Annotated in this window: 255 protein-coding genes, 5 tRNA genes, 1 other RNA gene and 1 pseudogene (2 of these 262 cut by a window edge); 141 read left to right on the top strand and 121 right to left on the bottom strand. The window is 44.8% G+C overall.

What is annotated here, in order from left to right; all coding sequences use genetic code 11:
* The 3 genes in view from B5444_RS02460 to B5444_RS07700 are tightly spaced (each overlapping or abutting the next) and all read left to right on the top strand, a layout consistent with a single transcriptional unit that may run on beyond the window.
* Window positions 1-513 carry the 3' portion of an HAD family hydrolase gene (locus B5444_RS02460; RefSeq protein ID WP_079653666.1) on the top strand. The gene continues 135 nt to the left of window position 1, outside the view, so the window shows 513 of its 648 coding nt (coding positions 136-648); the start codon falls outside the window, past its left edge; the stop codon is at window positions 511-513.
* A complete protein-coding gene (locus B5444_RS02455) occupies window positions 483-926 on the top strand; it encodes a toprim domain-containing protein (RefSeq protein ID WP_079653665.1) in 444 nt (147 codons plus the stop codon). The genes B5444_RS02460 and B5444_RS02455 overlap by 31 nt, the downstream gene beginning before the upstream one ends.
* On the top strand, window positions 880-1,311 hold the full coding sequence (locus B5444_RS07700; protein ID WP_079653664.1) for a hypothetical protein: 432 nt from the start codon (window positions 880-882) through the stop codon (window positions 1,309-1,311). Before B5444_RS02455 ends, B5444_RS07700 begins: the two co-directional genes overlap by 47 nt.
* Here B5444_RS07700 and rnc read toward each other — a convergent pair.
* Genes rnc through B5444_RS02365 form a run of 17 tightly spaced genes read right to left on the bottom strand, consistent with a single transcriptional unit; the run spans window position 1,296 to window position 13,938 of the window.
* The gene (gene rnc, locus B5444_RS02445; protein WP_231967167.1) at window positions 1,296-1,997 is read right to left on the bottom strand and encodes a ribonuclease III; all 702 of its coding nucleotides are present in this window, start codon (window positions 1,995-1,997) and stop codon (window positions 1,296-1,298) included. The two genes, B5444_RS07700 and rnc, sit on opposite strands and share 16 nt — an antisense overlap.
* On the bottom strand, window positions 1,960-3,198 hold the full coding sequence (gene fabF, locus B5444_RS02440; RefSeq protein WP_079653662.1) for a beta-ketoacyl-ACP synthase II: 1,239 nt from the start codon (window positions 3,196-3,198) through the stop codon (window positions 1,960-1,962). Before fabF ends, rnc begins: the two co-directional genes overlap by 38 nt.
* Window positions 3,199-3,201: 3 nt before the next feature.
* Window positions 3,202-3,438, bottom strand: a complete 237-nt coding sequence (acpP, locus tag B5444_RS02435; protein ID WP_079653661.1) for an acyl carrier protein — start codon at window positions 3,436-3,438, stop codon at window positions 3,202-3,204.
* Window positions 3,428-4,378 (bottom strand): tetraacyldisaccharide 4'-kinase, encoded by a 951-nt coding sequence (lpxK, locus tag B5444_RS02430; protein WP_079653660.1) that lies wholly within the window; start codon window positions 4,376-4,378, stop codon window positions 3,428-3,430. Before lpxK ends, acpP begins: the two co-directional genes overlap by 11 nt.
* Window positions 4,375-5,334 (bottom strand): flippase-like domain-containing protein, encoded by a 960-nt coding sequence (locus B5444_RS02425; protein ID WP_231967146.1) that lies wholly within the window; start codon window positions 5,332-5,334, stop codon window positions 4,375-4,377. Before B5444_RS02425 ends, lpxK begins: the two co-directional genes overlap by 4 nt.
* Complete coding sequence (gene rph, locus B5444_RS02420) at window positions 5,335-6,096, bottom strand: ribonuclease PH (RefSeq protein WP_079653658.1); 762 nt, start codon at window positions 6,094-6,096, stop codon at window positions 5,335-5,337.
* The gene (gene atpD / locus B5444_RS02415) at window positions 6,093-7,514 is read right to left on the bottom strand and encodes a F0F1 ATP synthase subunit beta (protein ID WP_079653657.1); all 1,422 of its coding nucleotides are present in this window, start codon (window positions 7,512-7,514) and stop codon (window positions 6,093-6,095) included. The genes rph and atpD overlap by 4 nt, the downstream gene beginning before the upstream one ends.
* Window positions 7,515-7,525: 11 nt before the next feature.
* The gene (locus B5444_RS02410; protein ID WP_079653656.1) at window positions 7,526-8,395 is read right to left on the bottom strand and encodes a F0F1 ATP synthase subunit gamma; all 870 of its coding nucleotides are present in this window, start codon (window positions 8,393-8,395) and stop codon (window positions 7,526-7,528) included.
* An 8-nt stretch (window positions 8,396-8,403) separates the two neighbouring features.
* A complete protein-coding gene (locus B5444_RS02405) occupies window positions 8,404-8,712 on the bottom strand; it encodes a SelB domain-containing protein (protein ID WP_079653655.1) in 309 nt (102 codons plus the stop codon).
* Complete coding sequence (locus B5444_RS02400; protein ID WP_079653654.1) at window positions 8,709-8,987, bottom strand: GTP-binding protein; 279 nt, start codon at window positions 8,985-8,987, stop codon at window positions 8,709-8,711. The genes B5444_RS02405 and B5444_RS02400 overlap by 4 nt, the downstream gene beginning before the upstream one ends.
* The gene (locus B5444_RS02395; protein ID WP_079653653.1) at window positions 8,984-9,457 is read right to left on the bottom strand and encodes a C39 family peptidase; all 474 of its coding nucleotides are present in this window, start codon (window positions 9,455-9,457) and stop codon (window positions 8,984-8,986) included. The genes B5444_RS02400 and B5444_RS02395 overlap by 4 nt, the downstream gene beginning before the upstream one ends.
* Window positions 9,454-9,846 carry a PA2779 family protein gene (locus B5444_RS02390; protein WP_079653652.1) on the bottom strand — a complete coding sequence of 131 codons (393 nt, stop codon included), beginning with the start codon at window positions 9,844-9,846 and terminating at the stop codon, window positions 9,454-9,456. Before B5444_RS02390 ends, B5444_RS02395 begins: the two co-directional genes overlap by 4 nt.
* 46 nt (window positions 9,847-9,892) lie before the next feature.
* On the bottom strand, window positions 9,893-10,540 hold the full coding sequence (gene purN, locus B5444_RS02385) for a phosphoribosylglycinamide formyltransferase (RefSeq protein WP_079653651.1): 648 nt from the start codon (window positions 10,538-10,540) through the stop codon (window positions 9,893-9,895).
* Entirely contained in the window at window positions 10,537-11,670 is a 1,134-nt protein-coding gene (gene dxr, locus B5444_RS02380; RefSeq protein WP_079653650.1) for a 1-deoxy-D-xylulose-5-phosphate reductoisomerase, read from the bottom strand. The genes purN and dxr overlap by 4 nt, the downstream gene beginning before the upstream one ends.
* On the bottom strand, window positions 11,667-12,629 hold the full coding sequence (locus B5444_RS02375) for a KpsF/GutQ family sugar-phosphate isomerase (protein ID WP_079653649.1): 963 nt from the start codon (window positions 12,627-12,629) through the stop codon (window positions 11,667-11,669). Before B5444_RS02375 ends, dxr begins: the two co-directional genes overlap by 4 nt.
* Window positions 12,630-13,157, bottom strand: coding sequence for an inorganic diphosphatase (gene ppa, locus B5444_RS02370; protein WP_079653648.1), 528 nt, complete (start codon window positions 13,155-13,157; stop codon window positions 12,630-12,632).
* A 22-nt stretch (window positions 13,158-13,179) separates the two neighbouring features.
* Entirely contained in the window at window positions 13,180-13,938 is a 759-nt protein-coding gene (locus B5444_RS02365; protein WP_079653647.1) for an oxygen-binding di-iron domain-containing protein, read from the bottom strand.
* A gap of 90 nt (window positions 13,939-14,028) precedes the next feature.
* Here B5444_RS02365 and B5444_RS02360 point away from each other — a divergent pair, with 90 nt between their 5' ends.
* Window positions 14,029-14,463: a PNPOx family protein gene (locus B5444_RS02360; RefSeq protein WP_079653646.1), complete on the top strand. Its 435-nt coding sequence runs from the start codon at window positions 14,029-14,031 to the stop codon at window positions 14,461-14,463.
* A 77-nt stretch (window positions 14,464-14,540) separates the two neighbouring features.
* Window positions 14,541-14,885: a HesB/IscA family protein gene (locus B5444_RS02355; RefSeq protein ID WP_079653645.1), complete on the top strand. Its 345-nt coding sequence runs from the start codon at window positions 14,541-14,543 to the stop codon at window positions 14,883-14,885.
* 9 nt (window positions 14,886-14,894) lie between these two features.
* Here the strand turns inward: B5444_RS02355 and B5444_RS02350 are convergent, their stop codons facing one another.
* Genes B5444_RS02350 through folP form a run of 3 tightly spaced genes read right to left on the bottom strand, consistent with a single transcriptional unit; the run spans window position 14,895 to window position 17,188 of the window.
* Window positions 14,895-15,269, bottom strand: coding sequence for a YbbR-like domain-containing protein (locus tag B5444_RS02350; RefSeq protein WP_079653644.1), 375 nt, complete (start codon window positions 15,267-15,269; stop codon window positions 14,895-14,897).
* Window positions 15,262-16,017, bottom strand: coding sequence for a diadenylate cyclase CdaA (cdaA, locus tag B5444_RS02345; protein ID WP_079653643.1), 756 nt, complete (start codon window positions 16,015-16,017; stop codon window positions 15,262-15,264). Before cdaA ends, B5444_RS02350 begins: the two co-directional genes overlap by 8 nt.
* On the bottom strand, window positions 16,004-17,188 hold the full coding sequence (gene folP, locus B5444_RS02340) for a dihydropteroate synthase (protein WP_079653642.1): 1,185 nt from the start codon (window positions 17,186-17,188) through the stop codon (window positions 16,004-16,006). Before folP ends, cdaA begins: the two co-directional genes overlap by 14 nt.
* Before the next feature lie 26 nt (window positions 17,189-17,214).
* On the opposite strand from folP, the gene B5444_RS02335 reads away from it, so the two are divergent.
* The gene (locus B5444_RS02335) at window positions 17,215-18,561 is read left to right on the top strand and encodes a high affinity choline transporter 1 (RefSeq protein WP_079653641.1); all 1,347 of its coding nucleotides are present in this window, start codon (window positions 17,215-17,217) and stop codon (window positions 18,559-18,561) included.
* On the opposite strand, the gene B5444_RS02330 is transcribed toward B5444_RS02335, so the two are convergent.
* The 3 genes from B5444_RS02330 to B5444_RS02320 are packed head-to-tail and all read right to left on the bottom strand — an operon-like array spanning window position 18,543 to window position 21,072.
* Complete coding sequence (locus tag B5444_RS02330) at window positions 18,543-19,766, bottom strand: aminotransferase class I/II-fold pyridoxal phosphate-dependent enzyme (protein WP_079653640.1); 1,224 nt, start codon at window positions 19,764-19,766, stop codon at window positions 18,543-18,545. The genes B5444_RS02335 and B5444_RS02330 overlap by 19 nt on opposite strands.
* Window positions 19,759-20,124: an RNA polymerase-binding protein DksA gene (gene dksA, locus B5444_RS02325; RefSeq protein ID WP_079653639.1), complete on the bottom strand. Its 366-nt coding sequence runs from the start codon at window positions 20,122-20,124 to the stop codon at window positions 19,759-19,761. Before dksA ends, B5444_RS02330 begins: the two co-directional genes overlap by 8 nt.
* Window positions 20,125-20,142: 18 nt before the next feature.
* A complete protein-coding gene (locus B5444_RS02320) occupies window positions 20,143-21,072 on the bottom strand; it encodes a histone deacetylase family protein (protein ID WP_079653638.1) in 930 nt (309 codons plus the stop codon).
* A 47-nt stretch (window positions 21,073-21,119) separates the two neighbouring features.
* Between B5444_RS02320 and atpA the strand changes: the two genes are divergently transcribed.
* Window positions 21,120-22,631 (top strand): F0F1 ATP synthase subunit alpha, encoded by a 1,512-nt coding sequence (gene atpA, locus B5444_RS02315; protein WP_079653637.1) that lies wholly within the window; start codon window positions 21,120-21,122, stop codon window positions 22,629-22,631.
* Window position 22,632: 1 nt separating this feature from the next.
* Here the strand turns inward: atpA and B5444_RS07635 are convergent.
* A pseudogene (locus tag B5444_RS07635) lies at window positions 22,633-22,953 on the bottom strand (precorrin-2 dehydrogenase/sirohydrochlorin ferrochelatase family protein); the annotation flags it as partial.
* A gap of 43 nt (window positions 22,954-22,996) precedes the next feature.
* Window positions 22,997-25,081 (bottom strand): RelA/SpoT family protein, encoded by a 2,085-nt coding sequence (locus tag B5444_RS02310; protein WP_079653636.1) that lies wholly within the window; start codon window positions 25,079-25,081, stop codon window positions 22,997-22,999.
* A 31-nt stretch (window positions 25,082-25,112) separates the two neighbouring features.
* On the opposite strand from B5444_RS02310, the gene glgB reads away from it, so the two are divergent.
* Window positions 25,113-27,020 carry a 1,4-alpha-glucan branching protein GlgB gene (glgB, locus tag B5444_RS02305; RefSeq protein ID WP_231967145.1) on the top strand — a complete coding sequence of 636 codons (1,908 nt, stop codon included), beginning with the start codon at window positions 25,113-25,115 and terminating at the stop codon, window positions 27,018-27,020.
* The gene (gene malQ / locus B5444_RS02300; protein WP_079653634.1) at window positions 26,990-28,297 is read left to right on the top strand and encodes a 4-alpha-glucanotransferase; all 1,308 of its coding nucleotides are present in this window, start codon (window positions 26,990-26,992) and stop codon (window positions 28,295-28,297) included. Before glgB ends, malQ begins: the two co-directional genes overlap by 31 nt.
* On the opposite strand, the gene B5444_RS02295 is transcribed toward malQ, so the two are convergent.
* A complete protein-coding gene (locus B5444_RS02295) occupies window positions 28,298-29,536 on the bottom strand; it encodes an aspartate kinase (protein ID WP_079653633.1) in 1,239 nt (412 codons plus the stop codon).
* A 39-nt stretch (window positions 29,537-29,575) separates the two neighbouring features.
* Here B5444_RS02295 and B5444_RS02290 point away from each other — a divergent pair, with 39 nt between their 5' ends.
* From B5444_RS02290 to B5444_RS02265, 6 genes are read left to right on the top strand one after another with little or no spacing between them, the layout of a single operon-like run.
* Window positions 29,576-30,304: a tetratricopeptide repeat protein gene (locus B5444_RS02290; RefSeq protein WP_079653632.1), complete on the top strand. Its 729-nt coding sequence runs from the start codon at window positions 29,576-29,578 to the stop codon at window positions 30,302-30,304.
* Window positions 30,301-30,990, top strand: a complete 690-nt coding sequence (gene uppS / locus B5444_RS02285) for a polyprenyl diphosphate synthase (RefSeq protein ID WP_079653631.1) — start codon at window positions 30,301-30,303, stop codon at window positions 30,988-30,990. Before B5444_RS02290 ends, uppS begins: the two co-directional genes overlap by 4 nt.
* Window positions 30,968-31,684 (top strand): phosphatidate cytidylyltransferase, encoded by a 717-nt coding sequence (locus B5444_RS02280; RefSeq protein ID WP_079653630.1) that lies wholly within the window; start codon window positions 30,968-30,970, stop codon window positions 31,682-31,684. The genes uppS and B5444_RS02280 overlap by 23 nt, the downstream gene beginning before the upstream one ends.
* Window positions 31,684-33,006: a TldD/PmbA family protein gene (locus B5444_RS02275; RefSeq protein WP_079653629.1), complete on the top strand. Its 1,323-nt coding sequence runs from the start codon at window positions 31,684-31,686 to the stop codon at window positions 33,004-33,006. The genes B5444_RS02280 and B5444_RS02275 overlap by 1 nt, the downstream gene beginning before the upstream one ends.
* Before the next feature lie 3 nt (window positions 33,007-33,009).
* Complete coding sequence (locus tag B5444_RS02270; RefSeq protein WP_079653628.1) at window positions 33,010-33,621, top strand: hypothetical protein; 612 nt, start codon at window positions 33,010-33,012, stop codon at window positions 33,619-33,621.
* On the top strand, window positions 33,618-34,994 hold the full coding sequence (locus B5444_RS02265) for a response regulator transcription factor (RefSeq protein WP_079653627.1): 1,377 nt from the start codon (window positions 33,618-33,620) through the stop codon (window positions 34,992-34,994). Before B5444_RS02270 ends, B5444_RS02265 begins: the two co-directional genes overlap by 4 nt.
* Here the strand turns inward: B5444_RS02265 and B5444_RS02260 are convergent.
* From B5444_RS02260 to B5444_RS02225, 8 genes are all read right to left on the bottom strand, one after another.
* Window positions 34,975-36,708 carry an ABC transporter substrate-binding protein gene (locus B5444_RS02260; protein ID WP_231967144.1) on the bottom strand — a complete coding sequence of 578 codons (1,734 nt, stop codon included), beginning with the start codon at window positions 36,706-36,708 and terminating at the stop codon, window positions 34,975-34,977. The two genes, B5444_RS02265 and B5444_RS02260, sit on opposite strands and share 20 nt — an antisense overlap.
* On the bottom strand, window positions 36,693-37,514 hold the full coding sequence (gene aroE, locus B5444_RS02255) for a shikimate dehydrogenase (protein ID WP_079653625.1): 822 nt from the start codon (window positions 37,512-37,514) through the stop codon (window positions 36,693-36,695). The genes B5444_RS02260 and aroE overlap by 16 nt, the downstream gene beginning before the upstream one ends.
* Window positions 37,507-37,752 (bottom strand): NifU family protein, encoded by a 246-nt coding sequence (locus B5444_RS02250; protein WP_231967142.1) that lies wholly within the window; start codon window positions 37,750-37,752, stop codon window positions 37,507-37,509. The genes aroE and B5444_RS02250 overlap by 8 nt, the downstream gene beginning before the upstream one ends.
* Complete coding sequence (locus B5444_RS02245) at window positions 37,745-37,990, bottom strand: DUF1858 domain-containing protein (RefSeq protein WP_079653623.1); 246 nt, start codon at window positions 37,988-37,990, stop codon at window positions 37,745-37,747. Before B5444_RS02245 ends, B5444_RS02250 begins: the two co-directional genes overlap by 8 nt.
* On the bottom strand, window positions 37,987-38,238 hold the full coding sequence (locus B5444_RS02240; protein ID WP_079653622.1) for a sulfurtransferase TusA family protein: 252 nt from the start codon (window positions 38,236-38,238) through the stop codon (window positions 37,987-37,989). The genes B5444_RS02245 and B5444_RS02240 overlap by 4 nt, the downstream gene beginning before the upstream one ends.
* The gene (locus tag B5444_RS02235; RefSeq protein ID WP_079653621.1) at window positions 38,235-39,275 is read right to left on the bottom strand and encodes a hypothetical protein; all 1,041 of its coding nucleotides are present in this window, start codon (window positions 39,273-39,275) and stop codon (window positions 38,235-38,237) included. The genes B5444_RS02240 and B5444_RS02235 overlap by 4 nt, the downstream gene beginning before the upstream one ends.
* Complete coding sequence (locus B5444_RS02230; RefSeq protein ID WP_079653620.1) at window positions 39,272-39,733, bottom strand: iron-sulfur cluster assembly scaffold protein; 462 nt, start codon at window positions 39,731-39,733, stop codon at window positions 39,272-39,274. The genes B5444_RS02235 and B5444_RS02230 overlap by 4 nt, the downstream gene beginning before the upstream one ends.
* A 79-nt stretch (window positions 39,734-39,812) precedes the next feature.
* Window positions 39,813-40,520: an alpha/beta hydrolase family protein gene (locus B5444_RS02225; RefSeq protein ID WP_079653619.1), complete on the bottom strand. Its 708-nt coding sequence runs from the start codon at window positions 40,518-40,520 to the stop codon at window positions 39,813-39,815.
* 18 nt (window positions 40,521-40,538) lie between these two features.
* Between B5444_RS02225 and B5444_RS02220 the strand changes: the two genes are divergently transcribed.
* Genes B5444_RS02220 through murA form a run of 7 tightly spaced genes read left to right on the top strand, consistent with a single transcriptional unit; the run spans window position 40,539 to window position 44,588 of the window.
* Window positions 40,539-40,883 carry a hypothetical protein gene (locus tag B5444_RS02220; RefSeq protein WP_079653618.1) on the top strand — a complete coding sequence of 115 codons (345 nt, stop codon included), beginning with the start codon at window positions 40,539-40,541 and terminating at the stop codon, window positions 40,881-40,883.
* A 17-nt stretch (window positions 40,884-40,900) separates the two neighbouring features.
* On the top strand, window positions 40,901-41,356 hold the full coding sequence (locus B5444_RS02215) for a DUF4149 domain-containing protein (RefSeq protein WP_079653617.1): 456 nt from the start codon (window positions 40,901-40,903) through the stop codon (window positions 41,354-41,356).
* A 5-nt stretch (window positions 41,357-41,361) separates the two neighbouring features.
* Window positions 41,362-41,667 (top strand): cupin domain-containing protein, encoded by a 306-nt coding sequence (locus B5444_RS02210; protein ID WP_079653616.1) that lies wholly within the window; start codon window positions 41,362-41,364, stop codon window positions 41,665-41,667.
* Window positions 41,668-41,686: 19 nt separating this feature from the next.
* A complete protein-coding gene (gene hemA / locus B5444_RS02205) occupies window positions 41,687-42,910 on the top strand; it encodes a glutamyl-tRNA reductase (protein ID WP_079653615.1) in 1,224 nt (407 codons plus the stop codon).
* The gene (locus B5444_RS02200; RefSeq protein ID WP_079653614.1) at window positions 42,855-43,154 is read left to right on the top strand and encodes an Lrp/AsnC family transcriptional regulator; all 300 of its coding nucleotides are present in this window, start codon (window positions 42,855-42,857) and stop codon (window positions 43,152-43,154) included. Before hemA ends, B5444_RS02200 begins: the two co-directional genes overlap by 56 nt.
* Window positions 43,151-43,324 carry a hypothetical protein gene (locus B5444_RS07695; RefSeq protein WP_172838420.1) on the top strand — a complete coding sequence of 58 codons (174 nt, stop codon included), beginning with the start codon at window positions 43,151-43,153 and terminating at the stop codon, window positions 43,322-43,324. The genes B5444_RS02200 and B5444_RS07695 overlap by 4 nt, the downstream gene beginning before the upstream one ends.
* A complete protein-coding gene (murA, locus tag B5444_RS02195; protein WP_079653613.1) occupies window positions 43,296-44,588 on the top strand; it encodes a UDP-N-acetylglucosamine 1-carboxyvinyltransferase in 1,293 nt (430 codons plus the stop codon). The genes B5444_RS07695 and murA overlap by 29 nt, the downstream gene beginning before the upstream one ends.
* Here murA and B5444_RS02190 read toward each other — a convergent pair.
* Window positions 44,581-45,018, bottom strand: a complete 438-nt coding sequence (locus tag B5444_RS02190) for an Hsp20/alpha crystallin family protein (RefSeq protein ID WP_079653612.1) — start codon at window positions 45,016-45,018, stop codon at window positions 44,581-44,583. The two genes, murA and B5444_RS02190, sit on opposite strands and share 8 nt — an antisense overlap.
* Before the next feature lie 109 nt (window positions 45,019-45,127).
* Here B5444_RS02190 and B5444_RS02185 point away from each other — a divergent pair, with 109 nt between their 5' ends.
* From B5444_RS02185 to mltG, 3 genes are read left to right on the top strand one after another with little or no spacing between them, the layout of a single operon-like run.
* On the top strand, window positions 45,128-45,313 hold the full coding sequence (locus B5444_RS02185; RefSeq protein WP_079653611.1) for a YgaP family membrane protein: 186 nt from the start codon (window positions 45,128-45,130) through the stop codon (window positions 45,311-45,313).
* Window positions 45,310-45,714 carry a Holliday junction resolvase RuvX gene (gene ruvX / locus B5444_RS02180; RefSeq protein ID WP_079653610.1) on the top strand — a complete coding sequence of 135 codons (405 nt, stop codon included), beginning with the start codon at window positions 45,310-45,312 and terminating at the stop codon, window positions 45,712-45,714. Before B5444_RS02185 ends, ruvX begins: the two co-directional genes overlap by 4 nt.
* Window positions 45,711-46,673 carry an endolytic transglycosylase MltG gene (gene mltG, locus B5444_RS02175; protein WP_079653609.1) on the top strand — a complete coding sequence of 321 codons (963 nt, stop codon included), beginning with the start codon at window positions 45,711-45,713 and terminating at the stop codon, window positions 46,671-46,673. Before ruvX ends, mltG begins: the two co-directional genes overlap by 4 nt.
* On the opposite strand, the gene lpxC is transcribed toward mltG, so the two are convergent.
* The 3 genes from lpxC to B5444_RS02160 are packed head-to-tail and all read right to left on the bottom strand — an operon-like array spanning window position 46,661 to window position 49,621.
* Window positions 46,661-47,470 (bottom strand): UDP-3-O-acyl-N-acetylglucosamine deacetylase, encoded by an 810-nt coding sequence (lpxC, locus tag B5444_RS02170; protein WP_079653608.1) that lies wholly within the window; start codon window positions 47,468-47,470, stop codon window positions 46,661-46,663. The two genes, mltG and lpxC, sit on opposite strands and share 13 nt — an antisense overlap.
* A 13-nt stretch (window positions 47,471-47,483) precedes the next feature.
* Window positions 47,484-48,191: a uroporphyrinogen-III synthase gene (locus tag B5444_RS02165; RefSeq protein ID WP_079653607.1), complete on the bottom strand. Its 708-nt coding sequence runs from the start codon at window positions 48,189-48,191 to the stop codon at window positions 47,484-47,486.
* The gene (locus B5444_RS02160; protein WP_079653606.1) at window positions 48,188-49,621 is read right to left on the bottom strand and encodes an aldehyde dehydrogenase family protein; all 1,434 of its coding nucleotides are present in this window, start codon (window positions 49,619-49,621) and stop codon (window positions 48,188-48,190) included. The genes B5444_RS02165 and B5444_RS02160 overlap by 4 nt, the downstream gene beginning before the upstream one ends.
* 38 nt (window positions 49,622-49,659) lie before the next feature.
* On the opposite strand from B5444_RS02160, the gene B5444_RS02155 reads away from it, so the two are divergent.
* Genes B5444_RS02155 through B5444_RS02125 form a run of 7 tightly spaced genes read left to right on the top strand, consistent with a single transcriptional unit; the run spans window position 49,660 to window position 56,186 of the window.
* Window positions 49,660-50,484, top strand: a complete 825-nt coding sequence (locus B5444_RS02155; RefSeq protein ID WP_079653605.1) for an ATPase, T2SS/T4P/T4SS family — start codon at window positions 49,660-49,662, stop codon at window positions 50,482-50,484.
* Window positions 50,485-50,486: 2 nt separating this feature from the next.
* Window positions 50,487-50,837, top strand: coding sequence for a hypothetical protein (locus tag B5444_RS02150; protein WP_231967140.1), 351 nt, complete (start codon window positions 50,487-50,489; stop codon window positions 50,835-50,837).
* 12 nt (window positions 50,838-50,849) lie between these two features.
* The gene (locus B5444_RS02145; protein ID WP_079653604.1) at window positions 50,850-52,043 is read left to right on the top strand and encodes a phosphoglycerate kinase; all 1,194 of its coding nucleotides are present in this window, start codon (window positions 50,850-50,852) and stop codon (window positions 52,041-52,043) included.
* Window positions 52,030-52,839, top strand: a complete 810-nt coding sequence (locus B5444_RS02140; protein WP_079653603.1) for an inositol monophosphatase family protein — start codon at window positions 52,030-52,032, stop codon at window positions 52,837-52,839. Before B5444_RS02145 ends, B5444_RS02140 begins: the two co-directional genes overlap by 14 nt.
* On the top strand, window positions 52,817-53,701 hold the full coding sequence (locus tag B5444_RS02135; protein WP_079653602.1) for a universal stress protein: 885 nt from the start codon (window positions 52,817-52,819) through the stop codon (window positions 53,699-53,701). The genes B5444_RS02140 and B5444_RS02135 overlap by 23 nt, the downstream gene beginning before the upstream one ends.
* Window positions 53,698-55,329: a tetratricopeptide repeat protein gene (locus tag B5444_RS02130; RefSeq protein ID WP_079653601.1), complete on the top strand. Its 1,632-nt coding sequence runs from the start codon at window positions 53,698-53,700 to the stop codon at window positions 55,327-55,329. The genes B5444_RS02135 and B5444_RS02130 overlap by 4 nt, the downstream gene beginning before the upstream one ends.
* Entirely contained in the window at window positions 55,329-56,186 is an 858-nt protein-coding gene (locus B5444_RS02125) for an LptF/LptG family permease (RefSeq protein ID WP_079653600.1), read from the top strand. Before B5444_RS02130 ends, B5444_RS02125 begins: the two co-directional genes overlap by 1 nt.
* Here B5444_RS02125 and B5444_RS02120 read toward each other — a convergent pair.
* Complete coding sequence (locus tag B5444_RS02120) at window positions 56,166-57,386, bottom strand: ArnT family glycosyltransferase (RefSeq protein ID WP_231967138.1); 1,221 nt, start codon at window positions 57,384-57,386, stop codon at window positions 56,166-56,168. The genes B5444_RS02125 and B5444_RS02120 overlap by 21 nt on opposite strands.
* Before the next feature lie 28 nt (window positions 57,387-57,414).
* Between B5444_RS02120 and fliG the strand changes: the two genes are divergently transcribed.
* From fliG to B5444_RS02105, 3 genes are read left to right on the top strand one after another with little or no spacing between them, the layout of a single operon-like run.
* Window positions 57,415-58,419 (top strand): flagellar motor switch protein FliG, encoded by a 1,005-nt coding sequence (gene fliG, locus B5444_RS02115; protein WP_079653598.1) that lies wholly within the window; start codon window positions 57,415-57,417, stop codon window positions 58,417-58,419.
* Window positions 58,412-59,086, top strand: a complete 675-nt coding sequence (locus B5444_RS02110) for a hypothetical protein (protein WP_079653597.1) — start codon at window positions 58,412-58,414, stop codon at window positions 59,084-59,086. Before fliG ends, B5444_RS02110 begins: the two co-directional genes overlap by 8 nt.
* The gene (locus B5444_RS02105; protein ID WP_079653596.1) at window positions 59,058-60,326 is read left to right on the top strand and encodes a FliI/YscN family ATPase; all 1,269 of its coding nucleotides are present in this window, start codon (window positions 59,058-59,060) and stop codon (window positions 60,324-60,326) included. Before B5444_RS02110 ends, B5444_RS02105 begins: the two co-directional genes overlap by 29 nt.
* On the opposite strand, the gene rodA is transcribed toward B5444_RS02105, so the two are convergent.
* On the bottom strand, window positions 60,309-61,418 hold the full coding sequence (gene rodA, locus B5444_RS02100; RefSeq protein WP_079653595.1) for a rod shape-determining protein RodA: 1,110 nt from the start codon (window positions 61,416-61,418) through the stop codon (window positions 60,309-60,311). The two genes, B5444_RS02105 and rodA, sit on opposite strands and share 18 nt — an antisense overlap.
* Window positions 61,405-62,103 carry a zinc ribbon domain-containing protein gene (locus tag B5444_RS02095; RefSeq protein WP_079653594.1) on the bottom strand — a complete coding sequence of 233 codons (699 nt, stop codon included), beginning with the start codon at window positions 62,101-62,103 and terminating at the stop codon, window positions 61,405-61,407. The genes rodA and B5444_RS02095 overlap by 14 nt, the downstream gene beginning before the upstream one ends.
* A 186-nt stretch (window positions 62,104-62,289) precedes the next feature.
* Between B5444_RS02095 and B5444_RS02090 the strand changes: the two genes are divergently transcribed.
* The 5 genes from B5444_RS02090 (at window position 62,290) to B5444_RS02070 (ending at window position 66,313) form a co-directional block, all read left to right on the top strand.
* Complete coding sequence (locus B5444_RS02090) at window positions 62,290-63,561, top strand: porin (protein ID WP_079653593.1); 1,272 nt, start codon at window positions 62,290-62,292, stop codon at window positions 63,559-63,561.
* Window positions 63,562-63,662: 101 nt separating this feature from the next.
* On the top strand, window positions 63,663-63,962 hold the full coding sequence (locus B5444_RS02085; protein ID WP_079653592.1) for a twin-arginine translocase TatA/TatE family subunit: 300 nt from the start codon (window positions 63,663-63,665) through the stop codon (window positions 63,960-63,962).
* Window positions 63,892-64,644 carry a twin-arginine translocase subunit TatC gene (gene tatC, locus B5444_RS02080; RefSeq protein ID WP_484600291.1) on the top strand — a complete coding sequence of 251 codons (753 nt, stop codon included), beginning with the start codon at window positions 63,892-63,894 and terminating at the stop codon, window positions 64,642-64,644. Before B5444_RS02085 ends, tatC begins: the two co-directional genes overlap by 71 nt.
* Window positions 64,641-65,570 (top strand): SDR family oxidoreductase, encoded by a 930-nt coding sequence (locus tag B5444_RS02075; RefSeq protein ID WP_079653590.1) that lies wholly within the window; start codon window positions 64,641-64,643, stop codon window positions 65,568-65,570. Before tatC ends, B5444_RS02075 begins: the two co-directional genes overlap by 4 nt.
* Window positions 65,567-66,313 (top strand): hypothetical protein, encoded by a 747-nt coding sequence (locus B5444_RS02070; RefSeq protein ID WP_079653589.1) that lies wholly within the window; start codon window positions 65,567-65,569, stop codon window positions 66,311-66,313. The genes B5444_RS02075 and B5444_RS02070 overlap by 4 nt, the downstream gene beginning before the upstream one ends.
* On the opposite strand, the gene B5444_RS02065 is transcribed toward B5444_RS02070, so the two are convergent.
* Window positions 66,301-67,728 carry an acetyl-CoA carboxylase biotin carboxylase subunit gene (locus B5444_RS02065; protein ID WP_079653588.1) on the bottom strand — a complete coding sequence of 476 codons (1,428 nt, stop codon included), beginning with the start codon at window positions 67,726-67,728 and terminating at the stop codon, window positions 66,301-66,303. The genes B5444_RS02070 and B5444_RS02065 overlap by 13 nt on opposite strands.
* 42 nt (window positions 67,729-67,770) lie before the next feature.
* Here B5444_RS02065 and hemB point away from each other — a divergent pair, with 42 nt between their 5' ends.
* Window positions 67,771-68,754 carry a porphobilinogen synthase gene (hemB, locus tag B5444_RS02060; RefSeq protein ID WP_079653587.1) on the top strand — a complete coding sequence of 328 codons (984 nt, stop codon included), beginning with the start codon at window positions 67,771-67,773 and terminating at the stop codon, window positions 68,752-68,754.
* Window positions 68,754-68,885, top strand: a complete 132-nt coding sequence (locus tag B5444_RS07795; protein ID WP_269456709.1) for a hypothetical protein — start codon at window positions 68,754-68,756, stop codon at window positions 68,883-68,885. Before hemB ends, B5444_RS07795 begins: the two co-directional genes overlap by 1 nt.
* Here B5444_RS07795 and B5444_RS02055 read toward each other — a convergent pair.
* The 7 genes from B5444_RS02055 to B5444_RS02025 all read right to left on the bottom strand — a co-directional run bounded on the left by B5444_RS02055 (window position 68,882) and on the right by B5444_RS02025 (window position 73,754).
* Window positions 68,882-69,601 carry a Crp/Fnr family transcriptional regulator gene (locus B5444_RS02055; protein ID WP_079653586.1) on the bottom strand — a complete coding sequence of 240 codons (720 nt, stop codon included), beginning with the start codon at window positions 69,599-69,601 and terminating at the stop codon, window positions 68,882-68,884. The two genes, B5444_RS07795 and B5444_RS02055, sit on opposite strands and share 4 nt — an antisense overlap.
* On the bottom strand, window positions 69,559-70,635 hold the full coding sequence (locus B5444_RS02050) for an aminopeptidase (RefSeq protein WP_079653585.1): 1,077 nt from the start codon (window positions 70,633-70,635) through the stop codon (window positions 69,559-69,561). The genes B5444_RS02055 and B5444_RS02050 overlap by 43 nt, the downstream gene beginning before the upstream one ends.
* 18 nt (window positions 70,636-70,653) lie before the next feature.
* A complete protein-coding gene (smpB, locus tag B5444_RS02045; protein WP_079653584.1) occupies window positions 70,654-71,130 on the bottom strand; it encodes an SsrA-binding protein SmpB in 477 nt (158 codons plus the stop codon).
* A 3-nt stretch (window positions 71,131-71,133) separates the two neighbouring features.
* The gene (gene argF, locus B5444_RS02040) at window positions 71,134-72,048 is read right to left on the bottom strand and encodes an ornithine carbamoyltransferase (RefSeq protein WP_079653583.1); all 915 of its coding nucleotides are present in this window, start codon (window positions 72,046-72,048) and stop codon (window positions 71,134-71,136) included.
* Between the two features lie 20 nt (window positions 72,049-72,068).
* Window positions 72,069-73,109, bottom strand: a complete 1,041-nt coding sequence (locus B5444_RS02035) for an outer membrane beta-barrel protein (RefSeq protein ID WP_231967136.1) — start codon at window positions 73,107-73,109, stop codon at window positions 72,069-72,071.
* Between the two features lie 170 nt (window positions 73,110-73,279).
* Window positions 73,280-73,570, bottom strand: coding sequence for a hypothetical protein (locus B5444_RS02030; RefSeq protein ID WP_079653581.1), 291 nt, complete (start codon window positions 73,568-73,570; stop codon window positions 73,280-73,282).
* Complete coding sequence (locus tag B5444_RS02025; RefSeq protein ID WP_154021721.1) at window positions 73,560-73,754, bottom strand: hypothetical protein; 195 nt, start codon at window positions 73,752-73,754, stop codon at window positions 73,560-73,562. Before B5444_RS02025 ends, B5444_RS02030 begins: the two co-directional genes overlap by 11 nt.
* 95 nt (window positions 73,755-73,849) lie before the next feature.
* Between B5444_RS02025 and dnaK the strand changes: the two genes are divergently transcribed.
* The 5 genes from dnaK to B5444_RS02000 all read left to right on the top strand — a co-directional run bounded on the left by dnaK (window position 73,850) and on the right by B5444_RS02000 (window position 78,628).
* Entirely contained in the window at window positions 73,850-75,706 is a 1,857-nt protein-coding gene (dnaK, locus tag B5444_RS02020; RefSeq protein WP_079653579.1) for a molecular chaperone DnaK, read from the top strand.
* Entirely contained in the window at window positions 75,706-76,383 is a 678-nt protein-coding gene (locus B5444_RS02015) for a YggS family pyridoxal phosphate-dependent enzyme (RefSeq protein ID WP_079653578.1), read from the top strand. Before dnaK ends, B5444_RS02015 begins: the two co-directional genes overlap by 1 nt.
* Before the next feature lie 6 nt (window positions 76,384-76,389).
* Window positions 76,390-77,883: a DHA2 family efflux MFS transporter permease subunit gene (locus tag B5444_RS02010; RefSeq protein WP_079653577.1), complete on the top strand. Its 1,494-nt coding sequence runs from the start codon at window positions 76,390-76,392 to the stop codon at window positions 77,881-77,883.
* 7 nt (window positions 77,884-77,890) lie between these two features.
* Window positions 77,891-78,550 carry a rhomboid family intramembrane serine protease gene (locus B5444_RS02005; RefSeq protein ID WP_079653576.1) on the top strand — a complete coding sequence of 220 codons (660 nt, stop codon included), beginning with the start codon at window positions 77,891-77,893 and terminating at the stop codon, window positions 78,548-78,550.
* A gap of 5 nt (window positions 78,551-78,555) precedes the next feature.
* Window positions 78,556-78,628, top strand: a tRNA-Ala gene (locus tag B5444_RS02000).
* On the opposite strand, the gene gnd is transcribed toward B5444_RS02000, so the two are convergent.
* Complete coding sequence (gene gnd, locus B5444_RS01995) at window positions 78,610-79,503, bottom strand: phosphogluconate dehydrogenase (NAD(+)-dependent, decarboxylating) (RefSeq protein ID WP_079653575.1); 894 nt, start codon at window positions 79,501-79,503, stop codon at window positions 78,610-78,612. The two genes, B5444_RS02000 and gnd, sit on opposite strands and share 19 nt — an antisense overlap.
* A 28-nt stretch (window positions 79,504-79,531) precedes the next feature.
* On the opposite strand from gnd, the gene secF reads away from it, so the two are divergent.
* Window positions 79,532-80,368 (top strand): protein translocase subunit SecF, encoded by an 837-nt coding sequence (gene secF / locus B5444_RS01990; RefSeq protein ID WP_079654631.1) that lies wholly within the window; start codon window positions 79,532-79,534, stop codon window positions 80,366-80,368.
* A gap of 5 nt (window positions 80,369-80,373) precedes the next feature.
* The gene (locus B5444_RS01985) at window positions 80,374-80,865 is read left to right on the top strand and encodes a roadblock/LC7 domain-containing protein (RefSeq protein WP_079653574.1); all 492 of its coding nucleotides are present in this window, start codon (window positions 80,374-80,376) and stop codon (window positions 80,863-80,865) included.
* On the opposite strand, the gene mnmA is transcribed toward B5444_RS01985, so the two are convergent.
* From mnmA to cmr1, 10 genes are all read right to left on the bottom strand, one after another.
* Window positions 80,852-81,901, bottom strand: a complete 1,050-nt coding sequence (mnmA, locus tag B5444_RS01980; RefSeq protein ID WP_079653573.1) for a tRNA 2-thiouridine(34) synthase MnmA — start codon at window positions 81,899-81,901, stop codon at window positions 80,852-80,854. The two genes, B5444_RS01985 and mnmA, sit on opposite strands and share 14 nt — an antisense overlap.
* A gap of 15 nt (window positions 81,902-81,916) precedes the next feature.
* On the bottom strand, window positions 81,917-82,663 hold the full coding sequence (locus B5444_RS01975) for an LOG family protein (protein ID WP_079653572.1): 747 nt from the start codon (window positions 82,661-82,663) through the stop codon (window positions 81,917-81,919).
* Window positions 82,664-82,667: 4 nt separating this feature from the next.
* On the bottom strand, window positions 82,668-83,546 hold the full coding sequence (locus B5444_RS01970; protein WP_079653571.1) for an aspartate carbamoyltransferase catalytic subunit: 879 nt from the start codon (window positions 83,544-83,546) through the stop codon (window positions 82,668-82,670).
* A gap of 10 nt (window positions 83,547-83,556) precedes the next feature.
* A complete protein-coding gene (locus B5444_RS01965) occupies window positions 83,557-84,594 on the bottom strand; it encodes a hypothetical protein (RefSeq protein ID WP_172838419.1) in 1,038 nt (345 codons plus the stop codon).
* Window positions 84,533-85,177: a type III-B CRISPR module RAMP protein Cmr6 gene (gene cmr6 / locus B5444_RS01960; protein WP_172838418.1), complete on the bottom strand. Its 645-nt coding sequence runs from the start codon at window positions 85,175-85,177 to the stop codon at window positions 84,533-84,535. The genes B5444_RS01965 and cmr6 overlap by 62 nt, the downstream gene beginning before the upstream one ends.
* A 214-nt stretch (window positions 85,178-85,391) precedes the next feature.
* A complete protein-coding gene (gene cmr5, locus B5444_RS01955; RefSeq protein ID WP_079653568.1) occupies window positions 85,392-85,778 on the bottom strand; it encodes a type III-B CRISPR module-associated protein Cmr5 in 387 nt (128 codons plus the stop codon).
* A complete protein-coding gene (cmr4, locus tag B5444_RS01950; RefSeq protein WP_172838417.1) occupies window positions 85,759-86,667 on the bottom strand; it encodes a type III-B CRISPR module RAMP protein Cmr4 in 909 nt (302 codons plus the stop codon). The genes cmr5 and cmr4 overlap by 20 nt, the downstream gene beginning before the upstream one ends.
* Window positions 86,664-87,665, bottom strand: coding sequence for a type III-B CRISPR module-associated Cmr3 family protein (locus B5444_RS01945; RefSeq protein ID WP_079653566.1), 1,002 nt, complete (start codon window positions 87,663-87,665; stop codon window positions 86,664-86,666). Before B5444_RS01945 ends, cmr4 begins: the two co-directional genes overlap by 4 nt.
* The gene (gene cas10, locus B5444_RS01940; RefSeq protein WP_079653565.1) at window positions 87,649-89,541 is read right to left on the bottom strand and encodes a type III-B CRISPR-associated protein Cas10/Cmr2; all 1,893 of its coding nucleotides are present in this window, start codon (window positions 89,539-89,541) and stop codon (window positions 87,649-87,651) included. The genes B5444_RS01945 and cas10 overlap by 17 nt, the downstream gene beginning before the upstream one ends.
* Entirely contained in the window at window positions 89,538-90,653 is a 1,116-nt protein-coding gene (cmr1, locus tag B5444_RS01935) for a type III-B CRISPR module RAMP protein Cmr1 (RefSeq protein WP_172838416.1), read from the bottom strand. Before cmr1 ends, cas10 begins: the two co-directional genes overlap by 4 nt.
* A 102-nt stretch (window positions 90,654-90,755) precedes the next feature.
* Between cmr1 and eno the strand changes: the two genes are divergently transcribed.
* Genes eno through B5444_RS01915 form a run of 4 tightly spaced genes read left to right on the top strand, consistent with a single transcriptional unit; the run spans window position 90,756 to window position 92,852 of the window.
* On the top strand, window positions 90,756-92,036 hold the full coding sequence (eno, locus tag B5444_RS01930; RefSeq protein ID WP_079653563.1) for a phosphopyruvate hydratase: 1,281 nt from the start codon (window positions 90,756-90,758) through the stop codon (window positions 92,034-92,036).
* Entirely contained in the window at window positions 92,011-92,310 is a 300-nt protein-coding gene (locus B5444_RS01925) for a septum formation initiator family protein (protein WP_079653562.1), read from the top strand. Before eno ends, B5444_RS01925 begins: the two co-directional genes overlap by 26 nt.
* A gap of 33 nt (window positions 92,311-92,343) precedes the next feature.
* A complete protein-coding gene (locus B5444_RS01920; RefSeq protein WP_079653561.1) occupies window positions 92,344-92,661 on the top strand; it encodes a rhodanese-like domain-containing protein in 318 nt (105 codons plus the stop codon).
* Window positions 92,658-92,852: a Trm112 family protein gene (locus B5444_RS01915; protein WP_079653560.1), complete on the top strand. Its 195-nt coding sequence runs from the start codon at window positions 92,658-92,660 to the stop codon at window positions 92,850-92,852. The genes B5444_RS01920 and B5444_RS01915 overlap by 4 nt, the downstream gene beginning before the upstream one ends.
* Here B5444_RS01915 and B5444_RS01910 read toward each other — a convergent pair.
* The 5 genes from B5444_RS01910 to B5444_RS01890 are packed head-to-tail and all read right to left on the bottom strand — an operon-like array spanning window position 92,797 to window position 96,091.
* A complete protein-coding gene (locus B5444_RS01910; protein WP_079653559.1) occupies window positions 92,797-93,465 on the bottom strand; it encodes an HAD family hydrolase in 669 nt (222 codons plus the stop codon). The genes B5444_RS01915 and B5444_RS01910 overlap by 56 nt on opposite strands.
* Complete coding sequence (locus B5444_RS01905) at window positions 93,462-94,373, bottom strand: LysR family transcriptional regulator (RefSeq protein WP_079653558.1); 912 nt, start codon at window positions 94,371-94,373, stop codon at window positions 93,462-93,464. Before B5444_RS01905 ends, B5444_RS01910 begins: the two co-directional genes overlap by 4 nt.
* Window positions 94,374-94,401: 28 nt before the next feature.
* Window positions 94,402-94,800, bottom strand: coding sequence for a low molecular weight phosphatase family protein (locus tag B5444_RS01900; protein ID WP_079653557.1), 399 nt, complete (start codon window positions 94,798-94,800; stop codon window positions 94,402-94,404).
* Window positions 94,797-95,840: a histidinol-phosphate transaminase gene (gene hisC / locus B5444_RS01895; protein WP_079653556.1), complete on the bottom strand. Its 1,044-nt coding sequence runs from the start codon at window positions 95,838-95,840 to the stop codon at window positions 94,797-94,799. The genes B5444_RS01900 and hisC overlap by 4 nt, the downstream gene beginning before the upstream one ends.
* On the bottom strand, window positions 95,837-96,091 hold the full coding sequence (locus tag B5444_RS01890; RefSeq protein WP_079653555.1) for a hypothetical protein: 255 nt from the start codon (window positions 96,089-96,091) through the stop codon (window positions 95,837-95,839). Before B5444_RS01890 ends, hisC begins: the two co-directional genes overlap by 4 nt.
* A gap of 107 nt (window positions 96,092-96,198) precedes the next feature.
* On the opposite strand from B5444_RS01890, the gene B5444_RS01885 reads away from it, so the two are divergent.
* The 4 genes from B5444_RS01885 to B5444_RS01870 are packed head-to-tail and all read left to right on the top strand — an operon-like array spanning window position 96,199 to window position 98,474.
* Entirely contained in the window at window positions 96,199-96,825 is a 627-nt protein-coding gene (locus tag B5444_RS01885) for a ChaN family lipoprotein (RefSeq protein ID WP_172838415.1), read from the top strand.
* Between the two features lie 14 nt (window positions 96,826-96,839).
* A complete protein-coding gene (gene atpC / locus B5444_RS01880; RefSeq protein WP_079653553.1) occupies window positions 96,840-97,238 on the top strand; it encodes an ATP synthase F1 subunit epsilon in 399 nt (132 codons plus the stop codon).
* Window positions 97,228-97,923 (top strand): tRNA1(Val) (adenine(37)-N6)-methyltransferase, encoded by a 696-nt coding sequence (locus B5444_RS01875; RefSeq protein WP_079653552.1) that lies wholly within the window; start codon window positions 97,228-97,230, stop codon window positions 97,921-97,923. Before atpC ends, B5444_RS01875 begins: the two co-directional genes overlap by 11 nt.
* A 2-nt stretch (window positions 97,924-97,925) precedes the next feature.
* Window positions 97,926-98,474: a DUF507 family protein gene (locus B5444_RS01870; protein ID WP_079653551.1), complete on the top strand. Its 549-nt coding sequence runs from the start codon at window positions 97,926-97,928 to the stop codon at window positions 98,472-98,474.
* Here B5444_RS01870 and B5444_RS01865 read toward each other — a convergent pair.
* The 3 genes from B5444_RS01865 to dnaX are packed head-to-tail and all read right to left on the bottom strand — an operon-like array spanning window position 98,471 to window position 100,780.
* A complete protein-coding gene (locus tag B5444_RS01865; RefSeq protein ID WP_079653550.1) occupies window positions 98,471-99,088 on the bottom strand; it encodes a M23 family metallopeptidase in 618 nt (205 codons plus the stop codon). The genes B5444_RS01870 and B5444_RS01865 overlap by 4 nt on opposite strands.
* 55 nt (window positions 99,089-99,143) lie before the next feature.
* Entirely contained in the window at window positions 99,144-99,386 is a 243-nt protein-coding gene (locus tag B5444_RS01860) for a DUF4911 domain-containing protein (protein WP_079653549.1), read from the bottom strand.
* On the bottom strand, window positions 99,383-100,780 hold the full coding sequence (dnaX, locus tag B5444_RS01855; protein WP_154021717.1) for a DNA polymerase III subunit gamma/tau: 1,398 nt from the start codon (window positions 100,778-100,780) through the stop codon (window positions 99,383-99,385). Before dnaX ends, B5444_RS01860 begins: the two co-directional genes overlap by 4 nt.
* A gap of 9 nt (window positions 100,781-100,789) precedes the next feature.
* On the opposite strand from dnaX, the gene ffs reads away from it, so the two are divergent.
* Window positions 100,790-100,887: signal recognition particle sRNA small type (ffs, locus tag B5444_RS01850), an RNA gene on the top strand.
* On the opposite strand, the gene B5444_RS01845 is transcribed toward ffs, so the two are convergent.
* From B5444_RS01845 to sfsA, 3 genes are read right to left on the bottom strand one after another with little or no spacing between them, the layout of a single operon-like run.
* A complete protein-coding gene (locus tag B5444_RS01845; RefSeq protein WP_079653548.1) occupies window positions 100,881-102,578 on the bottom strand; it encodes an ATP-dependent DNA ligase in 1,698 nt (565 codons plus the stop codon). The genes ffs and B5444_RS01845 overlap by 7 nt on opposite strands.
* Complete coding sequence (locus B5444_RS01840) at window positions 102,575-103,162, bottom strand: nicotinamidase (protein WP_079653547.1); 588 nt, start codon at window positions 103,160-103,162, stop codon at window positions 102,575-102,577. Before B5444_RS01840 ends, B5444_RS01845 begins: the two co-directional genes overlap by 4 nt.
* A gap of 1 nt (window position 103,163) precedes the next feature.
* Window positions 103,164-103,808, bottom strand: coding sequence for a DNA/RNA nuclease SfsA (sfsA, locus tag B5444_RS01835; RefSeq protein WP_079654630.1), 645 nt, complete (start codon window positions 103,806-103,808; stop codon window positions 103,164-103,166).
* A 144-nt stretch (window positions 103,809-103,952) separates the two neighbouring features.
* On the opposite strand from sfsA, the gene B5444_RS01830 reads away from it, so the two are divergent.
* Together B5444_RS01830 and B5444_RS01825 are read left to right on the top strand one after the other, a co-directional pair.
* Window positions 103,953-104,027: transfer RNA gene (locus tag B5444_RS01830), tRNA-Val, on the top strand.
* A gap of 15 nt (window positions 104,028-104,042) precedes the next feature.
* Window positions 104,043-105,887, top strand: coding sequence for a helicase HerA domain-containing protein (locus B5444_RS01825; protein WP_079653546.1), 1,845 nt, complete (start codon window positions 104,043-104,045; stop codon window positions 105,885-105,887).
* On the opposite strand, the gene dtd is transcribed toward B5444_RS01825, so the two are convergent.
* Entirely contained in the window at window positions 105,884-106,327 is a 444-nt protein-coding gene (gene dtd / locus B5444_RS01820; RefSeq protein WP_079654629.1) for a D-aminoacyl-tRNA deacylase, read from the bottom strand. The genes B5444_RS01825 and dtd overlap by 4 nt on opposite strands.
* A 19-nt stretch (window positions 106,328-106,346) precedes the next feature.
* Here dtd and B5444_RS01815 point away from each other — a divergent pair, with 19 nt between their 5' ends.
* Together B5444_RS01815 and ispD are read left to right on the top strand one after the other, a co-directional pair.
* Window positions 106,347-106,676 carry a hypothetical protein gene (locus B5444_RS01815; RefSeq protein WP_079653545.1) on the top strand — a complete coding sequence of 110 codons (330 nt, stop codon included), beginning with the start codon at window positions 106,347-106,349 and terminating at the stop codon, window positions 106,674-106,676.
* Complete coding sequence (gene ispD, locus B5444_RS01810) at window positions 106,673-107,314, top strand: 2-C-methyl-D-erythritol 4-phosphate cytidylyltransferase (protein ID WP_079653544.1); 642 nt, start codon at window positions 106,673-106,675, stop codon at window positions 107,312-107,314. Before B5444_RS01815 ends, ispD begins: the two co-directional genes overlap by 4 nt.
* Here ispD and B5444_RS01805 read toward each other — a convergent pair.
* Window positions 107,289-108,419 carry an MFS transporter gene (locus B5444_RS01805; RefSeq protein ID WP_079653543.1) on the bottom strand — a complete coding sequence of 377 codons (1,131 nt, stop codon included), beginning with the start codon at window positions 108,417-108,419 and terminating at the stop codon, window positions 107,289-107,291. The genes ispD and B5444_RS01805 overlap by 26 nt on opposite strands.
* Before the next feature lie 118 nt (window positions 108,420-108,537).
* Between B5444_RS01805 and B5444_RS01800 the strand changes: the two genes are divergently transcribed.
* The 10 genes from B5444_RS01800 (at window position 108,538) to B5444_RS01755 (ending at window position 114,313) form a co-directional block, all read left to right on the top strand.
* The gene (locus B5444_RS01800) at window positions 108,538-108,732 is read left to right on the top strand and encodes a CDGSH iron-sulfur domain-containing protein (RefSeq protein ID WP_079653542.1); all 195 of its coding nucleotides are present in this window, start codon (window positions 108,538-108,540) and stop codon (window positions 108,730-108,732) included.
* A gap of 13 nt (window positions 108,733-108,745) precedes the next feature.
* Entirely contained in the window at window positions 108,746-109,156 is a 411-nt protein-coding gene (locus B5444_RS01795) for a hypothetical protein (RefSeq protein ID WP_079653541.1), read from the top strand.
* A gap of 80 nt (window positions 109,157-109,236) precedes the next feature.
* A complete protein-coding gene (locus B5444_RS07730) occupies window positions 109,237-109,602 on the top strand; it encodes a transglutaminase-like domain-containing protein (protein WP_079653540.1) in 366 nt (121 codons plus the stop codon).
* A gap of 274 nt (window positions 109,603-109,876) precedes the next feature.
* Complete coding sequence (locus B5444_RS01785; RefSeq protein WP_079653539.1) at window positions 109,877-110,218, top strand: DUF2173 family protein; 342 nt, start codon at window positions 109,877-109,879, stop codon at window positions 110,216-110,218.
* Window positions 110,219-110,233: 15 nt separating this feature from the next.
* Window positions 110,234-110,569: a DUF2173 family protein gene (locus B5444_RS01780; RefSeq protein ID WP_079653538.1), complete on the top strand. Its 336-nt coding sequence runs from the start codon at window positions 110,234-110,236 to the stop codon at window positions 110,567-110,569.
* Window positions 110,570-110,628: 59 nt separating this feature from the next.
* Complete coding sequence (locus B5444_RS01775; RefSeq protein WP_079653537.1) at window positions 110,629-111,018, top strand: SCP2 sterol-binding domain-containing protein; 390 nt, start codon at window positions 110,629-110,631, stop codon at window positions 111,016-111,018.
* A 4-nt stretch (window positions 111,019-111,022) separates the two neighbouring features.
* Window positions 111,023-112,576: a sigma 54-interacting transcriptional regulator gene (locus B5444_RS01770; protein WP_079653536.1), complete on the top strand. Its 1,554-nt coding sequence runs from the start codon at window positions 111,023-111,025 to the stop codon at window positions 112,574-112,576.
* Between the two features lie 14 nt (window positions 112,577-112,590).
* Entirely contained in the window at window positions 112,591-113,199 is a 609-nt protein-coding gene (locus B5444_RS01765) for a MotA/TolQ/ExbB proton channel family protein (RefSeq protein ID WP_079653535.1), read from the top strand.
* Complete coding sequence (locus B5444_RS01760) at window positions 113,196-113,591, top strand: ExbD/TolR family protein (RefSeq protein ID WP_079653534.1); 396 nt, start codon at window positions 113,196-113,198, stop codon at window positions 113,589-113,591. The genes B5444_RS01765 and B5444_RS01760 overlap by 4 nt, the downstream gene beginning before the upstream one ends.
* The gene (locus B5444_RS01755) at window positions 113,588-114,313 is read left to right on the top strand and encodes a YdcF family protein (RefSeq protein ID WP_231967135.1); all 726 of its coding nucleotides are present in this window, start codon (window positions 113,588-113,590) and stop codon (window positions 114,311-114,313) included. The genes B5444_RS01760 and B5444_RS01755 overlap by 4 nt, the downstream gene beginning before the upstream one ends.
* Here the strand turns inward: B5444_RS01755 and B5444_RS01750 are convergent.
* From B5444_RS01750 to B5444_RS01740, 3 genes are read right to left on the bottom strand one after another with little or no spacing between them, the layout of a single operon-like run.
* The gene (locus B5444_RS01750) at window positions 114,292-117,351 is read right to left on the bottom strand and encodes an efflux RND transporter permease subunit (protein WP_079653533.1); all 3,060 of its coding nucleotides are present in this window, start codon (window positions 117,349-117,351) and stop codon (window positions 114,292-114,294) included. The two genes, B5444_RS01755 and B5444_RS01750, sit on opposite strands and share 22 nt — an antisense overlap.
* Entirely contained in the window at window positions 117,348-118,376 is a 1,029-nt protein-coding gene (locus B5444_RS01745) for an efflux RND transporter periplasmic adaptor subunit (protein ID WP_079653532.1), read from the bottom strand. Before B5444_RS01745 ends, B5444_RS01750 begins: the two co-directional genes overlap by 4 nt.
* Window positions 118,367-119,536 (bottom strand): TolC family protein, encoded by a 1,170-nt coding sequence (locus B5444_RS01740; RefSeq protein WP_172838414.1) that lies wholly within the window; start codon window positions 119,534-119,536, stop codon window positions 118,367-118,369. The genes B5444_RS01745 and B5444_RS01740 overlap by 10 nt, the downstream gene beginning before the upstream one ends.
* 73 nt (window positions 119,537-119,609) lie before the next feature.
* On the opposite strand from B5444_RS01740, the gene B5444_RS07690 reads away from it, so the two are divergent.
* The 4 genes from B5444_RS07690 to B5444_RS01725 all read left to right on the top strand — a co-directional run bounded on the left by B5444_RS07690 (window position 119,610) and on the right by B5444_RS01725 (window position 121,785).
* Window positions 119,610-119,834: a DUF2249 domain-containing protein gene (locus B5444_RS07690; RefSeq protein WP_172838413.1), complete on the top strand. Its 225-nt coding sequence runs from the start codon at window positions 119,610-119,612 to the stop codon at window positions 119,832-119,834.
* A 2-nt stretch (window positions 119,835-119,836) separates the two neighbouring features.
* Window positions 119,837-120,247 carry a hypothetical protein gene (locus tag B5444_RS01735; RefSeq protein ID WP_079653530.1) on the top strand — a complete coding sequence of 137 codons (411 nt, stop codon included), beginning with the start codon at window positions 119,837-119,839 and terminating at the stop codon, window positions 120,245-120,247.
* 49 nt (window positions 120,248-120,296) lie between these two features.
* Window positions 120,297-120,755, top strand: coding sequence for a DUF1858 domain-containing protein (locus B5444_RS01730; protein WP_079654627.1), 459 nt, complete (start codon window positions 120,297-120,299; stop codon window positions 120,753-120,755).
* 124 nt (window positions 120,756-120,879) lie between these two features.
* Window positions 120,880-121,785, top strand: coding sequence for a hypothetical protein (locus B5444_RS01725; RefSeq protein WP_172838412.1), 906 nt, complete (start codon window positions 120,880-120,882; stop codon window positions 121,783-121,785).
* Here B5444_RS01725 and B5444_RS01720 read toward each other — a convergent pair.
* Genes B5444_RS01720 through B5444_RS01695 form a run of 6 tightly spaced genes read right to left on the bottom strand, consistent with a single transcriptional unit; the run spans window position 121,766 to window position 127,007 of the window.
* On the bottom strand, window positions 121,766-122,425 hold the full coding sequence (locus B5444_RS01720) for a bacterio-opsin activator (protein WP_154021716.1): 660 nt from the start codon (window positions 122,423-122,425) through the stop codon (window positions 121,766-121,768). The genes B5444_RS01725 and B5444_RS01720 overlap by 20 nt on opposite strands.
* A gap of 1 nt (window position 122,426) precedes the next feature.
* Window positions 122,427-123,329: a KaiC domain-containing protein gene (locus B5444_RS01715; protein WP_079653528.1), complete on the bottom strand. Its 903-nt coding sequence runs from the start codon at window positions 123,327-123,329 to the stop codon at window positions 122,427-122,429.
* 10 nt (window positions 123,330-123,339) lie between these two features.
* Entirely contained in the window at window positions 123,340-124,620 is a 1,281-nt protein-coding gene (locus tag B5444_RS01710) for a dihydroorotase (protein ID WP_079653527.1), read from the bottom strand.
* A 2-nt stretch (window positions 124,621-124,622) separates the two neighbouring features.
* Window positions 124,623-125,774, bottom strand: a complete 1,152-nt coding sequence (locus tag B5444_RS01705) for a cation diffusion facilitator family transporter (RefSeq protein ID WP_079653526.1) — start codon at window positions 125,772-125,774, stop codon at window positions 124,623-124,625.
* The gene (gene mnmL, locus B5444_RS01700; protein ID WP_079653525.1) at window positions 125,771-126,709 is read right to left on the bottom strand and encodes a tRNA modification radical SAM protein MnmL/YtqA; all 939 of its coding nucleotides are present in this window, start codon (window positions 126,707-126,709) and stop codon (window positions 125,771-125,773) included. The genes B5444_RS01705 and mnmL overlap by 4 nt, the downstream gene beginning before the upstream one ends.
* A 10-nt stretch (window positions 126,710-126,719) precedes the next feature.
* A complete protein-coding gene (locus B5444_RS01695; protein WP_079653524.1) occupies window positions 126,720-127,007 on the bottom strand; it encodes a 2Fe-2S iron-sulfur cluster-binding protein in 288 nt (95 codons plus the stop codon).
* A gap of 69 nt (window positions 127,008-127,076) precedes the next feature.
* Between B5444_RS01695 and B5444_RS01690 the strand changes: the two genes are divergently transcribed.
* Both B5444_RS01690 and B5444_RS01685 read left to right on the top strand, forming a co-directional pair.
* Window positions 127,077-129,857, top strand: coding sequence for a [protein-PII] uridylyltransferase family protein (locus tag B5444_RS01690; protein WP_079653523.1), 2,781 nt, complete (start codon window positions 127,077-127,079; stop codon window positions 129,855-129,857).
* A gap of 40 nt (window positions 129,858-129,897) precedes the next feature.
* Window positions 129,898-132,921, top strand: a complete 3,024-nt coding sequence (locus tag B5444_RS01685; RefSeq protein ID WP_079653522.1) for an efflux RND transporter permease subunit — start codon at window positions 129,898-129,900, stop codon at window positions 132,919-132,921.
* Here the strand turns inward: B5444_RS01685 and B5444_RS01680 are convergent.
* Genes B5444_RS01680 through B5444_RS01660 form a run of 5 tightly spaced genes read right to left on the bottom strand, consistent with a single transcriptional unit; the run spans window position 132,867 to window position 137,195 of the window.
* Window positions 132,867-133,595: a metal ABC transporter permease gene (locus B5444_RS01680; protein WP_079653521.1), complete on the bottom strand. Its 729-nt coding sequence runs from the start codon at window positions 133,593-133,595 to the stop codon at window positions 132,867-132,869. The two genes, B5444_RS01685 and B5444_RS01680, sit on opposite strands and share 55 nt — an antisense overlap.
* Window positions 133,592-134,461 (bottom strand): metal ABC transporter solute-binding protein, Zn/Mn family, encoded by an 870-nt coding sequence (locus tag B5444_RS01675; protein WP_079653520.1) that lies wholly within the window; start codon window positions 134,459-134,461, stop codon window positions 133,592-133,594. Before B5444_RS01675 ends, B5444_RS01680 begins: the two co-directional genes overlap by 4 nt.
* A 15-nt stretch (window positions 134,462-134,476) precedes the next feature.
* Window positions 134,477-135,835, bottom strand: coding sequence for a TonB-dependent receptor (locus B5444_RS01670; protein WP_079653519.1), 1,359 nt, complete (start codon window positions 135,833-135,835; stop codon window positions 134,477-134,479).
* 55 nt (window positions 135,836-135,890) lie between these two features.
* Window positions 135,891-136,172, bottom strand: a complete 282-nt coding sequence (locus tag B5444_RS01665) for a hypothetical protein (RefSeq protein ID WP_079653518.1) — start codon at window positions 136,170-136,172, stop codon at window positions 135,891-135,893.
* A 12-nt stretch (window positions 136,173-136,184) separates the two neighbouring features.
* Entirely contained in the window at window positions 136,185-137,195 is a 1,011-nt protein-coding gene (locus B5444_RS01660) for an NAD(P)-dependent oxidoreductase (protein ID WP_079653517.1), read from the bottom strand.
* 22 nt (window positions 137,196-137,217) lie between these two features.
* On the opposite strand from B5444_RS01660, the gene B5444_RS01655 reads away from it, so the two are divergent.
* Genes B5444_RS01655 through B5444_RS01630 form a run of 6 tightly spaced genes read left to right on the top strand, consistent with a single transcriptional unit; the run spans window position 137,218 to window position 143,039 of the window.
* The gene (locus B5444_RS01655; RefSeq protein ID WP_079653516.1) at window positions 137,218-137,715 is read left to right on the top strand and encodes a thioredoxin family protein; all 498 of its coding nucleotides are present in this window, start codon (window positions 137,218-137,220) and stop codon (window positions 137,713-137,715) included.
* Window positions 137,715-138,980 carry a TolC family protein gene (locus tag B5444_RS01650; protein ID WP_172838411.1) on the top strand — a complete coding sequence of 422 codons (1,266 nt, stop codon included), beginning with the start codon at window positions 137,715-137,717 and terminating at the stop codon, window positions 138,978-138,980. Before B5444_RS01655 ends, B5444_RS01650 begins: the two co-directional genes overlap by 1 nt.
* Complete coding sequence (locus B5444_RS01645) at window positions 138,967-139,446, top strand: efflux RND transporter periplasmic adaptor subunit (protein ID WP_079653514.1); 480 nt, start codon at window positions 138,967-138,969, stop codon at window positions 139,444-139,446. The genes B5444_RS01650 and B5444_RS01645 overlap by 14 nt, the downstream gene beginning before the upstream one ends.
* Before the next feature lie 6 nt (window positions 139,447-139,452).
* Window positions 139,453-140,310: a tyrosine-type recombinase/integrase gene (locus tag B5444_RS01640; protein WP_079653513.1), complete on the top strand. Its 858-nt coding sequence runs from the start codon at window positions 139,453-139,455 to the stop codon at window positions 140,308-140,310.
* Complete coding sequence (trmD, locus tag B5444_RS01635; RefSeq protein WP_079653512.1) at window positions 140,307-141,056, top strand: tRNA (guanosine(37)-N1)-methyltransferase TrmD; 750 nt, start codon at window positions 140,307-140,309, stop codon at window positions 141,054-141,056. The genes B5444_RS01640 and trmD overlap by 4 nt, the downstream gene beginning before the upstream one ends.
* A complete protein-coding gene (locus B5444_RS01630) occupies window positions 141,057-143,039 on the top strand; it encodes an LPS-assembly protein LptD (protein WP_154021715.1) in 1,983 nt (660 codons plus the stop codon).
* Here the strand turns inward: B5444_RS01630 and rpe are convergent.
* The 6 genes from rpe to B5444_RS07625 are packed head-to-tail and all read right to left on the bottom strand — an operon-like array spanning window position 143,014 to window position 146,781.
* Complete coding sequence (gene rpe, locus B5444_RS01625) at window positions 143,014-143,685, bottom strand: ribulose-phosphate 3-epimerase (RefSeq protein ID WP_079653511.1); 672 nt, start codon at window positions 143,683-143,685, stop codon at window positions 143,014-143,016. The genes B5444_RS01630 and rpe overlap by 26 nt on opposite strands.
* The gene (locus tag B5444_RS01620) at window positions 143,685-144,989 is read right to left on the bottom strand and encodes a homoserine dehydrogenase (RefSeq protein ID WP_079653510.1); all 1,305 of its coding nucleotides are present in this window, start codon (window positions 144,987-144,989) and stop codon (window positions 143,685-143,687) included. The genes rpe and B5444_RS01620 overlap by 1 nt, the downstream gene beginning before the upstream one ends.
* A 7-nt stretch (window positions 144,990-144,996) precedes the next feature.
* A complete protein-coding gene (locus tag B5444_RS01615; protein WP_079653509.1) occupies window positions 144,997-145,812 on the bottom strand; it encodes a lipoyl synthase in 816 nt (271 codons plus the stop codon).
* Window positions 145,809-146,321: a ribosome biogenesis GTP-binding protein YihA/YsxC gene (yihA, locus tag B5444_RS01610; protein ID WP_079653508.1), complete on the bottom strand. Its 513-nt coding sequence runs from the start codon at window positions 146,319-146,321 to the stop codon at window positions 145,809-145,811. The genes B5444_RS01615 and yihA overlap by 4 nt, the downstream gene beginning before the upstream one ends.
* 30 nt (window positions 146,322-146,351) lie before the next feature.
* The gene (gene ahbB / locus B5444_RS01605) at window positions 146,352-146,645 is read right to left on the bottom strand and encodes a siroheme decarboxylase subunit beta (RefSeq protein WP_079653507.1); all 294 of its coding nucleotides are present in this window, start codon (window positions 146,643-146,645) and stop codon (window positions 146,352-146,354) included.
* Entirely contained in the window at window positions 146,623-146,781 is a 159-nt protein-coding gene (locus B5444_RS07625) for a hypothetical protein (protein WP_154021714.1), read from the bottom strand. The genes ahbB and B5444_RS07625 overlap by 23 nt, the downstream gene beginning before the upstream one ends.
* Window positions 146,782-146,817: 36 nt before the next feature.
* Here B5444_RS07625 and B5444_RS01600 point away from each other — a divergent pair, with 36 nt between their 5' ends.
* From B5444_RS01600 to moaA, 9 genes are all read left to right on the top strand, one after another.
* The gene (locus tag B5444_RS01600) at window positions 146,818-147,258 is read left to right on the top strand and encodes an RrF2 family transcriptional regulator (RefSeq protein ID WP_079653506.1); all 441 of its coding nucleotides are present in this window, start codon (window positions 146,818-146,820) and stop codon (window positions 147,256-147,258) included.
* Window positions 147,259-147,284: 26 nt separating this feature from the next.
* Complete coding sequence (locus tag B5444_RS07790; RefSeq protein ID WP_269456708.1) at window positions 147,285-147,407, top strand: hypothetical protein; 123 nt, start codon at window positions 147,285-147,287, stop codon at window positions 147,405-147,407.
* A gap of 43 nt (window positions 147,408-147,450) precedes the next feature.
* Window positions 147,451-147,582 (top strand): hypothetical protein, encoded by a 132-nt coding sequence (locus tag B5444_RS07785; RefSeq protein ID WP_269456707.1) that lies wholly within the window; start codon window positions 147,451-147,453, stop codon window positions 147,580-147,582.
* 15 nt (window positions 147,583-147,597) lie between these two features.
* Window positions 147,598-147,747, top strand: coding sequence for a V4R domain-containing protein (locus B5444_RS07685; RefSeq protein WP_172838449.1), 150 nt, complete (start codon window positions 147,598-147,600; stop codon window positions 147,745-147,747).
* Between the two features lie 105 nt (window positions 147,748-147,852).
* The gene (locus B5444_RS01590) at window positions 147,853-148,260 is read left to right on the top strand and encodes a radical SAM protein (RefSeq protein WP_231967133.1); all 408 of its coding nucleotides are present in this window, start codon (window positions 147,853-147,855) and stop codon (window positions 148,258-148,260) included.
* Window positions 148,261-148,269: 9 nt separating this feature from the next.
* Window positions 148,270-148,533, top strand: a complete 264-nt coding sequence (gene nrdD, locus B5444_RS01585; RefSeq protein ID WP_231967132.1) for an anaerobic ribonucleoside-triphosphate reductase — start codon at window positions 148,270-148,272, stop codon at window positions 148,531-148,533.
* A gap of 2 nt (window positions 148,534-148,535) precedes the next feature.
* The gene (gene argH / locus B5444_RS01580) at window positions 148,536-149,909 is read left to right on the top strand and encodes an argininosuccinate lyase (protein ID WP_079653505.1); all 1,374 of its coding nucleotides are present in this window, start codon (window positions 148,536-148,538) and stop codon (window positions 149,907-149,909) included.
* Between the two features lie 15 nt (window positions 149,910-149,924).
* The gene (locus B5444_RS01575; RefSeq protein ID WP_079653504.1) at window positions 149,925-150,347 is read left to right on the top strand and encodes a molybdenum cofactor biosynthesis protein MoaE; all 423 of its coding nucleotides are present in this window, start codon (window positions 149,925-149,927) and stop codon (window positions 150,345-150,347) included.
* Window positions 150,329-151,339 carry a GTP 3',8-cyclase MoaA gene (gene moaA / locus B5444_RS01570; RefSeq protein WP_079653503.1) on the top strand — a complete coding sequence of 337 codons (1,011 nt, stop codon included), beginning with the start codon at window positions 150,329-150,331 and terminating at the stop codon, window positions 151,337-151,339. The genes B5444_RS01575 and moaA overlap by 19 nt, the downstream gene beginning before the upstream one ends.
* Here the strand turns inward: moaA and B5444_RS01565 are convergent.
* Complete coding sequence (locus B5444_RS01565; RefSeq protein WP_079653502.1) at window positions 151,336-151,671, bottom strand: hypothetical protein; 336 nt, start codon at window positions 151,669-151,671, stop codon at window positions 151,336-151,338. The two genes, moaA and B5444_RS01565, sit on opposite strands and share 4 nt — an antisense overlap.
* Window positions 151,664-152,728, bottom strand: coding sequence for a flavodoxin-dependent (E)-4-hydroxy-3-methylbut-2-enyl-diphosphate synthase (ispG, locus tag B5444_RS01560; protein ID WP_079653501.1), 1,065 nt, complete (start codon window positions 152,726-152,728; stop codon window positions 151,664-151,666). Before ispG ends, B5444_RS01565 begins: the two co-directional genes overlap by 8 nt.
* Window positions 152,729-152,875: 147 nt before the next feature.
* On the opposite strand from ispG, the gene B5444_RS01555 reads away from it, so the two are divergent.
* The 3 genes from B5444_RS01555 to B5444_RS01545 are packed head-to-tail and all read left to right on the top strand — an operon-like array spanning window position 152,876 to window position 154,531.
* Window positions 152,876-153,973, top strand: coding sequence for a DEAD/DEAH box helicase (locus B5444_RS01555; protein ID WP_079653500.1), 1,098 nt, complete (start codon window positions 152,876-152,878; stop codon window positions 153,971-153,973).
* Window positions 153,970-154,209, top strand: coding sequence for a hypothetical protein (locus tag B5444_RS01550; protein WP_079653499.1), 240 nt, complete (start codon window positions 153,970-153,972; stop codon window positions 154,207-154,209). The genes B5444_RS01555 and B5444_RS01550 overlap by 4 nt, the downstream gene beginning before the upstream one ends.
* Window positions 154,210-154,243: 34 nt before the next feature.
* Entirely contained in the window at window positions 154,244-154,531 is a 288-nt protein-coding gene (locus B5444_RS01545; protein WP_079653498.1) for a MoaD/ThiS family protein, read from the top strand.
* 1 nt (window position 154,532) lies between these two features.
* Here B5444_RS01545 and guaA read toward each other — a convergent pair whose 3' ends face one another.
* Complete coding sequence (guaA, locus tag B5444_RS01540; protein WP_079653497.1) at window positions 154,533-156,062, bottom strand: glutamine-hydrolyzing GMP synthase; 1,530 nt, start codon at window positions 156,060-156,062, stop codon at window positions 154,533-154,535.
* 10 nt (window positions 156,063-156,072) lie between these two features.
* Window positions 156,073-157,149 carry an FtsW/RodA/SpoVE family cell cycle protein gene (locus B5444_RS01535; RefSeq protein ID WP_079653496.1) on the bottom strand — a complete coding sequence of 359 codons (1,077 nt, stop codon included), beginning with the start codon at window positions 157,147-157,149 and terminating at the stop codon, window positions 156,073-156,075.
* A gap of 30 nt (window positions 157,150-157,179) precedes the next feature.
* Between B5444_RS01535 and surE the strand changes: the two genes are divergently transcribed.
* Complete coding sequence (gene surE, locus B5444_RS01530) at window positions 157,180-157,929, top strand: 5'/3'-nucleotidase SurE (protein ID WP_079653495.1); 750 nt, start codon at window positions 157,180-157,182, stop codon at window positions 157,927-157,929.
* 19 nt (window positions 157,930-157,948) lie between these two features.
* Window positions 157,949-158,503, top strand: a complete 555-nt coding sequence (locus B5444_RS01525; protein WP_079653494.1) for a Maf family protein — start codon at window positions 157,949-157,951, stop codon at window positions 158,501-158,503.
* Here B5444_RS01525 and B5444_RS01520 read toward each other — a convergent pair.
* From B5444_RS01520 to B5444_RS01510, 3 genes are read right to left on the bottom strand one after another with little or no spacing between them, the layout of a single operon-like run.
* On the bottom strand, window positions 158,500-158,946 hold the full coding sequence (locus B5444_RS01520) for a hypothetical protein (RefSeq protein ID WP_079653493.1): 447 nt from the start codon (window positions 158,944-158,946) through the stop codon (window positions 158,500-158,502). The genes B5444_RS01525 and B5444_RS01520 overlap by 4 nt on opposite strands.
* Window positions 158,943-160,283, bottom strand: coding sequence for an ATP-dependent protease ATPase subunit HslU (gene hslU, locus B5444_RS01515; protein WP_079653492.1), 1,341 nt, complete (start codon window positions 160,281-160,283; stop codon window positions 158,943-158,945). Before hslU ends, B5444_RS01520 begins: the two co-directional genes overlap by 4 nt.
* Window positions 160,255-160,728 carry a hypothetical protein gene (locus B5444_RS01510; RefSeq protein WP_079653491.1) on the bottom strand — a complete coding sequence of 158 codons (474 nt, stop codon included), beginning with the start codon at window positions 160,726-160,728 and terminating at the stop codon, window positions 160,255-160,257. Before B5444_RS01510 ends, hslU begins: the two co-directional genes overlap by 29 nt.
* A 31-nt stretch (window positions 160,729-160,759) precedes the next feature.
* On the opposite strand from B5444_RS01510, the gene tsaE reads away from it, so the two are divergent.
* Window positions 160,760-161,197, top strand: coding sequence for a tRNA (adenosine(37)-N6)-threonylcarbamoyltransferase complex ATPase subunit type 1 TsaE (tsaE, locus tag B5444_RS01505; RefSeq protein ID WP_231967165.1), 438 nt, complete (start codon window positions 160,760-160,762; stop codon window positions 161,195-161,197).
* An 8-nt stretch (window positions 161,198-161,205) separates the two neighbouring features.
* On the opposite strand, the gene B5444_RS01500 is transcribed toward tsaE, so the two are convergent.
* Window positions 161,206-162,717 carry a YifB family Mg chelatase-like AAA ATPase gene (locus B5444_RS01500; RefSeq protein WP_079653489.1) on the bottom strand — a complete coding sequence of 504 codons (1,512 nt, stop codon included), beginning with the start codon at window positions 162,715-162,717 and terminating at the stop codon, window positions 161,206-161,208.
* Window positions 162,718-162,732: 15 nt separating this feature from the next.
* Between B5444_RS01500 and B5444_RS01495 the strand changes: the two genes are divergently transcribed.
* Together B5444_RS01495 and hfq are read left to right on the top strand one after the other, a co-directional pair.
* The gene (locus B5444_RS01495; protein WP_079653488.1) at window positions 162,733-163,710 is read left to right on the top strand and encodes an ADP-ribosylglycohydrolase family protein; all 978 of its coding nucleotides are present in this window, start codon (window positions 162,733-162,735) and stop codon (window positions 163,708-163,710) included.
* A 3-nt stretch (window positions 163,711-163,713) separates the two neighbouring features.
* Window positions 163,714-163,956, top strand: coding sequence for an RNA chaperone Hfq (gene hfq / locus B5444_RS01490; protein WP_079653487.1), 243 nt, complete (start codon window positions 163,714-163,716; stop codon window positions 163,954-163,956).
* Window positions 163,957-163,966: 10 nt separating this feature from the next.
* Here hfq and B5444_RS01485 read toward each other — a convergent pair whose 3' ends face one another.
* On the bottom strand, window positions 163,967-164,299 hold the full coding sequence (locus tag B5444_RS01485) for a (2Fe-2S) ferredoxin domain-containing protein (protein ID WP_079653486.1): 333 nt from the start codon (window positions 164,297-164,299) through the stop codon (window positions 163,967-163,969).
* 191 nt (window positions 164,300-164,490) lie between these two features.
* Between B5444_RS01485 and rpmF the strand changes: the two genes are divergently transcribed.
* Genes rpmF through B5444_RS01460 form a run of 5 tightly spaced genes read left to right on the top strand, consistent with a single transcriptional unit; the run spans window position 164,491 to window position 168,145 of the window.
* A complete protein-coding gene (gene rpmF, locus B5444_RS01480; RefSeq protein ID WP_079653485.1) occupies window positions 164,491-164,676 on the top strand; it encodes a 50S ribosomal protein L32 in 186 nt (61 codons plus the stop codon).
* Window positions 164,673-165,698 carry a phosphate acyltransferase PlsX gene (gene plsX / locus B5444_RS01475; RefSeq protein WP_079653484.1) on the top strand — a complete coding sequence of 342 codons (1,026 nt, stop codon included), beginning with the start codon at window positions 164,673-164,675 and terminating at the stop codon, window positions 165,696-165,698. Before rpmF ends, plsX begins: the two co-directional genes overlap by 4 nt.
* Window positions 165,689-166,612 carry a beta-ketoacyl-ACP synthase III gene (locus tag B5444_RS01470; RefSeq protein WP_079653483.1) on the top strand — a complete coding sequence of 308 codons (924 nt, stop codon included), beginning with the start codon at window positions 165,689-165,691 and terminating at the stop codon, window positions 166,610-166,612. Before plsX ends, B5444_RS01470 begins: the two co-directional genes overlap by 10 nt.
* A gap of 1 nt (window position 166,613) precedes the next feature.
* Entirely contained in the window at window positions 166,614-167,459 is an 846-nt protein-coding gene (epmA, locus tag B5444_RS01465) for an elongation factor P--(R)-beta-lysine ligase (protein ID WP_079653482.1), read from the top strand.
* Window positions 167,456-168,145, top strand: coding sequence for a SapC family protein (locus tag B5444_RS01460; RefSeq protein WP_079653481.1), 690 nt, complete (start codon window positions 167,456-167,458; stop codon window positions 168,143-168,145). The genes epmA and B5444_RS01460 overlap by 4 nt, the downstream gene beginning before the upstream one ends.
* Here the strand turns inward: B5444_RS01460 and B5444_RS01455 are convergent.
* On the bottom strand, window positions 168,135-170,279 hold the full coding sequence (locus B5444_RS01455; protein WP_079653480.1) for a methyltransferase domain-containing protein: 2,145 nt from the start codon (window positions 170,277-170,279) through the stop codon (window positions 168,135-168,137). The two genes, B5444_RS01460 and B5444_RS01455, sit on opposite strands and share 11 nt — an antisense overlap.
* Window positions 170,280-170,365: 86 nt before the next feature.
* Between B5444_RS01455 and B5444_RS01450 the strand changes: the two genes are divergently transcribed.
* From B5444_RS01450 to rlmB, 7 genes are all read left to right on the top strand, one after another.
* Window positions 170,366-171,904 carry a flagellin N-terminal helical domain-containing protein gene (locus tag B5444_RS01450; RefSeq protein ID WP_079653479.1) on the top strand — a complete coding sequence of 513 codons (1,539 nt, stop codon included), beginning with the start codon at window positions 170,366-170,368 and terminating at the stop codon, window positions 171,902-171,904.
* 75 nt (window positions 171,905-171,979) lie between these two features.
* Window positions 171,980-172,315: a flagellar protein FlaG gene (locus tag B5444_RS01445; protein ID WP_079653478.1), complete on the top strand. Its 336-nt coding sequence runs from the start codon at window positions 171,980-171,982 to the stop codon at window positions 172,313-172,315.
* Window positions 172,315-173,637, top strand: coding sequence for a flagellar filament capping protein FliD (gene fliD / locus B5444_RS01440; protein ID WP_079653477.1), 1,323 nt, complete (start codon window positions 172,315-172,317; stop codon window positions 173,635-173,637). Before B5444_RS01445 ends, fliD begins: the two co-directional genes overlap by 1 nt.
* Window positions 173,634-174,017: a flagellar export chaperone FliS gene (fliS, locus tag B5444_RS01435; protein ID WP_079653476.1), complete on the top strand. Its 384-nt coding sequence runs from the start codon at window positions 173,634-173,636 to the stop codon at window positions 174,015-174,017. The genes fliD and fliS overlap by 4 nt, the downstream gene beginning before the upstream one ends.
* Window positions 174,004-174,243, top strand: coding sequence for a hypothetical protein (locus B5444_RS01430; protein ID WP_079653475.1), 240 nt, complete (start codon window positions 174,004-174,006; stop codon window positions 174,241-174,243). Before fliS ends, B5444_RS01430 begins: the two co-directional genes overlap by 14 nt.
* A 3-nt stretch (window positions 174,244-174,246) precedes the next feature.
* Window positions 174,247-175,998, top strand: coding sequence for a DNA polymerase/3'-5' exonuclease PolX (gene polX, locus B5444_RS01425; RefSeq protein WP_079653474.1), 1,752 nt, complete (start codon window positions 174,247-174,249; stop codon window positions 175,996-175,998).
* A complete protein-coding gene (rlmB, locus tag B5444_RS01420; protein ID WP_079653473.1) occupies window positions 175,979-176,716 on the top strand; it encodes a 23S rRNA (guanosine(2251)-2'-O)-methyltransferase RlmB in 738 nt (245 codons plus the stop codon). The genes polX and rlmB overlap by 20 nt, the downstream gene beginning before the upstream one ends.
* Here rlmB and B5444_RS01415 read toward each other — a convergent pair.
* From B5444_RS01415 to B5444_RS01400, 4 genes are read right to left on the bottom strand one after another with little or no spacing between them, the layout of a single operon-like run.
* Complete coding sequence (locus B5444_RS01415) at window positions 176,708-179,950, bottom strand: efflux RND transporter permease subunit (RefSeq protein ID WP_079653472.1); 3,243 nt, start codon at window positions 179,948-179,950, stop codon at window positions 176,708-176,710. The two genes, rlmB and B5444_RS01415, sit on opposite strands and share 9 nt — an antisense overlap.
* Window positions 179,951-179,953: 3 nt before the next feature.
* Window positions 179,954-181,069 carry an efflux RND transporter periplasmic adaptor subunit gene (locus B5444_RS01410; RefSeq protein WP_079653471.1) on the bottom strand — a complete coding sequence of 372 codons (1,116 nt, stop codon included), beginning with the start codon at window positions 181,067-181,069 and terminating at the stop codon, window positions 179,954-179,956.
* On the bottom strand, window positions 181,066-182,382 hold the full coding sequence (locus B5444_RS01405; RefSeq protein WP_079653470.1) for a TolC family protein: 1,317 nt from the start codon (window positions 182,380-182,382) through the stop codon (window positions 181,066-181,068). The genes B5444_RS01410 and B5444_RS01405 overlap by 4 nt, the downstream gene beginning before the upstream one ends.
* Window positions 182,383-182,428: 46 nt before the next feature.
* Window positions 182,429-183,754, bottom strand: a complete 1,326-nt coding sequence (locus B5444_RS01400) for a UDP-N-acetylmuramoyl-tripeptide--D-alanyl-D-alanine ligase (RefSeq protein WP_231967129.1) — start codon at window positions 183,752-183,754, stop codon at window positions 182,429-182,431.
* 21 nt (window positions 183,755-183,775) lie between these two features.
* Between B5444_RS01400 and B5444_RS01395 the strand changes: the two genes are divergently transcribed.
* Window positions 183,776-184,171, top strand: coding sequence for a DUF2203 domain-containing protein (locus B5444_RS01395; RefSeq protein WP_079653468.1), 396 nt, complete (start codon window positions 183,776-183,778; stop codon window positions 184,169-184,171).
* Here B5444_RS01395 and dcd read toward each other — a convergent pair.
* From dcd to gap, 3 genes are all read right to left on the bottom strand, one after another.
* Complete coding sequence (gene dcd / locus B5444_RS01390; protein ID WP_079653467.1) at window positions 184,149-184,685, bottom strand: dCTP deaminase; 537 nt, start codon at window positions 184,683-184,685, stop codon at window positions 184,149-184,151. The two genes, B5444_RS01395 and dcd, sit on opposite strands and share 23 nt — an antisense overlap.
* 10 nt (window positions 184,686-184,695) lie before the next feature.
* Window positions 184,696-184,780: transfer RNA gene (locus B5444_RS01385), tRNA-Leu, on the bottom strand.
* Window positions 184,744-185,772 (bottom strand): type I glyceraldehyde-3-phosphate dehydrogenase, encoded by a 1,029-nt coding sequence (gene gap / locus B5444_RS01380; protein ID WP_079653466.1) that lies wholly within the window; start codon window positions 185,770-185,772, stop codon window positions 184,744-184,746. The genes B5444_RS01385 and gap overlap by 37 nt, the downstream gene beginning before the upstream one ends.
* Before the next feature lie 29 nt (window positions 185,773-185,801).
* On the opposite strand from gap, the gene B5444_RS01375 reads away from it, so the two are divergent.
* The 9 genes from B5444_RS01375 (at window position 185,802) to B5444_RS01335 (ending at window position 191,655) form a co-directional block, all read left to right on the top strand.
* A tRNA-Ser gene (locus tag B5444_RS01375) sits at window positions 185,802-185,891 on the top strand.
* Window positions 185,892-185,907: 16 nt separating this feature from the next.
* Window positions 185,908-186,504, top strand: a complete 597-nt coding sequence (locus B5444_RS01370) for a CDP-alcohol phosphatidyltransferase family protein (protein WP_079653465.1) — start codon at window positions 185,908-185,910, stop codon at window positions 186,502-186,504.
* On the top strand, window positions 186,476-187,120 hold the full coding sequence (locus tag B5444_RS01365) for a response regulator transcription factor (RefSeq protein WP_079653464.1): 645 nt from the start codon (window positions 186,476-186,478) through the stop codon (window positions 187,118-187,120). The genes B5444_RS01370 and B5444_RS01365 overlap by 29 nt, the downstream gene beginning before the upstream one ends.
* 52 nt (window positions 187,121-187,172) lie before the next feature.
* Window positions 187,173-188,075 carry a sensor histidine kinase gene (locus B5444_RS01360; protein ID WP_172838410.1) on the top strand — a complete coding sequence of 301 codons (903 nt, stop codon included), beginning with the start codon at window positions 187,173-187,175 and terminating at the stop codon, window positions 188,073-188,075.
* Window positions 188,076-188,078: 3 nt separating this feature from the next.
* Entirely contained in the window at window positions 188,079-190,073 is a 1,995-nt protein-coding gene (uvrB, locus tag B5444_RS01355; RefSeq protein WP_079653462.1) for an excinuclease ABC subunit UvrB, read from the top strand.
* A 29-nt stretch (window positions 190,074-190,102) separates the two neighbouring features.
* Window positions 190,103-190,357 carry a hypothetical protein gene (locus B5444_RS01350; protein WP_079653461.1) on the top strand — a complete coding sequence of 85 codons (255 nt, stop codon included), beginning with the start codon at window positions 190,103-190,105 and terminating at the stop codon, window positions 190,355-190,357.
* On the top strand, window positions 190,354-191,148 hold the full coding sequence (gene dapB / locus B5444_RS01345) for a 4-hydroxy-tetrahydrodipicolinate reductase (protein WP_079653460.1): 795 nt from the start codon (window positions 190,354-190,356) through the stop codon (window positions 191,146-191,148). Before B5444_RS01350 ends, dapB begins: the two co-directional genes overlap by 4 nt.
* On the top strand, window positions 191,148-191,561 hold the full coding sequence (locus B5444_RS01340) for an archease (protein ID WP_079653459.1): 414 nt from the start codon (window positions 191,148-191,150) through the stop codon (window positions 191,559-191,561). Before dapB ends, B5444_RS01340 begins: the two co-directional genes overlap by 1 nt.
* 16 nt (window positions 191,562-191,577) lie before the next feature.
* Window positions 191,578-191,655, top strand: a tRNA-Asp gene (locus B5444_RS01335).
* A gap of 3 nt (window positions 191,656-191,658) precedes the next feature.
* On the opposite strand, the gene B5444_RS01330 is transcribed toward B5444_RS01335, so the two are convergent.
* Both B5444_RS01330 and B5444_RS01325 read right to left on the bottom strand, forming a co-directional pair.
* Window positions 191,659-194,487 (bottom strand): AAA family ATPase, encoded by a 2,829-nt coding sequence (locus B5444_RS01330; RefSeq protein WP_079653458.1) that lies wholly within the window; start codon window positions 194,485-194,487, stop codon window positions 191,659-191,661.
* A complete protein-coding gene (locus tag B5444_RS01325; protein ID WP_079653457.1) occupies window positions 194,474-195,625 on the bottom strand; it encodes a metallophosphoesterase family protein in 1,152 nt (383 codons plus the stop codon). Before B5444_RS01325 ends, B5444_RS01330 begins: the two co-directional genes overlap by 14 nt.
* Window positions 195,626-195,654: 29 nt before the next feature.
* Between B5444_RS01325 and leuB the strand changes: the two genes are divergently transcribed.
* Both leuB and B5444_RS01315 read left to right on the top strand, forming a co-directional pair.
* Window positions 195,655-196,740: a 3-isopropylmalate dehydrogenase gene (gene leuB, locus B5444_RS01320; RefSeq protein WP_079653456.1), complete on the top strand. Its 1,086-nt coding sequence runs from the start codon at window positions 195,655-195,657 to the stop codon at window positions 196,738-196,740.
* Window positions 196,728-198,236, top strand: coding sequence for a hypothetical protein (locus tag B5444_RS01315; RefSeq protein ID WP_079653455.1), 1,509 nt, complete (start codon window positions 196,728-196,730; stop codon window positions 198,234-198,236). Before leuB ends, B5444_RS01315 begins: the two co-directional genes overlap by 13 nt.
* On the opposite strand, the gene B5444_RS01310 is transcribed toward B5444_RS01315, so the two are convergent.
* Window positions 198,209-199,177 carry an SAM-dependent methyltransferase gene (locus tag B5444_RS01310; RefSeq protein ID WP_231967128.1) on the bottom strand — a complete coding sequence of 323 codons (969 nt, stop codon included), beginning with the start codon at window positions 199,175-199,177 and terminating at the stop codon, window positions 198,209-198,211. The two genes, B5444_RS01315 and B5444_RS01310, sit on opposite strands and share 28 nt — an antisense overlap.
* Complete coding sequence (locus tag B5444_RS01305; RefSeq protein WP_079653453.1) at window positions 199,162-199,518, bottom strand: histidine triad nucleotide-binding protein; 357 nt, start codon at window positions 199,516-199,518, stop codon at window positions 199,162-199,164. Before B5444_RS01305 ends, B5444_RS01310 begins: the two co-directional genes overlap by 16 nt.
* Before the next feature lie 87 nt (window positions 199,519-199,605).
* Here B5444_RS01305 and B5444_RS01300 point away from each other — a divergent pair, with 87 nt between their 5' ends.
* On the top strand, window positions 199,606-200,241 hold the full coding sequence (locus tag B5444_RS01300) for a class I SAM-dependent methyltransferase (protein WP_079653452.1): 636 nt from the start codon (window positions 199,606-199,608) through the stop codon (window positions 200,239-200,241).
* On the top strand, window positions 200,238-200,489 hold the full coding sequence (locus B5444_RS01295) for a hypothetical protein (protein WP_079653451.1): 252 nt from the start codon (window positions 200,238-200,240) through the stop codon (window positions 200,487-200,489). Before B5444_RS01300 ends, B5444_RS01295 begins: the two co-directional genes overlap by 4 nt.
* Here B5444_RS01295 and B5444_RS01290 read toward each other — a convergent pair.
* Window positions 200,481-200,960: a YceD family protein gene (locus B5444_RS01290; RefSeq protein ID WP_079653450.1), complete on the bottom strand. Its 480-nt coding sequence runs from the start codon at window positions 200,958-200,960 to the stop codon at window positions 200,481-200,483. The genes B5444_RS01295 and B5444_RS01290 overlap by 9 nt on opposite strands.
* 41 nt (window positions 200,961-201,001) lie before the next feature.
* Here B5444_RS01290 and guaB point away from each other — a divergent pair, with 41 nt between their 5' ends.
* From guaB to B5444_RS01265, 5 genes are read left to right on the top strand one after another with little or no spacing between them, the layout of a single operon-like run.
* Complete coding sequence (guaB, locus tag B5444_RS01285) at window positions 201,002-202,456, top strand: IMP dehydrogenase (RefSeq protein WP_079653449.1); 1,455 nt, start codon at window positions 201,002-201,004, stop codon at window positions 202,454-202,456.
* Window positions 202,457-204,919: an AMP-binding protein gene (locus tag B5444_RS01280; RefSeq protein WP_079653448.1), complete on the top strand. Its 2,463-nt coding sequence runs from the start codon at window positions 202,457-202,459 to the stop codon at window positions 204,917-204,919.
* A 7-nt stretch (window positions 204,920-204,926) separates the two neighbouring features.
* Window positions 204,927-205,811, top strand: a complete 885-nt coding sequence (dapA, locus tag B5444_RS01275) for a 4-hydroxy-tetrahydrodipicolinate synthase (protein WP_079654624.1) — start codon at window positions 204,927-204,929, stop codon at window positions 205,809-205,811.
* A complete protein-coding gene (locus B5444_RS01270) occupies window positions 205,808-206,200 on the top strand; it encodes a DUF4149 domain-containing protein (RefSeq protein WP_079653447.1) in 393 nt (130 codons plus the stop codon). The genes dapA and B5444_RS01270 overlap by 4 nt, the downstream gene beginning before the upstream one ends.
* Window positions 206,200-206,571 (top strand): RusA family crossover junction endodeoxyribonuclease, encoded by a 372-nt coding sequence (locus B5444_RS01265; RefSeq protein WP_079653446.1) that lies wholly within the window; start codon window positions 206,200-206,202, stop codon window positions 206,569-206,571. The genes B5444_RS01270 and B5444_RS01265 overlap by 1 nt, the downstream gene beginning before the upstream one ends.
* Here B5444_RS01265 and B5444_RS01260 read toward each other — a convergent pair.
* The 4 genes from B5444_RS01260 to mreB all read right to left on the bottom strand — a co-directional run bounded on the left by B5444_RS01260 (window position 206,561) and on the right by mreB (window position 210,427).
* A complete protein-coding gene (locus tag B5444_RS01260; RefSeq protein ID WP_079653445.1) occupies window positions 206,561-207,808 on the bottom strand; it encodes a LysM peptidoglycan-binding domain-containing protein in 1,248 nt (415 codons plus the stop codon). The two genes, B5444_RS01265 and B5444_RS01260, sit on opposite strands and share 11 nt — an antisense overlap.
* On the bottom strand, window positions 207,777-208,049 hold the full coding sequence (locus B5444_RS01255) for an acylphosphatase (RefSeq protein ID WP_079653444.1): 273 nt from the start codon (window positions 208,047-208,049) through the stop codon (window positions 207,777-207,779). Before B5444_RS01255 ends, B5444_RS01260 begins: the two co-directional genes overlap by 32 nt.
* 567 nt (window positions 208,050-208,616) lie before the next feature.
* On the bottom strand, window positions 208,617-209,357 hold the full coding sequence (mreC, locus tag B5444_RS01245; RefSeq protein ID WP_172838409.1) for a rod shape-determining protein MreC: 741 nt from the start codon (window positions 209,355-209,357) through the stop codon (window positions 208,617-208,619).
* Between the two features lie 32 nt (window positions 209,358-209,389).
* A complete protein-coding gene (gene mreB / locus B5444_RS01240) occupies window positions 209,390-210,427 on the bottom strand; it encodes a rod shape-determining protein (RefSeq protein ID WP_079653441.1) in 1,038 nt (345 codons plus the stop codon).
* A 58-nt stretch (window positions 210,428-210,485) separates the two neighbouring features.
* Here mreB and thrB point away from each other — a divergent pair, with 58 nt between their 5' ends.
* On the top strand, window positions 210,486-211,388 hold the full coding sequence (thrB, locus tag B5444_RS01235) for a homoserine kinase (protein WP_079653440.1): 903 nt from the start codon (window positions 210,486-210,488) through the stop codon (window positions 211,386-211,388).
* Here thrB and B5444_RS01230 read toward each other — a convergent pair.
* Window positions 211,352-212,491: an NlpC/P60 family protein gene (locus B5444_RS01230; RefSeq protein ID WP_079653439.1), complete on the bottom strand. Its 1,140-nt coding sequence runs from the start codon at window positions 212,489-212,491 to the stop codon at window positions 211,352-211,354. The genes thrB and B5444_RS01230 overlap by 37 nt on opposite strands.
* The gene (locus B5444_RS01225; RefSeq protein WP_079653438.1) at window positions 212,434-212,691 is read right to left on the bottom strand and encodes a hypothetical protein; all 258 of its coding nucleotides are present in this window, start codon (window positions 212,689-212,691) and stop codon (window positions 212,434-212,436) included. The genes B5444_RS01230 and B5444_RS01225 overlap by 58 nt, the downstream gene beginning before the upstream one ends.
* On the opposite strand from B5444_RS01225, the gene B5444_RS01220 reads away from it, so the two are divergent.
* From B5444_RS01220 to thyX, 8 genes are all read left to right on the top strand, one after another.
* Window positions 212,690-213,586: an FAD:protein FMN transferase gene (locus B5444_RS01220; protein ID WP_079653437.1), complete on the top strand. Its 897-nt coding sequence runs from the start codon at window positions 212,690-212,692 to the stop codon at window positions 213,584-213,586. The two genes, B5444_RS01225 and B5444_RS01220, sit on opposite strands and share 2 nt — an antisense overlap.
* On the top strand, window positions 213,552-214,766 hold the full coding sequence (locus B5444_RS01215) for a 2,3-bisphosphoglycerate-independent phosphoglycerate mutase (protein ID WP_154021712.1): 1,215 nt from the start codon (window positions 213,552-213,554) through the stop codon (window positions 214,764-214,766). Before B5444_RS01220 ends, B5444_RS01215 begins: the two co-directional genes overlap by 35 nt.
* Window positions 214,767-214,777: 11 nt before the next feature.
* Window positions 214,778-214,984, top strand: coding sequence for a sulfur carrier protein ThiS (thiS, locus tag B5444_RS01210; protein ID WP_079653436.1), 207 nt, complete (start codon window positions 214,778-214,780; stop codon window positions 214,982-214,984).
* The gene (locus B5444_RS01205; RefSeq protein ID WP_079653435.1) at window positions 214,985-215,746 is read left to right on the top strand and encodes an ABC transporter ATP-binding protein; all 762 of its coding nucleotides are present in this window, start codon (window positions 214,985-214,987) and stop codon (window positions 215,744-215,746) included.
* Window positions 215,747-216,580: 834 nt separating this feature from the next.
* Entirely contained in the window at window positions 216,581-217,150 is a 570-nt protein-coding gene (gene efp, locus B5444_RS01200; protein ID WP_079653434.1) for an elongation factor P, read from the top strand.
* Window positions 217,150-217,596 (top strand): acetyl-CoA carboxylase biotin carboxyl carrier protein, encoded by a 447-nt coding sequence (gene accB / locus B5444_RS01195; RefSeq protein WP_079653433.1) that lies wholly within the window; start codon window positions 217,150-217,152, stop codon window positions 217,594-217,596. Before efp ends, accB begins: the two co-directional genes overlap by 1 nt.
* Before the next feature lie 2 nt (window positions 217,597-217,598).
* Window positions 217,599-218,003, top strand: a complete 405-nt coding sequence (locus B5444_RS01190) for an OsmC family protein (protein WP_079653432.1) — start codon at window positions 217,599-217,601, stop codon at window positions 218,001-218,003.
* A gap of 19 nt (window positions 218,004-218,022) precedes the next feature.
* Window positions 218,023-218,400: the start of an FAD-dependent thymidylate synthase gene (gene thyX / locus B5444_RS01185; protein WP_231967126.1), read on the top strand. It continues 540 nt past the right edge of the window; only the first 378 of its 918 coding nucleotides appear in the window; its start codon is at window positions 218,023-218,025; the stop codon falls past the right edge of the window.

Raw genomic sequence — 218,400 nt, 5'->3', positions numbered from 1 at the left:
GGCTCTGGAGCAAGAGCCCTGTTGGAAAAGTTCTTTCCACCTGAAGATGTGGACAAAGCCTTAGAGGTCTTCAGAGGCTATTACAGACAGCATCCTGTTGTTTATACAAGACCATACGAGGGAATACCAGAAGCTTTAGAGTTTTTAAGGTCAAAAGGTGTGATCATGACTGTAGTGACCAACAAGATGGAAGAGATAAGCTACAAGATCCTGGACACTCTAAAGCTCCTTGACTACTTTAGCCTGGTGGTAGGCGGCGATACCTACCATGAGAAGAAGCCTTCAGCTCTGCCCATCATCAAAACCTTGGAGAAGTTTTCAGTTAAACCGAAGGAATCCTTGATAGTAGGCGATACAGAGGCCGATATACTTTCAGGGAAGAGGGCAAGCGTGTATACAGCTCTAGCCCTTTGGGGATACACAAAGGATATGCAAGAAGAGCCAGATTTTATATTAAACACTCCTACAGAAATCATAGAGCTATGGAATTCGAGGAGTACATCAAGAGTTTGAGGGAAGCCTCAAAGAGTAGGGCAGTTTTGGTAGAGGGCAAAAGGGACAAAGAAGCTCTTTCCTACTACGGGGTAAAGAATATCTACACACTGTCTGGTAAAAGGCTTACGGACCTTCCTGACCTTCTAGAACCCTTCAGGGAAGTAATACTCCTACTGGATTTGGATAGAGAAGGGGAGGAGCTTACCCGCAAAATAAGGAGCATTCTGTCTTCCCAGGGATATATTTTAATAGAAGAATTCAGGGAAAGACTTGGAGAGTTAGGATTAACATACGTGGAGGACCTGTATGAACAAAGGGGACAAAACAAAACTTTTGGGTATGGTTCTTCTACACGACAGGATGGCGAAGCTATGTATAGACCTCATGGAAGGTCTGATAGCAGAGATAAAGGCAGACATAGAGGAGGGTAAGTTCCTCGCAGACAGCCTCCTGGAAGATGATGCAAGGGATAAGTACTTACGGATAATATCCATAGTAGAAGGGGAGCTTCTGAAAAGGCTCTATGAGAACCTTGAGTACATGTACGACATGTACGAGCTTTTTAACTTTGACCTCACCATACTTGCAAACCTGCCCGAAGAACTAGAGAGGGAACTCCACAGGCTTGATATAATAGGTACATCCAACGGAAGAATAGAGGACATACTATCCACACTTGATATGATCATAAACTTGGGTGAAGAAGACGAAAGGCTAAGATCCCTTATAACACCCTTTAAAGTTTACAGACATATGGTAGAGCATGCCAAAAACTTCTGTAAGGGTGTAAAGCACGAAAGTTACATGTTCATCTGAAGCATCTCTAGAAGCTTTCTTGCCGAGTCTTGCTCAGCTTCCTTTTTATTCCTACCCACGCCTATAGCTCTGTAATCTCTAAAGGTACACTCCACGTGAAAAACCTTCTCGTTGTCGTTTCCGCTTACGGATACGAGTCTGTAAGTTGGCCTCTCCTTCCATTTCTTCTGGGTGTATTCCTGTAGCATCGTCTTGTAATCCCTTCTGTGTTTGTTCTCCTTAGCCAGCCTTACTATCCTATCCTTGTACAGTCTTTCAAAGATCTGGCGTACAAAGTTCAAGTCCTTACCACTGTCTAAGTAAACAGCAGCCCAAAGGGCTTCAAAGGTATCCGCTATTATGGAGAGACTCTTCTCTTTCTTCTTTCCCCCCACCAGAACGTACTCATCCAGCCTAAGCTCGTGAGCAAGCTCTCCTAAAAAGTCCTCGCTTATAAAGTAGGCCTTCATCTGCGCGAGTTCTCCTTCCCTAGCCTTAGGAAACTCTGAAAAGAGTACATCAACAACGAAAAGATTGACCAGGCTATCTCCCAGGAACTCCAGAGTTTCGTAGTTTTCCATACCTTCTTCGGAGTAAGACTTATGTGTAAGAGCTTTCTGCAGGATGGATTTATCCTTGAAGGTGTAACCTAGAACCTTCTCTATGTATTCATATTTTTCTAAAGACGAGGCATGCATTGGTTCCACCAAAGCCAAAGGAATTGGATATAGCCACTACAACTTCCTTTTTCTGAGCTACGTTGGGAGTGTAGTCTAGATCACACTCTGGATCTGGATTCTCCAGGTTTATAGTGGGTGGGATTATACCCGTCTGTATGGTTTTTACCGTTGCTACGGCTTCCACAGCACCCGCAGCACCCAAAAGGTGGCCTATCATGGACTTGTTGGAGCTTATTTTAAGCTTGTAGGCATGATCTCCAAAGAGCCTTTTTATGGCAAGAGTTTCTGACTTGTCGTTAAGAGGTGTTGAAGTACCGTGGGCGTTTATGTAGTCTACCTCGTGTGGGGGTATACCTGCGTCCTCCAAAGCTAATTTCATACACATATAGGCACCTTCTCCATCCGCACAAGGCGCTGTTATATGGTAGGCGTCGTCAGTAGCTCCATAGCCTACAAGTTCTGCGTATATCTTTGCACCCCTTGCTTTGGCGTGTTCGTACTCTTCAAGTACCAAGATACCCGCACCCTCTCCCATCACAAAACCGTCTCTGTCTCTATCAAAAGGTCTCGAAGCCTTCTGAGGTTCGTGATTCCTAGTAGAAAGGGCTCTCATGGATGCAAAACCTGCAACTCCAAGAGGCGTTATGGCGCTTTCACAACCACCTACTATGGCCACGTCTATGTCACCCTTCTGTATTAACCTAAAGGCATCACCTATGGAGTGGTTACCCGTTGCACAGGCTGAAACTACGCAGTAATTAGGTCCCTTAAAGCCGTACCTTATGGCTACTAAACCCGCGGCCATGTTGGATATACCGTAGGGTATGAAGAAAGGAGATACTCTCCTAGGACCTTTTTCCAACAAGATCTTCTGCTGCTCTTCTATGTCCCTTAGTCCACCTATGCCTGTACCTATTATGACGCCTACGCGGTAAGGGTTTATGGAACTATCCAGCAGGCCTGCATCCTTTATGGCTTCTTCGGAGGCTGCAACGGCAAACTTTATAAAATCGGATACCTTCTGAGCTTCCTTCTTGTCAAAGTAATCCTCAGGGTTAAAATCCTTCACCTCTGCAGCTATGTGAACGGTGAGACCTATCTCCTCTGGATCAAAGCGCCTTATCCTGTCAACACCGCTCACTCCGTTTATGAGGTTGTTCCAAAACTTATCAACACCTGTACCTATGGGGCTTACTACACCAAGCCCCGTGACTACAACCCTTCTCATCAATCAGCCTTGAACCTTCTGCTTTAGGTACTCTATAACGTCCCCTACCGTCCTTATCTTCTCGGCATCCTCATCTGGAATCTCTATACCAAACTCTTCCTCAAAGGCCATTATGAGTTCAACCACGTCCAAGGAGTCGGCTCCCAGGTCTTCTACGAACTTGGCCTCTGGAACCAGTTTTTCCACCTCTACCCCGAGTTGGTCTGCTATTATACTCTTTACTTTCTGTTCAAGATCCATTTTCTACCTCCTTGAAGGAATTGACGGATATATTATAGCATGTTTTTACGTATTCTAAAAAACCTGGCACCTCCAGGCTAAAGTCTAGCACGTAAAGCCCATCCCTATCATCAAACTTTACAAAATCCTTTAGCGTGGTTATGTAAAGCTTGTTAGGATCCTTTTTAAAACCAGAGTAGTCGTAATGGTCTGGAAAGGACAGCCTTTCCACAACCTTTATACCAAGCCTGTCAAGGGTTTCAAAGAACTGACTGTTGTCTCCAAGACCGCAGAAAGCGGTAAACTCAAGGTCCCTGTAGTCCTCCACAGGTTCAAGCCTCGCATCCAAAACCTTCCAATCCTTCCTGAACATCCTAAAGGTTGGTTTGTCTGTATTTAACTCCAACGGATAGAGATCTTGGTAAGATAGGACTATGGCAGAGGCTCTTCTTATGGAATCAAGGGGTTCTCTGAGCCTTCCAAAGGGCAAAAGCCTATCTTTAAGGTCACTCCTCTTTATGAGCAGTATGTCCAGGTCCCTCTCTATCCTCCTGTGTTGGAATCCATCATCCAAGATTATCACCTGCGGCTTTAGTTCATCTATGGCATACTTAGCTCCTCTGCATCTATCCTCGTCTACCACTACAGAAACTCCTTTGAGTATTGTGGCCAGCATAAAGGCCTCGTCTCCACACTCCTGCCAGCTTTTACATAAAGGCCCATCTCCGTGAGATACTAAAAGGGTTCCCCTTGTCTTTCTCTTGTATCCCCTTAAGAGTATGCAAACTTTCAGCTCCTTAGAAAGTTCCTTAGCTAAGTACCTAACCAAGGAAGTTTTACCGGAACCACCTACAGAGAGGTTGCCCACTGATATGACAAAGGTAGGAACATGACACTTCTTGAGCAGAGACCTATCATACAGAAAGTTCCTTATGCGGACTGCCAGAGCGTAAGGGTTCATGTAGATCTTTTCAGGATCAGATCCTTCCAGGCTAAGAGCACGAGAAACAGTCCACCCAACGTGGCACTTAGGTACTGGCTTATGAATCTCCACAGTATGGCAAAAAGACCGAGAACCTCCGGATCCACGAAGGATGCAAACACGCTAAGAGCTCCCACCTCACCCACTCCACTACCACCAGGAGTGGGACTCATAAAGATGGCGTAAACAAGCCCAAGCTGGGTGTAAAGCACTTCCCAAAAGGATACGTCCTCGTTGAAGGCAAGCACGAGGAAGGAACCTATTGAGAGGAAGGAGATGTACAAAAGCACACTGCTGACCACAGAAAGAAAGAGGCTTATTTTCCTATCCCTTAGGTATATACGCATAAAAACGGCGTACCTTTTGAGAGTATACTTTAGCTTGCTCTTGAGACTTGAGCTTTCACTTTTTTTCTTCAGAAAGTATCTGAGTATAAGGTATGCGACCCCTGTCAGAAAAAAGGCTAAGGCCAGTAAGGAAAGAAGCTCTACGGCCTTCTTTGGGTTCTGTGCGAGTGAATACCCTGCAAAGGGTAGAGCCAGCAAAAAGAAGGATAGACCCGAGAGTGTTTTCATGGTGACCACACTCATCACTTTGTGTAGCTTTCCCCCTTTTCTCATTAGCGTGTAGAAGCTTATGAACTCACCACCTACATGGGCGGGAGTTATGGTAGCTCCAAAGGTGTTTATCAGAGATATAACGTACCCATAGCCAAAGTTGTACTTAAGTCCTACAGCCCTTGAAAGTACGAAAAGCCTGAGGTTGTCAAAGGTATGATACATGGCAAGGGCCAGGAGGGAGAGTATAAGGTACTTTCTGTTGGCATGCAGAAGTAAGTCTATAGCATCCTTGGTAAAGTACTTCTTGATTATGTAGAACATGCTCCCAAAGACAAGAAGGAGTGTGATCATGAACCAGTAGATCAAAGACCTCACCTACAGCCTCGCCTCTTTGACAGCTTTTCTCTTCCAGAGGCCGTTCTCTATATGGAAAAAAGCTTTTTGGAGTTCTATAAGTTGGGATATGCCCATAAGTGCTGCATCCAGCATCCTGTTAAACTCTTCCCTTGTGAAGGAGTTTTCCTCCCCAAGGGCTTGTATCTCGGATATCTTACCCGAGCCTGTTGCTACTACGTTCATATCTACTGCAGCCTGTGAATCTTCCTCAAAGTTAAGGTCTAATAAGATCTCACCGTTTACTATACCAACGCTCACTGCAGCCACAAAGTCCTTTATGGGTGTAGAGTTTAAAACTCCTTCGTTGTACAGCTTTATGACAGCATCCGCCAAAGCAACGAACGCTCCGCTTATGGCAGCTGTCCGTGTACCACCATCTGCCTGAAGTACGTCACAGTCTACCCAGAAGGTCCTTTCTCCTACCTTGGTGAGGTCAAGAGCTGTACGCATCGCCCTTCCTATCATCCTTTGAATTTCGTGAGTCCTTCCGCCTATCCTACCCTGGACCGACTCCCTTACGTTTCTGGTCTGTGTAGCCCTTGGTAGCATGGAATACTCAGCGGTTATCCAACCCTGACCTTTACCCTTCAGAAAAGGCGGCACCGTCTCCTGTACGGAGACGGTACATACTACTTTGGTGTTTCCAAACTCTACCAGTACGGATCCTTCTGGATAGATAAGATAATCCCTTACTATCCTTATGGGTCTTAGCTCTAGGTTACCCCTTGAGTCTTTCCTCAAACCTTAGCCCCCAGAGCCTTGGCTTTCTCCACCACTTCCTCTATGGTACCCACCATGTAGAAGGCAAGCTCAGGAAGATGGTCGTACTTTCCTGTGAGGATCTCTGCAAAGCTCCTAATGTTGTCCTCTAGCCTTACGTACTTACCAGGCATACCGGTGAACTGTTCTGCCACGTGGAAAGGTTGGGCTAGGAACCTTTGTATTCTCCTTGCCCTGTTTACTATGGCCTTGTCCTCCTCTGAAAGCTCCTCCATACCTAGTATGGCTATTATCTCCTGTAGCTCTTTGTACCTTTGAAGTATCCTCTTTACTTCCATTGCTACTCTGTAGTGTTCTTCTCCTACAAACTCCGGTGCCAGATACTTGGATGTAGACTCAAGAGGGTCAACAGCTGGATATATACCAAGCTCTGCAAGCCTTCTCGCCAGGACAGTTGTAGCGTCTAGGTGAGCGAACACTGAGTAAGGGGCTGGGTCTGTTATGTCGTCAGCTGGCACGTAGACAGCCTGAACAGAGGTTAGAGATCCTTTCTTTGTGGACGTAATCCTTTCTTGAACTTCACCTACGTCTGTGTTCAGGGTAGGTTGGTATCCAACGGCCGATGGCAACCTTCCTAAGAGGGTTGATACTTCCGATCCTGCCTGGACGAACCTAAAGATGTTGTCTATGAAAACTAGAACGTCCTGACCTTCTACATCTCTGAAGTACTCAGCCATGGTGATGCCTGTCTGTGCAACCCTGAAACGCACACCTGGTGGTTCGTTCATCTGACCGTATACCATCACCGTGTAGGGTAAGACTCCAGACTCCTTCATCTCGTGCCACAAGTCATTTCCTTCCCTGGTCCTCTCTCCAACGCCTATGACCACCGAGAAACCTTTGTGATACTTAGCTATGTTATGTATGAGCTCCTGCATCAAGACCGTCTTACCTACTCCGGCACCACCGAAGAGACCTACCTTACCACCCTTAACGTAAGGTTCAAGCAGGTCTATGACTTTTATACCCGTCTCAAGGATCTCCACCTTGGTGGACTGCTCCTCTAGGGATGGAGGTTCTCTAAATATGGGCCAGTACTCTTTGGCGTTAACGGGTCCCGCCTCGTCTATGGGCTGGCCTACCACGTTGAATATCCTTCCAAGAGTCTCTCTTCCCACGGGCACCTTTATGGGTCCACCGAGATACTCAACAGGCTGACCTCTAACAAGGCCATCAGTAGGACCAAGAGCTATTGTTCTAACTCTCCTCTCACCTATGTGCTGAGCTACTTCAAAGTACAGATCTTCTTCTGCCCAGTTTCCTCTGTCATCTATGAACTTTCTCCTCGTCTTAAGACCGTGCCTTATGGGTGGAAGGTCCTTTGTGTCAAACTCCACGTCCACGACTGCACCTATTACTTGAACTATCCTTCCCTTCATGCAAAACCTCCTTATTTCATAGCTTCTACAGCGTTTACAATGTCCACAAGTTCATAGGTTATGGACTCTTGTCTTGCCTTGTTAAAGATGAGTGTCCACGTCCTTATAAGTTCGTCCGCGTTCCTGGTGGCGTTGTCCATGGCTGTCATACGGGCAAAGTGCTCGGCAGCGTTAGATTCTAACATAGCTCTGTAGAGCTGGAAGTTCAGGTAAAGGTTTATCAGCTTGTTGACAAACTCTTCTCTGCTTACCTCAAACTCATAGACAGCGTAGTCTTTCTCTTCCGTTTGTATAGCCTCCACTGGAAGGAATGTCCTTAGGGTCGGCCTGTACTGAACCCTCGTCTTCATCTCGTTAACGAGCAGGTAGACCCTGTCTGTTTCTCTGTTAATGTACCTCTCCCTCACCAGATTTCCCACATCTTTTACCACTTCAAAGTTTATCTCCTTTCTGAAGACCTCATCGTAGCCTTTTATTATGGGGTATTCTCTTCTGCTAAAGTACTGTACACCCTTCCTACCTATAAGGATAAGATTAACCTTTATACCCTTGAAGCTTTTGTCTTTGATAAACTCTTCGGCCTGCTTTATGATGTTAGAGTTGAAGGCTCCGGCAAGACCTCTGTCTGCGGTTATGAGTATAAGATCACAGGACCTTTCTTCCCTTGCCTGGAAAAGGGGGTGCACATTCTGATCTATGTGAGAGGCCAGGTTCCTTATCACCTCGTAGAGTCTGTCCGAGTAAGGTCTTGAGGAGAAGAGAAGTTCTTGGGCTTTTCTGAGCTTTGCGGCGGAAACAACTTTCATAGCATTGGTTATCCTTTTTGTGTTCCTTATACCTTGTATCTTTCTCCTTATATCCCTTGGTGAAAGCTTTGGCATGTAGACAATTATAGCATAAAGCCTTTTACGAACCTCCTTACATCTCCTTCCCTTCTTATTATTCCTGTACGATCCAGGTACTCAAGGAGGGGTATAAGATACTTTCTACTCAGCCCTAAAACGCTTTTTGCATCCTGCACACTAAAGGTCTCTCCTAATTCTTTTAACCTTTTTACATAGTCCCTGAGCAATCCGTCGCTTATGTACAGATAGTTCCCTAGACTGTGCACGTATCCTTTTCGTACGGCGTAGCTAAGGATGTCCTTGTAATCGTAAAGCTCCTTATACTCCCTTATCTGTTCTTTGAGGAGGTTCATAAGCTCGCCGAAGGATTGGGTTTCCTCAAACAGGGGAGAGTTTTCCCACAGTAGGAAATGGTGTTCTTAATAAAGCTTTCATGACCCGGCACGTCTATGAATTCAACCCTTATACCTTCCTCTGGAAAGTCTAAGAAAGCAAAACCTATGTCAATACTCATACCCCTGGACTTCTCCTCAGGCAGCCTATCCGTGTCTATGCCTGTAAGGACTTTTATCAAGCTTGTCTTGCCGTGGTCTACATGTCCAGCCGTTCCTATGGGGACGTAGATCATGGGTAGACCACCAAGGCTACCCTTCCCATCTTTGACCAGATCCGGTAAAGTTCTTGGTAGCTCATCTTTTCCCTTGGTTTGTACCCAGTATGTACATAAAAGTAGTTTTCATCGTAACCTATGACCACCAAGTAGTGGGGTACGCTCACAAAGGCGTTACCCAGGTCTACCAACAGTATGACCGGATGTCCTTTGTCTATCTGTTCCTTTATATTTTCTAAGCTACCCTGGAAAAGCTCTGTCCTTAGGCCTAAGCTTTTGGCGTAGTTCTCAAGGTCTGTTATAAGAGCTCCCTTTAGAGCCGGTATGTAGACGTACTTGGCTATCTCCTGCTGACTTTTGTGTATTCCATAGTAGGCCAGTACGCTGCTCAGGGCAGAGGGCCCGCAGAAGTCTTTCTCTTGCTTTACAAAAGGAACATCAAGGAGTTTAAAAGAAAAAAGGAAAGGCAGGAGGAGAAGGAGGATCACCTTATGATTATTTCTTTGTTGAGAAGCTTAAGGAGTATCACGAGGAGTATAAGTATTACAAGCACTGTTACCACTACACCAAGGCCATCTCCACCTGCCAAGAGCTTGTCCGATGCACTGGCAAGCATACGTATCTGCTCGTCGTTCATTTCAGAAAGCTTCTTCTCTACCTCTTCCTTTGTAAGGCCGTAGGCTTTTAGCTTCTCCTGTACGAGCTTGTTTTCAAGAGCCCTTCTTATCTTGTTTATGTCTTCATCCCTGTTGTAGTTGCTAATTTGGTCAGGAGCTTTTGACTCTACCAACCCAGCCATGGCAGGTGAGCCAACGAAGAAGGTGAACCATCCAAGTATAGAAAACACCAACAGCCTATTTCTTAGAAACCTCCACATACTATTCCCTCCTTTCAAAAAAGTAACGCTAAAACTATTATAAAAGCTAGAAATCTTCTAAGGAAGGATTAACTGGAAGAGTACCGTACTTGGCACCCTCCACTTTGACTATCCTACCTTCCACCTTTACCCTACCCTGGGATATCCACTTTATTGCCTGTGGGAGTATGCGATGCTCGTAGGAGAGTATCCTCTCGGAAAGGCTCTCTTCCGTATCGGTATCCAGTACAGGTACGCACGCCTGGACTATCACAGGCCCGTTGTCCAACTCTTCCGTGACAAAGTGCACTGTACAACCCGTTATTTTTGCTCCATACTCTAAAGCCTGCTTCTGCGCGTTGAGCCCTTGAAAAGCAGGAATGAGGGAAGGGTGTATGTTTATGACCTTCATGGGAAAGGCAGATAGGAAAGTCTTAGTAAGTATGCTCATAAAACCAGCAAGTACTACAAGCTCCACACCCCTTTCTTTGAGGATATCCACCATAGCCCTTTCAAACTCTTCTCTAGAGGGAAAGTCCTTCCTCTTTATGACTACGTAAGGTATAGAGTGCTTCTTACATCTTTCTATAGCGTAAGCTTTTTCTCTGTTGGATATTACTATGCTTATCCTGTCTTGGAGCTTACCTGACTCTATAGCGTCTATGATGGCTTGAAGGTTGGAACCTCTTCCTGAAACCAACACTCCCAGGTTCATGCCAGCTTTTCCCCCACAGCCAACCCCTTATGGTAAGCCCAATCTATAACTTTAAGCAGATCCTCTATGTTCTCTGGATCTTTAAAGGTTACAGAGCTCAACACCTCTTCAACTACCAGATGTATCTGTGTAAACTTTATCCTACCTTTGAGAAAAAGCTCCACAGCTGCCTCATCCGCACCTATGAGTACAGGGACATAGACTCCGCCCATCTGAGCCACCCATTTGCACAGATCCAAGGCTGGAAACTTCTTCCTGTCTACCTCTTCAAAGGTTATGTTCGAGAGATCAATTATTTCCTTCCCTTCAAAAGGAAAGGGTTTCCTCTCAGGATAGAAGAGGGCATGCAGTACAGGTATGCGCATGTCTGTATCAGAAACGTGGAATATAAAGCTACCGTCTATGAGCTGTAAAGCTCCATGTACGTAGCTCTGTGGATGTATTACCACCCTTATGTGGTCAAGGTCTAAATCAAAAAGCGTCATAGCTTCCAAAACCTCTATCCCCTTGTTCATGAGGGTGGCCGAATCTACCGTTATCTTAGAGCCCATCTTCCACCTTGGATGTCTTAGAGTCTCTTCCACCGTCACCTTTTCAAGGTCTTCTACAGGAAGGTCCTTAAAGGGTCCACCCGAAGCAGTAAGGTAAACCTTCTTTATGTGTTCTTTTCTCACCATCTGCAAAAGCTGAAAGAGAGCGTTGTGTTCACTGTCCACGGGCACCACTTTTTCCCTGTTTTTTCTTATAAGATCAGGAAGGCACACTACAGACTCTTTGTTGCTGGCAAGAAGCTTTTTACCCATGGTAAGTATATGGTAGGTGGGTAGTATACCATCCACTCCGGATATGGCGTTGAGTATCTCCTGGGACTCTTCCAAGACAGCCATAAGACCTTCTTCGCCATGCAGGTAGAGCGTGCCCTCTGGAAGGGCATTAAGCCATTCTTCTGTAGGCTTTTCGTAAGAAACCACATACTTGGGCCTGAACTCTATAGCCTGTTTTAGGAGTTTTTCCGAAGACCTTCTGGCTACAAGGCCTATGAGCTCAAACTCTTGTCTGTACTCCCTTATTATGTCAAGGGTTTGGGTTCCTACGGAACCTGTAGAGCCAAGGATGGAAAACCTCTTCATATAAGGCCAGACCTCAGGATGTCATGCATGTGTATTATACCCTTTATCCTTCCTTCCTCATCAGGGACTAACAGAACAGTAATCTTATGATCTTCCATGAGCCTTAAGGCCTCCGCTACTAATCTGTCTTCTTTTATAACCTTTGGATTTCTCGTCATCACATCTTTGGCAAGACTCTTGTTTAGATCTCCTCCCCTGTTTATGAACCTCCTTAGGTCTCCGTCTGTGATGATGCCCACCAGCTTTCCTTCTTTGTCTACCACAGCGGTGGCACCAAATCCTTTGCTGGTCATCTCTATTATCACCTGTGGCATGGGCGTATCCTCTTGAACCACTGGGACTTCCTCTCCCGTATGGTATATCTCCCTTACCTGTCTAAGCTTCCTCCCCAAACTTCCTGCGGGATGCCTTAGGGCAAAGTCTCTTTCGGTAAATCCCCTCAGCCTTAAAAGTACCATAGCGATAGCATCACCCAGGACCAAGGCAGCGGTAGTTGAGCTGGTAGGTGCCAAGTTTAAAGGGCATGCCTCTCTTTCCACCATTAGGTGTATGTGCACGTCCGACCTTCTTGCAAGCTCAGACTCTGGATTGTTGGTGATGGATATTAGGGGTACACCCATGAGCTTTACATAAGGTATAAGGCTTAGGACCTCCTGGGACTGTCCGCTGTTAGATATAGCAAGAACCACGTCCTTGCTGTCTATAACTCCCAGGTCCCCGTGGAGAGCTTCAGCAGGGTGTAAAAAGTGGGCCGGCGTGCCAGTACTTGACAGGGTACTGGCTATCTTACTGGCTATGTGTCCAGACTTTCCCACACCCGTGAGTATTACCTTACCCTGGCAGTTGTATATTATCTCTACAGCTTTTACAAAGTTCTCGTCCAGAGAATCCCTCAGTCTTTTTACCTGTTCTATCTCTATGTCAAAAACCTGGCGAGCCCAGTCTATTACCTCTTGCATCTATGCCTTTTTGTAGTTTTCTATGCCCTTTTTTATCTCTTCGTGGGCAAACTCAGGACCCTTAAAGTCCTCTACTTTCACCCATTTACCAGGCTCTAGCTCTTTGTAGTGTTCAAAGAAGTGTTTTATCTTGTCAAGAATAGGTTTCGGAAGGTCTTCAACAGATCTAATGTTGTCGTATGTAGGGTCTAGTTTAGAATGTGGGACGGCTATAAGCTTTGTATCCTCTCCTTCTTCGTCCCTCATTATGAGTGCCCCAATAGGCCTACATCTCATCACAGAGCCAGGGAACACAGGACTGCTTGAGATCACTAAAACGTCTACAGGGTCTCCATCGTCCGCCAGGGTCTGAGGTATAAACCCATAGTTGAACGGGTAATGCATGGCGGTAAACAGAAACCTGTCTACAAATACAGCTCCAGATTCCTTGTCCACCTCGTATTTTATGGAGCTATCCTTAGGTATCTCTACAACCACGTACACATCCTCTGGTGGGTTTTTGCCTGGTGGTATCTTCTTCAGATCCATGATAAAACCTCCAAAAGGTATATTATACGGGAATCTTGTAGGTTTCTTCGGAGACTAGGTCTACACCCACCTGAAGGTTTTCGATCCAGTTTATAAATCTTTCCACCATCTTTTTACCTTTAAAAATAGCTCCATGCTGTGGTGCTATTATTTCTATGTCCAGCTGTCTTACCATCTTTGCCCAAAGCTTAAGTACCTTGCTACTTGCCATGTACCTTCTGTGAAAAGGCTCCATGTACTTTATGTGAGAATCAAAGTCCTCAACGAATATGTAGTCCTGTCCCAAAGAGGCTCCCAGGTCACCAGAGAAGAGTATCTTGGAACACGGGTCGTAAACCTGGAAGTTCCCAGGCGAATGCATGAAGTGGGCAGGGATTATCAAAATCTTACAGTCACCACCCAACGTTACAACCGTCCCCCTGTCGTCTATAGGTACTACCCTGTTCTCCAGTTTGGAGTCAAGACCAAAGTGAGGAAGGAACCTTATCCAAAGCTTAGATATGAGTGCCTCTGCCCCCGTGGTCATCAGCCACCCGTTTATGGCAGCCACTATATCAGGATCTTGATGGGAAAGGAATACGTACCTTATATGCGATGGTGGGATGAGTGTAGACACATCGGATAGGAGTTTGGTAAACACTTTGTGTCCTCCTGGGTCTAAGAGCATGCCCTCATCCTTATGAACTATAAGGTATTGGTTTGCCTGAACAGCACTCGCAGGAGTAAGCTCTTCATAGTAAGCAACCAGATGGTTTTTGTCTTTATAAAGCAGCTTATGCATCCTATGCCTCCTTGTATATATTTTAACTTGTATATTAACAAGTACAAGTTTAAAATTGCGTTAAAGTCCTTCCCTTAGGAGGTGTTTGTCATGCTTCCAAAGGAGCTTTTTGACCTTATGAGAGAGCTATCCATATTTCCAGCCGTCTTGGCCACAGTGGATGCAGGAGGAGACATGCATCAGACCTTCATAACATGGCTTTATCCTATAGAGCAGAACCTTATAAGGATGGCCTTAAGCTCTAATTCTAAAAGTGCTCAGAATATGATACAGACTCAGAAAGCATCCCTCTTCTTCTTTGCACCCAACACAGCTATAGCATGCTATGGAAGCGTAAGATTGGTAAAGGAACGGATAGAGTCTGTAAAGTTTCCTGTAAACGTGTTTGAGATGGAGGTTCAAAAGGTTGAAAACTGTCTCTTTCCTGGTGGCACAGTTTTGGGAGTGGTCCCCTTCATGCATACGGGTAACCTCCAAAAGGCGGCAGAATTAGACAGCCTGGTCCTGGAAGCACTAAAAGGATGAGGAAAATCACATTGCCACCCATAAAAGTTTGGATAGAATAAAAAGCGACTAAATACTTTTACAGGAGGTGCTTTAAGATGCAGAAGGTAGAGATGAACTTCTTCGCAACTGAGAAGGCTGTCCAAGAAGTTTTGAGGATAGCTCAAGAGAATAATATAACAGAACCTATACTCAGGATAAGGGTTGTTCCAGGTGGATGCTCTGGCTTTCAGTACGCCATGGGCTTTGATGACACCATAGAAGAAGGCGATTACGTCTTTGAATACAACGGCCTTAAGATAGCCATAGACAAGTTCTCCATGCCCTACGTGAACAATGCAGAGCTTGACTACGTGGTAGACTTCATGGGTGGTGGCTTTACCATAAAGAACCCCAATGTTACAGGTAGCTGTGGTTGCGGAAACTCCTTCTCTTGCGGATGATCTGGGGCTCTAGCCCCGCCTCTTTACATATACCCTCACTGAACTAGGTTCCACCTCTGTGGGTATGGCTAAGAAGGGATTTGGACTTTCCGCATTTACTTTAAGCATATACTCACCTTCTGAGAGGCCCTTTACGTCCACATAGACCTTAACATCTTCCACAACTTCTTCAATGTTTGTTATTTCCAGCACAAAAAGCTTTACCCTCGCTTTTTTCTTGCTTAGCTTGTAGGTATAATTGGCATCTTGATGCACTATCTGGATTTCTTTCTCTACGTACAGAGGAGTCCTCACACCGTAACTTACAAAAAACCACACGACTGTTGCTAAGAGAACAGATACAAGTTTATAGTGCCAGTCAACAACAAAGATCTTCTTAAGCATTGCTCATACCCAACTCTCTGAAGAGTATGCCCTTTGCCGTTTCAGGATCCAGGTTCCTCTCGAGCTTTCCCGATACAGCTATGGACACTTCTCCCGTCTCTTCAGAAACCACAATGGCTATGGCGTCACTCTCTTCAGTTATACCAACGGCTGCTCTGTGTCTGGTTCCGTACTTCTTGGGTATGTTTGGTGACTTAGAAAGGGGTAGTATACAGGAGGCGTAAGCTATCCTGTCACCCCTTATAACTACAGCACCATCATGGAGGGGAGACAGAGGGTTGAAGATGGTGATGAGAAGCTCAACGGAGACTGCGCTGTCTATGTAAACGCAACCTTCTATAAGAAACTCCAAGTTTTGACCCCTCTCTATGACTATCAGGGCTCCTATCTGCCTTTCTGCCATAAAAAAGCAAGCACGTACCACCTTTTCTATTACCATCTCCTCTACAGGTTTTGTGGTCTTTATACGCGTTTTATGACCCAACTGCATTAGGGCCTTTCTTATCTCAGGCTGGAATATGATTATCAGAGAAAATAGACCAACGGTCCATAGCTTCTCAAATATCCACTTTAATGCCCTGAGGTTGAAAACCTCGGCCAATACCCACATACCAACCAACGGGATGAATCCCAGCAGTATCTGAAAGCCTTTTGTGATCTTTAAAAAGTACAGAACACCGTATATGAGTATGGACAGGAGGAATATGTCCAGAAAGTCCTTTGGTGATATGTACTTAAAAATCTCCATAGGTCCTTACTGTATCCAAGAGGGCTAAAAACTCTCTAGTTTCCCTTACGTCATGGGTTCTTACTATGTGAGCACCCTGTACAACCGCGTAAGCTACGGCTCCCAAGCTTCCGTAAAGCCTCTCCCTTGGCTCCCTTTTGACTCTAAGCAATCCTTCCAGAATAAGCCCTATGAAAGACTTCCTTGATACGCCAACTGCAAGAGGTAGACCAAAGACCTTAAACTCAGAGAATCTCTTTAGTATTTCTACGTTATGTTCTGGAAGTTTTCCAAATCCTATACCAGGATCGAGGATAAGGTTGCCTGTGTAGCCTAAAGATCTGAGAACTTCTATCCTTTCGCTGAAAAACTTTACTATCTCTTCTACAACGTCCTCGTAGACTATGGGTATCTCCTTCCATTCTTCAGGCCTTCCTTTGGTATGACAGAGTACGTAAGGGCAGTTATACTCGGCTATAACTTTGAGCATATCCTCGTCAAAGGTCCCACCGCTTATGTCGTTTATGATGTCAGCACCTTCATCAAGACAGGCCTTAGCCACCTGGGATTTGTAAGTGTCTACGGATATCCAAACCTTTGGAAGTTCCTTTCTGACTTGCCGCAGGACTGGTAGTACCCTGTTTAGTTCTTCCTCCAAGCCTATCCTCTTTGAGCCAGGTCTTGTAGACTCTCCTCCTATGTCTATGATGTCAGCACCTTCCTCTGCCATTTGGATGGCTCTTTTTACAGCCTCCTTTGGGTCTAAATAGAGACCACCATCAGAGAAGGAGTCTGGTGTTACGTTGAGAACACCCATTACGACTGTCTTTATGCCTAAAGGCAAAATTTTGTAATTGTACTGTAGTTTAAAGGATCTTTTCCTATAGTTTATAAGATTTTCAAGACTTCCTATAGCAAAGTCTTTTTTATACTTTGCCATACATCCAAAAAAGTCCTTAAGGCGTGCTTCACTTCCACACAGTGCATATTTACCTTCGTTAAAAAATACAGAAATACAGCTTTCTTTTGCGCATAAAAATACTTTATCTGGCTGTAATTCCTGATTTTCTAAATAGATAACGTAAAAAACGCCTTCCGATGATCTTTGTTCTGCTTCTCTGAAGAATATGCCTACCTTCTCCTTAAGAAACTTGTAGAAGGCATCCCGATGTTGGAAGCTTTTTATTAGCATGGAATGATTATAACATTTATATTACTATGCTGGTTGGCTTCATCGTACTCTACATGCTTTTGACACTCTTTGTGGGCGTGTTGGCTAGCACTCTCATTAAAAGTACAAAGGACTATATGCTAGCCGGAAGAAGACTACCCCTTAGCATATCCACCTTTGCCCTTTTTGCTACATGGTTTGGTTCAGAAACAGTCCTAGGGGCTCCGTCTGTTTTTGTTCAAAAGGGTCTTTATGGTGTTATAGAAGATCCCTTTGGTGCATCCCTTTGTCTTTTTCTTGTAGGGCTTTTGTTTGCTAAACCTCTCTACAGGATGAACTTACTTACCTTCGGAGACTTCTACAGAGTAGTGTATGGAAGGAAAGCGGAGATAATCGCAAGCTTTATGTTAGCTATATCTTACATAGGCTGGATAGCGGCTCAACTTGTGGCCCTTAGTATAGTCTTCCAGATGGTACTTGGTGTGTCAAAGACTGTTGGTCTCTTCCTTGGTTTTGCTGTGGTTCTATTCTACACCTTCATAGGCGGTATGTGGGCTGTCTCTCTTACAGACTTTATACAGACCATCATGATAATAGTGGGTCTTATTGTTGTACTGTATGAGGTTTCCAACGGCTTTAGAGACATACCTTACGTAGTTACGTCTCAACCTGAGGGCTTCTACAAGTTCTTCCCAGACTTGAACCTGCATGATGTCCTTGCTTATATATCTGCTTGGATCGTGATAGGTTTAGGTTCCATACCTCAACAGGACGTTTTTCAAAGGGTTATGTCTGCAAGGTCGGAGAGGGTTGCGGTGCTTTCTTCCATACTTGGTGGTTTTATGTATCTGAGCGTGGGACTTATACCTCTGCTTATAGCTCTTTTTGCCAAAAGATCAGGCATTAACGTTGATGACAGTCAAATGCTCTTGCCTACCTACATAGTTAATAACACTAATACCTTTACCCAGACTCTTTTCTTCGGGGCATTGCTCTCCGCAGTGATGAGCACGGCTAGCGGAGCTCTTTTGGCTCCATCTTCTGTTTTGAGTGAAAACCTTATAAGACCCTTCTTTAGGGGGATCTCAGACAGGCTCTTTCTTTGGATCACGAGGATGTGCGTGCTTCTGGTTGCTTTAGTTTCCCTCTCCTTGGCCTTCATGGGAGAGTCTATCTACGAGCTTGTGGCATCATCTTCAGCTCTGAGTTTGGTTTCTCTCTTTGTTCCTCTGGTAGCTGGTCTTTTCTTTGGCTCAAGGAGCGAACATAAGGCTATTGCTTCAATGCTCATAGGTTTTTCGGTCTGGTTTGCCTTTGAGTACGTGTTTAAGTGGGAGTTCTCTATGCTAGCAGGCCTTCTGGCAAGCACTATACCCTACTTACTCAAACTATGATCCTTTTCTTTGTGACCCAGCTTTTCAAGGGCTCTTTTTATACCCCTTATGGCCTGTCTTATCCTGTGCTCGTTCTCCACTAGGGCAAACCTTACGTAACCTTCACCGTACTCACCAAAGCCTACACCAGGTGATACAGCTACTTTTGCTTCCCTTAAGAGATAGAGAGAAAAGTCTAAAGAGTTCATACCAACCCATTCGGGTATTTTTGCCCATACAAACATGCTACCTTTTGGTTTTTCTACATGCCAACCTACCCTGTTCAAACCTTCCACCAACACGTCCCTTCTCTTTTGGTAAACGAGCTTCTTTTTGATGACTATTTCATAAGGGCTCTCTAAAGCTATTATGGAAGCTACCTGTATGGGTGTAAAAACGCCGTAATCTAAATAGCTTTTAAGGTGGGCCAGATTCTTTATAAGAACGCTGTTGCCTACCATGAAGGCTACTCTCCAGCCTGCCATGGAAAAGCCTTTACTCATGGAGTATATCTCAACGGCTACATCCTTTGCGCCTTCCACCTGCAAGATGCTTGGTGGCTCATACCCGTCAAAACCCAAGTCTGCGTATGCAAAGTCGTGAATAACCCAGATCTCCTCCTTTTTTGCTATCCTTATAAGCTCTTTGAAGAAATCTAAGCTCACGCATTGGGTGGTAGGGTTGTGTGGAAAGCTCACCACTATAGCTTTGGGCTTCTTGTAGGAAGCTTTTATGATATCGTTTACCTTTTGGAGGAAGCTCTCTTCAAAGTTTTCTTCTGGTATAGGTACGGAGAGGGCATCACCACCGGCTATTATGGGTGCGTAGTAATGTATGGGGTACGTAGGGTTGGGAACTAAGACGGTATCACCAGGCTCCAAAAGGGCTAGCATAAGGTGTGAGTAACCCTCTTTTGCTCCTATGGTAAGTATGGCTTCTTCTTCGGGATCAAGCACCACTCCGTACCTTCTATAATAAAAGTCGCATATAGCCTTCCTAAGCCTGGGTATGCCTCTGGAGGCAGAGTAACCATGGACGTTATCCCTTTGTGCTACTTCGCAGAGTTTGTCTATTATGTGCTTCTCTGGTGGCATATCAGGATTTCCCATACCCAGGTCAACTATGTCCTCTCCCTCTCTTCTCAGTTTGTACTTAAGCTCGTTTATCATGGCAAAGACGTACTTGGGAAGCTTTGCCACTCTTGGAAACATCCACTGGTTACTCATTTTCTCTCTCCTCTTCAAGCTCTTTACAATCTATGCACATGGTCGTAACAGGGCGAGCCTTCAACCTTTCGAAGGGTATGAGTTTGCCGCAACTTTCGCAAATGCCGTAAGTGCCGGCTTCTATCTTCATAAGGGCGTAGTCTATCTTCCTTAGAAGCTTGAGCTCTCTCGTTCTTATCCTTTGAAGGAGGAGGTATCTTTCTGCCTCTATGTTGGCTCTGTCTATTTCGTCACCTCCCTCAAAAGCTACGTTGGAAGGATCCTTTATCTGCTCCTGGGCCCTTTTAAGTACTTGTTCTCTCATAGAAAGGAGGATATCCTTTAGCTCCTCTACTTGCTCAGGTGTAAGGTGCTCCATCGGATTAATTATAAACTTCTAAGACTTTAGGAGTATTTCAAGGGTAAGGTTTACACTTTCAGCAAGTGCCCTAAGATTGTAACCACCCTCCAGTGCAAAGAGTACGGGGATAGAAAGGTCCTTTGATATGCTCACAAGGGACTCCACTATGTTGCCTATGCCCTGGGTGCTCACGTTTAGGTATGTCAGCGGGTCATCCTTGTGGATGTCGTACCCTGCTGAAACTAGCATAAACTGCGGTCTGTAGGAATAGACTAGATCGGGAAGGATCTCTCGGTATACCTTTATGTACTCCTCATCACCCGAGTAGGCCTTCATGGGAACGTTGTGAGTATACCCATAGCCCTTACCTGCCCCCTTTTCCTCAGCGGATCCTGTACCTGGATAGAAGGGGTACTGGTGGGTGGAAAAGTAAAAGACTCTGTCCTCTTCGTAGAAGCTTCTTTGAGTACCATTTCCATGGTGTGCGTCAAAGTCTACTATAAAAACTCTTTCAATGCCTTTGTTGAGTAGGTACCATCCTCCTACGGCCACGTTGTTAAACAGACAAAAACCCATAGCTTTGGACCTTTCCGCATGATGGCCAGGAGGTCTTACAGCGCAGAATACAGCTTCCACATCTTTATTCAGAAGATGGTCTATTCCTTGAAGGATTGCTCCAACGGCGTGGAGAGCTACCTCGTAACTGTCTTTGTAAGCGTACGTATCAGGATCCAAATACCCCCCACCTGCAGAACAAAAGTCGTGTAACTCTTGGATGTAAGATGGTTCATGGTTTAGAGCGACTTCTTGCGGTGTGGCTCTCCTAGTCTTTAGAAGTATTAGTTTCTTTAGAGTACCTTTAGAGTCTAACTCCCTCATTATACTTATGAGCCTGTCTTTGTTTTCTGGATGGTGTAGTTCGTTATGTTTTAGAAAAATTTCATCGTAAATAAAGCCTGTTCTCATCGCTAATTATTTTATAATTAACTTAAGCAAAGCCGAGGAGGTAGACTATGGCAACGCTTAGCTATGAGGAAGCTCTAGAACTTTTAAAACAACAAGTAAAGGATCTTGAAGCAGCAGCCCGTATGGAAGAAGTGGGCGTTGTCTACTACGTGGGTGACGGTGTAGCCAGGGCTTATGGTCTTGAAAATGTAATGTCCAATGAAGTAGTTGAGTTTGAAGGTGGAACGCTGGGAGTGGCCTTCAACTTGGAAGAAGACAACGTAGGTATCATAATACTTGGCTCCGAGAGCGGTATAAGGGAGGGATCCATAGTAAGGAGGACGGGAAGGATCCTGGACGCTCCAGTAGGCGAAGGGCTAATAGGTAGGGTCATAGACCCTCTTGGTAATCCTCTTGATGGAAAGGGACCCATAAAGTACGAGTACAGATCACCTATAGAAAAGATAGCTCCAGGTGTGGTAAAGAGGAAATCTGTGCACGAACCCCTTCAGACGGGCATAAAGGCCATAGACGCCATGATACCCATAGGAAGGGGTCAGAGGGAGCTCATCATAGGTGACAGGTCTACAGGAAAGACTACCATATGTATAGACACTATACTCAACCAGAAGGATACGGACGTTTACTGCATATATGTAGCCATAGGTCAGAAAAGGTCAACCACAGCAAGGATAATAGAGCTTTTAGAAAAGAGCGGTGCTATGGAATACACATGTGTTGTAGTGGCATCCGCAACAGATCCAGCATCCCTCCAGTACATAGCCCCCTTCGTAGGATGTACCATAGGTGAGTACTTTAGAGACAACGGAAAGCACGCCCTCATAATATACGACGACCTCTCTAAACATGCTGAGGCTTACAGGCAGCTCTCCCTTCTCATGAGGAGGCCACCGGGAAGAGAAGCTTACCCTGGTGACGTCTTCTATCTACACTCAAGACTACTAGAGAGGGCAGCAAAACTCAACGATGAGCTGGGAGCAGGTTCTTTGACGGCTCTTCCTATAATAGAGACTAAAGCGGGAGACGTTGCCGCCTACATACCTACCAACGTGATATCCATAACCGACGGTCAGATATACCTTGAGCCAGACCTCTTCAACAAGGGTGTAAGGCCGGCCATAAACGTAGGTCTGTCCGTCTCACGTGTCGGTGGTGCTGCTCAAATAAAGGCTATGAAGCAGGTGGCAGGTTCGCTAAGGCTTGACCTTGCACAGTTTAGAGAGCTTGAGGCCTTTGTTCAGTTTGCATCAGAGTTGGACAAGGCAACTCAGCAGACTATAAACAGAGGTCTAAGGCTTGTGGAACTCCTAAAGCAAGAACCCTACAACCCCATACCCGTAGAAAAGCAGATAGTGGCCATATACGCAGGAACCAACGGATACCTGGATGACCTGCCAGTAGAGTCGGTAAGGAAGTTTGAAAAGGAGCTATACGCTTACCTTGATAGGGAAAGACCGGACATCCTAAAGGAGATAAAGGAAAAGAAAGCTCTTGACGACGAGCTAAAGAAAAAAATTGAAGACGCTTTGAAGGACTTCAAGAGCAAGTTCATACCTTAAATCATCCCTCCGGGCCCTTCGGCCTGGAGTCGTTTTTAACCTTAAGGGTCTTCTTAGCCTCTTGCAGTAATTTCTCTTGTCTGTTCTTACCCTTGGGTAGTGCATTTCTTAAGGAGCTTAGTCTCTCAAGATGCTCTTCTAAATCCTGCGGCAGAGTGTCTTCCAACATCTCCCTAACGACCCTTGACAGAGCTGGTACCTTCCCAGAGGTGGTTATGCCAACTACAAGTTCTCCCCTCGCCACCAAGGCTGGAAAGAGGAAATTGCAAAAGTCTGGACTGTCTACTGAGTTGCAAAAGATTCCCTTCCTTTGACAGTAACGAAAGACCTTTTCCTAAGGTTTACGAATACGGGAAAGTAGGAACTCATCCAAACAGCCTCCCTACGTACTCTACACCCTCCACAGACCTCAAGGCATCCAGTAGGTTTTTGAGCGTTTTGTAATTTTCCACCTCAACGGTAAACTCCATGATTGCCTGACCCACCTGGAGGCTTTTAGTCTTGGCTTCAAGTATGTTCACACCAAGTTTTGCTATGGTGGAAGTCACATCTCCTAGTATACCTATCCTATCCTTAACGGATAGCCTTATCCTCGTTGGATACCTTCCAGAGGAGCCTTTGTAATCTACTTTAAGTACCTTCTCAGGTAGATTCTTGAGCATGTACTGAAGGTTAGGACACTGAGAAGAGTGTATAACTATACCCTTACCCTTTACCACAACACCGTAAACTTCTTCCCCAGGTACAGGCATGCAGCAAGTTGCCCTCTGATGCATGATGGCACCCACATCGGCAAGGGACAGGTGAGCTTCAGGCTTATGATCCTTATCCCTTACCTTCTCCTTTTTGTAGCCTAGTAAGGAAAGGAGTTTTTCTTTAGTGAGCTTGTCTTCTCCTACTAGCAAGTACAGGCGCTCCTCGTCAACCTGAAGCTCTTGAGAGATCCTCTTGATAAGGTCTTCTTTGGATAAACCTATAGCCTTGGCATAGAGTTCAAGCTTCTTTTTTCCCTCTTGTAAAGTTCTCTCCTTCTCTAGCTCTCTTATGTAGGCTTTTATCTTACTCTTAGCTTTGGAAGTGACTACAAAATTGAGCCATTCTACCTTGGGAGTTTTGTTTGGGTGAGTGATTATCTCTACCATATCGCCGTTCTGCAGTCTATAGTCTAAGGGAACTATGCGACCGTTTACCTTAGCACCCGCGCAGTGCATGCCTATGTCCGTGTGAATATGGAAGGCAAAATCTACTGGTGTGGCTCCTTTTGGAAGTACTACTAGGTCACCCTTGGGTGTAAAGACAAACACTTCCTCCGAGAAGAGCTCTAGCTTTACGTTTTCCAAAAGCTCTTGAGGGTTTTTACTTCCCTTTATGCTCTCCACCAAGTTTTTTAGCCAAGAATATATGTTGTTGTCGTTAACAGATTTACCTTCCTTGTATGCCCAGTGTGCTGCTATTCCCTTCTCTGCCCTCTCGTGCATCTCCCATGTCCTTATCTGGACCTCCACCATCCTACCTTTCGGCCCTATGACGGTGGTGTGCAAAGACTGGTACATGTTGGCCTTGGGAAGGGAGATGTAGTCATCAAACCTTCCTGGGACAGGTTTAAAGATGCTGTGGACTACACCTAGGGCCAGGTAGCATTCGCTTACCTCGTTAAGTAATACCCTAACACCTAGTATGTCGTGAACATCTTCGAGCCTTATACCCTTCCTTATGGTCTTCTGCCAGATGCCATACAAATGTTTAGGTCTATAAGTTATGTATGGTTTTAAACCGGCCTTCTCTAAAGCCTCCTTCAAGACGGGTATAAAGTACCTCTGAAGGTAAAGCTTTAACTCCTCCTGCGTTTGAGCTACAAACTCTTTCACAGTATGGTACTCTTTGGGGTATAGGTGCATAAAGCAAAGATCTTCAAGCTCGTTCTTTACTTGCCAAATGCCCAACCTATTGGCTATAGGAACGTATATCTCTAAAGTCTCCTTGGCTATCCTTATCTGCTTGTCCTTCCTAAGGTAGTGAAGCGTGCGCATGTTGTGTAGCCTATCGGCGAGCTTGACGATTATCACCCTTATGTCCTTGGCCATGGCAAGGATGAGCTTCCTGTAGTTCTCTGCCTTTTGTTTTTCAACGTCTTTAAAGGAGAGCTTGCTTAGCTTTGTAACGCCTTGCACTATGTCAGCTACCGCAACGCCGAAGAGTTCTTTTATCTCTTGGTAGGTGGTCTGGGTATCCTCTAAGACATCATGCAGTAAGGCGGCGGCTACACTGTCCTCGTCCTTTATTATGTTGTAAACTATGAGGGCTGTCTCAATAAGATGGTTTATGTAGGGCTCTCCCGATGCTCTCTTCTGACCCCTGTGTTTTTCCTCTACAAACTCATAAGCCCTCCTTACCTTCTCCCATCTTTCTAATATTTCTTCAAGCTGTTTGTTTACAGTGGAGGATTCCATAGGATTTTGAATTTAAGCTTCTGGACTACCTTTGACAAAGGTCTTGCGCTTTAATAACTTTTTAGGCATGTCCATCTTCTCCGATTACGACGTGTATCTTTTCAAGGAAGGGACTCATACGAGGCTCTACAAGAAGTTTGGAGCTCATGTAAAAGAGGGTGGGGTTTACTTTGCCGTGTGGGCACCAAACGCCCAAGCCGTTTACGTGATGGGAGACTTTAACAACTGGAACAAGTTTTCACACCCACTAAAGAGGAGGGACGAGTCCTCTGGTATATGGGAAGGCTTTGTAGAGGGCGTTTGGGTAGGCTGTAAGTACAAGTATCACATAATCACAAGAGACTCAAAGAGCCTTGAAAAGGCAGATCCTTTTGGATTCTTCCACGAAGGACCACCTGGCAATGCTTCCATAGTCTGGGACTTAAGCTACAACTGGCAAGACCATGAGTGGATGAGATCAAGGAGGGAGAAAAACTCCTTAGAGTCTCCTATAAGCATATACGAGGTTCATCTAGGATCGTGGAAAAAGGGTCTAGGCTACAGACAGCTTGCTGAAGAGCTCCCCAAGTACGTTAAGGACTTGGGCTTTACACATGTGGAGTTCTTGCCCGTGATGGAACATCCTTTTTACGGATCCTGGGGCTACCAGATAACGGGCTACTTTGCACCCACGAGCAGGTACGGAACACCTCAGGACTTTATGTACCTTATAGATGCGCTGCACAAGGAGGGTATAGGCGTATACCTGGACTGGGTACCCTCCCACTTTCCCACAGATCCCCATGGACTTGCCTACTTTGACGGGACTGCACTCTATGAGTACGAGGACTGGAGGAAAAGATACCACCCAGACTGGACTAGCTTCGTGTTTGACTACTCAAAGGGCGAAGTAAGGTCCTTCCTCATCTCCTCCGCCCACTTTTGGCTTGATGTCTATCACGCTGATGGTCTAAGGGTAGACGCTGTAGCTTCCATGCTCTACTTAGACTACTCAAGGAAGGACTGGGTTCCCAACGTGTACGGTGGGAGGGAGAATCTAGAAGCCATAGAGTTCCTAAGAGAGCTAAACAAGAGTATATACAGGGACTTTGAAGGGGTTCAAACAGTAGCCGAAGAGTCTACTGCCTGGCCTATGGTATCAAGGCCCGTTTACCTTGGTGGTCTTGGCTTTGGGATGAAGTGGAAGATGGGATGGATGCACGACACTCTCTTCTATTTCTCTAAAGATCCCATATACAGGAAGTACCATCATGATTGTCTTACCTTTAGTATCTTCTATGCTTTCTCTGAGAACTTTGTTCTACCACTATCCCATGATGAGGTAGTACATGGGAAGGGATCTCTCATATCCAAAATGCACGGAGATGTCTGGCAGAAGTTTGCAAACCTAAGGGCACTTTATGCCTACATGTGGACGCACCCGGGTAAAAAACTCCTGTTCATGGGCGGTGAGCTTGCTCAGTGGGAGGAGTGGAACCACGAAAAGAGCTTAGACTGGTACCTTCTTGACTACGACCTTCACAGGGGTATACAACTTCTTATAAAGGATCTAAACAGGCTCTACAGGAAAGAAAAAGCCCTCCACGAGCTTGATTTCTCACCCGAGGGGTTTGAGTGGGTAGACTTTTCTGACTGGGAAAAGAGCATAATAAGCTATCTTAGAAAGTCAAAAGATGGGGACATGGTGCTCGTAGTCTGTAACTTTACGCCTGTGGTCAGAGAGGGTTACCGCATAGGTGTACCGAAGGGAGGCTTCTGGAGGGAGCTCATAAACACGGATGCCAAGGAGTACGGTGGAAGCGGAGTGGGTAACCTAGGGGGAGTTTGGGCTGAGCCTGTACCCTTTCACTCAAGACCATACTCTTTAAAGCTGACCCTACCACCCTTAGCCGTACTTATACTGAAGCCATGCGAAGAGCCGGCATCCTCCTGCATGTAAGCTCTCTACCTTCTTCGGACTTAGGACCATCCGCCTATGCCTTTGTGGACTTTTTGCAGCAGGCAGGACAGAGCCTATGGCAGGTCCTCCCCATCAACGCGTGCAGGAAAGGATACCTCTTCTATGAACCCATATCCTTCTTTGCCGGAAACTACCTGTTTATAAGTCCTATCCTCCTTATGCAGGAAGGTCTGCTGAAGGACCACGAGGTAAAGACCATAAAAGACAAAAAGGTTCTTCTCGATCTAGCCTTTTCGCGTTTCAAACCCGGTTGTGATTTTGAAAGTTTCTACGAAGAAAACAGAGGCTGGCTTGAAGATTACGCTACTTACATGTCGAGAAGAGAGAAAACCATCAAGGAAAGGTTTTACTTTGAACAGTTTGTCTTTTACAAACAGTGGAAGACTCTGAAAGAGTATGCCAACTCAAAGGGTGTACTCATAGTAGGAGATCTACCCATGTACCCAGCTATGGAGAGCGTGGAGGTTTACACAAAAAGACACCTTTTTAAGCTTGACGTGGTGTCTGGTGTTCCACCTGATAGCTTTAGCCCTACAGGGCAACTTTGGGGTACACCCGTTTACAACTGGGAGAAGCTTGCAAAAGAGGGTTTTAAGTACCACGTGGAAAGGATAAAGCATCAACTAAAGCTTTTTGATGTGGTAAGGCTCGATCACTTTAGAGGTTACTGTGCCTATTGGGAGGTACCAAGGGGAGAAAAGACTGCTGTAAAGGGAAGGTGGGTAGAGGTGCCTACCAAGGAGTTTTTGGAGACCCTTCTGAAGGTAATTCCGAGGGAACGCCTTTGGGTTGAGGATCTCGGTTACCTAGACGAAAAAGTTCACTACTACAGAGAGCATTACCAACTTACTGGCATGGCAGTCCTTGAGTTTGCCTTTGACGAGAAAGACAGTCCTTACCTTCCTCACAACCTCAAAGAAAACTGCGTTTACTACACGGGTACGCACGACAATCCACCTCTAAAGGGATGGTTTAAAGCCTTAGAACCAACTGGAAGACAGAGGCTTATAAAGTACCTGGGAAAAAAGGTAAGCCAGGAGAGTGTAGCTTGGGAGTGTATAAGGCTTGTCTACATGTCTGTATGTAGGTATGCAATAGTGCAAATGCAAGACCTTCTAAACCTAGGTATTAAGGCCAGGATGAATACACCAGGAAAACCTAAAGGAAACTGGAGGTGGAAGCTCAAAGACCTCCCCTCTCAGGAATTAGCTCAGAGGCTAAAAGACTTTACCATTGTCTACGGAAGGTATCCGTAGTCACCCCTCGTTGACCACCTTGATATCCTCTCCTTCCTCTATGAAAGCTGAGTGGAGTTCTCTGACGGCCAACTCTGCGTACTTGTCCTCTATCAGACAGGATATCTTTATCTCCGAGGTGGATATGGCCATTATGTTTATGTTGTTCTTGTAGAGCACCTCAAACATCTTAGCGGCCGTTCCGTAAGAGCTTCTCATCCCAATACCCACCACGGATATCTTGGCCACATGATCATCCCTTACTACCTGTTCAGCTCCTATCTCCTGAGCCACCCTTTTCACTATCTCCTCCGCCTTAGGCGCATCAGCCTTACTTACTGTAAAGGAAAGATCTGTGTAGCCCTGGTGGGAGACGTTTTGCACAATCATATCCACAACTATGTGGGCATCACCTAAAGCTTTGAAAATCCTGTAGGCTATACCTGGTCTGTCTGGTACCTTGACCACAGTTATACGCGACTCTTTTGTATCAAGGGTTATAGCCCTTACAGCTACCTTCTCCATAACCTCTTCCTCCGGTACTATCCATGTTCCCTCCTCCTCCGAGAAGGAGCTCCTTACATGTATTCTAACTCCGTACTTCATGGCAAACTCTATACTCCTGGCCTGCATAACCTTGGCACCCAAAGATGCCATTTCAAGCATCTCCTCGTAGGATATGTAGGGTATCTTCTTCGCTCTGTCCGTTATGCGTGGGTCTGTGGTAAACACACCTTCCACATCCGTATATATCTCACAATCTGCACCCAAGGCGTATGCCAAGGCTACCGCTGAGAGGTCAGAGCCACCCCTTCCTAAGGTAGTTATCTCCCAATCTTCCGTCACGCCCTGAAAGCCTGCTACTACAGGTATATAACCTTCCTCCAGGAGGTTTTTAATCCTTTGGACACCTATCCTTAGTATCTTTGCCTTCGTGTGAACTTTGTCGGTCACTATAGGGACTTGCCAGCCACACAGGCTTACAGCAGGATAACCGAGCTTGGTCAAAGTCATCGCAAACAGAGCTATAGCTTGCTGCTCTCCCGTAGCTAAAAGCATATCCAACTCTCTCTCAGGCGGTAGGGGCATTATCTTCTTAGCTAGCTCTATGAGCCTGTCCGTTTCCCCAGCCATAGCCGAGGAGACCACCACCACCTGATAGCCTTCTTGAACCTTCTTTATCACCCTTCTTGCAGCGTTCTCTATCCTCTCCAAAGAACCTACGGAGGTCCCACCAAACTTTAGGACTACCCTTTTCATCCTTGAGTATCATACCACAGGTGTTATAATTATCAACTCATGAAGAGATTTCTACTCCTCGGCCTCGTATTTGTATCCTCTTGTGTAACCGTAAGCCAAGAAGAGTACAACAGAACCATAGGCGAGTTAAGGTCACGCATAAGCGCACTGGAAGAAAGACAAAAGCTGCTGGAGGAGAAAAACGTCAAGACAGAAGAAAGAGTAGACAACATAGCCAACAGACTTACCAGACTGAGCATAGACCTAGAAAGCCTAAAGTTAAAGCTTGAATCCTCAAACAAGGTAAACACGGATATATCTCCTGTAACATCTCCTGTAACTGTACCTACAACACCTATGCCTTCAGAAACTCCTACAGCAAAAGTGGAGCAACAACCTAAAGAAGACTACCAGAAAGCTTACGAATCCGCCTTTGAGCTGTACAACCTTAGAAGACTCAACCAAGCTAAAAGTGCTTTTATAGATTTCATAAAAAAATATCCTAACACTCCCCTTACAGACAACGCCTACTTCTGGCTTGGAGTCGTTTACAAAGATCTCGGCGATAACAAGAAGATGGAAGCCGTTTGGCTAACACTCATAGAAAAGTGTAGAAAAAAGGAGCTTCCAGACTGCAACAAAGCTCCATCCGCAATGCTACAGCTAGCAAAGTATTATGAACAGTCCAACCAAAGAAACAAAGCTATGGAGCTCTATAATGCCATAGTTTCCGAGTATCCTCTATCTACAGAGGCTCAGATAGCCAAACAGAAATTAGAACAGAGATGAAAATCCCGCGGCATCTGGCAGTGATAATGGATGGTAATGGAAGGTGGGCCAGGGCGCGGGGGTTGGAGAGAATACAAGGTCACTACGAGGGAGTAAAGAGGGCTGAAGAGCTGGTGGATAGCTGCCTAAAGCTCGGCATAGAGTACCTTACTCTTTTTACCTTTTCAACGGAAAACTGGAAGAGACCTAAGGAAGAGGTAAGAGCCCTTTTTTCCATGTTTGAAGCCTATCTTATGAAGAAGAAGGATGAGCTGAGAGAAAAAGGTGTTAGGGTTAAGTTTATAGGGAGGAGGGACAGACTTCCAACCAACCTCTTGGAGGTTATAAGGCAAGTGGAAGAAACCACAGCGTCGTGCAATAGATTGAAGCTTTTTCTGGCAGTAGACTACGGAGGGAGGGACGAGATAGTAAGGGCTGTAAACAAGGCCATCAAAGCAGGCCTTAACTTCATCGATGAAGAGACCTTTAGACATTTTTTGGATATGGGAGATGCTCCAGAGCCCGATCTCTTAATACGCACAGGAGGAGAAAAGAGGATATCCAACTTCCTCCTTTGGTACATAGCCTATACAGAACTCTACTTTACTGATACTTTCTGGCCAGACTTCGACGAAAAGGAGCTCTTAAAAGCATTGAAGGAGTTTTCAAGGAGGATCAGGAAGTTTGGGGCCATCGTGGAAAAGTAGAGAACTCATCGGTATAACTTTTGTCTTCACAGCCTTAGGGCTTTCCTTAGCACCACCTTGGATTTTCCTAATAGCTCTGGCAGGAGTTAGCCTTGTTATGAGCTGGGAGCTCTCTAAAGCTCTCTCTTTTGAACTATACCCTTTAGCACCTGTAGTGCTTCTTATGTCGGCCTATAGCTTGGAGATGGGAACAGTAGCTCTTTTTATGTCAACCCTTTGGATATCCTCGAGAAGGTGGGATCTGGACACCTTCTTTAAAACGTTCTTTATACAGGCTTACTGTGGACTATTACCCTCTTACATCTTTGCCATAAAAAGCTTTGGTGGCTTACACCTTATAAAGCTGCTCTTCTTTGTATGGGTTGTAGATACAGCTTCCTACTACGTAGGGAAAACCTTTGGCAAAACTCCCCTGGCTTCTAGGCTATCTCCTAAAAAAACGTGGGAAGGTCTTCTCGGAGGGATCCTAGCAGGAATGTTGTATAGCTTTTTTGCGTTTAAAAACCCCTATTTGGGAGCTCTATTAGCCCTCGTAGCTCTAGGTGGTGACCTCTTCAAAAGCTTTATAAAAAGACAGGTAGGCATAAAGGACTTTTCCAACATCCTAGGCGAGCATGGAGGTTTCACAGACAGACTTGACTCCCTGCTTATGTGCGCACCTGTATACTTGCATTACCTTAAAATAGTAAGTTGATGGAAAAAGTAAAAAGAACCATTGAAAGGGTAGCAAAGCCAGGCTACGAGTACGAGCTTTACATACATACAGCCATTAAAGTCCTAGCAGAAACATCCTCCGAAAGTGTAGAAAGTCTGCTCAAAGCTCAAGACACAGGTATAGGTATAAGAGTATTCCGCAATGGGAAGATAGGTTTTGCCTACACTACAGATCTATCGGAGGAATCTCTTATAGAATGCTACAAACGCGCTGTGGAGATTTGTGAACTGTCTCCCGAGGATGATACAAACAAACCCTTCTGCGCTCGTGTAGAGGGTGAGCTAAACAACCCTTACGATAGCACCGTCTTATACGTGACACCTCAAGATCTTGCCCAAAGGTGTATACAGCTGGAGGGGTTCGCCAAAACCCTAGACAACAGGATAAAGGGTGTTAGAAAACTCAGTTTAAAAGGTGTTTACTCGGAAGTGTACCATTTTAACACGTGCGGTATAGACTACCACTACGCTAGCAGTAGCTTCATTTCCACCATAGGTGTCCTTGCCCAGGAAGGTGAGGATAGTAGTATATCCTACGACTTTAGAGCCTCCAGGTACTTAGCAGACCTTCCCTTAGAAGACATGGTAAAGGATGCTGTATTTAAGGCAGTTTCTCAACTGAACCCTTCAGATTTTGAAAGTAAGGTTATGCCTACTGTATTCTTCAGAGACGCTTTCGCGTCTCTCCTGGAGGCTTTTTCCTCCGTCTTCCTGGGTGATTCCCTGATAAAAGACAAGACTATGTTGAAGGGAAAAGAGGGACAGATTATAGCATCCGAAGTGTTTACCCTTATAGACGATGGAACCATAGAAAAAGGCCTGGCTTCCTCTCCCGTAGATGCGGAGGGTATACTTACGAGAAGGAACCTGGTAGTAAAAAACGGAGTTTTCAAAGGTTTTTTACACAGTTACCGTACCGCTTTAAAGTCTGGCCAAGAACCTACAGGTAATTCTGTCAGGGACTCATTCAAAACCTTGCCCACTTCTGGTATCACAAACCTTTTTGTTGAACCCTCTAACACAAGCTTTGAAGACTTGACCACCTTTTTCCCGGAAACCCTTCTGGTCCTAGACCTCATGGGACTTCATACAGTAGACCCCATATCAGGTGATTTTTCCTTGGGGGCGAGCGGTATAATATTAAAGGAAGGAAAAGAGGTTAAAAGGGTGAGGGGTATCACCATCAGCGGAAACTTTTTGGAAGTACTCAAGAATATAAGAGCAGTAGGTAATGATCTTGTCTTTTATGGTAACGTGGGCAGTCCTTCTGTACTTGTAGAGAGATTAACCGTGGGGGCATAGGGTATGAAAAGCAACACAGTCTTAAGTCTTATACTTGTGATCCTTGGGATGGCGTTGTCCGTCCTTGGGTCTATATCTGCCTTCACACTGTACGCCAACAATAAACTAAAAAAGGTAAACACTAACTTTGCTAAATATATGTTGGATGTTTATAGTGGAGCTTCATCCGTAAAACTCCCTTACGAGGATATAAACATATTTGTATTAAGGGACAACACGGGTAAAGTTATAGCTACCCTCAACACCATCAATACCTTAGATATACAGGCCTTTACCTACACTCAGCAGAAATCAACAGCAGCTGTGTTTTCCGTTTATACGAAGAGCTTCTCTATAGGAGAGTTTACCAACGTCCTTATGGATAACCCAGCTTGGACTGGTATATTCTTCTCTGGATTTATACTGCTGGCATTAGGTTTGTTCAACCTTGTCTCCAGAAGCGATCAGATAAAAGTGGAAACGGAAAGGAAGTTATTGTCTGACGAATATATAATAAATAAGTTAAAAGCCCTCAGACTTACTATTGGTACTGCAAAACTCCTACCAGAAGAAAGTCTACAAGAGGCAAAAAAGATTTTAGATGATATACTAAAATCCGTTGGGGGAAGGCAATGAAGATACTTCTAGTTTCCTTTGACAAAGGGTTAGTAGATCAGCTCAAGGAGAGACTGAGTAACTATGAAGTCATAGACGTTAGAAACGGCGACGAGGCTATAAATTTGGTGGATACTAAGGTAGACTTTGTGGTTTATGACGCTATATCAGGTTCCATATCCGAGGAAGATATAAACCAACTGTACACAAAAAAATTTAAGGATAGCCACTACATAGTTCTAGTGGATGACCTCTTCCCTATAGATCCCAAAAATCTTCTCGTCACTAAAAAAACTCTAATAAAAAGGGATGAAGCCTTGGAAAAGGTACCTCATGTTATAGAAGGTGGTTATGTTCCAGAAGAAATAAATTTACCAAAGTACGAAGTAGAAGGTAGGTCTAGTTTAGAACTTAAACCACAAGAAGAGCACATTCTGGAAGAGTCTCAACTCAAAGAATATGTGATAGAAAGCACCTTTCCCTCGGAGCCTAAGCAATTGGAAAGTCATGTAGAACAAACTCAAAAAGAAAATAAAAAGGTATTGATAGTATCCTTTGATAGCAACATAATAAACTTCTTCTCCGAGAGACTTGGCAATACAGCACAGATTATAGTAGCAAAAAACGTAAGGGAAGCTAGAGAGAAAGTTCACGACGCAGATGTAGTGGTCTTTGACACTATATCAGGGGCTGTAGCTCAAAGAACTCTAACGGAGTTTTCAAAGAATCCTGTACTTTCCAAAAAGCCTTACGTACTCCTGCTAGATGAACTCTTTGCCATAGATGTAGACTCCATAGATTTACAACACAAATACACATACTCTAGGGAAAGAGAATTAACTAACGCATTACAGAAGGTAGAGGAGCTTTTAGTGGAAAAGAAAGATATCAGTAAAGATTTAATAGAACTGCTACTCGAGATGACCCAAAAAGAAAAACTTGTTCATCATGAGGAAGAAGTACCTAGCGAATTACCAGCTGTCAGTCAAGTTGTAGAACAAGTTCCTGAAGTTGAGAAGATCTTTGAAAAAGCACCTATCAGTGAATCTATTCCTGAAATAACTCAAAAGGAAGAATCTTTCTACCACACGGAGGAAAAACCTGTTGCTGAACACATCCTGACACCACCGGTACACCAGGCATCAGCGTACCAAACAGAGTACATAGAAAAATTCGTCAAAGAAGATGTACCTAGATTGATAGAAGAGGCTATAAAGAATACAATCACGGAAGATCTAATGAAGTCTGTCATAAATCAAGTACTGTCAGAAAAGGTAGAAAAAGTACTGATGGAAGAAGTATCAAAGATTATGAATACACTAGACATAGCCAGTATCATAAGAGAGGAAGCTTCCAAAGCTCTGAGGGAAAGGCTTAGGGAGCTAATCTCGTAATGAACATATGCTCTTCTTGGTACCATCCCCACACAGTAGGGAAGAAGTTGCCAAACTTAGGATAAGAGGCTAGCATACTTTTAGGCGCAGCTATAAATAGCATAGGCTGTTGCCAGGCTATTATCCTGAAGGCTTCTCTGTAAAGTTCAAGCCTCTTTTTAAAATCAAGTTCTCTGGCAGCATCGTCTATAAGCTTGTCTACCTGTTGTTCCCATTGGGTAGTAGGAGATTTCTGCATAGGATTCCACACGTGGAGGGTTCCACTTGAATGCCACACATTCCTCCCAAAGTAAGGATCCATGGAACCTGTTAAGCCTATTATCACGGCCTCCCAGTCGTAGGGTGGTGAAGTTAGTTTAGACACAAGGGTGTTAAAGTCTATACTCCTAAAGATTACCTTTACACCTATCTTCTCAAAGTCTTCCTTTATCATGTTGCCTATCATCTCTCTTTCTCTGTTGCCTGCATTGGTCAATATAACTATCTCAAGCTTGTGCCCTTGATTATCCTCCAAAATGCCATCACCATCTCGGTCCTTAAAACCGAGTTTCTCCAACATAGAGCGGGCCTTTTTAAGGTCATACTCATACTTTGGAAACAGACCTTCTTCGTAGTAAGGTCTGTTGGCAGGTGTTATTGGACCATATAGAGGTTCTGCCAGACCGTTGTATACTAAATAGCATATGCCTTCTCTATCTATGGCATGAGACAGAGCAACTCTGAAATCTCTGTTCTGGAACCACTTTAACTTGTACGGTGGTATCTTGGCTTTTGGATTCTGATTAAAGACAAGAAAGTTTATGGCAGGGGTTGTGCCAAGGTCGTATAGGTTTATACCCTTGAGTGAGGTCACTTGGTTAAGGTCTTGAGGCCTTATACCTACGTAATCAACAGCACCTTGGGAGAACTTTATAAGAGCTGTGTCAGGATCCTGGACTATGTAAGCTACCTTATGCTTGATGTAAGGTAAGGGTTTCATGTAATAGTAAGGGTTGGCTGTATACTCCACCACCTGACCCTTTATGTATCTCTCTATGACGTAGGGTCCTGTACCCACCAAATCCTTAGGGTCTGTGTTTACGTTCCAGGCGCTCATAAAGTTTCCGTCTTTTACATACTTTTCTAGTTTGTGTTTTGGTAGTATGGGAGAGCTGAGTACACCCAAGAAGGGTGCAAAGGGGCTGGGAAGTCTGAACTCTACCGTATAGTCGTCCAACTTTCTCACAAAGTTCCTAATATCCTCAGGAGTCTTGAGTACACCCCTGAGCATGTCCATAGTAGAGTTGGGTATTTTCTCGTTAAGATATACATCCCTGTACGTAAACACCACATCATCGGCTGAAAAAGGTTCTCCATCAGACCAACGGACATCCTTTCTTAGATGGAAAACGTACCTCCTTCCCTCCTCGTAGACTTCCCAACTCTGAGCTAGGTCTGGTACTGGCTCCATAGTCTTGAGGTCTATCCTGGTAAGACCTGTAAAAAGATCACCAACAACAGCAGTAGAAGTGGTCTCTTGTGCAACAGCAGGGTTCAGGGTTTTGGGATCACCGTTGAGAGTATACCTAAGGGTGCCGCCCTCCACACCCTTTTGTACTATAAACTCATCGGGTCTTAATCTTATAAAGCTTATGTGCTTCTCCAAAGGAGAGCTAAGCATGTGAAAGGGTAAAAAAGACAGAATAAATACGAGTATTCCTAGGAAGATACCCATGATTCCCTAAGAGTCTTTATGCATTCGTCTACAAGATCCTGTGGAACTTCCATACCAGTCCATATTTTAAAGGACTCTGCTCCCTGGTGAACTAACATAGAGAGACCATCCTCACACTTGGCCCCTTTGCTCTTGGCCCGTCTTATAAGCTCCGTCTGACCATACACTATATCGTAAACCACGTGCCTGTCTTCTATGAGGGTGTAATCAAAGAGCCAGCTTTTGTCTACAAGCCCTACAGATGTTGCATTCACAATAAGATCTACATCTTTAAGTACATCCTCTGGTCTGTCTATTACTTCTGCTCCAAATGTTTCCGCTAGTTTGTAGGCCTTTTCCTTGCTTCTGTTGAATATAAACACTCTGTCCTTTCTTTGCAGCAGCGCATATAGCACCGCTCTCGCAGCTCCTCCAGCTCCAAGGAGGAGAACTCTCTTACCAGGTTCTATGAGACCCTGCACAGCTTTGAGAAATCCAATCCAGTCTGTATTGTATGCGTATACCTTTCCATCAACAAACTTTAGAGTGTTGGATGATCCTATCTTTTCTACATGCTCGTCAACAAAGTCTACAAACTGTAAAACTCTTTCTTTATGAGGTATGGTAACGTTTACACCCTTAACACCTAAAGCCTTAAGCCCTTCTATAGCAGTTTGCAAGTCCTCAGGAGGAACACTGAAAGGTACATAAACAGCATCTATTCCTAAACGGCTAAAGAAGATGTTTTGGAAAACTGGTGAAAGAGAATGCTCTATGGGGTAACCTATTACACCGTATACTTTCGTTTTTCCCGAAAGCTTAACCAATTTGGTACTTTGGTTGTACCACTTCTACGTTTTTTACCCAGTGCAGGTTTCCTTTGATGGTGAGAGCTATGACCTCTTTGAGGCTGGCGTCAACTATGGGGCAGTCTGTGCATCCACCTTCAAACTGAAGGTACACATCTCCATCCCTTATGTCTACTACACGTAGGTTTCCATGGTGTTCTTTCAAAGCAGGCCTTACCTTTTCCAAGATCTCCTCAACCTCTTTGAACCTATCCATGACAGTCCTCCGAACCTCTGTATAAATCTTGTAACTTTTTCCATATTTCACCCTGAGTTTCATCATCTAAGTCCATGAGACGGAAAAAACCCTTAAGAGTGAGTTTGTCTACTACTACGTCCAGTATGTCTTCTTCCTCAAGCCTGTTTAGTCCATACTCGTACAGTATATCCTTGGCACGTGGAACTTCCTCTAGAAGTTCCTTAAGGCTTATGTCCATAGTAAGACGGTCCCTCATAGCTCCTTTACCTTCCTTATAAACAGGTGGTATTCACCATCTTCTTCGTACATACCCAAAAACTCCTGCGATGTTGCCTTACACCATGCCGGTATATCTTCAACAACGCCCGGATCGTCTGCTATAAGTTCAAGCACCTGTCCTATTTGCATCTGCTTTATCATCTTTGCAGTCTCAGCTACTGGTACTGGGCAAAAAGTACCAACCACATCGTGAACCACATCAGGTTTTATATCTTCCAGATTCATGTACCAACCACCTCCCTTACTATCTTATAATTCTCAAGCTCTTGATCGCTCATAGGCTCTGCATCCAACACTATAGTTTTATCTAAAGTATTTATCACAACCCTACAGGGTTCTCTCTTGGAGTACCTTGCTACTATAGCCGCTACCTTTTTAGCGTCTTCTTCGGAAAGATTGCCCTTTATTAGGGATAGGGTTCCCTTTCCGTCCTCTCTGTAAGCATGAGCATACCTGTTGGTAAATCCCTTCAAAAATCTCACTTCTCCTTCGTTCCTTGCAACTATAAGCTTTACACCTGATGGAAGTCTTAGATGCCTACCTACAGAGAAAAGAATTAGGTCATCCCTGGTTATAAAACCTTCTACCTGCAGAGCTTCTTTAAATTTAATGGCGTAGTTTTCGTCTGTAAGGTAGCAACATCCACCTGCAGGCTGTTCGTAGTCAAGCCCATACTTCTGGGCCAAGGCTATCTGAACTTTCCTACTCCTACCCTTTATGCACAAAAGCTTTGACCTATCTACCCATCCCATCTTTTCAGGTATAGTGGGGGGTAAACACTTGGCGGAGAGTGGTCTAAGTACCAGACCTTCTAGACCAGCCTCTTTCTCTATCAGTTTTAGTCTAGGAAGGGTTTGACTCATAGGCCTCTGCCCTAGCACTTCTCCCGTCACCACAAAGTCGTACCCTTCCTTTTCCATTATCTCTTTGGCCTTTTTGAGCATGAAGGCCCTGCAATCAACGCACGGGTTTACGTTCTTACCATAGCCATACTTTGGATTCAAGACAATGTTAAAGTACTCCTCCGATATATCCACTATCTCTATGGGTACACCCAACTGGGCTGCCGCTTTTAAAGCAGGATTCATATAAGGCTGTCCGTCTTCTCTCCTAAGACCAAGGCGCCTCTTATGTTCCGTTATGCAGAACCCCGTGTAGAAATGTAGAGCCTTTACTTCAACACCTTGGTCTAAAAGGAGGCGGACAGCTAAAGAACTATCCAAGCCTCCAGAAAGAAGAGCGACAGCCCTCGGCCTTTTCATGTGGATAGGAACTCAAACTCCCTGCTTTCTTCTTCTTCCTCTTCGTAGCAGTCCGGTATCTTAGCAGCTTCCTCAAGCCTTCCTTGCTTTATGAGGTAGTCCTTTATGGCTACGTGAAGGGTCTCAAGACCTAGGTTGGTGCAGTGTATCTTCTGGGGTGGGAGTCCGCCAAGCTCGTCAAATATATCCTTGTAGGTGAGGTTCAGTGCATAGCTTATGGGCTTGCCCTTTATCATCTCGGTTAGCTGTGAGGATACGGCTATGGCTGAGCCACACCCAAAGGTCTTGAACCTCACATCTTCTATTATATCAGTCTCTGGATTTATCTTGAGAGTAAAGAGCATGGCATCACCACAGGCTGGATTACCACACTGACCTACAGCGTTGGCATCCTCAAGCACACCCACGTTCCTGGGGTTCAAGAAGTGATCAAGCACCTTCTCACTGTATTCAAACATGGCTCACACCTCCTAAACAGTATTTTCTACAGAAAATGAAGGTATGCTACAAAAGTTTGTATGCTATGAGATTTATCAATCAACCGAGGAATGATCCTTCAAAAAATCCCTCTTTTAAAAGCCTCTGAAAGGTTGCATCAAGTCTATGATCGTCCTCTACTTCTATGTATACTGACTCAACCCTTTTAGTAAACAGGCGTGAGTGTTCCACTGGCACAACCTTATCCTCAGTACCGTGTACCACGTACAGCTTAACGGGTGGCTTTTGAGGAAAGTCAACCTCCTGACCTTTTATTATCTCGTAGCCCCTTTGGATTATGTCCACAGCAAACTCTCTGTTTATGGCAAGCTCCATCCCTGTGTCACATTCTTTTATGTACAGATCCTCCTTCCCTTCCAACCAAACCTTACAGTATTCTTCTCCATACTCCTTTATTATGAGAGCCAGAGTAGAGTAAGAAGGAGACAAAAGAATAGCAGCTTTTAGGTTCCTTGGAAATTCTCTATACCTTAAAAAGTTAAGGACCACATAAGCGCCGTGGGAACTTCCGCTAAGCACTATGTGGTTGTATCTCTTTGAAAAGCCAACGATAAGAGCCTCGAGCAAGGAGAGCACCCTAGTGGTTGTAGTTGTATGGTAGTCCATGTCCATGGCAAAAAAGGAAAAGGCACCAGTGGAAAGGCTTAGCTCCCTTAGAAGGTTTACCTTGTTCGACCTTACGCTTGATGCAAAGCCATGTAGGTGTATTAAAAGCCTTTCCTTGTTAGGTTCTTCAAGCACGAACATGGTTTATAGTATACAGTTATGAGGTTCTATGGTCTTATGTCAGAGGAGAGGCTCGTTGAACTTTCCAAAGAACTGCCAGAGGGAAGGTGGATCTTTGAAGACCTGAAGGAAGGAAAAAAGGAAACTTTAGACAGAGAGGGAGCCATCCAGAAGCTAGCACAGATAGCCAACCAGATAAAAGACTGGAAAAAAAGCCTCGGCTACCTATCTCAGGGTACTGTCTTTGCCTTCGTGCATGATCCTTCAAACCCAAGAGCCTTCAAGTTCTACGATACTTCTTCCCTTGGATGTTCCACAAGTCTTACTCCACCCAGATGGATACTGTGTCTTGAAGAGCTTTACCTTGCCATCCTCAAAGGATAGACTATAATAGTAAGTAAATGACTACTCTTAGAGAGCTTGTGCTGTTCGTGCATATTATCCTTGCAAGCCTCTGGGTTGGTGGTATGCTGTTCCTTGTCTTCGTAGTATCACCATACATAAGGAAGCTTCCCATAAGGGATCAGGCCTTCCAAGAAGTGGGCAAAAGGTTTAGCTTTTATGGGACCTTTGGAGCCCTATTTTTGCTCTTCGTAACAGGTTTAGGGAACATACATTACATACTCGGTTTTGAAAACATCCTTGACTTTTCCAACCCTTACACAAAGACCCTTTGGGAAAAAATAGGGCTTTTCGTCTTCGTAGTGATAGTTTCCTTGGTCCATGACCTTTACTTTGGTAAGAAGGCCATAGAATCTAAGTTTCATCGCTTTATGGCTAGAGTCCTAGGTTTTATAAACCTTGTTCTCAGCCTTCTTATAGTCTTCCTTGCTGCAAAATTGAGGTTCGGAGGCTAAAAAATATGGCTCAGATCCTATCACCAAATGTAAACTTCTCACCTCTCATTCCGCAGAAGGAGCTTCTGGCAAAAGGCGATAAAGTGAGAGTAATATGCTTTTACCTCGAGCCGGGGCAGAAGATAAACCTGCACACATCTCCTTACCACGTGATAACCGTAGTGTTGGAAGGGAAAGGTGTGTTTTTTGCTGGCTCAGAAGAAAACGGAATAAGGCTAGAAAAGGGTCAGGCTCTGCAGTACGAGCCTAACGAACCACACGGATTCTTTGCAGAAGAAAGACTTGTGGTGATGGCCTTCATATGTCAGTGATGAGTTATATTAATACCTGATGAAAAGCATATTCGTATGGGGGCTTAACTTCAAGACTGCTCCTGTGGAGGAGAGGGAGCTACTGGCGTGCACAGACAAAGACCTTGAACATCTACTACCAAAGCTAAAGGTTTTATCTGAAGATCTAGAGTTTTTCCTTCTTTCTACGTGTAACAGGGTTGAGATCTATGCGTACGGCACAGAAGAGCAGCTAAAAAGCACCGTGGATACCTTCTTGAGCTTTAAAGGAATACACAACAAACATAAGCTTAAAGCCTTTTTAAAAGAAGGAAAGGAAGCCGTAGCTCACATACTAAGGGTAGCCTCAAGTCTAGATTCAATGGTAGTGGGTGAGACCCAGATAACTTCACAGTTTAAGCAGGCTTTCTTTATGGCTAAAGCTTTCGGCACAACTGGGAAAATCCTCAACAGACTCTTTGACTTTGCCATGAGAACAGCCAAAAGGGTAAGGACCGAGACAGGTATAAGCAAGAGCGCCGTGTCAGTAAGCTGGGTAGCCGTAGAGTTGTCAAGGAAGATCTTTGGAAACCTACATGGCATAAAGGTGCTTTTGGTGGGTGCTGGAGAGATGGCTGAACTCTCAGCAGGATACCTGAAAAAGCTAAAGGCCGACGTATACATAACTAACAGGACCTATTCAAAGGCTGTGGAGCTTGCCCAGAGATTAGGTGGGCATGCGCTTCAGTTTGAGAGCTTCAAAGATCATCTGCACGAGTTTGACGTGCTTATTTTCTCTACAGCATCTAAAGAGTACCTCCTTAACCCCGAGGATGTAAAGAAAGCCATAAAGAAGAGAAGATACCAACCCATGTTTATTATTGACATATCTGTACCTAGAAACGTAAACCCCGAAGTAAACCAGGTGGACGAGGTGTTCCTTTATGACATAGATGACCTTAAGGAGATAGCTCAGAAGAACCTTTTCCAAAGGCAGAAAGAAAAGGAAAAAGGCGAAATGATAGTATGGGATGAAGTAGAAAAGTTCTTAAGATGGTTAAAACTCTTGGATATAGAAGAACAGCTCAAAAGGTTAAAAGAGAGTTGGAGGGAAGAGGAAATAAGAAGTCCAAGAGTAAGGAGGCTCATACACAGGCTTATGGAAGAGGTAAAGAAAAACCCCGAAGAAGCCCCTAAGTTGCTTAAAATATTCATGGAGGAGGAAGCAGATGGAAACGAGACACGAAAACTACCCTATGTCCATAACAGAGCTTATGGAGCTTGAATCAGAATACTCCGTAAAGGCGTACATACTTATAAAGGCAGACCCAAGGGAAATACCCTCAATAATGCTGGCCCTTTCCACCTTTGAAGGTGTAAGAACAGCAGACGTAGTCACTGGTCCTTATGACATAATAGTCTTCGCAGAAGTTAAAAACCAGGATGAACTAGGCAGGCTTGTTATAAACAAGATACACTCTTTGGAAGGTGTGAAAGAAGCTCTCACCTGCGTGGTAGTCAGGATATGATTTACCCAATCATCAGAGAGGAAGAAGATAAGATAGTGGTAATATACTCGGATAAAGAAGCTGAGTACTGTGAAGAAGATGACGGACTTCTCATCTTCTATTCAAAAATGTGGGAGCCAGTAAAGATAATCATACCAAGGGATGATAAGCACAACCTCATATACCTCTGAGTACTTCGTAGTAGAGGGTGGTAAGCCCTTAAAAGGAACAGTACGTGTATCTGGGTCCAAGAACGCTACCCTTCCCATACTGATGGCAAGCCTTCTCACCGAAGAAGACTGTTTCCTGGAGGATGTCCCAGACCTCCTTGACGTAAAAAACGCCTACGAACTTCTAAAACATCTGGGTGCAAGACTTGAAATCAGTGGAAACTCTGTCCTTCTAAACGCTAAGGAAGTGAACAGTTTTACAGCACCAGACTCCCTGGTACGCAGAATGAGAGCTTCCATCCTCTGCATGGGACCACTGCTAGCAAGGTTTGGAAGAGCTTACGTGTCCATGCCTGGTGGGTGTGCCATAGGTGTAAGGGCCATAGATCAGCACCTTAAGGTCTTTGAGAAGGGTGGGGCTAGAATAAGCGTAGAGCATGGCTACATAAAGGCTACAGTAGAGAAAATAAGGCCTGTAGAATACACCTTCGAAGTCATAACAGTTACAGGGACTGAGAACGCCCTTATGTTCCTAAGTATGTGTGAAAGGACGAGCGTACTTAGGAATATAGCCTTGGAACCAGAGGTAATGGATTTAGTAGAAGTTTTAAAGAGTATGGGAGTGGAAATTCACATAGATGACAGAACTGCCATAATAAAGGGATCAAGAGAACTAAAAGGTTTCCATCATAGGGTGATTCCAGACAGGATAGAAGCTGGTACATTGCTTGTAGGTGCCTTTATGACAGGAGGAGATGTTACCTTGCAGAACGTAAGGGTAGACCATATGGGAAGCGTTCTTGAAAAGCTCAAGGAAGCTGGTGCTCTAATAGACGTAATCTCTAGGGATAGTATTAGGATAAGGTCAAGAGGTAGGATATTCCCATTGGAGATATCAACGGCTGAGTACCCAGGGTTTCCGACGGATATGCAAGCCCAGTTTATGGCTATGTTGTGTCTAGCTGATGGTGTGTCAAAGATTCAAGAGAATATATTTGAAAACAGATTTCAACATGTGGCTGAGCTCAACCGTATGGGAGCTAAGATAGAGGTTCATGGCAGACTCGCAATAGTTAATGGCGTAAAGAAACTTACAGGTGCTGAGGTTTTCTCCACAGACCTTAGAGCTTCCGCATCTTTAGTACTGGCAGGCTTAGTAGCCGAGGGAACCACCATAGTTAGGGATGTGTATCACCTGGACAGGGGTTACGAAAGGCTTGAGGAAAAGCTGAATCAGCTAGGAGCTTGTGTAAAAAGGGAAAGGGGGGAAGAGGGGCTTACTTGAGCTCTATCTTTGTCTCTTTTGCACTTTGAGCCTTTGGGAACCTTATTTCTATGACTCCGTCCTTGTATTCTGCCTTCACACCCTCAAGGTTAACTTCTGTAGGTAGAGGTATGGCTCTTTCAAACTTTCCGTACACCCTTTCTATCCTGTGGACAGTTTGAGTCTTCTCCTCTTTCTCTTCCTTCTTCTCACCCCTTATGTAGAGGGTGTTATCCTTGACAACTACCTCTATGTCCTCCTTCTTTACACCCGGTACCTCTGCCTTTACTACAAGCTCTCCGTCCGTTTCATAGACTTCAACAGCTGGCATAAAACGTACTTCTACTTCCTCAGCCCTGGCTGGTAGAAACTCTTCCAACAACCTATCAAACTCCTTTCTTATACGCTCCAGCTCTGCAAAGGGACTCCAAAGCATCATTCCTCTCTTCATGGCTATCACCTCCTTTATAGTAGTTTACACAAATAAATTTAGTGAACTAATTTAAGTTTGTCAAGGGGTAATGTATAGTATATTTTTACTCTATAAGGAGGTGTTAATCATGGAAAAGAACATGGCCACTTGGGACAGGCTCGTTAGGATAGTTCTTGCACTTGTGTTTTTGTATCTAGCCGTTACTCACGGCGGTGCTTACTGGATACTGGGAATAATAGGGATAGTCTTTCTCATAACCTCAGCCATCGGCTTCTGTCCTCTATACAAGGTTCTTGGCTTTAGGACAGGTTGAAAGTTTTAGCCCTGGACTACGGAAGCAAAAAGATAGGTGTAGCTATAGGAGACACAGAACTTAAGATAGCCTCACCTCTAACTTCTTTTAAGAACGGTGAGGCTTTTTTTTCTTACTTTAAAAACCTTGTAGAACAGTACAACGTCTCTTTAGTGGTAGTAGGTCTTCCCTTAACCCTTAGGGGTAAGGAGGGTCAAAGGGCTCAGGAAGTAAAAGAGTTTGTAAGAAAACTTAGGGAATACCTAAAGGATTCTGTGCAGATAGTCCTGTGGGATGAAAGGTTTACCACTAAGGAAGCTTACTCGTACATAGCTCAGCTTCCTTCAAAGAAGAGAAAAGAGATAAAGGACGCCATGGCTGCTTATGTCATACTCAAAGAGTACCTTGGTTTAGATGGATGAGGATAAAGCTACTAATAGTCCTTTCTATACTGTCATTTTGGGGAATCCTTTACCAGTTTATGCCCGTCAGGGTGTATAAAAAGACTGTGGAGATACCTTACGGTGAGAGCAGCTTGGATACAGCTATACGCCTCTATAGGGAGGGCATAATAAGAAGCCCCTTTTCTTTTCTAACTATACATGCACTTTTTAGAGGTAAGCTTGAGGCTGGTGAGTACGAGTTTGATGGCATAGTCTTTCCGTGGGATGCCTACAGGAAGATAAGGTACGGCCTTAGAAAGCTTTACAAGATCACCGTTCCAGAAGGGTATGATCTTTATGACATAGCTAAGCTATTGGAGGAAAAAAAGATATGCTCTTCTAAAGACTTCTTGGAGTACGCTCTTTCTCCAAAGACTGTTAAAAAGTATGGCCTTGCAACCTACAGCATGGAAGGCTTTTTATTCCCAGACACATACTTCTTCTCAAAGAACACCCACCCTTCGCATATAGTAGACGTGATGTTTAAAAACTTCATGAAAAAAACAGCTCAACTCCGTCAGGAGTTACCCAAGAAAGGACTAACCTTAGAAAAATGGGTCATAATAGCTTCCATGATAGAGAAAGAAACAGCATTGCCTTCAGAAAAACCTCTTGTGGCAGCAGTCATATACAACCGAATTAAAGAGAACATGAAACTCCAAATAGACCCCACAGTTATATACGCTCTGAAGAGAAGAGGTATGTGGGAGGGTATCCTGACCAAAAAAGACCTTAACTTTGAAGATCCTTACAACACTTATGTATACTACGGGCTTCCACCCACACCCATATGCAATCCAGGGCTGGATTCATTAAAGGCAGCCCTCTATCCAGCAAATGTACCCTATCTTTACTTTGTGGCAGATGGTACAGGAAAACACTCCTTCAGCGTTGACTACCAGGATCACCTAAGGAAGGTAAGGCTCTACAGAAGGTAGAGATCTACTAGATTCTTCACAAAGGCGACGTTTAGTGAATGTCCACCACCGTAAGAGACGACCTTCCCTCTTATCCTCTTGCCGAGCAAGGAAAGATCTCCGAGTAAGTCAAGAAGTTTATGCCTTATTGGTTCATCCTTAGACCTAAGACCTTCCTTGTTGTAGACAAAACCCTCTCCTAACACCACTGCGTTTTTTAGGCTTCCACCCTTAGCCAAGCCTTTCCTTCGGAGATGCTCCACTTCATAGTCGTAGCAAAAGGTCCTAGCAAAGACTACTTGTCTTGCATCACCTCTGTATACTACCTGTGAACTTTCTATAAAACCTTTTACATAACCTGAGTAAATAACCAATAGGTCTTCATAAGGTTCTGCTACTATCTTAGCTTGGCAGTTTAGTGTTTCCAAAGGTCTATCTATGACCAGATAGTCTTTATATTCTGGAAGGTATAAAACTTTGGATTTTAACTCTTTGTAGAAGTGATATCCACTTCCGTCGTACGCCGGAATCTCAGTACCCTTCTGAACTTCTATGATAAGATTGTCTATACCTAACATATACAACACAGCCATAAGATGTTCAACGGTTTTCACTATCTGTCCATCCTTCCCTAAGTCTGTAGAGTGGTCTGTATTTACCACATGCTTGTAATTTGCAGGTATGTAAGTTCCCTTTTTGTAGAAGACTATTCCTGTGTTTTCTTTTGCTGGATGCAAAACTATTTTGCAGCTCTGCCCAGTATGGAGCCCTATACCTTCAAAGGTGATGTCCTCCCTAATGGTGGCCTGTTTTTCCATAGCTTTATTTATATTAGTGCAAACTTCGTGCCAAATCCTTTATAAGGAGGGCTATGGAGCGCATGCTTTGTTCTTCAGGTATAAGACAGTCCATACCTGTTTCTTGGACCCATGCTCCTTTGGTAGTTTTACCAATGCATACTACTTTTTTGCCTTCTAGAAGGTCTGTAACTTTTTGTTTTGGTAAATTTGCAAAAAGTGCATGTACCGAAGATGGGCTGGCAAAGACCACGAAGTCAGAAGCTTTCAGTTTACGCTCCACCACCTCCGGCGGATAGATCCTCGGAACTGTTGTATAGACGTGTATGTCTATGACCTCAAAGCCGATGGCTTTTAAACCCTGTATTAACTCATCCCTTCCTATCTCAGACCTAGGAACTACAATCTTACATGAACCAAAGCCTTTTATCATCTCCAGGAGTTTTTCTGCATAGGCCTCTTCAGGATACTGTGCCTTAATACCAAACTTCTCAAGAATCTCCGCTGTTTTCCTGCCTACTGCAAACACCCTGGCAGACTCCTTTATACTTGCTCTACTTAAAAAGGCCTTTACCGCCTTTTGACTTTGGAAGACTATGCAATCATAGTCACTTGGCTCTTCAAAGGGTAAATACTTAGTCTCTATCAGGGGTAGGCTTACTACCTCAAGACCAAAGCTTTCAAAGATGTGCCTGTCCCTTTCAATGTCTTCCTCTTCTCTTGTTAGGAGTACCTTAGTCACGTCAAGTCAAAGATGACCATCTTTATTTCTGTGTAATCCTCTATGGCGAAGCGAGGTCCTTCTCTACCTATACCTGATTCCTTCACACCTCCATAAGGCATATGGTCCACCCTAAAGTTAGGACCTTCATTTATGAGTACACCACCAGCCTTCACTTTTCTTATAAACTCCCAAGCTACCTTTAGATCGTTTGTAAAGACACCTACTTGCAAACCGTACACGCTGTCGTTCACCATCTGTATGCACTCCTCTACTGTACTGTAAGGATTTACAAGTACTACGGGAGCAAAGGCCTCCTCTCTCCAGAGCTTGGCATCACGTGGAACTAAAGAGACTATAGTGGGTGTAAGTACGGACGAAACCTTATCACCACAGGATACTCCACCTGTAACGAGCTTTGCTCCTTTCTCAAGAGACTCGTCTATCCAGCTTTGGATTCTCTCCACCTCGCTCACGCTTATCATAGGCCCTACGTCCGTTTCTTCTAGCATAGGATCACCCACTTTCAGTTTGGATACTTCTTCTTCAAGTTTAGCCAAAAAGGTATCAAAAAGCTCTTCGTGAACAAGAACCCTCTGTATGGATATGCACACTTGTCCAGCTATGGCATAACCACCAGCTATGGTCTTCTGGACAGCCTTCTTTAGGTCACCATCCTTATGGAGAACTAAGGCAGAATTGGAGCCAAGCTCAAGGACCACCTTCTTTATGCCAGCCTGTCTGGTTATTATCTCTCCAATCTTCCTACTTCCTGTGAAGGAAACCACCCTAACGTCAGGGTGTTCTGTCATGGCTTTACCTACATCACCATACCCAGGGAGTACCGAAAGGGCCTTAGGCGGAAGGCCTGCCTCCAAGAAGAGCTCAGCCATCATAAGGGGTGTGATAGGCGTCCTTTCGGAAGGCTTTAGGATGACAGCGTTTCCTGCTGCCAAAGCTGGAGCCACCTTATGCATGGAGAGGTTTAAAGGAAAGTTAAAAGGTGTTATGGCGGATACTATACCCACTGGCTCCCTTATGTAGAAGCCTACCTTACCCTTACCGTTGGGATGTGCATCTATGGGGATTACTTCACCACCTATCCTTTTGGTCTCCTCAGCGGAAAAGATAAGAGTCTGGATTGCTCTCTGAACCTCTACACGGGCCTCTCTTATGGTCTTACCTACTTCAAGTACCAAGCTCTTTGCGAACTCCTCTGCCCTATCCTGAAGAAGCTCAGCTGCCTTCATGAGTACCTTGTACTTTTCATAGGGAGTGTAAGAACTCCACTCTTTGTACCCCTCCTTAGCAAGCTCTATGGCCTCGTTCACATGTTCGGGAGTAGCTCTACTTACCTTAGCGATCAGCTCTCCTGTGTAAGGATAAATCACGTCAATAGTTTCGTTGCTCTCTACCCACCTTCCACCTAGCAAAAAGGGCTTGACTTGCATACATAAAAATTTAACTCACAGTTATAATATTTGAGAAAATGAACTATGCACCGCAGATACTCAATTACCTTAGAAGCTCCGAAGGTATAAGGGAGATATACATAGCTCCAAAGTCTGTACCTGTAGAAAAGAAGGAAGATAAGTTTGTAAAGATAATGGATGTTATCTTTACTCCAGATGATGTAAGAGATACTCTTATAGCCCTCAAAAGTTATGCTTACTATTCGGGTAGTTCTCTTGGGAGAGAAGGAACCTTTTCCTTTGGCCTGCAGGGCATAGGGAGGTTTAGAGTCTCTTACTTAACACAAAGAGGAAGTTACCTTATCTGCATAGTAAAAACTCCGTATGAAATACCAAAACTTGAAAACCTTCTGACGAACGTAAAAGCCCTCCAACCCATAGAAGATCTTGTAAACCTTAGGAGCTCTGGTATAGTGGTAGTAACTGGTCAAACACCCGTAGCCGTATCCACTTTTGTTTACTCTTACCTACAGCATGTAGCCCAAAACTATTATAGGATCATATACATAATAGAAAAACCTATAAGCTTCCTGTTAAGACATGAAAGATCCATAGTCGTCCAAGTCGAGGCAGGTGTGGACGTGGAAACCTTTGAAGAAGCATTAAGGAATGCCTTTTTGATAGATCCTGATATTGTATACATAGGTTATAGGGAGTTCATATCAGAGAAGGATGCAAAGAACGTACTAAGGTTGGTAGATACGGATACTGTCGTGTTCATACACGCTCCATACTTGGAAAAGGACCACTTTCTTAAGGAGTTTCCATACCTTAAAAAACACATAAAGTATTATGTGGTAGTAGAAAAAGATAAAGATGGTATGTTAGAAGTAAAGCTCTAGTTATGAAAAGGAGGAAAGATATGAAACATCTGGATGTAAACCTTGTTGAGGAGCTCTCAAACCTTGAGTACTTCATAGTCAAGTCTCCTGTAGTATCCAAGGACTTTTGGGCTGAGTGGCAGGAGAAGTTCTCCAGAGCTTACATGTCCCGTATAGCTGTAAAGAAGATACTCAGGAACAAAAAGCTCACCTATGAAGAAGCAAACAGATACAAGACCCTTCTCCAAATGTACGAAGATGTACTGACCTACCTAGAGATGTTGAAAACCCTATCCCTTAGCCTTAGGGGAGTGTATCCAAGCCCACAAGATAGGATTGAGTTTGACGACGAGGACATAGACTTTGACCTATAAAGGAGGTCGCCTATGCCCCTCGGTAAAAAAACCTTAAAGGACGTGGATGTTTCCGGAAAAAGGGTCTTGGTAAGAGTAGACTTTAACGTACCCATAGACGAACAGGGCAACATAGAAGATGATACGCGCATAAAGGCCGCACTCCCTACAATCCTTTACCTTCTTGATGCAAAGGCTAAGGTAATCCTGGTAAGCCACCTGGGAAGGCCAAAAGACAGAGATCCGCGATACAGTCTTCTCCCTGTAGCTAAAAGACTGTCAAGGTACATAGGTAAAGAGGTCATACTGGCACCCGACTGCATAGGTCCAGAAGTGGAAAGGATAGTAAACAGCATGAAGGAGGGAGACGTAGTCTTGCTGGAAAACATAAGGTTCTGCAAGGGAGAGGAAGGAAAGGACGAAGAGTTTGCCAAGGAGCTAGCAAAGCTTGGAGATGTGTATGTGAATGATGCCTTCGGTACGTGCCACAGAAAACATGCTTCCGTCTATCTTGTGGGCAAGTACCTAAAGCCTGCCGTGATGGGTTTTCTGTTGGAAAAGGAAATATCCTACTTTGAAAAAGCTATGATAAATCCGCAGAGGCCTGTGGTAGCCATCCTAGGTGGTGCCAAAGTATCTTCCAAGCTGGGCATAGTAAAGAACCTTCTAAAGAGGGTAGATAAGATATTCATAGGCGGAGCCATGGCCTTTACCTTCATAAAGTCCATGGGTTATCCTGTAGGCAATTCGTTGGTGGAGGATGAACTCCTAAACGAAGCTAGGGACATAATAGAGATAGCCAAAAAACTTGGTGTAAAGCTTTACTTCCCTGTAGACTTTGTCGTTGGTAAAGAGGTATCTGACAACACACCCACCAAGATAGTCCCATGGCAAGAGATACCAGATGGCTGGATGGGCCTTGACATAGGACCCGTGTCCATATATCTACTCAGAGAAATAGTATCGGATGCTCAGACTATAGTCTGGAACGGCCCAATGGGGGTTTTTGAGCTTGACAGATTCAAAGATGGAACCTACGAGACGGCCAAAATAGTAGCTGATTCTCATGCCCTCACCATAGCCGGAGGTGGAGACACAGACCACGCCATACACAGGGCAGGCGTCTACAACTCCATAGACTTCGTATCTACAGGTGGTGGTGCCTTCCTGGAACTGCTTGAGGGTAAAACCCTACCCTGCATAGAGGTTTTAGATGATAAAGAGTGACAAGCTTTTGAGGATTGCAAAAGAGAGTGCACTCCTCGGTGGATTGGTACTTAAGGAAAACTTTCTAAAGGTGTCCACGGATAAGATAGAAGAGAAGGCAGAGAAGGACTTTGTAAGCTACGTGGACAGGCTTTCGGAAGAAAGGATAAAGGAGCATATTCTCAAAAACTTTCCAGATCACTCTGTAGTTGGCGAGGAGAGCGGTGGCAGCCAGGAGAGCGATTATGTCTGGTACGTGGATCCTCTTGACGGAACTAAGAATTACATAGCTGGCTTTCCTATATTCGGTGTATCTGTAGGATTGGTTTACAAAGGCCAACCTATACTGGGATGTGTGTACCTGCCTTACTTTGACAACCTCTACTGGGCGTGCAAAGGAGAAGGGGCTTACAAAAACGGAAAAAGAATACAAGTAAAACAAAAGGAGAACCTAAAGCATTGCTTTGTAGCATACGGCTTTCCATCAAGAGCAAAGAGGAACTTAAGCATATACTGGGAGATCTTTAGGGATATCTTTGACAAAGTCTCAGCTATGAGGAGGCCAGGAGCAGCAGCGGTAGACTTGTGCTTGCTGGCAGAGGGTGTGTTTGATGGCCTTGCGGAGTTTGAACTAAACCCTTGGGACGTATGCGCTGGCATGGTCATAGTCCAAGAAGCCGGAGGAGAAGTTTGGCTGTCAAAAGGCCTTGCTCTCAGAACCGATATAGTGGCTGGGAACAAAACAGCCTTCTCTTACATAAAGGATGTAATATACTTAAAGTTAGGGGAAGATTATGAACCTGCTCGTGGCAGTTGACTTTACAGACCTTACAAATCCACTCCTCCAACTTGCTAAAAGCATAGCCTCCCTACACAGTGGCAAGGTCTACCTACTGCACGCGGTAGAGCCCATTTTACTTTTTCCTTTACCCGAGAGCTTTTCCATAAGCACCATAGACTTTCAACTCGTTGCAGAAGCTCAGGAAAAGAGTAAAAAGCTAGCCGAGGAAAAGTTAAAAGGTTTGGTAAATTACTTGTCACCGCTGGAAGTACAAACCATAGTAGAAGTGGGCGACCCCGTAGAGGTGATATTACAAAAGGAAGATATGGCAGACCTTGTACTCATGGGCTCTCATAAGAAAGGTCTGATAGAAAGAGTTCTTATAGGCTCTACAGCAGAGAAGGTAGCAAGGTACTCCAAAAAACCCGTGCTCATACTAAAGGGTAAGCTCGTAGAAAGCTTTAGAAAGGTCCTGATAGCCTTTGACTATTCATCCTATTCGGAGAAGGCTTTGGAGTTTGCTGTCAAACTCTTAAGGCCTATGAAGCCAGAGATTATATTACTTCATGTGAAAGAAACCTTAGAAATTCCCCTTGTAGAGCACATAAAGAGCTCTGTGAGTGAAGTCTACGAAAGGGAAAAGGAAGTCTATCTAAGGAATAGGGTGGAATCTTTACAAGCCGAAGGTATTACGGCAAGCTACAAGTTCGTAGAGACAGGTCTTTATCTTTCCGTGTGGGAAGCTATAGTAAACCAAGCCAAGGAGGAAGATGTGGACCTTATCGTCTTAGGAAGTAAAGGAATGTCTGCCTTAGAAAGAGTACTTTTGGGAAGCGTATCCGAAAAGGTCTTGAGGAGGTCAGAGATACCCATCCTAATACACAGAGAGACAGCATGAACATCGTGCTTTTCCTCTTCTTTGTTAGCCTCTCCTTCTCTTACAATGTCTACCAGGATATGGCTATGTGTGCATACCTCAGAAAGTCAAGCCCAGCTAAGGCTATTCACCACTGCGGGAGAGCCCTGCGCGTATCTCCAAGCCCAAGCCTCTACTTAGACACCATAAGAGCTTACCTCCAGATGGGAGCCAGACAGAAAGCGCTAACACTTGCGGTAAGCTTCAAAAGAGCATATCCACAAAACCCAGATGCCTACATGACTCTTTACAGCGTGTACACACTTCTGGGACAGAAGGAAAAGGCTCTGAACACACTCCAAGAAGCTTACGAGAAGGGTGTAAAGTCAAAGGAAATCCTTCTCTTTCTCTCGGATGAGTACCTAAGGTTAAACGACTATCAGAAAACAGAGATGGTTCTTCAAGATCTGTCTAAGTTAGCTCCAGACAATCCATACCCTTACTATATGCTTGCAAGGATATACTTAAACAGGAATCAAGTAGATACCGCTATAGAGTACTTGAAAAAATCCCTTAGCGTTAACCCTTCCTTTGAGGCTGGAGTTATAACCCTCGGTAACATATACCAACAAAGAGGAGAGTGGAGTAAGGCGGAGGAAATATACAAAGCAGCCATAAAGAAGGATCCTGAAAACAGAGTAGCCCTAGAGAGGCTTGCAAACCTCTACGTGCTTACAGGTAGGCTGATAGAAGCTCAAGAGATCTACAAAAAGCTTTCCAATCTGTACCCAGGAGAAGACTACCAGTACAAGTACGCACTTGTGCTCATCAACAATCAAAAGTTTGAAGAAGCTAAGAAGGTTTTAAAGGAACTCTACCAACAAAAGCCAAGCTTTGATGTAGCTTTCATGTACGCTTACAGCCTTGAGATGACTGATGAAAAGAAACAAGCTCTCAGTATATATGAATCACTCCTCAAGGAAAGACCAAACAACTTGAGCATTCTTGAAAGGCTCGCAGTTGTGAGTCTAGATCTAAAAGATTACAAGAGGGCCAAAGAGTACATAGATAAAGGTCTGTCTATAGACAAAGAAAGCTACACCTTTAACCTTCTGAAAGCAAGTCTTATCATCGACACTGGAGATCCTCAACAGGCTATACCCTACCTAGATAAAGCCATTCAGATAAACCCGCGGGACTATAGAGCATACTTTACCAGAGCTATAGTCTACGACAAGCTTGGTAGGATAGTGGATGCGGAGAAGGATTTAAGGCAGGCCCTTTCTTTGAATCCAGAAGATCCAAACCTGCTTAACCACCTTGGCTACTCGCTCCTGCTCTGGTACGATGGTTCAAGGCTGTCCGAAGCTGAAGAGCTCATAAAAAAAGCTTTGGAGAAGGATCCAGAAAATCCAGCCTATCTTGACAGCTGGGCTTGGGTGCTCTACTACAAAGGAGACTACCAGCAGGCTTACGAGTACCTAAAGAAGGCCTTGGCGAAGGAAGGCAACGATCCAGTTATCCACGAACACATGGGAGACGTGCTAAAAGCTCTTGGAAAAGAAGATCAAGCTATGTACCATTACAAGAAGGCTTTAGAGCTTCTAAGGAGCGGTAAGACCGGTGAGCCTGACCAGGAGAAGAGGATCTTGAAAAAGATCAAGGAGTGATGCTCTGGATATACCTGTCCAGAAAAGTGCTAAGGCTTGCCTTTCTCCTCAGCTTCATATTCAGCCTTGCCATCCTGGTAATCCAGTTTTTTAGGATAGGCGAGTTTATCTTCTCCTTCTCCTTGGAGAGCTCCCTCCTCTACCTTACGGCCTTTCTCCTCAACCTGTTCGCTTACTTCTTTCCCACTTCTTTGCTTGTCTCCATAGGCTTTACCTTCTTTGAACTAAAAGAGCACAGGAAGCTTGAAGTCATACAGTCTTTTGGTGTAAGTCCTTTTAAACTCATATCAAGGCTTTTTATCCTGTTGCTACCCTTCCTGTTCCTCATGGGTGTATGCGGGCATGTACTTACAGACCAGCACGTAAGCTTCTTAAGAAAGTACCTCATGCTAAAGAATTACGTAAACTTCATCTTTTCAGTACCTATCCGGACCTTCTCCAGCTTTTCCGATGCTACCGTATACATAAAAGACAAAGAGGGTCAAGTCCTAAAGGATGTAATGTTTAAACTGAAAGACAGAGTCGTATACGCTCACAGGGCAACTATTGAACAAAATACGGTAAGCTTTCAAGAAGGATCCTTATTGCTTTTAGAAGATAACAAGTTCTACAGCGTAAAGTTTGGTAGATACACCCTAGAGTTAAACAGCCTTTTAGAGGTATCTTTTGATAAGAAAAAACTAAAAAGGGACAAACTTCTAAACTTGATCAACTACACCATAACCTTAGTATTAATGCCTGTTTTCCTCTTTCTGATACACACAAGGGTAAGGCACATAAGTCAGTTCTACTATCTTACAACTATAGCGCTATTAATCTACCACGGCCTGTTGCTTTTAATAAGGCAAGCAGCGTAAGAGGTAGTAATTGCCATCAAACTCTTTACCTTCCAAAAGCACACTGCACCCATTGGAAACCTCTTTTGACACCACATAACCCTCTGGCCTTTCCGTCTGGGGTATACATCTACCCAGGTAGAAGACGAGGCTAGAGTTTTCTGCTTTGTAAAAATGCAGTTCTATCCTTTGAACATCTGGAAACTTCCTCAGCTTGTGAACAAACCTCTCTTGCTCCCATCTGTATGCAAAGAGCAGAAGTCCGCATAGAAGCAAGAAGGATACAGTAAGGATCCTCTTTATGTAGGTTTGGCTTACGTTGTAAGCTATTAGCACAGCTAGAGGTGGATATGCGAAAAGTATGTAATGGTGGAGCTTGTTTTTAGAGAGGCTAAAAAATACAAAGACTACCGAAAACCAGATGAAGAAAGGGAGGAGCTTTCCCTTTATGCTCAATATAACCTTCCGGTAGACGGGGAGGTAAAAGATAGTAGAAACAAACAAAACGAGAGGATAGTAATAAAGACCGTAAGGGTGTGTCTGTCTTTGACCTGTAAACCTCATGACGTTTTCATACACGAAGAACTTGTAAAAGTACTCAAGACCGTACTCGTGAAGCATGTAAAAGTACCAGCTTCCACCAACAAGAAAGAAGACTAAAAGATATACAGGTCTGAACACTTTTATATCCTTCTTCCAAAGAGTGTAAACAAGTAGTGGAAGTACAAGGCCCACAGGACCCTTGGTAAGGAAGGCAAGGCCTACAGAAATCCAACCAAGAAGGTACTTTCCCTTCAAAAAAAAGTACAAAGACAGGGTCATAAAGAAGGTTAGAAGGAACTCAGGAACCACCGCCCGAGACTCTATCCAGAGGTGTGGAAAGGTCAACATCACTAAGAAAGACTTTTCGGCCGTTTCCTTGTCTACGTGATCCTTTGCTATGGTGTAGGTTAAGAAGGCTGTCCCTATGGCTGAAAGGCCAGAGACTAACCTTGCAGAGAACTCGTTAAGGCCAAAGAGCATGGAGCTTATTGCCACAAGCCAGTAAAGTAGAGGTGGCTTTTCAAAGCGAAGGCTGCAGTTATAAAAGGGCCTTAGAAAATCACCTGTTTGCAACATGTTGAGTACAGCAGACATATTCCTACCTTCATCCAGGGACGTGAAACTGAGCAGCCAGTTACCAAAGATAAAGAAAAAGACCGACAGCAATAGCTTCTTCACTGAAGGGTATAATTTTAAAACCGATGGTATGGCTGATGTAAAGGAAAAGCTAACAAAAGCTCATAAAGCTGCCATACTCCTTATGGCTTTACCACCTCAGGTTTCTGTGGAAATAATGAAAGAGCTTACAGACGAAGAACTTCAGAAGGTTCTTATGTACGCTACAAGTTTAGAAGGAATAACCCTTAAAGATTTAGAAGAAATAGCAAAGGAATTCCTAGCAGAGCTTAAAAACGTGTCTTATATATCGCCAGACATAAATTCCCTGCTTGAAATAGCTAGAAAGTCCTTACCACCTGAAAAGTTTACTAAACTCTACGAGTTTTTGAGTAGTTCTAACCTCATAAAAAGCTTTCAGGAACTTGAAAAGGTAGATCCAAAGCTCCTGGCTAGTATACTGGTGAAAGAACACCCCCAGACTATTGCTGTAGTACTCTCCCAACTTAGTCCATCTAAATCCACGGAAGTGCTTAAACTTCTTCCAGATACCTTAAAGGTAGACGTGGTAAAACGCCTGGCCACGCTGGAAAATCTGTCACCCGAGTACTTGGGAGAGCTCATAGAACAGATTGCAGAAGAGATAAAGTCTATAGGTATAAGCGGTATAACACAGAAGATGGAGGGCATTAGCTTAGCAGCCGAGGTGCTAAACCTTATGGACAAAGATATGGCTAACACCATACTGTCAAGGCTTGATGAGGAAGATCCTTACCTCTCTGAGAAGATAAAAGAAAAGATGTTTACCTTTGAAGACATAAGGAAGCTTGACAATAGAGCAATAGTAGAAATACTCAAAGCCGTGGACAAAAACGTACTCCTGCTAGCTTTAAAAGGTGCTCCGGAAGATATAAAAGAGAAGTTCCTCTCTAACATGTCCAAGCGTGCAGCCCAAATATTCATGGAGGACATGGAAGCCCTCGGACCCGTCAGGGTATCGGAAGTAGAAAAGGCACAGAAGGAAGTCATCAGAGTTATAAAAAACTTGGCGGATCAGGGAATAATAGACATAAGGGGTGGGGAGAGCTATGTATAGAGACTTCATACCCATACACCATCTTCACGATCAACCAGTAGAAAAAAAGGAGGAACCAAAGGAAAAGGAAGACTGCCAGGAGTACAAAGATACGTTAGACCAGCTTCTACTGAAGAACCAAGAGCTTTCAACGAGGATCCAGGAACTTCAAGAGGAAAAGGAAAAGTTCTCTCAGGAGCTTTTAGATCTAAAGAGGGAAAAAGAACTGCTCCTGGAGGAGCTTGCAAAAAGGGCAAAAATAGAAGAGCTTATGCAAAACCTGAAAGAAGAAATCCTAAAAAAGATAGCTTTTGAGAAGGAAAAAATAGCCATTGAGCTAAAGGAACTCATAGTTGATGCGATGAAGAAGCTTTTGGATATCTGGGAGCTCCCCAAAGAAAAGGCCCTTGAAAAAGCTTTAAAAGAGTTCTTTGAGTTATCCTTAGAGATAGATGGAACCTTGAAGATGTACACAAACCCTAAAAACGTAGAGACTCTTAAAAAGCTGTGGAATGGCTTACAGTTGGAAAGTATAGAGGTTCAGATCTTACCAAGGGAAGACCTCATGGAAGGAGAGTTGATAATAGACAGCCATAGGTTTACCCTTGTGAGCAAGCATTTGGACAACCTGGAAGCGATCCTAGAAGAAAAGTTGAAGGATGCTAAAAGTCTACAGCAAGGTACTTAGAGCGAGCGGCGTTTACCTGGAAGCTTACAACATAGGCGCGAGCGTAGGGGATAGAGTGGTCATAGAGAAAGAAGACGGGGGCTTTTTAGAGGGTGAGGTAGTAGGCTTTAACCAAGACAGATGCATCATAATGCCTTTCGGTAGTCTTATGGGTGTAAGCTACAAGGATAAAGTGCTCTTAGACAGGAAGAAGGTCTCCACAGCCGTAGGTAAAGAGCTGCTGGGTCGTGTGGTGGACTTTATGGGTAGGGACATACTCACAGGCAAAAGGCTATCCACCGAGGAAAGACCCATAGAACTACAAAGCATAAACCCTCTACACAGAGAAAGGATAAGAGAAGTCTTCGATACTGGCATAAGGAGCATAAACGCCCTTTTGACTTTGGGTGTAGGCCAGAAAGTAGGCATATTCGCTGGTGCAGGTGTAGGAAAGACTACACTTCTAGGTATGATCACCAGTCACGCCACCGCTGACGTGGTGGTACTCTCGTTGGTGGGGGAACGCGGTAGGGAAGTTAGGGAGTTCGTGGAGGATGTGTTGGGGGATGCTATAAACAGGAGCCTGGTAGTAGTATCCACAGCCGAAGACCCTCCCATAGTGAAGGTAAAGAGTGCCGTGAGTGCTGTCGTCCATGCAAGGTACTTTGCTCAGAAGGGGTATAGGGTACTTCTGGTAATGGATTCTATGACTAGGTTGGCTCAGGCTCAGAGGGAGATAGGACTAGCCGTGGGAGAACCTCCAACCCTTAAAGGCTTTACACCCTCTGTCTTCTACCTCATGTCAAAAGTAGTGGAAAGCTGTGGAAACTTCAGAGAGGGAAGCATTACAGGTATCTTCAGCGTACTTGTAGAGGGGGATGATGTATCTCTAGACCCTGTGGCTGATGCTCTTATGGGTATGATGGATGGACATATAATCCTATCCCGTAAAAGGGCAAACGCCAGCATATACCCAGCCATAGATCCCGTCAAAAGCCTTAGCAGGATAATGCCACAGTTAGTATCCAAGGAACACATGAAGATGGCAACGGCTATAAGGGAGGTTTTAAGTCTCTATGAATCCATGGAAGACCTTATAAACATGGGTCTTTACACACCGGGTAGTAATCCGATCCTAGATAGGTTTATGCAAAATAGACAGATTGTTGATGATTTCTTCAGACAATCTGTAGACGAAAGAGTAAGTTTTGAAGAGTCTGTGAGAGCACTTGAAAGGCTTTACTCAAGCCTTCTGGGCTGACTCCTCAAACCTTAAAAACCTTGCCTTCTGCTCCCTTACTATGCTGAAGGTACAGCCAAAGGCTAGGCTAAAGGTGATTATACTGCTGCCCCCAAAACTCACCATAGGTATGGGTACACCCACTACAGGAGCAAGCCCCATGGTCATGAAGAGGTTAACAAAGGCCTGAAACATAAGCAGAGAGGCCAGACCACCTATAAAGATGGCTTCCTGAATATCTGGAGTACTCCTAGCATAGTCCAGAAGCCTTTTTATGACGTAGAGGTAGAGGCTTACCAAGAGGAAAGCACCTAAAAAGCCCCACTCCTCAGCTATGACGGAGAAGATAAAGTCCGTATGCTTCTCTGGTAGAAAGAGAAGATGAGCTTGCGTACCCTTTAAAAAGCCCTTTCCCAGAAGACCACCTGAACCTATTGCCACCATAGACTGTACAAGCTGGTATCCACTTCCCATGTAGTCTTTGTAAGGATCAAGGAGGGCTAGTATTCTCTCCTTTTGGTAGTCTCTAAGCTTGTGCCACAGTAGTGGAGACGCAAGTACAAAGGTAAGAAAGCTTATGACAAAGTACCTAATCTTTACCCCCCTTAGGAAGAGAAGGAACACAAGCAGCACTGGGTAAGTTACAGCCGTACCAAGGTCTGGCTGCTCATAGGTAAGAACAAAGGGAAGGGCAACAGAGAGAAATACTATAAGGCTTTCCTTACTCCATATCCTCTGGGTGTGTACCATGAAGTAAGACAGAAATAGGAGTAGGGAAAACTTCATAAACTCAGAGGGTTGGATGTTAACAGGCCCTATGTCTATCCATCTTTTGGCTCCGTAAATAGTTTTGCCAAAGACAGGCACCAGGACCAAGAGAAAGAGGTTAAAAAGGTACACGCTAAGGGAAAGATCCAGCAGAAGCCTGAAGTTTACACGGGAGAGCCCTAGCATGATAAACCAACCAAAGACCATGTAAAGGAGCTGTTTTACAAAGAGAGAGGGAGGATGCGAACCCTTAAAGCTTGCACTGTATACTCCAAGAAGGCCTATAAGCTGTACCCCAAAAAGAGCACCCACAAGCTTAAGGTCGTAATCCTTAAGAAATCTCATAATAGACATACTTGGAGCATGTGGGACACCTGACTATGTTTCCCCTTAACACCTCGGAGACCAAGCCAGCCGGGAGCTTGGTACCACATCCACCACAGACGCCGAACTCTTCAAGCCTTACAAAAACAGGAAAGCCCACCTTAGCCTTTAGGCTTTCGTACTCTCTGACAAGCTCTCTAAGGTTTTCCTTTAGTCTTTCAAGCTTCTCCTCGGTCAGCCTTATCCTCTCCTGCAGCTTTTTCTCTTCGGAATTAAGGTCTTCAAGCTCTTCCTTTAGTTCTTGCAAATACTTCTCCTTCTTCTTTCTAAGCTCCTGCAAACTCTCCTCAAGCCTCTTCTTCTCTTGGTTTAGCTCATCCAAAAGCTTCTCCTTTTTGAATATACAGTCTTCACTCCTTGCCTTTTCCCTTAAGGCAGCCTTGTACTCCTCTGCCTTTTTTACCATGTTTAGCCTCTCTTGGGCTCTGCTTAGGGCCCTTCTACATTCTTCTACCTCTTCCCTTATAAACTTCTGTCTTTCCTCAAGGTCTCGAAGTTTGGACTCCATATCGTCCAGCTCCTGCTTTATGGATGTAATCTGCCCTTGGATTCTTTTCTTTTCTTCTTGTGTACGTAGAAGGGTTTTGTTCAACCTGAGGAGCTCTTCTTCCGTGTTTTGGAACTCAAGAAGTGGCCTAAAATCCATAGTTATATTTTATAACTTAATAACTTTTGCATTTTTGCAAAAATCGGAAACTTTGTTCAAAAGGCTTTGGTAAAATTGCAAAAGGAGGAAAACTTATAAAAACCTCTTGACAAGCCATTTTCCTTATAGTAATATTATCTTTGACCTCTCCAAAGAGGAGAGGAATAACTTAAGGAGGGTACGGAAATGAAGAAGAGCCTCTTGGCTATGGCAGCCCTCATGGGAGTAGCCATACTGCCATCTCAGGCAGCTATGATAAGGTTGGATGAAGACACCTTTGCCAACACGGGTCTAAAACTCCAAATATGGGCCCAAAGGCTTGGTAAGGCACAAAACGGCGGACAAGACTACACGGATTTCTCCATAGCCAACGCCAGGGTATACTTCAGCGGCCAGGTAAACAAGTACGTCCAGTTTGGAGCAAACCTTGACTTTGGGCTGGGCAGAAACCTCAATCTTCAGGGAAGGACACAACACTCTGGTACTAACGAAACCAGGGTAAACGATGCTTTTATCAACCTTAAGCTTATGGATGAAGTCCAGCTGATGGCAGGTCTCTACAGGGTACCCTTCTCCAGGGCAAGCCTGACGGACAGCTATACCTACATAATACCCACCGGATACGGCTGGGGAATAGCTACTGGAAGCGCTGGTAACGCTCTAGCTATAAACCCCTACGCACCATTTAGCGTAGGAACAGCTCTGGGCAACATCTACAGGGATGCGGGAGTGACCCTCTGGGGTAATATAGCCGACGGTCTTGTAAAGTACCAACTTGGTGTCTTTGACGGAAGGTACGACCACGCCACCGGTGCTCTTGGGCCAAAGGATAAGCTTGCCTTTGCAGGTAGGATACAGTTCACACCCACCATGCTAGGTTACAAGGCAGAAAAGGGCTTTACCCTTGCTGACACATACCTGGGAACCCAAAATGTCCTCACCATAGGTCTTGGCTACACCTTCCAGAAGGCACAGACCACTGGCCAACCATTTAACTACAGCAAGAACGCCAAGGCTTGGACAGTGGACGCCATGTGGGAGCAGAAGTTCCAAGACTTCGTCCCCAACCTACAGCTTGGCTACATAAACCAAAAGGATGTAGCTAATGCTGCTTTACCTAATGTAAACTATGGCAAGGCTGAAGCCTTCTACGTTCAGGGTCAGCTACTCTACGACCAGGTTGTAGGTCTTGGTAAGCCAGCTCTTGCCATAAGGTGGGAGCAAAATAAGAACAAGAGCCTTGCTCAGTATGACACAACTACCGGTACAGTAACAGCTGTCGCTGGTACTCCTAAGGTAACCAGGACTGGTGTGTTCCTTAACTACTACATAAAGGGTCAAGACGCTAAGATACAGCTGGGTGCTGACTTTGTCAACCTCAACAGCGACGCCAAGGCAAACGTACCAAACGGCAAGAACTTCACCGACTGGACTCTGGCACTCCAAACCCAATTCTAAGACCTCTCCCCCGCGGGCCTTCGGGCCCGCTTTTATAATCCCAGATACCTTCTTTTTTTATTCCTCACGCATCGTTTACCATCAGGCTTAAACTATTATCTATGGAGCTACAGCTTTTGTTGATCCTGGCCATAGCCTTTGTAGTGCTTGGTCCTGAGAAGATGGTAGAGCTCGCAGGAATGCTAGGAGAGGCCCTCAGGAAGGTAAGGGAGGCATGGGATGAGCTGCGCTATCAACTCTACCTCGAGGAGCTAAACAGAAAGATATACGAGGAGACTAAGGACCAAAAGCCGGAAGAGGGCTTATACTCTACCATGGAGGAAAGGCAGGATGAACCAGCAGGAACTCCCCAAGATGCCACTGACGGAACACCTGAGGGAACTAAGAAGCAGGCTGATTAAGTCCATAGTAGCCTATCTTATAGGTGCTGGCATCTCCTTCTACTTTGTGAAGGACATATTTGAACTCCTCAAGGAGCCACTCCTCAAGAGCTATCCCAAAGTTCAGCTCATCACCATATCGCCCATGGAGCCCTTTTACATCTACATAAAGATCTCCCTAGTCTTCGGCTTTATAATAGCCTTTCCTGTAATAGTCTACCAGGTCTGGAGGTTCGTAGAACCTGGTCTTTATCCACATGAAAAAAAGCTTGTTCTCCCCTTATCCATCCTATCCCTGCTTCTTTTTATTATGGGTAGCCTCTTCTCTTACTTTTTTGTACTCCCTTTGGCTCTACGGTTCCTCCTCGGCATAGGTGTGGAGCAGCTCCAGATAAGCCCTTTCCTTTCTGTTGACCTGTACATATCCTTTCTGCTTAAGATGATCGTGGCCTTTGGTATAGCCTTCCAGCTTCCTATAGTGAACTACCTTCTCCTGAGGGCTGGTATAGTGTCAGAAGGGCAGCTAAAGTCTTTCAGAAAGTACTTCATAGTCATAGCCTTCGTGATAGGTGCCCTGGTGGCCCCTGATGTGAGCACACAGGTGCTGATGGCCATACCACTAATAGCCCTCTATGAGATATCCTTACTTTTTGGTAGGCTTGCCAAGAAGAAGGAGAAGGCTCTGCAGAAGGTTCAGACATGAAGGTAATAGTCACAGGAGCCACAGGCTTTGTGGGTAGGTACATAGTGAGAAAGCTGCTAGAAGATTCCCATGAGGTTGCTCTTCTCGTGAGAAACAAGGAAAAGGCCCAAAGAATCTTCGGTGAGAGGGTAAAGGTCTACCAAGTAAACTTTGAAAGCAGGGAAAGCCTAAGGCAAGCCTTTGAATCCTTTAGACCTGAAGGAGTTGTCCATCTCATAGGCATACTCACAGAAAGCAGGAGGAAGGGTATAACCTTTAAAAAGGTCCACTACCTCTATTCTAAGCTCCTGTACGAGGTGTGTAGAGAGTTTCAAGTCAAGAGGGTTGTTCACATGAGCTCCTTGGGTACGCATCCAAGAGCTCCCTCCGACTACCACCAGACCAAGTACATGGCAGAGCAGGAGCTCATAAACTCTGGCATAAGCTATGCCATAATGAGACCTTCCATAATCCTTGGCCCAGAACAGAAACTCTTTAGCCAGATGTGGGTAATAACCAAGTACATTAGGCTTTTGGCCATACCAAAGCCAGACCTTCTTTTCCAACCTGTAGACGTAAGGGACGTGGCATGCGCCTTTTCGGAAGCTTTAAAGGATCCACAAACAGGTATGTACGAGCTCTGTGGAACCAAGAGGGTAAGATTTAGAGATCTCCTTGAGGACATATTCAACTTTTGGAGAAGGAAGGTGCTCATCCTACCCATACCCAAGAGTTTCGCCTTTGTGGGTGGTCTTCTTGCGGAGAGGATCATGGATGAGCCTCTGATAAGCTCCGACCAGGTGCTTATGATGTGGAGGGACAACGTGTGTGGGCTTGACGAAGGCGTTGTGTCTGAAGGTGTTAAGGCCCTGTGCGGAAGGGATCCCATCCCTTACGAAGAGTCCCTTATGTGGAGCCTTGAGGAGTTTGAAAAGTCCATAAGATGAAAAGGATTTGCTTATTTCTCTCTCTTTTGCCCCTTCTTTCGTGCGGCATAAAAGCAGACACCATGCCCCTCCTAGAACCCAGCTACCAGGTAAAGAGGATAGGGTCTTCTGTTTATTTTAGGCCCTTGGATGGTTCTTCGGTGGCCCAAGGCTTTAGAAAAGAAGGAAGTCTATACGTAAAGGAGGAGGAAAGACCCTTCTGCTTTAAGATAACAAGGCAAGAAGGAAAGACAAGGAAAGAATGCCTTCCAGAAGCTCCAAAAGAAAAACCACTCCTGATCGTTGAAGAAGGCCCATCGCAAGCCATCATAAAGGCGCAAGGTTTTACTAGGTACTACATCTACAGAGAACCCTTTGATCCCTTCTCAGGAGAAGCCTTTGAAGGAAAGACCATCGTTAGAAAAGATTACGTGCCTGTATGCTTTCTTGTAACAGGAGAGATAAGACCTAGGGTTGAAAGCTCACCCGAGAGGATCTGCCTTAAGGCCATACCCCTTGAGTTAAAAGACGTACAAAGGCTTGAGTACGTAGTAGATGAAAAGAACATATACATCCTTTGGTCTTATGAAGCCGATGAACACTTTGAGGCTTTCGTAGTGTACAAGGATGGGAAAAAGGTAGCAACCCTCAAAGGCTACATGTTTGTGGATGAAAGACCCAATAAGGAGACCATCTACACGGTGAAGGTGTTGAGCAAGTACGGTACAGAGAGCAGAGGCGTTAGCATAACCTACAGACCGTAGTAACCCGCTATGGCCGCAGCCACCGCGAGGGCTAGATCTTCTGGATCCAAAAGGTCTTCCACCTCAAAGTCGTAGGTGGGTAGCTTCTCCTCCAGGAACCTTATGCCAAAGTACCCGCTTATGAAGTCTGGATCCCTTATTATCTCCCTGTGTAGGGGTATGTTGGTGGGAACGCCCCTTATGATGAATTCGTCTATGGCTCTTCTTGCTCTGGCAAGCAGGCTTTCCCAGCTCATAGCCCACACGCTAAGCTTTGCTATCATAGAGTCGTAGTAGGGTGGTATGACAAAGTCTTTGTAAACTCCTGCGTCCATCCTCACACCAGGGCCACCGGGTGAGTAGTAAGCTGTAATCTTGCCAGGAGACGGTGCAAAGTTCCTCTTAGGATCTTCTGCGTTTATCCTAAACTCAAGGGCATAACCCCTGAAGGTAATCTCGTTCTGAGTGAAAGGTAGAGGCTCTCCCGCCGCTATCCTTATCATCTGCTGGACTATGTCCACACCTGTAACCATCTCCGTTATGGTGTGCTCCACCTGTAGACGTGTGTTCATCTCTATGAAGTAAAACTCTCCCGTTCTTAGATCTACGAGGAACTCAAGGGTGCCGGCGTTCTCATAGCCCATCTGCATCATAGCCCTTACACTAAGGCCAAGCATCTTGTTTCTTATCTCCTTAGGAAGTACAGGACAAGGCGTTACCTCTATAATCTTCTGGTGCTTTCTCTGAACAGAGCAGTCTCTTTCACCTAGATGAACCACGTTGCCGTATTTGTCTGCCAGTATTTGAACCTCTATGTGCTTTGGATTGTCCAGATACTTCTCTATGAACAGGTCTCCCTTTCCGAAAAAGGTCTCCGCTTCCCTGTACGCGGATTCAAAGAGCCCGGGCAACTCCTCCTCAGACTTGACCACCCTCATACCCCTACCACCACCACCATAAGCAGATTTTAGGATCACGGGAAAGCCTATCTGCCTTGCGTAGTGTAGTGCATCTCTGTAATCCCTTAAGGGTTCTGTAACACCTGGAACAGTGGGTATTCCTAGCTCTTGCATCACCTTTTTAGCTTTTACCTTGTCTCCAAAGGTTTCTATGTGCTCCGGCTTTGGACCTATGAAGGTAATGCCCATCTTCTGACAGTAGCGGGCAAACTCTGCATTCTCTGCCAGGAAGCCATAACCTGGGTGTATGGCATCTGCTCCCACAGACTTGGCTAGATCCACTATGCGTACATAATCAAGGTAAGCCCTTATGGGATCCCCAGGAATCAGGTAGCTCTCGTCAGCCTTCTTTACGTACAAAGATCGAGCATCCGCTTCGGAGTATATAGCCACAGTCTTTATACCTAACTCTTTACAAGCTCTGATTATCCTTAGAGCTACCTCTCCTCTGTTTGCTATCAGGACCTTGTTAAACATAGACTAAATTTTAAGACATAAGAGGGGTGTTAAAATTTACCCATGGAGTTTCCCAAGTTAAGACCCAGAAGACTTAGGCTAAAGGAGAACATAAGGAGGCTCGTAAGAGAAACTACCCTCACCCTGGATGACATCATATACCCCATTTTCGTCAGATATGGACACAACGTAGTGGAAGAAGTCCCCTCCATGCCTGGAGTTTTCCGCTACAGCCTTGACAAACTGGCAGATGCTGTTAAGGAGGTAGCGGACCTTGGTATAAAGGCCGTAATCCTCTTTGGTATACCGGAGAAAAAGGACGAAGTGGGATCAGACACGTGGAGCGATGACGGTATAATCCAAAGGGCTCTCAGGCTGCTAAAAAAAGAGGTACCAGAGATGTACCTCATAACCGACGTATGCTTCTGCGAGTACACTACCCACGGACACTGTGGTGTCTTATGCGGGGATACGGTGTGCAACGACGAAACTTTGGAAAACTTAAAAAAACAGGTAGTTTCGCATGCTAAAAACGGTGCTGACATGGTGGCACCTTCTGGCATGATGGACGGCATGGTAAAGGCCATAAGAGAAGCCTTGGATGAAGCTGGTTTTTCTCATATACCCATAATGTCCTACTCGGCCAAATTTGCTTCGGCCTTTTACGGACCTTTTAGGGAAGCTGCCGAGTCAGCGCCCAGCTTTGGAGACAGAAGAAGCTACCAGATGGATCCAGCCAATGCAAGGGAGGCCTTGAAGGAAGTTCTCTTGGACGTACAGGAAGGTGCTGACATAGTCATGGTAAAACCAGCTTTAGCGTACCTGGACATAATATCCAAGGTTAAGGAGATGATTCTTCTACCCGTATGTGCCTACAACGTCAGCGGTGAGTACTCCATGATAAAGGCAGCAGGAAGGCTCGGGTGGATAGATGAAAAGAAGGTCATGGTAGAAACTCTCCTGTCCATGAAGAGAGCAGGGGCTGACATGATCATCACTTATTTTGCTAAGGATGTGGCCAAGATGATAATAAAGGGTGAGATCTGATGGAGACCTTTCTCGCCTGGCTTTTCTTCTTCCTGAAGCTTTTAATAGTCCTTGTAGTCTTAGGTATACCCCTTTTTATACTTATAGCCCTTATCTCTAATTTCATATACAGAAAAGTTTTTAAAGATTAGATGGCTAGCTTCTCCAGCTCTCTCCTTTTGAGTATCTCTATGTAACCTCTGTCCGTGTTTATGATACCCATCTTCTTCCATTTGCTCAGGGTCCTTATGGTGGTCTCCACGGTTGTGCCAGTCATCTCCGCTATGTCCATACGTGTGAGAGGGGCGTCTATTATGATTACATCATCCTGTATCTTACCTATCCGGTCGGCTATGTCCAGGAGTACCTTTGCTATGCGTTCCTCCACCTTACCGCCTGCTATGCTCTTTAGCGTTTCGTAGGTTTGCATAAGGATAGCGGTAGCTTCGCATGTCATCTTTATGGCTATGCTGGGATGCTTGATGGCAAGGTTTATAAAGTCCTTGTTGGATATGTAAAGGGTCTTGGAGGGTGTTACAGCCTTTGCCGTGTAAGTATTCTTTGGTGTTCTCTTACCCCACTCTATCCAGCCAAAAACATCTCCAGGAAATACGAGCCTGACTATTACAGAGCGAGCATCGTGGGTCTCTTTTATCAATTTAATAAGACCATCTAATAGTATGTATATACCAGGCTCTCCTTCTTCCTCAAAAAAGAGGTACTCGTTCTTCTTGAATTCCCTTAAACTCATGTACTCCAGGGCCGCCTTTATCTCTTGCTCAGAAAGGTCCTCAAAGAGATGGATCTTTTTAAGAGTCTCTATATTTAAACTCTTAGCAGGCCTTTCTCTAAAAGCTTCGTATGCCATCCCTTACCTCCTACTACCACGTATGGTTCAAAGACTACATAATCCGTGTGAAAGGGTACTTTGTTGACACCACCAAAGCTATGGTTGTCTCCTATGGCTATGTGGATGGTCCCTAGGATCTTCTCAGCTTCCAGAACGTTGTCTGGTCTTCTGGCTCCTGGGTTGGTGCCTACGCCAAACTCCGCTATAAAACGGGCCCCTTCGTACTGCTTGAACACATCTTCCAAGAAATCCCTGTATGGTTCTATCCCTTCTATCTCCTCCACCTGCCCGTTTCTAAACCTTAAAGTTATGGGTCTTTCTAGGGGTCTGTCTGGTCCATAGAACACGGTTAAGCTCCCAAAAGCAGATGTTTCCAATGGTGCTATAAAAGCCTCTCCAGCAGGAAGGTTCCCGTACTGTCCTTTTTGATGGAAGAGTCCTGTGTCTGCTATAGCCTTTCTACCAGACAGGGAGAACTCTATCTTTGTGCCCTCTGCAACAACCTCTGCCCATTCTGCCTCTGATAGTATTTCAGCCAGGTCTGTGCTTAGCTTGGCCACATAGTCCCAGTCTACATTCATAGGGCCCAAGAACATCTGGGGTTCAAACAGAGGCATAGAGGCATACCTGGTGCCAAAGTGGTTGGTAAGAACCTTCCTGTAGAAGGTATGGGTGGTAGAGTAATGGGCAAAAGCAACTACTACATCCGGTGTACCCTGAGAATAAGAAAGCAGTATGTCTATGACTTCATCCTCTGAATAGGGTTCTTTGTTTAGAACTCTATCCAGAAGACCTTTTTCTTTAAGGACTTCCACAGCTTTTTTTGAGAAGGTTTTCTCCCAAACTTCAGCAGGCGGCTCCTTCCCATGGCCCTTTAGAGAAGGGTAGATGACTTTTTCCACGTGGGGTGTTATGTCCAAAGCCACTTCGTAGAACTCCTCCATTAGGTCTACAAGGTAAGGTTTCTCATCATCTGTGAGAAGTAGGAGCTTTTCCCCTTCTCTTAGTGCCAGGTTGACAGTGTAGAGCCTGCGTATGTACTCCTGGTACATAATCTATAATTTTAAGCTTTAGAGCTTTATCTTTCCACTTTTTATTTGCCTTTGTATTTCTCTCATCATGTCTCTCTCTCTTAACTCCTGCCTTCTGTCATGGAGTTTTTTACCGCGTGCTAAGGCTATTTCTACCTTCACCTTTCCGTTTTTAAAGTAAAGCTTTAGCGGTATTATGGTATAACCTTTCTCTTGAACCTTACCATAGAGACGCATTATCTCCCTCTTATGCAGCAAAAGCTTTCTCTTCCTTGTCGGATCCGGTGGTTTTATGGTAGCATGCTTGTAAGGCGCTATGTAGAGGTTGTAAAGCCATGCTTCTCCCCCTTCTATCCTTACGAAGGAATCTTTAAAGGACACGGTCTGCTTGTTCCTGAGCGCCTTGACCTCTGAACCTTCAAGGACTATACCGGCCTCGTAGGTCTCTATTATGTCAAACTCGGCTTTAGCTTCCTTGTTTACGGCTATTATGTGTTCTCCTGTCTGCTTTGCCATAGGTTAAATGTAATACAAAAACTTAAGGAGTGCCTTCTGTGCGTGCAATCTGTTCTCGGCTTGGGTAAAGATAAAGTCAGCGTGTGCTTCAAAAATATCTTCCGTTATCTCCTCACCTTTGTTGGCGGGAAGGCAGTGCATGACCTTGACATCCCTATGGGCATGCTTTAAAAGCTCTGAGTTCACCTGGTAAGCTTTTAGCTTCTTTATCTTTTCCTCGTCCCTGTTTTGATTCATGCTTACCCAAACATCCGTATAGACCACCTGAGCGTCCTTGACGGCGTCTACAGGGTTAGGCGTAAGGTATATGCTACCACCCGTTATCTTGCAAAGATCTTCTCCAGCTTGGTAATAATAACTGCTCGGCTCGTAACCCTCCGGTGTGGATACAAAAAGCTTAAGACCAAAGAGCCCCGCAGCCACAAGCCACGTATTGCATACGTTGTTCCCATCTCCCACGTAAGCTATCTTTATATTCCTTATATCTTCTCCAAAAACCTCATACAGGGTAAACACATCACTCAAAACCTGACAAGGATGCGACTTGTCTGTCAACGCGTTTATGACGTTAACAGAAGAGTATTTGGTGAACTCCTCAAGCATACTGTGGGAGGATGTTCTTATGATGACTCCATCCACGTACCTTGAGAGGGTTCTGGCTGTGTCCTTTATATCTTCCCCCCTTGAGAGCTGGAGGTTATTCTCCTGCAGGAAGATGGCATTACCACCCAGTTGGTTTATAGCCACTTCAAAAGATATCCTGGTCCTGGTGGATGGTTTGGTGAATATGAGTGCTATGTTCTTTCCAAGAAGGTACTTTTCCCTATCCTCTCCGGCCTTTATCCTCAGGGCATCCTTTATTATTTGCCACCCTTCCTCCGGAGTTATATCCCAGAGGTCTATAAAGTGCCGTATCATTTGAATATTATACTACAATTTCAAAACAGAAAACCCACTTCCATAGCCATCCTAGTTTGATGATCCTTTAGGTTCTGGGTAAAGGGCTTGTCTGCCTTTACGTAGGAGAGTTCCACTCTTCCGAAGAGGTTGCCCTTTGTATAAGAGGGGCTTATGGTAAAAGTGTAGCCTTTGTTTCCATCTCCTAGACCCACAAGATCAACTCCATCGCCTGATTTATCCTTCACGTATTCAAGTCTGCTAGAGAGTTTAAGCTTATCGTTAAAAGCGTACGAAAGATGCAAACAGCCACCCTCTGCCTCAGCTTTTGATGGTGTATGAGGAGACTCCACGTAAACAAAGTCCATTCCAAAAGACAGCTTACCGACGCTGTAAGAAATTACCGCGTTGTACTCTCTGTTGTTAGGTCTTGAGCTTGTGTCCGGTATAAGGAGGTTAAAAGAAAGGGAAAGGTCCTTTATGGGAGTTAAAGCTATGCTACCTTCAAAGGCAGGTTTTGGGTTGCTAGTACTAAGAGTATAGAAGCCATCGTTTACACCAGCTTTTAGGGTAAACACGTCAGCGGTGTACACAAACCTAAGACCGTTGTGTATTACAGGCTGCATGTTCCATATAAGTCCTCTCTGTATGTAGTTGTTCTGATAGGTGAATGGGGATTCGTAGCCAATAAGGGTTGGAAGCTTACCAACCTGTAGGCTAAACCTCTTAGAGGGTGATATCTCCAAGTAGGCTATAGGGATAGCGCTGTATAGGCTAGTATAGTCAGAAGCTTTTGAGAGAGGAGCACCTACTACGGGAAAAGAGTATGCACCACCTACTATGGTAAAGCCTATGGGCTCTGGAGTCTTTGAAAGGCTTATGAGAGCAGAACCAACGTCGTACCTTATCCTTTTGTTGTCACTTTTGTTATCCGTGTATACCATATAACCTGTTATCGCACCGCTCAAGTTTAGAGTTCCAAAGGTGTCACCTTTTAGCTCCAGGGCATAAGAAGTACTCAGTAAAGCAGTCACAGATCCAGGGATGGAAATAAACTTCATCAATTTGCTGAGCGTTGCCATCTTTTGAACCTCCTCAAAGGTTTTTCAATACGGTGTTGCTGCAAAAATAGTGCCAGAAATCTTCATCAAAACCGTTGTAGAATACAGCAGGGTTTACTAAGTCTGTAGATGTTAAATCCTTCTATAAGGTACGTAGAATAATTAACATTTTTGTAATCTTGTTAACACACCTATCCGTGTCTTTTGTGAAAGAGTACCACTACTTTCCACATGAGGGGCGGTATAAACAGATAGGCCACGGAGCTAAAGAGTATTATGACTTTCCAAAAGGTGTGTAGGTAATCCATGCTTACCATGCCAAAGCCTGCCAAAAACTCCAAAAAGGCGAAGATGTAAGAGAGTTTTACAAGAAAGGAGGAGCTCGAGCTCCTCCCAAAGCTGTACATCAAAGCATAGGAGCCAGCGAAGAGGACCATGAGAAAGCCGTAAAGCATAAGCTTGTAGATGATCTCAGCTAACAACTTCAGCCTCCTTCTTCAGCTCTTCTACCCTTCTACCTGCGGTAATAAGGTCGTACATAAGGACGAAGTAAGAAAGTAGGAAGGTTATCCCAAAGAAGAGGCGCCATCTGTAGGCTTGGGCCATCCATGGATGATCCTGAGCTGTTATGTAAGCAGACCAGGTACTTCCTATTTTAGGAATCAACTTTTGAAACGAAAAGTTTATATTATCTTTTATAAAAAAACTTGACATAACCATACTAAAGGATTATACTAATAAAGAAAAAGGAGGTTAACAAGATGGCGGAGAAAATACTGGGTATAGACCTTGGTACAACAAACTCTGTTGTGGCAGTTATAATAGGTGGTGAGCCTGTTGTCATACCCAACCAGGAGGGTTCAAGGCTTACACCTTCTGTAGTGTCCTGGACCAAGGAAAAAGAGATACTCGTAGGTGACCCGGCAAAGAGAAGGGCTATACTAGACCCTGAAAACACGGTGTATGAATCCAAGAGGTTCATAGGTAGGAAGTTTGAAGAGGTCAAAGATGAGGCTACAAGAGTGTCCTACAAGGTCCAGGCAGACGAGAAGGGTGACGCAGCCTTTTATATACCCAACCTAGGCAGGTTGGTACGTCCTGAAGAGGTAGGAGCTCACGTTCTTAAAAAGCTAAAAGAAGCTGCAGAAGCTTACCTGGGTGAAAAGGTTACCAAGGCTGTCATAACTGTCCCGGCTTACTTCAACGAAAGGCAAAGACAAGCTACAAAAGACGCAGGAAAGATAGCTGGTCTGGAAGTGGTAAGGATCCTGAACGAGCCTACTGCTGCAGCATTGGCTTACGGCCTTGACAAGAAGAGCGATGTAAGGATATTGGTTTACGACTTTGGTGGCGGTACCTTTGATGTTTCCATACTTGAGGGTGGAGAAGGAGTCATAGAGGTAAAGGCTACGGCAGGAGACACACACCTAGGTGGTGCCAACATAGACGAGAGGATAATGGAGTGGCTCATAGAGGAGTTTAAGAAGGAGACGGGTGTAGACCTAAGGAAGGACAGGACAGCTCTACAAAGACTAAAAGAAGCATCAGAACAAGCCAAGAAGGAGCTTTCCTTCAAGATGGAAACTGAGATAAACCTTCCCTTCATCACCATAGACCCCAACACCAATCAACCTCTACACCTCCAAAAGAAACTGACCAGAGCAAGGCTTGAGGAGATGATAAAGGATCTGGTAGACAGGACTATGGAGATAGTCAAAAAAGCCCTGCAGGATGCAAAGCTAAGCCCTCAGGACATAGACGAAGTGGTTCTGGTAGGCGGATCCACTAGAATACCCCTAGTACAACAGAAGATAAGGGAGTTCTTTGGCAAGGAGCCTCACAAAGGTGTAAACCCCGACGAAGTTGTGGCGGTAGGTGCTGCAATACAGGCTGGCGTACTGGCGGGAGAGGTCAAGGAAATACTCCTCGTGGACGTTATACCCCTCTCGCTAGGTGTAGAAACCTACGGTGGTGTAATGACGGTGCTTATTCCTAGGAACACACCCATACCCTACAAGAAGTGTGAAATATTCACCACTGCAGCAGACTACCAAACGGAAGTGGAAATACACGTGCTACAAGGTGAAAGGCCCTTAGCAAAAGACAACAAGTCTCTTGGTAAGTTCTATCTAACAGGTATACCACCTGCTCCGAGAGGTGTTCCAAAGATAGAGGTATGTTTTGACGTAGACGCAGACGGAATACTCCACGTGACGGCAAAAGATCTCGCAACAGGTAAGGAACAGTCCATAAGGATACAGCCTTCCTCGGGACTCACGCAAGAAGAGATAGAGAGGATGATAAAGGAAGCCCAAATGTACGAAGAAGAGGACAGGAAGAAGAAGGAACTCATAGAAGCCAAGAACCAGCTCGACCACCACGTGTACAATCTAGAGAAGGTGCTCAAAGAAAACAGAGAAAAGCTTCCAAGCGACCTGGTACAAGAAGCAGAAAGGGTAGTGGAAGAAGCTAAGAAGGTTATAACCTCCTCACAGGACATACAAGAAGTAAGGGAAGCCATAGAGAAAGTCCTCAACGTAGCCGGAAAGGTAGGTTCTCACATGTACCAATCCTCACAGAAGGGATCAGATGAAGGTATAGAGGGTAAACCCCTGTAATGTGTCAGACTCTGCTTGAGGTAAGGGAGAGAATAGAGAAGGCGTGTGTAAGAGCAGGCAGGGATCCCTCGGAGGTTACCCTTCTGGGTGCCTCTAAGGGAGTCCCACCTGAAAAGATAAAGACTTTCTTTGAATGTGGTCTTAGGATTTTTGGTGAGAACAGAGTTCAGGAGTTCCTAAAAAAGTACGAGGAACTCAAGGAACTGCCCATAGAGTGGCACTTCATCGGCTACCTTCAATCCAACAAAGTAAAGTACATCGTAGACAAGGTTACTTTGATCCATTCAGTAGACAGGCCTTCTTTAGTGGAGGAAATAGAAAAAAGGGCCCAAAGGTTAGGTAAAGTACAGAAGGTGCTTGTAGAGGTAAACGTAGGAGAAGAAGAGACCAAGGGTGGAGTTAAAGAACAAGAACTAAAACCCTTAGTGGAGCTTATACTATCTCAAGAACATCTAAAGCTTGAGGGTCTTATGTGCATACCACCCTACAGGGAAAACCCAGAAGAAGTAAGACCTTACTTTGTAAAGCTTAGAAGCTTAAAGGATCAGTTGGAAAAGGAGTTTGGCATAAAGCTTGAGCACCTGTCCATGGGGATGTCTCATGACTTTGAGGTAGCCATAGAGGAAGGAGCTACAATAGTACGTATAGGGACAGCCCTCTTTGGTGGAAGGAGCTAAAGCAGTATGGTTTGGTTTTATACCTTCCTTGTGGTGCTTGGCACATTCCTGGCGGTTCTTGGCATAACGAGTACCAACGTAGCCATACCAAAGATGATAGCCCCCCTAGAGACGGATGTCTACGGTATAGAGTGGGTTTCCATAAGCTACATAGTGGCCACAGCCATAACCATACTAGTCTTTAACTACGTGACATCCCGCATAGGACTGAAAAAGACGTATATACTGGGGCTTTTTCTCTTCAGCTTGGGCAGTGCTCTCTCTGGACAGGCGGCCAACTTAGAGCAGATGATAGCCTTTAGGTTCTTGCAGGGTATAGGAGAGGGACTTCTCATCCCATCTTCTCAATCTATACTCTTCAACCTCTTTCCACCCGAGAAGAGAGGCACAGCGATGGGCTTCTACGCCATGGCCGTAGCCTTCGCGCCGGGTCTTGGACCTACCGTAGGTGGATACATGGTGGAATACTTCTCCTGGAGATGGATATTCTACATGAACGTACCCATAGTCCTCCTACTTATACCCATAGCCTATTTTATGCTTCCCGATATAGGTGCAAAAGTACACGTTAGGTTTAATCCCATAAGCTTTATCTTCCTAGCAGGTTTCTCCGTTGCTTTTGTTGTCTTTCTGTCTAAGGGTGAGAGCTGGGGATGGTTTTATTCCTTCAAAACCTTTTGGGCCTTCAGCCTTGCCCTTCTGTGCTTGATGCTCTTTGCCTTGAGTGAGCTCACTTCTGAGAACAAGTTGATAGATTACAGCCTTTTTAAGCATCTGGATTACGTCTACGCCTTTATAACCTTTATAGTTATATACGGCTTTGTTTTCTTCCAGACCATCTACCTGCTTCCTATCTACCTTGAGAATCTAAAGGGTGTGCCTACCTTTCAAGCTGGTATTACCTTCTTAGGTTTTGCCCTCATGCTCGGCTTGTTTGCATTGGTAGGTGGTAGGCTTAGCGACAGAGTAGACTCCAAGTTTTTACTTCTAATCTCACAGACTACACTTTTTATAGTGCTGTTTTTCTTTCTCTCGCATGTGGATTATTACACGCCCAAATGGAAGGTGTTTGTCTACATGAGCTTTGTAGGCTTTGCTATGGGATTCTTCTTTGCCCCTCTTACAGCCTTAGCCTTTAAGAGTTTGGCACCCCACCAGATACCAGCGGGCAGCGCTCTGTATAACTACGCCAGGCTCATGGGAGCCTCCCTAGCCACATCCATAGGAACCTACATATACGAAACACGTAGAGCCTTCCACTTTGACCAGATAGACGCCGTCAAAAACTCTGTATCGACCTACGGCTACTTGGACACAATAGTATCACTATCTGACTTAGAACCCATGAGGTATAGGATAGTTTTGGCCAAGTTCCAAGAGGTAGTCTCGGGAACTTATGCCATACAAGATGCCCTGAGAATAGCTTCTTTGATAGCTTTGTCAAGCATATTCATAACCCTTTTCTTCCTACTGCTTGGCAGACGAAACCGTACCGTATAATTTAACAATGCTCCCCATAAAGGACTTAAACCCAAGCAGAAGCTTTCCTTTAGTAAACCTGACCCTGATAGTTGTATGTTCCTTGGTTTGGCTCTACGAGTTTTCCTTGGACGAGGTAGAGTTTGTAAAGTTCATAGGTGAGTACGGTCTTACCCTCTCCAACCTTTTTGAAAGACCTTACACCATCATAACCCACATGTTTTTACACGGAGGATGGCTTCACATAATAGGTAACATGTGGTTCTTGTACGTCTTTGGTGACAACGTGGAAGACAGACTTGGTAAGCTTAGATACCTTTTACTTTACCTACTGTCTGGATTAGGTGCAGCCCTGTTACAGATATTGGTGAGCCTTCTGGTAGGAGCAGAGGATGTACCCATGGTGGGTGCAAGCGGTGCCATAAGTGGTGTGCTGGGAGCATACATGTGGCTCTTTCCACACGCTCGGGTGCTCGCCCTCGTGCCCATATTTTTCTTCTTAACCCTTGTTGAAATACCTGCGGTTTACTTTATAGGCTTTTGGATACTTATACAGATAGTAAACGGGCTTGTTAGCCTTCCCTTCGCCGGTATGGGTGGTGTAGCTTGGTTTGCACATATTGGTGGTTTTTTTGTGGGGTATCACGTAGTTAAAAGGCTAAAACCTAGGAATATATACTATATATAGAACTAGGGGACGTAGCTCAGCTGGTAGAGCGCAGGCATCGCAAGCCTGAGGTCGGGGGTTCAAGTCCCCTCGTCTCCACTTTTCTTTACCTCGTGTCTACCAAACTCGTACCTTAGCGCAGCAAGAAGCCTATCCCTGAAGGAGTTTTCTTGTCTTGAACGGAACCTCATGAACAGAGCATCGGCTATGGTAGGAACAGGAACAGAAAGCCTTATGGCCTCAAGCACTGTCCACCTTCCTTCACCTGTATCTTCCACGTAAGCTTTTACGTTTTCTAAGTTTCCAAAGTCTTCAAAGACCTTCTGGGTTAGCTCCATAAGCCAGGACCTTATGACGCTCCCTTGGTTGTAGATCCACGCTACCTTCTCAAGGTCGTAATTAAACTCACTCTCCTTCAAGAGCTCAAAGCCCTCTCCTATAGCTTGCATCATGGCATACTCTATGCCGTTGTGTACCATCTTGGCAAAGTGTCCAGCACCTGATGGTCCAAGGTACGCGTAACCTACACCACCGTAGGAAAGGACTCTAAACACATCCCTAGCTCTGTTAAAGGCCTCTTCATCACCGCCTATCATCAAACAGTAGCCTTTTTCTTCTCCATACACTCCTCCACTAACCCCCACGTCTAAGAAGTAAACACCCCTCTCTTTAAGCTTATGGTATCTTCTCTGAGAATCTCTGTAGAAGGAGTTTCCACCATCCACTACTATCTGCCCTGCCTTGAGATATGGCATCAGATGGTCTAGAACCTCATCTACAGCTTCATGCGGTACCATAAGCCAGATAAGGTCTTCTTCAGAGAGCAAGCTTTCCACCTCAGACAGATCCTTTAACCTTGGAATGTCTTCAATCCGTGAATGTCTTGCATAACCAAAGACTTGGACACCGTTGGACTTTAGCCTCTTCGCTATCCCACCCCCCATCCTGCCAAGGCCTACAACCAAAACCTTCATGGTATGATTATATTCTGTGATAGACTTTATGAAGTTTAGGTTTTACTCCTACGCTGTATCCCTTACCCTTCTTATCATCAGCCTTGTTTTCTTGCAGGTAAGAGGACTAAACTTAGGTATAGACTTTACAGGTGGTACCATCTTGGAAGTAGCTTACAAAGCAAAGGTAAGCACAGAACAGGTCAGGCAAGCACTACAGAAAGAAGGCTTAAACCCACACATACAGAATACAGCTTCAGGAAGCTTCCTCATAAGGTTAAAGCTTGGTGAAGATCCTCAAAGAGCGCTCACGTCCTTGAAGAGCCTTGGAGACTACTCACTCATAAGGCAGGACACTATAGGTTCTGTGATAAGCTCTGAGTTGAGAAGCAAAGCCATCTGGTCTGTTCTTGTAGCCCTCGGTGGTATAACTGTGTACCTGACCTACAGATACAAACTCCTGTGGGCCTTTGCTGGACTTGTAGCACTCTTTCATGACGTGATCATAGTCCTTGGCGCTTATGCCATCACTCAGAGGGAAGTTAACCTAGACGTGATAGCATCCTTGCTTGTGGTTGCTGGTTACTCGGTTACAGACACTGTAGTTATCTACGACAGGATGAGAGAAAACCTACGTATACGTAAAAGCTTGCCCTTAAGGGACCTGATAAACATCTCGGTGAATCAGAATCTAGCTAGGACGTTGATGACATCTATGACGGTTTTTGTGGTAGCCCTTGCCATGTTCTTGTTTGGTGGATCTGCACTCTCCAACGTGATGTTTGCCTTCGTCGTGGGTGTGGTGGTGGGTACGCTCTCTTCCATATTCGTAGCTAGCTCCTTGATACTTGACATAACTAGATTTAAATTTTTCAGGGGGAGGTAAGTTCCATGGAGCTTGACATCGTTGAGTACGACGTTGACGAAAACCTTAAGAAAGAGCTCTACTCTACCATAAAAGATCTCGCCGGGAAGACTCAGGCACAACTAGTTCTTATCGTGGATGATGCAGGAAGGACTATAGCTGTACACTTCCAGGGAGATAAAACCCAGGAAGAAAAGGCTGAATTTATATCAGCCCTGATAAGCGGTGTTTTTGGTGCTGCTTGCGAGATGTCTAAACTCCTGGAGCTTGAGGATCCAGATTTGCTGGAGTTTGAAGCCAAGAAGATGAACGTGGTAATCAAATCCATAAAGCCTAGATTCCTGCTTTGCCTTATGGTAAGTAAGAACAGATCTTTGGGAGCCGTAAGGCTCTTTTTGAAGGAGGCTTCCCAAGAGATAGAAGAACTAATGCAGAAGGCAGAGCGTACACCCAGAAGGGTGGTAAAGATGGACCTACAGAGCCTTGAAGAAAAGTTAAAGAAGATTATAGAGCTCTAGCTATAACACCCCCACCTAGGAGTACATCCCCTTCGTAGAAGGCGCACACCTGACCTGGAGTCACACCCCTTACAGGCTCTTCAAACACTACCACATAACCTTCCTCCGTCCTTTTGATGTCTTGAACCTTTACGGGTTTGTTCTTGTACCTCACTTGGGCTACAGGTTCAGACCACAGCTCCAAAGGAAGATGAAAGTTTATATCCTTCAGCAGAAGGGCTTTAGAGTATAGGTCTTCTTCATCTCCTAGAATTACCGTGTTCGTGTTCGGATCTATGCCCACCACGTAAACGGGTTTACCCAAAGCTACACCCAAGCCCTTCCTCTGACCCACAGTAAAGTGAAATATTCCTCTGTGCTTTCCCACAAGCTTCCCCTTGTATACAAACTCTCCTTCCTTTGGCCCCACATGCTCCTCTATGAACTCACCAGGAGATTTACCCATCAGAAAGCACACCTCTTGCGAGTCTCTCTTCTGAGCTACAGGGAGGTTGTACCTTTGAGCCATCTGCCTTACCTCTTCTTTGGTGTAGTCACCCAATGGAAACTCCAAAAGCTCCAAGTCTTCCATCCTTACCAAGGCAAGGAAGTAAGACTGATCCCTCCTTAGGTCTTTGCCTCTGGCTACTAGAGTGTGTCCTTTGTAGCTAACCTTCTTGGCATAGTGTCCCGTGGCAAGCCTGTCAACGTCTGCCACCACCTTAAGGTACCTGGCCAAAAAGCCCGTCTTTACCTCCCTGTTGCATATAGCACAAGGATTAGGTGTAAGCCCAGAGAGGTAGCCCTCTATGAAAGGTTTGATAACTCTTTCTCTAAAGAGTTCTTCCCAGTCTATGGTTAAGTGCGGTATACCCAACCTCCTCGATACCTCGGCGGCGTCCTGTACGTCTTTAGGAGAGCAACACACGTTTAGACCATCAGCCTCACACTTATGAAAACGCAGGGTTATACCTATAACTTCATACCCCTTCTCCTTAAGAAGTGCCGCTACGGTGGAGCTGTCTACTCCACCGCTCATACCTACAGCTATCCTCACAGAGGTAAATATATATTAGACCTTAACTTTCTCAAGGATGGCCTTCAGCTTCTCAATGATAGGGTTTGCTGGGTCTTCCTTTTCGTACTGCTTAAATCTTATCCTGGCTTCATTTATTACAAGGTCAAGCACTTCTTCGGGAGTGTTTACCAGGGTAAGAAGATTGATGTCATCCTCATCTATGGTTTTGTACCCTATCATGTTACTCCTCATGAAGTCAATCAGCGGTTCCCAGTAGCTACTGTCAAAGAGTATGAGAGGAAATCGGGGTATCTTACCTGTTTGCATAAGCGTGAGGGCTTCAAAAAGTTCGTCAAGGGTACCAAAACCACCTGGGAATATTACATATGCCATGGAATACTTTAGAAGCATCACCTTTCTCACAAAGAAGTAGTCAAACTTAAGGGAAAGGTTCTGATATGGGTTTGGCTTCTGCTCCCTTGGAATTTCTATGTTCAGGCCTACGGACAAAGTTCCAGCATCGTGGGCACCCCTGTTTGCAGCTTCCATTATACCAGGTCCACCGCCTGTAACTATGTGAAATCCAACAGATCCAAGAAGATAAGCAGCTCTGTAGGCTTGCTTATAAAGGTAATTGCTTTGGTCAAAGCGTGAGCTTCCGAAGAAGGTCACAGCAGGACCCACCTTGGAGAGTTCATCAAAGCCCTGGACAAACTCACTCATTATCTTGAGCACTCTCCAAGTATCGCCCTGCTTTATCCTAAGCTCGCCTATTATCTTCAGCTCGTCTTCTATACCCATGGCACTACGATGATAAGAGTTTGTACAACACTGCCATTCTTACAAAAGGTCCATTGCTGGCCTGTTTTAAGTATAAAGACTTCTCCGCGTGTATGAGTTCAGGATCTACGTCCACGCCTAGGTTTGCAGGTCCAGGATGCATGAAAAAGCTCTTAAGCTTCTTGTACCTCTCCTTTGTAAGCCCATACTGCAAAAAATAACTCTCCTTAGAAGGAACATAGCTCTGAAGGAACCTTTCCTCCTGAAGTCTTAGCCATATGACCACATGGGCCCACTCTATACCTTCATCCACATCAGGTATGTACTGTGCCTCAAAAGGAGAAAGATCCTCTGGAATTAGAACACTGGGACCGCAGACAGCTACACGAGCTCCAAACATGTTAAAAAGATAAGCGCCAGACCTAAAAACCCTGCTATGCTTTACATCACCTACGTAAAGGATGTTTAAACCTTCTACCTTACCAAATACTTCAAGCAGTGTGAATAAGTCCACAAGACCTTGAGTAGGATGCTGATGAGTTCCATCACCTGCGTTTATAAGGGAAATGCTCAAAGAAAGGTAAGGATCATAAGGAAAAAGGACGAAGGGTACTCTAAAAATCACTGCCCTGTAACCCATACTCTCTAGTACCTTCAAAGTATGGTAAAAGCTCTCTCCTTTCTCTATGGAGGTCTCTCCCCTACCAGCATAGTAAGTGTTTAAGCCAAGCTCTCTACAGGCAAGCTCAAAAGAAAAACGTGTCCGCGTAGAAGCCTCAAGGAAAAGAAGCGCCACATGCCCCTCTAAAAACTCTCTTCTTCCCTTCTTAAAATCCAAAAAGAGCTTATAGAAGGATTCCACATCCTCCTTTGTAAGATCTTTTACACTTATGAGATGCTTCATTCTGAATCTATTATTTTAACAAAATCTCCGAGTTGAGAGCAAAGAGGTCCCTTGGGCCAACATTAATAGCAGTAATCTTATCACCTTTCCCCTGAGGTTTGTACTCTACTTGCACACCTTCCCTTACAGCAAACAGAGTAAAAGCAATGGTAACAGCAGAAGTGCCAGGACTTATAAACACAGATACATCTTCATCATCATATCCCATCCTTTTTATTTCCTTTAGAACATACAATAGTTCATCCCTAATCGTCTCGAAATCATTAAAATCTAAGCCACCTTCCTTTGGTATTACTCTTATTGCTTTTAATATTCTATGTGCGGTTGCATCATTATCAAAACATGCCCGTATGAATTTTTTAAAAAGACACAACTGTTTTCTAGATTCATTACTCACGAGTAGATACCAATTTTCTAAACTATCTTTATGATTTCTTAAACTTTCGTAAATCATAGTCCAACTTATATTAAACTTGTTAAGAAGATCCTCTCCACTTGCGCCTTCCTTAATAGCTTTTTCTAACTCGTCCCGCTTCTTCTCATCCAGCAAAGACAGTGCACATATATAGACCTTCTTTGGTTTTACGTCACGAGAAACTTCAATCTTCTTTAGTTCTGGTAAGGATACAAGGAAGGCGAAAGGAAGACCAAAAAGGAATAAAATGTTTATTACTGTATTTTTAATGTCACCATCTTTTAAATAATCTGCAAGCCAAGAGTTATATATAGTAAAGATGGCTAGAGCTATTACGGTAGCAACGGTCGGAAAAGATCCAGATAGAAAAGAAAGGGCTACCTTATTAAAACTGTAATGTGGTTTATTTAACACCCATGAATATACATAGATGATGTCTATAAGTACAAAGATTAAGAGGACTAAAAAATACACAGTTTTATCCTCTAAATTCAACAATTGATGTTTAGATGCAAAATAAGGAAGTACTGTTACGAAACCATAAAAGATTAAAGGCCAAACAGTCTTAAACTCACCTATTAGCCTCCTCAATAAACCAACCATAGCCTTTCCTTCTTTTAGCTCCAACTCCAAAGCTCTTTAATACGGCTTTTAGAAGCCTTTCAGCAAGTTCAAGGTACCTAGGATCTGTGTCATTAGCAACACCTAAAACAAACTCAAACTCTACTCCTTCCTTCAAAACCATATAGTGTATAGGGACTGGATTATAACAGTCTATAGGTGGCTTTTCCTTTGGGTTTGTATAGTAAGGTTGGTAGTGTGGATTCATTATGTCTATCTCTATATCGTCTAAGGTTAAACTCTTAGGAAAGGCATCAAAGAAGATTACCTTACCTTCTCTATTTTTAGTTCCAAAGAGTACGTTAAAAGTTTCTTGTAGCTCCCACTCTCCAAAATTGTCCTCGAACAGGTACAAGGGTACTTTACTGTTATCAAACTTCTCATTCATAAGATCTTCTTCAACAGACTTTGCATCACGATTCAGATGTTCAGACACAATGAGTATAAAAAGATTTCTCGTGATACCCTTTAGGGAACTTCCTGGTATGTAAGGTATTCCATAAGTGGGATAGAAAGCAAAACCGTTTTCTATGAAGGACGGATTTCCAAGACCTATAGCAAGACGATAGCCAGCTTTTAGAGTAAATTTTCTCATCTTTATAGTTAAATTTTCCGCAGCATTATATAGCCTAACAACATCTTTAGCATAATATTTTTTTCTCAGAACTTCTTTCAAATTGCTTAGAAACCTTGCTGAAATATGTTTTTCTTCTTTTTTCTCCTTCTCAATCTTAATTATTTCAATCATGGGCAAAAGTTTATTGAAAGCAAGCGATATGTTCTCTATGCTTTCTATTTCCTTAATATTCTCAATCTTCATCGGTACCCTCAATCTCCGCCTCCGCCATCCTTTTAAGCCATACAGCAAACCTTAAGGCAACCTTTGTGTAGTAAAGATACTCAGAAAAGTCAGAATATATAAGCTTCTTTATAAGCTCCTCATCTGTAGAGTTGTTACCTTTTTCAGTCTCTTTAAGTAAAAAGGTAGCTAGATGTTTTAAAATCTCTGTATGTTCCTTCGATCCTTTTTTCGACTTAAGAAAGGCTACCGTCGTTAAAAGGCCGTTTGCATTTATCATAGAGGGCAATCTTTTGGCAAGGCTTTTGTATTTATCCTTGTATTTCTCATTTTTTACTTTATTTACACATTTCCAGGCACACTCTGCAAACTCTTGTTCATGTAGCTTTTTCATCATAGTTTACAACCTCCACAAGTCCTTTTCCTGTAGTTGTGTTGCCCCCTATCATAAGAGCTTTAACTTCTTGAGAAAGCCAGCTACTAAATTTAACTTCTTCGCAATCAGGTAATTGACCAGAATTCAAAAGCTGCATCTTTACATAAAAAATCGTTTCTGGTGGTACGTACTCTTCTGTCCACAAAGCTCCTTCCTCTACAGTACCTGTGGTAAGATCTATCTTCGTATGGGTTTGGACCTCTGTATAGCTTTCTACCATATGAGAAAAAACGCTATCTGAAACTACAGCTATACGTTTCGGTCTGATACCTATTTTCTTTGCCAAGTTCCATAATTGATCATTTCTCCTTTCACATACAGAAAAGGCAAACTCCTCAAGCACTAAATAGAGTTTATCACCTTTCTCGTACACTATCTCCTCGCTGTTAAGGACGATGGTTTCCCCATCCTTAAGATTCTCGTAGTCAGACATAGTTACTGCTATATTTGTATCTTGTTCAAAACGCTTTAGCACATATGGACACGTAACATAAGCAAATATTCCTTTTACAGACCTTACAGGGAAGAAAAGGATTCTCCCATCATAAACCACCAAGCTTCCTTCACCTTTTTGACTACCAAAGATTTTAGAAGAAAGCTTTACACAAGGAGATTCATCCTCTCCCTTTTCTAAAGCTTCATCATACTCCTTTAGAGAACCTTTTCCAGAATGCTTTAGAGTGCTTTCTAGCCACCTTTGGCGAAGGACTCCCTTTATGCTGCTTGCTGGTATTGCTGGAAAGTTGGTAGGAACCTCCCTGTAGATGGGTAAGTCTATATGACCTATTCCAGAGCCTACACCTATGTGCATGGGAGTTATTACACGGAAGAAGAACAAATACTCTTTCATGTGTTTACCTCCCTCATGATTATCCCAGTATTCCATCCAAAGTCTAAAAAGCTCCTCTTACCTTCTATAATATTTATAACTCCCTCAAACGCTTCTATCTGACACAGCCTTCTGACATTTCCAGAGGTCTTTGCCCTTAATACCAACACAGAACCTGGCCTTAGCATGTAAAGGGCTGGTTTTCTCCATCCAGATATCCACTCAGCTCCCGCCGAGAAAATCCACTTAAGCTCAAACTCAATACCGTTTATGTAAACTTTGCTATCATCAAAGAAAGCATGGGAGAGAAGGTAGAACTTGTAAAATTCACCTTCTTTAATATTCTGCAGTTCTTCCAAGCTCTTTACATACAATCCAGAATCCTTAACGAACGCCCTTGTTCTCTCAGCACCTACGAAGGATTCAGCCTCCCTTAGTTTACCTTCGACGAGGATGGAGAGAAAATAATTACTACGCACTCCTAACCTCTGCGTAAAGTACAATCTTCCTTCCTTGGACGTTTTGCTTTCATAATCCACGCCCAAACCCACCTTCTGTTCTCTTTTTAGTATACTGCTTTCTTCTAGTATACCCTCTTTATCACCTTCTTTATTGTCATCACGTTTATTAAAGCAATCCAACCTTCCGTGGAGGTAGTCCTTGAGCAAACAACTAAGCTTAACGTATGCCCTCTTGTACTCGTAGTGCTCCAAAGTTCCTTTAATAAAGACGTAATCTTCTCTATACTTAGCCATGACTGGATTTCCTTCTCTTCCTTTTCTTGGGAAGAGTATGTCTGCAGGCAATGGAACCAAAAAGCTTCCATCAGACTCTGAGAAAAAGCCAACTGCGCATATTTTAACGAATTCTTCTTCCTTTAGATCTTCCACCAGTTTAAAAAATCTCATTATGTTTAGACTCTCGGAACTCGTGTAGTAATGAGACTCTCCAGCTACAAAATGCTTAAGGCTCCCAAACATAAGCTCCTTACAGGGTATGATCTTATACACCCTGAACATTCTCAAAGCCCTCCACGTTACGTGCCAAGAATCTAGCCACGTACAACGCGTCAAGCAGATTTTCCAAAGCTTTAGAAGCTAAAAATTCATGTTTATCTAAGAAAAAGTTTTTAAACACTTGTTCATGTAAGGATAAAATAGATTCAGGATTCACCGATTTTCTGAGGAAATATCTTTTCAACATGGATCCTATTACATTCTTATCTGTTAGTTTTTTTATTTCTCTGATAGTGTACGCAAGGTTAGAACTCAGATCCTCAGACTTAAAAGCTTCTATCAACTTTTTCAGTGTGTCTAAATCTTCCCAGTTTAGGACTACACTCCTAAAATTACCTGAATGTGTAAGAATACCTATGCATAGAGAACCTTTTTGAGATATCCTTTTAAAGTTTTTAGCCTTCTTTTCCAAATCCCTCACATACTTTAAAGCCATCTGTAAATGAGACTTAACATGGGTTATAAGAATACCGGCGCTCATACTACCCTTTCCCCAAAGTGTATTTTTAAATTCTTCCACCTTTTCATAAGCATAGTCCAAGGCGTCTAAGGGATGCAGAAAGGCAAGTATGTCGTCACCACCAGCATAAACGGGCAGAAAAGGCATCTTCTTATCTTTAATCACACTTCCTGCAAAATCACTGAGTTTTTTCGAAAAATTCTTATGGAATTCATCGGTAAGCTCTTCTCCTCTAAAATCTTTTTTAGGACCAAGCCACCTACCCATATCGTCACCATCTGCTAGAAGTATGGCATAATAGGCATTTCTATGTCTGTACCCTTTGAGATCTTCCCTTTCAAAAAGTTGTTTAAGTTTGTTAAAAGCTTCCTTGATTTTGCCTATTTCTTCTGGATATTCTTCTTCTAGCTCTTTAAGCCAAAATTCGTCATCAAACCTTCTAAAAACTTCACTATCTATGTTTACAAAGCTTGCAAATTTGTCGATAGCAGGTATGTTTTTATCCTCTTCCAAAATTTTTATAAATATAGGGTTTGTATTTATCTTAAATTTGCTTGGTAGCAGCTCAAATATATTCTCTATGCTTTTCTGTAAGTCTTCATCTTTCTCTAGTTTATCAATAAAAGCCTTTTTAAACTTTATACCAGCAACCTCTTCTACGGAAGGAAAGTTTACTTCACTTTGATTTTTTGCAGAAAATACCTCATCCCATGCAAGCCTCTTAACTAAGCACACTCCGCACAGCTTTTCACTCTCTGCAAGATATCCTTTTGGTAACTTATTTTGCAACTCTTTCCAATCAAGAGCAAGATGGAGCCTTTCACCGCATAGAGTGCAGCCGTCCGGGTAGTGATCGCCATGTTTGTATTTGTCAAAGAGTGGTTTGTAAAACCTTCTACTCTTCTTTGAACCTAGTATTCTTTCAGCAATATCGTACGTGTAGACGTATGGATTACTTCCATAATCTTCGTTATCATCTTCTTTATAATCCAACAACTGTTTCCATTTGTCTCTATCTATAAACTCTTGACAATGGCAAAAAGTCTGAAAGTAATTCTGTACGTGTAGCTTAAACTGATCTTCTGGAAAGTTTTCATACTTATCTTTTAGATATTTGAGAACTTTTTCCCAAATCCCTCTCCAAGCATTGTTAAAGTTCTCTTTTAACTTTTCACAATCAACTTTTTCTTCAGTCAGGATAACAAACCTGTTTGGATAGTTTGCAAGAGGCCAGTTAGCTTTGTTACTATCATCCTTTACCTCCATAGGAAACACAAGAGAATCTTGATAATCTTTTGCAGTTTCTTTGGTGAGGTATGAAAGTATGTAGCTTGCCGTAAATAGATCCTTTAACTTCCTCGAGGCTTCTATAAAACTCTGTACTGGTGAAAAGCTAAATACGGTTAGGTACTTATTCATTCTATTTTAACCTCCTCAAACCCTCCTTTCTCTAGAGCTTTTATTGCTTGTTCAAAAAGATCAACACTAGATAAATCAACATCAATTTCCTTACCCTCTCTACCTTTTAATTTTAAGTATTTTACGTAAAGTTTTGCACCATCTAATAGGAGCTTACTTTTAAACCCTATAGCGTATACGTAGTTATCTTTAACTTTAAAGAGAAATAGAGAAGCCCTCCTATTATTACCCGTCTGATTTTGAGGACCCTTCCATGTTAACATAACACTGCCTTTATACTGTATAGGAAGTCCAAAGACTATGTTTGGTACACGTACATGCTGCTCATTTATTTCTTTTCCTTGCATGAAGTTTTTAATTATGGTGTTATATTCGGGAGTCTTATTGTTATCTTCACGTCTAATATTCCGGTATACTTCTCTAAATTCTTTAAGCCCCTCACGTAAATCTTTTGAGTTCAACTTTCTTCGTAACAGCTTTAGGTTTTTAAGGGAAGGAAGGTCATCAAACCCCTTTTCTGTCATATCCCTAAAATCCTCTACCTTCTCCAGTATATTCCGCCAATAAACATCTTTAAGAAGCTTAAGCTCTTCTTTTTCAGAACCCAATCTAGGTTCTATCAACTTAAGGCTTCCGACACCTTTTCTGCTTCTGTAACCTACTGATCCCCAACAAAATACCAGTTTACATAGATTGTCTACTATTTCTTCATACTCCTTCTTTGTGTATACACAAACATTGAAGCTAGTTCCTTCAGCTATGCATTCTCTATTGGCAAACATGTAAGGATCTATTTCTTTTCCACAGCAACGCTTTAAATTCTCAGGACTCAACAACCGCAGATATACAGCTCCTGCCCTTTTACTAGAGCCAAAAATCAGAGATTCTTTTTCATGTATCTTCTCAGAACTATCATAAAAGGTTGCTAAGATGACCCTCCACCACCATCGCAGTATTCCTATAAAGCTGGCAGGTCTAAGCTCTGCTTTTTTAGCAGCTTTTCCACGATCAGCTTTTTCACAATCTGTTTTTTCGCGATCTGCTTTTTTAAGATCAGCTCCCCCTATGAAGGCAGGTGTTTCAAACTGAACTTTGTAAGTTAACTTTTTCAACCTAAACCCTCCTATTTATATATAACGCAGGAGGTAGCTTTTTCTGACATGCTTCTCTGTGTATAATAATAACAGAAAAATCAAAGCACGAGGGGTGTTAAAGTGTCACAGATAGTAAAGGTAAAGGCAAGAGAAGTCCTAGACTCAAGGGGTAACCCAACTGTAGAAGTAGAGGTTTATCTGCAGTCTGGTGCTGTTGGTAGAGCCATAGTGCCAAGCGGAGCTTCTACGGGTGAGAAGGAAGCTTTGGAGCTTAGAGACCATGACCCCAAAAGGTATCTGGGTAAGGGTGTCCTAAAGGCGGTGGACAATGTTAACTCCATAATAGCAAAAGAAATAGTAGGACTTGAGTCCACAGAACAAGCTTACATAGACAAGATTCTTATAGAGCTGGATGGCACTCCTAACAAAAGCCGTCTGGGTGCCAACGCTATACTGGGTGTAAGTATGGCCGTAGCCAGGGCAAGCGCACAGGAGTTAGGCATTCCCCTCTACATGTACATAGGTGGACTTCAAGCCAACAAACTACCAGTTCCTCTGATGAACGTGATAAACGGTGGAGTTCATGCAGACAACCCGTTGGACATACAAGAGTTTATGATAGTACCTTTGGGTGATAGGTTCTCAGAAGCTCTCAGGAAAGGTGTGGAGGTTTTCCATACACTCAAGAGCCTTCTTAAAGAGAAAGGTTTTTCTACAAATGTAGGAGACGAGGGTGGCTTTGCACCAAACCTAGAGAACACAGAACAGGCCTTGGACTTTTTGATGATGGCCATAGAGAAGGCTGGTTACAAACCTGGAGAAGATTTAGTTTTGGCCTTGGACTGCGCATCCTCTGAGTTTTACTATGAGGATGATCTTTACCATTTTGAAGGTAAGAAGTGGACAGCAGAAGAGCTTGTGGAATTTTATGCCAAACTAACAAATAAGTATCCCATAGTCTCTATAGAGGACCCCATTGCCGAAAACGATTGGGAAGGATGGAAGCTTATAACAAAGAGGCTGGGAGACAGACTTCAACTGGTAGGTGATGACTTGTTTGTTACTAACAAGGCAATACTCGAAGAAGGTGTAAAGCAGGGTATAGCAAACGCCATACTCATAAAACTCAACCAGATAGGAACACTGACCGAAACCTTACAGACAATAGCTTTTGCAAAGCAGAAAGGTTACGCCACCATAGTTTCCCACAGGTCTGGGGAGACAGAAGATACCTTCATATCACACCTAGCAGTGGGTGTTAACGCAGGTCAGATAAAGACAGGATCAGCTTCAAGGACTGACAGAATAGCAAAGTACAACGAGCTCTTGAGGATAGAAGAAATTCTAGGATATGCTGCAAGCTTTGGAGGGAAGGATGAGTTTCCCAGGTTCTTCAAGTAAGCTCCTTTCACTACTCTTCTTCCTGCTTATGCTAGGACTCACAGTGTACAATATCTTCTTCAGCAAACTAAACGTATTTGCTCTATCAAAACTGAATAAATCTATGCAGGTTATTGATTCTGAGATAAGGTCTTTAGAGGAAGATAACGCAAAGCTCTCTAAGCTACTCCAGAGTATGGAAAATAACCCAGATTATTACAGAGAGCTTTACACCAGGCGGTACATGCAGATGCAAAGGGAAGGAGAGAAGTTTCTACTCCTCAAAAGAGAGTAAGGATATAATTTAATAATTGAAAGAGGAGGTGCCATGTTTCAGGTCCCAGAGGTAGGTCCAGAAGAAGCCAAGAGGATGTTAGAAGATCCTAACGTGGTCTTATTAGATGTGAGAACGCCGCCAGAACATGTACAGGTTCGCATACCCAACTCTCTACTGATACCTCTTGATGAGTTAAGGTACGCCTATAACAATCTTGACAAGAACAAGAAGTATATAGTGTACTGTAGAAGTGGGGAAAGGAGTGCCTTTGCCACCTACTTCCTAAGACATATGGGATATGAAGCTTACAACTTAGCTGGTGGAATATTAATGTGGCCATACGAAAAAGAATCAGGGCCACCGAAATGATACCTCAGGACCTTCTAAACATACTAGCCTGTCCCATATGTAAAGGAGATCTTCTGTATGATAGTAAAAGAGATATTCTTCTATGCCAAGAATGTAAGGTTTATTATCCTGTTGAGGAAGATATACCTATACTCCTCAGAGATTACGCAAGACCTCTTGAAGAGTTGAGTAAAGATCCTTCTCGTCTTTAGCGTACAGTACACCATCCAGCTTCACTGAATCTCCAAAGTGTACATATTCAACCTTTTGAGGATATACTTTTTTGAAATCCTCCACCATACGCCAGTCTGCTAAGCTGTCACCTATGTATACAGCACTGTTAGCCTTTAAGCTCTCAATACAAAGGTAGAGTGCGTAGGGGTGTGGTTTCTTCAGAGAAGGATCCTCTATAGTATCGTCATCTACCACACAATCAAACAAGTCCCACAGTGAAAACCTCCTAAAAACGTAATCAAGATCCTCCCTTGGTCTACCTGTAACTACACCAAGCATCACGCCCATACTCTTTAGACCCTCAAAAAAAGGCCTGCTAAGGATCAATCTTTCCTTGTCCCTAACGTTCACGTACTCCCTGTTGAATACTTGTATGACCTCCTCAAGCTTTGCATCTTTACCAAAGTGTCTTATGACTTCCAAGGTAGCAAGCCAGTCGTTGTTTATACCTTTTTCAAACTTTATACGCCTTGCCAATTCTACATCAACGGGAAAACCCAAGAAGTAGGATGCTGTCCTTGCTATAGCATGATGGTAAGATTCCTTTACGTCAACTATAACGCCATCTACATCAAAGATGGTAGCCTTCATACGTTTAGCTCTTCAAGGGTCTTCTTTGAAAGTAGAAACTTGATAAACCTATTCGCTAGGAAGGAGGATTTCCCACCCTCCAGATAGATGATGTAATACCACCTTTTAGCTTCAAAGCCTTTTATCTTTACCGGAACCACAGTTCCCCTTTCTATTTCCTTCTCCAAAAGACCCTTTGAGAGGAAACTAGCACCGTAGCCGCTTTTGACTATACACAACGCAGATCTACTACAGTTGGTCTCTATCTTGATGTTTAGCCTATCAAACATTATCCCCAACTTTTCTAAAGAATCTTTTACTATCTTCCTAGTACCAGAACTAGATTCACGGAAGACTAAATCAACTTCGTATAGCTCTTCAGGCTCTATCTCACCACGCTTGGCAAAAGGATGGTTAGGATGTGTGAAGAAGATTATCTCATCAGCTAACCACTTTATGAAGCTAAACTTCTCAGAAGGCTCCCTCTCTATAACACCTAGGTTTAGAACTCCGGAGGAAAGAGCTTCTTCTACTTGCTGAGAGTTTTCCACAAAGAGCTTTATGTTGATGCTCGGCATCTGGGCATGAAACTCGGCCACGAGCTGGGGTATCTTGTACTCACCAAGAGAAGTGCTTACACCTAAGAAGAGTGTATCCCTTACATCCTTCTTTATCTTCGCCATCTCCTCCATAAGGTTTTCGTAGCTGTTTAGAAGGGACTTGGCTATCTGATATATCCTCTTACCTTCTTCGGTGAGCACTATCTTCCCACCCTGTCTTTGGAAAAGCTTGGCACCTATGATCTTTTCAAGAGCCTTTATCTGCTGGGTAACGGCTGGCTGCGTTACATACAGTATCTCGGAAGCTTTGGAAAAGCTGCCTATCTCTGCGACAGCCACAAAGGTTTTGAGCTTGCTTATGTCTATCACAGAAATTTATTATATTTATAAAAAGCTCTTATGGCAATGTAGGGTTGCGGCCCAACCTAAAAAACTCTATGAGTTTTGCTTGCAACTCCCGTACAAGTTCTGAAGGACTCTCTGTATCTATCAGCCAGTGCTCTCTTCTCATATGATGCTGCGAGTAGGGACATAGATCCCTAGCTTCGGGCGATAGGGTCAGAAGTATGTCAAGGTCTTCGTAGGGAACATCTTTTATGCTTCTGGGCTTGTACTCTTCAAAGAGCAAACCCATGGACTGCAGTGTTTTTACTATCTCAATTGGAACATCCTCGGCGGGGTTTATAGCAAAGTAAAAAAGCTCAGGGTTTAAGAGAGCCTTCCTCGATACATCCTTCGCAAGGTTGTAAGCAACATAGGCTTTTTTACCCGTAGTGGAAGCAAAGCCTATCTTCATACCAGGACCTTCTGAAGGGCTTCTAGAAACATTTCGTTCTCTTGGGGCTTTCCTACACTAACCCTTAGAGCGTTATCAACAAGATAGGACATGTTCCTCACAAGAACTCCTTCTTTTAGTAATCTGCTGTGCAGCTCTTGGGCACTCATACATTCAACTTTAAATAGTATAAAATTTGCTTCTGAAGGGTAGACCTTGATCCCTTTCATATTAGACATATGCTGTAGCATTTTTTCCCTTTCCTTTATAGTTGTGTCTACGGCTTCCTCTATGATGTGGTAATAGTCCCTAAGTATAAGTTTGGCTATGACTTGCGATGTAGAACTTATGTTGAAGGGAAGCCTCACCTTTTCAAGCTCCTTAACAATCTCCTCTTTACCTATGAGTACTCCGACCCTTAGACCTGCCAGCCCTATTTTGGATAGGGTCCTTAAGACTACAGTATCTTCTCTGGTCACAGCTTCTTCCAAGAAGGTCTTTTTTGAAAAGTGGTAGTAAGCCTCGTCTATTACTGTAAACACACCGAGGGACCTTATTTTTTGTATCTTCTCTTTACTAAAGCAGTTTCCGGTAGGGTTGTTTGGGTAGGAGAAGTAGGCCAGTGTAGGCCTGTGCCCTTCTATTGCTTGGAGGGAAGCTTCTAGGTCTATGTCAAAATCCTCACCCAGAGGTGTGCACACTAGAGGTCTTCCTAAGGCTTTGGCGGATATCTCGTACATGGGAAAAGTAGGTGTGGGAAAGAAGACGCCTGTAGATAGTTCACCAACAGACATGGACAAATAGTATATGAGCTCATCGGATCCGTTTCCTAGCATTATGTTTTCCGGTCTTATTCCAAACCTCTCCGCTACTATTTCCTTCAACTCGCTTGCAGTAGGGTCTGGATATCTGTTGAAAGCTATACGCGAGACTTCCTTAGCAATTCTATCCTTTAGTTCTTCTGGATAGTCTACAGACAGCTCATTAGAGGAAAGCTTTACCTTTGCCTGTGTTGTTTCAGTCTTGTAGGCTTCTAAAAGTTTTACTCTGTTGCTTATCATTCCTTAGACTCTTGAGTCTGTTCCTCCATAAGATCCTCTTCCTCCTCCTCTTCAGCTCTCCTTAGGTACAGTTCTAACTCTGCAACTGTAGATTCGGCGAGCTTGTCCTCAAGTATACCCTTGATAAGCCTGTTTAACTTTCTTTCATCTCCCATAGCTATGCCATTGAGCACATAGTATAACCTCTTTGGGAGAGAAAGAGTAACTCTCCTGTATCTTGGACCACCTTTTTTTCTACCTCTTCTTGCCATATTGACACCTCCTTCCGAATTTATAAGCTTATATTATAACTATGTTTTTTATTTCTTTAGCATTGATTTTTTTCATAAAAATTTCTTATGCAGTATGTAATATAGAGGTGATATACCTTCCTGAGATTCACACTAACAAAAAGGATCATGAGTTTCAGATGAAAGTGATAGAAAGCCTCTGGAAAAGTGGGAACAAGTTCGTCATAGCCATGGAGATGTTTCAACAAAATTTCCAAAGATACCTGGATGAATACGTAAGTGGACAGATAGACGAAGAAGAGTTTCTTAGGAAGACCCAGTACAAGGAAAGATGGGGTTACCCAGAAGAACTTTACGCACCCGTATGGAGGTTTGCAAGGGAAAAAGGAATAAAACTGTACGCCATAGGATTACCCTCTGAAGTGGTAAACAAGATAAAAGCAGTAGGCCTAAGGCATGTAAAGGATAGCACCCTACCAACGACTATAGTAGACCCAAAGCCAGAAGAGATAGAAAGATGGAAGAGTGTACTAAAGGATCATCCACGAGTAGACGAGAAAGTGTTTCTAGATGTACAGAATGCATGGGACAACAGCATGGCCTTTGCTATAGCAAACATCCTAAAGAAGGAAAACAAGAAGGTGGTCGTGCTATTAGGAAGGGAGCATGCACCTTCTCTGGATCAGGGGGTTCCTTACCGTTTGTCTGTTTTTAGGCCTTTCACAAGCCAGAAGATCCTCCAAAGGCAAGAATGATATAATAGAAACTCATGATAAAGGTTGAGATAGTAACACCTAAGGGTTTGGCCTTTTCTAAAGAAGTAAACTCGGTGAACATACCCACAGAACAGGGAGAGATGGGCGTTCTGGAAAAGCACATGTACCTTATGACCCTTCTAAAACCAGGCCTTGTATACTTTGACGGTAACCCTAAGGAAGGTATCGTGGTTACCTATGGTTTTGTTGATGTGACTCCGCAGAAAGTTACCATACTCGCAGAAGAAGCTTACACAGTAGGAGAGATAGACGCAGGAAAGGAAAAAGCACTCTTTGAAGAGGCAAACAGAAAGCTTGCCACAGCGCAGACACTTGAAGAGATACAAGAGTGGACGAGGATAATGGAGAGAGCCCGCACGCTCTTGGAGATAGTAGAAAAGTTTGGAGTATAAAGAGTTTGAGTTCCTAAGGGGGAAACTAAGACTAAGACAACCTGTAAAAGGACATAGGCTTTCTATAGTCGAGGTCCTCTTCGTCTACTTTGCTAGAGGTATAAAGAGAAAAAGCAAAGTGCTAGACTTGGGCGCTGGCTTTGGCGCACTATCTTTACTCCTTACCCTCAGGTATGGTTGCCGAGTTTGGGCACTTGAACGAGATAAGGACATGCTTGAGCTTTTGCATTACAATGTTCAAGTAAACGGCTTGTTGGACAAGATAACTCCTGTAGAAGGAGACCTTAGGTACATAGACAAGCTATTCCAAAAACAGACCTTTGATGTAGTTATAGCAAATCCACCTTTTTTTAAAGATGGTTTTCCCAAGAAATATCATTTTGAAACGGATACAAAACTGGAAGATTTTGTAAGAGCCGCAAGCTACGTTATGAAGGATGGTGGATACTTTAATGTGATATTACCAGCGCATAGGTTGACAGAGCTTGTTACAATCAGCATTTATAATAAACTTTCTCCTTGCAACATGAAGATTTTATACTCAAAGGAAAATAAGCCTGCAAAGTACATAATAGTTACATGTATAAAGAATAGTAGATGTCTTACAAGCATAGAATATCCGTTTTTTATGGATACTCAAAACACGAAAAGTGTTCTTCAAAGCTTCTGTGATATAATAACATAGTTATGAGGCTTCCTGAGAAGCTTGTGGAGAGAATAGCTAACAGGATACTTGAAGAGTTAACGAGCGAAGGGCTTATAGAGGTTGAAGATCCGTACCTTTTCTTGAAGAAGATAAAAGCCATATTTCAAAAGGTGGAGGAGGAAGAAAGGCTTTTAGACGAAAAAACTCGTGAGATACTTAGAGAAAAGCTTGAACTCCTGGAAGAGTCTAGCCTTGATTACAGGACAGCTTACAGAGTGGTCCGTACCAAGCTTGCCGAAGAAATGAAGATACATACAAACAGAAGAGAAAGGATGAACCAGATAGCCTCTCTCATAAAGGATATGATAATGGAGGATCAAACTGTTGAAATTTACGATGAACCACACGTAATAAGAAATAGGATAAGAAAGATATTGATGGAAGCAGTCAAGGAAGAAGAAGAAATAGACAAGGAAGTGAGGGAAAGGATAAGGTCCTACTCAAGGAGGATAGTGGAGGGTACTCCCGAATGGAACCACCTCTACAGGCGTATATACGAGGACGCCCTAAGGAGAAGGGGCCTGCTTTAAGGTAAGTACGCTATAGGGTTCTGTCTTATCCCGTACTTTATCACCTCGTAGTGAAGGTGGGGGCCTGTACATCTACCAGTACACCCTACCGCACCTATTATCTGACCCTTTACCACGCTGTCACCAGTCTCTACCATGATCTTGTTCAAGTGTGCGTACAACGTTACAAATCCATAGCCGTGGTAAACTATCACCGTGTTTCCATAACCCCTGACGCTCCCAGCAAAGATGACCCTCCCATCGGATGCAACGCTTACAGGGCTACCATAGGGTGCCGATATGTCCACCCCGGTATGGAACTCCTTGCGCCTTCCCATAATCCTCCATCCGTAGTCAGACACTATAAGACCCACTACAGGCCATATGTTTGGACGTACCATCTCTACGGTTTTGACCTCTGCAAGCCTAGAACGGGCCTCTTCTAAGGAGATACCTATGGATATAAGCTCATCTACCTTTTTGGTATCCAGAGATTCTGTGTCTACGATACCCTCCAACTCCTCAAAGGAACTGGGTGAGGCCTTCTCTGGACCTCCCACGCCTAGCTTCTGTATCTCTTGCGTGGGTGTACACAGAAGGCCCCCTACCAGAAGTCCAACTATCCACTTTTTCATGGCTCTACCTCCATCCCAAGTTTCCCACAAGTTTACCATAGAAATTGTATAAGTGTCAACACTCTACACTCTCCTCTGGAACTTCACCCACCATACTTAAACCTTCAAGGTGCCTTTTTATGTTTTCAAGGACAGTCAAAAGCCTATCAAAGGTGTCTGGAGTGGCTATAAGGTAGACCTCTTCGGAGCTCTTCTCCTTAGTCCTTACGATGGCAAGCCTTCCAGAACCGTCCACTAGGGCGGAAAAGAGACCTATGTCCTTCTTTGGAACCTTTACCAGAAGTACCCTAGCCTTCATCCCTCTTTTTTCTTTATTATCTTCGCCCCAAAGATATCTTTGACCTGTTTTGTAAAGTCGGATACTTCTTCTTCAAAGTCTACCCAGGCTAAAAGATTTTTTATTTTGTCAATATCTAGGGACTTAAGGTCTTCCGCGCTTCCAACAAAGATTACTTTGTCATCTTTCACTTGAGCCTTTAGCTTTTTGAGGATTTGAGCTTGTGAAGAGCCTACCTTCTCTTCTACGACTTTTATAGCGAACTCTGGGGTTCTCTCTTCCTCTTTTGCCTGCGCTTCCTTTGTTCTGACATACCCTGAAGATAGAAGCTCGGTAAGGTCCATTATGTCTTTTATCAGTTCTGTCTTTATTATGGCAAGCTGGCATGCTCTGTAGAAATCTCTTGTACGAGCATCTGCTCTCGCCTGGTTTACCACCTTCTCAAGGTAGAGTATCTTAGTCAAGGGTACACCATCAAAATGTTTATGGAACTCATCCACTTCTATGATATCCTCGGGTTTCGTGAGGCTTTTGTACAGTAGCAAAGACCTTATTTCCTCTTCAAGCATGTCCCAGAAACGTTGTAGGTTTATGCCAGAGTGATACATAGATTGTAATGTTTTTATGGCGTCATCTTTGCGAGCTTCTATTAGCATATTTATGAACTCTCTTACCTTAGCTTGGGATGGTATGCCTAGAAACTCTTCAAGCTTTTCTTGGGTTATCTTTCCTTCTCCGTATATGCTGGCCTGATCAAGTAAAGATACAGCATCTCTCATTCCACCATCACTTACCATTGCTATGATGTAGAGCGCTTCTTTTTCGTAATCTATACCCTCTGCCTTACATATCTTCTCAAGCTGGTAGACGATCTCGTCATTCCTGAGCTTTGAAAAGATAAACCTCTGACATCTTGAAAGTATGGTAGGAAGGATCTTGTCGTATTCCGTGGTACAGAGTACAAAAACTGTCTTTGGTGGTGGTTCTTCTAGGGTTTTTAGAAGTGCGTTGAAGGCTTCCTTCGTAAGCATGTGGGCTTCATCAAGTATGTACACCTTGTACTTACCCTTTATGGGAGCATAGGAGACAGCATCTCTGATAGCTCTTATGTCCTCTATACCCCTGTTGGATGCGGCGTCTATCTCTATGAGATCTGGAAAGTTGCCCTTATCTATAGATAAACAGTTTTCGCATGCGTTGCATGGGTCACCGTCCTTCGGGTTTAGACAGTTTAGAGCTTTTGTGAGTATGCGGGCTATTGTGGTTTTGCCTGTTCCACGAGGTCCTGCAAAGAGGTAGGCGTGGTGTACCTTTCCAGTCTTGACGGCGGTTTTCAAAACTGTTTTTACACCTTCTTGACCTACTACTTCCTCAAAGGTTTTTGGCCTGTATTTTCTTGCAAAAGGTATGTACATGGGCTATATTATATACATCCCTGCAACGGGACAGGGTGAACCCCGCCAGGCCCGAAAGGGAGCAACGGTAAGCCTGCCGTCCCGGGTGCAGGGAAAAGTTTTATTCACCAACGGTAACCTTCCTTTGTATCTCATAGAGTCTTAGTATCTCCGAAAGGTCCGTAGCATCCTCAGGGTTCTTGTCAGCCCTGATAAAGCCTACAGCTCTCGGGAACCTAAGGGCGTATCCTGCTGTGTGTATGGGTGATATGGTTATCTCATCGGCTAGGACAGTTATGACGTAACGTGGCTCTGTCCACACATCCGGCTCTATGGTAGACTCCACCCGTGGATGTTTTCTTTCAAGCTTTATTTCATCCAGCATATGCTTTAACTTTATCCACTCTTCTTCCGTAAAGCCGGAGCCTACCTTGGCCACAGTCTTGAAAGTGTCAGAGTCTCTATCGTATACTGCCGCGAGAACAGCTCCTATACCCAGCTTGGCACGGTTTCCTCTTCCGTAAAAGTAACCCACTATCACAAGGTCCAGGCTGTCCGAGAGCTGTCCCTTGTAGCTTCTCTTTAGCTTTATCCAGTTGAAGTTTCTTGAACCTGCTGTGTAGGGTGCGTCAAGTCTTTTGGCCATTATACCTTCAAGACCCCTTTCAATGGCCTTCTCAAAGAACTCTTCTACTTGTTTCACTTCCTCGGCTATGATCATCTCAGAGGGCTCTATCAAGCTGTTGCCGATTACCACTCCTTCAAGCCTTTTTCTCCTTTCCACGAAAGGTTTTACCGTATAATCTTCACCTTCTAAGTAAAGAAGGTCAAAGGCAAAAAGCTTCAGAGGATATTCCTCTGAGTACTTGTGCACGTCGTACTTTCTTTTCCTCTGTATGGTTATCTGGAAAGGGTAGAACTCTCCTGTGCTTTCGTTGTAAGCTATGGCCTCACCCTCAAATATGAGTTCTTCAAAGGGTAACTCAAGTACTGCAGACACCACATCGGGGAACATCTGAGTCATCCTTTCCAAATTCCTGGAGTATATCTCTACTTCTTTGCCCTTTTTGTGGATCTGAAGTCTAAACCCATCGTACTTTACCTCCAGGGCACACCTACCCAGTCTGCTTATTATCTCCGAAGGAGAGGATACCCTCTCCGCTAAGGCAGGCCTTATAGGATAGCCTACCTGTATCTTGAAGGACTCTAGAGATTGCACACCCTCTTTAAAGAGGGTGCTGGCCACAAGACCTAAATCCGAACACAGGTTGTAGGCCCTCTCTATCAGCTCCTTTAGGCTTCTTCTACCGAAGGCTAAAGCTAAAGCCTCTATGAGAGTTGCCTCTCCTATACCGAGTCTGAGCCTCCCTATAACTATCCTTACAACGTACTTAGACTCTTTGCCGCTAAGACCTCTGAGAAGATTTACTAGTCGCATTACCTTCTCCCAGGTACCCTTTGCGCTAGCTACCTGGTAAAGTTCCTGGTAGACCTGTACTACGTCTAAGCCTTTCCCTTCCCTCTGGTTTAAGTGAAGGGCTACCTCTCCAAGGTCTCCAAGTTTCTTATAAAGGTCGTTTACTTGAGATATCTTTACACCATAGGCCTTTGATGTGGCTTCAGCTGTTAACTTTTCCGAGAGACCAAACTCTAAACCCCTATACGGGGGTGCTATCTCGCCCATGAGGAGGTATATGACTTTATCCACCTCCTCGGGAAGGCAGTTTTTCAAAACTTCAGCTAGGACCTCACTCAGCTCTATCCTGCTCGTTATCCTTTCAAGCCTTTCAAAGTAATCTGCAAGCTGGGAAAACTTCATAGTTCAACCTCTTCAAGGGTTATACCTATGGCACCACGTTCTAACATCTCCTGGATGGCCTTCTCTGAGTCTCCGGGGTTTACATCAACTCCTTTTATGGCATCCAAAAGTAGGAAAGTAGTGTAACCAAGGTTAAGGCCTCCTATGACTGTGTTCTTCACGCAGTAGTCTGTAGCAACACCTCCGACGAATATCCTTTTTACTCCTCTCTCTCTTAAGAGCTGGTCTAGCACTGTTCCCTGAAAGCCAGAATAGGCATCAAAATCCCTACTTGTTCCTTTGGATACTATGAACTTGTTATCAAGGGGTATGAATAGGTCGGGATGAAACTGGGCCCCCGGTGTGTCTTGGACGCAGTGAGGAGGCCATACACCACCATGACCTTTGAAGGATATATGGTCCTCTGGATGCCAGTCTCTAGTGAAGAACACAGGCAGGCCCATAGAAGAAAAAGCCTTTATGTATTCGTTGAGCCTTGGGACTATCTTATCACCTTCAGGTACAGGAAGGGCGCCACCCGGCATAAAGTCCACCTGCATGTCTACTACTATGAGAGCATCCCTACTTGAAAGCCTTATCCGCATACTAAGACCCTCCTAATACTATAATCTCATCTTTTAGGCTTATACCTTCAATGCTCACGCTACACCTGTAAGCTTTCACCATGCCACCTTTTCTACGAAACTCCTCAAAGGCCTTGCAAAATTCAGGGTCTACAGAACAGTTGGGTGCAAAGGCAAGGGCATCCTCCCTCTGTACTATGAACACCACACAGGCAGGACGACTATCTATTAGGTATGCCAGCTCTCTTAGGTGCCTGGCTCCTCTCTTTGTTGGAGCATCTGGGAAAAGCGCCACACCGTTTACCACTAAGTTCACAGACTTTACCTCTATAAGAAGGTCATCCACCAGGAGGTCAAACCTGGAAGCGTTGACCTTTGGCTCGAAAACTACGTTTTTAGGCATCAAGCTTTCGGCATAGATCTTTGGAGCTATATGAGAGTCTATACAGACAAGAGTGCCCATGTAATCTACCAAAAGTATCTCGTAAGGGTACTTCCCCTGATGCTTCTCCTTTAGGTATACTTTGTTTCCTCTTCTGAGGAGTTCGGTAAGCCTTCCTGTGTTCCTTATGTAGGCCCTTACCTCCTCCCTATTCAGAAGAACCTTTCCTACAAACCTGTTTTCCCTCTGTAAGAAGATAGCCTCTTTTAAAGGTGGGAACTTCATGTTTAGAAAGGCCCCACCTGGCGGTGGGGCAAACAAATTAGGGGAGGGAGGGGGAGGGAGTTTATCACCTCCTCTTCTTTACAGCTATTACTTAATAATATAAATAACATTATAAACTGTCAAGGGGTTATAATTATCCCTATAGGGCGGTTAGCTCAGAGGGAGAGCGCCATCCTCACAAGATGGAGGTCGGCGGTTCGATTCCGCCACCGCCCACCACCTTAAAATATTCCCATGCAGGATTTATATACTCTCCTTCTTGAAGCCTTTGGAAAAGCAAAGTCTAGCCTACGCATAGTGTCTGCATGGGCAAGAGGGGAGATCATGGAATCCCTGCTTGACAGGGTTGAGGAGGGGGTAAGCATAGAGCTGGTGGTCAGAGCTGGAGAAGGTAAGGACCTAGAGATAACAGACCAGAGGGTTTTCAAGGCAGTAAGGAAAAAGGGGGGAAGGATATTCTTAAACCCGCGGCTACATGCCAAGTTCATACTCGTAGATGACAGCTTTGCCCTTGTAGGATCTGCAAACCTAACCTACAGGGGACTATCCACAGACGGAAACATAGAAGCTGTAGTACAGACGGAGCAGGTGAAGGAACTTATAGAACTCTACGAGGAGCTAAAGGCAGAGTCCTACGAGCTTAACCAAGATGCAAAGGCTGTAGTCCTAAAGTTGGAAAGTTTCCTAAACCTGCAGGCTTTACTCTTAGAAGAGATACAAGAGCAGACCTTTCTAAAGGCTATAACACCAGATGGCTTTATACTCCTGAAGGTAAACAGGGTGTACACACCCCCAGCCTCAAATTTAGAGAAACTCCCCACAGATCAAAAGGACTGGCTCACTTCTTACCTCTTTGCCCTCTGGCAGGAGAAGGGAAAACCCAAGTTTGCAGATGTATCCGTCTTGTTTGAGTACAGGCAGAAGAAGGAAGAAAAGGAGGGATACCTAAGCCCCAACTTTCGCATCCTTGAACCAGGTACCCAGCTTCTAAAGCTTACCGACGAAGACTCAAGGCTCTTCACCCTCAATATGTCAGGATACCCTATGGGGTTACCTGTGAAGGTGGGAACGCTGGCTGGTACCCAAAGACCCATCTACGTAGACCTGGAGAAGGTACTAAGCATGCATATGGCAGTCCTAGGAACTACAGGTTCAGGAAAGACTACCTTTGTAAGGAGACTCCTAGAAAACATGCCGCAGGATGGCCCTAAGGTGTTCCTCTTTGACCTTTACGGAGAGTATACACCAAAGCTATCTGGAATATCACTAAAACACATAGAACTCCCCTACTGTCTCATGTTTATAAGCGCTGATGAGATTAAGGATCTTCTAAAGCAGTATGGCTTTGACATACAGGAAAGATCATCGGAAGAGCGAGACTTTTATGCAAATCTGAGAAGCTTACTGAAATCAGATCTAAGATACCTCCCCTACAGGGAACTTTCCTTCAAGGATATCATGCTAAGCTCAGCCAAGGACCCGGCCATAAGGAAAGATGTGGAAGACTTTTTGAACATCCTCTCAAGGGAGGTAGGAGAAAGGGCCATAACAGACCAACCCACACTCATAAAAGCAATGCTTGAAGGCTTGTCATGCGAGGAGAAGATAGTTATCTATGACATGAAACATCTGCCAGACATCTCCACACGCACAAACGTGGTAGGACTCCTCTTGAGAGAGATCTTCATAAGAGCTTTAGAGGGTACAGAAAGGACTCTGGTAGTTCTAGAGGAATCTCACAACTTTGCACCTGAGAAGGGTGCCTTTGAAGTCCCAGCCGGAAGAGAGAACTTGGCTCAGCTCATGGTGAAGAAGATAGCCATGGAGGGAAGGAAGCTATCCCTGGGCCTTATAGCCGTAACCCAAAGGCCTGCAAATCTAAGCAAGTATGTCCTATCCCAGCTAAACACACAGGTAGTCTTTAGGTTAAACACGAAGAACGATTTGGATGCTGTGTATCCCTTCTTTGGTGAAAGAGACATGGATACGCTGAAACTTCTACCATCCCTAAGGCCAGGACTTGCCTACATCACAGGCCTTGCCGTACCCTTTGGTATGCTCGTAGAGATAGAGCTCTAAAGTTCCTTGCTGTCCAGGATTATAGTCACAGGACCCCAGTTGACTATGTGTACCTCCATCATGGCTCCGAATATACCCGTCTGCACTTCTACCAGCTTGGAAAGCTCCCTTACGAACTCCTCGTAAAGCTCTTTGGCTCTGTTTGGTTCTTCTGCCTGTTCAAAGCTCGGCCTTCTTCCCTTCTTTACGTCTGCGTATAGGGTAAACTGTGATACCACAAGTGCAGAGCCTTTAACGTCAAGCAGAGAGTATTGAAACTTCCCTCTTTCATCCTCAAATATCCTCAGGTTAACAATCTTTTGGATGAGTTTCTTCACATCTTCATCGGTGTCTCCTTTACCCACACCCAAGAGTATGTTAAGACCCTCTCCTATACGTGCCACCTCTTTCCCATCAACTAGCACCCAGGAAGCCTTAACCCTCTGAAGAACAGCTCGCATGGATGCTATTATATATAGCATGAGCGTAAGACATTTAGTAAGGCAAAGAGTGGAGGATCTCTTTAACAGGCTCGGTCTTGAAGAGGCATTGCCTGTTTATGCCCTTTACATAAAGGACGAGGATCCGGATACTATAGAAGTCTCTGAGTTTGAGCTTGAAAGCCTGGAGCCTGAGGATAAGAAAAAGCTCTTGGACAGGATAACCCGCGAGTCTTTGGAGAAGGAAGTGCTTGGTTACAAGCTTGCGGCTCTCATTACCCACGAAGGAAAGGTCTCCACAGACATGGACCTCTCCCAGGAGATACTTGAAGAGGCCATAAGGAGGATACAGACCCTCAGGGAGGAATGATAAGCCTCGTCCTCCTAGCTGCTGGGTCTGGTAGGCGTTTTGGTAGAAAGAAGCAGTTTGTACAGCTTTTAGGAAAGCCTCTCTACATGCATTCCTTGGATAGGACCTATGGTTATTTTGAGGAGATCCTCCTGGTTTTACCAGAGGAAGACATAAACAAGGTAGAAGTACCACAGGATGTGAAAAAGGTTCCAGGCGGGAACGAAAGACAGGACTCTGTTTTAAAAGCTTTACTACAGGCCAAGGGTGAGATAGTAGTAGTCCACGATTGTGCAAGGCCTCTCGCGAAATTAGAGCTCTTCCTAAAAGTATGTTCTTTGGAAGACTATGAGGGCAAAATAACGGCAGTACCTGTGAGGGATACTGTAAAGCAGGTGGCCGACAGCATGGTGATAAAGACTGTGGACAGGTCCAACCTTTGGCTCTCTCAAACACCCCAAGGTTTTAGAAGGGATATACTCCTTGAGTGTCATCTTAGGGCAAGAAAGGAAGGTTACTACGCCACAGATGATGCAGCACTCCTTGAAAGGTACGGCTACAGGGTGGGTGTGGTAGAAGGCTCTCCACTAAACTTAAAGATAACGTATCCCGAGGACATACTGCTGGCAGAGGCTATACTCTCAAGAGGACTAATATAGAGGTAGATATGAGTCCCAGCAGTACGGACCAAAGTACCATATAAGCTGGTTCTAAACTGTACAGGTAACCAAGAGCCAGAGAGCCCAAGAAAGAGAAAAGTCCAAAGGAAAAGTAGAAGATCCCATAGGCTCTACCTCTTGAACTTTCGGCGACCATGCTTGCCACAGCCGATCTCATGATAGATTCTTGGATACCAAGGCTACCACCCCAGATCAAAAGACCTAAGATAGGACTAAGATAGAGGATCACAGGGGATGCTACAGAGCTAAGCAAAGGAGCAAAAGCCACAGACTTCACACCATACTTGTCAAAGATGTAGCCAAAGAGAAGGGCAAACACAGCATCAGAAAACATAGCCAAGGAAAAGAGGACAGGTATACTCATATCAGTAAACCCTGAAGCCTTAAGGTGGTAAGAGACTATGGGAAAGGGAAGAAAACTCAAAGCGTATATGGACGAAGCGGCAAGGTACTGTAGAAAATCACCGCTTAGTGAAACATTTTTAACCCCATCCTTTGAACTAACCCTCTCTACCTCTTCCTCAGGGTATACCCTCTTTATCCACGCAAGTAGGAGCATGGCTAAAGACGCTGGGATAAATAGAGATACAAAGGCCAGCTGATAACCAAAGCCAAGCATGAGAGCAACGTACAAGGGTCCCAAGATGGCACCTACCTGGTCCATAAACTCGTGAAGCCCAAAACCCTTTCCATGTCCTACCTTCTGGGTTATAAAGGAAAGAAGCACGTCCCTAGGCGGTGTCCTTACAGCCTTACCAAACCTCTCTAAGGACATAAGTAATGCTACAACTTTCCAGTTTTTTGTAAGACCTATTAAGGGAACCGAAAAGAGGTTTACGGCATACCCAAGTATGGTTAAAAACCAATAGGCTTTTAATTTGTCCGCTATGTGTCCTGAGACGAGCCTGAGAAAGTACCCAAGGAATTCAGAAATTCCAGATACAAACCCTACAACAACCGCGCTAGCACCAAGGGTAAAAAGGTAAGGTCCTATTATAGATTTGGCACCTTCGTAGGTAAAGTCCGAAATAAGACTGACCAAGCCAAAGAGGATTATCAGCTTGTAAGAGCCCTTACCCTTCACTTACCTGTATTATACGTCATCAGGGTTAACTTACAGATCTGTAAGTATATTACAGATAAGACAGTTCTTGAAAAAATTTATGTACTGCTTAAAATGAACAAAAAAAGGAGGTTGTGTCATGGCAAGGCTTGTAAAGCTTACAGAAAAAGGCCCTTACAAGCTTGAGGTAAACGGGGAGACATACTACATATGCCAGTGTGGGCTTTCTAACAAAAAGCCCTTCTGCGATGGGTCCCACAAGAGGACAAGGGATGAGGAGGATGGGAAGCTGTACATATACGATGAGAACTCCAGGGTGGAGATAAAACTGTAGGAGGTCATACGCGATGAACAGAATAAATCTTCCTAGTTTTATCTTCGCCAGCCAGATGGGCGGTTATGCCATGGTCCTCCTTGACGAAGTCTACGCCAAGTGGTTTGGGCTCTTTGGCCTCTTCCCAGGCATAAAAAACCCAGCCTGGTTTATCCATCACCAGATAGACGCCACCCTCTTTGCCATACCCTTGGTACTTCCCTACGTGTGGAACAGGCTACCCGGTTCCGGTCTAGTGAAGGGGCTCATATACGGAGTGATATGGCACATATTCGTCGTAGTAGTGTCCATAATAGGCTCAGTTGGTGGAGCGGAGTGGTTTAAAAACCCTATACCTATGAACGTTCAGGTATCCACCTTTATACTTCACCTTGTCTGGGGAGGACTGACAGGCCTTCTTTACGAACCTCCAGAAAGAAAGTAAGGATATCTTTTGAAAGGTTGTAAGGATGCGCACCTGTTAGGTGGATAGACTTTAAGAAAGATCCGTGTGGATGTGCTACTATGGACAGGCGCGCCTTTTTGAAGGTTTCTACTGTGTCTTTGGCCTTCGCAGGTTTCTGCCCATACTTCTCTTTTGGCTCCAAGTTCAACCCTGGTGAACCAACCAAGTTTGCGAGAGTGGATTTCCTAGTAGAGTTTTGGGACAGGAGGATAAACATAAACAGATTACCTCCTACAAACGCAAGCATACCTAGGGATGTAGAACTCTTCTTAAGACCTACGAAACACGTGCAGACAGACGGCATAGTACGGGAGTACGCCCTACGGATAACTAAAGGTGCAAGGACAGATCTTGAGAAGGCTAGAGCTATATACGACTGGATAGTGGAAAACACCTTCAGGGACCCGATTTTGTTGGACTTGTAAGAGCTTGTGGTATACCTGCACGGGAGGTCTTTGGCATAAGGGTGATGCCTTCCACCATATCCTCTGGTATATCTGCAGTAACATCCGATGCCACTAAAGCTCAGCATTGTCAAGCTTTCCTTTGAACACTCCAGATACTTGGTTTCGCAGCTGCAACACTGATGCAACACTGCAACACCCTAACCATCTTCAAAAACTTGAAGGACAAACACCTTTCGTTTGGCACGATTTTTGCAAACATCGTCTAATAGAAACCTTCAAGGAGGTGCAAAAGATGGCAACGCTCAGCAAGTTAAAGGAGCTCATGTCTATACCTGGAGCTGTGGCCGCCGGAGAGTTTTCGGATGACGGTAGGCTTTTGGCCTACTATGGAAACATAGATGAAAAGTCTGCCGAGATAGCTGCCATGATGTGTGCAGCTAACAAGCTTATGGGCAACATGCAGGCAAAGGGATGGTCTGCGTACACGGGTCAGGGAGGTTTTTACCCAGTTTGTGGCTTTGCTGTTGCGGGTGGTAAGTACGCAGCATGCATAATGGGCAACGTAGGTGTCTTTGTAGAGCTAGACAAGGCAGACTTTGACAAGATATTTGAAGTGCTTTCTAAGTACATCTAAAAGGAGGTTTTAGCCATGGCAGACCTTGACAGACTGATGAAAATAAAAGGCGTTTGGGCTGCTGGTGAGTTTACAGATGACGGTAAGTTAGTAGCTTACAAGGGCAACATCTCCGAAGAACATGCAGCTATGGCTGCTGAGATGTGCGCAGCCAACAGTATGATGGCCAAGATGCAGTGTGACGGGTACACAGCTTTCTCCGGCCAAGAGTGGACGCCCCTAATAGGTTGGGCTCTTACAGGTCCCAAGTACTCAGTTTGCGTAGTTGGTAACGTGGGTGTGTTTGTAAACAACGACGAGGTTTCCTTCAACGAGGTGTTTAAGGTCCTAAGGGAAGTAGCAGGCAAGTAAAAAGTAATGGGCGGGAGATAAGGAACTCCCGCCACCTTTTTGATGATTAGGAGGTTCCAATGTACACCTTTTTATCTGAGGATTGGATAAAAGCCTATGCGGAACTCTGGAACCAAAACGAAAAGCTAAAGTCAGAGTTAAAAGACTTTAGTGCGCGTATAAAGTACTACATAGACGGGAAACCCGAAGATGCTGTAGAACTCACAGTGGAAAAAGGCGTGGCTGTAAGTGCTGGAAAGGCTACGGGTGGCACCTACGACTTTGAACTTTGGGCTTCACCGGAAAACTGGAAAAAGCTGGCAACTGGAGAGATGGGACCCAGAGCTGCCATGCTGACCAAAAGGTTAAAGTTTAAGGGGTCTATGATAACTGCCATGAGGTACATGTCTGCCTTTGAAGAAAGTCTTAGGATGATGTCACGCGTCCCTACCATCTGGGACCATATTTAAATCCATGGAGGGGAACATTCTAGAAGGGCTCTTCGACGGTGTACTCATAATAAACAGGGAAAGGAGGATAGTTTACGCCAACCAAAGTGCCAAAAGGCTGTTGGGAGTGGAGGAGGGTCAGGAGTGTAGAGGTCTATTCTCCATATGCTCCTCCTGTCCTATGGAAATACTGGAGGATACTGGGGGAGTTCAGGTTTATGACGTTACTACAGCCAAGGGTTCTCATGTGTGTTGGAGTATGAGCCCACATCATGAGGGAGTCATAGAGATCTTTAGGGACGTGAGCAGGGTAATAAGCTACATGGAGGAAGTTCGCAGACAAAAAGAGTTCGTACAGGTTGTGTTAGACTCCCTTGTGGAAGGTGTGCTCATACTAAACCTTGAAGGCAGGATAGTAGACCACAACCAGAGGGCTAAAGATGTCCTCTGTAGGGAGTTTACAGAGATAAGAGGTATGCATATAAGCGATGTAATAAGGCTATCCATGGATGACCTACCACCCATAGGCGAAAGAGTGGATGTCTACATAGATACGCCGTGTGGTAGACGGAAGGCATCTGTCTTAGTGTCGAAGCTAAAAGAGGGTGAGGGTTACGTAGTATCCTTCTACCTTGTACCCGAACTCTTACTGCCTGAGGGAGAAGGTCCCACCTTTGTATCAAAAAGCCCCAAGTTCTTAAACGTCCTGGAGAAGGTAAAGCTTGTAGCAGAGCTAGATGTAAACGTACTCATAACAGGAGAGACGGGTGTAGGGAAGGAAGTCATAGCCAGGCTGATACACCAGCTTAGCCCTAGAAGAGACAAACCTATGGTTACCATAAACCTGCCGAGCATACCAAAGGATCTAGTAGAGGCCGAACTCTTCGGTTATGAGAAGGGAGCCTTTACGGGAGCTGTCCAATCACGAGAAGGATTCTTTGAGCTTGCTCACAAGGGTACGCTTTTCCTGGATGAGGTCACAGAAATCCCTGTGGAAGTACAGGCCAAGCTACTGAGAGCCGTAGAGCATAAGAGCTTTTTCAGAGTAGGAGGGAGAAAAGAAATACGGGTGGATGTAAGAATCATAGCTGCAACAAGCGCAGACATAAACAAGTTAATAGAGGAAGGAAAGTTCAGAAGAGATCTCTATTATAGGTTAAACGTCTTTTCCATACACATACCACCACTTAGAGAGAGGAAAGAAGACATACCCCACTTGGTCAATCACTTTATAACCAAGTATTCAAAGCTTCACAATAGGAAGATAAAGGGTGTATCTCCTGCAGTCATGAAAAGATTCCTAGAGTATGATTGGCCTGGCAACATAAGGGAGCTTGAAAATGCCATAGAACATGCCATAGTGGTCTGCAGCGGCACCATGATCAAGGAAGAAGACCTTCCAGATAGTATAAGGTTCTCAGGCCTCTTTGACAAACATCGGGAACCATACAATGATGAAAGGGAAAGGATCATAGAAGCTTTAAGACAGGCTGGTGGTAACAAGACGCTAGCCTCTAAGCTTCTCGGTATGCACAGGACCACCTTCTGGAGAAAGCTAAAGGAGTATGGACTAACTTAGTCTATAATAGCTTCATGGACCTTATAAGCTTCCTTCAGAAGGGAGGTGTCTCCGTTTACATCCTGCTAATCTTATCCATAGTATCCTGGGCCGTCATAGTAGAGAGGCTTTTAAACCTTCGTAAGGGAAAGTTTTTACCCAAAGGCATACAGGAGGTGAGCACCTTAGTAGCAAGGGGAGACTTGGAGGCAGCAATAAAGCTACTCTCCCTTGATCTTTCAGAAGGAGCAAAGATACTACAGAGCCTCCTTGAAAAGTACAAGGAAGGCAAGGACAGAGAGCTACTACTCAAGAATTTGGAATTTGAACTGTCTTTGCTAGTGCCTAAGCTCGAGAGAAACATCCCTCTTCTTTCGGCTATAGCAAGTCTTTCGCCCTTAGTAGGTCTTCTGGGAACCATAATAGGACTTATAAAAGTCTTCTCTGCCTTCTCTGCAGCAGAGATGAATCAAGGGCTCAACCTCCTGTCCATGGGTATAAGTGAAGCCCTTATATCGGCAGCGACAGGTCTGACCGTGGCCATACCATCGTTACTCGCCTACTGGCTTTTCAAGATATACGCCAACAGCATACTGGATGAATTAGAAGGGCAGATAGTCCAGGTGTTGAGGGTGTTGAAGTGAGAAGAAGAAGGCTTTCCTATGAGGAAAGAGCTTACATAGACGTAGTTCCTCTGGTAGACACCCTCCTGGCTGTCTTTCTGTTTTTGGCCATACTTGCCTTCCAGTCTCCCATGGTCTTTTTGGCAATAAAGCTGCCCTTTTCAAAAGAAGCACAAAAGCAAGAGCTTACAAAAGTCCTAAGACTTGAAGTACTAAAGGACGGCACGTACAGGTACCAGGGGAACAGTATATCCTTGGATGGAATAGACAGCCTTCTTTCTAGTTCACCGGCGGACACGGTGGTGATAGAGGCGGACCAGGACGTGGAGTACAAACATGTGGTAGCACTCATAGACGTTTTGAAGAAACACCAGGTGCAGAATCTGCTACTAGCCTCAAGAAAGCTTCAATGATATTTTTGGTAAAAAAGCTTCTATCCTTTTGGATGTTTCCTCCTGGTGTGTTTATCCTTCTGCTCCTATTCCTCTCCTACAGACTAAGGAAAGATAGGCTCTCATACTTTTTAAGCATTAGCTTGGCTCTATCTCTGTATCTTCTGTCCACAGAACCTGTTAAGGACCTTCTTCTCACACCTCTAGAGAGAAGTTATCCAGTACCTGAGAAAGTGGAAGCCGACGCTATAGTGGTCCTGGGAGGGGGATCTTATAGCACTGGAATACTCAAAGAAGACTCTATGAAGAGGGTCCTTGCTGCCTTTGTACTACACAAAAGAACAAACCTTCCCCTAATACTCTCTGGTGGCTCAGCCGTTGGCAACCTGCCCGAAGCAGACATAATGAAATCCTTCCTCGTGGAGCTTGGAATAGACAAAAGGAAGATAATCACAGACGTGCAAAGCAGGGACACGGAGCAGAATGCAAAGATGATAAAGGAGATATGCGAGAAGATGGGCTACAAGAAGGTTGTCCTTGTAACCTCGGCCTACCACATGAAGAGAGCCGTCAAGGAATTCCAAAGAGAAGGCCTCGAAGTGGTACCCTACCCCACAGATTTTAAGAGGGACCTAAAGTACAACTTCTTCAGCTTTATGCCCAAAATGGGTGTTCTTTACGACTCTTACAAAGCAATAAGGGAGTATGTGGCCCTTTTGTTCTATGACCTCTCCTTGCCATAAGTTTGTTGGTTTCCTGACCTTCCAAACTTCTCGTACACCAGAGGTAGCACTATCAGGGTAAGTATCGTGGATGTGAATATGCCACCTACCACGACGACGGCCAGAGGTTTCTGCATCTCGGAACCCACACCCCTGGAAAGAAGCATAGGAACTATACCTATGGAAGCGGCGCTTGCAGTTATCAGTATAGGCCTTAACCTCCTCAAAGCTCCTAGGAAGACAGCCTCTTTTACATCCATACCTTCATCCACTAAGCTCCTTATGTAGGAGACTAACACCACACCGTTGAGGGTTGCTATACCAAAGACAGCTATAAAGCCTATGGCAGCAGGTAGGGAAAGGTTGTAGCCAGACAGATAAAGGGCAAAAACTCCTCCTACTGTGGCGAAGGGAACGTTTAGCATAACGATCAATGCATCTCTAACGGATCGGTAGTTCATAAGGAGAAGGAAGAATATTAAGACCACAGTTATGGGCACCACAACGGCTAGCTTTTTCATAGCCCTCTGCTGGTTTTCAAACTGTCCACCAAAGGTTATAAAGTACCCCTGTGGTAGCTTTATCTCCTTGGCTATTTTCTCTTGGACCTCCTTCACGAAAGAGCCAAGGTCTCTACCACTTACATCCGACTGTACTAATGCAAACCTCATGCCGTTTTCCCTTCTTATCTTCAAAAAGCCCTCCGCCATCTCAACTCTTGCCACATCCGAAAGTCTTACTATGCTTGAGTCCTTCAAAAGCAAGGGCAAGTTCTCAATACTCTTAGGGTCCTTATCTTTAAGGCTTAGGTATATGGGAAAGAGGATAGAATCTTCTTGCAGATAGCCTACCTCCTTACCACCAAGGGCATAGGAAACAAGGTTCATAAGGTCAGCCGTGGTAAGGTCATACCTTTGTAGCTTTTCCATGTCTGGTACTATCCTGAGTTGAAGTTTCCCGCTCTGGGCTTCTGTCTCCACATCAACGGCACCTTTTATACCTTTGATGATCTCCTCCACCCTGTATGCTATCTGGTTTATCTCCTTCAGATCATCCCCGAACACCTTCACGGCAAGTGTGGACTTCACGCCTGATAGAAGCTCATCTATCCTCATCTGTATGGGTTGGGTAAAGCTAAACTCCACACCTGGAATTCCCTCCAATCCTTTCCTAAGGATCTGCTCGAACTCTTCCCTGCTTTTGAAGTTCTTCCACTCTTCGGCAGGCTTTAGGATTATAAAGGTCTCTATGTAGCTCACGTCCTCCGGCTCGCCCACCTCAGCCCTTCCTATGTTGGAAAAGGTCCTCACCACCTCAGGATACTTTAAGGCTGTCTCCTCTACCACCTTCGCTACTCTTTTTGCTTCCTCAAGGGTCACGTTAGGGTTGAGGAAGGACTTTACCAGAAGGGCTCCCTCCTCCAGCTGCGGTGTAAACTCAGTACCTATCCTGGAAAGCAGCAAAAGGCTCGAGAGGAAGAGAAACACCACTGAAACAAGGATGTACTTCCTGTAAGCGAAGGCTCTGTTTAACAGCCTAAGGTAGGCATCTCTTAGCTTTGCGAAAAGAAGGCTCTCCTCCTTTCCTGACTTCAGTAGGTAGAAGGAGAGCACGGGCATGAAGAGAAAGGCCACTAAGAGGGAAGATATTAGAGCAAATATTATGGTCAGGGCCAGAGGTTTGTAGTACTTTCCTTCTACCGACTCAAAGGAAAAGATGGGCAAGAAGACGGTGACTATAATGCCCACGGCGAAAGCTACAGGCCTTACAACCTCCCTAAGGGATTCTAGTATCACCGTATGCTTTGGCTTGTCTGGTCTCTCTGAGAGATGTTTAAAGATGTTCTCCACTACTACCACACTTGCGTCCGCAAAGAGACCTATACCTATGGTGAGTCCACCAAAGGACATAAGGTTTCCAGAGATGTTAGCGTGCTCCATTAAGATGAAGGAAAGGGTAAGGGTAAGGGGTATGGAAAGGGCTATGAGTATGGCCGTCCTCACGTTCCATAGATAAAGACTTACTACCCCTATCACCAAAAGTACGCCTTCCAGAAGGGCCTTCTCTATGGTCTGGAGGGCTTTTTGGGTTAAGTAAGATTGGTCATAGAGTATATCCACCTTTACTCCATCTGGCAGTATGCTTTGAACTTCTTTAAGCCTTTGTTTGAGAGCTTCAACTAGCTCCATGGTGTTTACGTTTATACGCTTTAGGACTATGTTCCCCTGGACCTCTTGACCGTTGTAAGTGAAAGCTCCCCTCCTGTTGGGAAGCTCAGAAGGGTAAACGTCGGCCACCTGGCCGAGTGTTATGCTGTAACCCTCTCCTTTCTTGACAGGTATGTTCTTTATGTCCTCTAGACTTCTTACCCTGCCTATACCCCTCACTACTAGGTCACCCTCAGGACCTGTAGTAAAACCACCCCCAGCCGTCTGATTGTACTCCTCAAGGGCCTTTATAACATCCTCAAAGGTTACGCCAAGCAGTAGCATTTTCTCTGGGTCTAAAGAGACTCTATAGGCCTTTTCGGGACCCCATTGAGATATGTCCTCCACACCATCTACCGATGTAAGCATAGGCTTGACCTTCCAGATTTGTAGGGTCTTTAGGTCCTCTAAGGTGTAGTTTCCTTTTTGATCTACAAGAGCATAAAAGAGAACGTTTCCCAAACCTGAGGTGTTTGGACCCATGCGTGGCGTGTACCCTGATGGCAGCTTGCCCTGTACCTCTGAAAGCTTCTGAGATACCAAGTTCCTGGCCTGGTAGACATCTGTGCCATCTTTGAAGAAGACGGTAACGTAAGAAAGACCAGGAAGGCTTATGGACCTGACAAGCTGAGCGTCCCTTATGCCCGAGAGGGAGGACTCTATAGGTCTTGTCACGAGCACTTCCGTTTCCTCGGCAGAAAGTCCTGGCGTTTCCGTGTAGACGACTACCTGAACGGGTGTTGGGTCTGGAAAGGTATCCACTGGAAGCCTTAGGAAGCTGTAAACTCCGTAGGCAGATAAAAGGATCATAAGCACAAGTATGAAGAACCTGTAAGAGATTATTGCACTCATCTTCCCAGCACTGACCTTAAGAACACCAGGCCGCTCATGGCCACTCTATCTCCTTCCTTGAGCGGTCCCTCAACGAGCGTCTTGCCCTTAACTTCCTTAATAGGTCTTACCTCAACGAGCTTAAAGCCTTCTGGAACTTCAACAAACAGGTAACTTTTACCCTCTATCCTTTGTACAGCCTCAGAAGGCACCAAGAAACCCTTCACCTGACCCACCACTACGACAAGGTCTACCATACCACCTGGCTTAAGGATGCTTTTCTTCTGTTCCACTAGAGCCCTTATGGGAACCCTTTTTATCTTCTGATCCACGTACCCACCCACGTAATCCACAATCCCCTCCAATTTAGTACCCTCAACTACCACGTAAGCCTTCATACCCTTTCTTATACTCCTCGAGATCTCATAAGGAGCGTAGCCAAAGACCCATACCTTCCTGTTGGACACTATCAGGAACATACGTTTAGACAAGTCTACAGAAGATCCCTTCCTTACTTCCTGCTTTACCACGTATCCCTCTGTTGGTGCTCTGACCACGAGATTATCTCCTTTCACCTCGCCAAAGGATCTCAAAGATTCCATAAGAGCCCTGTATTCACCCTTTGCTCGGTCGTACTCCACTTTGGCCGAGTAATAGCGTGCATAAGGTATTACCTCTTCCTTAAAGAGGAGCTCTTCCCTCTTTAGGGTTTCCTCTGCTGTCTTTAGCCTCACCTCGGCCATCCTCAGCTGGCTTCTTAGCTCTGCTACCTGCGGTGAGTATACCAAGGCCAAAGGTTGTCCCTTTTTCACGTAATCACCCTCTTTGACATAGACCTCCCTCACTATACCTCCTACGGGTGGATAGACTTCCGATGATTCTGGTAGATACTCTTTGGCCTCTGCGGGAAGCTTTATTTCGTATTGCTCTGTACTCAGCCTAAGCTCGTAGGTTTGGATGCCAAGTCTTTTTAATTGCTGTTTGTCAACCTTTACAACCTGGGGAAAGGCAAAGGCTACCAGCCATAACAAAAGCATCAACGCCATAAAACTACCCCCGCCTTCAGAAGCTCACCAAAAGCCTGATGGTACCTAAGGTAAAGCTCAAGCCTTCTCGAAAGAAGCTCGTAGTATCTTCTCTTTACTTCAGAGAGTTCAAGGAGGGTTATAACCTTTAGCCTGTAGCTCTTGAGAGCCAGGGCAAGTTCTTTCTGTGCCTCTGGTACGAGGTTATTCTCAAGCTGGTCTATCTGTCTCTTGAGCTCTGAACATATCTCCAGCTGAGAACCTGTAAGGGCCTTTAGCCTCAGCTCCTCTGTCTCACTCTGCCTTGTCAGAATCTCCCTTTGAGAGAGCCTTTGGATTATCTCCAACTCACGACTGTAGAAAAGGGGAAGCTCCACGCTTAGACCTACCCTGACCCCATAGCTTCTGTCTGAAACCTTTTCTGTCAAAGCTTCCAGGGACCACTTGGGTTTTGAAAGGATTCTCTCTATGACTAGTCTCTGTCCCTCAGACTCTATGGAGCTTTTGTAGACCTTCAAAACTGGTACATCCTCTAAGTTTCTAAGTTTTATCTCTGGTAGGCTAAAGAAGTCTCCATCTACAGAATCGACAGGTCTGCCCGTAAAGTAAGATAGCTCTACAAGAGCTGCGGCATACTCCTTCTTTGCTAGGTCAAGATCCCACTGAGCCATCTTCATCTCCCTTTCTGCTCTAAAGAGGTCTAGCTTTGTAGTCTCTCCAAGATCGTAAGTCCTCTTCACAAAACTGTAGACCTCCGAGCTTAGCTTTAGGCTCTCCTCAAGCACACGTATCCTCTCTCTAAGGTATAGGGCATGCATAAAAGCCCTGTAGAGTTCCCCCCTAAGGCTTACCCTCTGGCTCTCTATCCTCCAGGTGAGAATGTTCTCTTCTAACTCAGACAGCTTCACATAGCCTTTCCTGATGGAAGGAGGTGCTATAGGCTGAGAATAGGAGAAGTTGTACACAGGAGACTTGGTATAACTTTCGGTTGAGGTTCCAAAGTTTCCAAGCTGGAAACTTACCGTAGGGTTTAGGTAAGACCTGTAGGTCAAGGGTAAAGCCCTTATAACTTTCCTCTCCTCCTCGAGGGATTTTAGGGTGGGATGCTCCTCCAGAAGATCCATGGCCTGCCTTATGTCCATCCCAAAGGAAAGACAGACGAGCACAAGCAGGAGAAGCATTGAGTAGGAAATTATAAAGACATAGTTTAACGGTAGATTAACAGTATGATAGTAATCATTTACTAACTCAGGTATGAAGAATACTTTGTTTGGTAAGATCAGCGGAAGGTGTTTCTTCGGAGTTAAGAAGGGAGAGCTTTTTGGCTTTATGCCGATGGGTGATGCACTCATGTGTAAGAGTTTTAACATAGTCAACAATCACGACCCACTGCCTTTATTTCCCATTTCCGTAGGGTGGCGTTACGAAGAGTGGGGCGGAACCTACTGGAAGGTGCTCATAAACAATATAGGAGGGTAAAGATGAGAAGGTTTTGGGTGTTTCTTGCGGCTGTTAGCCTGGCAGGAGCTGTAGAGCATACCCAAGAGTCGGACATGACCTTCAGACAGGTGATGCAGCTTGTAAACCAGGCAACCATAAGCATACTCCAGGGTTTTCTGTTTAACAACGACTACCTTATAATTAGCGGTGCTCAGCAGATAGTGCACCATCCTATGCCGAAGGGCGGTCCAATCAGGTACATAGACCCCTCAAGAAGAGAGGAGTTTATAAAGGCTATGCCTACCTTTGAAGAGCAAGTACACGGTAGCGCAGAGAGGTTGGTTAAGTTTATAAGGGAGGGCAGAAGAGAAGAAGCTTACGAAGAGTATATGAAGATGGTAAGGGGGTGTATGGCATGTCATCAGATGTTCAGAGACTTTGGTAAGCACTGAAAGATGTGATAGACCCCCATACGAGCATAGACATGGTGAACATAAGACCATGAAGCTTGACGTCAGGGGCCTTGAGCCTCCCCAGCCTATGATCAAGATAGCTCAGGCTTTAGAGAGCCTAAAGGAGGGTGAGGTTCTGGAAGTTTTAGGCTCAAGACCCTTTACCCATCTCCTACCAAGGCTCAAAGAGCTTGGCTTTGACTACGAGCTTATTCAAACGCAAGATGGATATCTACTGAAAATATGGAGATCTGGCCAAGAGGTTAAAGAAAAGGAACCAGAGAAGTTTACCATAGATGAAAACACCAACGTAGGACAGCTCCTAAAGAGGTACCCTCAGGCCCTGGAGATACTCATAAGGTACGGCTTTACACCCTTGAAGAATCCCCTCCTGCGTAAGATACTACCCCACACGGTTACATTGGGGCAGGCCAAAAAGATAAGAAAACTCTCCGATGAAAAGTTTCAAGCCATGCTGGAAGAGATAAGAAAACTCCAAGGATTATAAGGCCTGCAAGCTTCTCCAAGACAACACCCTTCTATATATCCTTCTCAAGCTCTTGGGCAAGGACTACGTGGGTTTTCTTGTTTTCCTCGTCTACCCTTCCTTGGTTGCTGGAACACTCTTCCAGATGTACCCAACAGTCCAAGGCACAAGGATAAGGTGGGAGTTTCTTTCATACGTGTACAGCATACTCTTCCTTGTAAACCTCGTACATTTTTTCGCATACTGGACTGTAGACATCTACATGTACCTTCTTATGAACCTCTCTTTCGTGCTCTTCCTGCTTGTAAACACCTCAAGACCAAGCGCCATAGCACTCTACTTTATCCTGGGAAGTCTTTACCAACTGCTGGCCAGCGTCTTCTTCCTTTTGGGCCTTCCCAGACTCTTGGTGGTACATACGGTAAGTGTAGGAAGCTTGCTTAACACCATAGTGGGTGCTTATTACATCTTCGTGCCCATGCTCCAGGTGGAGGAGATAAAGCATCCAAAGCTATTAAAGCTAAACCTTCTCTTGCTAAATCTATCCCTCCTGCCCTTCTTGTATGGCTGGTATACAGGTTACTTTAAGTATGTGGCCACCTTCGGACTCTTTCTGATAGCTTCCCTCTTTGTGTTGGCCTTCAACCTTTACGATAGCCTCCACCAGAGGAAGAGTCCCCTCAAAGGTCTTGATCTGTCAGTGGAGTACCTTATCCTTTCTCTCTTCCTGCTTTTCACCTTCCTAAGCTTTGGAATTCTTAGTGCAAGCAGTAAAGACTTTACCTTTGCTGCCATTCACCACGATGGGCTTCTGTATGGTTTTCTTCTTCTGCTTAGCGCCGGCGCCGTGTACCATATCATGCCCTTCTTACTTTGGTGGAAGAAGTACGCACCCCTGATGGGAAGACAAAGGGTGCCCACCCTCAAGGACATCTTCCCAGAGAGGGAGGGACGGGTATTTTTACTTTCCTACTCTTTCCTCTTTTATCTTTCCGTGATGGCCGGCTACCTTATCCCTAGTTTTGAAGCTCCTACTGAGTGTATTCACTAAGGGCTAGCTTTATCTCATGCAGGAGCTGGGCTGGGTTCCTTATGGGATAATGAAGCTTTTGGATGATCTCCTGAGCGTCTATTCCTTTTATCTTTATGTCTTTTAACTTTTCCGAAAGGATCGATGGATCTTGGATGGGATATTTGGTACCTTTGGAGTGCTTGAGTACTACATAAGCCCAGGGTATGTCAAGGGTCTTCACTATGTCCTCGGCCACTCTTTCGCAGTAGTGTATGAGCGTCTCTGCATCACCACCCTCTTTAACCATCTTGTAGGCAAGCTTTGCTATACCACCTGCCGTATGTACCTTGAGTTCTTTCTTTTCCTCACCTACAAGCTCTTCAAGCCTTTTTAGCTTTTCCAGCGCTGCCGTTGGGTCTGCCCTTAGTATGTTCCTCACTGTGTTCTTAGTAAGACCTACCTTCTGGGCTATCTCCTCTTCCGACTTTAGGTATTCATCCTTTAGAACTACCACATAGGCAGCCCTTGCTAGGCTAGGTAACCATGTAAGCGTCCTGTACTCGGTAAGCTTGTTGAGGCCACCGAGCAGGTCAATGGCTTTGAAAAAGACTCTGCTTGCTAAGTGCTCCAGTTCCTTTTGATCCATCTCGCTTGGTAAGCCACTAAGCACGACCACCATGTTAACTACCCCCTATAGGTTCTTTTATCCTAACTAGACCTGTTTCTGTAATTTCTAGGAAGTGTGTCCTTGTGTCGTGGCCCGACATTCTACAGCCGTCTATCCTGAAGAGCCTAACTATGTCTCCTACGCTCTTCTTGTAAAGCTTTGCCTTGTAAGGTGAATCCACTAGCTCCTTAGCCAAAACCATGGTTCCGTCTACTATGTGGCCTACTGCGTAACCACCTGCAGCCTCCGCTGTGAGCTCCTCGTGTCCACTTCTCTTTTGGGATACAAACAGGGCCGTTTGGTACCACTTCTTCATGAAGTTGAACAGTCTTCTCACTATGGCTCTTGCCATCATCTCCTTGTTTTCGAAGAGGCCTGTCACTGAGTCTATAACTGTGAACCTAACATGGTAGTTCTTTATCACATAGGCTAAAGTGGCAAGCAGATCCGGGACGTTTTCCCTAAGCCTTGTTGAAGAAGCAGCGTCTATGAGTATTATGTTGTCCTGGAAGTCTTCAAACTTCAAGCCCATGGCACTGGCTCTCAACTTCAGGGAGGCTACTACGAAGTTGGCGGGAGACTCTACGGTGATGAAGGCCACCTTCTGTCCCCTACTGGCCTGGTAGACAGAGAACTGTTCTACCATGAGAGACTTTCCAGTGTCGGAAACCCCCGTTATGTTTAGAACCGAGTAGGCTGGTATACCGTTCAGAGACTTCTTGACCAGCTTTCCGTTTTCTTCCTTGACTATGAAGAAAAGGTCATCCAACCCTTCTACACCCGTGGGTACCCCGTATATCTCGGGAGCTTTCTTAAGCGCTTCGGAACCTGTGTAAACAGCGGACAGATCAGGTTCTGGCTTTTCGTGCTGTCCTTCCTCCAGCTCCTCCTTGTAATGCTTTTCTCTATGCTCCATACATCAAATTTTAGGACGTATCAGTATCTTTGTAAACCACCTTTCCCTGAAGGATGGTGAGCATTACCTTTCCCTTTAGTACCTTTCCCCACAGTGGTGTATTCCTTGACTTGGAAAGGTTTGTTTCCTCCGAAAGTACCCATTCCTTCTTTGGATCAAATAGTATCACATCGGCTACGGCACCAGGCTTTAGAGTTCCACATCCCAAACCTATAAGCTGAGCAGGCTTATAAGACATAAGCTCTACCATTTTGCTGAGGCTTATGTGTCCTTCATCAACGAGTTTGAGCATCATAGGAAGAGCTAGCTGTAGGCCTATCATGCCTGGCATGGCTTTCTCTATAAGTCCCTTTTCCCAGCTTGCGTGGGGTGCATGGTCCGTGGCCACACAGTCTATGGTCCCATCCTTAAGAGCTTCAATAAGAGCTCTTCTGTCTTCTTCTGTTCTGAGAGGCGGGTTTACTTTGGCGTTGGAGCCACTCTTCAAAAGCTCCTCTTGGGTAAGGGTAAGGTGGTAAGGGTTTACTTCGCACGAGACAGGAGCTCCCTTTTCTTTGAAGAACCTCACTATATCAAGGCTTAAACTTGAGGATATATGCTGTACGTGGAGCCTTCCGCCTGTCCTGTATGAGAGGATGCAATCTCTGGCCACTAGCACATCCTCCGCGGATGCTGGCCTTGAGGCAATACCTAGAAGGGAGCTTACGTAACCTTCGTCTATATGGCCATAGGCTAACCTGTCATCCTCACAGTGATTCATCACTAGAAGACCTAAGTCTCTTGAGAGCTTTAGGGTAATCTCCATGAGCCTTGAGTCCATAAGAGGACTTCCATCGTCTGTTAGTGCCACACAGCCAGCCTTCTTTAGAGCGTAAAAGTCTGTTAGATCCTTCCCTTTTCTTCCCTTGGTGATGGCACCTGCTGGAAGTATCCTGCACAGACCTACCTTCTGGGATTCACAGATCACATAGTTGACCACTTCTGGACTGTCTATGGGTGGGTTTGTGTTGGGCATACACACTATGGTGGTAAAACCACCAGCAACCGCACACATGCTTACCGTACGTATATCCTCCTTGTAAGTCTGGCCTGGGTCCCTGGCGTGTACGTGCAGGTCTACGAAACCAGGACAAAGGATGAGCCCCCTTGCGTCCACTATCTGAGCTTCAAACTCTATAAGGTTCTGCCCTATCTCCTTTATCCTTCCCTTCTCTATGAGAAGGTCTCCAACAACATCAAGGCTTTGGGAAGGATCTACTATCCTAGCATTCTTTATGAGTATCTTACTCATGGTTAACCAGAGTTTACGTTTTCCTTATACTTTAAAACCTCTGAAACAGCTTCGTAGGGGTTTTTCTTGTCTGTCTCCCACACAAATATACCCTCATGGCTTAGAACTGCCTTTGCCATATTACACTCTGGATGTTGTCCGCATATCACAGTAGAGGCTTTTTCTTTTTGTATTATCTTGGCTATTTGGAACTCAGAGAGGTTTTTAACCTTCTTTACCTTCTCGATTGAATCGCCCAGGAAGAGGATCTCCTTAGCCTCTGCGAAGGTCTTGCTTACGTTACCGCTCGCATCCAAAAGTACAGCTACCTTTTGCTCTACTATAGGTTCGTAATGTATGAAGACAGCCTCAAGGTTGGGAAACTTCTGCTTTAAGGCCATCTCTATCTGGTCTACTCTTTTATGTATGCTTACGGCATCGTTGCCTGTTATGGTGATGGTTATGTCTGCGAAGAGCCTACCCCCCGATGACCTGACAAACAAAGACTTTATCTCTTTAACTTCCTCAAATTCAAGGATAGTTTGCCTCATCTGCTCTAATATCTCCTCGTCCACGGAAACGTCCAGAAGTACAGACAGTTCCCTTTTGAAGATTCCTATGGCTGTGTAGAGTATGAGCAAGGAAACTCCTACAGCAAAGTACCTGTCTAGGCTGTAGCCAAGGTATGACCCTACAAGGCTCATAAGGACTAGGAAAGATCCTAGGGCATCTGTGAGCGTATGATAAGAATCGGCTATGAGCGTTGGAGAGTTGAGCTCTTTTCCAGCCTTCCTTTCCAAAAGGGAGAGTATCAAAGAGCTTGCCAAAGATAGTACTATTATGGAGATGCCTAAGGGTAGGTGGTTTCTGTCTATTTTCACCTCTTCCTCGAAAGCTCTTTTTATTATTTCGTAGGAAGCCAGTACCAAAAAGATCCCTATAACAGTCGAACCTACGTTTTCAAGCTTGTAAAGCCCATAGGGAAACCTTTGACTCTTTCTCTCAGAAAAGCGCACGCTGATGTATGCCACCAGTGAGGCAAAGGAATCAGACAGGGAGTGGATGGCCTCCCCAAGCATGGAAAGGCTACCTGTGTAAAAACCTCCTACAGCCTTTAAAAGGGATTGCATTAGGTTTAACAATAGAGAAATCAAAGCCCAATGATGTTTCTTCATCTGTTTAAGAGCTTCTTTGAACCTTGCCTTGACCTCCTTGAGATGAGTTCATCCACTATGGCCTTTATAACGTCATGCTTTCTGGCGTAGGTACAGTAGTCTGGAGCTATGAGCCTGTCTTCCTCTACCTCTCCCGTCAGCCTGTGTATCACCACATGCTCTGGCAACACCTCTATAAAGTCTGCCGCTCTCCTTGCGTATTCTTCAAGTGATAGAACTCTGAACTCACCCTTTAGGTACTGTTCAGCCATCTTGGTCCCTTTTATTACATGAAGGGGATGGATCTTCACACCGTCCACGGGCAGTGCGCTGATGAGCTTAGCCGTCTCCAACATATCCTCCTCGTCCTCATGGGGAAGTCCTAGTATTACATGGGCACAAACCTTTAAGTTCCTTCTCTTGGTCCTGAGTACTGCATCCACAAAGTCAGACACTCCGTGAGCCCTGTTTATGAACCTAAGCGTACTAAAGTTTGCACTCTGAAGTCCATACTCTACCCAAACCTCTAATCCCCTGTCTGCGTAGCTCTCAAGAAGGTCTAGGACCCACTCGGGAGCACAGTCTGGCCGTGTACCCACATCTATACCCACTACCTCATCAAACTCCAAAGCCGTGTCATACGCCCTCTTTAAAAACTCGTAATCTCCGTAAGTGTTGGAGTAAGACTGATAGTAGATAAAGAAGAGTATGTTTTTACCGTACCTATTCTTCGCCCTTCTTATACCTTCCTCTATCTGCGTCCTTAAAGGTACGTGAGGCTCAAGATGAGCAGGCCTTGTACCAGCAAAGCAGTAAGTACATCCTCCCCTAGCCTTTGTTCCGTCTATGTTTGGACATGTGAAGGGTAAGGCCACAGTTATCTTCTGCACTCTCTTCCCGTACTTGCCTTTAAGGTAGTCTTTCAAAGAAAAAAAAGGTGCCTGCAGGCCTATCATAGTCTTAAATTTAGTCCGTCTCTAGCTCTATCTCGCAACCTTCCTTTTCTATTACCAGCTGACAGGTGAGCCTTCTCTCCTCCTGGTACTCGCCTATGCGCCACAAGGTCTCCTCTTCAGTTTCAGAAGGCTCAGCTAGACACTCAAGTCCCTTCTTCACAGTACACACACAGACGCCGCACTGACCATCGGTGCATCCAAACTCAATCCCAGCTTTCTCTATCTCATGATGTAGCTCACCAAATCTAACACCTACAGGTATGTCAAACACCTTTCCGTTTATCTTCACCTTGGCCATAGTGGAAAATATACTAATACAGACCTCCTTCCGGGAAGAAGACTTTTATCATAAAATGTTTTATCAGGAGTGTTTCCTTCCGAGTGGTTTGAAAAAGCTAAAGGTAAGCTTCTAAACCCCCAAAGGGCCAAGGAAAGCCTCGAGGAGCTGTTAAAACGCCATCCTGACCCACAGAGCCTCATCTCCTACCTCAACGAAAGAAGGTTTATCCTCCTGCTTGAGCTTCTAGATAGGTCCGAATGTATAAGGAAGTTCCTCATCAACCACCCAGAAGACTTTCAGAACACTATCCCTGGCCTTTGGTACGTAAGGAAGAAAAAGGAGGACTACCTGAAGGAGCTTAAGAGCCTTCTTTCGGACTCCCTCAGCGACGAGAAGTTTTCAGAAAGGCTTGCTTACTATAGGCACAGGGAGCTTATGAGGTTGCTCTCAAAGGAGATCCTTGGAACTGCAAAGCTTGAGGACATCCTTCACGAGTACTCGGAGCTTCCAGACGCCATGCTTGAGTGCGCCTACGAAAGAGCCCTAAGTGAATATACGGAAAAATACGGGAAGCCCTTGGAAGAAAATGGGAAGGAGGTCACAGGATGCATAATAGCCCTAGGTAAACTGGGAAGCTACGAACTTAACTACTACTCAGACATAGACCTTATGTTCATCCACTCTTCCGACAATGGGCAAGCCGGAAAGCTAACTTTAAACGAGTTCTTCTCTAAGGTATTTCAAAAGGTCTTTACCCTCATGAACACAGTAACACCTGAGGGAAAACCCTACGAGGTGGATTTAGATCTTAGGCCCTTCGGGAGATCGGGTCCTATAAGCATGTCTGTAAGGAGTGCAGAACTCTACTACGAATCCTATGGAAGAGTGTGGGAGAGGTTTGCCCTTCTAAGAGCACGTTTCTGTGCTGGAGACAAAGAGCTGTACGAGGTGTTTGAAAGGGAGGTAAAAAACCCTTTTGTCTTTAGAAAATCCATAGACTATAAGGTCATAGAAGAAATAAAGCTCCTCAAAGCCCAGATACTTGCCCAATCAAAGAAGAGAGTTCTAAACAAGGTAGATGTCAAAACAGGTGAGGGTGGCATAAGGGAGGTAGAATTTGCCGTCCAGGCTTTGGTCCTACTCCTGGGTGGTAAAAACCCTTTCCTGAGAGAGAGCAACACCTTCAGGGCTATATGGAAGCTAAACCAGAAAGGTATATTCTCAAACGAACAGACAGTCATCCTAGAGAAGGCATACGAGTTTTTAAGGAGGCTTGAACACACAATACAGATGTTCAGGTGCACACAGACACACAGCTTTTCTCCCAACGATGTGGATGCTCTAGCTTTCCTGATGGGCCTATCAAGGGAAGAGTTTGAAAGGACATTCCGGTACTACACTTCGGAGGTAAGCAAGGTCTTTGAAGGCATAATGCCGGAAGAAAGGCCAAAGGAGCTTGATCCCATCCAGCAGGCCATCTTAACAGAAGACGAAAACCTGGCAAGGGAAGTTCTAAGCGCATACGGCTTTAAAAACCCCCTGAGAGCCTACAGCATACTGGTAAGCTACATACACGGTAAGGAAGGAGTTATACTTTCAAGCGAAGAAAAGAAGAAGTTCATAGAGCTTCTTCCGAGTCTTATAAAGAACATGTCCATGTCCACGGATCCAGACGAGACGCTCATAAACTTTGACAAGTTCTTCTCCAACCCCACAGGCAGGAAGGTAGTGCTAAGCCCAGCCAAGGAAGATGTAAACCAAAAGCTCTGCAAGGTTTTTTCCCTATCTTCATACCTTTCTAACCTGATAAGCAGGAATCCAGACCTGGTGGAAGACGTTCTTACCCTTTACCAAGACTTTCCAGAAGAGGAAAAACTCACCGAAGAGTTTGAAAAGTACAAGCAGACGCTTAATCTAAGCCCTGAGAATCTCTTCAGACGTTTCAAAAAAGTCTGGGAAGTAAGAATTGCTCTAGTGTACCTTCTTAAGAAGGACCACAGGTACAAAAAGCTTATGGACTTCTTTGCAAGCCTTACCATGCTCGCAGACTTTTTGCTTAAGAAAGCATACCAGTTTCTAGAGCTTGACGGTATACTCCTTCTATCCCTTGGAAAGTACGGTAGCGCTGAGTTAAGCATAGGTTCAGACCTTGACCTCGTCTTTGTTTCCTCTCAAGTGGACTACGAGCTTACAAAGAAGGCTCAAAACTTTGTAAGGTTCTTAACCACTCACACCTCTGAAGGCTACCTATACGATGTAGACTTTAGACTAAGACCCATGGGTACAAAGGGAGAGCTTCTGCCACCTCTTGAGTTCTACAGGGAGTACTTTAGGAACACAGCAAGAACCTGGGAAAGGCTAGCATGGACAAGGTGTAGATACGTAGTAGGGCCAGAGTATCTAAAGGAGGAGATGGAGAAGCTCCTGACGGAATTCCTCTTTGAAAAGCCTGTGGGTAAGAAGGAAAGGGAAGAGATAAAACAGATGAGACATATGCTAGAAGGTCAGGCCAAGAAGGGTAAAGACCTTATAGACCTAAAGTTCTCCCCAGGCGGGCTGCTGGATGGAGAGTTCATAATCCAGTACTACATAATCTTAGAAGGTCTAAGAGAGCCTTCTATGATAAGGGCATGTCAGAAGCTCATGGAAAAGCACAGTATACTGAAAGACGTGTACCAAAAGTACATGTTTTTGAGGCTTGTAGAAACAAGGCTTAGGCTCTCAAAGGAGAGAGCTGGCTCCGTGTTGCATAGGCAAGACCTCCAAAGACTAGCAAGTTCTCTGGGGATGGACGTAGACGAATTCTCAGAAGAGCTTTTCAACACCCTTAAAGGCATGAGAGAACTCTTTTTGGAAGTGTTCGGCTAGACGCAACATACCGACCAGTCAGTATGTTATCATATTCCAAATGTACAGGTTTTTCATAAGAAGGCCAGTCACCTCCTGGATGCTCATGTTCTCTTTTATACTTCTTGGCCTCTACTCCTACTTTAACATACCCATCGACAGACTGCCCAACGTGGACTTTCCTACGGTAACCATATCCACCACTTATAACGGTGCAGATGCGCAGACAGTAGACGCGGTAGTCACTAGACAGATCGAGGATGAGCTCGCCACCATAAGTGGGATAGAGTACATAGCCTCCTCAAGCTACTACGGAACCTCTAGGATAAGCGTAGTCTTTTCCCTGGAAAAGGATGTAGATGTGGCAGCCCAGGAAGTGAGGGATGCTGTACAAAGGGCATACGGAAGGATGCCCATAGGTGTAGACCCGCCTGTAGTTAGAAAGGTAGACACGAGCGGTGTTCCCGTGTTTGTAATGCTCCTCCACTCAAAGACGGCTGACTACCAAACCCTGGCCTACTATGCAGACAAGCTCATAAGAAGGGATGTGGAGAGGATATACGGCGTTGGAGAGGTAGATCTTGGTGGTTTTAGGGATAACGTCCTATGGGTTAGGATAAACCCAGAAAAACTTTGGGCTAGAGGGCTTACACCCTCTGACGTGGCACAGGTAGTCCAGAACAACCTTCTCAACTCCCCAGCTGGTAGTATCTATGGCACGCAGAGAGATTACGTGCTCAGGCTGTACGGCAAGCCAGAGAAACCCGAAGATCTTGGTCTGAGCAGTCTACCCAATGGCTTACAACTCAGGGATGTAGCCAAAGTCTACTTTGGAGAGGATGAAAAGAGGGGTATGGCAAGGTTCATGGGAGAGCAGGCCATAGTAATCGTGGTGTACAAGCAGTCCAACGCCAACACGGTACAGGTGGTAGATGCTGTAAAGAAGAAGATGGAAGAGTGGAACAAAAGGCTTCCAGCAGGTATGCGCCTTGATTACACCTTCGACGCTAGCATCTTCATAAAGGACAGCGTCAGGGCTGCCATAGAAGAGATAGTGATGGGAAGCTTCCTTACAGCTGTGGTTGTCTATCTCTTCCTGGGTTCTTTAAGGGTTACCTTCGTGCCTGTCTTTGCTATACCCGTGGCACTCCTTGGTACTATCTTCTTCCTATACATAAAGGGGGACTCGCTCAACACCTTTACCCTTCTTGCCATGGCTGTGGCCGTGGGTATAGTGATAGACGATGCCATAGTAGTCCTGGAGAGCATCTTCAGAAGGGCTCAGGAAGGTCTAAATCCCTTGGAGGCCGCAGAGCTCGGTACTAGGATAGTAATCTTTGCCCTACTTGCCTCTACAGCCTCGCTGATAGTGGTATTCTTACCCGTTCTGTTCCTGAAGGGTGTCATAGGTAAGTTCTTCTCGGGTTTTGTCTTCACCCTTATAGTGGCCATAGCTATATCCTACCTGGTCTCGCTGAGCTTTACCCCTATGGCCACGGCTAGGCTCGTGGGCGTCTCTCATGAGAACAAGTTTATGAGAGCCTACGCAAAGTTTGAAGCCTTGTTTGATAAAGCCCTCCTTTGGTCTTTGAGACACAAGCTTTTTGTGATAGTCATATCCTTGGTTACTGCTGTCCTCGGCTTTTTCCTATTCCAGAAGACAAAGAAGGAGTTTTTCCCAGTGGTGGACGAAGGGAGGTTCCTAGTCAGGTTCGAAACACCCATAGGATCCTCCTTCGACTTTACAGAGCAGAAGACGAGGGAGATAGAGGCTATACTGCGCAGAAACCCTTACGTAGACAGGTTTGGTGTAGCCATGGGACAGGGTGTGGCGGGAAGGCCGGACGTGAACGGTGGAATGGGCTTTGTGTACCTCAAATCGGGGAAGAGACCTCACATGACAGTCATAATGAACCAACTGAGGAACGAGTTTTCCAAGCTTAGGGATGTAAGGGTGAGCGTTGAGTCTGCGCCCATATCGTTGGGGCTTGGGCGCCAGACGGACGTTCAGTACGTAGTAAAGGGCCCTTACCTAGAAGAGCTTCAAAGGATAGCAGACGCTTACATGAGGGATTTTGGAAACAGGCCCGGGTTTAAAGACGTAGACACAGACCTAAGGCTTAACGAGCCCCAGGTCAGGATAATCCCAGACAGGCAGAAGCTTGCAGATCTGGGCATAGACGTAAAGGCTGTTTCAGACACGCTCCAGATATTATTTGGAAAGTATAAGGTAGGTACTTATGAAGTAGGATCCGAAAGCTACAACGCCTACATAAAGGCAGACGAAGACTTCATCAAAGAGGTTGAAAACCTAAAGAAGGTCTATGTCAGGGCAAAGAACGGGAACCTAGTGCCCTTGTACGATGTGGTTCAGATACAGCAGGGACCTGGTTACCACGTGATAAACAGGTTCAACAGGCAGTACTCCTTTACCCTATACGCCAACCTCTCAGGTAGCAAAGACCTGGCAAGTGCACTGTCAGAGGTAGAAAGCTGGCTTCAAGCCAACTTACCCCCTGGATACAGCTACGAAAGGGTAGGACAGGCCAGGGAGTTTGCTAGATCGTTCCAAGGGTTTGGCTTTTCCGTGTTGGTAGCCTTGCTAGGAGTTTACATGATCCTGGCAAGCCTCTTTGAAAGCTATAGACTTCCTTTCATAGTGCTTTTAATGGTGCCTCTTGCAGCCATGGGAGCTTTTGGACTCCTCTCCTTGACGGGTACATCTCTAAGCGTACCCTCCTACTTTGGCATCATACTCCTCATAGGAATAATAGTGAGGGATGCCGTCCTGTTCATTGAACGTATACTACAGCTGGAAAAGGAAGGTGTAAGCTCAAGGGAGGCTATACTCCAAGCAAGAAGGGAGAGGTTAAGACCCATACTCATGACTACTCTCACTGTAGTAGCTGCCCTACTTCCTGTTGCTCTAGGACTCACAGCAGGTTCAGAGTTTAGAAAGCCTCTGGCCGTGGCTATAATAGGTGGTATCCTATCAGGCCTACCCCTGAGCCTCTTCCTGCTTCCCGTACTCTACGAGGTCTTCACCATCCTCAAGAAAAAGACGCAGAGGGAACACAGAGCCTGAAGGAAGGCCACGCTAAATCCTGTAGGAAGGTCAAGCTTGTAAGAGATGATCATGGCTACAGTGTTTACGGCAGCACCCCATAGCCAGGCGAAGAGAAGGTTGTCCATCAAGAACAAGCTTACCAGGGCAGGAGCAAGGAGTATGCTAAACACCACAACAACACCCGCTAACTTCACAGAGCTGGATACAGTAAAGGCAAAGAGAAGGTAGAAGGTAAGCTCTTTCAGGAAACCCTCAAGGAACTTAGATCTCACAAACAGGAGGAGGCCTATAAAACTGTAAGCCACTGCCGTCTTTAGTATCTCCTGCATGGGTACAAAGAGGATATCAGCGGCGGTAAGCCTTAAAAAGTCCTCCGCACCGTGGGGTGACTTGGAAAGGATAAGGTAAACGGAGGATACGCCAAGGGCATAGAGAAGGCCTATCAGAGCTTCCTTGTACTGGGACCTCTCAAAGAGCAGGACTAAAAGACCTCCCAAAAGGGCAAATAACACAGAAAGGACATGGATCTCTGAATTTAGAAGGAGGGCCAGGGCAACACCCACGGCTGAGAGCTGGCCCACTGCAAGATCTGTAAAGATGACACCTCTTTTTATTATCTCCCTACCAAAGTAAGCATGTATGCCAAGGAGTACAAAAGAGAGCAGGAGAGCAGGCCAAAGTATGTCCATCATCTTAGAGCTTCCTCCAACTTGATGCTTATGGTGTTAAAGAGCTCCACCAGGTTGTAGCCATCGTGCGGGAGCTCTACTACCCTCGCGCCCGTCTGTGATGCTATATACTGGGCAGTCCTCTTTTCGTGGTACACGTCCTGGAGTATGAGTCTGACTCCCTGGGATCTTACAAGACCTACGAGCTCCTGGGTATGCCTTGGTGTAGGTGGTATACCAGGAAGGGGTTCTATTGTCCCTACGAGCTGAGCACCGTACCTAAGGAGAAGGTAGTCGTAGAGCATGTGGTACGATACTACCTTCTGGCCCCTTAATACGGAAAGTCTTCTGTCCCACTCTCTGAGTCTGTCAGACCATTCTCTTTCAAAGACCCTCAGGTTCTCCTCGTAGCTAGCACACCCTGAACGGTCAAGGGAACAGAGCTTTTCCTTTATGGCCCTTGCTAGGATGGGTATGTTATGAGGGTCTAGGTTGTAGTGAGGGTTACCCTCAGGATGGACATCTCCCATGGCCCTTGACACGCTTTGAGGCTTTTCTATCAGCCTGACAAACCCAGACAGATCCAGGAAACCCTCTCTACCCGGCTGTATCTTTGGGTTGTTAGACTGTTGAAGGAGCACAGGAACAAAGCCTACTTCCAAGGAAGCACCTTGTATTACCAGAAGGTCAGCACTCCGGAGCCTTGCGATAAAGGAAGGTTTGGGAACTACAAAGTGAGGATCTTCTGTAGGCTTTGCTAGGATAAAAACATCCACCCTGTCCTTACCTATCCTCTTCACCAGGTCACCTATCCAGGGATACGTGGCAACCACCCTAAGCTGGGCAAAGGAAAGGGAAAGAGCTAGAAAAAGAAAGATTAACACCCTCATGTTTATACCTCCTATTTAGAAGGGATGAGCACCATGGGCACCTATGGCAAAGTTAAACTGGAGTATAACCTCGTTTACAGTCTTCCTGTTGGTTCCTTCAAAGAAGGCCCTGTTTTGACCCACCTGAAACCTGATGCGGGAGAACTCAGTGGGGTTATACTCCAGCATACCGTAATAGGCGTAAAGGTTCTTGTATGTCTGCATGCCAGTCACTGAGTTTTTGTCTATAAGGTCGTACCTTAGGCCTACCCTCCAACGTGGATCAAACCTCCAGACAACTTGGGCATACAGTCCACCCTGCTTTTTGGATACGTCCTGGACCGTGCTGTTAGTCCCATCGTAAATCTGACCCTTTTGATCCCTGTAAAGGTACTCCGTCTGGAAAGCCAAGTACCTGTAGGAGTCTATGAAGTACTTGGCTGTGAGGTCAAAACCGTAAAGCCTGGTCCTCCCGGCAAAGCCTTCGCTTGCGTTCCTAGCGTGTCCTGTGGCTAAAGAGAGGCCAGTAAGTACGGAAAGGTTCCCCAAGTCAAAGGAGGTCTTCACAAAGCCCACGTAGAGGTTTGGCTTCCTGGTGCTAGAGACGCTAAAGCTTCCAACTTGAAAACCATCCGTTCCGAAGCTTTCCTGGTTTTCACCCTGCAGGACCTCAGCACCAAACAGCAGGTAGAAGGGTAGAGGAGCTAGCCAGTTTACCTGAATGCCCTTCTCTACCAGTCCATCATCCCCGAGGAAAACCCTGTATACCAAAGGAGCATCTACAAAGTCCCAGACGTGTGGGTGAAGAGAGTTCAACCTACCGAAGGAGCTTCTAAACTTCCCAAGCTTTACCTGCAAACCACCCGGCAGGCCTCTGGTTACTGCGTATGCCTCCTCCAACTCTGAACCGTGTTCCGAAAAGGGTATGGTGGCATAAAGGTCAAAGTACGGATCCACAGGAGCGTAAAGGTAGAGCTCCGCATAGTTGAGGTTAAAGCCTCTGTTTACGTTGGGTGTATCGTCCGTATTCCTGTAGGTAAAACCAGGTATGGTAAGCTGTTTGTACCTGTCGTCGTTCAAGCTCCTGCCCACTGCAGAGGTATCCACTATGAGGGATATGTCTGGTAAGAAGGCCGTCTGCCTGAAGGGTGAGTAAACTCCTAAGGTCTCCGAGTACTTTAAACGTAGCTGTATATTCCTGTCGGCAGACTCTGGCCTTTGGGTCTGGACATACTCCTTTGCCTCTTTTTTTGCAGCCTCAGCCTCCTTTAGTCTTCTCTCAAGCTCATCAAGTCTCTTTTTCAAAAGCTCTATCTCTTTCTTTAGCTCCTGCACGTCATCCTTTGCAAAGGCAAAGGAACCAAAGAGAGCTAAAAGCAAACACACTTTTTTCATGGTGGGCACCTCCTTTTAGTTTTTTTTTGGGTTTTGCCGAGATCCTGGATAAGTCTTATCCTTGACCAGGAGGTGCCCTAAGGTAGTAGGTAATATGGAAAGGTTCTAGAGGTCTTAAGACTCCCGGTTTTTGATCCTGTATGTAGACGACAAATAAGGTAAGGCTTTTGGGAGCAGCCCTAAAGTCCTCCTTCTTCTGTGGGTTTGCCTGAAGCAGACAGAGCTGACAGTCAAGGTGAAGCTTGTGATCCTCGTGGCTGTGTAGTATAGAAACCTCCCCCACCAATAACTGAAGCAGTATTAGAAAGACAGCTACGAGAACCTTTCTAAGCTTCATTCTTTTCTTTATTCATTGTACCAAGTTTATGGGTTTGCCTTCTAAGAAGGATAGTATGTTCATGAGGGTAGTCCGAAGCACTTCCTGCAAAGATTCGTAGGAGTTGAAAGCGTTGTGGGGGGTTATTATGAGCCTGCCCTCATGCTGAAGCTTTAAGAGGACGTGGTTCATAGCTAAGGTTTTCAGCTTGTCTTCTTCTAAGTTCTCCTTAAGCAATAGCTCTTTCTCGTACCTTAAGGTGTACTCATCCTCTAGAACGTCAAGGGCACAAGCTTTTACCTTTCCAGATAAAAGGTTTTTTATGAGCGCCTTTGTGTCGATTAACCCTCCCCTTGCCGTGTTCACTATGATGACCCCATCCTTCATCTTGCTGAAAGCCTCTTCATCAAGCATGTGGTAGTTTTCTTTTGTAAGGTTTGCATGAAGGGATATGATGTCACTGTTCTGCAGAAGGTAATCCAGATCTACGTACTCAAAACCCAAAGTTTTTGCAAGCTCCTCATCCCTTCTTATGTCGTAGGCTAAAACCTTCATACCAAAAGCCAGTGCTATCTTTATTACCTTTCTACCTATGTTTCCAGCACCTATCACCCCAAGGGTTTTGCCCAAAAGGTTAAAACCTGTAAGTCCTTCAAAGTCAAAGATACCTTTCCTTGTTCTTTCTATGCTCTCTATGAGCCTCCTAGAAAGGGCTAGCATCAAAGCAACCGTGTGTTCAGCCACGCTTCCAGATCCGTATGCAGGAACATTACAAACGGCTATACCGAGCTTTCTAGCATACTCTACGTCTATGTGGTCATAACCTGTGCTCCTTGTGGCTATAAGCCTGCAACCCTTAAGCTTAGAAAGGAGGTCTTTGTCCAACCTGGAAAGCACGCGCACGCTTACCACTTGAGCGTTGGCTGCTTTATCCACGCTTTCTTCCGTCAACGGATATGGGTAAAACTCAAGCTCCAGATCCTTTAGCTCCCTCTGGAAGAACTCCCTTTCGTATTCCCTTGCTTCAAAGAAGACAACCTTCATCGTGGGTATATTTTATATCCTCATGTTAGGGTGGAAGGTTTTTTTGGTCTTATGGCTTCTCGTAACAGCCTCCTTGGGCGCCAGCATACCTTTTTTAAAGCCATCCTTCCTGAACCTTAAGGAAGACCTGGAGGACGCCAGAAAGGAAGGGAAGTACCTTTTCATCATGTTTCATCAGGAAGGTTGTCCTTTCTGCGACAGGATGAGAAGAGTAACCTTTCAGGACAAAGCTGTCGGAGACTACTTTACCAAACACTTCTACATGGTGGAGGTAGACATAAGGGGGTCCAACGAGCTTGTGGACGTGGATGGTAAAAAGATGACAGAGAAGGAGTTTGCGAGGAAACACGACGTGAGGCTTACTCCTGTGTTTATGTTCTATGATCAGGAGGGTAAGGTGATAGCCAAGATACCCGGCTACATAGAACCAAGGGATTTCCTGATCCTGGGGAGATGGATAGTGGAGGGACACTACAAGAACAAAAGCTTTATAACCTTCCTCAAAGAAAACAGAAGGTAATGCTCCTCCTCTTCATCCTACTCTTTTCCTTATGCTTTCCCCAGGAAGTTATAAGGTTAGATCCCGTAAAGGCTTACGAGCTTGCCTTTAAGAACAACCTACAGCTAAAGGCCCTACGTTATAGCCTTGAGAGCATCTCATACGAGCTTGAAGAAAGCAAGAATTACTTCCTTCCTAAGATACTCGTAGGCACAGGCTTAATCTGGGACTCAAAGAAGGACGAGTGGGATAAGACCTTCGGCCTTTCCCTCTACTCTGTCTTCTACGAGGTGGGCAAGACTAGCGCCCTGATAGAGTCCAACGAGCTAAGGCTTAAGGCAAGGCAAGAAGCCCTGAAGGAGTTGGAAAACCAGATAAAACTGAGGATACTTGAGCTCTTTGCCAGCATCCTCTACCTTGAAAGGATGGCTCAGGCAAAAAGGGAGGAGATGGCCGTTGCTTTTGTCAGGTTTGACAGGGAGAGGGTCAAGAAGGAGCTTGGTCTTTCCACAGATCTAAAGGTACTCTCCCTGGAGGAGGTCTACAGGAAGAGGTCGGCAGAGCTTGCAAAGATACAAGAAGAGTACAACAGAAAATTGTTAGAACTCAAAAAGCTGTGTGGCATTGACATGCATGCAACAGTAGAGATTGCACACATGGAGCCCAAAAATCTACCCGATACCCTGGACGCAAAGGCCTTTTTGTCTAGGTTGGACAACAATCCCATGCTCAGGATAAAAGACTACGAGATAAGAGAGCTAGAAAGCAGGCTGCGGGCTATAGACAACCTCTTTAAACCTATAGTAAACCTTAGGGGAGAGCTCGGGACCACCATAAGGTCTGGCTTCCCTGCAACCAAGTCCTACCCTCAAAACGGGGCAAGAATAGGTATAGAGCTCTTTATCCCCATCTTTGATGCCTCCGTCCTCTACAAGAAAATGTCCATTTCCAGTAGGATGAAAGAGCTCCAAACTCAGAGAGAGGACCTAAGGAAGGCCCTTGAGTTAAAGATCCTCTCCTCTGAGTACGAGTATGAAAGCCTCATTAAGGAGCTCATACATGCTCAAGTAAAGGACAAGCTCAAAGAAGAAGAGTTAAACTACAGCAGGTCCACCTACGAGCTTGAACTTGCCTTTGATCTTGGTTACGCCATGTCTGAAAAAAGCCAAGCTCAGGCACAGCTCTTAAAGACAAAGCTAGATATCCTTCTCTTCTTGGCGCGTCTTAGGAATCTTGTAGGTCTTGATCCCTTTGGCGTTTTGGAGGAAAGCCATGCTCTGGATTAATTTAGTACTACTTCTTACCTTAGCGTGGGCAGAGGTCAGAGTAGATGCCATAGTCATGGGGAGGGTAAAGGCCCTGCATGTGAGGGTGGGTCAGAAGGTTAAGAAGGGACAGCTCCTTGTAGAGATAGACTCTTCTTTGTACGAGGTTGAAAAGAAGAGACTGCAGGCGCAGCTAAAAGAACAGGGTCTAAGGGTAGAAAGCGTAAAAAGAGACTTCGATAGGTACCAAGAGCTGTACAACAGGGGTTTTCTCTCACGAAGCGAGCTTGAAGACTGGCAGACACGTTACCATGTGGAGCTGTCCAAGTACCAGCAGATACAAGCTCAGATTGAAAGGCTTGATGTACTCATAGACTACTGTAAGATAAGGTCTCCTGTTGACGGCCGAGTAAAAAAGTTTTATGTAAGGGAAGGTTCCTTTGTAAACGGCACTCAAACCCCTCAGGCTCTGTTAGAATTAGAATAATCTAGCATGGACCTTCTGGAGCTTTGGAAGAGACATCTAGAGAGGACAAAGAGCCCGAGGACGGTTCAAACTTACGAGCTTGCCCTCCTTAGCTTCATAAAGAGGCAGAACATTCAAGACCTGAGGAATATGAGCGTAAAGGACCTCTACTCTTATGCAGACTCCTCCGGCCTCTCTTCTACCTCCCTCCTGACTCACTTTTCCGCCATACTCCACTTTTACAAGTTTGCCTTCAGGAGAGGTTACGTTGACGAAGAGGTTTATCTCCGCGTACAGAAGGCCATAGAAGACATCAGGGAAGAAATACAACCAAGGAGAATATACGGAAGTCTTAAGGCTCTGGGCAAAAGAGAAATAGAGCTCATAATGCAGTGTACCAAAAACACCAAGTACGAAAAAGTCTACTCTCTGCTACTCTACAGCGGTCTGAGGCTTTTAGAATATCAAGCCCTAAGGAAGGACTTCTTCCAACTTGACAAGAGCGGTATACTCTGGATCCACCTTCCCGCCGAGGCTACAAAGGGTAGGAAGCCTAGGATAGTACCCATACTCGGAGCTACAAAGGAAGATACCTTGAAAGCTACTCAGAAGATCCTGAGGTGGCTGGAAGACTTTGAGGAAAACTTTAGGGTAAGCAGGGGTACTCTACAGGTTTATACCAACAGACTCTCAAAAAGGCTAAACATTCCCTTTTCTATACACAGCTTTAGACATACTTACATAACAAACCTCATAAACAACGGGTTTTCTATAGAAGTAGTTAAAGAATTTGCCGGCCACGCTCATATAAAGACCACTGTAGACATCTACTACAGATTCTCACAGGAAAGGGCACGCAGGATGGTAGAAGAGTTTCTAAGATGAACTTCTTTGTCTTTACTATATTTCCTAACATAATAGAGTGTTACTGCCAGTATGGAATAGTCCACCAGGCCATAAAAAAAGGGTTAGTGTATGTTGAAGCTGTAGACCTAAGGAAGTATGCGGATAAAGGAAAGGTAGACGATGAAGCGTACGGTGGCTTTCCCGGGATGGTGCTAAAGCCAGAGCCCATATTTAGAGCCTACAGAGAAGTAAAGGAGAAGCATCCAGACCTTTACTTCGTATCCTTACAGCCATGGGGCAGGGTTTTAAAGCAGGAGGTATTCTACGAGTTACTCAAGAGAAGAACGATAGGTATCCTGTGTGGTCGCTATGAAGGAGTAGACGAAAGGGTAAACGTCTTGGTGGATGAGGAGATATCTCTGGGGGACTATGTCCTGGCAGGTGGTGAGCTGGGTGCCCTGATACTGATAGAGGGTATTACAAGGTTAATACCTGGTGTGCTGAGCGAACCAAAGAGTCTAGAAGAAGATTCCTTCAGGAGGTGGTTGGGTTATCCAGTATACACAAGACCTGCAGAGGTTGAAGGCCTAAAGGTACCAGAGGTACTACTATCCGGAAACCACAAAGTATTAGAGCTTTGGAAACTCTGGCACTCCATAGAGAGAACTTACAGGAAAAGACCCGACCTTATACCAAAAGACCTTACACCCCTTGAAGAGAGTATGCTAAAGGCCATAGAGTCTGGCCTATCCTTTGAGGAGTGGTTAAAAGCTTATAATTTTTGAGTGCTCATCCTTATACTACTTACAGCACTTTCACTGTGCTTTTCTTTAGAAGTATACTCGGATAGACTGGATAGGTTACCAGACGGTAAGCTTGAAGCACAGGGAAACGTGGAGATACACTACAGGGACTACTACATAAAGTCCGACTACGCCCTCTACGACCCAGAGTCCAAGGATGTATACCTAAAGGGGAACGTGTACGTAAAATCACAGGACGGGAGGTTTGAAACCACAGGAGAAGAAGGTTACATAAACGAAGAAAAAGGTGTAGGTTACTTTCTAAAGGCGGAAGGAAGGTACGAAAAGTTTTACTTTCAAGCAAAAAGGATAGACAAGGAAGGAGACACCTACTACGTGCAGGAGGGAAGCATAACCACATGTCCGCCAAACAAGAAGGAAATGAACCTTTGTTTATTCAGGGCAAGGGTAGATCAAAAGTACGTCTTTAGCTTCTCAAACACTCTAAGGCTCTTTAATCTACCCATAGCTTACAGTCCATTAGCAGCCTTCCCAGTTGGAGAAAGGCGTTCTGGACTTTTACCACCCCTTATAGGCTCAAACAGCTACAACACTTTCATATACCAGCAGCCCATATACTGGGCCATATCAAGGGATAAAGACCTGACCCTTACCTTAGACTTAAGAGACAAGCAGGCAAAGGGTCTGAGCTTAGAGTACAGGCAAGCCTTTTTGACCAGCAACGATTTTACCCTTGATATGTCCTTATATAAGGAGCCAACACCACCAGGCAAGTGGTGGGAAGGTAGAAACCTATCCGCTTTTAAAGAAAACAGGTACAGGATCTCATCCCAGCTTTCTCTCGGGAACCTAAGGCTGGGCATAGACACAGCCTCAGATCCATACTTCCTAGAGGACATATATATCCACACGAAGGAAAGAACTATACCATACCTTACTTCTTATCTCAGCTACAAGAAAGACTGGGACAGCTTCCTGCTTATAGTAGATGCCTTTAGGTTTTACGACACTACGAACCCCAACAACCGTCAGACTATTCAGAGGCTTCCAGAGATATCCCTATACTACAAGCAAAGGTCACTTTTTAGCACCCTTAGTATAGACTCGTACCTCGGCTACACCAACTTCTACAGGGAAGAAGGTCTAAGATCACAAAGGGTAGCCTTCATGCCAGAGCTTTCCCTGCAGAAAGACCTCTTTGGGAGGACTTTCCTTTCCACACTAACCCTAGAAAACATATACTACTTTGGAGTAAACCAAGAAGGATACAAGAAATCCATAACAAGCGTAAGATTTACAGAGAGAGTTCCTTTTTTCTTTGACTTTAGCCTTAAAAGGTTTGACTTTAAGAACTTCCTTGAGCTTTCTTACTCCTTCAGACCCAAGGGTTATAACAACCCAAGGTTTGACAGCCTGGACAACATGGACAAAGAGAACGCCCTTAAGTTCTCCTTCAAGAACTTTTCTTATGCCTTTGGAAGGCAGTTTTTGAACCTTTATTTAGAAGGTGGTTACAACACACTAGGGAGCTTCACCTACAACGGTCAAAAGGTAAAGGGAAGGTTCTTTCCACTACATGCTGTACTGGCTTTTACTCCTCTGGACAACTTTATCATCGGATCTGACACTTACTACAACTTCCAGGATTCTAAGATTCTTAGCACATCCACCTACACAAGTCTTTCTTACAAAGACTACAAGGCTACATTGGGTCTTGTTCAAAACAGGGATTACTACGGTAACACCCTTACGAATCAGTGGAACGCTAGCTTTGAAGCTCAACGAGATAACCTCCGCATTGTCTACAGCATGATCCATGATATAAAAACATCAAAGGACCTTTACAGACAGCTGAACTTGGATTATAGAGGGGCCTGCTGGAACTTTGGAGTTATGCTAAGAGACACCTACGACGGTAACCGAGGAAAGTACATAAAAGAGGTGTTTTTAACCTTCAACATCTTTGACCTGCAGAGGTTTACACTACCACTGAAGAGACAATAAGGTCCTTTAGCTTTTTGGCTTGCGCTTTAACATCTTGGGCAGCAAAGATACCCGATCCTACCACGAGTATGTCGGCACCTGCTTGGACTACTTGAGTTATGTTTCCCTCCTTTATTCCACCGTCCACCTCTATAAGCACCTGAGGGTTTATTTCCTCTATCATGACTTTGAGTTCCCTTATCCTCTGCAAGGACCTGTCTATGAACCTCTGACCACCAAAGCCTGGGTTGACAGACATGACTAGCACATAGTCCACGTAGTGGAGTATCTCCTCCAGGACCTTCAGAGATGTCCCTGGGTTTATGGCCACTCCTGCCTTACAGCCAAGGCTCTTTATGAGCTCTACTACCCTATGAAGATGGTAGTTGTTCTCTACATGCACGCTTATCATGTTGGCTCCAGCCTTCACAAACTCTGGTATATACTTCTCAGCGTTCTCTATCATCAAGTGCACGTCTAGTGGTATTTGGGAGTGCTTCCTTATACTTTCAAGAAGTACAGGGCCAAAGGTAATGTTTGGTACAAAGTGTCCATCCATGACGTCAAAGTGTAGTATGTCAGCTCCTCCCTCTATGCAAGCCTGAACCTGTTCTCCCAAGCGCCAGAAGTCCGCTGAAAGAATGGATGGAGCTAAAAGCTTAACCATCAGTATACCTCCTCTTCAACACGTATGAGTACAGGGTTACCCTCCACCACAGGCAGCTTTACTATGTCTTCAAGAGCTCTTTTCATATCCTTTTCGTACGCCTTGTGGGTGAGTATGACCAGGGGTATGATGGGTTGTCCTTCTCTTCCTGAAAGATGGCACACCTTTTCCTTTTGGAGCACGGAGGCTATGCTTATGTTGTAGTCAGCGAGGACTCTGGCCACGCTTGCCAGTACTCCCGGCCTGTCCGGGACGTCAAACCTAAGGTAATACCTGCTGTAAAAGTTCTTGTTTATCTCCAGCTTTTCCGAAGACCAGAAGAATCTCTGAGGATGCCCTTCTTTGCAAGCCATGAACTTCACCGCATCCAGTATGTCTGAAAGGACTGAGGTGGCTGTAGGATGAGAACCAGCACCCTTACCATAAAGCATTACCTTGCTTACAAAATCACCTTCTAGAAGAACAGCGTTGTATACGTCGGAAACTTTTGCCAGTGGGTTGTCTGAAGGTATGAAGGTAGGATGGACCCTTACCTCCACCTGAGAATCTACTCTCTTTGCTATGGCCAGGAGCTTTAGAGTGTAGCCCAGCTCTTTACCCAGCTCCACGTCCAAGAGCTCTACATTTCTGATACCTTCCACATGTACCTCTTCAAAGGGTACATAAAAGCCGTAGGCAAGCATAGACAGTATGGCTATCTTGTGAGCTGAGTCCCATCCATCCACGTCAAGAGTTGGATCTGCCTCTGCGTAGCCCAAGGCCTTGGCTTGGTTTAAGGCCTCTTCAAAATTCTCCTCCTCTTCCAACATCTTGGTAAGTATGAAGTTGGTGGTACCGTTCAATATACCCTGTATGCTCTTTATCCTATTAGAAGACAAGCTTTCCCTTAGGACCTTCACTATAGGAATACCACCCCCTACTGAGGCTTCAAAGCCCAAGAAAAGCCCCCTATCTTGAGCTTCTTGGAGTATCTCCTTCCCATCCTCAGCAAGAAGATGTTTGTTAGCAGTCACTACATGCTTACCAGATTTCAGAGCCTCCAGTATGAGTTGCTTGGCGAATGTCTTGCCACCTACCAACTCCACCACTATGTCTGAGTTTTCCAAAACTTCCCTGTAGTCTGTGGTCCTAAGATGGTGAGGTACTTCAATCTCCCTTTCCCTTTCCCAATCCCTGTCGGCAACCTTTGAAAGCTCTAACCTTATGCCTGTCCTCTGCTGTATCAAGTGGGAGTTTTCAAGGATAAGCCTCACTACGCCCGTTCCTACAGTACCACATCCAACTATTCCTACCCTTACAACCATGGAGATTTTATTTTAAACCCCTCACATAGGAAGATCTGGCAAGAGGATGCGCAAAGATTTCCTTAAAGCCGAAGGACCTGGCACACTCTTCTATCTCTTTGAACTCTTCAAGCATGTAATGTTTTACTACTGGCATCTGCTTGTAAGAAGGTCTAAGGTACTGTCCTATAACGAGATGTTCAACGCCTACCTTCCTTAGGTCTTCAAAGGTCCAAAGTAGGTCATCCCTCGTCTCACCGAGCCCAAGCATGATGGCAGACTTCACAGGCTTTCCATAGGTAGAGTAAAACCTAAGGACTTCAAGGCTTCTGTCGTAATCCCCCTTAGGTCTTATAAGCCTGTGTAGCCTCCTTACCGTCTCTATGTTATGGGAAAGTATGTCTGCTCTAGAGCTTGCCACCGTGTGAAGGGCATTCACATCCCCCATAAAGTCTGGCGTTAAGACCTCCACATAGACTTCAAGCCTGCTTTTCAGAAAGTCCACACACCTCTTAAAGTGCGAAGCTCCGTAGTCTTGAAGATCATCCCTGTCCACAGAGGTTATAACCACATACTCTAGCCCGAGTTCCTTCACGGCCAGGAATAATCTGTAGGGTTCTGAAGGGTCGGGTGGGTACGGTCTTCCTGTTGCCACATGACAGAACTTACACGCCCTAGTACATACCTTCCCCAGTATTAGAAAGGTGGCATGACCCATCGAGAAGCACTCAGAGATATTAGGACATAAGGACTCTTCGCAGACGGTGTTTAGAGAATATTTCTTCAGTATGTTTATCACATGTCCTGTAATCTCCGAAGAAGGTGCCTTAACCTTTGGTTTCATAGCATAAGTTTTATTATCTCCTTTTTTCCTATACCTTCTTTTGCAGAAGTGACTACATACTCTACGCCTATTCTTTGAAGCTCAAATTTTACTCTTGATAGCTCTTTTTGGGATGCTTTGTCGCATTTGGTAAGTATTATCATCCTTTTGATACCCATATGATTTAGGTACTCTAACATCTGAAGGTCAAGCTCTGTAAGACCCACAACACAATCCACAAGAACAAAGACTATCTTTATGATTTCCTTGTACCTCTTAAAGTATTCTTCCATCATCTTCTTCCACTCTTGAAGCATGCTTCTGGATACTTTGGCGTAACCGTACCCTGGAACATCCACTACGTAGATCTTTTCTTCAAAAGGGTATAGGTATATGTTCCTCGTCCTTCCTGGCTCTTTGCTAACCCTGGCCACATTACGGCCAAATATCATGTTTATGAGAGAAGACTTACCTACGTTAGACCTTCCCACAAACACCACGTGAGGCAGATCAGTAGGCAAGTCCCTCATACCATCTGTAGAACTCCTCGGAGAAATATTCTACACGCTTTTTTTGAACTCCCTGGTAGAGAAAAGTATACGATAATCATCTATACCTAACTCCTTCGAAACTCTTTCCGCAAAGGTTTGAACTTCATGAGCTTCTCTCCCATGCACCATAGAGAAGAGGTTGTAGTGCCAGCTATCCGTGGTTGTCCTCTCATAGCAATGAGAGACTCCCTTAAAGCCCGCTAGGTAATTCCCTACCTCCTGAACTCTTTCCTCAGGTACCTTCCACACCACCATACCGTTGGCTGCAAAGCCTGCCTTCCTATGGTTGAGGATAGCACACACCCTTCTTAAAATCCTCCTTGAAGAGATATCTAAAGAGCTCCTCCTCCGAAAGTCCCACCCTAGGGGCCACGGATAGGAAAGGTTTTTCCACTAGAGGCACAAGTTCCTGTAAAGCTTTTAAGATGATATCAATCATAACCTTTTCCTCCGATTATGGGTGTAATATAAGACTATGATTTACTCAGAAACTGTTAAGTATGCACTGCTGGCCTTGTCGTATTTGGCGCTCAACAAGGATAGGCTCGTGAAGGTGGAGGAGGTAGCAGAGGCTCAGAGGATCCCAAAGCCCTTTCTGTCTAAGATATTCCATAAGCTGGCCAGAGAGCGTGTGCTCAAGTCTTTCAGGGGACCCACTGGTGGTTTTACCTTAGCTGTAGATCCGCAGAACATAACCATACTGGATGTCATAAGGTTTCTTGACGAAGAGTATAAGTTAGACTACTGCGCATTAAGACCCGGGAGGTGTGAGGAGTGGGAAACGTTCCCGTGCGCGGTGCACGACAAGTGGACTCATCTGAGGAATGAGATAATGAAGTACTTGAGTACAACGACCATAGCGGAGCTTGCACAGGTAGAAGAGAAGCACAGAAAGAATGCTACCTTATCACTATAAACCCCCTCCTTGGCTATCAGGTCTTTATGGAAAGATGTTGGGGCTGTCACCACATAACGGAGGATGCCTTCGGACCACCGCTAAAATGGGTGGCAAAGAACAGGGAACCTATAATAAGGAATTCCATGCCAAGGATGAAGCTAACTTAGGAGGAACTTTATGCTCTTATGAAGTTTATGGAGGTTCTCAAGGATGATAAACGCTGAGATGCTTTCTAAGATACGTAGGCCCCAGCTGGGGGAGGAAGTCCCCGTGCTTGTATTCAGAGCCTTTAGACTTTACACAGAACGCAGGAAGACAGCTTGGGAAAGATCTTGGAGCTAAGTTAAACCATGAGAGATAGGTAAGAGGATCTGTCACTTTGAGGTGGGTTTCGTAGCTGGTCTCTTGGAAACTCACCTAAACAAAAGGGTCAAGGCTTATGAGAGCAAGTGTAACGCGAACGGTGAGGGAATATGCCAGGTGGTTGTGGAACTTGGGAATGATTAGGATAACCTAGTACATAAGGGAGACATTAGTAGGGGTAAAGCCAAAACCCTTTGGAAGTGTTGTCCTTACTCTTCAGCAAAGCTGACCTCATGTGAAGATATAAGCTTGCAGGAAGCTCTAGAGCTTATCCAACAACTGAAGCTCGCAGGAGTTAGGTTTGTCATACTCTCTGGTGGTGAACCCTTACTCAGGGAAGACATCTTTTCCGTAGCAAAGGCATTAAAGACTGAAGGAATACACACTAACCTTTTCATCAACGGCCTTCTGGTAAGGGAGTTTATAATGGGAATAAGCGTAGACGGAACTCAAGAGGTACATGACCTCTTTAGAGTTAGGAAGAGCTCCTTTAAAGAATCGTTAGACTCTATAAGGCTGTGTCTTTCGGAGGGTATAAGGGTCGGTTTGAGGTTTACCCTCTCTGAGGGCACCAAGAGTTCTTTACCCTTCATCTTTGACCAAAGGTCTACGTATCTCACCTCGTGTACGCCGGAAGAGAAAAACTTTCCTCTCTAGAAAAGGCCTTTGAATGCGTGGAAAGTATTGTACCTGACAGCCAAGTTTATAAAGTTCGTCTTTGAGAACTATCCGGTGCCTTACATAACCGTAACGCCCACCTTCTCCGTCTGCGAGGACCATGGCTACATAAAAGGAGAACACTTCACATGTCCCCACTGTGGGAAGCCTACAGAGGTCTACTCAAGGGTGGTAGGTTACTACAGACCAGTACAAAGGTGGAACAGAGGCAAGCAGGAAGAGTTTAGACAAAGGCTTGAGTATAAAATTTAATCATGGAAAAGCCTTGGGAAGGAAGGTTTTCAGAAAAGACTGATGAGTTTGTAGAGAGGTTCACCCAGTCAGTAAGCTTTGACAGAAGGCTGGCCCTTGAGGATATACGACAGAGCATAGCCCATGTAAAGACCCTTCAGAAGGCCGGTGTGCTTACACAGGATGAAGCAAAAGCCATAGTTGAAGGACTAAACAAGATAGCAGAGGAGATAGAAAAGGGGGGCTTTGAATTCAAGGAGTCTTTAGAAGACGTACACATGAACATAGAGTTTGCCCTGGCCGAAAGGATAGGGCAAGTGGGGAAGAAGCTGCATACAGGTAGATCTCGTAACGACCAGGTGGCCACGGACGAAAGACTGCACATAAAGGGACAGATCTTGGAGATACTGGAGCTCCTTAAAGGGCTAAGGAAAGCACTTGTAAAGCTTGCACAGAACACCGTGGATGTAATCGTCCCTTCTTACACACACCTGCAGAAGGCCCAGCCCATAAGGCTTGCCCACTACTTCCTTGCATACAGGGAGATGTTCCTATGTGACGAGGAGAGGTTTATGCTTGCTTACAAGATGGCAGACAGGTCACCTTTGGGTAGCGGTGCGGTGGCTGGGGTGGATTTCCCCTTGGACAGGTTCTTCACAGCTCATGAGCTTGGTTTTAACAGAGTTCTGAGAAACTCCATACAGGCAACCGCCGATAGAGACTATATCCTGGATGTCCTTTACGCATGCGCCAGCACAGGCATGCATCTTTCAAGGCTAGCCGAGGATCTAATCCTATGGTCCTCCGAAGAGTTCGGTTTCGTAGAACTTCCAGACAGGTTGTGTACAGGCAGCTCCATCATGCCCCAGAAGAAAAACCCAGACGTGCTTGAACTTATCAGAGGTAAGACGGGAAGGCTCTACGGTAACCTCATGTCCTTACTTACCACTCTCAAAGGACTTCCTATGGCCTACAACAGGGACCTCCAGGAGGACAAAGAGCCCCTGTTTGACAGCTTGGACACGATAAAGGCCTGCATAAAGGCTATGACCCTAGTGCTCGATGGACTTACCATAAAAGCAGACAGGATGCAACAGCAAGCTGGAGGCTTTAGCCTTATGACAGACCTTGCTAACTACCTCGTGCAGAAGGGCCTTCCCTTCAGAGAGGCCCACTCTGTAGCCGGTAAGATAACATCTTACCTCCTCAAGGAAGGTAAAAAACCAGAGGAGTTAACCTTGGAAGAGCTAAAGAGCTTTTCCTCCCTTTACGAGGAGGATGCGCTAAAGCTTCTAGATCCAAGGGTATCGGCCGACAGGAGGAACACCTACGGAGGCACATCAAAGGAGCAGGTACAGAAGCAGGTAGAAATTGCAATAAGAGAAGAAGGACTTTAAATTTAAACCGGAGACATGGTACCTAAGGTATACATAGGCATAGAATGGTTCGGCATAGAGAAGGTTTTCTCTGAGTATCAAGTTCCTCCTGATTGTGGTGCCAGCGTTAGCTTCCTAGGTATAGCTAGGGCAGCGCCTGAGGACGGAGACGTTGTAGAGCTCCATTACGAAGCCTTTCCCGAGATGGCCATAAAAGTTATGGAGCAGATAAGGGAGGAAGCTATATCACAGTTTGGAGTTAAAGAGGTGTTTATACACCACAGGCTTGGTGTAGTGAAGGTGGGGGAGCCATCCTTCATGGTGGTAGTCTTTGGCGGTCACAGGGAAGAGACCTTTAAAGCCTGCAGGTACGCGGTGGATGAGGTAAAAAAGAGGGCACCCATATGGAAGAAGGAAGTGTTCAAGGATGGAAAGGGTGAATGGGTACTGGGAGCGTAAAGGATCTTCTGGGTAGAGAGCTAAGGGACCTGCGCATATCCGTCACAGACAGGTGTAACTTTAGATGCTTTTTCTGCATGCCAGCAGACGGAGATTACTCCTTTTTTCCAAAGGAAGAGATCCTTACCTTTGAGGAGATAGCCAGGTTCGTAAAGGCTGTATTACCCTTGGGGATAAAGAAGATAAGGATAACTGGCGGAGAACCCTTAGTGAGGAAACACCTTGAGAACCTCATAAGGCTTATCTCCGAGTTTGACGTAGATATAAGCCTGACCACCAACGGCTTTTTACTCAAAGAAAAAGCAAAAGCTCTTAAGGAAGCAGGTTTAAAGAGAGTAACTGTGAGCTTACCATCCCTTAGGGATGATGTCCTGTCTAGGATGGTAGGAAGGGATGTAAAGGTGAAGACCATACTGATGGGCATAGAGGAAGCCATCAAGGTAGGCCTTGTGCCTGTGAAGGTAAACGTGTGCGTGGTCAAGGGAGTAAACGATTCTGAGATCTTGGACATAGCCAAGTTCTTCAAAGGTATGGGTCTTACCGTAAGGTTCATCGAGTTTATGGATGTAGGCACTCTGAACGGATGGAGCCTGGACAAGGTTGTAAGTGCCAAAGAGATACTGAGCATAATACAGAAGGAGTTTGAGGTAGAACCTATAGGGAGAGGCTACAGAGGGGAGACTGCCCAGAGGTACAGGTACAAGGACGATGGCCTTGAGTTTGGCATAATAGCCTCCGTGACTGAGCCTTTCTGCGGCGACTGCAACAGGCTAAGGCTTACAGCAGATGGTAAGGTGCTTACGTGCCTTTTTGCTCAGGACGGCTACGACGTTAAAAGGCTCATAAGATCTGGAGCCAGCGACGAAGATATAAGGGAGTTTGTAAGGAGCGTGTGGTTATCGAGGAAAGACAGGTACTCTGAAGAGAGACTAACCCTCTTAAAAGAGGGAAAATCTCCAAGAAAAATAGAGATGTTCAAGGTGGGTGGCTAACCCTCCAAAGGTGTACACCTGTTTATGTTACCAAAACACTCAGGACATAGGTCAAAGAAGACCAAGAGGCCTAAGCCTCCTAGCATCATGTTTATCTGAGTGATTACTAGATTCTCCTGTCTTTCGGGAAGTATCTGATACTCCTCAAGTTTTTTACCGCAGTGTGTGACTCCTTCTTCCTGTCCCAGCTTGTGAAACTGAAAGACTACCCTCTTTGTCCTCCTACACTTCATCCACCTTGGTTTCAGGTCCAACATGACAAAATTAAGCGTGGCACCCTCTACAAGCTGAGCTTTTTGCATAAGCCTCTGATACTTTTCCAGCTCACTCATGGCCGTTCTCCTTGTATATCTCCTCTAAAAGGGCTTGGGCCATCTCTTCTTCCTTTACCATCCTTATAGGCTTGCCCTTCTTAAAGAGCCAGGCAAAACCCCTTCCACAGGCAAGTCCAAGGTCTGCCTCTCTGGCCTCCCCTATGGCGTTCACCACACAGCCCATTATGGCTATCTTAAGGGGTGTTTTCACGTCCTTTAACTTCTCTTTTACTTGAGATACCACCTTAGGAAGGTCCACCTCTATCCTACCACAGGTGGGACAGGACACTATCTCTGGTCCTCTCCTTCTTATACCCAAGGATGATAGTATGTAATAAGCTGTCTCCACCTCCACTACTGGGTCGTCTGTTAGAGATACCCTTACCGTGTCTCCTATACCTTTGTAAAGAAGTATACCTATACCCACAGAGGACTTGACTATACCCTGAAGGCCCATGCCAGCTTCTGTTATACCTATGTGAAGTGGCACATCAGTGTATTTGGCAAACATCTCGTTGGCCCTTATGTTCTCAAGCACATCGGAACCCTTTATGGAGACTTTGAAGTTGTAAAAGCCCCACTTTTCAAACTTCTCGGACCAACGCACAGCGCTTTCAAAGAGAGCCTCAGCGCACGGATAGCCGTACTTTTCAAGCAGATCCTTCTCCAAAGACCCCGAGTTTACGCCGATCCTTATGGCTACACCTTTGACCTTTGCCTCTTGGACTATATCCCTTACTATCTCCTCCTTTCCTATGTTGCCGGGGTTTATCCTAATGCCATGCACACCCTTATCCATGGAAAGGAAAGCATAAGAAGGTGCAAAGTGTATGTCGGCTATTACAGGAATAGGAGAGTTTTTGACTATGTCCGGCAATGCCTCCACGTCCTCTCTGTGTGGAACTGCAACTCTTACAAGCTCGCATCCTGCCTCATAGAGTCTCCTTATCTGCTGGAGAGTTTCCTCCACCTGATGGGTCTTGGTGGAGGTCATAGACTGCACCACTACGGGAGCGTCTCCTCCGATCTTTACCCAACCTACCTGTATCTGCCTTGTCTTTCTCCTTTCCAGCATGCTAAGACTATAAATTTAATATTTAAAAGCATGCAAGCCTAAACCTTATCCTCGATTTTACCAACCTAAGACAGTTCCATTTAATCGTTGACTTAAACTTCCAACTGGTTTAAATTTAGAGGCTTTACAGAACATAAGGAGGACACTATGGAATTTGACTTCTCACAACTAAGCGAACCGCTACGAAAAGCCCTAAAAGATCTTGGCTTCTCCCAACCTACACCCATACAGAAGGAAGCCATACCCCTAGCCCTCAAGGGTTATGACGTGATGGGTCAGGCACAGACGGGAACGGGAAAGACGGCAGCCTTTGGCATACCCATAATTGAAAAGTTAAGAAGGGAAGACGGTCTGAAGGCCCTTATTTTAACGCCTACGAGGGAGCTTGCCCTCCAGGTAAAAGACCAGCTCCTTTCCCTGTCCAAGTACAAAGGGCTGAGGGTTTTTGCCTTCTACGGTGGTAGGCCCGTGAAAGGAGACCTGGAGGCTTTGGACAAGTACAGCCCAAACATAGTGGTGGGAACACCCGGTAGGATAAAGGATCTCATCCTCAGAGGAGCTCTTGACCTTGGAAGTATATCCTTTCTAGTGCTTGATGAGGTGGACGTAATGCTTGACATGGGTTTCATAGAAGATATAGAGGAGATTATCTCCTACGTACCGAAAGAAAGACAGACCTTCTTCTTCTCTGCCACCATACCAAAAAGAGTCCAAGAGCTAGCCAGAAAACACCTAAGAGAAGGCTACAAGTTTGTGAAGGTGATAAGCCCTGAGCTAAAGCCAAGGATAGAAGAAAGGATCATAAGGCTAAACTCATCTGCTCAGAAGTTGCACGAGCTTGAAAGGATATTAAGAGAGCACAAGCTTGAAAAGGTCATAATCTTCGTAAAGACCAAAAAAGATGCAAAGGAACTAAGCCAAAGGCTCCAAGAAAAGGGCTTTAGGGTTTGCAGCTTGCACGGTGATATGACCCAAAGGCAGAGGGAGTACTCTCTTAGGCTTTTCAGGGAAGACAAGGTAAGGGTGATCGTGGCTACGGATGTAGCATCCAGAGGATTGGATATAAAGGGGGTCAGCTTGGTGATAAACTACCATGTTCCTGAAGACCCAGAGGTTTACATACACCGTATAGGCAGGACAGCGAGGCTTGGTTCCTACGGTAAAGCCCTAAGCCTTGTGACACCAGAGGACAGTAAGTCCCTCTGGAGAATAAAAAAGTTGAAGGAGAGCTATCAGCAAGCATGAGGAAAGGAAGACCGCTTTTGCCACAGGAGATGGAACTTTTTCAAAAGGCTTTGGGGATAGGACCTCATAACTTCTGGCGGTGGTCCTCCCGCACCAGAAACTTCAAACTCCTTACAGACGGAGAGTACGTATGGGTAGAGGGCAGCGAAGAGGATATAGGCAAACCCAAGCCCCTAAACGAAGCTACCTGGTGGAGCTGGGAGTTTATAAGGGAAAAGCTCAAAGAGCTAAGCTAAAGAGGTTATAATATACTACCTCAGGAGGTACAGCATGCCTATAGTGGTGAGAGTCCCTACACCTTTAAGAAGGCTCACTAACGGTCAGGGAGAAATATCTGTAGATGTAGAAGGCCCCATAAGCCTAAGCGAACTAATAGAGAGGTTAGAGGGTATGTTCCCTGGTGTAAAGGAGAGACTCCTGGACGAGAACGGAGAGATAAGAAGGTTCGTAAACCTCTACGTGAACGATGAAGATGTAAGATTTCTACAAGGTGTACAAACTCAACTAAAGCCTGGGGATGTGCTTTCCATAGTGCCAGCCATAGCCGGTGGACTTTGACCTACTCCCATTCTATGGTAGCTGGTGGTTTTGATGATATGTCGTAGACGACCCTGTTTATGCCCTTGACCTCGTTTATTATCCTCCTCATGACATGGTCTAAGAATTCATAGGGAAGTCTGGACCAGTCTGCCGTCATACCGTCAGTGCTGTCCACCGCTCTAAGCCCCACCACCCTCTCGTAGGTCCTCACGTCTCCCATAACTCCTACACTTTTCACAGGTAGCAGCACGGCAAAGGCTTGCCATACCTTATCGTAAAGTCCCCATCTTTTCAACTCTTCTATGAAGATGTAGTCCGCTTCTCTCAGTATCTCCAGGTCTTCTTTCTTTACCTCTCCGAGTATCCTTATAGCCAGACCAGGGCCTGGGAAGGGATGCCTCTTTAGGATGTTCTCGGGAACCCCTAAAAGCTCTCCTACCTTCCTCACTTCGTCCTTGAAGAGCTCTCTTAAAGGCTCTAGCAGCTTTAGGTTCATCCTCTCTGGAAGCCCGCCTACGTTGTGGTGGGTCTTTATAACCTTTGCTCCTTCAATACCAGCACTTTCCACAACATCTGGGTAGAGAGTTCCCTGTAGCAGATACTCGGCCCCGAACTCCTTGGCTTCTCTCTCAAAGACTTCTATGAAGGTATGCCCTATTATCTTTCTCTTCTGCTCTGGATTCTCCACACCTTTTAACCTTTCAAGGAAATACTCGCTAGCGTCCACCTTCTTAAAGGGTAACGAGAGCTTTTTAAAGGACTCTTCCACCTCCTGAGATTCTCCCTTTCTAAGAAGGCCGTGGTCTACGAAGATGCAGAAAAGCCTATCACCTATGGCTTTGTAGGTAAGGACTGCAGCTACTGTAGAGTCTACTCCACCAGACAGAGCACACACCACTTTTGAATTGCCCACCGTCTGTCTTATCTCTTCAACTTTATGCTGTATAAAGTCTGGCATCTGCCAGTTTACTTGAGCTTTGCAGACCTCAAAGAGGAAGTTACCCAAAAGTTCTTTGCCATAGGATGTGTGTGTCACCTCCGGATGGAACTGAACGCCGTATATGGGTCTCTCTGAATGTCTTATAACTGCATAGGGAGAGTTTTCAGAAGATGCTAGAGCTACAAACCCTTCCGGAAGAACACTCACCTTGTCTGCATGGCTCATCCAAACCTCAAACTCCTTAGGAAGACCTTTGAAGAGAGGATCTTCTTTTAGCACCCTCAGGGTAGCCCTACCGTACTCTTGCTTTTGGGCCCTTTCTACCTTACCACCCAGCATATGCACTATGGTCTGAAGACCGTAGCATATGCCCAGTATGGGTACTCCCAGGTCCAATATCTTTGGGTGGGGTAAGGGTGCTCCCTCTTGGTACACAGAAGCCGGTCCACCTGAGAAGATTATCCCGTAAGGGTTTAACCTTTCCACCTCTTGTGGGTCTATGTAGTAGGGCACAATCTGACTGTAAACTCCAAGCTCTCTTATCCTCCTGGCTATGAGCTGCACGTACTGAGATCCAAAGTTAAACACTAGGACAGGTCTACGTGACATAGATTATGTATTATACTGTGTACTTCTTTATGACCATGTTGCACAAACCTACCATAATAGTAGACATAAGCAGGTTAGAAAGACCGTAGCTTAAGAAAGGCAAAGCTATACCCTTGGACGGAAGAAGATTCGTAGCCATGGCCAGATTCCACAGGAAGCTGAGGGCAAAGCTTGAAGCGCAGCCAAAGAGCAGGAGTTTTCCAAAGATGTCTTTTACCCTTATAGACATAACCATCAGGTAACCGACTAAATAAGCGTACACTAAAGACACCATTAAAACACCCACAAAACCAAACTCTTCAGCTATAAGGGCTATTATGTAATCTGTGTCCGCAAGAGGTAGTCCACCCTTTAGCTTCTGAACACCCTGTCCTATACCAGTACCAAAAAGCCCACCATGGGCAAAGGCGTAAAGGGACTGTATTATCTGATAGCCAGAGTCCGTAGGATCGGAGAAGGGATCCTTCCATGCCAAAACCCTTTCTTTGACGTATCCACCACGCAGGAAAGGAAGGCTCAGAAGGACAAAGCCCAAAGTCACCGGTAGGTACACCTTCGCAGGCATACCACCAGCGAAGAGGATAAGCAGGGTAAGGGTCATTATAGAAACAGCACCTCCTTTGTCAGGTTGTAAAAAGAGAAGCACGGCGTTTAAACCTACAAGGAAGCTTGCCCAGAAGATGTACCTAAACTCCTTAGCACCACCTTTAGAGTAAACATAGTAGGACAAAAACACTATCACAGATAGCTTGGTAAACTCCAAGGGTTGTATACTACCACCAAACAACCATCTGTTTACAGCCTTACCTGTTAATAGCTTATTGATAAGGACGAGTACAAGCATAAGTGTGGAGAAACCTATAAAGAGATAGGCTATCCTTTTATTCTTTAAAACTGAATAGTCAAATTTTTTTTCTAGATAATTTACAAAAACAAAGGCAGTGAGAAAGACAGTAAGCTGTAAGAGCGGCTTCTTTAAGACATTAAGGCTGATAGATCCAACGTACAGACTTGGTAAAACATGGTAGATAATAAGGGCAAACTCACCCATCGCGAATAGGATAAATACAGGCAACCACAGACTCATTTCTAAAGTAGCATTTTAAAATATTTTTGTATGCCTGTATTTCTACTGACAAACGATGACGGTTACTTTTCAGAAGGTATAAAAGCCCTAAGGGAAGAGCTGAAAAAGCTTGGAAGGGTTATAACGATAGCGCCAGATAGAAACCTAAGCGGAGTGGGACATTCCCTTACTTTTACAGCACCACTGCGTATGAGAAGGGTAGACGATGACTTTTGGACGGTAATAGGAGGCACTCCAGCAGACTGTATACACCTGGGCTACTATGTGCTGCTGGACGGTAAAGCTCCCGACCTTGTATGCTCGGGTATAAACGAAGGACCAAACCTAGGTGAAGACATAACCTACTCAGGTACTGTGTCAGGAGCCATGGAAGGTAGGATACTGGGCATACCATCTGTAGCTTTTTCCGTATTTGGAGAAAACCCAGACTTTAAAGAAGTTGCCAGAGTATGCCTTGACGTGGTAAAAATGGTTCTGGAGAAAGGTATGCCGGAGGATACGTATCTGAACGTAAACGTTCCAGCCTTGCCAAGAGATGAAATAAGGGGTTTTATGATCACAAGGCAGGGAAGAAGGGCGTACGTAGAAAAGGTCCTCAAACTTTCAGACCCTGCAAGAAAACCCCTGTACTGGATAACTGCAGAAAAGTTTGGTTGGAGTTTGGAAGAAGGCACAGATTATTGGGCTGTTTACCACGGCTACGTTTCTATAACTCCTCTGCAGCTTGATCTTACAAACTACAGGGCACTCGAAATCCTTAAGAAGACGTGGCAGGCTTAGGTTAAAATATGTGGAGTAGATGAGGTTTCTCATCCTTGCTTCAGAGTCCAAGAGGAGGGTAGACATCCTCCGTATGCTTGGCTTCCAGTTCTCTGTAATACCCTCAAGGATAAAAGAAGAGACATTAAAGGATCCTGTGCTGACTGCAAGGTTCAACGCAAAGAGAAAAGCGCTATCAGTCTGGAAAGAGTATAAGTTTGCAACGGTTCTGGCTGCAGACACAGTGGTGTACCTTGATGGTAAGGTTTACGGAAAGCCTCGTGACGAAGAGGAAGCCAAAAGGTTTCTTCTCGAGCTTTCGGGGCGCTGGCACAGAGTAGTTTCCGCAGTATGTATCCTATCCCAAAAGGGTAGGTACCTATTTCACAAAACTGCAAGCGTAAAGATGAGAGAGTTAACAAAGCAGGAGATAGAGGAGTACGTAAAAACTGGAGAACCTCTCGATAAGGCAGGAGCCTACGCCATACAGGGTTTTGGAGCAGCCTTAGTGGAGTCCATAAGGGGTGACTTCTACACGGTCATGGGCTTACCTATATCTGAAACCTACTGGATACTCAAAAAAGTACTAGACTAGTAGTGTCCAAAGGAGGCTTTCTTCATCAACTCTATCTGAGAGGCTATACACTCCTTTGTCTTCTGTATGTACCACAAAAGCCTATCCCTTTTGGATGGATCTTTCCAGAGTTCCACATCTTGAGCTATGCTGCTGAGCTTTACAAAGAAGGGGCTTCCTTCAACTACCAGATGTTGTAAGTATACAGGGAGAGCAGGCTCTATACGAGGCAGTAGAAAGCTTATCCAAGAGAAGGCCTCTATACACAAGCTTACCGCTTCTTCATCCTCTTCTAGGAAGAGTATCTCCTTGAGTATGTCTAAAGTCTCCAACTGGTAGCTGAGTACATCAAGAGCTGTAAGTAAGGAAAGCGATCCGCTTTGCATAGGCTTAACAAGAGATATTACTGCCCTCTGTTGTAGTCTTATGAGCTCTTCAAGTCTTTCTATGAATTCCTCTATCATAGTACATACTTAGAAAGATCCACATCTTTTACAACAGATTCAAGCTTTGCCCTTACAAACTTTCCATCTATTATTATGTGCTGTCCTTTTAGACTAGGAGCGTTGAAGGAGATGTCTTCAAGGAGTATCTCCATGATGGTGTGTAACCTTCTTGCTCCTATATTTTCCAACTTGTTGTTAGCTTCCTCCGCTATACGTGCTATCTCATGCACTGCATCTTCGGTAAACTCTAAGTCCACTCCTTCTGTCTTCAGGAGCTCAACGTACTGTTTTATAAGGGCATTCTTAGGCTCAGTAAGTATGCGCACCAGGTCCTCTTTGGTTAGAGGACTCAACTCTACCCTTATAGGGAACCTACCCTGTAACTCGGGTATGAGGTCGGAAGGTTTGGACATGTGAAAAGCTCCCGCTGCTATAAAGAGGATGTGATCTGTTCTCACTGGCCCGTACTTGGTCCTCACAACAGTACCCTCTACTATAGGAAGAAGGTCTCTCTGGACCCCTTCTCTGGATACTCCAGGTCCGTAAGAGGGAGTTTTTATGGCTATTTTGTCAATCTCGTCTATGAAGATGATACCAAAGTTTTCAGCTCTGTATATAGCCTCGCGTGCAACTTCCTCGTGATCTATCAGCTTTTCAGCCTCTTCCTGTTCGAGTATGGCTAGAGCATCCTTGACCTTTACACGCCTTTTCTTCCTACCCACGGGCATGCCACCAAAGAGGTCTTTTAACTGCTCCCCCAGATCTTCCAGTATGGGTGGACCACCAACGGTTAGTATGGGTGGTAACTTTTCCTGAACCCATATTTCTACTACCTTCTCGTCCAACTCTCCGCTCCTGAGCTTGGCCCTTATGTCTGACTTGGTGAGCCTACCGTCGGTTATAAAGGGATCTTTTGAGAGGATGTCCACCAGTATATCTTCGGCTATCTTCCTGGCCTTCTGTCTTACATCTTGCATCTTTTCCGCTTTGACCATCTGGTATGAAACTTCCACTAGCTCCCTCACCATAGACTCTACATCCTTACCCACGTAACCTACCTCTGTGTACTTGGTAGCTTCAACTTTTATGAAGGGTGCTTTTATAAGCTGTGCGAGCCTTCTGGCTATCTCCGTCTTACCCACACCCGTGGGTCCAATCAGGATTATGTTCTTCGGAGCCACCTCATCTCTTATGCTTTCGGGGAGCTTTTGCCTTCTCCATCTGTTCCTCAAAGCTATGGCAACAGCTTTTTTTGCCTTCTCTTGGCCCACTATGTACTTGCTTAATTCCTCAACTATCCTTTGAGGGGTAAGCTCTTCAAGGAGGTCAGAGTATGTCCCATTCGTTGCCTTCATCGTGAGTCTCCTTTTTTGGCATGTCTTTGGGCACACTCCTTACTATATTCTCCAGGTAGGCCGTAAGATCCTTTGGGAAGGGGTCAAGCTTAAACTCAACGGGAAAAGTCCTCCTTATAAGATCAAGGGGTGGACAACCCACACCCATGGCAGGTAGTATCTCCTTAGGACTCCTTCTCTTTGCCTCCGTGTACGCAAGCCTGTAAGCGTGTCTTAGGGCTTCTTCTAGGTTGCTGAATCTCTCTACCTCGTCACCGAACTCAAACAGTACAACGTCCTTGGCTTGGCGTAGAAATTCGTCTACGTCCAATACCTCCACTATGTACTCCCTACCTTCCCATTCTCTGGTGACCACAAGATCCTTATTGTTGAGGTTGAAGGATATCACGTAGTAGTCTATCAGATAAGTGTCCGCATAAACATCCGGAAAGAAGAAAAATTCCATAAGTTTTAAAATATAGCATGCTTTGGAGTTTGTGCTAAAGGACGAAGAGCAGACTGTAAGGTTCGTCCGAGAACTGGCCAAGGTGTTGAAGGGTGATGAGATCATATGTCTTTCCGGACCTTTGGGAGCTGGAAAGACTTTCATAGTAAGAGCACTCGTGCAAGCGTTGGGGCTTTACGAAGGCTATCAAGTCAGAAGCCCTACCTTCACCCTCATAAACGAGTACCCTACTGAGAAGTTTAGAGTCTTCCATGTGGATCTCTACAGGGTAAAAGATTTAAACCTGGATGAGTTTTTGGGTAACGGTCTTGTACTCATAGAGTGGCCAACACCAGACATACCTTGCGACCTTTGGATAGAGATAGAGATCCTGCCTGAGGGAAGAAAGCTCCGTATAAGGCCATGTTCAGAAAAAGGGTCTTACGCATACTCTAAACTGTCCGATTACCGAAGTGAAAGGCATTTATGAATAGGTTATCAGACGAGAGACTTTTCGTCCACCCTAAACTGTAGAGCCTCCGACAGATGCAGAACGTCTATCTTCTCCTCTCCGTCCAGGTCAGCGATAGTCCTGGCTACCTTTAAAAGCCTAGCATAGCCCCTACCTGTCAGATGGTGGGCCTGCATGGCCCTTTTGAGAAGGTCCTTTGCTTCTTGCGTCAGAATACAGTACTTTTCTATCTCCTTCTGATTCATATGAGAGTTAAACTTTAGTTTTCCTTTAAACCTTTCTCTCTGTATCTGGACAGCCCTCATGACGGCTTGCCTCATCTCCTCCGAAGAGGGTCCCTTTTGCATGTTGACCAGTTCTTCTTCCTTTGGTGGGTCTACCCAAACTTTAAGGTCTATCCTGTCCATTATGGGTCCTGAAAGCTTGGACTGGTGAGCCTTTATCTGGTTTGGGGTACAAACACAAGCCTTGTAAGGGTTTGCGTAGTTGCCGCATGGGCATGGGTTTGTGGCACCCACCAAGAGGAACTGAGCTGGAAAAACAAACCTACCACTTGCTCTCGTAACCACCACGTAACCGTCCTCCATGGGTTGTCTGAGAGCCTCCAGGCTCTTTCTTCCAAACTCTACCATCTCATCCAAGAAGAGAACTCCCCTGTGGGCAAGGCTTATCTCTCCGGGCATGGGTGGGTTCCCACCACCTATAAGAGACACGTCTGAAGCTGTATGATGCACAGACCTAAAAGGCCTTTGCGTTATAAGACCTTCTCTCAGTAAACCAGCCACGCTGTATATCTTGGTTATCTCAAGAGCCTCCTCAAAGCTTAGAGGCGGCATTATGGTTATGAGCCTTTTTGCCAGCATGCTTTTACCGCTGCCTGGTGGTCCTACGAGAAGGACGTTATGGAACCCCGCTGCAGCTATCTGCATAGCCCTCTTGGCCATGGTCTGACCGTAAACGTCAGACATATCTATGTCAAAGCCCTTAGAGTTTTCAAAGAGAGTCTTTATGTCTACCCTTGCAGGCTCTTTGGGCTTACCCTGCAGAAACTCCACCACCTCTGTCAGATGTTCAAAACCATAGACTTCAACACCCTCCACTATACCACCTTCTAACTCGTTCTCTTTCGGAACTATAAACTTCCTAAAACCCTGTTCTTTTAAAGAGAGTACTATGGGAAGGACTCCAGAAACCCTGTTGATCTTCCCATCTAGAGAAAGCTCACCCAGTACTACCACATCTTCTTGGACATTTACAACGCCCATGAGCACTAGTATGCCTACGGCCATAGGAAGGTCGTACAGCGTCCCTTGCTTTTTCACATGGGAGGGAGAGAGGTTTACCGTTATCCTCTTTTGAGGTAGGGAAACCCCAAGGTTCTTAAGGGCTGATCTTATCCTATCCTTGGCCTCGCTTATGGCCTTATCTGGAAGCCCTACTATGTTAAACTGGGGAAGACCTGGAGAGATGTCCAGCTCTACATCCACCAGTATGCCCTCTATCCCCAACACTCCCCCACTCCTTATCCTACAGAACATGAGAAAATTATAAGGATGCTTGAAAAGTTCCAAGGAGTCATAGTAGGATCTGCCCTAGGAGATGCCATAGGTAAGTCCCTAGAGGACATAACTAAGGAGCAAGCCCTAGAATACTACGGCGGTAGAGTGGAAGGATTTGTGGAACCTCATCCACACAGTCCAGCTTATGGCCTTAGGCCGGAGGACACTTCGGATGAGACTACCATAAGCATGATACTCTGCGAGAGCATACTTTCCAAGAAGATGATAGATCCCTATGATTTCTTTTACAGACTACTGGAGTTCAGAAAGGATGAGCTCAAGCACAGACAGACAGATCCAACACTTCTTAGGGCTATAGACCTTCTATCCTCTGGCATAAGCCTGGAAGATGCAGGATGTTATTCTTTTTCGGTGGAGGGTATACTAAGGTGCAGCGTAGTAGGTCTTTACCACTACTACAACCCCTACCTGGCCTCAGAGGGTGGTAGGCTGGTAAGTCTCATAACCCACAGGAGCCCAGAGATATACGACGCGAGCGGAGCATACTCGGCCCTAATATCCCTCCTTATACTTGAAAGCTACGACCTTTCCAGACAGGAAGACCGATTAAACCTCCTCGAACACCTCAAGGTCTTCATGAAGAGGGAAAAGTCCAAGAAATTCATAGACACTGTCATACAGCTGCTCAAGGAAGGCAAAAGTTTAGAGGATGCCATAGCCATCTTGGGTAACTCTACCTACGTCTTTGAATCCTTTCCCCTTGCCCTCTTTATATTCCTCTCCAACATAGGGAACCCCATGGAAGCCTTCTGGCAAGCGGTAAACGCCTGCGGAGATTTCGGCGGTGATACGGACTCCATCGGCTACCTTGTAGGATCCATGGTAGGAGCTTACTACGGCCTTTACGTCTTCCCTGAGGACCTAGTTGTAAACCTTGAAAGGTCAGAGTATTATATTAATATCTCCCAAAAGCTTTATGAGCTCGTGGTAGAACAAAGAGAAAGGAGGTAGAAAATGCCCTACAGGACCCAAGAAACCTTCCTAAACACTGCCAGGAAAAGAAAGGTCAAGGTTACTATCTACCTTCTGAATGGCATAAGACTCCAAGGAAGGATAAGATCTTTTGACTTATACACCATACTTCTGGAGGATGGGCGTCAGCAGACGTTAGTTTACAAGCATGCTATAACTACTATAGTCCCTTCAGAAAAGCTAGAGCTAGAGTTTGAAGAAGAAGGAGTGCCGGGGGCTGGTTGACCCTCGGCCCTTAGAACATGCCCGGTGGTTTACCCTTGGAAACAACTAGCCTATCTACAGGTTTTCCACCTTTCAGGTGAGAGTTTACTATCTCGGGTACATCTTCAAGCCTTACATTTCCGTACCACACGGCGTCTGGGTACACCACTATGGTGGGACCAAGACCGCAAGGTCCGAGACAACCCGTAGGAGTTACTATCACGCTCATAAAAAGCTCAGGATCCATCTGGATGCTTTCCATAAGCTTAGCGTAAATGTCCCTGCTTCCCTTTTCGGCGCAGGATCCCATAGGATGTCCTGGTGGTCTCTGATTTACACACACAAACACGTGCCTAAACTCCATAAGTCACCTCCTTCAGGAGAATTTTTCTCAGAGATATCTTAAGGATACCACTACACAAGTCCATCACCGTATGAGATAGCTCAGTAAAGGTCTCTCTTCTTGACAGATTCAGTAGTGGACTGTATAATTTCTGAAAACTTTTATTTACAAAGGTTTTAAGTTTTTTTTACTTTATCTAAGGAGGTTAAGATATGGCTGTTCCTAAAAGGAAGACTTCTAGATGGAGAAGAGATCAGAGAAGAGCTCAGAACTTCTTTGCAAAGCTTAAGGCCACCTCTTTGGCCTCTTGCCCAAACTGCGGTGAGATGATACTACCACATAGAGTATGTCCATACTGTGGATACTACAAGGGTAGACAGATCCTAGACACGTTATGAGTCTTCCCAAGATAGCTGTAGACTGTATGGGGGGAGACTACGCCCCCGAGGAGATAGTAAAGGGATGTATATGGGCAAGTAAAGAGTTTGCACAAACCATATTCTTGGTGGGAGACGAGCAGAGGATAAAGGAGATACTAAAGAGGGAGGGAGTAAAGGACGAAAGACTCGTGGTAGTGCATGCAAAGGACACCATCGGTATGCACGAGCCACCCTCTAACGTGCTTAAGAAAAAGGAGTCTTCTCTTTACATAGCCGGGAAGCTAGTAAAGGATGGAGTGGCCGACGGTCTCGTTTCTGCAGGTAATACGGGTGCTGTCCTCACGGTCGGTAAGTTTGTCATAGGAGCCATAGAAGAGGTAGAAAGACCAGCCATAGGTGTAGCCTTGCCAAACCCAAAGGGTAAGACAGTTTTAATAGATGTAGGTGCAAACGTTGACTGTAAACCAAAGCACCTTGTACAATTTGCCATAATAGGACATACATACGCAGAGGAGATACTGGGTATACAAAACCCGAGGGTTGGGATTCTAAGCATAGGTGAGGAGGAAGGTAAGGGCAACGAGCTAGTTAAAGAGACTTATCCACTCCTAAAGCAGCTTGGCCTTAACTTCTTAGGGAATGCCGAAGGAAGGGACATATACGCGGGTACCTTTGATGTAATAGTGTGCGATGGGTTCGTAGGAAACATAATACTAAAGGCGAGCGAAAGCTTAGGCATGGCAGTAGTCCAGATGATAAAAGAGGAGATCAAGAAGAGCCTTCTGGCTAAGATAGGTGCCTTCTTGCTTATGCCAGCTCTTAACAACTTCAAGAAGAAGGCAGACTTTACCGAGTATGGCGGAATACCGCTGCTCGGAGCAAAAAAGCCTGTTATAATCACACACGGAAGAGCCAACGCAAAGGCTATAAAAAACGCCATAAAGGTAGCCACAGAGTTCTACACCCATCACTTCAATGAAAAATTAGCCTCCAATATGAAGAAGTTCATGCCAGAAGGAGCTAAAGCTTCATGGGCATAAGGATTTCAGGACTCGGGGTCTACTTACCCGAAAAGGTGCTTACCAACTTTGACCTTGAGAAAATGGTGGATACATCCGACGATTGGATAACCACACGGACGGGTATAAAGGAGCGGAGGATAGCCCAAGATGAAACTCTAACCTACATGGCAAAGCAGGCAAGCCTTATGGCCCTCCAAATGGCCAACACAGATCCCGAGGAGATAGACCTTATCCTTGTAGCCACGCTTACCCCAGACAAGACCTTTCCTGCTACAGCATGTCTACTTCAGGCAGAGCTTTCTGCAAAAAGAGCTTTTGCCTTTGACCTTTCTGCCGCATGCAGCGGCTTTCTGTACGCCCTGGATGTTGCTCATTCTTACCTTGTCTCTGGAAAAGTAAATAAGGCCCTGGTCGTAGGTGCTGAAAAGCTCTCCACTATAGTAAACTGGCAGGACAGGAACACATGCGTGCTCTTTGGAGACGGAGCTGGTGCTGCAGTAGTAGAGAAGAGCCAAGATGGTCTGTACACGTCCAAGCTCTACTCGGACGGAAGCTTGTGGGAACTCCTCTTTGCAGAAAAGTGCGGACACATCCAGATGAAAGGTAGAGAACTGTTTAAGGTAGCCGTGCGTAGCATGGAAGAGGCGTGCAGGCAAGTACTAAAAGAGGCTAACATCTCCGTTGAAGATGTAGACCTTGTGGTGCCCCACCAGGCAAACATAAGGATAGTACAAGCTTTAGCGGAAAAGTTAGGCATACCCTTTGAAAAGATCTACTCCAACATACACAGGTATGGAAACACGAGTGCCGCATCCATACCCATAGCTCTTTATGAAGCTTACAAAGAGGGGAAGTTAAAGAGAGGAGATACGTTGCTTATGACTGCCATGGGTGGAGGCCTCACGTGGGGAGCCGTCCTCATGAGGTTTTAACATGCTTACCAAAGAGTGGTCGGATTTCATAGACAGAGTGAGGGAATTTTTCAAAGGAAGGGGATACCTTGAAGTTCACACTCCAGTGCTTTTAGAGTATCCAAACATAGACCCAAACGTAAAACCCATAAGCCTAGAGATAGGTGGAAAAACCTATTACCTTCAAACCTCCCCAGAACCTTACATGAAAAAGCTCCTGAGTATCCTAAAGAGGGACATATTCCAGATAGCCAAAGTATTCAGAGATGATCCGGTGGGAAAGTGGCATAGAAAGGAATTTACCATGCTTGAATGGTACGCGGTAGGAAAGGATTACAACTACCTCATGCAAGAGATTACAGACCTCGTAAGGTACCTAGGCTACGAGCTTGATTGGGAAAGCATAAGCGTGGAAAGAGCCTTCGAAGAATACGCAGGAATAATACTGTCAGAGGACGAAGAGGTGTTCAAGAACAACCTCATGGCTTACGGGTACGAGTTTGATGACAAGGAAGACTGGGAGACCCTTTTCTACAGGATATACATAGACGTAGAGAGACAGCTTGGAAAAGACAAGCTTACCTTCCTGAAGGACTTTCCAAAAAGGCTGTGCGTCTACGCCAAGATAAGGAATGGCTACGCGGAAAGGTTTGAGCTCTACATAAAGGGTGTTGAGATAGCCAACGGTTGGACGGAGGAGACAGATAAAGAGGAGATAAAGAGGAGGATGGAGCTATGGAGGGGGAACCTTCCCATGGACGAAGAACTCCTCAGGGCTTACGAGGATATGCCAGAATGTGCAGGATGTTCCATAGGGCTTGAGAGACTCTTTAGCGTCCTTAAGGGTTATGATGGGATTGTCATATGAACTTAATTCATAAGGCTTTCAAAAAGCCTGCGGTTCTAGACCAAAAGGTACACGCAGACTTTAAAGTATCTGAAAGGACAGATTACTCCTTTGCGAGGGATGTGGACATAGTTTCCTTGGGCTTTTCTGAACTTTTGGCCTGCAGCATGTACTTCCCCGTAATGTTTGGGAAGTCAGGAGACAGACTATTCCCCTTTGCCCTACTTGGCATAGGTAGAAACTTCTTCGTAGACAAAGAAGGAAGATGGAAGGTAGACGTCATACCGAAGGCCATAGACCTGTACCCTTTTGGACTTTCTTTGGAAGACGACCAGAGTGGGATTGTAGTTGTGGACGAGGCAGCATACTCAGAAGAAGGTCAAAGGCTTTTCGATGAAGAGGGAAACGAAACTCAGTACCTTCAGGACATTAAAAACAAGCTCACCGAGTTTGGAAGGGATATTCTTCAGGCCATGGAGTTTGTTAAAACTCTCGTGGAAGATAATCTCCTTGTGAACACTAACCTAACGGTTGAAACAAGCAAGGGTAAAGCAGAGTTTAAAAACATCCTCATAACCAACGTGGATGCTTTAAAAAGTATGCCGCCGGAGAAGCTCTACTACTACAACCTAAGAGCATACCTCCCAGTGCTTTACTCTGTTCATCTGAGCATTAGAAACTTCAAGATCTTTGAACTCATAGAATGAGGTCATCCCTATTGTATATGATCTCCACTGCAGAAAGCCTTATGGCCCTGCTTACAACCCTTTCCCAGTCTATATCACTTTTTCCTTTAACGGCTATAGCGAACTGAAAATTTCCCAAAAGTCTTGAGTTCAGGTATAGAGGCTTAAGAGTGTTTATGATCAGCTGGGTTACCGTGCTGCGTGGAATAGTTATATTACCCAGCTTCTGATCTTGAAGAATCACCTCGGGCGGTGTTATACCCTCAAGGACAGTACCAGGTATAAGAGGCTCAGTAAATATGATGACTTCGTCAAAACCAGCCTTTTTAAGAGCATAGTGCAATGTCCAAGGTTTCCATCGCGTAAGATGGTTTGGAGGATAGTCTCCATACCACCACTTGTACTTTCTGTATCCTAGTGCGGTGTTTTCAAACTTAAAGTATGGTGGACAGCTCATGAGGTATAATCCGCCTTCTTCCAGCATGGAGTATACCTCTCTTAGGAAACCCACAGGGTCCTCTAGGTGCTCCAAGACTTCAAAGGCAGTTATGAGCTTGTAAGGACCTTTAAAGTCTTCGGGAAGATCCTTAAAGGTAAAGGCTTTTACAACCCTAAGGTTGAACCTTTCCTTTGCTATCTTCACCGCCTTTTCTGAAGCATCAAAACCGTAGCTTTCAAAGCCGTACTTCTTGGCTATTAGCATAAAAAACCCAGTACTACAACCCACGTCCAGATGTTTACCCTTGGGGAGCACAGAGAGTATGGGCAAAAGCACGTTTATACGTGGGAGGGCAGACCATCTTTCTATCTCCTCCCGAGCAGTAGAAACCTTTGTGTAGGACTCGTACGGTATGTTAGTAAAGCTAAGCAGGTCTTCGTACTTCCCTTCGTATGCCTTTTCGTAATCCATCGCCTTCAGAGGATGGGCGAACTGTAGACCACACGAAGGACATTCAAAGATCCTGTGGCCGTTTATAACTTCAAAAAGGTGAAAGCTTCCCGTATGTTCACACACGGGGCATACCTCGGGCTTTGGAAAATCCTCCTGCGAAAGGAGCTGAGCATCCTTTAGGGCCAGGGCTATAACCTTGGATGGGATACTTTCAAGGCATGGACTGTAGTACTTTCCCAAAAGCTTTGCTTCGTTGCACGGCTCTGCGATGGCATGTATACCACACGGTGCTCTGCAAGTCTGCCCCGTGTAGTTGGCCCTCACCGGTATGACCGTAGGATACGTACCGGCGGTATTATAAGGTTCTACAGGACCACTTATAAGAACAGTAGGCTTTTTGAGAGCTCCAGCTATGTGTAACGTTGACGTGTCAGCAGTTACCACCGCATCGGAGAGAGAGACAGCAGCTATAAGATGTTTTACGGTTTTCATGTAGGGTGAGAGGTTTACAGCCTGTATACCGTAAAGCTCAAAGGATACGTTCACCGTTATGTCCTCTGTCGGTAAAGAACATACAACGGGTATGTACTCATCTCTTATAAGTTCTTGGAGGTCTTTCAAAAGCTTAGGTGGCAGAGTTCTGTGGACTGAAGAAGCAAGGTAGTGAAAAAGCAGAACCTTCTTACCACCTGAGATCTCCCTTATCTTTTCAAAGATGGGCTCTAGCTCTCTTCTTATGTCTTCCTTTACTACCACGTCTGGCGTTTCGTCCTGCGCGTGATACAGATAAAACTTCCAAAGGAAGTATTCCACCATGTTAAGACTGTCAAACTGGGGACCACCCACCATCTCTACAGCCTTCACCATGTAGTCCGCCTTTTTCACCTCAGAAAGTGGGGTAGGATGCGGTAGTAGTCTATCTACATAAGGAAGATCTTCCAGGATAGGTTTTGCCTTGCCAGATACTGCCACCCACAGCTTCATCCTAGGGTAACGTCTTTTTATCTCCCTCAACGCTACTGTAGAACACAACACGTCTCCTATGGCTCCTTGCATGAAGACAAACAGGACTTTACCGTTTAAGTTCTCACCCCTGTATACAGGAGGGAGGTCAAGCTTATCCTCTTCGAATAATCTCTTGTAATCTTCCTTAAGTAAGTTAAACACATCCTTAGCGAAGAGTAACCTTTGTCCTGGCTTGAGATCAAAGGAGTAACCGTTGAAGTTTAACCTCCCTCCCGTTTTTACCCGCACGACTAACATGGTGCTTTGTAAATTATAAACACTTAAAAAATTCCCGTTTAATACCGATTTATTACATATAGAATACCAGGAAGGAGGTTAAAAAGATGGCGCTGAGGATTAACTTCAACTATGAATCAGCGGTAACACACACCTCCCTACTCCAGACGGAGAGGGAGATGAACAAATCTTTGCTTAGGCTCTCTACAGGATTAAGGATCCTCAATGCATCCGATGACTCAGCTGGCCTTTTCGTGGCTGACCAGCTTGCCATAGTGGCTTCTGGTCTTCAGACAGGAAACCTTAACATCCAGACGGGTATATCTGCTCTTACCATAGCGGAAAACAGCGCAGGACAGGTATTCAATAAGCTCAACGAGATCTATGCAAGGGCTGGAAGAGCTGCCAACGACATAAACGATCCAAACGCCAGAGCAGCACTACAGCAAGAGATAATGAACTTTGTGGATGCCATCCAGAAGATAGGTACGGACACTGAATACAACGGAATAAAGCTGCTTGATGGTACATTCCAAAATAAGTACATCCACTACGGGCCTAGGTATGGGCAGGTGGTAAATGTATCCATAGGCGACTTAAGGGCTCAGTCCTTGGGTGCTTACATAGTAGATGGAACCGGTAGAGTAACTTCTGGCACAGGTAGTCTTACAAGCCTCACCGGAACACTTTACACCCTTGACAGTGGGGATTATCTAAGGGTTGGGGGTAAAACGGTTCTTTATAACAACAGCACCAACGTTTACCTTGTAGATGCTGCCACAGCTGTCCAAAACATAAACAATGATGCATCGCTTCAAGCTATGGGCATAGAGGCCGTCGCTAAAAACCAAAGCACAGCAGCCACCTTTACAGGCGTGTTTACAGAAACAAGCGCTACAAGCCCTGGAACTGTTAACCTCAACTTTTACATAGGTCAGGCCACTGTTGGTACACCCACCTTCAGTGTAACGGGTATAACCGCAAACACTTCGCTCAACGACTTGGTGTCACAGATCAACGCAGCGGCATCGGCTGCAAACGCTCCCGTAACCGCCTCCATAGATAACGGAAAGTTGGTCCTCAAGACCACCAACGGAGAAACCATAGCCATAGAAGCTTCCTACACTGGCTCTGGAACGGCCACCATAAATTTTGATCAACTGCTGGAAGGTGCTACAAGCGTAACCGGTGTTACAAACGGTGGTTCAGCTTACGCCGTAAAAATAGGTCAGCTCAGCATTTACAGCTCCAATCCTTTTGTGGTCAATGAAAACGGGGTGGATATAGTAGGGACAAATGGAACGGCGGATGCAAACCTGAACGCAACCTTTAACAATCTCTACTCAATTAACGTTTCTACTAACGCGGGCGCGGAAAGGGCACTCCTGATAGTGAAAAAAGCACTACAGAAGGCCGATACTATAAGGGCACAGATAGGCGCAGTCATGAACAATCTACAGTCTATATACGATGCCCAAAACGTGGCTTACGACAACACGAAGAACGCGGAGAACGTCATACGTAACACGGACTATGCTCAGGAGATGTCAAACTTCACAAGCCTACAGATAAAAATGCAATCCTCCATAGCTATGCTAGCACAGGCAAACCAACTTCCTCAACTGGTACTGCAACTGCTCAGATAAGCCTTTTGGGGAGGGTAGGTTCCCTCCCTTTAAGAACATAAGAGGTGTGGTGCAGTGGAGGTAGGTAAAGTTAATATGTTTAATCCACAAACCCTGCCCCAGATGGATAATCGCCCTGCGCCCCAACCTCCTGTTCAGAATATACCAGGGGAAATCATCACGGATGAAAAGAAAACCAGAAATCTCAGCACAGAAGAGCTGCAAAAGATCCTGGAAGAAATAAGAAGGAAGCTTGATTACTTCAATATACAACTCAAGATAGACATAGACAAAGACCTTGAAATACCAGTGGTAAAGATCATAAACATAGAGACAAACGAGGTGATAAGGCAGATACCTCCAGAGTACCTTCTTGAACTCATGAAAAAAATAGACCAGATGCTTGGTATACTCTTAGAGAGGAGGGAGTGATGGCTGGAGAGTTCTACCTTAGCAACGTAACAGGCCAATTTGACTGGGGGTCGATAATAGACCAGATAATCCAATTAAAGTCTAAGCCTCTGCAAGATATACAAAAGCAGACTCAACAGTATTCTCAACAAAAGGATATACTCTCAGGCATAGCCTCTTCCCTCTCAGCTTTTAGCTCTACCATAAGCGGTGTAAACATAGACGATCTTTTCAGAGCAAAGAAGGCTGACGTATCCGATCCAAATGTTATCTCTGTCAATGTATCCCAGGATGCACCAGACATAAACTTTTCCGTGAATGTAAACAAACTTGCACAGAAGGAAATCCTCGTTTACGGAAATGGTTTCTCCTCACTCACAGAGAATATAGGCACTTCAGGGACCTTCACCCTCAGGTACTACACCTCACTCACGGACTACAAGGACTTTACCATATCCTACAACAGTACCGACACACTCCAAGATATAGTAAACAAGATAAACTCCGTTCAAAATTACGTAAAAGCTTCTGTCTATTACGACGGGACTAATTACAAGCTCATGCTTTCTGAAACGGATGAGGCAAACTCCACCGTAGAGACAGCTCCTGACCTTAGTACAAAAGCGATACATCTCGTGGGAAACCTGCCATACCAGTTTGGTTATAACCTTCTCATCCAAGGAGCTCAGAACGCTCAAATACAGATAGGCTCTGGAACACCCATAAGCAACCCTTCCAACACCTTCAGTAACGTGTTTTCAGGGGTTAGCATAACGGCCAAGTCTGTAGGCTCTAGCAACGTCAGCATACAAGAAGATAACTCCAAGGTGACAGACTTCTTAAACTCTGTGCTAAAAGCCTACAACGATGTGGTTAAAAAGGTCTCTGAGGCCACAGGACTGAATGCACCCTTCCAGGGTAACTCTGTAGTCAGGGGAATCCTTACAGACCTAAGCACACTCTTAGATCCACTCGTAAGAATGGGAATCATAAACTACAATGAAGACGGTACAGCCTCACTAAACACAGATATGCTGAGCAGCCTAATGAACAGTGATAGAAATAACGTGTATAATACGCTAACACGCTTAAAGGATGCCCTCTCTAACTATCTCTCAAAACAGTCCAACTTTTTTAACTCCTTGATAGGTGAGTATCAGTCAAGGATATATAGCCTGCAGAAAAGATACGAAGAGATCTCACAGCAGCTTGCTAAGGAAGAAGAAAGTCTAAGACTTGAGTTTTCTAAGGTAGAAGCCTTTATGCTCCAGGCGAACAACATAAAACAAAGGCTTCAGGACTTTATAGTTACGCTGTCTCAGATGCAAGGAGGTAAAGGATGAACGCATACCTTGAGAACATGGTAATGACCTCAAACCCCGTAAGGCTTGTGATCCTTCTGTACGAAAAGGCCATAGCATGTTTAGAAAGTGCCCTTGATATATCTCGAAAGAGAGAACAATCTCCCGAAGAATTAAAAGAGAAACTTGAAAATCTTGGAAGAGCCCAGGAGATAATAACAGTCTTGGACAGTACTCTAGACCTTGAAAAGGGTGGAGAGATAGCCAAGAATCTGAGAGAAATCTATCAGGCTTTAAGCAACGATCTTGTGAGGCTTTCTTTACAAGATGACCCCGAGACGTTAGAGAAGATGATAAAGGTCCTCTGGGAGCTAAAGTCTGCTTGGGAGGACGTGGAAAAAGAACACTATGGAAAACCTTAAAGCACTCTTACTAGAATGCCAATTGCTGATCAAAGAAGAAAAGTGGGAAGAAGCTATATCCAAACTTAAAAGCCTCTCGGAGGAACACTTTAAAAACCTTACCTTGGAAGAGGCTAAAGAGTGTTTAAACCTTCTTAATTTTCTTATTCAGCAAACGGAAGAAAAAAAGCTTCAGATGGCCCAAACTATGGTCAATATAAACAGGTTGAAGGGAAGTATCTTTTAACTTATGAACAAAAACAAAGAACTCGCCAAGCTTTTCGAAAGAATGGCAGATATGCTTGAATTCTTGGGAGAAAACCCCTATCGTATAGCCACCTACAGGAGGGCTGCGGAAATCCTATCCGAGCTTGATCAAGATGTAGAAGAACTAGTCAAAACAGGAAAGATAAGAGAGTTGCCAGGTATAGGTGAGTCCACTATAGAGAAAATAGTGGAGTATCTCCGCACAGGAACCATAAAGAGGTACGAAGAGTTAAAAAAGCAAGTCCCAGAAGACCTCTTGGAGCTCTTGGAGGTACCAGGTATAGGACCCAAAACCCTACGCTTAGCATATGACAAACTCAAGATAAGGACCAAAGATGATTTTATAAGAGCCTTGCGAACTGGTAAGCTAGCCTTCCTACCTGGCTTTGGAGAGAAGAAGATCCAAAACATCCTACGTGGCTTAGAGCTTTGGGAAAGGAGCAAAGAGAGAATGAGCCTTATAGAGGCCTACGATATTGGCACATCCTACGTAGATTACATGAAGCAGATAGGCCATCTGATTGAAAAGATAGAATTGGCTGGAAGCTTAAGAAGAAGGAAGGAGACCATAGGCGATATAGACATACTAGTGTCGGCAAAAGCTGAAAACTGGCCAAGGATACACGAACACTTTATAAGGTTCCCCGACGTGAAAGAGGTTCTCCTAAAGGGTGAGACCAAATCGAGCGTGGTCCTAAGCAACGGTAGACAGGTAGACCTCAGGACCGTAGAACCCCACCAATTTGGAGCTGCTCTCCAATACTTTACAGGTTCAAAGGAGCACAACATACGTATAAGGGATATAGCAAAAGAGAAGGGACTAAAGGTCAACGAGTACGGCGTTTTCAGGGCTGACACAGGTGAGTACCTAGGTGGTGCCACAGAAGAGGAAGTTTACTCTCTTCTAGGGATGCAGACTCCACCTCCTGAGATAAGGGAAAATACGGGAGAAGTAGAGCTTGCCTTGCAGGGCAAGCTTCCTAGGCTCGTTGACTACTCGGATATAAAGGGGGACTTTCATATGCACACCAACTGGAGCGATGGAGTTGCAAGCCTTGAACAGATGGTTAGAACTGCTTATGAACTTGGTCACAAGTACATAGTAATAGGTGATCACTCCCAGTCATCCAGAGTTGCCAACGGCCTTGATCCCGAAAGGTACAGGAAACAATGGAAGGAGATAGAAAGACTGAGGGAAGAGTATGAACCATTAGGGTTTCATATACTGAAGGGTTGCGAGGTGGATATACTCCCCGATGGCAGTCTTGATCTTCCAGACGAGCTTTTGGAGGAGTTCGACTTTGTGGTAGCCTCCATCCACTCGCGCCTTAACCAAGACAACACCTACAGGATACTCAAAGCCATGGAAAACCCATACGTAAACCTCATAGGTCATCCAACAGGAAGGGCCTACGGCTCCAGGGAGGGTTATCCACTGGATATGAAAAAGGTACTCCAGATGGCAAAGGAAACATCAACGGCCCTTGAGCTAAACACCTTCAGGGCTGATCTACCGCCTGAGTGGATAAGAAGATGCATGGAGGAAGGTGTCTACATAGCAATAGTTACTGATGCACATGCACCAAAACACCTGTCTTACATAACCCTAGGCGTTGGCCTTGCACGAAGAGGGTGGGCAAGGCCTGAGCTGGTACTAAACACAAGAGACTATCAAGGAGTCCTTGAGTTTGTAAAAGAAAAAAGGAGGAAGATGGGTGCTAGTTATATACGGTAAGAATCCAGTTATAGAAGCTCTAAGGTCTGGTAAAAGTTTGGAGAAGGTATTGGTAGCTCACGACTCTCATCCTCCACACCAAGTAGTTAAACTCTGTAAGGAAAGGGGAATAAAGATACAGAAAGTACCAAGGCAAAAGCTGGAAGAACTAGCAAAGACTAAGAAAACACAAGGTATAGTGGCCTTACTTAGCCCTATAGAGTACGTAAGCCCTGAAGAGCTATTTTGGGATACTAAAAACAGAAACTCTTTCTTCCTGGTGTTGGATCATATCACAGACCCTCAAAACGTAGGAAATCTGCTCAGAACGTGTGAAGTTCTTGGGGGTGTTGGCGCTCTTATGCCAAAGGATAGGTCCTGCCCCATAAACCAGACAGTTGTTAAGGCCTCCTCGGGTGCTGTGTTCAACCTAAAACTCTCTAAGGTACCTTCCTTGGCTAAGGCACTCCTAGAGTTTAAGAAGCTTGGTGGATGGGTAATAGCTGTGGAAAGGGGAGGGAAGGACATAAGAGATGTAGACATACCCTTACCCTGTGCCCTTGTACTTGGATCTGAAGGCGAAGGAGTGTCTAAGAGTGTGTTAGAGGTTTCGGACCTAGTGGTGACTATACCCATGGCAGGAAAGATAAACTCTTTAAACGTTTCCTCTGCAGGAGCTATAGCCATGTGGGAATGTGTTAGAAGGCAAAAGCCTGGCACTGCACCAGGCTTACCTTAGGATATCCCTTTGAATCTCCTCAGGGGAGGGTACTTCTATCTTTTTGGTCTTTGAAGCGTAGTACATAACTGGGATCAGGACCAGAGTGAGAGCCGTTGAACCTATAGTTCCAAATATAAGTGAGACGGCAAGGCCGTTGAATATGGGGTCAAAGAGTATCACAAAGGAACCCACTATAAGAGCTACAGCCGTGAGCAGTATGGGCCTTGTCCTTATAACTCCAGACTCAACCACTGCCAAGTGTATGGGCACTCCTTGCTTTATCCTTTCCTCAGCGAAGTCTACAAGAAGTATGGAGTTCCTGACTATTATACCTGCAAGGGCTATAAAGCCTATCATGGATGTAGCCGTAAAGAAGGCACCGAGTAAGGCATGCCCTGGGATTATACCCACTAAGGTAAGTGGTATTGGTGCCATGATTATGCCAGGTATCTTAAAGTCTTTGAACCATCCGAGTATGAGAACATACATTATGAAGAGTGCCACAGCAAAGGCCAGACCAAGGTCTCTGAAGACCTCCAGCGTTATGTGCATCTCACCATCCCATTTGACATAGACACCGTCCTCCACTAAAGGTAAGGACATCCACAGTTCCTTTATAGGCCCATAAGGGTTAGGTATGTCTAGAACTTTACTCCTTACAGCGAAGATCCCATAGAAGGGTGCCTCTTCCCTTCCACCCGCGTCACCTATTACGTAGATTACTCTACGGAGGTTCTTCCTGTATATAGTGGGTTCTCTTGGCTCTTCCTTCACCTGGACTATATCGGACAGGGCTACTAACCTTCCATCCCTCGTGGGTATCTTTAGTGTTTTTAGTAGATCAAGGGTTCTGTACTTCTCTTCAAGTCTTATAACTATTGGAGTATTTTCTGTGGCCGTGTTCCTTGCTACATCAACCCTGTAACCATGTATGAGGGCAGCTAGAGTCTGTACTACTTCCTCCTTTGTAAGACCTGCCATTTTAGCCTTGTATTCATCCACAGAGATCTTGAGCGTTGGGACAGGATCCTCTAAGTATATACCTGAGTCTACGATAGCTGGTGATGACCTGAAAATCTTCAGAACCTCCTTGGCCACCTTCTGCTGGGTTTCAAAGTCTGGAGCGTATACTTCCGCCACTATGGGGGATAGCACAGGAGGACCAGGAGGCACTTCTACCACAGCTACGTACTTAACACCGTACCTTCTGGCTATCTCCTCTACCTTGGGCCTTATCCTCTTTGCAAAGTCGTGCGACTGTTCTTTTCTTTCATCCTTGGGAATGAGGTTAACCTGTATGTCTGCATAGTAAGGTGCCTGCCTAAGGTAGTAGTGTCTTACAAGACCGTTGAAGTTAAAAGGTGCAGAGGTTCCAACGTATATCTGGTAATCTGTGACTATGCTCTCTTTGGATATGTACTCACCAATAGCTTTTGCTACCTGCAAAGTCCTCTCGAGGGTTGCATCTTCCGGCATGTCTATGACTATCTGTACCTCACTCTTGTTGTCATAGGGTAGCATCTTCACTAAGACCACCTTGAAGACGAGAAGGGATACAGAGCCAAGAAGCAAGAGTATGGTAGCCGTATAAAGTGCGTAACGCTTTGCCTTGCTTGTCAGAAGTGGGACCATTATGCGCGAGTATATCTTCCAGAAGACTGTGGACTTTATGTCTATCTCCTTATGCTCTTCGTGGGCTTTATCAAATTTGTCCCTCAGGAATATGTAAGATGCCCACGGTGTTATCATGAAGGCAACGAATAGAGAGAAGAGCATTGCAGAAGAAGAGTTAATGGGGATAGGTCTCATGTAGGGTCCCATAAGACCGCTCACAAAGGCCATGGGCATCAGGGCAGCTATTACGGTAAAGGTAGCTAGTATGGTGGGGTTTCCTACTTCATCCGTAGCCCTGACTATAGCCTCCCTGGGAGTTTTAGCAAGCTGTAACTCAAACCATCTGTGAATGTTCTCAACTACCACTATGGCGTCGTCCACGAGTATACCTATGGAGAAGATGAGGGCAAAGAGAGTAACTCTGTTGAGAGTAAACCCAAGGAGTTCACTCAGGAACAAGGCAAGTGCCAGAGTAACAGGTACGGCTATTGCTACTACTATAGCCTCCTTAAACCCAAGAGTTACCGCTATGAGAAGAACTACAGAGAAGGTAGCTATGAAGAGCTTCTTTATGAGCTCGTCTGCCTTCTCTTTTGCAGTCTCTCCGTAGTTTCTTGTTACTGTTATGTTAAGGTCAGAAGGAAGCATGGTACCTTTAACATGTTCTACCACCTTTAGAATCTCCTCTGCTACATCTACGGCGTTGGTCCCCTTCCTTTTGGCTACTGCTATGGTTACAGCAGGGTACAGGTCAGAGGTAGTCACTCCCTTTATATTCTTCTGTTCATACTTAGGCCCAAATCCCATTAGCACGTAGTCCTTTATGTCCGATGGACCATCCTCTATCTTGGCTACATCCCTCAAAAATACGGGCCTACCATTAAACACGCCTACTACTAAGTTCTCTAGATCTTCCTTTGACTTTATAAAATCGCCTGTTTTTACCAGGTATTCCTTACCTTCTCCCTTTAGTGTCCCCACTTGCAATTGAGAGTTGGCTGCCTGTATCACTTTTGCTATGTAAAGAGGAGATACACGGTAGTACTCTAACTTTTGAGGGTCCAACACAACCCTCAGCTCTCTAGGTCTTCCACCTACTATGAACACATCCGCCACGTTGTTTATCTTCTTTATCTCCGTCTCCAGTACGGCAGCAAACTTCCTAAGGTCGTACCAGTCATAGTTCTTACCCCATAGGGTGAGTGTAACTATTGGTACGTCATCTATGGATTTTGGCTTTATGAGAGGTGGTAAGGAGACTCCCGGTGGTGCCACGTCCATGGCAGACATCATCTTGGTGTTTAGATCTACCAGGGCCTTTACAGGGTCCGTTCCTACATAGAACCTGGCTGTAACTATAGCCTGTCCTTCAGAAGATGCCGAGTATAGATACTCTATGTCTTTCAACTCCCAGAGTTTCTTTTCTAGGGGCTCAACCACTCTCCTCTCAACTTCCTGGGGGGAAGCTCCAGGGTAGGAGAGGTATATGTCTATCATGGGAACTATTATTTGAGGCTCCTCTTCTTTAGGTGTGGTTATTATGGCAAAGGCTCCAAGGGCCAAAGAGACTAAAACTATTATGGGAGTAAGCTTTGAGTCTATGAAATAGTGAGCAAGTCTTCCAGCGAACCCATACATCCTTTAGCCTCCTATCCTACATCCATCGCAGGCCTTTTCAACACCCTCTATGACTATCCTCTCGTTACCTTCAAGTCCGGAAAGTACCTCTACCATGTCACCCACCTTCTGGCCAAGCTTTACGAACCTCAGCTCTAGAGTATTATCAGGTCTTACTACAAATACTCCAGTGAAGTCATGCCTTCTGTAGATGGCGCTTTCTGGAACTAAGATTGTCTTGCCTTCCTCAGGTATGAGAAGTTTTGCGTACATACCACTTCTAACAGAAGGGTTGTCCTCCAAGAGAAGCTTTACCCTAAAGGTCCTGCTCATGGGGTCCAAAGCTGGAGAAACTTCTACTACCCTACCCTTTACTACACCCACAGGATCCACCTGAACATCAAAGATCTGCCCTGGCTTTATCTTACCTAGATACCTTTCAGGCAGGTAGAATTCCACTTTGTAAGGAGATTTTTCCAAGGTAAGGAGTGGCTGTCCTGGCACTGCTATATCGCCTTCGTTAACGTTCTTGACTGTCACATACCCACTAAAAGGTGCCCTAAGTGTGGCGTAGTTCAAGTTAGAAGCAACTGCCTGTCTTTGATACTTAAGGGCTTCTATACCTGCTTGGGCCTGTCTCACACCTGCTAGGGCAGCCTCGTACTGAGCCTTGACCTGATCAAATTCCTGTTGGGTTACCGCCCCTTCCTTTAGGAGGGCTTCATATCTTTCGTAGGTCTTTTTTACAGCTTCGTAGTTGGCCAAGGCTGCCTTGTAAGCTTCTTGAGCTTGGGTTATCTGCTTTTCTACTGCGCTCGCTTGAGAAAGTACGTCGGAAGCATCCACGCTTACTAGAAGTTGTCCAGCCTTTACAAAATCACCTTCCTTCACGTAGACTTTCTGCACTTTGCCCATTATGCGGGTTGAGATGTGAGCTGTTTGGTCTGCTACTACGCTTCCAGAAAAGGCCTCTATCCTCGTCTGCGAGAGGGTTGGGCTACCTACCTTTAGTCCCTGGACTGTACGCTTTTGTCCCTCTACCAAGTATGCTGGTTCTTTATGCTTGAAGGCCCCAACAAACCAAGCCACTAAAAGACCTATGACTACCAAAAAACCTATGTACTTTAGGTATCCCTTCATCTGAGCACCTCCCTGATAAGACCTGCTGAGTACAGAAGCTCGGCGTATGCCTTATGACAGTTACCAAGAGCTTGGACTTTTTCAAACCTGGCCATATCAAGCTGAGTCTGAGCGTCTAAAAGGTCTACCATCCTAACCAAACCTTGTCTAAACCTAAGCTCCATGACTCTTACTGTTTCTTTGCTTGCTTCCTCCCTTGCTTGGGCAGACTTATAAGCTTGAAGAGAGTTAAGGTAGTTGGTATAGGCCTTTTCTACTTCAAAGATGGCCGCGTCCTTCAAGAGCTTTAGCCTATCTTCCATCGCCTTTATCCTTTCACCCTGAGCTAGGTATCTGTTGTACACAGAAAGACCCGTATCAAAAGTCCAAGAGATGCCAGCACCCACCATGTATCCTTTACCATCTGATCCAAAAGGACTGTTCTTATTGTTGAGTTCATAAGACCCAAAAGCATAAACCTGTGGAAGGTTGTCCGCGAGTATGGCCATCTGCATGCTCTTCATTGCTTTTATGTTCTCCTGAAGGGCCTTTATGTCTTTACGTTCTTCTAAAGCCTTCTGTTTTAACTCCTCTAGGGACACATTAGGACACTGTCCTAAGTCTTCCACGTCAAAGTCTCCGAAGGTGGTGTTAGTAACTAGCTCTAGACCTCTCTTGGCAATCTGGTAGTTGTTCTGGGCTGTGGAGAGCATCTCTTGGGCTTTGGATAAGTATACTTTTGCCCTGAGTACGTCCGCTAGGAGGGATATCCCTACCTTGTAGGTACTCTCCGCGAGCCTGACATGTTCCTCAGCTTCCTTTAAGGAGGTTTTGGCTGTCTCAACCATCTTTTTAGCTACAAAAGCATCTGCATAAGCTTGGTAAGTCTTGAAAAGCGATTCTTCTTCTTTTTTACTGGCCTCTAAGCGGGTTGCAGACAAGCTATGCCTGGAGGCTTCTACCATGGCCTGGGTTTTCCCGCCCATCCATATAGGTACTTCTATACTGAACTTGGTCTGAAAGTTGTTCACGGCAGAAGGATTGTTGAGCTTGTTGGGGTCAAAGTCAAAGGGTGTTATCCTGCTTTGGTTTAACTTGGCCATGAAAGCGTACACAGGTATGTCCGTGCGTGTATAAACTTCTTCCACTTTTATACGAGGGAAGTAGTATCCTATAGCACTTTTCAGTTCCCTCTCCTGAGCCATAACCTCTCTCTTTGAGGACTTTATCTCAAGGCTGTTCTGAAGGGCACTCTCCATCGCTTGCCTAAGAGTGACCACCTCTCCCGAGAAGCCAAGCGACACTAGAAATATCAAAAAGAGCACAGCTCTCATACTTCTTCTCCTTTACCGAACAGTATATAAGAATTTCATTATATTATTATATGCTAAAGTGCCAATCATTCAACAACCTCTCGATGAACCTCTCCATGCGCATACCCCTGGAGCCTTTGAAGAGTATGATCCAGCCGTACTTACCTTTTATCAAACTCAAAAGCTCATCCTCCTCATCAAAGTGATAACACTCTTGCTTTAGCCTTTTGCACTCTTGGTAGGCGTAGAACATCTCCTTACCGTAGAAGACACATTCGTCTATACCGAGCTCTGCACACAAGCTTCCTATTTCCCTATGATACCTCTCGCTGTCTGAACCGAGCTCTAACATATCTCCCAGAACTGCCATCCTCTTACCTGGAAGTCGGGACAGGGTCTTCAGGGCCATCCTCACAGATGGAGGGTTTGCGTTGTAAGAATCATCTATAAGAGTGTTAGGGCCTGCCTTTATAACCCTAAACCTTCCTTCCACAGGTTTAAACTGGCTAAGGTTCTCTGCCAGCTTCTTCCAGTCTAAACCCATGGCCTTAATAGTAGCAAGGCTGCAGAGAGCATTTTCCACTACTGCAAAACTCGGTATGGGTATAAATATCCTCACCCCTTGGACGTTAAAGCTCACACCCTCCAAGGACAAGCTTACGTCCCTGGCTTCAAATTCAGATCCATCACCAAAGGTTATAACCTTGTAGTCTTTGTAGCATTCGTACACGTAGGAAGGTACTACACCTATGTCTTCCTCATGCATGTCAGAAAAGATCTCTCCGTTTCCAAGCACTACGTCGTCTAAGCAACCAAAGGTTTCCAGGTGTTCCTCACCTATGGATGTTATCACTCTTACCGAAGGTTTAACTATCTGCACTAGCCTTCTTACATCACCCTTCTGGCTCGCTCCCATCTCTACTACCCAGTACTCACAATCACTATCAAAGTTGATAACGGAAAGAGGGACACCTACCTGGGAGTTTAGGTTCCTGGGAGTTTTACATGTCTTACCCACCTTTGAAAGGAGAAAGGCTATCATCTCCTTAGTGGTGGTCTTTCCAGCAGAACCAGCAATGCCCACCACGGTACCGCTAAAGTTCTCCCTTTTATACTTGGCAAGCTTCTGAAGGGCGCGGAGCGTATTATCAACCACTATAAGGAATTTACCCTCAGGAATTGGAACCTCTCTTTCAACCAAAGCTCCCACACATCCCTTCTGTAAGGCTTGCATGACAAAATCATGCCCGTCGTGCCTTGAACCCTTTAGCGCTACAAAGAGACTACCTTCTTCCACTTGTCTTGAATCTATACATGCGCTCCTAAACCTTTGAGGTGTACCAATATGCTTACCTTTGAGTAAAAGGGCAACTTTCTCTGATGTTAACTCCATCAGAGAATATATTACTAAATTATGAAAATCTTTGATCTGCAGCAGGCTAGAGAGATATTACCGCTCATAAAAGCCATAGTGAGCGAGGTTGTAGACAAAAGGAGTGAGTTGTACCTTTTGGAAGAAAGGTTAGAAGAAGAGCAGGACCCTCTTGAGAAGCTTTACATAGAAAGTCAGATAAGAGAACTAGACCAAGATATTAGAAGAGGACTACAGAAGATAGAGGCGTTGGGTGGCGTCATAAAAGGTCTAGACCCTATACTCGTAGACTTTCTTTCCTTCCATGAAAACAGGTACATATGGCTCTGTTGGAAGGAGGACGAGGAAGACATAAACTACTGGCATGAGCTCAACGAAGGTTTTGCAGGGAGAAAGCCTGTTGAGATACTTGAGCTTAAGAATCCTGAAAATCCATAAAAATCTTTGAAGGTGTTACACCGCTCTGGCCTAAGTACTTGCCTCTGTAGGCCTTCTGTGCCCTCTTGTCAAGCTTAGCTAGGACAATCTGGCATATCCTCATACCCTTGTAGAGCTTTATGGGACAGTTGTTGGCGTTATAGAGTTCTAGGGTTATCTGACCTTCAAAGCCAGCATCAACCCAGCCGGCGTTCTCTATGAATAGACCCAACCTTCCTAAGGAAGACCTACCTTCTACAAAGGCAGTTATGTAATCTGGAAGCTTTATGTACTCTAAGGTGGTGGCTAGGACGAAGGCTTTAGGCTCTATCCAAAAGCCATCTTCACCCAACTCTATCTTTTCTACCTTGAGGTCTTTTTCTCTTATGTCTATCCTCTCCATCCTGTAGAGGGCTATCTCTCCCCCCAGCCGAAGGTCTATAGAGGAAGCTTGGATGTTTTTCTCCTCCAGGGGTTCTATCTTTATCTCTCCTCTCTCTATAAGTTTTTTTATGGTTCCGTCACTCAGGATCATGATTGTAAAGTGGGGGTGGAGGGACTCGAACCCTCACGGGGGGTTACCCCAGGGGATTTTAAGTCCCCTGCGTCTGCCAGTTCCGCCACACCCCCGATACGTATAAAACTAAATCCCTAAGTCTGCAAGAGTAACCCCACTCGTTGTCGTACCATGCACCCACATGCACCATGTCCTCTATAACCCTTGTAAGACCAGCATCAAATATGGAGGAGTGCGGGTTGCCTACGATGTCCTGGGAGACTATTGGGTCTTCGCAGTACTCTAGTATACCTTTTAGCTCACCTTCTGCATACTTTTTAAAGAGCTCATTTACTTCTTGTTCAGAAGCTGGTGGCTTTTCTACTACTACGGTAAAGTCTACCAACGAACCATCTGCTACAGGTACTCTCCTGGCCGTTCCATCCAACTTCCCTTTTAGCTCTGGTATGACTTCTCCTATAGCTTTTGCCGCACCTGTGGATGTTGGTATTATGTTCACAGCAGCAGCTCTTGCCCTCCTCAAATCCTTGTGTGGAAGATCAAGCACCCTCTGATCGTTGGTATACGCGTGTACTGTTACCATGTAACCCTTTTTTATTCCATAGTTCTCGTGGAGCACCTTCACAAGGGGAGCGAGGCAGTTGGTGGTACAGCTTGCGTTAGATATTATCCTATGCTTCTCAGGGTCAAAGCTCTGATGGTTTACACCTAGTACTATGGTTATATCAGGGTTTTTGGCGGGCGCTGAGATAATAACTCTCTCCACAGTTTCCCTTAGGTGGAGCTCAGCCTTAGATCTGTCTGTGAAAGCACCCGTGGACTCTATCACTATCTGTACACCTGCCTCTCCCCAAGGTATCTGGGAAGGATCCTTCTCTGAGAAGACCCGTATCTTTTGACCATCCACTATAAGGTGCTTTTCGTCGGCGCTTATGGATGCTTTAAAAATGCCGTGCACAGAATCGTACTTCAAAAGGTGAGCCAGAGTCTTCGTATCTGTAAGGTCGTTTATTGCCACTATCTGTATGTCTGGGTTGCCGTAGCATGCTCTGAAAAAAGACCTCCCTATCCTACCAAAGCCGTTTATTCCTACTCTTATAGCCATAGTTAAAAATTATAATAAACCTTAAAGAAGGCGAGGTGCCGGAGTGGACGAACGGGGCGGTCTCGAAAACCGCTGTGGGTCTTGACGGCCCACCGGGGGTTCGAATCCCTCCCTCGCCGTTATAATAAGAGCATAATGAGTTATCTAACTAGAGATATAAAGCCGTACTTTGAAAAGAGCATATCTCCCTTGGTGGATCTCCTTAAAAATCTGCAGGTAAGCCCAAACGCTATTACCCTCTTGGGTCTTGTACTTGTAGGAGTAGGATCATACTTCTTGTACGAGAAGAACACGCTCCTCGCTTTTTTCTTCTTGTTTTTAGGTGCTGTCTGCGACGCCATTGACGGAACCCTCGCCAGAAAGTTAGGAAATAAAAGTGACTTTGGAGCTTTTTTAGATTCGGTGGTAGACAGGTTTTCAGATGCTATGCCTTTCATAGCCCTAGCTCTTTCCTCTGAGGATAAACTCTTCTCGCTGACGTGCATGCTCGCCATGGTGTTTTCCTACTCGGTGAGCTACACCAGGGCAAGGGCTGAAAGCCTAGGTTACACGATGGATGTGGGCCTGTTTGAAAGACCAGAAAGATGGATGGTACTACTCCTTGGCATACTTACAAGTTTCGTAGAAGTGGCTGTCGTGGTAATCTTGATAGGAGCTTTCTTAACCACACTCCAGAGGATAGTATACTTAATAAAGAAAAAAGATGAAAGTACTCCTGGTGGAGGACGATAAGCTACTGGGGGAGTCGCTGGCTGATTACCTAAAGGCAGAAGGAATTGAGGTGGACTGGGTTTCAGACCCAAGGCGTGTTCTACCCATACTCGAGATTTCATCCTACGACGTTATCGTTCTTGATCTTATAATGCCCCATATACCAGGTGAAAAGCTTCTTAAAGAGATAAGACAAAAGGATAAAAGCACACCCATACTTATACTGACTGCGAAAGGACGCATAGAGGACAAAGAAGTTTGTTTTAGGGAAGGTGCTGATGACTACTTGGTAAAGCCCTTTGATATGAAAGAGCTTCTCCTGAGGATAAGGGCTCTACACAGAAGGAGGGTGTCTGAAGGATACGCAAGGATAGGCTCCGTGGAGATAGACCTGGATGCTGACACTGTAAAGGTAGACGGAAAGATGATCCCTTTAAGCAAGAAGGATATGATGCTTCTAAAGCTCCTGGTTCAAAACAGGGGAAGGGTGGTAAGCCACGAGGAGATACTAAACTACGTGTGGGGTGGCATGGCGGTAGGTGACGAGGTGATAAGGTCGCACATAAAGAACCTCAGAAAGATCCTGCCCGAAGGGTTCATAAAGACAGTCAAGGGCAGAGGCTACTACGTTGAGTGAAAAGTTTAGACTTTACCTTTACACCACCTTGTTTTTAATAACTTCTCTAGCGTTGCTCAACCTATTCCTTTTCTATGAGTTTGCCCGTCTAAACGACAGACTTTTGGAGGAAAAGGCCAGAAACCTAGCATTGGAGCACATCCACTACGGAGTCAGAGAGGCCGAAGGCTTTGTGGTGATATACGAGCCTGTAAAGGACTACATAGTCTACGAGTTTCAGAACCTTTCAAACCCCGAGAGGATAGTAAAGGTTGGTTACCCTGAAAGCAGAAGGAGAGAAGTTCTAAATAACATCTTTTTAAGGCTTCTGATCTTCGAATTTTTCATCATCTTAGGCTTCTTAACCCTCTACATGGGGGCCGTGGACAGTCTTTTTAGAAGAATAGCTTTAGAACAGCAAAAGTTAAAGGACCTTCTTCTATCCATAAACCACAGATTCGGAAACTTAGTGAGCATACTCTCCGTGAACATGAGTCTTCTCAAGAGAAAACTTCCCGAGGATAAGTCTCTGCTGCGTGTAGAGAAGTCAATAAAAAGGGCTGAGAGGGATCTTAGGTTTTTCAGCTCTCTGTTGGAGGAAAAGGCTCCAAAACCAGTGGTAATAAGGTTGGACAGTCTTATATCCGACATACTTAAAGATTTGCAAGATGAAGCGGAGAATAAAAAGCTTATTGTAAGGCTTAGAGAAGCCTACACAAGGGTAGACCCTCTGGACCTTGAAGACATACTCTACAACGTACTTCACAATGCTTTAAAACACTCGAAAAGCAAAGTTTACGTAAGGCTGTGTAAAGTTAGGGAAAGGGTAAGACTTTTAGTAATAAATGATTTCATGGAAACAAGGCGTGGTGGTATGGGTTTGGGTCTTAGGCTCATTCAGAGCATGGCCAAAAGGAACGGCCTTAAGATCAGCCTTCACATAAGAAGATCCTTTATGGTTGTAATAGATTTTTAAAGGATGAGGGTAAAGGAAGGAACCTTTGAGCTTATAACCCACCTGAAACCTGCCGGCGACCAGACTAAAGCTATAAGGGAACTTCTGAACAACCTAGAAAGAGGTGTAAAGGAACAGGTACTTTTGGGTGCAACAGGTACAGGTAAGACCTTTACCATAGCAAACGTAATAGCTAAGTGGGAAAAACCTACGCTGGTTTTGTGTCATAACAAGATCCTTGCAGCCCAGCTCTACAGGGAGCTGAAGGAACTTTTCCCAAACAACGCCGTAGAGTACTTTATCTCCTACTACGATTACTATCAACCCGAAGCTTACATACCCGAAAAGGACCTGTATATAGAGAAGGATGCAAGCATAAACGAGGTTCTAGAAAGATACAGGCACTCTGCCACAGTCTCCGTGTTGGAAAGAAGGGATGTAATAGTGGTAGCCTCTGTATCTTGCATATATGGCCTTGGTCACCCAGATCACTACTGGAACCTTAGGATAAGTGTAAAGGTGGGTGACAGGATAAGCCCCACCACCTTAGCGAGGAAGTTGGTGGAGATAGGCTACTCAAGGAATGACTATTCTTACAAGAGGGCTACTTTCTCTGTGAGAGGCAACGCCATTGAGGTTATGCCCTCAGAAGCCGAAGATTACCTTGTGAGGATAGAATTCTGGGACGATGAGATAGAAGCCATAACCACTCTGGACCCACTCAACAGGCATACCATATCTTCCCTTCAGAAGTATACTTTCTTTCCAGCTTCCCACTACATAGCGCCAAGGAGTATAGTAGAAGAGGCCCTTGAACAGATAGAAAGGGACCTTTATGAAAGGGTAAAGTACTTTAAAAGCCTGGGGAGAGAAGTAGAAGCCCAAAGACTTTACCAAAGGACCATGCACGACATAGAGATGATAAGAGAGCTCGGTTACTGTAAGGGTATTGAAAACTACTCAAGGTACTTTGATGGAAGGAAACCGGGGGAACCACCATATACCCTTCTTGACTACTTTCCAGAAGATTTCCTTCTTATAGTGGACGAATCTCACGTTACCATCCCGCAGGTCAGGGCTATGTACAACGGAGACAGATCCAGGAAGGAAAAACTCGTAGAGTATGGTTGGAGGCTTCCCTCCGCCCTTGACAACAGACCCCTTACCTTTGAGGAGTTCTTACAGAGGATAAACCAAGTTATATACGTCTCTGCAACACCCTCCGATTGGGAAATAGAAAGGTCTAAAGGTGTAATAGTGGAACAGATAGTGCGTCCCACCGGACTACTGGACCCGGAAGTGGAAGTACGTCCCACAAAGGGTCAACTTGAAGATCTACTAAGAGAGATCCAGGAGAGGAAGAAAAAAGGTTGCAAGGCCTTGGTTCTTACTACCACAAAGAGGCTCGCAGAAGATGTAGCAGACTACCTATCTGAAAGGGGAATAAAAGCAAAGTACATGCACTCAGACCTGGATGCTATAGAGAGGGCAAAGGTGGTAAAGGAGCTAAGACAAGGAAGCATAGACGTCATAGTAGGTGTAAACCTCCTCAGGGAAGGCCTTGACCTTCCCGAGGTCTGTCTTGTCGCCATCTTAGAGGCAGATAAAGAAGGCTTCCTAAGAAGCTACACTTCCCTAATACAGACCATAGGTAGAGCAGCTAGGAACGTTATGGGTAAGGCCATCCTTTACGCGGACAGGGTAACCCCATCCATGCAAAGGGCCATAGAAGAAACAAACAGACGAAGGAAAATCCAGGAAGAGTACAACAAGAAACACGGTATACAGCCCAGAAGCATAGTAAAGCCCGTAAAAGATCTCTTAGCCATAGAAGAACTAGACTATGTGAAACTCCCTACTACAATACCTAAAGGCATATCCTCAGAGGAGGATATCATAGAGAGGATAAACAAGTTAGAAAAGGAGATGTGGGAAGCCGCCAAGAAGTGGGAGTTTGAAAAGGCAGCTAAGATAAGGGATGAGATAAAGAAGCTGAGGGAGATGCTAAACCTTGTCTAAAGGCTTATAATTGAAAGAAGGAGGTTAAAATGGACGACAGAATGTATGCCGTACCTTTCAGCCTGGTGGGTTTCTTCTTCACCAACAAGCCCATAGAGGAGAGCATAAGAAGTGACTTAACCCCTGAAGAGTTGGAAAAGCTACAACAGCTTCTCTCCAAGTTCCTCTTCAAAGAGGATGTGGAAGTAGCCCTTTACCCTTCCATAGTTCCCGTTGATCAAGCAGAGGAAGCCCTAGAGGACCTAGAGGAAATGCTCTTCGGAGGAGAAGAAGAGGAAGGATGATAAAGGTAGTTATCTGCGGTGCCCTTGGCAGGATGGGTAGAGCTATACTCCAAACTGCCCTCCACGATGCTTCTTTGAAGATAGTAGCAGGTGTGGAACATCCAGACTGTGTGGTATCCCCAGACTTGGGTAAAGCTGTAAACATAAAGGACTATGAAGGAGTTCCTCTCACATCAAGGTTAGAAGAAGTCCTCCCTATGTGTCATGTGGTTATAGAGTTCTCTGGGAACACAGAAGCAGCTTTAGGACATGCGAAGCTTTGCGCAGAGGCTGGAAAACCTATAGTGATAGGTACCACTGGGTTCACTGAGGATGAGGTGAATCAGCTTAAAGAGCTTTCAGAAAAGACGGCAGTACTTCTCTCACCAAACATGAGCCTGGGTGTAAATCTACTCTTTAGACTTGTCCAGATAGCCACGCAGTCTTTAAAGGGTAAGGGCTTTGATGTGGAGATTGTGGAGATACACCACCGTTTTAAAAAGGATGCACCAAGTGGAACAGCCTTAAAGCTATACGAGGTTGTAAATCAACAGCTTGATGAAACTAGAAGGATATCGTGCAGGGATGGTATAAGCCCAAGAAAAGAGGATGAAGTAGGAGTGTTTGCCATAAGAGGCGGAGACGTGGTGGGGGACCATACGGTTTACTTCTTGGGGTTTGGTGAAAGACTAGAGCTTACTCACAGAGCCACATCCAGAGAGACCTTTGCCAGAGGTGCCTTAGAAGCAGCTAAGTGGATACACGATAAAGAAAAAGGCTTTTACAACATGTTTGACGTGCTGGGACTGTAATGTTTTACGAGGTCATAGACGACATTACAGCCGATGCGGGCATAAGGGTAAGAGCTAAAAGCTTGGAAGAGCTCGTGTGCAAGGCCATACTGGCTACCTTTTATGAGATCACAAACCCCGATGATATCCAAGAAGATCAAAGGGTAAAGTTAGAGGTTCAATCGGAGATGCCTTTCCTTCTGGCCGATGCCATCAACAAGCTACTTACCATCTTTGAGTCTAAGCTCTTTGTTCCGAAGAGCTGTAGAGTGCTTAGCCTGGATGAAAAGGGTGCTACTGTTGAGCTAAGGGGTGGAAGCTTTGATCCAGACAAACACGAAAGAAAGCTGGTCATAAAGGCTGCCACTTACCACAGGCTAAGAGTAGAAAAGGAAGGTAATAACTACGTGGCAGAAGTGATTTTTGATATATAATAAGTGTTATAGGGTTGGAGCCGTAGTTCAGCCCGGTCAGAACGCCGGCCTGTCAAGCCGGAGGGCGCGGGTTCAAATCCCGTCGGCTCCGCCACCCTTAATAGTAAACCTCCACGGTTGAATAGTCTCCGTGCTTCTTTACTACTATCCTTTGGCTGAACTTCTCAGCCAAGTCCTCCAGGTGGCTTATTATACCTACTACCCTGTTAGAGTTCTGTTTTATAAGTTCAAAGAAATCATCGAGGTTGTCTCTGGTTTCAGAGTCCAAGGAGCCAAAACCTTCGTCTATGAACATGCTTTCAAGAGGAGAATTGTCAGAGACAACGTCAGCAAGACCAAAGGCTAGGGATATGCTTGCCAGAAAGGTCTCGCCACCGCTCAGGCTGTAGACAGATCTCTCTGCACCTACGGTTTTATCGTAGATTACTAACTCCTCTTTGTTGTTGATCCTAAACTCATAAGGGGAAAACTTCTCAAGGTAATAGTTGGCTCTGTCTATCACACTTCTTAGCATGTGCTTACTGACAAAGTCCTGGAACTTATTACTCTTCATGTCTTCTCTTAGAAGTCTGTAAAGTTCGTACCTCCTTCTGATCTTCTCATACTTACCTTCCAGCTCAGAACGCCTTTTTATCTTCTCACTTATGTTGTTAAGCTGCTCTTCAAGCCTTCCCTTTTCCTCAACAAGTTCTTTATGTTTCTGACTTAGTCTTTCGTACTCTTCTTTTATAGAATTGTAAAGCTCATGGTCAAAGGAGTAAGTCAATTCAGAAAGCTCTTTAATCTTTTCTTCAAGTGTTCTATACTCGGTAATGTAATCTTCTACCTGTTTCTTCCATACTTCAAGTTTTTCCTTTTCCTTTAGGAAATCCTCAACAGCTTCGAGACTTCCAAACTCGGTCCTTGCTCTGTAGATAATGGGAGAGAGTTCCAGCTTTTGTTCTTCTAAAGAGGTCTTACTTTTTAATATCTCCTCAAGCCTGCTTATTGTTGCCTTTAAGTCTGACTCTAGCCTGTTTTTTTTCTCCAGATGTTCGTGGTAGTTGTTCGAGATGGTGTCTATAAGCTCCTTAAGATTATTTATTTCCTCCTCTATCTGGTTGAGCGATGTCTTCGTTAGGTTCCCTAAAGTGTCCTCAAGCTGTTTTATCTCTTCCTGAAGTGCTTGCATCCTAGAGAGTTTTTCGTGAAGGGCAGTCCTCTTAGCCTCAAGAGTCTTTTCCAGCTGTGCCTTTAGGTGGCTTAGTATTTCGTACTCTTCAGTAAGAGTCTTTAATGTCTGTTTGTCTTCCTTTATCTTGCTTAGCCTTTGCACTATCTTCTGATAGTGTTCCTCTAGCTTATCTACATCTATGGGAAGGTCTTTTAAGAGTCCTTTTTCTTCTTCCTGTAGCCTCTCTAAAGAGGCCTTTAGCTTCTCTAGCTTATTTCTATCTTCGTCTACCTTCATCACAAGCTTTGTATCCACTTGGACTACGTGTGTATCTTCCAAGTTAGTATGCCCGTCCTCTACCCTGCCACAAACAAGACAGCGACCTGTGCTTCTGTAGCTTTCCCTCAGGCTTTCAAGTATACGTTCTATTAAGCTTTTCTCCTTCCCAGAAAGCTCCTGCTGGAGCTTATCTATCTGTCTTACAAGCTCCTCCTTTTGTTTTCTTAAATTTTCAAGCTTAGTCTTTGTGCTCGTTAGCAATCTGTACTCTGTTAGGAGTTCTGCCTCCTCTTGAATGCTTTGGTTTAGATCTTCTATCTTCTGTTTCTTTGCATCCAGCTGGCTGGCATGCTGGGATATCTGCTCTTCAAGCTTTAAAATTTCCTGCTTTAGCTGGTGTATTTCTAACTGTAATGTACTTAGCTCATTCCTTATCTTTGTGTGCCTTTCCCACTTTTCCTTCTTCTGAAGGAGCTCGTCGTAGACCTTTCTATATTCCTTTAGTTTTACGTACTCTTCTTCGTACCTTTGGAAAGCTTTAACCTCTTCTTCAAGTAAGCTTCTAAGCTTTTCAACCTTTATGGAAAGTTCCTTCTCCTGTCTGTTTAGATCTTCCAGCTTTGAGGAGAGCCACTTAAACTGTTTTATGGGAGACTCATACTCTTTAGCTTTTTCAACTCTCTCTATCCTCTCCTTTAAGCTTTCCACTTCATCCTTCCTGGATTCAAGCAGAGAAAACTTACTCCTTAGGTCGTTCAGCTCGTCCAATTTCCTCTTTATCTCCTCCAAGTGGCTTAGCTTTTCCTGAATGTCCCTAAGCTGGATGTCCATCTGGCGTATGGCCTCTACAGTTTCCTCTAAACGCCCCTTCTTTTCTTCGTACAGGTCTACAGTGTATGACTTTAGTTCCTCGAGTTCCCTCTCCATGTACTCTATTTCTTGTTCTAGCTTGTGATATTCCTGGCTGACCCTATCACTTAGCTTCTTGAGTACCTCTTCGTAGCCTATGAGCCTGTTGAGGATATCCCTTCTTTCCGTTTGCTTCTGAGGTTTTAAAAACCTGTCAAACTGGCCTTGTGGTAGGACTAGCACCTTAGTGAACACGTCGTAACCCATCCCGAGTATTTGTGATATTCTCTCCTCTACCTGCTTGGCCTTCAAGTTTAAGGGTTTGCCCTGCTCGTAAAACCTGACCTCTCCTCTGCCGGTTATCCTAGAGTAGTACCTTACAACTTCGTACTCCTTACCCTTGACGCTGAACTTAAACTCTACGTACACTTTGTCAGAACCTTTAGACAGAACTTCTTCGTGGGGGAGCTGCTGGCTGTACCTTGGAACCCTGCCAAAGAGAGCGTAGCACATAGCATCCAGAAGGCTCGTCTTACCGGCTCCTGTTTTACCCTGTATTAGGAAGAACTCCAAGTTTGAAAAGTCTATGGTCTGTTTCTTTTTGTAAGTGGTGAATCCCTCCAACGTAAGCCTAAGAGGTCTCAACCTCTGCCTCCCTTAAGAGTTTCTTAAACTCCTCAATAAGCTCACCGCTAGGATCCACACCCCTGTAAGTCCTGTAGAAGAGACTGTATAGGTCTACTAAATCTATCCTATCTATTGAAACTACGTTTTCCTGTGCCGTGGGTTTTGAATCGGTAACAAACGTAAGCTTTACTAGCCTATCTCCTAGTACTTCCTGGATCTTCTGTTTCTTCAGGTTAAGACTAAGGTCTACACCCTTGGACTTTAGCTCTACCCAATAGAGATCTTGAGTGTGGGCAACTCTGTCCAAAAACTCCTCTATAGGATTGCTTATGTCTACTGTTTCTTTCACAAGCTTGCGCTTGAGGCTTATCTGTATGGACTCTACTTTTACCTGGTTCCCTTCAAAGATCACAAGGTTTATAAACTTGTCCGTGTTCGTTTCTGAAAAGTCAAGCTGGTAGAGGTTGCCTGAGTAATAGGCTTTCGTGGGAGCCCTTAAAAGCCTTTGGTGCTTGTGTATATGACCAAGGGCTACATAGTCAAAGGTGCTGGGAATGCTCTCTTGCCTTATGGCGTAGAACTCCGCCAGGCTACCCTTCCTCTCCGAATTTCCGATAGTAACACCCTCAACGTGCAGGTGAGCCAAAAGCACACGATTGGGATACTTTTCTACCTCATTGGCTAAAGCCCTGATGTATTCTTGAACAACTTCTGCATACGTCCTGTGGGAATCTTCGGAGAGTTTTGTGAGTAACCTCTCAGAAGGGTAGGGTAAACATGCCACTGCAAGGTCCTTATAGTGGAATATACAAGAATCTAGGTTCCTAGACGGCCTATCAAAGGGGTGTATGTAGGAGGAGAGTTTTTTCATATGTTTTAGGGTTTTTATCTTGTCATAGCTGTCGTGGTTACCAGCTATGAGAACTACATGGACCTTGTTTAAGGCCATATCTGTGAGAAAGTTCATTATAACTTCCTCAGATTGTGCGTCTGGTATACTCCTGTCATAAACATCTCCAGCTATGAGAAGAACTTCTACACCTTCCTTCTGGCATACATCCTTCACCTGTTCCAAGGCGTATTCAAGGTCCTCAATTCTTGAAATCTTGTTTAAAGTTTTACCTGCATGAAGATCAGAGATATGAAGAAGCTTCATAGTGTCATTTTATCAAATATACTAAATCTATGGGTGTTTATAAGATAGCTGTACTGAAGGGAGACGGGATAGGTCCTGAGATAGTAGAGGCTAGCCTTCTCGTGCTCAAGCGTGTGGGAGAGATCTTTGGACATGACTTCGTGCTTGAAGAAGGCCTTATAGGCGGGAAAGCAATAGACGAGAAGTGTACTCCACTCCCACAAGAGACCCTGGATCTGTGCCTTAAGGCAGATGCTGTGCTGTTGGGTGCCGTAGGCGGTCCTAAGTGGGACAACCTTCCTACTGACAAAAGGCCAGAGAAGGGTCTTTTGGGCATACGTAAGGCCCTTGACCTTTACGCAAACCTAAGACCTGCAAAAGTCTACACAGCCCTCATAGATGCATCACCACTAAAGAAGGAGATAGCACAAGGAACAGACTTTATAGTAGTCAGAGAGCTAACCGGGGACCTCTACTACGGAGAACCCAGGGGTATATTCAGGAACGGTGAGAGGTACGCCATAAACACCATGCATTACACGGAGAGCCAGATTAGGAGGGTTGTAAGAAAAGCCTTTGAAATAGCCAGAGTTAGGAGGAAGAAGCTTACGAGCGTAGATAAGTCTAACGTTTTAGAGGTAAGCGCTCTCTGGAGGGAGATAGTCGAAGAAGAAAAACAGAACTTCCCAGATGTGGATGTAGAACATCTCTACGTGGACAACTGTGCCATGCAGATAATCAAAAGACCCTCCACCTTTGACGTCATAGTCACGGGTAATATGTTCGGTGATATCCTTTCAGACGAAGCTGCCGTAATATCAGGCAGTCTTGGTATGCTACCTTCTGCCAGCCTTGGGGATAAGCATGCCCTCTACGAACCAGTACATGGTTCAGCACCGGACATAGCCGGTAAAGGTATAGCAAACCCAATAGCTACAATCCTGTCCGTGGCTATGATGTTAAAGTACTCCTTTGGTCTAGAAAAGGAGTCATCAGTCATAGAACAGGCTGTAGAAAGAGTCCTTCAAATGGGCTACAGGACTCCTGACATATCCTCCGAAGGCACAACGGTAGTAGGAACTACCGAAATGGCTCAACTTATTTCAAAGGAGGTTGAAAAGCTATGCGAAGGTTGACATTTACACTTTTGCTTCTCCCTATCTTAGTGTTTGCCCTTGACCTGGAAGGTCTTAAAGAGTTCTTTAACAGACAGGGTTACGTAGTCAAAGTGGACAAGGACAAGGTAGTAGTGGACCTTGGTAAAGGAAAGTTATTCCCAGGAGAAGAGCTTTTGGTGCTTAGAGAAGGACAGAAGATCGTCCACCCTGTAACTGGAAAGGTCTTAGGTGTGGAACAGAATCCCATAGGTAGGATAAAGATAACGACCGTTGAAGAAAGCTACTCCGTCGGTAGACTGGTTGAGGGTAAGGATGTAAAGCCATCAGACCGAGTAAAGGTGTACGTGCCTGATGTTTGCTACGCAGGCTCCGACGAAGGCTACTTCCAAGTAAGCTCCGCAGTAGAAGGTGTTAAAAGAGGACAAGGCTGTCCTTACGTGGTGAAAGAGTTCTCAGATGGGTTTGGTGTAGAGTTTAACCAAAAGCCTGTTGCTTTCTTCCCCAAACCTTCACTTCAAACTACAGGCCTCCAGAGGGCAAGTCTTGAAGATCTTAGCTTCCTAGGAAGGAGCAAACTTATAAGAGTACTCCCTTCTTTGCCGTTGTCAGCTGATGTAGGTGACGTGTACGGTAATGGAAAGGATTACTTGGTGGTTCTTTACAGCAGTAAGCTTGAAGTTTACGAAATACTAAAGAATGACCTACTCCTTAGGTCATCCTACAGCTTGCCAGCAGGCATCCCCGTATCTGTGTCAGTAGGTAGGATAGGAGAGGAGAACAAAGACTACATACTGGTGAACATGGTATCGGGTGATAAGGCCAGCTCCCTCATCCTGAAGATGGTAGGCGACATGCTAGTGTCCGTAAAAAAAGATATTCCCATGTTTATGGCAGTGCTGGACAAGAGCAGACCAACAGAGACCTTTGTAGGACAGACCTTTGACTTTAGCAACAAGTTCGGAAAGACTGTAAGGCTAAAGCTTGAAGGAGACAAACTTGTAGAGGCGGGACCCTTTGCGGCACCTAGGGGTTTCAGGATTGACTCAGCCTTTTACTTTGGTAAGTACTTGGTGTTTACCGACTCAAACCAAAGGGTAAGGGTTTTTGATGGTGAGCAGGAAGTTTACTCCACGGATGAAGGCTTTGGAGGTTCTTACACATCTGTAGAGATACCTATACTGGACCAAGGCAAAACCAACTACATCTTTAGCCCAAAGGGTACTACAGTAGATATAGTAGGTTTCAAAGCTGCGCTTGTAATAAAGAACACTGGCGGTGTTATACAGAGATTCTTAGACATACTCAAGTACACTAGAGGAGAACTCTTCCTACTCGGAGAGAAGCGCCAAGGTGTACTCATGCTAAAGCAGATAAGGGGTGGATCCTTTGAAGAGTCCATACAGGCTATAGTCTCTACAAAGGATGGAAAAGTTTATGTACTCACAGGAAAGAAGGGAACCATACCTATCCAGAACAGGGGAGAGGTCTACGAGCTAGAGCTTAGACTCCTATGAGCTTTCTGTTGGAAGAGCACCCAGAACCTCTCTCCCATGCTTATTAGAATGTTTTTGATCCGTGAGAGCCTCTGGATGCTCTCCGGATCCTCCCTTAAAGGTAGCTCTTGGAGCTCCTTCATAAAGCCTTCCGAAGAGAGTAAAAACTCCCTCAACCTCTTTAGAAAGACAGTCTCAAGACCAAAGTCTCTACCGTACTCCACAAGGGCCTGAAAGTTTACGCTTGCCGTCACATCAAAGGTTCCCTCTTCCTTTAGTACGTCCTGCACAAGTCTATGGCCCTTGTAACCCACCACCGTACCCTGCGGTACCTCAAGAGGATGCCTGTAGCCATAATCTATGGTGAGTATGTAACCTTTGGAGAGTCTGGAGGAAAGTTCTTTCAAAAAGTCTATGCAGTCAAGACAGACTTCGAGGAGTGTGTCCACGTTTTCGTAACCCATCCTTCTTATGAACTCAAAAACCCTCTTATCCTGAATCTCCTTCCAGAAAGCTTCTCCATCTTTCACAAAGAGCTCCTTCCAACCTTTGATTACCCGAACTGGGAAACAGTCAAAAAACTCGTTTGAGATCACAACACCTTCAAAAGTATCAGGGAGTCTATCCACCCAGTGGACTTTATTAAAAAACCTCTCAAGCCTTTTACTCTGAAACTTTTTAAGGCTAGTACTTGTCTCGTAGATAATGTATTCCACGTTTAAGCCTTTCTCTTCAAAGAAGGTAAGAAGATCGTACGCAAGTGTACCGTTACCAGCACCAAGCTCAAGTACCACGGGATAAGACTGAAGATATTGAGAGAGAAAATCACCGATGGCATAACCAAAGGCTTTATCTAACTCCGGAGCTGTGTAGAAGTCCTTTCCTACAAAAGGCAGACTTGCATAATACTCTTGTACCTTTTGGAGCATAAAATCTCTGAAGCTTATCATCCAGGTGGCCAACCCATGGATCTTCCACCTATTAGGTGTAAGTGAAGATGAAAGACACTCTGACCTGCATCCTTACCCACGTTGAACACGAGCCTGTAGCCTTTGTTTAGATTCTCATCAGGTGCTAACCCCAGCTGCTCGGCTATCCTACGCGCCACGTAGAACATGTGACCCACCAAGCATTCGTCTTCTTGCTCCAGTTGTTGTACACCTACTATGTGCTTCTTGGGTACTATGAGGATATGCTGTGGTGCCACAGGGTTTATATCGTAGAAAGCATATACAAGCTCATCTTCATAAACCTTTTTAGAAGGTATCTCACCCCTTACTATCTTGCAGAAGATGCAGTCCATAGGGAAAATTATAAGCTCTTTGTAAGCCTTTAGATTGCCATACAGACTTCTAGACTTACATTAAAATTTACGTAAGAGGGTATCAAGATGGCTCATAAGTTCGATCCGCAGAAGCTAAGCAAGTTAGACGATCCAGCACGCCTTGAACTGTTTGACCCTGTGAAGGTCTTTAGAGAGTTTGGGCTTAGAGAGGGTATGCATGTGCTTGATGTAGGTACAGGTGCAGGCTTCTACTTACCGTACATATCCTCTATAGTTGGACCAAAGGGTAAGGTTTATGCTATAGATGTTCAACAAGAAGCTGTGGACTACGCAAGAAAAAAGGTAGAAAGCCTAGGCCTGCAAAACGTAGAGGTTCTAAAGTCCGAGGAAAACAGCATACCCTTGCCTGAGCATTCGGTAGACTTTGTACTCATGACCTTTGTGTTCCATGAGCTTTCCGACCCTATAACCTTTTTGAAGGAACTTGAGAGGGTTGCAAAACCCTTCGGCTATCTGGCAATCATAGATTGGAAGAAGGAGGAAAGGGACAAGGGACCTCCACCAGAGGAAGTCTACTCTGAATGGGAAGTGGGTCTTATGTTGGAAGAGGCTGGGCTAAAGGTAGGAAGGGTAATAGAAGTAGGTAAGTACTGTTTTGGTGTATACGCTCTGTTTCCAGACAGGACCCTTGAAGAGAGACAAAGCATACCCATAAAGATTCCACCGGGGCTGCAGGGTTGAAAAGTGTAAGGGAGATCTTGGCAGAAAAGGGTATAGTGCTTGAAAGCAGGTACATGATATACAGGAGCGATAGGTCTGTGTACGTGGTACCCTACGCCCATATAAGGACTGCAGAGAAAAGAGCTAACACAGTCATACTATACACTGGAGGCATTGAAAGGATAAGCATAAGCTTCGAGGATGAAAAAGAAACTGATATGTTCTTAGAAGAACTCCTTATCTACATAGAGAGGGTTTACCTAAGGTAGAAACCTCTTGAGGACTGCAAAGGGATTGTCCGCATGAGCTTCTTCAAGATGTATTCCTTTACACTCAGGGTCGCATAGGGGTTTTGTAGGGATGCTTAAGATAATCTGCTCTCTGACGAGCTGTGCTATGTCTACGTTTTCTTCATCCTCGTAGAAGGATACTTCCAAGTCAGAGGGACTCAGGTACATCACATCTTTGGTAGGGTAGCTTTCTATCCTAAAGTTATGCTCCCTGCCTATGTCGTTCTCAAACACTGTCAAGCATCTGCTACATTCAAGGACTACCTTACCCGTGATGGACATAAAGACCCTGTAGCCCCTGTCCTCTTTGTATATCTCCAAGTACACCTCCACGGGTTCTCTTAGCTCCCCAAGGTCTGCAGGCAGTCCCACTTCCTTGGGTGAAAGTCTGTAACTACCTGTAAACCTTTTACCTCTTTTAAAAGCCTCCTTTAGGTTTACCACGGGCATAGGTTATAAATATAGGCCACGGTTGGAAATATAATTAATACATGGAGATACTGGAAGGTCTTACGTTTGATGACGTTCTTTTGGTACCTCAGTACTCTGAGGTCCTGCCCACCGATGTGGATGTAAGCACATACCTTACAAAAAGGATAAAGCTAAACATACCCATAGTCTCTGCAGCTATGGACACGGTTACAGAATCTCGGCTTGCTATAGCCTTAGCAAGAGAGGGTGGTATAGGCATAATCCACAGAAACATGAGCATAGAGGATCAGGCAAAGGAGGTAGAGAGAGTCAAAAAGTCCGAAAGTGGCATGATACTAAAACCCGTAACCGTAAAGCCAGATACTACCGTTGAAGATGCCCTTAAACTAATGGAGACTTACAAGATATCTGGAGTACCTGTAGTAGAAGATGGGGGGAAGCTCGTAGGCATTCTGACAAACAGGGATCTAAGGTTCATAAGACCATCCGATTACAAAAGAAAGGTATCGGAGTTTATGACCAAGGGAAACCTAGTAGTTGCAAGGGAGATGGTAACGTTAGAAGAAGCAACAGAGATACTCCAAAGACACAAGATAGAGAAGTTACCCATAGTGGATAAAGAAGGTAGACTTGTAGGGCTCATCACCATAAAGGACATAATTAAGAAGAGGAAATATCCAAGGGCTTGTAAGGACGAATATGGAAGACTCAGAGTTGGGGCAGCTGTAGGAACAGGTCCAGATACAAAAGACAGGGTGGATGCTTTGGTATCTGCGGGCGTTGACGTTCTGGTAGTAGACACAGCACACGGACACTCTAAGAGGGTTTTAGAGACTGTGGAGTGGATAAAGTCCAACTACGATGTAGACGTTATAGCTGGTAACATAGCTACAAAGGAAGGAGCTAAGGCTCTAATAGAGGCTGGTGCAGATGCTATAAAAGTGGGTGTGGGACCTGGTTCCATATGTACTACAAGGATAGTGGCCGGTGTAGGCGTGCCACAGCTCACTGCCATAATGATGGCTTACGAAGTTGCCAAGGAATACGGAGTTCCTGTTATAGCAGACGGTGGGATAAGGTATTCGGGTGACATCGTCAAAGCTTTGGCGGCCGGAGCTGATGCGGTCATGCTTGGGAACCTTTTGGCAGGTACAGAGGAAGCTCCAGGAGAGACCATCTACTACCAAGGAAGGGCGTACAAGGTTTACAGGGGTATGGGTTCCTTAGGTGCTATGATGAGCAGACAGTCAGCTGACAGGTACGGACAGGAAGGAGCTGAGAAGTTCGTCCCAGAGGGTATAGAAGGTAGAGTGCCATACAAGGGTAAGCTTTCGGATGTGGTCTTCCAGCTTGTGGGTGGTCTGAGGTCTGGTATGGGGTACGTGGGTGCAAGGAATATACAAGAACTAAAGCAGAAGGCTAAGTTTATCAGGATAACCTGGGCAGGTTATAGAGAATCACACGTGCACGATGTTCAGATAACCAAGGAAGCACCCAACTACTGGGTGGAGTAAATGCAGTATGACCCTGAAAGGAGGCTTGTACTTCCACAACCAAAAGCCTCCGAAAGCGTGGCACTCATTCACAAAGGAGAGGAAATATCCTACAGGGAACTTGTAGATAACATAAACTCCTACGCAAGTCTGTTTGAGCCACTCTTTGGAAAACCTGTGGCCATAGTATCGGAAAATAGACCAGAGTGGATTTATGCCCTGTACAGCATATGGTCCAGAGGTGGTACTGCCGTACCCATAGACTTCCTCATAGAAGAACAAGATCTGTTATACATACTCCAGGAGGTAAAACCTGCTGTAGTCTTCTGCTCAGACCATACGGAGGAAAAGATAAGAAGGGTTGCAAAGGATTTAGAGCTTATAAACTTTGACAGGCTTGTACTACCCAAACCTAACGTACACGCAATCTACAGAGAGCTTTCTGAGATAGCTTTGATACTCTACACTTCTGGAACTACAGGAAATCCCAAAGGAGTTATGCTTTCTTTTAAAAACCTCCTTTCCAACATAGACGCCATAAAGGAGCTTAACCTGGTAGGTAGTAAAGACAGAACACTAGCCATCCTTCCCTTCCATCACTCTTATCCCCTTATGACCACGATCTTAGTTCCCTTAAGTATAGGCGCCAGCGTGGTGTTTTTGGAGAAGCTAAGTTCGGATGAGCTTCTCAATACGATGAGAGACTATAAACCTACTGTCCTTGTGGGTGTACCGAGACTTTACCAAATGCTTGAAGCAAAACTAAGGGAACGGCTCTTCTCAAACCTATTAGGTAGAACACTTTACTACCTTTCTATCCCCCTACCCTTTGCAAGGAAAAGACTCTTCTCCCCCATTCACAAGGCCTTTGGTGGTAGACTGAGGTTCATGGTAAGTGGTGGCGCCAAGCTTCCCTTGAAAACTGCAAAGTTCTTCTCAAGGCTTGGCTTTAAAGTCATAGAAGGTTATGGGCTTACAGAGACATCACCCATAGTGTCCTTCAACCCACCAAATAGGATAAAGCTCGGTTCCGTAGGCATACCCATAAAAGGCGTGAGCGTAAAGATAGATGAAGATGGTCAGATCTTGGTAAAAGGTCCAAACGTAATGGTAGGTTACTACAACAAGCCAGAAGATACACATAAGGTCTTTAAGGAAGGATATCTCATGACGGGTGATCTGGGTTATATGGATACAGAAGGCTACTTATACATAACCGGAAGGATAAAAGAGATAATAGTCCTCTCAGGTGGTAAGAAAGTAGACCCAGAGGAAATGGAAAGTAGTCTTTTAGAAAGCTCAAAGGGTCTCATAAAGGAGGTAGGTATACTTGAGATAGACGGTAGTTTACACGCTCTTATAGTAGTAAACGAGGAAAAACTAAAAGAGCTGGGTATAGTAAACATAGAAGAGTACATAAAGTGGAAGGTTTTAGATCCCTTCAACAGAAGTTTACCCGAATGGAAGAGAGTAGTGGGCTACAAGTTAATAAAAGAGGAGCTTCCCAAGACAAGGCTCGGAAAGCTAAAAAGGTATAAGCTACTGGAGATTTACAAAAGTACCCAAGAGAAGAAAGAAAGAAGAGAACTGAAGGGGCCTTATGTAGACGCCCTCTCAAGTATCATACAGTCCTTAACAGGGAAAAAACCTTACGCCGATGACCATCTTGAGATAGACCTAGGGCTTGATTCTTTAGGAAAGGTAGAGCTACTAGCTTTCATACACAGCACTTTCGGACTTCAGATAACCGAAGAAGAACTCTCCACGCTCATGAGGTTTGAAGACCTTATAAGATACATAGAGAACCACTCTGTTAAAAAGGATACAAGCAGTGTAGATTGGGGAAAGATACTACAGGAAAGTAAACCTTTTCATGTGGAAAGCCATCCTAGGTTTATATCCATAGGAAGATTGATCCTAAAGGTAATTTTCAAGCTGTACAATAGGCTGGAAGTGAGTTTTGAAGAAAATTTACCAAGTGGCGGTTTCATACTAGCTCCCAACCACGCTAGCTATTTGGACGGTTTTGTACTACTTAGCGCTCTACCTGAAGATGTGGCCAAAAGGACTTACTTTCTGGGTGAAGAAGAGTACTTTCGAGGAAGTTTAAGGTCCCTCTTCGCAAGGTTTGCGCACGTTATCACCGTTAACCTACAGAAGGACCTTCAAGGGTCTCTTCAGAAGACCGCTTGGCTTTTAAAGCTTGGTAAGACAGTTGTCATATTCCCCGAGGGTGCGAGAACGAGAGACGGTAGACTTCTGCCCTTCAAAAAGGGGTTCGCCATACTCAGTAAAGAGCTTTCGGTACCAGTAGTGCCAGTAGTGATAGAAGGTACCTTTAAGGCTATGCCCATAGGTAGTTTCTTCCCTAAGCCTTATAAGATAAGGGTTAGATTTCTCAGGAAGATAGAACCAAATGGTAAAAGCTACGAGGAAATAGTGCAAGAAACAAAGAAGGCTATAGAGGATGTATATAGGGTATAATCTTGTTATGTTTTACGGCTCTATAGTTGCACTCATCACACCCTTTAAGGACGGTGATGTAGATTACGAAAGCCTTAAAAAGCTTATAGACTTTCACGTGAACAACGGCACAGATGCCATCCTAGTATGTGGGACCTCTGGAGAATCCCCTACGCTCACCTTTGAAGAACACGAAAGGGTTATACAGGAAGCTGTAGCCTACGCCAAAGGAAGAATAAAAGTTATAGCAGGAACTGGAGCCAACGCTACCCACGAAGCTTTAGAGCTTACCTATTACGCTAAAAAGGCAGGTGCAGACGCGTGCCTTCTGGTAGTTCCTTACTACAACAAACCCACGCAGGAAGGTTTGTACCAACACTTTAAAACCGTAGCAGATGAAGTAGACATACCCATAATCCTCTACAACATACCCTCAAGGACCGGAGTTGAGATATCTGTGGATACCGTCTACAGGCTAGTAAAGGATTGCCCTAACATAATAGGCTCCAAGGAGTCCACCCCCAACATGGACCGCATATCCGAGCTCAGGAAAAAGCTGGGTGATGAGTTTATCATACTCTCCGGTGATGACTCCCTTACACTTCCCATGATGGCCTTGGGTGCAAAAGGGGTAGTCTCAGTAGCCAGCAACGTGATGCCAAGGGAAGTAAAGGCTATGGTAGACTATGCCCTTGCCGGAGACTTTAAAAAAGCTATGCAGATGCATTACTATCTGTACGACCTGTTTAAGGTCCTCTTCATAGAGACGAACCCTATACCTGTAAAGACTGCATGCTGGGCTATGGGCATGTGTGAAAAGGAGTTCAGGCTTCCTCTATGTCCTATGAAGCCAGAGAATGAAAAGCTTCTCCTTGATACACTAAGAAAGTATAACTTACCCTTAGTAGTATGAAGAACTTTCTGCTCTTTATAAACTCCTTCTACCTAGGGCTTGGTTCCTTTTTTAGCTTCTTCATAGCCCCTACGCTTTTTAGAGTGCTTACAAAGGACCAAGCCGGCTCTGTAGTAGAAAAGATCTTCCCAGTTTACTTCTTGGTTGGTCTTGTTGTAGGCCTTGTGTCCTCCCTTTTACTTTTCAAACAGGATAAGGTTGCCCTACTTCTGGCTATGCTCGTATTCCTTACATCCGCTGTGGAACTCTTCTTCATAGTACCCTACTCACACCACTTAAAACAGGTAGACTACGAACGCTTTCTCTTTTGGCATGGGGTTTCCATGGTCATAAACCTCGTTAACCTCCTGTCATCCTTTGGATTGTGTGTCAGGCTAATGCTTAAGTGATGATAAAGCTGACTCTACCTTTCCTGCCTGTTCCCAAGAGCAACAGGTACTTAAGAAAGAAAGGAGGAAAGGTGTTCAAGCCACCACGCGTAAAGAACTGGGAAGTGAGAGCTATATGGGAGATAAAGCAGCAGTACACCGGCGAGAAGATAAACAAACCCGTAAGCATGCAAGTAACCTTTATACTTCCAAACAGGCGCAAAAGAGACATAGACAACATGCTCAAAAGTCTATGGGATGTATTGGAGAAGGCAGGTGTTATAGAAAATGACAGTCAAATATACAAGATAACTACCATTAAAAAGTTCATCAAAGGCCAACAAGGGACGCATATAATCATAGAGGAATACCAAGAAGATGCTACGGTTTAAGGTGTTCTGTAGGATCTACAGGTGCACCATCTTTATTCCTAAGCTCAAAGTGTAGTAAACATTCGTCTGAGCCATTCTTCTTTCCCACTTTGGCTATGACTTGACCCTTCTCTACGCTATCCCCCCTTTTTACAAGGTTCTCTTGGTTGTAGGCATACACACTTATAAAGTTGTCGTGTTGGATTATTATCATGTTTCCGTAAGCCTGAAGGTCATTGCCGCTGTATATTACTTTACCGTCAGCCACAGCTTTAACAGGTTTGCCACACTCCGCCTGTATGTCCACTCCGTTAGCTACCTTCTGAATTTTTCCGCTCACGGGCATAGGTAAACTTCCTATTGTAGAAGAACTAACAGGCTTTTCTGCTGGTGCTTCCTTTACCACAGGTGGAGCTGGAAGTTTTTCAGGTTGTACTTTAGGTTTCTCCGGCTCTGTCGTAACCTTGATAGGTACCTTTATTTTCTGACCTGCATGTAACCTTGTATGTTTCCTTAAACCGTTTAGTTTCGCAAGCTCTTCTGCAGAAACACCGTATTTTCTAGCTATAGACTGAAGAGTTTCTCCTCTCCTGACACGATGTACCTTATATTTAATCTTTTCCTCAGATTCCACATTTGCGTGGGTTACTGGAATCTTCACCTTTTGACCCTTCTTTAGCCACTTTCCTTTAAGCTCAGGGTTTAGCTTTTCCAAAGTCTCTAAAGGTACTCCAGTAGCCTTTGCAACATGCTCAAGTCTTGCTCCCTTTTTCACTATGTAGTAGGTGTACTTTTCTTTAGTTTCAGTAACCTCCGCGGATGACTCTTTCTTAGATGATTCTTTAACAGTTCTTGGTGGTATCTTTATCTGTTGGCCAACTACGAGCTTTCTTGACTTGAGCTTGTTTACCCTGATGAGCTCTTTAGGGCTTACTCCAAAGCTTTCAGCTATGCTTTCAATGGTATCACCCTTTCTAACAACGTAGATAGCATACCTTTCCTCTTCTTTTTTTCCCTCTTTTTTCAGTTTTGTCTTCTTATGTGCTTCAGAGGATGGTATACATATCTTTGTACCTGGTTTTAGTCTAGCTGGGTTTATACCTTTGTTAGCCTTCATTACATCCTTAATGCTTACTCCTTGATTCTTTGCTATTTTTTCTAGTGTATCTCCTTCTTTTACCACATAGTAGGTACATGTCTGCTTTGCGTAACCTATGGATAACAGACTAATACCTAATGCTAAAACCCAGATCTTCATCTTTAGGTACCTCCTTGATTAAGGTAAGACTGTCTACCCTCCCGTGTTTTGGGCCTTCAGACACTCCTTTGAGAAATTCCCATACTACATCCCTGTCGCCTTGTACAAAGATCTCCACCCTACCGTCTGGAAGGTTCCTTACCCATCCAGAAAGACCGTAGCTTTCTGCTAGCCTTTTTGTAAAGGCTCTAAACCCTACCCCTTGTACTATACCGTCCACGTACACTCTAAAAGCCACCATCCACAGATCTATATTTTACCAGGACAAAATCATATAAACTACAGTGTAAAGTAATTTACACACGAAATAACAGCTAGAAATATCAGATAGTAAAAGGACTTTAAGGATGAGATAAGAACCTTAGGGGCTTTAGTATTGGTCACACTTTTCTAGACATGTATACCAGATAAACAAAGTCCAGCAAGTACATAAACATAAACCATCCGGTATGGAATGGATAGTAATACTTTATTCTAAAGAGTAAAAACCTGATTAAAAACTCTAACAGTATAAAAAAAGAACCAAGTATAACTACAGATAGTTTGCTAGCTATGTCAAACCTTGACCTAAAGAGTTTAAGTAAAAACAAAGACAACATATGAGAACTTGTTACCCAACCCAAAGTATCATATAAGATATCTAGTAGAAGACTAGAAATAAAAGCCTTTGAAAGTATATCTCCATTTTGGATAGCCTTTACAAAAAGCATTATAAAAAGGAAATTTGGAACATACAGCACGCTTGGAAATATCCCAACTAAAAGTATAGACTGCAAAAGGATAATAAATAAGACTAAAAAGTAGAACTTCATAGCTTTTTATCCAAAACATACACAAACTCTAACCTTCTCACATCTATATCGGGTTTTACTAGCACTTTTTTGAAAAAACCTTGTTTCTTTTCTACAGCAATCACTTTACCTATCACAAAAGCCGGAATGCTTTTATCCTTCGGACTTCTTAGTACTACAGTATCACCTACTTCCACTGGATCCTCCCAGTTTACATAAAGAAGCTCACCGTATGGAAACCCACCCTTGTATATGTAGTTTTTAGGGTCCTGTTTTAAAAGCATACAGGAGATGAAAAGCTTGTTTGAATAAGTGGTGCTGACTTTTGCATGTCCGCCGAAAACATCCTGAACCAACCCCACAAACTTATCGCCGTAAAAGACTATAAAACCATCTTCCAATCCAACGTTTCTACCTTTGTCTATGTATATAAAACTATCTTCACCCTTTGGATCGTACCCTATTACTCCACACCTTGTGCTGCCCGTATTGCCAGTAGAAATTCCTACCTTCTCGAGGCTTATTCTACAACTATCAAGCTGTGCTTTGTAGAGCTTTAAAGACTCTACCTCTCTTTTAAGAAGCTCGTTCTCCCTTCTGGCATCAACGAGCAGTATGTAAGTTCTTACATAGTTACTTACAGTATCAGAAACTTTTGCCTTTAGGTAATACACTGGAAGGGTCAATCTTTGAAAAAGATTCAAGAGTTCCCTTCCTAAAGGTATGTTTACAAAGTAAAGAAGGAGAGAAAATATCAACAGTACTGCATACTTAATGAAATCTTTCCGTGTCATTCCATGGATACTTTTCTGATAAGTTCCATGTTGTCTAGAACCTTACCTACCCCTCTCGCTACAGCTGTTATAGGATCTTCACAATACCTAGTTTCTATACCTGTTTCTCTGTTTATCCTTACATCCAAGTTCTTAAGTAATGATCCACCACCTGCTAACGTTATACCTCTTTCCACTATATCTGATGCAAGTTCGGGAGGAGTCCTTTCGAGAGTTGACCTTATGGCATTTATGATAGAGCTTATAGTATCTTCTAAAGCATCCGTTATTTCGCTGGAAGTTACCCTAACGATCTTGGGCAGACCAGTCACATCCCTACCCTTTATCTCCATGCTTGTCTCTTCATCATCCCTTATGGCATTGCCAAGCTCTATCTTTATTTTTTCTGCTGTTTGTTCTCCGATAAGCACATGGTGTTTCCTTTTTATGTACTGTATTATGGCTTCCGTCATCTCATCACCGGCTATCCTTATAGAATGAGAGACTACTATGCCAGCTAAGGATATGACTGCTATCTCAGTAGTACCACCACCTATGTCCACGATCATGTTGCCTACCGGTTCTTCAATGGGAAGACCGGCACCTATAGCTGCGGCCATAGGTTCGGGTATAAGATATACTTCCCTACCACCAGCAGCTTTTGCCGCATCTATTACTGCTCTTTTTTCCACCTGTGTAACGCCAGAGGGAACGCCCACCACTATTAAAGGTCTTGGTTTAAAAAGCCTTCTTCCAAGAACCTTTTCTATTATGCTAGAAAGCATAACCCTTGTGGCTTCAAAGTCTGTAATTACACCGTCCCTAAGTGGCCTTATGATCTGTATGGTCTCTGGTGCTTTTCCTAACATACTTTTTGCTTCCTTACCAACTGCTATAACTTGCCCAGTCTTCGTATCTATGGCCACTATGGAGGGTTCTTGAAGTACTATACCCTTACCTTCTAAGTAAACAACTGTGTTGGCAGTTCCTAGGTCTATTCCTATGTTACCTGAGGAGAAACCAAGAGCTTGAAGGATCTTACTCAGTATATTCATGGTGCTCTACTCAGCTTATTCACTACCATTATAGCATACCTTGTTGTAAACTATAAAGGTGCTTTACATAAGGGTGCCTGCGAGCACGAGTAACCTAGGGGCGGGCTTTGATACCTTTGGGCTAGCATTAAGCCTTTACAACGAGTTTACGGTAGAAGTGGCAGAATGCTACACGGTAACAATGGAGGGTGAAGGAAAAAATCTTCCGAGGGACGAAAGAAACCTGTTTATAAGGGTCTATAAGAGGGCGTGTCAGGTCTTTGGATATAAAGAAATGCCCTTTAAGCTACATCAAAAGAACAGTATTCCAACGGCTAGGGGTCTTGGTTCTTCCTCTACCGCCATAGTGGGTGGTCTTTTGGCCTTTGAAGGAATACATGGAAAAAAACTCTCCTTGGAAGAAAAGCTTGCAGTTGCCTTTGAGTTTGAACCGCATCCGGACAACCTTTTACCAGCTCTGGTGGGTGGTTTCGTAGTGTGTGCTGTTGATGAGAAGGTTTACTTTGTGAAGCTGGACTTTCCACAGGAAGTACACGTAGCTTTGGCAGTACCAGACTTTGAACTCTCTACAGAAGAGGCAAGGGCTGTTTTAAAGCGTGAGGTAGATCTAAAGGATGCTATATTCAACATACAAAGAGCAAGCCTTTTTATAGCTAGCGTAGTCACTAGAAATCTCCATCTCCTGAAAGAAGCTACAAAGGACAAGCTTCATCAACCTTACAGATCTAAGCTCATCCCTGGATTTGAAGATGTTATTCAAACAGCTTACGAATTTGGAGCTTATGCTGCTTTTCTAAGCGGTGCCGGTCCGAGCATAGCAAGCCTATGCCACAAGGATAGAGCAAAGGAAGTAGCGGAGGGTATGTGTAAAGCTTTTTCCAAACATTCTGTAACTGCAAAACCCCTAGTTCTGGCTGTTGAACCCTATGGTAGTACCCTCACATCAATGACCTTAGAATAGAGGTTTCTAAGAGAATCTTCCTCCAGTCTGTTTTTTACAACTTTTCCTACATACCTTTTGATACTGTCGTCGTGGACTATGGAGTGGACGGCATGGTATACAACAGGTTGACCCTTCTCAAACCCACCGTACACCATAACATGACCCTTCATGAATATGAGAGTTCTGTAGGGAGGTAAACTTCGTAGAGTTTCCTTAAATTGCTCATAAGATGCAAAACAACAACCGTAAGAGTTACCTACCCTCATCTGTTGGGATGAGTTCCTTGGAAGTTCCACTCCAAACACCAAAAAGACATTCCTGACGAAGGCAGAACAGTCGAGCTTACCCCAGCTGTAAGGCATACCAAGGTAAGCTACAAGAAGCCTTTTTACTATCTCTTCACTAAAGCTAAGATAACCTTCATGAAGATCGTTATCTTTTTCTATCCAAAGCTTTTTCATGTTGGGCATCAGGATAAGGTATCTATCGCCATCTTTGCGCGTGTAATAAAGCTTTGAACCCATGCTCCATGAGAGCCCACCTATTTCCTTCTCTGGAGCTGTTACTACCAAGAAGGGTAGGCTAATTACCTTTATGAGCTCCTCTTTGGATGAAAGGTACACATCTTCCTTTTTAACCCATCCCCTCATGAAAGGAGCGTGTACGTAGAGCCATCCACCGCTTTCATTAAGCACAGCAAGAGGAGTGAAGGGTTCAAGGAGCGTGTACTGATTGTAGTCTATATTTGAACCTTTTCTGCTAACAGGTTTATCCGTAGGGTACATCTTCATGTCCGTTCTTCTTAAAGTCCAGCCGAAGGATACCTTAACCCTATCGGGTATTTTATCCAAGGAGCATGCTTTCCATAACCTTTGATAATCCGCTTCGGAAAGAAGTCCTTCTGGATATCTGTCTTCCGTGATCCATGTCCTTACTAGGCTGCCATCCATCTCCTCCGGAAAGTCTTCAACCTTTACCATGTACACTACGGAAGAGTAAGCCTGCCTGTTTATGCTCTGAACATCTAGTCCAAAAGCAAGGGTGTAAAGAAGAAAAAGAAGGATTAAGCTCTTAAGTCTAAACCTCTTTTTTCCATAAACCTTGTTAGCTCCTCCAACCATCCTAAAGCTATCCTATAGTTTTCTTCTATGTTTTTCCTTATCTCTTCAAAGATAGGAAGCATCTGAGAAAGATCTTCACCTGGAAGAGTCTTTAAAACTTCCAAGAGGCGCAGCATCCTGTCTTCTAGAGGGTATGGGTTAAAAGGATCTTTAAGATCTTCTTGAATCTCCTTCAAGAGCTCTATAACTTCTTTTTCCATGGTATGGATTATAACCTTTCTCTTTTTAGCTTACACGGCCATAGCAGGTGTGCATCTGTTCCATCTTATGGGAACTTACGCCATAGTGGACCTACCTGAAGACAAAGTCTACGAAGCTTATAGGTACTTAAGGGACATAGAGGAAAAGCTCTCTGACTACATAGAAAATTCTGAAGTGTCGCGCATAAACAGAATGGCTGGAAAAGAACCTGTGGATGTATCGGAAGAAACCTACAGAGCCATAGAAGAGGCTATCTATGTCTCTAAGTTAACAGATGGGGCCTTTGACATAACTGTAGGCTCCTATACCATAAACTACAAGAGGCTTGGCCTGCTCTCCAAGGATAAAGCCCTATCCCTTATAGATTACAAGAAGATAAAGCTTGAAAAGGGGAAGGTATTCCTAGAAAAGGAAGGTATGGCCATAGACCTAGGAGGCATCGGAAAAGGCTACGCTGTAGAGAGTGCCTACCAAAAGCTAAACACTCCCTGGGGTTTTATATCCATAGCCGGTGACATGAAGATATGGGGGCACAGGAGGAGGATAGCCGTGTACGACCCTATGACTGGGGGAGTTCTCCTTGAAGGTATCAACAGAAAAGATGTGTGCCTTTCCACATCAGGAAACTACTTTAGGAAGCATATAATCGGTAAGCCGAACAATATAACGCAGGTAACGGTAGCTTACAAGGATTGTGGTATAACCGATGGACTATCCACTGGCCTTTACGCTATGGAGGATTCAAAGTTGGAGGAGTTCATGACCAAATACCCAGAGTTTGGAGTACTCATCCTATACAAGAACGGTAGAGTGGTGTGTAACAGGAGCTTTTTGGAGTACGTTGATATAATCTATATCCATGCTGGAAGCTCTTGTAAAGCAGAACAACACTAAGCTCATACTGGTAGTGCTCGATGGTATAGGTGGTCTTCCCGTGGAGGACGGTAAGACAGAGCTTGAACTTGCACACACGCCCAACCTTGATAAACTAGCTAAAGTTTCGGCTCTTGGGATGCACATACCCGTAGACATCGGTATAACACCAGGTAGTGGCCCAGGACACCTCGGACTATTCGGCTACAACCCCGCCGAACACAACATAGGTAGAGGGATACTGGAAGCTTTAGGACTTGGGCTTGAAGTTAGAGATACAGATGTAGCCATAAGGGCAAACTACGCAACCGTTAGGTACGAGCAGGGAAGACCTATAGTAGTGGACAGAAGAGCCGGGAGGATACCCACTGAAGAAAACAGAAGGATAACCCAGAAGCTTAAGGAGAATATAAGGAAGATAGGTGACGTAGAAGTTCTCATAGAGTCTGGTATGGAACACAGATGCGCCATAGTCTTTAGGTTCCCAGAACCTTTAGAAGAAGGTTCTGACATGGTTACAGATACAGATCCACAGAAAGAGGGACTTGAAGCCCTAGAACCAAAGGCCCTTACACCACAGGCAAAAAAGGTAGCAGAGGTAGCAAAAGAGTTTGTCAGGCTTGCGGCTGAGATTCTAAAGGAGGAAGAGAAGGCAAATTATCTTCTTCTCAGGGGATTTTCTCAAAAGCCAAAGATAAAGAACTTTGAGGAAAGGTTCGGTCTAAGAGCCTGCGCCATAGCTGTATATCCCATGTACAGGGGGCTTGCAAGCCTTGTGGGCATGCAGGTAGTAAAAGTAGAGGGCGGTATACAAGAGGAGCTCCAAAAGCTCGAAGAGCTTTACAAAGACTACGATTACTTTTTCTTACACATCAAGAAAACAGACTCTTACGGAGAGGATGGAAACTACAAAGGGAAGGTCCGAGTTATAGAAGAGTTTGACGAAGCCTTGCCCTCCATACTATCCCTCAACCCCGATGTGCTTGTAATCACAGGAGACCACTCAACACCTTCTGTACTCAAGGGTCATTCTTGGCATCCCGTCCCGGTTCTCCTTAAGTCCCCTTACGTGCTAGGTGGAACTAGCCAGCGCTTTACAGAAAAGGAAGCTCTAAAGGGAGAGCTTGGCATATTCCCAGCGTATAAGCTCATAAACCTAATGCTAGCACACTCCCTACGGCTTGCCAAGTACGGAGCCTAAATTAATTAACTATGAAGGTTTACATAAACGGCGAAGAAAGAGAAGTACCCCAAGGTCTATCCATAAAGGGTCTTCTGGAGTTTTTAAACATACCCATACGGAACGTGGGGCTGGCGATAGCAGTAAACCAGACAGTCGTACCCAAGTCTCAGTACGAAGATGTCTTCTTAAAGGAAGGAGACCGGATAGAGATAGTACACATAGTAGGCGGTGGCTGAATGTACGCGGTAAAAGTAGAGAACTTAACCAAGGTCATAAACGGGAGGATAATACTTCAAGATATATCCTTCGAGGTGAAAGAAGGTGAAATATTCACCATAGTAGGCGGTAGTGGAAGCGGTAAGACCTCCATAACCAAATGTATAGTAGGATTGTGGCAACCCACCTCTGGAAAGGTAGAGGTGCTGGGGAAAGACCTTCTTTCGCTCAAAAAAGTGGAGCTGGATGAACTAAGAAAGCAGATAGGCTATGTCTTTCAGGGTGCTGCTCTCTTCGACAGCTTAAAAGTATGGGAGAACGTAGTTTTCTATTACCTTGAAAAGACAGACAGGAACCAAGATGAACTGAGGAACCTCGCCATTGAGAAGCTAAAGCTTGTAGGTTTAGGAGAAGAGGTACTTGACCTGTACCCTTCGGAGCTGTCTGGAGGGATGAGGAAGAGGGTAGGAATAGCAAGAGCCATAGCCACAGATCCAAGACTTATAATATACGACGAACCGACAAGCGGCCTTGATCCAATAACGAGCAGGCTCATAGACCAGCTTATTCTCTCCTTAAGAGAAAAAACGGGAATAACCTCCATAGTGGTTACTCACGACCTTGTAAGCGCCTTTTCCATATCTGACAGGATAATGGTTCTGCAGTCGGGAAGAGTAGTACAGATAGGTACTAAAGAGGAGATTCTTTACTCCAGCGTACCCTTCGTCAAAGAGTTTATCAAGAATGGGCTCGGAGCTGAATTGATAAAGCTAAGTTCCTAAAAAGACATAGCAGAGGCTGTAAGTATAGCTTCGACATGTTAACATAATCTTCTAACTTTTTCACATACTTATCTGTAATCTTAATAGCAACGGGTTCAATTTATGATATATATCATAATTCTCACGCCTCATTTTATAATGTCTGTAAATAAGGCACTAAAAATACACCATGTTAACATAATGTAAAAACGTATAAAACTTTACTCTCAATAACTTGAACAATTTCCACATACTCGTAGAAAATATCGTAATATCGGTAACTTATAAACATACTTTTTCCACATACTTTTCACACTTTCCACATACTCAAATGTGAAAACACCCTAAACCTGTGAATGTTTTATAAGTTTCGGAATTTGTTGAACAATTTTCACTTCATAAAAACTTAGAAAATCAAGAGCTTCGGATACAGGATGTGAAAATAAAATCGCCAAAGCGTTGATTTTCTAGGACCATACGATTTTCACAGGGTCTAAGCTTTGATACACAAGGATCATATGAGTTTTCCACATTCTGCACTATAACATTAGGAAAGTACATTTAAAAATTTCACGTATTTATAGGAGTTACACAACAAGATGTGAAAAACTTCCAGTATGTTTCATAACTCTAGGAAATTACTGTACAATTTTTATTTCAGAAAAGCCTTGAGAATCAAAGACTTTAGATATGGAGTGTGGAATTCAAATTACCAAACGATTGATTTTCAAGGATCTGTTAAAAAGTTGAGTTTACAGGACTCAAGGCCTATCATCATCTTCTTCTAAAACACTATAAGTATTAATTAAGGTAAGTAAGAGAAAGAAGATAGGGGATGCATGGTAAAATAAAAACATGGGTGTGAAAATCGACATAAACAGCATTCAAAGAGATATGTTTATTGAACATAACGGGCAACCGTACAGAGTCTTAGACTACGAACACGTTAAGCCGGGTAAGGGGCAGGCCTTTGTAAGGATAAAGGCCAAAAACATGCAGACGGGAAACACCATAGAACTTACCTACAAATCCTCTGACTCCATAGAACTCGCAGACTTTGAACAGGTGTTTGCAGAGTATTCATACAACGACGGTGACAACTACTACTTTATAAGCCAAACCACCTACGATATGATAGCTGTACCTTATGAAAACATAAAGGAAGAGACCAAGTTTCTGAAGGAAGGGATGACGGTTGTAGTGTTCCTCTACAAAGGCCAACCTGTGGGTATAGAGCTTCCTAAACATGTAGATCTTAAGGTGGTAGAAACAGAACCTGCTTTTAAAGGTGATACAGCAGCAGGCGGTAGTAAACCTGCTAAGCTTGAAACAGGTGCAGTTATACAGGTACCCTTCTTCGTGAACGAGGGAGATATAGTACGTGTGGACACAAGGACTGGTAGCTATGTGGAAAGGGTAAAGTGATGGATAAGGAGCTTATAAAGGAGCTGATAAGGGAGGTAAAGAACAGCAACATAAGGCTGTTATCCCTAAAGGCGGAAGGTTTTGAGATAACAATAGAAACCTATAAGGTTGAAGAACCTCAGGCGTTTAGTATGCCTGCTAAACCGGAAACACATAAGCAGTTGGAGGTGATGGTTCCTTCTGTTCCCACAGAGGAGAAAAACCTGCATGTTATAAGAAGTCCTTTGGTGGGTACCTTTTATAGATCACCATCTCCTGGCGCTCCACCTTTTGTAGAAGTGGGTGACATAGTTTCTCCAGGACAGGTGCTGTGTATAATAGAAGCCCTAAAGGTGATGAACGAGATAGAGAGCGACGTAGCGGGGAGGGTAGTTAAGATACTGGTAGAGAATGGAGAAACTGTAGAGTATGGGCAACCTCTATTTTTGATCGATACAAACGTCTGACCATGGAAAGCAAAAGGGTAAGTCTACGGTTATCCGAAGAGGAGAACACCTACGTAGCTTCTACATCTTTTGGGCAGCTTTTGGTCGGAGAAAAGGGACACAGACCTATGGAGCTTCTGCTAGTTTCTTTGGCAGGATGCTCTGGGGTGGATGTATCCATCATACTCAAAAAGAAAAGGCAGGAAGTCAAGGACATAAGGATAGATGTGTTAGGTTTAAGAAGAGACGAACATCCAAGGTACTACGAGAAGATAGAAATACATTACACGATCGTAGGCAAGAATATAAACCCCAAAGCCGTAGAGGATGCTATAAAGTTGTCTTTAGAAAAGTACTGTAGCGTTCATGCTATGCTCAAAGAAAAAGCTCATATCTCCTACTCTTACAGCATAGAAAATGTTGAGTAGTCCAAGAAAAATATACATAATGGGTTCAGATCAAAGGATTGTCAGGTGTGCAAGAGTATCCTACTCTAAGGATGATAAGGAAGTGGATGTAAACAGGGATAAGGCTCTACTTAAGTATCTTTATGAGAACAGACATACCAGCGTTTTTGAGCATGTGGTGATAGCTTTTGAAGGTTCAAAAGAAGAGTGGTTAAACCTAATATCGTCCGTAGATAACCCTACGTTTCAAGCTTACTACTCGGGTGGGTACGTATGGATGAACCTACGCAACCTTATGAAGGCGGTGAATTTTATTCCACAGGTGGTGCTTGAAGCTGTTAAAGAAAAGCTTCCCACGTGCTATGCCCTCCTGACCAATCAGGATATACAAAACACTAACTACACCTTGGATAGCTCT

This window comes from Thermocrinis minervae (assembly GCF_900142435.1).
Taxonomy (GTDB): Bacteria; Aquificota; Aquificia; order Aquificales; family Aquificaceae; genus Thermocrinis_A; species Thermocrinis_A minervae.
Note: the sequence above shows the minus strand (reverse complement) of the source record. Positions and strands in the feature narration are given on the sequence as shown.

Excerpts from the sequence above, each read along its gene's own strand:
- B5444_RS02055 (WP_079653586.1), bottom strand. The coding sequence starts at position 69,601 with ATGGCATACGAAGCTTTTAGAGAAAGGCCTGCTAAGAGTTTAAATATA.
- B5444_RS01745 (WP_079653532.1), bottom strand. The coding sequence starts at position 118,376 with ATGGCGTTGATGCTTTTGTTATGGCTGGTAGCCTTTGCCTTTCCCCAG.
- hemB (WP_079653587.1), top strand. The coding sequence starts at position 67,771 with ATGGAGTTTCCCAAGTTAAGACCCAGAAGACTTAGGCTAAAGGAGAAC.
- B5444_RS02400 (WP_079653654.1), bottom strand. The coding sequence starts at position 8,987 with ATGATCTACGTCCCCATAGGAACGGCTGGACATGTAGACCACGGCAAG.
- B5444_RS01920 (WP_079653561.1), top strand. The coding sequence starts at position 92,344 with ATGTTTCAGGTCCCAGAGGTAGGTCCAGAAGAAGCCAAGAGGATGTTA.
- B5444_RS01550 (WP_079653499.1), top strand. The coding sequence starts at position 153,970 with ATGAGGAAAGGAAGACCGCTTTTGCCACAGGAGATGGAACTTTTTCAA.
- B5444_RS07730 (WP_079653540.1), top strand. The coding sequence starts at position 109,237 with ATGGACAGGCGCGCCTTTTTGAAGGTTTCTACTGTGTCTTTGGCCTTC.
- polX (WP_079653474.1), top strand. The coding sequence starts at position 174,247 with ATGAACAAAAACAAAGAACTCGCCAAGCTTTTCGAAAGAATGGCAGAT.
- B5444_RS01770 (WP_079653536.1), top strand. The coding sequence starts at position 111,023 with ATGGAGGGGAACATTCTAGAAGGGCTCTTCGACGGTGTACTCATAATA.
- cas10 (WP_079653565.1), bottom strand. The coding sequence starts at position 89,541 with ATGAATAAGTACCTAACCGTATTTAGCTTTTCACCAGTACAGAGTTTT.
- B5444_RS07695 (WP_172838420.1), top strand. The coding sequence starts at position 43,151 with ATGATTTACCCAATCATCAGAGAGGAAGAAGATAAGATAGTGGTAATA.
- B5444_RS02140 (WP_079653603.1), top strand. The coding sequence starts at position 52,030 with ATGATAAAGAGTGACAAGCTTTTGAGGATTGCAAAAGAGAGTGCACTC.
- B5444_RS02390 (WP_079653652.1), bottom strand. The coding sequence starts at position 9,846 with ATGTGGAGGTTTCTAAGAAATAGGCTGTTGGTGTTTTCTATACTTGGA.
- B5444_RS01280 (WP_079653448.1), top strand. The coding sequence starts at position 202,457 with ATGCAGTATGACCCTGAAAGGAGGCTTGTACTTCCACAACCAAAAGCC.
- B5444_RS01270 (WP_079653447.1), top strand. The coding sequence starts at position 205,808 with ATGAAGAACTTTCTGCTCTTTATAAACTCCTTCTACCTAGGGCTTGGT.
- B5444_RS02210 (WP_079653616.1), top strand. The coding sequence starts at position 41,362 with ATGGCTCAGATCCTATCACCAAATGTAAACTTCTCACCTCTCATTCCG.
- B5444_RS02015 (WP_079653578.1), top strand. The coding sequence starts at position 75,706 with ATGTGTCAGACTCTGCTTGAGGTAAGGGAGAGAATAGAGAAGGCGTGT.
- B5444_RS01660 (WP_079653517.1), bottom strand. The coding sequence starts at position 137,195 with ATGAAGGTTGTCTTCTTTGAAGCAAGGGAATACGAAAGGGAGTTCTTC.
- B5444_RS01510 (WP_079653491.1), bottom strand. The coding sequence starts at position 160,728 with ATGGAATTTTTCTTCTTTCCGGATGTTTATGCGGACACTTATCTGATA.
- B5444_RS02270 (WP_079653628.1), top strand. The coding sequence starts at position 33,010 with ATGAAAAGCAACACAGTCTTAAGTCTTATACTTGTGATCCTTGGGATG.
- B5444_RS02135 (WP_079653602.1), top strand. The coding sequence starts at position 52,817 with ATGAACCTGCTCGTGGCAGTTGACTTTACAGACCTTACAAATCCACTC.
- B5444_RS01815 (WP_079653545.1), top strand. The coding sequence starts at position 106,347 with ATGAGCGTAAGACATTTAGTAAGGCAAAGAGTGGAGGATCTCTTTAAC.
- B5444_RS01575 (WP_079653504.1), top strand. The coding sequence starts at position 149,925 with ATGGTACCTAAGGTATACATAGGCATAGAATGGTTCGGCATAGAGAAG.
- B5444_RS01870 (WP_079653551.1), top strand. The coding sequence starts at position 97,926 with ATGAGGCTTCCTGAGAAGCTTGTGGAGAGAATAGCTAACAGGATACTT.
- B5444_RS01970 (WP_079653571.1), bottom strand. The coding sequence starts at position 83,546 with ATGAAGCATCTCATAAGTGTAAAAGATCTTACAAAGGAGGATGTGGAA.
- B5444_RS01500 (WP_079653489.1), bottom strand. The coding sequence starts at position 162,717 with ATGTTCTGTAGGATAAGGAGTGGGGGAGTGTTGGGGATAGAGGGCATA.
- B5444_RS01455 (WP_079653480.1), bottom strand. The coding sequence starts at position 170,279 with ATGTTAGTCGTGCGGGTAAAAACGGGAGGGAGGTTAAACTTCAACGGT.
- B5444_RS07785 (WP_269456707.1), top strand. The coding sequence starts at position 147,451 with ATGATAAACGCTGAGATGCTTTCTAAGATACGTAGGCCCCAGCTGGGG.
- B5444_RS01265 (WP_079653446.1), top strand. The coding sequence starts at position 206,200 with ATGATAAAGCTGACTCTACCTTTCCTGCCTGTTCCCAAGAGCAACAGG.
- B5444_RS01520 (WP_079653493.1), bottom strand. The coding sequence starts at position 158,946 with ATGATAGAGGAATTCATAGAAAGACTTGAAGAGCTCATAAGACTACAA.
- B5444_RS02350 (WP_079653644.1), bottom strand. The coding sequence starts at position 15,269 with ATGCTTAAGAAGATCTTTGTTGTTGACTGGCACTATAAACTTGTATCT.
- B5444_RS02355 (WP_079653645.1), top strand. The coding sequence starts at position 14,541 with ATGCAGAAGGTAGAGATGAACTTCTTCGCAACTGAGAAGGCTGTCCAA.
- B5444_RS01325 (WP_079653457.1), bottom strand. The coding sequence starts at position 195,625 with ATGAAGCTTCTTCATATCTCTGATCTTCATGCAGGTAAAACTTTAAAC.
- B5444_RS01340 (WP_079653459.1), top strand. The coding sequence starts at position 191,148 with ATGTTTTACGAGGTCATAGACGACATTACAGCCGATGCGGGCATAAGG.
- fabF (WP_079653662.1), bottom strand. The coding sequence starts at position 3,198 with ATGAGAAGGGTTGTAGTCACGGGGCTTGGTGTAGTAAGCCCCATAGGT.
- B5444_RS01645 (WP_079653514.1), top strand. The coding sequence starts at position 138,967 with ATGCTCTGGATTAATTTAGTACTACTTCTTACCTTAGCGTGGGCAGAG.
- B5444_RS02130 (WP_079653601.1), top strand. The coding sequence starts at position 53,698 with ATGAACATCGTGCTTTTCCTCTTCTTTGTTAGCCTCTCCTTCTCTTAC.
- uvrB (WP_079653462.1), top strand. The coding sequence starts at position 188,079 with ATGAGGGTAAAGGAAGGAACCTTTGAGCTTATAACCCACCTGAAACCT.
- B5444_RS01205 (WP_079653435.1), top strand. The coding sequence starts at position 214,985 with ATGTACGCGGTAAAAGTAGAGAACTTAACCAAGGTCATAAACGGGAGG.
- B5444_RS01350 (WP_079653461.1), top strand. The coding sequence starts at position 190,103 with ATGGACGACAGAATGTATGCCGTACCTTTCAGCCTGGTGGGTTTCTTC.
- acpP (WP_079653661.1), bottom strand. The coding sequence starts at position 3,438 with ATGGATCTTGAACAGAAAGTAAAGAGTATAATAGCAGACCAACTCGGG.
- argH (WP_079653505.1), top strand. The coding sequence starts at position 148,536 with ATGGAAAAGCCTTGGGAAGGAAGGTTTTCAGAAAAGACTGATGAGTTT.
- B5444_RS01300 (WP_079653452.1), top strand. The coding sequence starts at position 199,606 with ATGGCTCATAAGTTCGATCCGCAGAAGCTAAGCAAGTTAGACGATCCA.
- B5444_RS01685 (WP_079653522.1), top strand. The coding sequence starts at position 129,898 with ATGTACAGGTTTTTCATAAGAAGGCCAGTCACCTCCTGGATGCTCATG.
- B5444_RS02235 (WP_079653621.1), bottom strand. The coding sequence starts at position 39,275 with ATGAAAAGGCCGAGGGCTGTCGCTCTTCTTTCTGGAGGCTTGGATAGT.
- mnmL (WP_079653525.1), bottom strand. The coding sequence starts at position 126,709 with ATGATAGGCCTGCAGGCACCTTTTTTTTCTTTGAAAGACTACCTTAAA.
- B5444_RS01765 (WP_079653535.1), top strand. The coding sequence starts at position 112,591 with ATGGACCTTATAAGCTTCCTTCAGAAGGGAGGTGTCTCCGTTTACATC.
- B5444_RS01215 (WP_154021712.1), top strand. The coding sequence starts at position 213,552 with ATGCTGGAAGCTCTTGTAAAGCAGAACAACACTAAGCTCATACTGGTA.
- cmr5 (WP_079653568.1), bottom strand. The coding sequence starts at position 85,778 with ATGATGAAAAAGCTACATGAACAAGAGTTTGCAGAGTGTGCCTGGAAA.
- B5444_RS02095 (WP_079653594.1), bottom strand. The coding sequence starts at position 62,103 with ATGGATTTTAGGCCACTTCTTGAGTTCCAAAACACGGAAGAAGAGCTC.
- B5444_RS02065 (WP_079653588.1), bottom strand. The coding sequence starts at position 67,728 with ATGTTTAACAAGGTCCTGATAGCAAACAGAGGAGAGGTAGCTCTAAGG.
- B5444_RS02335 (WP_079653641.1), top strand. The coding sequence starts at position 17,215 with ATGCTGGTTGGCTTCATCGTACTCTACATGCTTTTGACACTCTTTGTG.
- B5444_RS02365 (WP_079653647.1), bottom strand. The coding sequence starts at position 13,938 with ATGCATAAGCTGCTTTATAAAGACAAAAACCATCTGGTTGCTTACTAT.
- B5444_RS01775 (WP_079653537.1), top strand. The coding sequence starts at position 110,629 with ATGTACACCTTTTTATCTGAGGATTGGATAAAAGCCTATGCGGAACTC.
- dxr (WP_079653650.1), bottom strand. The coding sequence starts at position 11,670 with ATGAAGAGGTTTTCCATCCTTGGCTCTACAGGTTCCGTAGGAACCCAA.
- B5444_RS01615 (WP_079653509.1), bottom strand. The coding sequence starts at position 145,812 with ATGAAACCAAAGGTTAAGGCACCTTCTTCGGAGATTACAGGACATGTG.
- thiS (WP_079653436.1), top strand. The coding sequence starts at position 214,778 with ATGAAGGTTTACATAAACGGCGAAGAAAGAGAAGTACCCCAAGGTCTA.
- B5444_RS02185 (WP_079653611.1), top strand. The coding sequence starts at position 45,128 with ATGGAAAAGAACATGGCCACTTGGGACAGGCTCGTTAGGATAGTTCTT.
- B5444_RS01525 (WP_079653494.1), top strand. The coding sequence starts at position 157,949 with ATGAGGTTTCTCATCCTTGCTTCAGAGTCCAAGAGGAGGGTAGACATC.
- B5444_RS01800 (WP_079653542.1), top strand. The coding sequence starts at position 108,538 with ATGGCAAGGCTTGTAAAGCTTACAGAAAAAGGCCCTTACAAGCTTGAG.
- B5444_RS02405 (WP_079653655.1), bottom strand. The coding sequence starts at position 8,712 with ATGAACCTCCTCAAAGAACAGATAAGGGAGTATAAGGAGCTTTACGAT.
- B5444_RS07625 (WP_154021714.1), bottom strand. The coding sequence starts at position 146,781 with ATGATTGATATCATCTTAAAAGCTTTACAGGAACTTGTGCCTCTAGTG.
- B5444_RS01415 (WP_079653472.1), bottom strand. The coding sequence starts at position 179,950 with ATGTATGGGTTCGCTGGAAGACTTGCTCACTATTTCATAGACTCAAAG.
- B5444_RS01220 (WP_079653437.1), top strand. The coding sequence starts at position 212,690 with ATGGTATGGATTATAACCTTTCTCTTTTTAGCTTACACGGCCATAGCA.
- fliS (WP_079653476.1), top strand. The coding sequence starts at position 173,634 with ATGAACGCATACCTTGAGAACATGGTAATGACCTCAAACCCCGTAAGG.
- dnaK (WP_079653579.1), top strand. The coding sequence starts at position 73,850 with ATGGCGGAGAAAATACTGGGTATAGACCTTGGTACAACAAACTCTGTT.
- B5444_RS01730 (WP_079654627.1), top strand. The coding sequence starts at position 120,297 with ATGAAGCTTGACGTCAGGGGCCTTGAGCCTCCCCAGCCTATGATCAAG.
- rpmF (WP_079653485.1), top strand. The coding sequence starts at position 164,491 with ATGGCTGTTCCTAAAAGGAAGACTTCTAGATGGAGAAGAGATCAGAGA.
- rpe (WP_079653511.1), bottom strand. The coding sequence starts at position 143,685 with ATGGTTAAGCTTTTAGCTCCATCCATTCTTTCAGCGGACTTCTGGCGC.
- B5444_RS02220 (WP_079653618.1), top strand. The coding sequence starts at position 40,539 with ATGAGGTTCTATGGTCTTATGTCAGAGGAGAGGCTCGTTGAACTTTCC.
- B5444_RS01485 (WP_079653486.1), bottom strand. The coding sequence starts at position 164,299 with ATGGAGTTTAGGCACGTGTTTGTGTGTGTAAATCAGAGACCACCAGGA.
- B5444_RS01535 (WP_079653496.1), bottom strand. The coding sequence starts at position 157,149 with ATGAGTCTGTGGTTGCCTGTATTTATCCTATTCGCGATGGGTGAGTTT.
- B5444_RS02260 (WP_231967144.1), bottom strand. The coding sequence starts at position 36,708 with ATGGGTATCTTCCTAGGAATACTCGTATTTATTCTGTCTTTTTTACCC.
- B5444_RS01860 (WP_079653549.1), bottom strand. The coding sequence starts at position 99,386 with ATGAAGGCTAGGGTACTTCTGGTAAAGGTTCCAAAGAAGGACATAGGT.
- B5444_RS01290 (WP_079653450.1), bottom strand. The coding sequence starts at position 200,960 with ATGCCCGTGGTAAACCTAAAGGAGGCTTTTAAAAGAGGTAAAAGGTTT.
- B5444_RS01900 (WP_079653557.1), bottom strand. The coding sequence starts at position 94,800 with ATGAAGATAGGCTTTGCTTCCACTACGGGTAAAAAAGCCTATGTTGCT.
- B5444_RS01260 (WP_079653445.1), bottom strand. The coding sequence starts at position 207,808 with ATGAAGATCTGGGTTTTAGCATTAGGTATTAGTCTGTTATCCATAGGT.
- B5444_RS02215 (WP_079653617.1), top strand. The coding sequence starts at position 40,901 with ATGACTACTCTTAGAGAGCTTGTGCTGTTCGTGCATATTATCCTTGCA.
- B5444_RS01460 (WP_079653481.1), top strand. The coding sequence starts at position 167,456 with ATGAACTTAATTCATAAGGCTTTCAAAAAGCCTGCGGTTCTAGACCAA.
- B5444_RS02035 (WP_231967136.1), bottom strand. The coding sequence starts at position 73,109 with ATGGCAACGCTCAGCAAATTGATGAAGTTTATTTCCATCCCTGGATCT.
- tatC (WP_484600291.1), top strand. The coding sequence starts at position 63,892 with ATGAACCAGCAGGAACTCCCCAAGATGCCACTGACGGAACACCTGAGG.
- B5444_RS02275 (WP_079653629.1), top strand. The coding sequence starts at position 31,684 with ATGGAAAAAGTAAAAAGAACCATTGAAAGGGTAGCAAAGCCAGGCTAC.
- sfsA (WP_079654630.1), bottom strand. The coding sequence starts at position 103,808 with ATGAAGTTCCCACCTTTAAAAGAGGCTATCTTCTTACAGAGGGAAAAC.
- B5444_RS01620 (WP_079653510.1), bottom strand. The coding sequence starts at position 144,989 with ATGGTTGTAAGGGTAGGAATAGTTGGATGTGGTACTGTAGGAACGGGC.
- B5444_RS01600 (WP_079653506.1), top strand. The coding sequence starts at position 146,818 with ATGATTTACTCAGAAACTGTTAAGTATGCACTGCTGGCCTTGTCGTAT.
- B5444_RS02455 (WP_079653665.1), top strand. The coding sequence starts at position 483 with ATGGAATTCGAGGAGTACATCAAGAGTTTGAGGGAAGCCTCAAAGAGT.
- B5444_RS01370 (WP_079653465.1), top strand. The coding sequence starts at position 185,908 with ATGAGTTATCTAACTAGAGATATAAAGCCGTACTTTGAAAAGAGCATA.
- B5444_RS01400 (WP_231967129.1), bottom strand. The coding sequence starts at position 183,754 with ATGGAGTTAACATCAGAGAAAGTTGCCCTTTTACTCAAAGGTAAGCAT.
- gap (WP_079653466.1), bottom strand. The coding sequence starts at position 185,772 with ATGGCTATAAGAGTAGGAATAAACGGCTTTGGTAGGATAGGGAGGTCT.
- B5444_RS01785 (WP_079653539.1), top strand. The coding sequence starts at position 109,877 with ATGGCAACGCTCAGCAAGTTAAAGGAGCTCATGTCTATACCTGGAGCT.
- B5444_RS01985 (WP_079653574.1), top strand. The coding sequence starts at position 80,374 with ATGGAGCTTGACATCGTTGAGTACGACGTTGACGAAAACCTTAAGAAA.
- B5444_RS02410 (WP_079653656.1), bottom strand. The coding sequence starts at position 8,395 with ATGCCAAAGCTTTCACCAAGGGATATAAGGAGAAAGATACAAGGTATA.
- malQ (WP_079653634.1), top strand. The coding sequence starts at position 26,990 with ATGCGAAGAGCCGGCATCCTCCTGCATGTAAGCTCTCTACCTTCTTCG.
- B5444_RS01315 (WP_079653455.1), top strand. The coding sequence starts at position 196,728 with ATGCGAAGGTTGACATTTACACTTTTGCTTCTCCCTATCTTAGTGTTT.
- guaB (WP_079653449.1), top strand. The coding sequence starts at position 201,002 with ATGGAGATACTGGAAGGTCTTACGTTTGATGACGTTCTTTTGGTACCT.
- lpxC (WP_079653608.1), bottom strand. The coding sequence starts at position 47,470 with ATGGAAAAACAGGCCACCATTAGGGAGGACATCACCTTTGAAGGTATA.
- B5444_RS02145 (WP_079653604.1), top strand. The coding sequence starts at position 50,850 with ATGCCCCTCGGTAAAAAAACCTTAAAGGACGTGGATGTTTCCGGAAAA.
- B5444_RS01445 (WP_079653478.1), top strand. The coding sequence starts at position 171,980 with ATGTTTAATCCACAAACCCTGCCCCAGATGGATAATCGCCCTGCGCCC.
- guaA (WP_079653497.1), bottom strand. The coding sequence starts at position 156,062 with ATGTCACGTAGACCTGTCCTAGTGTTTAACTTTGGATCTCAGTACGTG.
- B5444_RS01655 (WP_079653516.1), top strand. The coding sequence starts at position 137,218 with ATGTTAGGGTGGAAGGTTTTTTTGGTCTTATGGCTTCTCGTAACAGCC.
- B5444_RS01735 (WP_079653530.1), top strand. The coding sequence starts at position 119,837 with ATGAGAAGGTTTTGGGTGTTTCTTGCGGCTGTTAGCCTGGCAGGAGCT.
- B5444_RS07790 (WP_269456708.1), top strand. The coding sequence starts at position 147,285 with ATGGAAAGATGTTGGGGCTGTCACCACATAACGGAGGATGCCTTCGGA.
- B5444_RS01825 (WP_079653546.1), top strand. The coding sequence starts at position 104,043 with ATGCAGGATTTATATACTCTCCTTCTTGAAGCCTTTGGAAAAGCAAAG.
- B5444_RS02110 (WP_079653597.1), top strand. The coding sequence starts at position 58,412 with ATGTATAGAGACTTCATACCCATACACCATCTTCACGATCAACCAGTA.
- B5444_RS01545 (WP_079653498.1), top strand. The coding sequence starts at position 154,244 with ATGCCTATAGTGGTGAGAGTCCCTACACCTTTAAGAAGGCTCACTAAC.
- B5444_RS02090 (WP_079653593.1), top strand. The coding sequence starts at position 62,290 with ATGAAGAAGAGCCTCTTGGCTATGGCAGCCCTCATGGGAGTAGCCATA.
- B5444_RS01450 (WP_079653479.1), top strand. The coding sequence starts at position 170,366 with ATGGCGCTGAGGATTAACTTCAACTATGAATCAGCGGTAACACACACC.
- B5444_RS02105 (WP_079653596.1), top strand. The coding sequence starts at position 59,058 with ATGCTAAAAGTCTACAGCAAGGTACTTAGAGCGAGCGGCGTTTACCTG.
- B5444_RS02245 (WP_079653623.1), bottom strand. The coding sequence starts at position 37,990 with ATGAGGGACCGTCTTACTATGGACATAAGCCTTAAGGAACTTCTAGAG.
- B5444_RS02360 (WP_079653646.1), top strand. The coding sequence starts at position 14,029 with ATGCTTCCAAAGGAGCTTTTTGACCTTATGAGAGAGCTATCCATATTT.
- yihA (WP_079653508.1), bottom strand. The coding sequence starts at position 146,321 with ATGAGGGACTTGCCTACTGATCTGCCTCACGTGGTGTTTGTGGGAAGG.
- B5444_RS01305 (WP_079653453.1), bottom strand. The coding sequence starts at position 199,518 with ATGGACTGCATCTTCTGCAAGATAGTAAGGGGTGAGATACCTTCTAAA.
- B5444_RS01865 (WP_079653550.1), bottom strand. The coding sequence starts at position 99,088 with ATGAAAAAGTGGATAGTTGGACTTCTGGTAGGGGGCCTTCTGTGTACA.
- B5444_RS01640 (WP_079653513.1), top strand. The coding sequence starts at position 139,453 with ATGGACCTTCTGGAGCTTTGGAAGAGACATCTAGAGAGGACAAAGAGC.
- B5444_RS01915 (WP_079653560.1), top strand. The coding sequence starts at position 92,658 with ATGATACCTCAGGACCTTCTAAACATACTAGCCTGTCCCATATGTAAA.
- atpD (WP_079653657.1), bottom strand. The coding sequence starts at position 7,514 with ATGAAGGGAAGGATAGTTCAAGTAATAGGTGCAGTCGTGGACGTGGAG.
- B5444_RS02010 (WP_079653577.1), top strand. The coding sequence starts at position 76,390 with ATGGTTTGGTTTTATACCTTCCTTGTGGTGCTTGGCACATTCCTGGCG.
- B5444_RS07700 (WP_079653664.1), top strand. The coding sequence starts at position 880 with ATGGAAGGTCTGATAGCAGAGATAAAGGCAGACATAGAGGAGGGTAAG.
- rodA (WP_079653595.1), bottom strand. The coding sequence starts at position 61,418 with ATGAGATTTCTTAAGGATTACGACCTTAAGCTTGTGGGTGCTCTTTTT.
- surE (WP_079653495.1), top strand. The coding sequence starts at position 157,180 with ATGCCTGTATTTCTACTGACAAACGATGACGGTTACTTTTCAGAAGGT.
- B5444_RS02005 (WP_079653576.1), top strand. The coding sequence starts at position 77,891 with ATGCTCCCCATAAAGGACTTAAACCCAAGCAGAAGCTTTCCTTTAGTA.
- B5444_RS01675 (WP_079653520.1), bottom strand. The coding sequence starts at position 134,461 with ATGAGGGTGTTAATCTTTCTTTTTCTAGCTCTTTCCCTTTCCTTTGCC.
- B5444_RS01225 (WP_079653438.1), bottom strand. The coding sequence starts at position 212,691 with ATGGAAAAAGAAGTTATAGAGCTCTTGAAGGAGATTCAAGAAGATCTT.
- B5444_RS01395 (WP_079653468.1), top strand. The coding sequence starts at position 183,776 with ATGAAAATCTTTGATCTGCAGCAGGCTAGAGAGATATTACCGCTCATA.
- B5444_RS01555 (WP_079653500.1), top strand. The coding sequence starts at position 152,876 with ATGGAATTTGACTTCTCACAACTAAGCGAACCGCTACGAAAAGCCCTA.
- atpA (WP_079653637.1), top strand. The coding sequence starts at position 21,120 with ATGGCAACGCTTAGCTATGAGGAAGCTCTAGAACTTTTAAAACAACAA.
- B5444_RS02295 (WP_079653633.1), bottom strand. The coding sequence starts at position 29,536 with ATGAAAAGGGTAGTCCTAAAGTTTGGTGGGACCTCCGTAGGTTCTTTG.
- B5444_RS01695 (WP_079653524.1), bottom strand. The coding sequence starts at position 127,007 with ATGGCCAAGGTGAAGATAAACGGAAAGGTGTTTGACATACCTGTAGGT.
- B5444_RS01255 (WP_079653444.1), bottom strand. The coding sequence starts at position 208,049 with ATGGTGGCTTTTAGAGTGTACGTGGACGGTATAGTACAAGGGGTAGGG.
- smpB (WP_079653584.1), bottom strand. The coding sequence starts at position 71,130 with ATGGCAAAGCAGACAGGAGAACACATAATAGCCGTAAACAAGGAAGCT.
- B5444_RS01190 (WP_079653432.1), top strand. The coding sequence starts at position 217,599 with ATGGAAAGCAAAAGGGTAAGTCTACGGTTATCCGAAGAGGAGAACACC.
- B5444_RS02375 (WP_079653649.1), bottom strand. The coding sequence starts at position 12,629 with ATGCAAGAGGTAATAGACTGGGCTCGCCAGGTTTTTGACATAGAGATA.
- B5444_RS02240 (WP_079653622.1), bottom strand. The coding sequence starts at position 38,238 with ATGAATCTGGAAGATATAAAACCTGATGTGGTTCACGATGTGGTTGGT.
- B5444_RS02320 (WP_079653638.1), bottom strand. The coding sequence starts at position 21,072 with ATGAGAACAGGCTTTATTTACGATGAAATTTTTCTAAAACATAACGAA.
- purN (WP_079653651.1), bottom strand. The coding sequence starts at position 10,540 with ATGAACCTGGGAGTGTTGGTTTCAGGAAGAGGTTCCAACCTTCAAGCC.
- dtd (WP_079654629.1), bottom strand. The coding sequence starts at position 106,327 with ATGCGAGCTGTTCTTCAGAGGGTTAAGGCTTCCTGGGTGCTAGTTGAT.
- gnd (WP_079653575.1), bottom strand. The coding sequence starts at position 79,503 with ATGAAGGTTTTGGTTGTAGGCCTTGGCAGGATGGGGGGTGGGATAGCG.
- B5444_RS02310 (WP_079653636.1), bottom strand. The coding sequence starts at position 25,081 with ATGGAATCCTCCACTGTAAACAAACAGCTTGAAGAAATATTAGAAAGA.
- B5444_RS01910 (WP_079653559.1), bottom strand. The coding sequence starts at position 93,465 with ATGAAGGCTACCATCTTTGATGTAGATGGCGTTATAGTTGACGTAAAG.
- hslU (WP_079653492.1), bottom strand. The coding sequence starts at position 160,283 with ATGAAGGCAACGAATGGGACATACTCTGACCTCCTTGAAGAGCTTACC.
- hemA (WP_079653615.1), top strand. The coding sequence starts at position 41,687 with ATGAAAAGCATATTCGTATGGGGGCTTAACTTCAAGACTGCTCCTGTG.
- ispG (WP_079653501.1), bottom strand. The coding sequence starts at position 152,728 with ATGCTGGAAAGGAGAAAGACAAGGCAGATACAGGTAGGTTGGGTAAAG.
- B5444_RS01405 (WP_079653470.1), bottom strand. The coding sequence starts at position 182,382 with ATGAGAGCTGTGCTCTTTTTGATATTTCTAGTGTCGCTTGGCTTCTCG.
- dcd (WP_079653467.1), bottom strand. The coding sequence starts at position 184,685 with ATGATCCTGAGTGACGGAACCATAAAAAAACTTATAGAGAGAGGAGAG.
- folP (WP_079653642.1), bottom strand. The coding sequence starts at position 17,188 with ATGCTAATAAAAAGCTTCCAACATCGGGATGCCTTCTACAAGTTTCTT.
- murA (WP_079653613.1), top strand. The coding sequence starts at position 43,296 with ATGATAAGCACAACCTCATATACCTCTGAGTACTTCGTAGTAGAGGGT.
- B5444_RS02085 (WP_079653592.1), top strand. The coding sequence starts at position 63,663 with ATGGAGCTACAGCTTTTGTTGATCCTGGCCATAGCCTTTGTAGTGCTT.
- cmr4 (WP_172838417.1), bottom strand. The coding sequence starts at position 86,667 with ATGAAAGAGTATTTGTTCTTCTTCCGTGTAATAACTCCCATGCACATA.
- B5444_RS01845 (WP_079653548.1), bottom strand. The coding sequence starts at position 102,578 with ATGAAGTTTTCCCAGCTTGCAGATTACTTTGAAAGGCTTGAAAGGATA.
- dapA (WP_079654624.1), top strand. The coding sequence starts at position 204,927 with ATGTTTTACGGCTCTATAGTTGCACTCATCACACCCTTTAAGGACGGT.
- B5444_RS01650 (WP_172838411.1), top strand. The coding sequence starts at position 137,715 with ATGCTCCTCCTCTTCATCCTACTCTTTTCCTTATGCTTTCCCCAGGAA.
- moaA (WP_079653503.1), top strand. The coding sequence starts at position 150,329 with ATGGGTACTGGGAGCGTAAAGGATCTTCTGGGTAGAGAGCTAAGGGAC.
- B5444_RS02230 (WP_079653620.1), bottom strand. The coding sequence starts at position 39,733 with ATGTTTGAATACAGTGAGAAGGTGCTTGATCACTTCTTGAACCCCAGG.
- B5444_RS02155 (WP_079653605.1), top strand. The coding sequence starts at position 49,660 with ATGAACTATGCACCGCAGATACTCAATTACCTTAGAAGCTCCGAAGGT.
- B5444_RS01410 (WP_079653471.1), bottom strand. The coding sequence starts at position 181,069 with ATGAAGGGATACCTAAAGTACATAGGTTTTTTGGTAGTCATAGGTCTT.
- fliG (WP_079653598.1), top strand. The coding sequence starts at position 57,415 with ATGGCTGATGTAAAGGAAAAGCTAACAAAAGCTCATAAAGCTGCCATA.
- B5444_RS01680 (WP_079653521.1), bottom strand. The coding sequence starts at position 133,595 with ATGATGGACATACTTTGGCCTGCTCTCCTGCTCTCTTTTGTACTCCTT.
- dapB (WP_079653460.1), top strand. The coding sequence starts at position 190,354 with ATGATAAAGGTAGTTATCTGCGGTGCCCTTGGCAGGATGGGTAGAGCT.
- B5444_RS02190 (WP_079653612.1), bottom strand. The coding sequence starts at position 45,018 with ATGAAGAGAGGAATGATGCTTTGGAGTCCCTTTGCAGAGCTGGAGCGT.
- B5444_RS01365 (WP_079653464.1), top strand. The coding sequence starts at position 186,476 with ATGAAAGTACTCCTGGTGGAGGACGATAAGCTACTGGGGGAGTCGCTG.
- dnaX (WP_154021717.1), bottom strand. The coding sequence starts at position 100,780 with ATGTACATACCTTTTGCAAGAAAATACAGGCCAAAAACCTTTGAGGAA.
- B5444_RS01705 (WP_079653526.1), bottom strand. The coding sequence starts at position 125,774 with ATGAAGAAACATCATTGGGCTTTGATTTCTCTATTGTTAAACCTAATG.
- ispD (WP_079653544.1), top strand. The coding sequence starts at position 106,673 with ATGATAAGCCTCGTCCTCCTAGCTGCTGGGTCTGGTAGGCGTTTTGGT.
- B5444_RS02150 (WP_231967140.1), top strand. The coding sequence starts at position 50,487 with ATGAAAAGGAGGAAAGATATGAAACATCTGGATGTAAACCTTGTTGAG.
- fliD (WP_079653477.1), top strand. The coding sequence starts at position 172,315 with ATGGCTGGAGAGTTCTACCTTAGCAACGTAACAGGCCAATTTGACTGG.
- uppS (WP_079653631.1), top strand. The coding sequence starts at position 30,301 with ATGAAAATCCCGCGGCATCTGGCAGTGATAATGGATGGTAATGGAAGG.
- argF (WP_079653583.1), bottom strand. The coding sequence starts at position 72,048 with ATGATACGGCACTTTATAGACCTCTGGGATATAACTCCGGAGGAAGGG.
- B5444_RS02160 (WP_079653606.1), bottom strand. The coding sequence starts at position 49,621 with ATGCAAGTCAAGCCCTTTTTGCTAGGTGGAAGGTGGGTAGAGAGCAAC.
- plsX (WP_079653484.1), top strand. The coding sequence starts at position 164,673 with ATGAGTCTTCCCAAGATAGCTGTAGACTGTATGGGGGGAGACTACGCC.
- ppa (WP_079653648.1), bottom strand. The coding sequence starts at position 13,157 with ATGGATCTGAAGAAGATACCACCAGGCAAAAACCCACCAGAGGATGTG.
- B5444_RS01720 (WP_154021716.1), bottom strand. The coding sequence starts at position 122,425 with ATGGTGGTCGTGCTTAGTGGCTTACCAAGCGAGATGGATCAAAAGGAA.
- B5444_RS01755 (WP_231967135.1), top strand. The coding sequence starts at position 113,588 with ATGATATTTTTGGTAAAAAAGCTTCTATCCTTTTGGATGTTTCCTCCT.
- secF (WP_079654631.1), top strand. The coding sequence starts at position 79,532 with ATGAAGTTTAGGTTTTACTCCTACGCTGTATCCCTTACCCTTCTTATC.
- B5444_RS01740 (WP_172838414.1), bottom strand. The coding sequence starts at position 119,536 with ATGCTTCTCCTGCTTGTGCTCGTCTGTCTTTCCTTTGGGATGGACATA.
- B5444_RS01795 (WP_079653541.1), top strand. The coding sequence starts at position 108,746 with ATGAACAGAATAAATCTTCCTAGTTTTATCTTCGCCAGCCAGATGGGC.
- B5444_RS01565 (WP_079653502.1), bottom strand. The coding sequence starts at position 151,671 with ATGAGTGAGCTGGAAAAGTATCAGAGGCTTATGCAAAAAGCTCAGCTT.
- B5444_RS01430 (WP_079653475.1), top strand. The coding sequence starts at position 174,004 with ATGGAAAACCTTAAAGCACTCTTACTAGAATGCCAATTGCTGATCAAA.
- epmA (WP_079653482.1), top strand. The coding sequence starts at position 166,614 with ATGCTTACCAAAGAGTGGTCGGATTTCATAGACAGAGTGAGGGAATTT.
- B5444_RS01925 (WP_079653562.1), top strand. The coding sequence starts at position 92,011 with ATGAGTTTCCCAGGTTCTTCAAGTAAGCTCCTTTCACTACTCTTCTTC.
- dksA (WP_079653639.1), bottom strand. The coding sequence starts at position 20,124 with ATGGAGCACCTTACACCTGAGCAAGTAGAGGAGCTAAAGGATATCCTC.
- B5444_RS01890 (WP_079653555.1), bottom strand. The coding sequence starts at position 96,091 with ATGGCAAGAAGAGGTAGAAAAAAAGGTGGTCCAAGATACAGGAGAGTT.
- B5444_RS01975 (WP_079653572.1), bottom strand. The coding sequence starts at position 82,663 with ATGGGTATAGAAGACGAGCTGAAGATAATAGGCGAGCTTAGGATAAAG.
- B5444_RS02330 (WP_079653640.1), bottom strand. The coding sequence starts at position 19,766 with ATGAGTAACCAGTGGATGTTTCCAAGAGTGGCAAAGCTTCCCAAGTAC.
- hisC (WP_079653556.1), bottom strand. The coding sequence starts at position 95,840 with ATGATAAGCAACAGAGTAAAACTTTTAGAAGCCTACAAGACTGAAACA.
- B5444_RS01710 (WP_079653527.1), bottom strand. The coding sequence starts at position 124,620 with ATGAGTAAGATACTCATAAAGAATGCTAGGATAGTAGATCCTTCCCAA.
- B5444_RS01230 (WP_079653439.1), bottom strand. The coding sequence starts at position 212,491 with ATGGTTGGAGGAGCTAACAAGGTTTATGGAAAAAAGAGGTTTAGACTT.
- B5444_RS02250 (WP_231967142.1), bottom strand. The coding sequence starts at position 37,752 with ATGGATAGGTTCAAAGAGGTTGAGGAGATCTTGGAAAAGGTAAGGCCT.
- mreB (WP_079653441.1), bottom strand. The coding sequence starts at position 210,427 with ATGAATATACTGAGTAAGATCCTTCAAGCTCTTGGTTTCTCCTCAGGT.
- B5444_RS01780 (WP_079653538.1), top strand. The coding sequence starts at position 110,234 with ATGGCAGACCTTGACAGACTGATGAAAATAAAAGGCGTTTGGGCTGCT.
- B5444_RS01945 (WP_079653566.1), bottom strand. The coding sequence starts at position 87,665 with ATGTTCAGGGTGTATAAGATCATACCCTGTAAGGAGCTTATGTTTGGG.
- B5444_RS01670 (WP_079653519.1), bottom strand. The coding sequence starts at position 135,835 with ATGAAAAAAGTGTGTTTGCTTTTAGCTCTCTTTGGTTCCTTTGCCTTT.
- B5444_RS01715 (WP_079653528.1), bottom strand. The coding sequence starts at position 123,329 with ATGGAGCATAGAGAAAAGCATTACAAGGAGGAGCTGGAGGAAGGACAG.
- B5444_RS02050 (WP_079653585.1), bottom strand. The coding sequence starts at position 70,635 with ATGTACCAGGAGTACATACGCAGGCTCTACACTGTCAACCTGGCACTA.
- B5444_RS02075 (WP_079653590.1), top strand. The coding sequence starts at position 64,641 with ATGAAGGTAATAGTCACAGGAGCCACAGGCTTTGTGGGTAGGTACATA.
- B5444_RS02200 (WP_079653614.1), top strand. The coding sequence starts at position 42,855 with ATGGAAACGAGACACGAAAACTACCCTATGTCCATAACAGAGCTTATG.
- B5444_RS01495 (WP_079653488.1), top strand. The coding sequence starts at position 162,733 with ATGCTTGAAAAGTTCCAAGGAGTCATAGTAGGATCTGCCCTAGGAGAT.
- B5444_RS01725 (WP_172838412.1), top strand. The coding sequence starts at position 120,880 with ATGTACCCAACAGTCCAAGGCACAAGGATAAGGTGGGAGTTTCTTTCA.
- hfq (WP_079653487.1), top strand. The coding sequence starts at position 163,714 with ATGCCCTACAGGACCCAAGAAACCTTCCTAAACACTGCCAGGAAAAGA.
- B5444_RS07690 (WP_172838413.1), top strand. The coding sequence starts at position 119,610 with ATGAAGAATACTTTGTTTGGTAAGATCAGCGGAAGGTGTTTCTTCGGA.
- B5444_RS01665 (WP_079653518.1), bottom strand. The coding sequence starts at position 136,172 with ATGAAGCTTAGAAAGGTTCTCGTAGCTGTCTTTCTAATACTGCTTCAG.
- leuB (WP_079653456.1), top strand. The coding sequence starts at position 195,655 with ATGGGTGTTTATAAGATAGCTGTACTGAAGGGAGACGGGATAGGTCCT.
- B5444_RS01840 (WP_079653547.1), bottom strand. The coding sequence starts at position 103,162 with ATGCGGATAAGGCTTTCAAGTAGGGATGCTCTCATAGTAGTAGACATG.
- B5444_RS02125 (WP_079653600.1), top strand. The coding sequence starts at position 55,329 with ATGCTCTGGATATACCTGTCCAGAAAAGTGCTAAGGCTTGCCTTTCTC.
- accB (WP_079653433.1), top strand. The coding sequence starts at position 217,150 with ATGGATAAGGAGCTTATAAAGGAGCTGATAAGGGAGGTAAAGAACAGC.
- efp (WP_079653434.1), top strand. The coding sequence starts at position 216,581 with ATGGGTGTGAAAATCGACATAAACAGCATTCAAAGAGATATGTTTATT.
- B5444_RS01750 (WP_079653533.1), bottom strand. The coding sequence starts at position 117,351 with ATGAGTGCAATAATCTCTTACAGGTTCTTCATACTTGTGCTTATGATC.
- B5444_RS02290 (WP_079653632.1), top strand. The coding sequence starts at position 29,576 with ATGAAGAGATTTCTACTCCTCGGCCTCGTATTTGTATCCTCTTGTGTA.
- atpC (WP_079653553.1), top strand. The coding sequence starts at position 96,840 with ATGATAAAGGTTGAGATAGTAACACCTAAGGGTTTGGCCTTTTCTAAA.
- mltG (WP_079653609.1), top strand. The coding sequence starts at position 45,711 with ATGAGGATAAAGCTACTAATAGTCCTTTCTATACTGTCATTTTGGGGA.
- B5444_RS02225 (WP_079653619.1), bottom strand. The coding sequence starts at position 40,520 with ATGTTCGTGCTTGAAGAACCTAACAAGGAAAGGCTTTTAATACACCTA.
- cdaA (WP_079653643.1), bottom strand. The coding sequence starts at position 16,017 with ATGGAGATTTTTAAGTACATATCACCAAAGGACTTTCTGGACATATTC.
- cmr6 (WP_172838418.1), bottom strand. The coding sequence starts at position 85,177 with ATGAGAAAATTTACTCTAAAAGCTGGCTATCGTCTTGCTATAGGTCTT.
- lpxK (WP_079653660.1), bottom strand. The coding sequence starts at position 4,378 with ATGAACCCTTACGCTCTGGCAGTCCGCATAAGGAACTTTCTGTATGAT.
- B5444_RS07795 (WP_269456709.1), top strand. The coding sequence starts at position 68,754 with ATGGAGACCTTTCTCGCCTGGCTTTTCTTCTTCCTGAAGCTTTTAATA.
- B5444_RS02265 (WP_079653627.1), top strand. The coding sequence starts at position 33,618 with ATGAAGATACTTCTAGTTTCCTTTGACAAAGGGTTAGTAGATCAGCTC.
- B5444_RS01470 (WP_079653483.1), top strand. The coding sequence starts at position 165,689 with ATGGGCATAAGGATTTCAGGACTCGGGGTCTACTTACCCGAAAAGGTG.
- trmD (WP_079653512.1), top strand. The coding sequence starts at position 140,307 with ATGAACTTCTTTGTCTTTACTATATTTCCTAACATAATAGAGTGTTAC.
- B5444_RS02070 (WP_079653589.1), top strand. The coding sequence starts at position 65,567 with ATGAAAAGGATTTGCTTATTTCTCTCTCTTTTGCCCCTTCTTTCGTGC.